The organism is Corynebacterium sp. AOP12-C2-36 (genome assembly GCF_052379185.1).
GTDB lineage: Bacteria > Actinomycetota > Actinomycetes > Mycobacteriales > Mycobacteriaceae > Corynebacterium.
On record NZ_JBQSYJ010000002.1, the window covers coordinates 110,689 to 311,005 of the forward strand.

The 200,317-nt window shown below is 69.4% G+C and carries 172 protein-coding genes, 4 tRNA genes, 1 other RNA gene and 1 pseudogene; 102 read left to right on the plus strand and 76 right to left on the minus strand.

Annotated elements, in window-relative coordinates:
- Positions 1 to 42 precede the first annotated feature (42 nt).
- The gene (locus ACT3UN_RS01930) at positions 43 to 1,077 is read left to right on the plus strand and encodes a hypothetical protein (RefSeq protein ID WP_444656022.1); all 1,035 of its coding nucleotides are present in this window, start codon (positions 43 to 45) and stop codon (positions 1,075 to 1,077) included.
- Between the two features lie 4 nt (positions 1,078 to 1,081).
- Here ACT3UN_RS01930 and ACT3UN_RS01935 read toward each other — a convergent pair whose 3' ends face one another.
- Positions 1,082 to 2,098: a prephenate dehydrogenase gene (locus tag ACT3UN_RS01935; RefSeq protein ID WP_444656024.1), complete on the minus strand. Its 1,017-nt coding sequence runs from the start codon at positions 2,096 to 2,098 to the stop codon at positions 1,082 to 1,084.
- A gap of 38 nt (positions 2,099 to 2,136) precedes the next feature.
- On the opposite strand from ACT3UN_RS01935, the gene ACT3UN_RS01940 reads away from it, so the two are divergent.
- From ACT3UN_RS01940 to ACT3UN_RS01960, 5 genes are all read left to right on the plus strand, one after another.
- Entirely contained in the window at positions 2,137 to 2,673 is a 537-nt protein-coding gene (locus tag ACT3UN_RS01940) for a tRNA adenosine deaminase-associated protein (protein ID WP_444656026.1), read from the plus strand.
- Between the two features lie 50 nt (positions 2,674 to 2,723).
- On the plus strand, positions 2,724 to 3,152 hold the full coding sequence (locus ACT3UN_RS01945) for a nucleoside deaminase (RefSeq protein ID WP_441579550.1): 429 nt from the start codon (positions 2,724 to 2,726) through the stop codon (positions 3,150 to 3,152).
- A gap of 65 nt (positions 3,153 to 3,217) precedes the next feature.
- Positions 3,218 to 3,385: a hypothetical protein gene (locus tag ACT3UN_RS01950; protein WP_301441991.1), complete on the plus strand. Its 168-nt coding sequence runs from the start codon at positions 3,218 to 3,220 to the stop codon at positions 3,383 to 3,385.
- 73 nt (positions 3,386 to 3,458) lie between these two features.
- A tRNA-Ser gene (locus ACT3UN_RS01955) sits at positions 3,459 to 3,545 on the plus strand.
- A gap of 317 nt (positions 3,546 to 3,862) precedes the next feature.
- Positions 3,863 to 6,370, plus strand: a complete 2,508-nt coding sequence (locus tag ACT3UN_RS01960; RefSeq protein WP_444656028.1) for an MMPL family transporter — start codon at positions 3,863 to 3,865, stop codon at positions 6,368 to 6,370.
- Here the strand turns inward: ACT3UN_RS01960 and ACT3UN_RS01965 are convergent.
- The 5 genes from ACT3UN_RS01965 to ACT3UN_RS01985 all read right to left on the minus strand — a co-directional run bounded on the left by ACT3UN_RS01965 (position 6,334) and on the right by ACT3UN_RS01985 (position 9,679).
- Positions 6,334 to 7,230 (minus strand): sigma-70 family RNA polymerase sigma factor, encoded by an 897-nt coding sequence (locus ACT3UN_RS01965; RefSeq protein WP_301441749.1) that lies wholly within the window; start codon positions 7,228 to 7,230, stop codon positions 6,334 to 6,336. The genes ACT3UN_RS01960 and ACT3UN_RS01965 overlap by 37 nt on opposite strands.
- Positions 7,227 to 7,661 (minus strand): carboxymuconolactone decarboxylase family protein, encoded by a 435-nt coding sequence (locus ACT3UN_RS01970; RefSeq protein ID WP_301441750.1) that lies wholly within the window; start codon positions 7,659 to 7,661, stop codon positions 7,227 to 7,229. The genes ACT3UN_RS01965 and ACT3UN_RS01970 overlap by 4 nt, the downstream gene beginning before the upstream one ends.
- Before the next feature lie 80 nt (positions 7,662 to 7,741).
- Positions 7,742 to 9,052, minus strand: a complete 1,311-nt coding sequence (tgt, locus tag ACT3UN_RS01975) for a tRNA guanosine(34) transglycosylase Tgt (protein ID WP_444656030.1) — start codon at positions 9,050 to 9,052, stop codon at positions 7,742 to 7,744.
- A gap of 43 nt (positions 9,053 to 9,095) precedes the next feature.
- Positions 9,096 to 9,365, minus strand: coding sequence for a hypothetical protein (locus ACT3UN_RS01980; protein ID WP_444656032.1), 270 nt, complete (start codon positions 9,363 to 9,365; stop codon positions 9,096 to 9,098).
- The gene (locus ACT3UN_RS01985) at positions 9,362 to 9,679 is read right to left on the minus strand and encodes a hypothetical protein (protein WP_444656034.1); all 318 of its coding nucleotides are present in this window, start codon (positions 9,677 to 9,679) and stop codon (positions 9,362 to 9,364) included. The genes ACT3UN_RS01980 and ACT3UN_RS01985 overlap by 4 nt, the downstream gene beginning before the upstream one ends.
- Before the next feature lie 147 nt (positions 9,680 to 9,826).
- Between ACT3UN_RS01985 and ACT3UN_RS01990 the strand changes: the two genes are divergently transcribed.
- Positions 9,827 to 10,840 carry an NADP-dependent oxidoreductase gene (locus tag ACT3UN_RS01990; protein WP_301441754.1) on the plus strand — a complete coding sequence of 338 codons (1,014 nt, stop codon included), beginning with the start codon at positions 9,827 to 9,829 and terminating at the stop codon, positions 10,838 to 10,840.
- Between the two features lie 6 nt (positions 10,841 to 10,846).
- On the opposite strand, the gene ACT3UN_RS01995 is transcribed toward ACT3UN_RS01990, so the two are convergent.
- Genes ACT3UN_RS01995 through ACT3UN_RS02005 form a run of 3 tightly spaced genes read right to left on the minus strand, consistent with a single transcriptional unit; the run spans position 10,847 to position 14,114 of the window.
- Positions 10,847 to 12,538, minus strand: a complete 1,692-nt coding sequence (locus ACT3UN_RS01995) for an ABC1 kinase family protein (protein WP_444656036.1) — start codon at positions 12,536 to 12,538, stop codon at positions 10,847 to 10,849.
- Positions 12,522 to 13,151, minus strand: coding sequence for a PadR family transcriptional regulator (locus ACT3UN_RS02000; RefSeq protein ID WP_444656038.1), 630 nt, complete (start codon positions 13,149 to 13,151; stop codon positions 12,522 to 12,524). Before ACT3UN_RS02000 ends, ACT3UN_RS01995 begins: the two co-directional genes overlap by 17 nt.
- 48 nt (positions 13,152 to 13,199) lie before the next feature.
- Positions 13,200 to 14,114 carry a hypothetical protein gene (locus ACT3UN_RS02005; protein WP_444656040.1) on the minus strand — a complete coding sequence of 305 codons (915 nt, stop codon included), beginning with the start codon at positions 14,112 to 14,114 and terminating at the stop codon, positions 13,200 to 13,202.
- A 90-nt stretch (positions 14,115 to 14,204) separates the two neighbouring features.
- Between ACT3UN_RS02005 and gluQRS the strand changes: the two genes are divergently transcribed.
- Positions 14,205 to 15,110, plus strand: a complete 906-nt coding sequence (gene gluQRS, locus ACT3UN_RS02010) for a tRNA glutamyl-Q(34) synthetase GluQRS (RefSeq protein ID WP_444656042.1) — start codon at positions 14,205 to 14,207, stop codon at positions 15,108 to 15,110.
- A gap of 6 nt (positions 15,111 to 15,116) precedes the next feature.
- Here gluQRS and ACT3UN_RS02015 read toward each other — a convergent pair whose 3' ends face one another.
- Complete coding sequence (locus ACT3UN_RS02015) at positions 15,117 to 15,926, minus strand: crotonase/enoyl-CoA hydratase family protein (protein WP_444656044.1); 810 nt, start codon at positions 15,924 to 15,926, stop codon at positions 15,117 to 15,119.
- A gap of 50 nt (positions 15,927 to 15,976) precedes the next feature.
- On the minus strand, positions 15,977 to 16,960 hold the full coding sequence (locus ACT3UN_RS02020) for an ABC transporter substrate-binding protein (protein WP_444656046.1): 984 nt from the start codon (positions 16,958 to 16,960) through the stop codon (positions 15,977 to 15,979).
- Between the two features lie 182 nt (positions 16,961 to 17,142).
- Here ACT3UN_RS02020 and ACT3UN_RS02025 point away from each other — a divergent pair, with 182 nt between their 5' ends.
- The 5 genes from ACT3UN_RS02025 to ACT3UN_RS02045 all read left to right on the plus strand — a co-directional run bounded on the left by ACT3UN_RS02025 (position 17,143) and on the right by ACT3UN_RS02045 (position 21,970).
- Entirely contained in the window at positions 17,143 to 17,901 is a 759-nt protein-coding gene (locus tag ACT3UN_RS02025) for an AraC family transcriptional regulator (protein WP_444656048.1), read from the plus strand.
- 100 nt (positions 17,902 to 18,001) lie between these two features.
- Positions 18,002 to 19,066, plus strand: coding sequence for an iron-siderophore ABC transporter substrate-binding protein (locus ACT3UN_RS02030; RefSeq protein ID WP_444656050.1), 1,065 nt, complete (start codon positions 18,002 to 18,004; stop codon positions 19,064 to 19,066).
- 14 nt (positions 19,067 to 19,080) lie between these two features.
- A complete protein-coding gene (locus ACT3UN_RS02035) occupies positions 19,081 to 20,130 on the plus strand; it encodes a FecCD family ABC transporter permease (RefSeq protein WP_444656052.1) in 1,050 nt (349 codons plus the stop codon).
- On the plus strand, positions 20,127 to 21,173 hold the full coding sequence (locus ACT3UN_RS02040) for a FecCD family ABC transporter permease (protein WP_444656054.1): 1,047 nt from the start codon (positions 20,127 to 20,129) through the stop codon (positions 21,171 to 21,173). The genes ACT3UN_RS02035 and ACT3UN_RS02040 overlap by 4 nt, the downstream gene beginning before the upstream one ends.
- On the plus strand, positions 21,170 to 21,970 hold the full coding sequence (locus ACT3UN_RS02045) for an ABC transporter ATP-binding protein (protein WP_444656056.1): 801 nt from the start codon (positions 21,170 to 21,172) through the stop codon (positions 21,968 to 21,970). The genes ACT3UN_RS02040 and ACT3UN_RS02045 overlap by 4 nt, the downstream gene beginning before the upstream one ends.
- 374 nt (positions 21,971 to 22,344) lie before the next feature.
- On the opposite strand, the pseudogene ACT3UN_RS02050 reads toward ACT3UN_RS02045, so the two are convergent.
- Positions 22,345 to 23,118: pseudogene (locus tag ACT3UN_RS02050) on the minus strand (LLM class flavin-dependent oxidoreductase); the annotation flags it as partial.
- A 134-nt stretch (positions 23,119 to 23,252) separates the two neighbouring features.
- Between ACT3UN_RS02050 and ACT3UN_RS02055 the strand changes: the two are divergent.
- Both ACT3UN_RS02055 and ACT3UN_RS02060 read left to right on the plus strand, forming a co-directional pair.
- Positions 23,253 to 23,693 (plus strand): universal stress protein, encoded by a 441-nt coding sequence (locus ACT3UN_RS02055; RefSeq protein ID WP_444656058.1) that lies wholly within the window; start codon positions 23,253 to 23,255, stop codon positions 23,691 to 23,693.
- A 32-nt stretch (positions 23,694 to 23,725) separates the two neighbouring features.
- Positions 23,726 to 25,795 carry an NAD(+) synthase gene (locus ACT3UN_RS02060; protein WP_444656060.1) on the plus strand — a complete coding sequence of 690 codons (2,070 nt, stop codon included), beginning with the start codon at positions 23,726 to 23,728 and terminating at the stop codon, positions 25,793 to 25,795.
- Between the two features lie 32 nt (positions 25,796 to 25,827).
- Here the strand turns inward: ACT3UN_RS02060 and ACT3UN_RS02065 are convergent, their stop codons facing one another.
- Both ACT3UN_RS02065 and ACT3UN_RS02070 read right to left on the minus strand, forming a co-directional pair.
- Positions 25,828 to 27,123: a D-serine ammonia-lyase gene (locus ACT3UN_RS02065; protein WP_444656062.1), complete on the minus strand. Its 1,296-nt coding sequence runs from the start codon at positions 27,121 to 27,123 to the stop codon at positions 25,828 to 25,830.
- Positions 27,124 to 27,162: 39 nt separating this feature from the next.
- A complete protein-coding gene (locus ACT3UN_RS02070) occupies positions 27,163 to 28,077 on the minus strand; it encodes a carbohydrate kinase family protein (protein ID WP_444656064.1) in 915 nt (304 codons plus the stop codon).
- Positions 28,078 to 28,198: 121 nt separating this feature from the next.
- Between ACT3UN_RS02070 and ACT3UN_RS02075 the strand changes: the two genes are divergently transcribed.
- Positions 28,199 to 28,978: a TSUP family transporter gene (locus ACT3UN_RS02075; protein ID WP_444656066.1), complete on the plus strand. Its 780-nt coding sequence runs from the start codon at positions 28,199 to 28,201 to the stop codon at positions 28,976 to 28,978.
- Positions 28,979 to 29,041: 63 nt separating this feature from the next.
- Here the strand turns inward: ACT3UN_RS02075 and ACT3UN_RS02080 are convergent.
- Positions 29,042 to 29,130, minus strand: a tRNA-Ser gene (locus ACT3UN_RS02080).
- 147 nt (positions 29,131 to 29,277) lie between these two features.
- Here ACT3UN_RS02080 and ffs point away from each other — a divergent pair.
- The 3 genes from ffs to ACT3UN_RS02095 all read left to right on the plus strand — a co-directional run bounded on the left by ffs (position 29,278) and on the right by ACT3UN_RS02095 (position 31,498).
- An RNA gene (ffs, locus tag ACT3UN_RS02085) (signal recognition particle sRNA small type) lies at positions 29,278 to 29,374 on the plus strand.
- 183 nt (positions 29,375 to 29,557) lie between these two features.
- Positions 29,558 to 30,868 carry an aminotransferase class I/II-fold pyridoxal phosphate-dependent enzyme gene (locus ACT3UN_RS02090; protein WP_301441772.1) on the plus strand — a complete coding sequence of 437 codons (1,311 nt, stop codon included), beginning with the start codon at positions 29,558 to 29,560 and terminating at the stop codon, positions 30,866 to 30,868.
- A gap of 3 nt (positions 30,869 to 30,871) precedes the next feature.
- Positions 30,872 to 31,498 (plus strand): hypothetical protein, encoded by a 627-nt coding sequence (locus ACT3UN_RS02095; RefSeq protein ID WP_444656068.1) that lies wholly within the window; start codon positions 30,872 to 30,874, stop codon positions 31,496 to 31,498.
- Between the two features lie 89 nt (positions 31,499 to 31,587).
- Here the strand turns inward: ACT3UN_RS02095 and ACT3UN_RS02100 are convergent, their stop codons facing one another.
- The gene (locus tag ACT3UN_RS02100; protein WP_444656070.1) at positions 31,588 to 32,895 is read right to left on the minus strand and encodes an HNH endonuclease signature motif containing protein; all 1,308 of its coding nucleotides are present in this window, start codon (positions 32,893 to 32,895) and stop codon (positions 31,588 to 31,590) included.
- A gap of 206 nt (positions 32,896 to 33,101) precedes the next feature.
- Here ACT3UN_RS02100 and ACT3UN_RS02105 point away from each other — a divergent pair, with 206 nt between their 5' ends.
- The 9 genes from ACT3UN_RS02105 (at position 33,102) to acpS (ending at position 51,643) form a co-directional block, all read left to right on the plus strand.
- Positions 33,102 to 35,567 (plus strand): DNA polymerase III subunit gamma and tau, encoded by a 2,466-nt coding sequence (locus ACT3UN_RS02105; RefSeq protein WP_444656072.1) that lies wholly within the window; start codon positions 33,102 to 33,104, stop codon positions 35,565 to 35,567.
- 8 nt (positions 35,568 to 35,575) lie between these two features.
- The gene (locus ACT3UN_RS02110) at positions 35,576 to 36,499 is read left to right on the plus strand and encodes an aldo/keto reductase (protein WP_444656074.1); all 924 of its coding nucleotides are present in this window, start codon (positions 35,576 to 35,578) and stop codon (positions 36,497 to 36,499) included.
- Positions 36,500 to 36,587: 88 nt separating this feature from the next.
- A complete protein-coding gene (locus ACT3UN_RS02115; protein ID WP_301441777.1) occupies positions 36,588 to 36,902 on the plus strand; it encodes a YbaB/EbfC family nucleoid-associated protein in 315 nt (104 codons plus the stop codon).
- Positions 36,903 to 36,914: 12 nt separating this feature from the next.
- Positions 36,915 to 37,559, plus strand: coding sequence for a recombination mediator RecR (gene recR, locus ACT3UN_RS02120; RefSeq protein ID WP_301441778.1), 645 nt, complete (start codon positions 36,915 to 36,917; stop codon positions 37,557 to 37,559).
- A 97-nt stretch (positions 37,560 to 37,656) separates the two neighbouring features.
- Complete coding sequence (locus ACT3UN_RS02125) at positions 37,657 to 38,043, plus strand: DoxX family protein (protein WP_301441779.1); 387 nt, start codon at positions 37,657 to 37,659, stop codon at positions 38,041 to 38,043.
- A gap of 379 nt (positions 38,044 to 38,422) precedes the next feature.
- Positions 38,423 to 40,297: an acetyl/propionyl/methylcrotonyl-CoA carboxylase subunit alpha gene (locus ACT3UN_RS02130; RefSeq protein WP_444656076.1), complete on the plus strand. Its 1,875-nt coding sequence runs from the start codon at positions 38,423 to 38,425 to the stop codon at positions 40,295 to 40,297.
- Positions 40,294 to 41,871: an acyl-CoA carboxylase subunit beta gene (locus tag ACT3UN_RS02135; RefSeq protein ID WP_444656078.1), complete on the plus strand. Its 1,578-nt coding sequence runs from the start codon at positions 40,294 to 40,296 to the stop codon at positions 41,869 to 41,871. Before ACT3UN_RS02130 ends, ACT3UN_RS02135 begins: the two co-directional genes overlap by 4 nt.
- A gap of 35 nt (positions 41,872 to 41,906) precedes the next feature.
- Positions 41,907 to 51,182: a fatty acid synthase subunit beta domain-containing protein gene (locus ACT3UN_RS02140; RefSeq protein WP_444656080.1), complete on the plus strand. Its 9,276-nt coding sequence runs from the start codon at positions 41,907 to 41,909 to the stop codon at positions 51,180 to 51,182.
- 17 nt (positions 51,183 to 51,199) lie between these two features.
- The gene (gene acpS, locus ACT3UN_RS02145; RefSeq protein WP_444656245.1) at positions 51,200 to 51,643 is read left to right on the plus strand and encodes a holo-ACP synthase AcpS; all 444 of its coding nucleotides are present in this window, start codon (positions 51,200 to 51,202) and stop codon (positions 51,641 to 51,643) included.
- A 351-nt stretch (positions 51,644 to 51,994) separates the two neighbouring features.
- Here acpS and ACT3UN_RS02150 read toward each other — a convergent pair whose 3' ends face one another.
- The 7 genes from ACT3UN_RS02150 to leuA form a co-directional block, all read right to left on the minus strand.
- Positions 51,995 to 52,216 (minus strand): YlcI/YnfO family protein, encoded by a 222-nt coding sequence (locus ACT3UN_RS02150; protein ID WP_444656247.1) that lies wholly within the window; start codon positions 52,214 to 52,216, stop codon positions 51,995 to 51,997.
- Between the two features lie 193 nt (positions 52,217 to 52,409).
- A complete protein-coding gene (locus ACT3UN_RS02155; RefSeq protein ID WP_444656082.1) occupies positions 52,410 to 53,111 on the minus strand; it encodes a GntR family transcriptional regulator in 702 nt (233 codons plus the stop codon).
- A 23-nt stretch (positions 53,112 to 53,134) separates the two neighbouring features.
- Positions 53,135 to 53,959, minus strand: a complete 825-nt coding sequence (locus ACT3UN_RS02160) for a type 1 glutamine amidotransferase (RefSeq protein ID WP_444656084.1) — start codon at positions 53,957 to 53,959, stop codon at positions 53,135 to 53,137.
- Positions 53,956 to 55,218, minus strand: coding sequence for a MurT ligase domain-containing protein (locus ACT3UN_RS02165; protein ID WP_444656086.1), 1,263 nt, complete (start codon positions 55,216 to 55,218; stop codon positions 53,956 to 53,958). Before ACT3UN_RS02165 ends, ACT3UN_RS02160 begins: the two co-directional genes overlap by 4 nt.
- Before the next feature lie 8 nt (positions 55,219 to 55,226).
- A complete protein-coding gene (locus tag ACT3UN_RS02170) occupies positions 55,227 to 57,032 on the minus strand; it encodes a DNA polymerase III subunit epsilon (protein ID WP_444656088.1) in 1,806 nt (601 codons plus the stop codon).
- A 78-nt stretch (positions 57,033 to 57,110) separates the two neighbouring features.
- Positions 57,111 to 58,019 (minus strand): cation diffusion facilitator family transporter, encoded by a 909-nt coding sequence (locus tag ACT3UN_RS02175; RefSeq protein ID WP_444656090.1) that lies wholly within the window; start codon positions 58,017 to 58,019, stop codon positions 57,111 to 57,113.
- 202 nt (positions 58,020 to 58,221) lie between these two features.
- Complete coding sequence (gene leuA, locus ACT3UN_RS02180) at positions 58,222 to 60,075, minus strand: 2-isopropylmalate synthase (RefSeq protein ID WP_441582499.1); 1,854 nt, start codon at positions 60,073 to 60,075, stop codon at positions 58,222 to 58,224.
- A 249-nt stretch (positions 60,076 to 60,324) separates the two neighbouring features.
- Here leuA and ACT3UN_RS02185 point away from each other — a divergent pair, with 249 nt between their 5' ends.
- The gene (locus tag ACT3UN_RS02185; protein WP_444656092.1) at positions 60,325 to 61,593 is read left to right on the plus strand and encodes a hypothetical protein; all 1,269 of its coding nucleotides are present in this window, start codon (positions 60,325 to 60,327) and stop codon (positions 61,591 to 61,593) included.
- Positions 61,594 to 61,596: 3 nt separating this feature from the next.
- Here ACT3UN_RS02185 and ACT3UN_RS02190 read toward each other — a convergent pair whose 3' ends face one another.
- The 3 genes from ACT3UN_RS02190 to fepB form a co-directional block, all read right to left on the minus strand.
- Positions 61,597 to 62,391: a trimeric intracellular cation channel family protein gene (locus ACT3UN_RS02190; RefSeq protein ID WP_444656094.1), complete on the minus strand. Its 795-nt coding sequence runs from the start codon at positions 62,389 to 62,391 to the stop codon at positions 61,597 to 61,599.
- Positions 62,392 to 62,415: 24 nt separating this feature from the next.
- The gene (locus ACT3UN_RS02195; protein ID WP_444656249.1) at positions 62,416 to 63,270 is read right to left on the minus strand and encodes a DMT family transporter; all 855 of its coding nucleotides are present in this window, start codon (positions 63,268 to 63,270) and stop codon (positions 62,416 to 62,418) included.
- 83 nt (positions 63,271 to 63,353) lie between these two features.
- Positions 63,354 to 64,427, minus strand: a complete 1,074-nt coding sequence (fepB, locus tag ACT3UN_RS02200) for a Fe2+-enterobactin ABC transporter substrate-binding protein (protein ID WP_444656096.1) — start codon at positions 64,425 to 64,427, stop codon at positions 63,354 to 63,356.
- Between the two features lie 79 nt (positions 64,428 to 64,506).
- Between fepB and ACT3UN_RS02205 the strand changes: the two genes are divergently transcribed.
- The 4 genes from ACT3UN_RS02205 (at position 64,507) to ACT3UN_RS02220 (ending at position 70,604) form a co-directional block, all read left to right on the plus strand.
- Entirely contained in the window at positions 64,507 to 66,573 is a 2,067-nt protein-coding gene (locus tag ACT3UN_RS02205) for an SIP domain-containing protein (protein WP_444656098.1), read from the plus strand.
- Between the two features lie 106 nt (positions 66,574 to 66,679).
- Positions 66,680 to 67,954 carry an aspartate kinase gene (locus ACT3UN_RS02210; RefSeq protein ID WP_444656100.1) on the plus strand — a complete coding sequence of 425 codons (1,275 nt, stop codon included), beginning with the start codon at positions 66,680 to 66,682 and terminating at the stop codon, positions 67,952 to 67,954.
- 19 nt (positions 67,955 to 67,973) lie between these two features.
- The gene (locus tag ACT3UN_RS02215; RefSeq protein WP_444656102.1) at positions 67,974 to 69,014 is read left to right on the plus strand and encodes an aspartate-semialdehyde dehydrogenase; all 1,041 of its coding nucleotides are present in this window, start codon (positions 67,974 to 67,976) and stop codon (positions 69,012 to 69,014) included.
- A 279-nt stretch (positions 69,015 to 69,293) separates the two neighbouring features.
- Entirely contained in the window at positions 69,294 to 70,604 is a 1,311-nt protein-coding gene (locus tag ACT3UN_RS02220) for a YkvI family membrane protein (RefSeq protein ID WP_444656104.1), read from the plus strand.
- Positions 70,605 to 70,616: 12 nt separating this feature from the next.
- Here the strand turns inward: ACT3UN_RS02220 and ACT3UN_RS02225 are convergent, their stop codons facing one another.
- The 3 genes from ACT3UN_RS02225 to ACT3UN_RS02235 are packed head-to-tail and all read right to left on the minus strand — an operon-like array spanning position 70,617 to position 73,649.
- Positions 70,617 to 71,615, minus strand: coding sequence for a ferrochelatase (locus ACT3UN_RS02225; RefSeq protein ID WP_444656106.1), 999 nt, complete (start codon positions 71,613 to 71,615; stop codon positions 70,617 to 70,619).
- Between the two features lie 10 nt (positions 71,616 to 71,625).
- Positions 71,626 to 72,993 carry a TIGR01777 family oxidoreductase gene (locus ACT3UN_RS02230; protein WP_444656108.1) on the minus strand — a complete coding sequence of 456 codons (1,368 nt, stop codon included), beginning with the start codon at positions 72,991 to 72,993 and terminating at the stop codon, positions 71,626 to 71,628.
- Complete coding sequence (locus tag ACT3UN_RS02235; protein WP_444656110.1) at positions 72,990 to 73,649, minus strand: RNA polymerase sigma factor; 660 nt, start codon at positions 73,647 to 73,649, stop codon at positions 72,990 to 72,992. Before ACT3UN_RS02235 ends, ACT3UN_RS02230 begins: the two co-directional genes overlap by 4 nt.
- 265 nt (positions 73,650 to 73,914) lie before the next feature.
- Here ACT3UN_RS02235 and ACT3UN_RS02240 point away from each other — a divergent pair, with 265 nt between their 5' ends.
- Positions 73,915 to 75,528 (plus strand): catalase, encoded by a 1,614-nt coding sequence (locus ACT3UN_RS02240; protein WP_441579270.1) that lies wholly within the window; start codon positions 73,915 to 73,917, stop codon positions 75,526 to 75,528.
- A gap of 112 nt (positions 75,529 to 75,640) precedes the next feature.
- Positions 75,641 to 76,561 carry a GDSL-type esterase/lipase family protein gene (locus ACT3UN_RS02245; protein WP_444656112.1) on the plus strand — a complete coding sequence of 307 codons (921 nt, stop codon included), beginning with the start codon at positions 75,641 to 75,643 and terminating at the stop codon, positions 76,559 to 76,561.
- Between the two features lie 3 nt (positions 76,562 to 76,564).
- Here the strand turns inward: ACT3UN_RS02245 and ACT3UN_RS02250 are convergent, their stop codons facing one another.
- Genes ACT3UN_RS02250 through ACT3UN_RS02275 form a run of 6 tightly spaced genes read right to left on the minus strand, consistent with a single transcriptional unit; the run spans position 76,565 to position 83,651 of the window.
- Positions 76,565 to 76,990, minus strand: coding sequence for a Na+/H+ antiporter subunit G (locus ACT3UN_RS02250; RefSeq protein ID WP_444656114.1), 426 nt, complete (start codon positions 76,988 to 76,990; stop codon positions 76,565 to 76,567).
- A 5-nt stretch (positions 76,991 to 76,995) separates the two neighbouring features.
- Positions 76,996 to 77,274: a monovalent cation/H+ antiporter complex subunit F gene (locus ACT3UN_RS02255; RefSeq protein WP_301443011.1), complete on the minus strand. Its 279-nt coding sequence runs from the start codon at positions 77,272 to 77,274 to the stop codon at positions 76,996 to 76,998.
- Positions 77,271 to 78,422, minus strand: a complete 1,152-nt coding sequence (locus tag ACT3UN_RS02260) for a Na+/H+ antiporter subunit E (protein WP_444656116.1) — start codon at positions 78,420 to 78,422, stop codon at positions 77,271 to 77,273. Before ACT3UN_RS02260 ends, ACT3UN_RS02255 begins: the two co-directional genes overlap by 4 nt.
- Positions 78,422 to 80,050 (minus strand): monovalent cation/H+ antiporter subunit D family protein, encoded by a 1,629-nt coding sequence (locus ACT3UN_RS02265; RefSeq protein ID WP_444656118.1) that lies wholly within the window; start codon positions 80,048 to 80,050, stop codon positions 78,422 to 78,424. The genes ACT3UN_RS02260 and ACT3UN_RS02265 overlap by 1 nt, the downstream gene beginning before the upstream one ends.
- On the minus strand, positions 80,050 to 80,478 hold the full coding sequence (locus ACT3UN_RS02270) for a sodium:proton antiporter (RefSeq protein WP_301443685.1): 429 nt from the start codon (positions 80,476 to 80,478) through the stop codon (positions 80,050 to 80,052). Before ACT3UN_RS02270 ends, ACT3UN_RS02265 begins: the two co-directional genes overlap by 1 nt.
- A complete protein-coding gene (locus ACT3UN_RS02275; protein WP_444656120.1) occupies positions 80,475 to 83,651 on the minus strand; it encodes a DUF4040 family protein in 3,177 nt (1,058 codons plus the stop codon). Before ACT3UN_RS02275 ends, ACT3UN_RS02270 begins: the two co-directional genes overlap by 4 nt.
- 233 nt (positions 83,652 to 83,884) lie before the next feature.
- Here ACT3UN_RS02275 and ACT3UN_RS02280 point away from each other — a divergent pair, with 233 nt between their 5' ends.
- Together ACT3UN_RS02280 and ACT3UN_RS02285 are read left to right on the plus strand one after the other, a co-directional pair.
- Positions 83,885 to 84,748, plus strand: coding sequence for an aldo/keto reductase (locus ACT3UN_RS02280; RefSeq protein ID WP_301443683.1), 864 nt, complete (start codon positions 83,885 to 83,887; stop codon positions 84,746 to 84,748).
- A 13-nt stretch (positions 84,749 to 84,761) separates the two neighbouring features.
- Positions 84,762 to 85,442, plus strand: coding sequence for a response regulator transcription factor (locus ACT3UN_RS02285; protein ID WP_444656122.1), 681 nt, complete (start codon positions 84,762 to 84,764; stop codon positions 85,440 to 85,442).
- A 56-nt stretch (positions 85,443 to 85,498) separates the two neighbouring features.
- On the opposite strand, the gene ACT3UN_RS02290 is transcribed toward ACT3UN_RS02285, so the two are convergent.
- The 6 genes from ACT3UN_RS02290 to ACT3UN_RS02315 form a co-directional block, all read right to left on the minus strand.
- On the minus strand, positions 85,499 to 85,798 hold the full coding sequence (locus tag ACT3UN_RS02290; protein WP_444656124.1) for a GlsB/YeaQ/YmgE family stress response membrane protein: 300 nt from the start codon (positions 85,796 to 85,798) through the stop codon (positions 85,499 to 85,501).
- A gap of 57 nt (positions 85,799 to 85,855) precedes the next feature.
- Entirely contained in the window at positions 85,856 to 86,053 is a 198-nt protein-coding gene (locus ACT3UN_RS02295) for a CsbD family protein (RefSeq protein WP_301443457.1), read from the minus strand.
- 226 nt (positions 86,054 to 86,279) lie between these two features.
- Positions 86,280 to 87,326 carry a hypothetical protein gene (locus ACT3UN_RS02300; RefSeq protein WP_444656126.1) on the minus strand — a complete coding sequence of 349 codons (1,047 nt, stop codon included), beginning with the start codon at positions 87,324 to 87,326 and terminating at the stop codon, positions 86,280 to 86,282.
- Positions 87,327 to 87,466: 140 nt separating this feature from the next.
- A tRNA-Pro gene (locus ACT3UN_RS02305) sits at positions 87,467 to 87,540 on the minus strand.
- A gap of 118 nt (positions 87,541 to 87,658) precedes the next feature.
- Positions 87,659 to 88,549, minus strand: a complete 891-nt coding sequence (locus ACT3UN_RS02310) for a metallophosphoesterase (protein ID WP_301443462.1) — start codon at positions 88,547 to 88,549, stop codon at positions 87,659 to 87,661.
- Between the two features lie 95 nt (positions 88,550 to 88,644).
- Positions 88,645 to 90,831: a transglycosylase domain-containing protein gene (locus tag ACT3UN_RS02315; RefSeq protein ID WP_444656128.1), complete on the minus strand. Its 2,187-nt coding sequence runs from the start codon at positions 90,829 to 90,831 to the stop codon at positions 88,645 to 88,647.
- Positions 90,832 to 91,440: 609 nt separating this feature from the next.
- On the opposite strand from ACT3UN_RS02315, the gene ACT3UN_RS02320 reads away from it, so the two are divergent.
- From ACT3UN_RS02320 to ACT3UN_RS02335, 4 genes are all read left to right on the plus strand, one after another.
- A complete protein-coding gene (locus tag ACT3UN_RS02320; protein WP_301443459.1) occupies positions 91,441 to 91,845 on the plus strand; it encodes a WhiB family transcriptional regulator in 405 nt (134 codons plus the stop codon).
- A 26-nt stretch (positions 91,846 to 91,871) separates the two neighbouring features.
- Positions 91,872 to 92,024 carry a DUF4177 domain-containing protein gene (locus ACT3UN_RS02325; protein WP_301443460.1) on the plus strand — a complete coding sequence of 51 codons (153 nt, stop codon included), beginning with the start codon at positions 91,872 to 91,874 and terminating at the stop codon, positions 92,022 to 92,024.
- Positions 92,024 to 92,503, plus strand: a complete 480-nt coding sequence (locus ACT3UN_RS02330; RefSeq protein ID WP_441579262.1) for a RidA family protein — start codon at positions 92,024 to 92,026, stop codon at positions 92,501 to 92,503. The genes ACT3UN_RS02325 and ACT3UN_RS02330 overlap by 1 nt, the downstream gene beginning before the upstream one ends.
- A gap of 104 nt (positions 92,504 to 92,607) precedes the next feature.
- Positions 92,608 to 93,432, plus strand: a complete 825-nt coding sequence (locus tag ACT3UN_RS02335) for an MBL fold metallo-hydrolase (protein WP_301444189.1) — start codon at positions 92,608 to 92,610, stop codon at positions 93,430 to 93,432.
- A gap of 62 nt (positions 93,433 to 93,494) precedes the next feature.
- On the opposite strand, the gene ACT3UN_RS02340 is transcribed toward ACT3UN_RS02335, so the two are convergent.
- The 3 genes from ACT3UN_RS02340 to glxR all read right to left on the minus strand — a co-directional run bounded on the left by ACT3UN_RS02340 (position 93,495) and on the right by glxR (position 95,881).
- The gene (locus tag ACT3UN_RS02340) at positions 93,495 to 94,475 is read right to left on the minus strand and encodes a DMT family transporter (protein ID WP_444656130.1); all 981 of its coding nucleotides are present in this window, start codon (positions 94,473 to 94,475) and stop codon (positions 93,495 to 93,497) included.
- Complete coding sequence (locus ACT3UN_RS02345; protein WP_444656132.1) at positions 94,472 to 95,038, minus strand: TetR/AcrR family transcriptional regulator; 567 nt, start codon at positions 95,036 to 95,038, stop codon at positions 94,472 to 94,474. The genes ACT3UN_RS02340 and ACT3UN_RS02345 overlap by 4 nt, the downstream gene beginning before the upstream one ends.
- Positions 95,039 to 95,197: 159 nt before the next feature.
- Positions 95,198 to 95,881, minus strand: coding sequence for a CRP-like cAMP-activated global transcriptional regulator GlxR (gene glxR, locus ACT3UN_RS02350; RefSeq protein WP_441579686.1), 684 nt, complete (start codon positions 95,879 to 95,881; stop codon positions 95,198 to 95,200).
- 237 nt (positions 95,882 to 96,118) lie between these two features.
- On the opposite strand from glxR, the gene nth reads away from it, so the two are divergent.
- From nth to ACT3UN_RS02370, 4 genes are read left to right on the plus strand one after another with little or no spacing between them, the layout of a single operon-like run.
- Positions 96,119 to 96,835 carry an endonuclease III gene (nth, locus tag ACT3UN_RS02355; RefSeq protein WP_444656134.1) on the plus strand — a complete coding sequence of 239 codons (717 nt, stop codon included), beginning with the start codon at positions 96,119 to 96,121 and terminating at the stop codon, positions 96,833 to 96,835.
- A complete protein-coding gene (locus ACT3UN_RS02360; RefSeq protein WP_441582522.1) occupies positions 96,832 to 97,572 on the plus strand; it encodes a TlpA family protein disulfide reductase in 741 nt (246 codons plus the stop codon). The genes nth and ACT3UN_RS02360 overlap by 4 nt, the downstream gene beginning before the upstream one ends.
- Complete coding sequence (locus tag ACT3UN_RS02365; protein WP_444626888.1) at positions 97,569 to 98,483, plus strand: NUDIX hydrolase; 915 nt, start codon at positions 97,569 to 97,571, stop codon at positions 98,481 to 98,483. The genes ACT3UN_RS02360 and ACT3UN_RS02365 overlap by 4 nt, the downstream gene beginning before the upstream one ends.
- Positions 98,480 to 99,676: a MarP family serine protease gene (locus ACT3UN_RS02370; protein WP_444656136.1), complete on the plus strand. Its 1,197-nt coding sequence runs from the start codon at positions 98,480 to 98,482 to the stop codon at positions 99,674 to 99,676. The genes ACT3UN_RS02365 and ACT3UN_RS02370 overlap by 4 nt, the downstream gene beginning before the upstream one ends.
- On the opposite strand, the gene ACT3UN_RS02375 is transcribed toward ACT3UN_RS02370, so the two are convergent.
- From ACT3UN_RS02375 to ACT3UN_RS02385, 3 genes are all read right to left on the minus strand, one after another.
- A complete protein-coding gene (locus ACT3UN_RS02375) occupies positions 99,669 to 100,595 on the minus strand; it encodes an alpha/beta fold hydrolase (RefSeq protein WP_444656251.1) in 927 nt (308 codons plus the stop codon). The genes ACT3UN_RS02370 and ACT3UN_RS02375 overlap by 8 nt on opposite strands.
- A gap of 35 nt (positions 100,596 to 100,630) precedes the next feature.
- The gene (locus tag ACT3UN_RS02380) at positions 100,631 to 101,137 is read right to left on the minus strand and encodes a phage holin family protein (protein ID WP_444656138.1); all 507 of its coding nucleotides are present in this window, start codon (positions 101,135 to 101,137) and stop codon (positions 100,631 to 100,633) included.
- 141 nt (positions 101,138 to 101,278) lie between these two features.
- Complete coding sequence (locus ACT3UN_RS02385; RefSeq protein WP_444656140.1) at positions 101,279 to 102,205, minus strand: HAD family hydrolase; 927 nt, start codon at positions 102,203 to 102,205, stop codon at positions 101,279 to 101,281.
- Positions 102,206 to 102,418: 213 nt separating this feature from the next.
- On the opposite strand from ACT3UN_RS02385, the gene ACT3UN_RS02390 reads away from it, so the two are divergent.
- From ACT3UN_RS02390 to ACT3UN_RS02425, 8 genes are all read left to right on the plus strand, one after another.
- Entirely contained in the window at positions 102,419 to 103,492 is a 1,074-nt protein-coding gene (locus tag ACT3UN_RS02390; RefSeq protein WP_444656142.1) for a hypothetical protein, read from the plus strand.
- A 53-nt stretch (positions 103,493 to 103,545) separates the two neighbouring features.
- Positions 103,546 to 104,685, plus strand: coding sequence for a TadA family conjugal transfer-associated ATPase (locus ACT3UN_RS02395; protein ID WP_444656144.1), 1,140 nt, complete (start codon positions 103,546 to 103,548; stop codon positions 104,683 to 104,685).
- Positions 104,679 to 105,722 carry a hypothetical protein gene (locus ACT3UN_RS02400; protein WP_444656146.1) on the plus strand — a complete coding sequence of 348 codons (1,044 nt, stop codon included), beginning with the start codon at positions 104,679 to 104,681 and terminating at the stop codon, positions 105,720 to 105,722. The genes ACT3UN_RS02395 and ACT3UN_RS02400 overlap by 7 nt, the downstream gene beginning before the upstream one ends.
- Positions 105,712 to 105,888: a hypothetical protein gene (locus tag ACT3UN_RS02405; protein ID WP_444656148.1), complete on the plus strand. Its 177-nt coding sequence runs from the start codon at positions 105,712 to 105,714 to the stop codon at positions 105,886 to 105,888. Before ACT3UN_RS02400 ends, ACT3UN_RS02405 begins: the two co-directional genes overlap by 11 nt.
- Before the next feature lie 94 nt (positions 105,889 to 105,982).
- The gene (locus ACT3UN_RS02410) at positions 105,983 to 106,252 is read left to right on the plus strand and encodes a DUF4244 domain-containing protein (RefSeq protein WP_444656150.1); all 270 of its coding nucleotides are present in this window, start codon (positions 105,983 to 105,985) and stop codon (positions 106,250 to 106,252) included.
- An 18-nt stretch (positions 106,253 to 106,270) separates the two neighbouring features.
- Positions 106,271 to 106,642 (plus strand): hypothetical protein, encoded by a 372-nt coding sequence (locus ACT3UN_RS02415; protein WP_444656152.1) that lies wholly within the window; start codon positions 106,271 to 106,273, stop codon positions 106,640 to 106,642.
- Positions 106,623 to 106,988 carry an Rv3654c family TadE-like protein gene (locus ACT3UN_RS02420; protein WP_444656154.1) on the plus strand — a complete coding sequence of 122 codons (366 nt, stop codon included), beginning with the start codon at positions 106,623 to 106,625 and terminating at the stop codon, positions 106,986 to 106,988. The genes ACT3UN_RS02415 and ACT3UN_RS02420 overlap by 20 nt, the downstream gene beginning before the upstream one ends.
- Positions 106,989 to 107,134: 146 nt before the next feature.
- Positions 107,135 to 108,148, plus strand: coding sequence for a hypothetical protein (locus tag ACT3UN_RS02425; protein WP_444656156.1), 1,014 nt, complete (start codon positions 107,135 to 107,137; stop codon positions 108,146 to 108,148).
- Positions 108,149 to 108,154: 6 nt separating this feature from the next.
- Here the strand turns inward: ACT3UN_RS02425 and ACT3UN_RS02430 are convergent, their stop codons facing one another.
- Positions 108,155 to 109,432, minus strand: coding sequence for a lipase family protein (locus tag ACT3UN_RS02430; protein ID WP_444656158.1), 1,278 nt, complete (start codon positions 109,430 to 109,432; stop codon positions 108,155 to 108,157).
- A 100-nt stretch (positions 109,433 to 109,532) separates the two neighbouring features.
- On the minus strand, positions 109,533 to 111,971 hold the full coding sequence (locus ACT3UN_RS02435) for a DEAD/DEAH box helicase (protein WP_444656160.1): 2,439 nt from the start codon (positions 111,969 to 111,971) through the stop codon (positions 109,533 to 109,535).
- A 384-nt stretch (positions 111,972 to 112,355) separates the two neighbouring features.
- Here ACT3UN_RS02435 and ACT3UN_RS02440 point away from each other — a divergent pair, with 384 nt between their 5' ends.
- Positions 112,356 to 112,559: a cold-shock protein gene (locus ACT3UN_RS02440; protein ID WP_038546005.1), complete on the plus strand. Its 204-nt coding sequence runs from the start codon at positions 112,356 to 112,358 to the stop codon at positions 112,557 to 112,559.
- Between the two features lie 235 nt (positions 112,560 to 112,794).
- On the opposite strand, the gene ACT3UN_RS02445 is transcribed toward ACT3UN_RS02440, so the two are convergent.
- A complete protein-coding gene (locus ACT3UN_RS02445; protein WP_301442447.1) occupies positions 112,795 to 113,166 on the minus strand; it encodes a winged helix-turn-helix transcriptional regulator in 372 nt (123 codons plus the stop codon).
- Positions 113,167 to 113,240: 74 nt separating this feature from the next.
- On the opposite strand from ACT3UN_RS02445, the gene ACT3UN_RS02450 reads away from it, so the two are divergent.
- The 4 genes from ACT3UN_RS02450 (at position 113,241) to ACT3UN_RS02465 (ending at position 118,999) form a co-directional block, all read left to right on the plus strand.
- The gene (locus tag ACT3UN_RS02450; protein ID WP_444656162.1) at positions 113,241 to 113,897 is read left to right on the plus strand and encodes an NAD(P)-dependent oxidoreductase; all 657 of its coding nucleotides are present in this window, start codon (positions 113,241 to 113,243) and stop codon (positions 113,895 to 113,897) included.
- 143 nt (positions 113,898 to 114,040) lie between these two features.
- Positions 114,041 to 117,064 (plus strand): type I DNA topoisomerase, encoded by a 3,024-nt coding sequence (topA, locus tag ACT3UN_RS02455; RefSeq protein ID WP_444656164.1) that lies wholly within the window; start codon positions 114,041 to 114,043, stop codon positions 117,062 to 117,064.
- Between the two features lie 77 nt (positions 117,065 to 117,141).
- Complete coding sequence (locus tag ACT3UN_RS02460; RefSeq protein WP_444656166.1) at positions 117,142 to 117,591, plus strand: hypothetical protein; 450 nt, start codon at positions 117,142 to 117,144, stop codon at positions 117,589 to 117,591.
- Between the two features lie 67 nt (positions 117,592 to 117,658).
- Complete coding sequence (locus ACT3UN_RS02465; RefSeq protein ID WP_444656168.1) at positions 117,659 to 118,999, plus strand: Nramp family divalent metal transporter; 1,341 nt, start codon at positions 117,659 to 117,661, stop codon at positions 118,997 to 118,999.
- 29 nt (positions 119,000 to 119,028) lie between these two features.
- On the opposite strand, the gene ACT3UN_RS02470 is transcribed toward ACT3UN_RS02465, so the two are convergent.
- The gene (locus ACT3UN_RS02470) at positions 119,029 to 120,555 is read right to left on the minus strand and encodes an adenylate/guanylate cyclase domain-containing protein (protein ID WP_444656170.1); all 1,527 of its coding nucleotides are present in this window, start codon (positions 120,553 to 120,555) and stop codon (positions 119,029 to 119,031) included.
- A 68-nt stretch (positions 120,556 to 120,623) separates the two neighbouring features.
- Here ACT3UN_RS02470 and ACT3UN_RS02475 point away from each other — a divergent pair, with 68 nt between their 5' ends.
- The 3 genes from ACT3UN_RS02475 (at position 120,624) to ACT3UN_RS02485 (ending at position 122,488) form a co-directional block, all read left to right on the plus strand.
- Positions 120,624 to 121,874, plus strand: coding sequence for a DNA polymerase III subunit delta' (locus ACT3UN_RS02475; RefSeq protein WP_444656172.1), 1,251 nt, complete (start codon positions 120,624 to 120,626; stop codon positions 121,872 to 121,874).
- Positions 121,875 to 121,974: 100 nt separating this feature from the next.
- A tRNA-Thr gene (locus ACT3UN_RS02480) sits at positions 121,975 to 122,050 on the plus strand.
- A 198-nt stretch (positions 122,051 to 122,248) separates the two neighbouring features.
- A complete protein-coding gene (locus ACT3UN_RS02485; protein WP_301443334.1) occupies positions 122,249 to 122,488 on the plus strand; it encodes a hypothetical protein in 240 nt (79 codons plus the stop codon).
- Between the two features lie 112 nt (positions 122,489 to 122,600).
- Here the strand turns inward: ACT3UN_RS02485 and ACT3UN_RS02490 are convergent, their stop codons facing one another.
- Entirely contained in the window at positions 122,601 to 123,110 is a 510-nt protein-coding gene (locus ACT3UN_RS02490) for an excalibur calcium-binding domain-containing protein (protein ID WP_441582510.1), read from the minus strand.
- A 131-nt stretch (positions 123,111 to 123,241) separates the two neighbouring features.
- Positions 123,242 to 123,418 (minus strand): hypothetical protein, encoded by a 177-nt coding sequence (locus tag ACT3UN_RS02495; protein WP_444656174.1) that lies wholly within the window; start codon positions 123,416 to 123,418, stop codon positions 123,242 to 123,244.
- A 384-nt stretch (positions 123,419 to 123,802) separates the two neighbouring features.
- Between ACT3UN_RS02495 and ACT3UN_RS02500 the strand changes: the two genes are divergently transcribed.
- Together ACT3UN_RS02500 and ACT3UN_RS02505 are read left to right on the plus strand one after the other, a co-directional pair.
- Positions 123,803 to 124,567: a metal-dependent hydrolase gene (locus ACT3UN_RS02500; protein ID WP_301443337.1), complete on the plus strand. Its 765-nt coding sequence runs from the start codon at positions 123,803 to 123,805 to the stop codon at positions 124,565 to 124,567.
- A 76-nt stretch (positions 124,568 to 124,643) separates the two neighbouring features.
- Positions 124,644 to 125,210 (plus strand): TIGR03086 family metal-binding protein, encoded by a 567-nt coding sequence (locus ACT3UN_RS02505; RefSeq protein WP_301443338.1) that lies wholly within the window; start codon positions 124,644 to 124,646, stop codon positions 125,208 to 125,210.
- 2 nt (positions 125,211 to 125,212) lie between these two features.
- On the opposite strand, the gene ACT3UN_RS02510 is transcribed toward ACT3UN_RS02505, so the two are convergent.
- The 4 genes from ACT3UN_RS02510 to ACT3UN_RS02525 form a co-directional block, all read right to left on the minus strand.
- Positions 125,213 to 125,887, minus strand: a complete 675-nt coding sequence (locus ACT3UN_RS02510) for a LuxR C-terminal-related transcriptional regulator (protein ID WP_444656176.1) — start codon at positions 125,885 to 125,887, stop codon at positions 125,213 to 125,215.
- Positions 125,888 to 125,906: 19 nt separating this feature from the next.
- On the minus strand, positions 125,907 to 128,207 hold the full coding sequence (locus ACT3UN_RS02515; RefSeq protein ID WP_444656178.1) for a hypothetical protein: 2,301 nt from the start codon (positions 128,205 to 128,207) through the stop codon (positions 125,907 to 125,909).
- Positions 128,208 to 128,592: 385 nt separating this feature from the next.
- Positions 128,593 to 129,171, minus strand: coding sequence for a hypothetical protein (locus tag ACT3UN_RS02520; protein ID WP_444656180.1), 579 nt, complete (start codon positions 129,169 to 129,171; stop codon positions 128,593 to 128,595).
- 1,549 nt (positions 129,172 to 130,720) lie between these two features.
- On the minus strand, positions 130,721 to 132,817 hold the full coding sequence (locus ACT3UN_RS02525; RefSeq protein ID WP_444656182.1) for an acyl-CoA dehydrogenase family protein: 2,097 nt from the start codon (positions 132,815 to 132,817) through the stop codon (positions 130,721 to 130,723).
- Between the two features lie 72 nt (positions 132,818 to 132,889).
- Here ACT3UN_RS02525 and ACT3UN_RS02530 point away from each other — a divergent pair, with 72 nt between their 5' ends.
- A complete protein-coding gene (locus tag ACT3UN_RS02530) occupies positions 132,890 to 134,128 on the plus strand; it encodes an MFS transporter (protein WP_441588141.1) in 1,239 nt (412 codons plus the stop codon).
- Here ACT3UN_RS02530 and ACT3UN_RS02535 read toward each other — a convergent pair.
- Together ACT3UN_RS02535 and ACT3UN_RS02540 are read right to left on the minus strand one after the other, a co-directional pair.
- Complete coding sequence (locus ACT3UN_RS02535; protein WP_444656184.1) at positions 134,085 to 135,350, minus strand: hypothetical protein; 1,266 nt, start codon at positions 135,348 to 135,350, stop codon at positions 134,085 to 134,087. The genes ACT3UN_RS02530 and ACT3UN_RS02535 overlap by 44 nt on opposite strands.
- 22 nt (positions 135,351 to 135,372) lie before the next feature.
- Positions 135,373 to 136,764, minus strand: coding sequence for an alpha/beta hydrolase (locus ACT3UN_RS02540; protein WP_444656186.1), 1,392 nt, complete (start codon positions 136,762 to 136,764; stop codon positions 135,373 to 135,375).
- A 447-nt stretch (positions 136,765 to 137,211) separates the two neighbouring features.
- Here ACT3UN_RS02540 and lpdA point away from each other — a divergent pair, with 447 nt between their 5' ends.
- Together lpdA and ACT3UN_RS02550 are read left to right on the plus strand one after the other, a co-directional pair.
- The gene (gene lpdA / locus ACT3UN_RS02545; protein ID WP_444614796.1) at positions 137,212 to 138,636 is read left to right on the plus strand and encodes a dihydrolipoyl dehydrogenase; all 1,425 of its coding nucleotides are present in this window, start codon (positions 137,212 to 137,214) and stop codon (positions 138,634 to 138,636) included.
- A gap of 343 nt (positions 138,637 to 138,979) precedes the next feature.
- Entirely contained in the window at positions 138,980 to 140,092 is a 1,113-nt protein-coding gene (locus tag ACT3UN_RS02550) for a hypothetical protein (RefSeq protein WP_441579643.1), read from the plus strand.
- 29 nt (positions 140,093 to 140,121) lie between these two features.
- Here the strand turns inward: ACT3UN_RS02550 and ACT3UN_RS02555 are convergent, their stop codons facing one another.
- On the minus strand, positions 140,122 to 141,087 hold the full coding sequence (locus tag ACT3UN_RS02555; RefSeq protein WP_444656188.1) for a GlxA family transcriptional regulator: 966 nt from the start codon (positions 141,085 to 141,087) through the stop codon (positions 140,122 to 140,124).
- Here ACT3UN_RS02555 and ACT3UN_RS02560 point away from each other — a divergent pair.
- Positions 141,086 to 142,426, plus strand: coding sequence for an MFS transporter (locus ACT3UN_RS02560; RefSeq protein ID WP_444656190.1), 1,341 nt, complete (start codon positions 141,086 to 141,088; stop codon positions 142,424 to 142,426). The genes ACT3UN_RS02555 and ACT3UN_RS02560 overlap by 2 nt on opposite strands.
- A gap of 101 nt (positions 142,427 to 142,527) precedes the next feature.
- Here ACT3UN_RS02560 and aceA read toward each other — a convergent pair whose 3' ends face one another.
- Complete coding sequence (aceA, locus tag ACT3UN_RS02565; RefSeq protein WP_301443179.1) at positions 142,528 to 143,820, minus strand: isocitrate lyase; 1,293 nt, start codon at positions 143,818 to 143,820, stop codon at positions 142,528 to 142,530.
- 443 nt (positions 143,821 to 144,263) lie between these two features.
- On the opposite strand from aceA, the gene ACT3UN_RS02570 reads away from it, so the two are divergent.
- The 3 genes from ACT3UN_RS02570 to ACT3UN_RS02580 all read left to right on the plus strand — a co-directional run bounded on the left by ACT3UN_RS02570 (position 144,264) and on the right by ACT3UN_RS02580 (position 150,161).
- Positions 144,264 to 146,459, plus strand: coding sequence for a malate synthase G (locus ACT3UN_RS02570; protein WP_444656192.1), 2,196 nt, complete (start codon positions 144,264 to 144,266; stop codon positions 146,457 to 146,459).
- Positions 146,460 to 146,688: 229 nt separating this feature from the next.
- A complete protein-coding gene (locus ACT3UN_RS02575; RefSeq protein ID WP_444656194.1) occupies positions 146,689 to 147,408 on the plus strand; it encodes an HAD family hydrolase in 720 nt (239 codons plus the stop codon).
- 77 nt (positions 147,409 to 147,485) lie between these two features.
- Positions 147,486 to 150,161: a glycoside hydrolase family 65 protein gene (locus ACT3UN_RS02580; protein ID WP_444656196.1), complete on the plus strand. Its 2,676-nt coding sequence runs from the start codon at positions 147,486 to 147,488 to the stop codon at positions 150,159 to 150,161.
- A 32-nt stretch (positions 150,162 to 150,193) separates the two neighbouring features.
- On the opposite strand, the gene ACT3UN_RS02585 is transcribed toward ACT3UN_RS02580, so the two are convergent.
- From ACT3UN_RS02585 to ACT3UN_RS02595, 3 genes are read right to left on the minus strand one after another with little or no spacing between them, the layout of a single operon-like run.
- Entirely contained in the window at positions 150,194 to 150,751 is a 558-nt protein-coding gene (locus tag ACT3UN_RS02585; RefSeq protein WP_444656198.1) for a dihydrofolate reductase family protein, read from the minus strand.
- Positions 150,752 to 150,799: 48 nt separating this feature from the next.
- A complete protein-coding gene (locus ACT3UN_RS02590) occupies positions 150,800 to 151,420 on the minus strand; it encodes an ABC transporter ATP-binding protein (RefSeq protein WP_444656253.1) in 621 nt (206 codons plus the stop codon).
- Positions 151,421 to 151,467: 47 nt separating this feature from the next.
- On the minus strand, positions 151,468 to 152,490 hold the full coding sequence (locus ACT3UN_RS02595; RefSeq protein WP_441582106.1) for an FtsX-like permease family protein: 1,023 nt from the start codon (positions 152,488 to 152,490) through the stop codon (positions 151,468 to 151,470).
- Between the two features lie 146 nt (positions 152,491 to 152,636).
- Here ACT3UN_RS02595 and ACT3UN_RS02600 point away from each other — a divergent pair, with 146 nt between their 5' ends.
- The 9 genes from ACT3UN_RS02600 to ACT3UN_RS02640 all read left to right on the plus strand — a co-directional run bounded on the left by ACT3UN_RS02600 (position 152,637) and on the right by ACT3UN_RS02640 (position 161,087).
- A complete protein-coding gene (locus ACT3UN_RS02600; protein ID WP_444656200.1) occupies positions 152,637 to 153,923 on the plus strand; it encodes a sensor histidine kinase in 1,287 nt (428 codons plus the stop codon).
- A gap of 17 nt (positions 153,924 to 153,940) precedes the next feature.
- Positions 153,941 to 154,570: a response regulator gene (locus tag ACT3UN_RS02605; RefSeq protein ID WP_444656255.1), complete on the plus strand. Its 630-nt coding sequence runs from the start codon at positions 153,941 to 153,943 to the stop codon at positions 154,568 to 154,570.
- Positions 154,571 to 154,662: 92 nt separating this feature from the next.
- Positions 154,663 to 155,406 (plus strand): succinate dehydrogenase cytochrome b subunit, encoded by a 744-nt coding sequence (locus tag ACT3UN_RS02610; RefSeq protein ID WP_301443326.1) that lies wholly within the window; start codon positions 154,663 to 154,665, stop codon positions 155,404 to 155,406.
- A 28-nt stretch (positions 155,407 to 155,434) separates the two neighbouring features.
- On the plus strand, positions 155,435 to 157,471 hold the full coding sequence (locus ACT3UN_RS02615; RefSeq protein WP_301443327.1) for a fumarate reductase/succinate dehydrogenase flavoprotein subunit: 2,037 nt from the start codon (positions 155,435 to 155,437) through the stop codon (positions 157,469 to 157,471).
- A complete protein-coding gene (locus tag ACT3UN_RS02620; RefSeq protein WP_301443328.1) occupies positions 157,471 to 158,220 on the plus strand; it encodes a succinate dehydrogenase/fumarate reductase iron-sulfur subunit in 750 nt (249 codons plus the stop codon). Before ACT3UN_RS02615 ends, ACT3UN_RS02620 begins: the two co-directional genes overlap by 1 nt.
- Before the next feature lie 123 nt (positions 158,221 to 158,343).
- A complete protein-coding gene (locus ACT3UN_RS02625; protein WP_301443329.1) occupies positions 158,344 to 158,676 on the plus strand; it encodes a hypothetical protein in 333 nt (110 codons plus the stop codon).
- 111 nt (positions 158,677 to 158,787) lie between these two features.
- Positions 158,788 to 160,116, plus strand: coding sequence for a DUF445 domain-containing protein (locus ACT3UN_RS02630; protein ID WP_301443333.1), 1,329 nt, complete (start codon positions 158,788 to 158,790; stop codon positions 160,114 to 160,116).
- Between the two features lie 21 nt (positions 160,117 to 160,137).
- Entirely contained in the window at positions 160,138 to 160,440 is a 303-nt protein-coding gene (locus ACT3UN_RS02635) for a DUF2516 family protein (protein WP_301443330.1), read from the plus strand.
- On the plus strand, positions 160,437 to 161,087 hold the full coding sequence (locus ACT3UN_RS02640) for a 2-deoxyribose-5-phosphate aldolase (RefSeq protein WP_444656202.1): 651 nt from the start codon (positions 160,437 to 160,439) through the stop codon (positions 161,085 to 161,087). Before ACT3UN_RS02635 ends, ACT3UN_RS02640 begins: the two co-directional genes overlap by 4 nt.
- Here ACT3UN_RS02640 and ACT3UN_RS02645 read toward each other — a convergent pair.
- From ACT3UN_RS02645 to ACT3UN_RS02690, 10 genes are all read right to left on the minus strand, one after another.
- Positions 161,078 to 163,006, minus strand: coding sequence for an AMP-dependent synthetase/ligase (locus ACT3UN_RS02645; RefSeq protein WP_444656204.1), 1,929 nt, complete (start codon positions 163,004 to 163,006; stop codon positions 161,078 to 161,080). The genes ACT3UN_RS02640 and ACT3UN_RS02645 overlap by 10 nt on opposite strands.
- A 12-nt stretch (positions 163,007 to 163,018) precedes the next feature.
- Complete coding sequence (locus ACT3UN_RS02650; RefSeq protein ID WP_444656206.1) at positions 163,019 to 164,896, minus strand: AMP-dependent synthetase/ligase; 1,878 nt, start codon at positions 164,894 to 164,896, stop codon at positions 163,019 to 163,021.
- Positions 164,897 to 164,989: 93 nt separating this feature from the next.
- The gene (locus tag ACT3UN_RS02655; protein WP_301442731.1) at positions 164,990 to 165,619 is read right to left on the minus strand and encodes a TetR/AcrR family transcriptional regulator; all 630 of its coding nucleotides are present in this window, start codon (positions 165,617 to 165,619) and stop codon (positions 164,990 to 164,992) included.
- A gap of 40 nt (positions 165,620 to 165,659) precedes the next feature.
- Positions 165,660 to 166,409, minus strand: a complete 750-nt coding sequence (locus ACT3UN_RS02660) for an enoyl-CoA hydratase family protein (RefSeq protein WP_444656208.1) — start codon at positions 166,407 to 166,409, stop codon at positions 165,660 to 165,662.
- 33 nt (positions 166,410 to 166,442) lie between these two features.
- On the minus strand, positions 166,443 to 167,600 hold the full coding sequence (locus ACT3UN_RS02665) for an acyl-CoA dehydrogenase family protein (RefSeq protein WP_301442738.1): 1,158 nt from the start codon (positions 167,598 to 167,600) through the stop codon (positions 166,443 to 166,445).
- A 46-nt stretch (positions 167,601 to 167,646) separates the two neighbouring features.
- Positions 167,647 to 169,725 carry an ATP-binding protein gene (locus ACT3UN_RS02670; protein ID WP_444656210.1) on the minus strand — a complete coding sequence of 693 codons (2,079 nt, stop codon included), beginning with the start codon at positions 169,723 to 169,725 and terminating at the stop codon, positions 167,647 to 167,649.
- Positions 169,726 to 169,751: 26 nt separating this feature from the next.
- Positions 169,752 to 171,350, minus strand: a complete 1,599-nt coding sequence (locus ACT3UN_RS02675; RefSeq protein ID WP_444656257.1) for an acyl-CoA carboxylase subunit beta — start codon at positions 171,348 to 171,350, stop codon at positions 169,752 to 169,754.
- Complete coding sequence (locus ACT3UN_RS02680) at positions 171,344 to 173,077, minus strand: acyclic terpene utilization AtuA family protein (protein WP_441582112.1); 1,734 nt, start codon at positions 173,075 to 173,077, stop codon at positions 171,344 to 171,346. Before ACT3UN_RS02680 ends, ACT3UN_RS02675 begins: the two co-directional genes overlap by 7 nt.
- Positions 173,078 to 173,367: 290 nt before the next feature.
- Positions 173,368 to 174,303: an LmeA family phospholipid-binding protein gene (locus ACT3UN_RS02685; protein ID WP_444656212.1), complete on the minus strand. Its 936-nt coding sequence runs from the start codon at positions 174,301 to 174,303 to the stop codon at positions 173,368 to 173,370.
- 92 nt (positions 174,304 to 174,395) lie between these two features.
- Positions 174,396 to 174,893: a DUF2505 domain-containing protein gene (locus ACT3UN_RS02690; protein WP_301442737.1), complete on the minus strand. Its 498-nt coding sequence runs from the start codon at positions 174,891 to 174,893 to the stop codon at positions 174,396 to 174,398.
- Positions 174,894 to 174,982: 89 nt separating this feature from the next.
- On the opposite strand from ACT3UN_RS02690, the gene ACT3UN_RS02695 reads away from it, so the two are divergent.
- From ACT3UN_RS02695 to ACT3UN_RS02720, 6 genes are all read left to right on the plus strand, one after another.
- On the plus strand, positions 174,983 to 176,110 hold the full coding sequence (locus ACT3UN_RS02695) for a UDP-N-acetylmuramate dehydrogenase (protein ID WP_444656259.1): 1,128 nt from the start codon (positions 174,983 to 174,985) through the stop codon (positions 176,108 to 176,110).
- A gap of 34 nt (positions 176,111 to 176,144) precedes the next feature.
- On the plus strand, positions 176,145 to 177,497 hold the full coding sequence (gene mshA / locus ACT3UN_RS02700; RefSeq protein ID WP_444656214.1) for a D-inositol-3-phosphate glycosyltransferase: 1,353 nt from the start codon (positions 176,145 to 176,147) through the stop codon (positions 177,495 to 177,497).
- A gap of 10 nt (positions 177,498 to 177,507) precedes the next feature.
- Positions 177,508 to 178,056: a YbjN domain-containing protein gene (locus ACT3UN_RS02705; RefSeq protein WP_301442145.1), complete on the plus strand. Its 549-nt coding sequence runs from the start codon at positions 177,508 to 177,510 to the stop codon at positions 178,054 to 178,056.
- A 53-nt stretch (positions 178,057 to 178,109) separates the two neighbouring features.
- A complete protein-coding gene (locus tag ACT3UN_RS02710) occupies positions 178,110 to 178,865 on the plus strand; it encodes a phosphoglyceromutase (RefSeq protein WP_301442146.1) in 756 nt (251 codons plus the stop codon).
- Between the two features lie 38 nt (positions 178,866 to 178,903).
- Entirely contained in the window at positions 178,904 to 180,136 is a 1,233-nt protein-coding gene (locus ACT3UN_RS02715; protein WP_301442147.1) for a sensor histidine kinase, read from the plus strand.
- A 147-nt stretch (positions 180,137 to 180,283) separates the two neighbouring features.
- Positions 180,284 to 180,991, plus strand: coding sequence for a response regulator transcription factor (locus tag ACT3UN_RS02720; RefSeq protein ID WP_301442148.1), 708 nt, complete (start codon positions 180,284 to 180,286; stop codon positions 180,989 to 180,991).
- A 22-nt stretch (positions 180,992 to 181,013) separates the two neighbouring features.
- On the opposite strand, the gene ACT3UN_RS02725 is transcribed toward ACT3UN_RS02720, so the two are convergent.
- Positions 181,014 to 181,946 (minus strand): hypothetical protein, encoded by a 933-nt coding sequence (locus tag ACT3UN_RS02725; RefSeq protein WP_444656217.1) that lies wholly within the window; start codon positions 181,944 to 181,946, stop codon positions 181,014 to 181,016.
- A gap of 33 nt (positions 181,947 to 181,979) precedes the next feature.
- On the opposite strand from ACT3UN_RS02725, the gene ACT3UN_RS02730 reads away from it, so the two are divergent.
- From ACT3UN_RS02730 to hemL, 14 genes are all read left to right on the plus strand, one after another.
- Positions 181,980 to 182,948, plus strand: a complete 969-nt coding sequence (locus ACT3UN_RS02730) for a Ppx/GppA phosphatase family protein (protein WP_301442150.1) — start codon at positions 181,980 to 181,982, stop codon at positions 182,946 to 182,948.
- Positions 182,949 to 183,223: 275 nt separating this feature from the next.
- Positions 183,224 to 184,150: a hypothetical protein gene (locus ACT3UN_RS02735; RefSeq protein WP_444656219.1), complete on the plus strand. Its 927-nt coding sequence runs from the start codon at positions 183,224 to 183,226 to the stop codon at positions 184,148 to 184,150.
- A gap of 47 nt (positions 184,151 to 184,197) precedes the next feature.
- Entirely contained in the window at positions 184,198 to 185,028 is an 831-nt protein-coding gene (gene proC, locus ACT3UN_RS02740) for a pyrroline-5-carboxylate reductase (protein ID WP_444656221.1), read from the plus strand.
- A gap of 242 nt (positions 185,029 to 185,270) precedes the next feature.
- A complete protein-coding gene (locus ACT3UN_RS02745; RefSeq protein ID WP_301442153.1) occupies positions 185,271 to 185,471 on the plus strand; it encodes a helix-turn-helix domain-containing protein in 201 nt (66 codons plus the stop codon).
- A gap of 228 nt (positions 185,472 to 185,699) precedes the next feature.
- Positions 185,700 to 185,801 carry a 30S ribosomal protein bS22 gene (locus ACT3UN_RS02750; RefSeq protein WP_003855542.1) on the plus strand — a complete coding sequence of 34 codons (102 nt, stop codon included), beginning with the start codon at positions 185,700 to 185,702 and terminating at the stop codon, positions 185,799 to 185,801.
- 118 nt (positions 185,802 to 185,919) lie between these two features.
- On the plus strand, positions 185,920 to 186,222 hold the full coding sequence (locus tag ACT3UN_RS02755) for a glutaredoxin family protein (RefSeq protein WP_301442154.1): 303 nt from the start codon (positions 185,920 to 185,922) through the stop codon (positions 186,220 to 186,222).
- A gap of 166 nt (positions 186,223 to 186,388) precedes the next feature.
- On the plus strand, positions 186,389 to 187,840 hold the full coding sequence (locus ACT3UN_RS02760; RefSeq protein WP_444656223.1) for a glutamyl-tRNA reductase: 1,452 nt from the start codon (positions 186,389 to 186,391) through the stop codon (positions 187,838 to 187,840).
- Positions 187,837 to 188,826 (plus strand): hydroxymethylbilane synthase, encoded by a 990-nt coding sequence (hemC, locus tag ACT3UN_RS02765; protein WP_444656225.1) that lies wholly within the window; start codon positions 187,837 to 187,839, stop codon positions 188,824 to 188,826. The genes ACT3UN_RS02760 and hemC overlap by 4 nt, the downstream gene beginning before the upstream one ends.
- Before the next feature lie 70 nt (positions 188,827 to 188,896).
- Positions 188,897 to 190,750 carry a uroporphyrinogen-III synthase gene (locus ACT3UN_RS02770; protein WP_444626346.1) on the plus strand — a complete coding sequence of 618 codons (1,854 nt, stop codon included), beginning with the start codon at positions 188,897 to 188,899 and terminating at the stop codon, positions 190,748 to 190,750.
- 31 nt (positions 190,751 to 190,781) lie between these two features.
- Positions 190,782 to 191,786: a porphobilinogen synthase gene (hemB, locus tag ACT3UN_RS02775; RefSeq protein WP_444656227.1), complete on the plus strand. Its 1,005-nt coding sequence runs from the start codon at positions 190,782 to 190,784 to the stop codon at positions 191,784 to 191,786.
- Positions 191,787 to 191,814: 28 nt separating this feature from the next.
- Positions 191,815 to 192,540: a hypothetical protein gene (locus tag ACT3UN_RS02780; protein WP_301442158.1), complete on the plus strand. Its 726-nt coding sequence runs from the start codon at positions 191,815 to 191,817 to the stop codon at positions 192,538 to 192,540.
- A 12-nt stretch (positions 192,541 to 192,552) separates the two neighbouring features.
- The gene (locus ACT3UN_RS02785) at positions 192,553 to 193,053 is read left to right on the plus strand and encodes a hypothetical protein (protein ID WP_301442159.1); all 501 of its coding nucleotides are present in this window, start codon (positions 192,553 to 192,555) and stop codon (positions 193,051 to 193,053) included.
- 3 nt (positions 193,054 to 193,056) lie between these two features.
- Complete coding sequence (locus tag ACT3UN_RS02790) at positions 193,057 to 195,789, plus strand: heavy metal translocating P-type ATPase (RefSeq protein ID WP_444656229.1); 2,733 nt, start codon at positions 193,057 to 193,059, stop codon at positions 195,787 to 195,789.
- Between the two features lie 95 nt (positions 195,790 to 195,884).
- On the plus strand, positions 195,885 to 197,189 hold the full coding sequence (hemL, locus tag ACT3UN_RS02795) for a glutamate-1-semialdehyde 2,1-aminomutase (RefSeq protein ID WP_444656231.1): 1,305 nt from the start codon (positions 195,885 to 195,887) through the stop codon (positions 197,187 to 197,189).
- Between the two features lie 17 nt (positions 197,190 to 197,206).
- Here hemL and ACT3UN_RS02800 read toward each other — a convergent pair whose 3' ends face one another.
- The gene (locus tag ACT3UN_RS02800; protein WP_444656233.1) at positions 197,207 to 198,265 is read right to left on the minus strand and encodes an iron-siderophore ABC transporter substrate-binding protein; all 1,059 of its coding nucleotides are present in this window, start codon (positions 198,263 to 198,265) and stop codon (positions 197,207 to 197,209) included.
- A gap of 106 nt (positions 198,266 to 198,371) precedes the next feature.
- On the opposite strand from ACT3UN_RS02800, the gene ACT3UN_RS02805 reads away from it, so the two are divergent.
- The 3 genes from ACT3UN_RS02805 to ACT3UN_RS02815 all read left to right on the plus strand — a co-directional run.
- Positions 198,372 to 198,977, plus strand: a complete 606-nt coding sequence (locus tag ACT3UN_RS02805) for a histidine phosphatase family protein (protein ID WP_444656235.1) — start codon at positions 198,372 to 198,374, stop codon at positions 198,975 to 198,977.
- A 4-nt stretch (positions 198,978 to 198,981) separates the two neighbouring features.
- A complete protein-coding gene (locus ACT3UN_RS02810; RefSeq protein WP_444656237.1) occupies positions 198,982 to 199,602 on the plus strand; it encodes a TlpA family protein disulfide reductase in 621 nt (206 codons plus the stop codon).
- Positions 199,595 to 200,317 (plus strand): cytochrome c biogenesis CcdA family protein (locus tag ACT3UN_RS02815; protein WP_444656239.1); only part of this gene is annotated, 723 nt, incomplete at its 3' end. The genes ACT3UN_RS02810 and ACT3UN_RS02815, both read left to right, overlap by 8 nt.

Genomic DNA, 200,317 nt, shown 5'->3' on the forward strand with positions numbered 1-200,317 from the left:
GGACTGCGGGAAATGCAGACCCGTCGGCTAATGTCGGATGCTGTGGTACCCAGGTCAAGCAACGCAAGAGCAACCGGAACGCATCACCGCGCGTCGGGCGGCAACGCCGGCGGGCCAGGTGGTGGTGTCGGGAGGAAGGCGAACCAGTACAGTCTCTGGATCGTCGGTGCCCTGCTGCTCAGCGTGTTGAGCGTGGCGGTGTTCCTCAACGGCCTCGCGGCCGACGACGGGGACGAGGCCGAGCGCGACCGCCGTGCGCTGGAGCAGGACGTCGCGGCGTCCTCCGAACCGACGGCGCAGCAGGAGGCCGACGACATCCGGGTGGAACTCGCCGCGGCCGTCGACGAGGTCTCCGCGGAGTTCGGCGTCACCGCCGGGGCGACGATGCGCGCCGGCGGCGGCATCGTGCACGTCGGTGACCTGCAGGACGGCCCGGGGCTGTCCTCGATCAAGGTTCCGGTGTCCATCGCCGCCGTGCAGGCCGCCCTGCGTGAGGGCACGCCCGTGGAGGACCTGACCGAGGACATCGACGCCGCGATCACCGTCTCCGACAACGACGCCGCCCTGCGGCTGTGGCAGTCCCTCGGCGACGACGACGAGGCCGCCACCGCGCTCGGCGCGGTGCTGGCCCAGGGCGGCGACCCCACGGACACGAACGTGGACCGCGACAGCGCCGACTACGAGGGCTTCGGCGACATCGGCTGGACCCTGGACAACCAGACCATCTTCGCCAACCAGATGGCCTGCGTGCTGGGCTCCGAGCAGACCGTCGACGCGATGGGCCGGCTCGCCGAGGAGCACGCCGGAGGCCTCGGCCAGCTGGAGAACGCCCACGTCAAGGGCGGGTGGGGTGACACCGCCGAGGGAAGTTTCATCCTGCGTGAGTTCGGCCTCGTCGGACCCGTCGGCGCACAGGTCCCGGTCTCCATCGGGGTCATCCCCGAGGACGGCAGCGAGGAGACCTCCCGCGCCGCCGTCGCCGAGCTGGCCCAGCGAATCGCCCCGCTGGTGGAGCAGTCCTCCGCCACCGGCGGTGCCGCCGAGTGCCAGGTTGGGCAGAGCCAGGGGCCTGACTAGGGGGCTAGAGGATCCCGATCTTCGCGCCGAGGCTCTCGGCCTGGTGCAGTTGCTCGATCCAGCCCGGATCACCGGGGCGCACCCGGATGAACGGGCGGTTGGACGGTGCCTCGCGGGTGCGTCCGGCGCGCGCCTCGTAGCGCAGCCGGGCGTCGTACCCGTCACCGGTGAGCTGACCCAGGTCCCCGTCGGGGTCGCCGAGGGCCGCGCGGGCGGCGCCGAGCAGCTCCACCGTCTCGTCGAGGGCCGTGACCAGGGCGTCCCGGTTGTTCTCGCACATCGCCTGCACCAGCGGCGGGGCGGTGCCGGCCACGCGGGTGCCGTCGCGGAAGCTCGTCGCCGCCAACGACAACGCCAGCGCGCCACCACGGTCGGCGGTCACCGCCAGCGCCTCGGCGAGCACGTGCGGCAGGTGGGAGACCCGGGCCACCGCGTTGTCGTGGTTTCCGGTGCGTGCCGGCACCACCGCCGCGCCGGTGGCCGTGGCGGTCTCCACGACCCGTCGCCACGTGGTCACCCATGCGTCGTCCTCGCCGGCCTCACCCGCGTTGTCGTGGGTGACGACCCACACCGCGTCGTCGAAGAGGCCGGTGGTCGTGGCGTCCCACCCGGAGTCGGCGGTACCGGCCATCGGGTGGCCGCCCACGTAGCGCTCGGCCAGCCCGTGGGCGCGCACCAGCTCCAGGACCTCCGCCTTCACGCTGACCACGTCCGTCAGCCCGCAGTCCGGGGCGTGGACGGCGACCTCCTCCAGCAGCGAGGGCAGTGCGGGCACCGGTACGCCCAGCACGATCAGGGCGTCCTGCGCGGCGGCGCGGCGCAGCGTGGCGACGAGGTCGGCGGAGACGTCGAAACCGTCGGACGCCGCGGCGTCCACAGTGGCCTGCGACCGGTTCCATCCGAACGCGGGGCGTCCTGCGGCCTGCAGGTCACGCAGCAGGCTGCCGCCGATCAGGCCCAGCCCCAGCACACAGACCGGGAACGGGTCGGCGGGGGCGGGGGACGCTGCTGTGTAGTTCACCTTTCAAGTGTGGCACAGGGCGACTACGGTTAGCGAGCATGAGTGGATTCGTCGTCGCAGCCGAACTCGCCGAGGGTGACGCCGGCGGCGCGTCCTGGCACCTGCGCATCCTGGAACGAGACGTGCCCGACGGGCTGCGGCCCCTGCTGACCGAACTCGGGCGCCTGCGCGCCGCCGGCGTGCTGTTCGCCATGGTCTGTGTGGAGGACGACTGGTGCGCCCTGGTGCGACCCGGCCCGCGCGGCCCCCAGCTGCTGCTCAGCGACGCCTCCGTGGTCGTCGAGGACGACGACGAGCCCGGCATCGGCCTGGCCCGTGACATCCTCGACGAACTCGACGTGGACGGGCCCACCGACGACGACATCGACGACGCCGACGACCCCGACGCCCCCTGGCCCGAGGGCGACTTCGACATCCTCGCCGACCTCGGCGTGAGCGACCAGGTGTTCTCCGTGATCCTCGACGACGGGGAGATGCTGGCCACCGAACAGCTCATGCGCCTGGCCGAGGAGCTGGGCTTCGACGACGACCTGGCCGACATCCTCGACACGCTCGGGTACAGCGGGTGGGAGTGACCGGTTCGGGTCTGCCGGCCACCGTGCGCGACAACCGGGACGACGCCCTGATGCGCCGCGCCCTCGCCGTCGCCGCCACCACGCCCGACGGTGACGTGCCCGTCGGTGCCGTCGTCGTCGACCCCGAGGGGCGGGAACTCGCCGCGGCGACGAACAGGCGGGAGGCCGACGCCGACCCGACCGCCCACGCCGAGGTCCTCGCCCTGCGCGCCGCCGCGGCCGCCCACGGCGACGCCTGGCGGCTGCAGGACTGCACCCTCGTGGTCACCCTGGAGCCCTGTGCGATGTGCGCCGGCGCCGCCGTCGGCGCCCGGGTGGGACGCATCCTCTTCGGCGCCCACGAACCACGCACCGGCGCATGCGGCTCCGTGGTGGACGTGGCACGCGACTCCCCGCTGCACACCGTCGCCGTGCGCGGCGGGGTGCGCACCACCGACTGCGAGGAACTTCTCTCCGGGTTCTTTCGCGACCGGCGCTGATTCTCTATCCTGGGGCGGGTCAGATGCAGTACCCTTTTCCAGAACTTTCACGGAGGTTGAACATCATGGATCTCGGAGGACTCGGCGACAAGGCCAAGAAGGCCGTGAACGACAACCGCGACCAGGTCGAGGACAAGGCCGGCGAGGCCATCGACAAGGTCACGGACGGAGACAAGGCGGACAAGGCCAAGGGCTCACTGAAGGACGGGCTGGACAAGCTCTCCGACAAGTGACCGGCCTGCCGCCCCGAGGGTTCGTCCGCGGGCATTTTGCCCGTGCGGGGCGGTTGCTGCTAACTTAGTCGGCGGTGGCGTGTCCGAGCGGCCGAAGGAACTCGCCTCGAAAGCGAGCGTCGTGTAACAGCGACCGGGGGTTCAAATCCCTCCGCCACCGCCGCAGAGAAACCCTCCCGGGAGACCGGGAGGGTTTCTCGCGTTGCGGGGTGGGATGGGGTGGGCTGGGCTAGGACCGGCGCTGTGGCGGTACGGGGGATGGAGCACATTTCGCACTTCATAAGCAGCCTGTGCGAATCTGACCTGGTCTTATGTGATGATCATCCTCTTATGGGGTGCGAATGTTGTCGGTTCACGCCGTGCGCTTACCCCGGCGATGCCTTGCGGGGGTTGCTTGCCCGGAGAGGTTCCGTCCACAGGTCGACGGGTTAGGATTGGCGTTCGCACTGTGCTCCTACGTGGAAGGCTGGCCTCTCCGTGGCTCTACTCCTGTTCCGGCTCGGCCGGTGGTCCTACCTGAGACGGTGGCTCGTCATCGGGATCTGGGCGGTCCTGCTCGCCGCCGTCGGTGGCGGTTCGCTGGTCATCCAGAAGGGCTACAACGACGTCTTCAGCATCGACGGGGTGCCGTCGCAGCACGCCACGCGCATGCTGATGGACGAGTTCCCGGGCACCGACAACCCGGCCATGGCCTCGGACGTGAACCTGGTGTTCCAGGCCCCGGAGGGCGAGAGCCTCGCCGACGAGAAGTACATGGGGGTGCTCGACGAGGTCGTCGACACCGTGCGCACCACCGTCGACGACTTCGGCGACGACTCGTCCTTCGGCAACCCGGTCACCTACAACGACGAGCAGACCGACCTGGTCATCAACACCTCGACGGAGATGGGGCTCTCGCGCGAGGTCGCCGAGGCGGACGCGGCCAACGTCGCCACGCTCAGCCCGGACGGGCGCACCGGCACCACGTCCTTCTCCTTCGACGTGGACCTGCCGGCGGACGTGACCACCGAGGACAAGGACGCCGTCAACGACGCCCTCGACATCGCCCGCGACGCCGGGCTGAAGGCCGAGGCCGGTGGCGCCGGTTTCGGCGACCCGATCGTGATCGAACCGATCAGCGAGGCCGTCGGCCTGCTGGCGGCGTTCATCATCCTGTTCATCACCTTCGGCTCGCTCATCGCCGCGGGCATGCCGCTGATCAGCGCGATCGTGGGCGTGGGCCTCGGCGCGCTCGGCATCACCGGTGCCACCGCCTTCGTGCCGCTGAACAACATCACCCCGGTGCTCGGCATCATGCTGGGCCTGGCCGTGGCCATCGACTACGCCCTGTTCATCATGAGCCGCTACCGCGACGAACTACGTCACGGCAGATCGAGGGCGGACGCCACGGGCCTGGCGGTGGGCACGGCCGGTTCGGCGGTGGTCTTCGCCGGCCTGACGGTGATCATCGCACTGGTCGGCCTACGCGTGGCGAACATCGAGTTCCTCTCCTACATGGGTTATGCTGCGGCGGCGACGGTGCTGCTGTCCGTCTTCGTGGCACTGACCCTGGTCCCCGCACTCTTCGGCGCCTTCGGCGACCGCGTCTTCCGGAAGGACGCCGCGACGGGTGCGCGCGTGCGCGAGGGCATGAGTATGGAGGAGGCGGACGCGGCCGTCGCCGCGTCGTTGGCGTCCGGCTCGCGCGGGAAACGTGGGGGACGTGAGGGACGCAGCAAGCGCGGGAAACACGGCCAGCACGAGAAGCCGACCCGCGCAGCATCCGGCACGAAGTCCGGCAAGCCGCTCGGCACGCGCTGGGTGGAGCTGGTGCACCGCGCGCCCGGCGGGTTCCTGCTGCTGGTGGTCGTGTCGCTGGTGCTGCTGACCCTGCCGGCGATGAACCTGCAGCTGTCCCTGCCGTCGGACAAGACCTCCACGCTGGACACCACCCAGCGCCAGTCCGCCGAGATGCTGGAGGAGGGGTTCGGTGCCGGGCGTAACTCCCCGTTCCTCGTCATCGTCAACACCGACAATGTGGACCCGACCTCCTCGGCCCTGTCGCCGCTGGTGAGGGGTGGGGTTGAGCCTGCCCAGGCCGCGTTCGTCACGGTGAAGGACCGGTTGGCCAACAACGTCGGGGTGAAGCACTCCCAGCTCATCGCCGCCTCCGAGGACGGCTCGACCGCGCAGATCCTCGTCACCCCGGAGACCGGGCCCACCGACGAGCGCACCGCCCAGCTGATCCAGCAGCTCCGCGCCCAGCAGGAGGTCCTGGAGAACGAGACCGGCGTGGACATGGGCATCACCGGGCTGGTGCCGATCCAGCAGGACGTCACCGACCGCCTGGCCGACGCCATGCCGATCTACCTGGCGTTGGTCGTGGGGCTGGCGCTGGTGCTGCTGCTGATGGTCTTCCGCTCGCTGATGGTGCCGGTGATGGCGGCCGCGGGCTTCCTGCTGTCCGTCGGCGCGGCGTTCGGTGTGACCGTCCTCTTCTGGCAGGCGGGGCTGTGGGGCCTGATCAGTTCCCCGGGCCCGCTGATCAGCTTCATGCCGATCTTCCTCATCGGCGTGACCTTCGGCCTGGCGATGGACTACCAGGTGTTCATCGTGTCCCGGATGAGGGAACGGTTCACGCTGCACAGTCACGAGGCGGCGAAGACCAGCAAATACAACGCCGTGGAGGACTCGGTGATCGGCGGCTTCGGCCTGGGCGCGAAGGTGGTGACCGCGGCGGCGCTGATCATGATCTGCGTCTTCGCCTCGTTCATCGCCCAGCCGTTGCCGTTCATCCAGATCTTCGGCTTCGCCCTGGGTGTCGGTGTCCTGTTCGACGCCTTCTTCATCCGCATGACCCTCATCCCCGCGCTGATGTTCCTGTGCGGGCGCGCGACCTGGTACATGCCGCGCTGGCTGGACCGCATCCTGCCGTCGGTGGACGTCGAGGGCGCGAAGCTGGAGGACGCCTACGCCTCCGGCAAGGTCGAGCGCATGGAGGACTGACCGGGCGACGTCCTGATCTTGCCGGGGTTCTGCTGGACCTGGATCCCGGTGACCGTGCCCGCGCCCCCGCCAGCCTCACCGGTCTCCAGGACCACGAGGCGGGTCATGTCCGGTGAGACCGCGTGGAACACCGGCCCGGCCACCGTGTCGACCACGGAGACCCGGGGCATCCCGTATTTTCCGACCAGCCCGGCGAGGAACCGGGAGACCCGGTCGTGTCCGCGCACGGCGTTGCGGGCCGCCGAGGACAGCCCGCCGGAGTCCGTCCACAGGACGCAGCCCTCGGAGAGTTCGTCGACGAGGGTGCCCAGGTCGCCGTCGTTGAGGGCGGCGGCCAGGACGTCGAGGCGGTGGCGCTGCACGACGTGGGGGACAGGCACGTCGCCGGTGGACAACGACACCCGTGCCCGACGCAACCGCTGCCGCGTCGCCGACGGGGTCGTGCCGGTGACCGCCGCGATGTCGTGGTGGGACATGCCCGCGACCTCGGCGAGGACCACGATCACCCGGTCCACCGGACGCAAGGTCTGCAGCATCCGGAGGAACGCCAGGTCGACGCCCTCGCCGAGCACGGCGTGCTCGGCCGGGTCGTCCTGCACGGAGATCTCGGGCAGCCACGGCCCCACGTAGCTCTCGCGACGCTTCGCGGCGGACGTCGCGGCGTCCAGCGCCAGGCGCGCGACGACGACCGTCAGCCACGCCGGGACGTCCTGCGGCTCCTGCCCGGTGCCCGTCACGCGGTCCAGGCGCAGCCACGCCTCGGAGACGGTGTCCTCGGCGTCCTGCCAGGTGCCGAGCACCGTGTGGGCGAGGCCGAGCAGGCGGGGACGTTCGTGGGCCCAGGCGTGTGAGTCCGTCATTTCTGCGAGAGTACGCCCAGGCGGTTCCACATGTTGATCGCGGCGATCTCGCTGATCAGCGCGCCGGTGGTCTTCTCCCCGAACTCCGCGAGGACGCGTTCCTGCAGGTCGACGTCGAAGTCGGCGTCCTCGCTGAGGCGGGTGCCGGCCGTGGTGAAGGCCAGGACCAGGGCGTCGGACGCGCTGAACGGGGTGCCGGTGGCGTCCGGCGTCCAGTCGCGGATCGCGTCCACCCATGCCTGGCCGAAGTCGTGCTTGAGTGCCTCGTCGGAGTGCATGCCGATGCAGTAGGAGCAGTTGTTCAGGAAGGAGGCGCGCAGCTCCACGAGCAGGCGTGTGCGACGGTCCAGGCCGCTGCGCGCGGCGAGTTCGAAGGCTCCGGCGGCGGCGTAGGTGCGCTTGCGGATCTTCATCAGGTCGATGTGGGTCATGGTCGTACTCCTGCGGTCCGGTTGAGAACGGGGGACACAGGAGAGACGACGCTGCCCGGGTTACCGTGACAACGTGCAGGTCAGGGCTGGCGGCCGCGCAGCTCCGGGGGAGTGTCGGCGTAGTAGCGGCCGAGGAACTCGTCGCGGTACTCCTCGAAGCGTCCGTCCTCGATGGAGCGCCGGATGTTGTTCGTCAGCGTCACCATGAAGTGGATGTTGTGCAGTGTGCACAACGTGCCCGCCAGGTACTCCTTGGCGCGCAGCAGGTGGTGGATGTAGGCGCGCGTGTAGTTGTCGCACACGTAGCCGCCGACACCGGCGTCGATCGGGATGAAGTCGTGGCGGTGACGTCCCGCCATGAGGTTCAGGCGTCCGTCCAGCGTGTACACCCCGCCGCGACGGGCGAGGCGGGTCGGTGCCACGCAGTCGAAGGTGTCCGCACCTGCGGCGATGGCGGTGAACAGGTCGTCCGGCTCGGAGATCCCCAGCATGTGGCGGGGCTTGTCCTCCGGCAGCTCGTCGCACACCCAGCCGGTGATGGTGCCCAGGTTCTCCTTCTCCAGGGCACCGCCGATGCCGAAGCCGCCGAAGCCGCGGCGCCCCGCGTCCTCCGCCTCCTGCGACAGGTCCACGAGTCCGCGTGCGGCCTTGCGTCGCAGGTCCTCGTACTGCGCGCCCTGCACCACACCCCACAACGACTGCAGTGGACGGTGGCTGCGCTCGAGGGTGAGACGCTCGTGCTCGAGCAGGCAGCGTCGCGCCCACCGGTGCGTGCGTTCCACGGACTGCTCCTGGTAGACGCGGGTGTCGACCAGGGTGGTCAGCTCGTCGAAGGCGAACATGATGTCCGCCCCGAGGCTGTGCTGGATCTGCATCGACTTCTCCGGGGTGAACCGGTGCTTCGACCCGTCGATGACGCTGCGGAAGTCGACACCGTCCTCGTCGACCAGGGCCATGCGCTCCTTCTTCGCCGCGCGGATGTCGCCCTCGGTGAGGTTGGTGACGTCCATCGCCAGCACCTTCTTGAAACCGACGCCCAGGCTCATGACCTGGAATCCGCCCGAGTCGGTGTAGGTCGGTCCGTGCCAGTTCTCGAATGCGGCGACGCCGCCGGCGGTGTCCACGATCTCCTCGCCGGGCTGCAGGTAGAGGTGGTAGGCGTTCGACAGCACCGCCTCCGCACCGGTGGAACGGACCTGCTCGGGGGTGAGCGTCTTCACCGTCGCCTTCGTACCGACGGGGATGAACGCCGGGGTGTGGACGTCCCCGTGCGGGGTGTGGATCACGCCGGTACGCCCGTGCGCCGGGGTCCCGTCCACGGTGCCGACGCGGCTGCCGAGCTCGAAGGTGGTGTCCGGTGCCACGTGGTCGGGCGTGGGGGAGTCAGTCATGGTGGATGAGTCTATCCGCCGACGGCGCGGATGCAGGTTTCGGCTACGCCGCACCGTAACGCTGGCGAGCGGCCTCCCCACTAGTTCCGAGTGCTTCACCGAGTTCGCGCCAGGAGACCTTGCTGCCGCGTGCGGTGTGGATTGCGTCGGCAAGGTCGCTCTCCGCGGCATCTCCGCGCCATGCGGCCAGCTTCACTGCCATGACAGGCGGAAGCTCGCGGCTGTCGTCGCCGGGGGCGGGATCGTAGTTCTCGAAGGCGTCGGCGAGCTCCTCGGCGTGGGACGTGATGTCGGCAAGTGTTCGTCGGGTCATTGGGTTATCCCCTCAGGTATTTTTTTCCGGGCAGGGCGCATCGCGTGGACGACGGCGACTCCGTCGTGCCAAGCGACGAGCCCGATTTCAACAGGCGTGCCGTCCCAGCCAGGTCCGATGATCATGGTCATTCCGTCCTCCTGGACAAACTGGCTGATCGGGTATCGGAGTGCGTGTTTGATGATCTCGTCAGAGACTCCGTGGCGGTGGGCGGTTTCAAGGATCTGGAGATCGTCGTGCTCGGATCCCAGAATACCTCGTCGCAAGTAACCTTGTCGAGGGTTGAGATGGTTTTCATCACTGATGTCCTTCATGTTCCCCCATTCCCCTTTGTCCCCGTGTGTCGGTTCTTTCACTGTAGCCGGAAACCTGTGTGCCGACCTGTGTGCCGTTGCCAGGACCGGGGACTACCCTCGGTCCACGGAGAACCGAATTCCGACCCTTTTCTAGGAGACGCCTCAATGACCACCGCACGACAGATCGTCCTCGCCAGCCGCCCCACCGGCGCGCCGACCGCGGAGAACTTCCGCTTCGAGGAGGTCACGTTGCCGCAGGTGGAGGACGGGGAGCTGGAGCTCAAGGTGCAGTACCTCTCCCTCGACCCCTACATGCGCGGACGGATGAGTGCCGCCAAGTCCTACGCCGAGCCGGTCCCCGTCGACGGCGTGATGACGGGTGAGACCGTCGCCGAGGTGACCGTCTCACGCCACCCGGACTTCGAGGTCGGTGACCTCGTCCAGGCGCACACCGGCTGGTGCACCCACGCGGTGCTGCCCGCCACGCACGTGCGCACCCTGCAGACCCACGGTGCCCCCGCCACCGCCGCCCTCGGCGTGCTGGGCATGCCCGGGTTCACCGCCTACTCCGGCATGAAGGTCATCGGCCAGCCGAAGAAGGGCGAGACCGTGGCCGTCGCCGCGGCGTCCGGCCCCGTCGGCTCGATGGTCGGCCAGCTCGCCCAGCTCGCCGGTGCCCGCGCCGTCGGCATCGCCGGAGGTCCGGAGAAGTGCGCGTTCGTGAAGGACGAGCTCGGGTTCGACGCCGTGGTCGACCACCGCGACCCCGACTTCGCCGACAAGCTCGCCGAGGCCTGCCCGGACGGTGTGGACGTGTACTACGAGAACGTCGGCGGCGCGGTGTGGGACGCCGTCCTGCCGCTGCTCAACAAGTTCGCCCGCGTGCCGGTGTGCGGCCTGGTCGCCCAGTACAACAACGCCGGTGGCGGCGACACCGACCGGCTGCCCGTGGCGATGAGCACCGTGCTCTCCCAGAGCCTGCTGATCCGCGGTTTCATCCAGATCGAGTTCGCCGAGGAGTACTACCCGGAGTTCCTCGCCGAGATCGGGCCGAAGGTCGCCGACGGCACCATCAACTACCGTGAGCAGGTCGTGGAGGGTTTCGACAACATGCCCGAGGCCTTCGCTGGCATGCTCGAGGGGAAGAACTTCGGCAAGCTCGTGATCAAGGTCGACTGACATGTGTCAGCCGCCGCGGCCCCCGAACACCGCGTAGAGCAACGGGACCGCGGAGACCAGCATCATCGTGGTGCCGACGACCCCCGCCGCGCCGTCGGCCCCGCGCAGTACCGCGCCGCCGACGACCAGACCCACGAAGACGATCGCGGCGACGACCCGCACCGCGGCGCGTTCCAGGCGCTTGAGCTGGCGTTCCACCTGCGGTGTGTTCACCGACAGGTTGCCGCTCTCGATCATGGTGATCGCGTCGTCGAGCCGTCGGGGCAGGCGCCCCAGCACGCGGGCGGTGGCCAGCCCCGTCGTCACCGCACGACGCGCCACGTCCTTCGCCGAGGCGCCGGCACGCTCGCGCACCAGGCGGGCGGCGAAGGGCTCCACCGACTCCCAGATGTTGAACTTCGGGTCCAGGGTGGAGCACAGCCCGGACAGCATCGACACCGCACGCATGATCAGCAGGAAGTTCTCCGGCAGCTGGAAGGGCAGCGAGCGGATCACGTCGCGGAAGCGCTTGGCGAAGTCCTCGAATTCTCGCGGGTCCACGTACTGCAGGTCCATCACACCCATCCCGCCGAAGCGGGCGAAGAGTTCGGTGACGGCGACCTCGAGTTCGTCGGTGTCGGCGGTGGGCAGCAGGACGCCGAGACGTTTCATCGCCGCGACCATGCCGGCCCCGTCCTGCAGTCCGACGGCGACGACGAGGTCCTGCAGGCGGGTCTTCAGGTCCTCGTCGACGGTGCCGGTCATGCCGAAGTCGATGAAGGTCAGGCTGAAATCCCCGCCCCCGCGCGGCGTGACGAAGATGTTCCCCGGGTGCGGGTCGGCGTGGAAGTGGCCGGTGTCGAAGAGCTGGGTGAACATCGACTCGGCCAACCGGTCGGCCACCTCGGAGGGGTCGACGCCGGCGGCGCGCAGCGCACGCACGTCGCTGATCTTGACCGCCGAGACGTCCTGCAACGTCAGGACGCGGCGGGCGGTGCGTTCCCAGACGACCGTCGGTGCGTCCTGCGCCGGGTGCGCGAGGTTGCGGAACTCCGCGCCGAAGGACTCGGCCTCGGCGCCCTCGTGCAGGTAGTCGATCTCCTCGGCGCTGGTGTGTGCGAACTCCTCGACCAGGGCCGGGACGTCCGCGCGCGCGGCGATGAAGCGGATGCTCGACAACCACCCGGCGATGCGCCGCAACGCGGCGAGGTCGACGTCCACGATCTCGCCGATGCCCGGGCGCTGCACCTTCACGACCACGTCGGTGAAGCCCACGTCCGTGGCGTCCTGCGGGGTCAGTTGCGCCTTATACGCCTGACCCAGGGAGGCCGCGGCCAACGGGACGGAGTCGAACGCGGCGAAGGCGCGGGACAACGGCATGCCGAGCTCGGACTCCGCCAGGGCGCGGATCTGCGCGAAGTCCTCGGCCGGCACCTTGTCCTGCAGGCCGGCGAGCTCGTCGGTGACCGCGGTGGGCAGCACGTCGATGCGGGTCGACATGAACTGGCCGACCTTGATCATCAGCCCGCCGAGGTCGGTGGCCAGCGCGCTGAACCGGGCGGCGGCGCGGACGATGCGTTGCTCCTGGTTGCGCTGGCTGAACCTGCGCAGCCCCAGACGCGGCAGCAGCAGCTCGAACCACCACATCACCACCATCAGCCGCAGGCCGAAGGTGGTGATGCGCCGGTAACGGCGGCGTAGGTCAGGCGTCTGCGGCACCGTCAGCTTCTTCGGTTTCTTCGGCGAGGATGCCGTAGATCCGGCGGCGTGCCTCGTCCAGCAACGCCGTCGCCCGACGCCGCTGGTCCTCGCTCCCGCCGATACCGACCTGGTGGACCGCCTGGCCCAACTTCACGCCGGCCTTCGGCAGCTCACCCCGGCCCTCGAACAGGCGGGACAGCCCGTCCCACGGGGCGACGGCATCCGCGTCGGTATCGCCGGCGGCCGCGGCCTCGTCGCGTCCTTCCTGGGTCAGGGTGAACGTGCGGCGCCCGTCGGTCTCCGCCACGGTCGCCAGCCCGTCGTCGACGAGCAACTGCAGCTCCGGGTAGATCTCGGCGGCACCGGGTGCCTCGGACGAGTCGTCCTGCGCGGCGATCTCGCGGACGATCTGCCCGCCGTGACGCGGGCCGTCGGCGAGCACGCCCAGCACCAGGGCGTGGACGCTGACCCGCGGCCGCTCCGAACGGGAGGAGCCAGTGGGCCGCGACTGTCGTGATTCGCGGGGGTCCTGCAGCGGGAACGGGAGGTACCCGCGCATGGTGTCGAGCATGGTCCACAGCGCGTCCGGGTCCGGTGCGCCGTCGAATCGGTTGTGGTGGGTGTATCCCATGTCAGCGCCTCCAAGCGCCTGGTGACGAATAGGTGGACCCCACCAACGCTACCCGCGGTTGGCGCGCAGCACCTCGACCGCGCGCACCGTCGCATGACCACGCCACTCCAGGGCGGCTGCCGGGGAATAGCTGGCGAAGTCCACCGGCCACCCGCCGTCGGCGCACTGCGCGCCGGCCAGGCGTTCCAGGTCGGCCTCGACGGCCGCGGCGTCCAGCAGCCTACGCACCGGGCGTCCCGGGAACGGGGCGAAGTCCAGTAGATTCAGCGATTCGTCGCTGGCACCCTCCGCAACCACCGGAACCTTCCCGTCGGCGGGCACGAACCGGGACAACCGGTCGAGCAGGGCGGGGGAGTCCGGGTACTCGGCCACGTCGAGAGCGTCGAGCAACTGCAGGGAGAAGGAGAGGACGTAGGCGAACGGGGGGTCCTGCATGTCGGCGAGGGCGTCGATCGCCTCGAGGCAGTACCGCGTCGCCGTGCGCAGCCACGGGTGGCCGCTCACCCTCGCGTCCGTGCGGGCGAGCAGGTGCGCCTGCGCAGCCACCGCCGCGGTGATCTGCACCGACGACTCCTGCGGGTCCGCCTGCGCCCAGAACGGCGCGCAACCGGTCGGGTCGGCGACGGGTAGCGCGAACGGCAGACCACCGTCGGCCAGGGTGACCGACGCCAGCCAGTCCAGCAGTGCCTCCAGGTGCGGGGAACGCGCCGGGGCGCAGCTGACCAGCGCCTCCAGTGCGTGCAGGGCCCCGGCGGGCTGGCTTTCCGGGGCGCGCAGGTCCGGTTCCAGGCCCCAGCCGTAGCCGCCGTCGTCGTTGCGGTAGGCCTCCAGCGCGCCGAGCACGGCCGTGTGGCCGGTGCCGGTGGTCAGCACCTCGAAGCGTCGGCGGTCGAGGGCGTGGGCATGGGCGGCCATGAAGATGGTGGCTGCAGTGGCGGCTGAGGAAGAAGCGTCGGGGCTCATGCCGCCCCAGCATGGCACAGCGCGTGGAAACCCCACCGGCTGGTCGCACCGACCAGTGGGGTTGCGACTGCCCGCGATATCCTGGGCGTCATGAACGTCCCCGCCACCAACGGCCGCTACGCCCCCAGCCCCAGCGGCGACCTGCACCTCGGCAACCTGCGCACCGCGGTGCTCGCAGAAGCGTGGGCGCGCTCCACCGGCCGCGGCTTCGTCCTGCGCATCGACGACATCGACGCCGCACGTTCCTCGGAGATCTCCGCCGACCGGCAGCTCGAGGACCTCGAGGCCGTGGGCGTGACCTGGGACGGGGCGGTGGCGCGCCAGTCGGAGTCGGTGGACCGCTACGACGTCGCCCTGGAACGCCTGCAGGACGAGGGCCTGGTCTACGAGTGCTACTGCTCGCGAAAGGACATCCGCGAGGCCGCCCGCGCCCCGCACGCGGTCCCCGGCCACTACCCGGGAACCTGCCGTGACCTGCAGGACGACGAGCGGGCAGGACGCCGCGACGCCCTCGCCGCCGAAGGTCGGGTGCCTTCCTTGCGGCTGCGCGCGCAGGTCGGGCAGTGGACGGTGCGCGAGGCCTTCGCCGTCGATGGCGGCACCTACACCGGCGACGTCGACGACATGGTGCTGCGCCGTGGCGGGGTCGGGCAGGACGCCGGCTTCGCCTACAACCTCGCCGTCGTCGTGGACGACACCCTCGCCGGGGTGGACCAGGTGGTGCGCGGCGACGACCTGCTCAGTTCCGCGCCACGCCAGGGGTACCTGGCGCATCTGCTGGAACTTCCCGAGGTGGAGTACGTGCACGTGCCGCTGGTGCTGGGGCCCTCGGGTGAACGGCTGGCCAAGCGCGACGGTGCGGTCACGCTGCGCGAGATGCCGGGCGACACGCTGGAAGAGAAAGGCCGGGCGGCCCGGGAGTGGATCGAGACGTCGATCGGGGCGGCGGCGCTGGCGGACCCGAGGAAGCTGGCCCGCACACCTGTGACGTTCTAGTCCCGCCTACCGCACCGATCGTCCCCGGAACGCCGGGGTGACCTTCTTCGCCGCCGCCTTCTGCGCGACCTGGGTATTCTTTGCCACGAGCAGGCGGAACTGCCGGGCGCGTTCCAGCCAGAAGGTGGCGCGCGGGCCGCGGGTCCAGGTCTCGTCGACGAGTTTCTTGGCGTAGGCCACGGAGTCCGGTGAGCGCGTGGCGACGAGTTCGGCCAGCGCCTCGGCGTCGGCGACGGGATCCTCGGAGACCTCGCTGGCCAGCCCGTGGTCGACGGCGGCGGTGCCGTCGAAAACCTCGCCGGTCATGGTGAGGCGCTTGAGCAGGTCCGCCGGAAGCTGCTGCTTGAGGGTCTGCATGCCGGACATGTCCGGGATCAGCCCCCACTTGGCCTCGAGGATGCTCCACTGCGCGTCGGCGGTGGTGATGCGCCAGTCGGCGGCCATCGCGAGCTGCAGTCCGCCGCCGAAGCAGTGGCCGTGCACGGCGGCGATGACCGGCACAGGCAGACGCCGGAATCCCCAGCACGCCTCCTGGAACTGGTTGGTGCCGCGCCACGGCCGGGGCAGGAAGGACGCGACGAGCGCCGGCGGTTTCGCCATCGCCGAGGCGAAGTCGAGGCCGGCGCTGAAGGCGCGTCCCTCCCCGGAGATCACCACGGCGCGGATCGTACGGTCGGCGCGGATGCGCCGGGTGATGGCCACCAGTTCGTCGAGGACGCCCAGGGTCAGCGAGTTCAGCTTGTCCGGACGGTTCAGGCGGACGTGGGCGATCCGGGCGGGTCCGTCGGTCACGGTGAGGGTGGGGAGGTCGGTCATGGTGCCAACGCTAGAGGACGCGCCGGGCCGGTGTGAGTGGTTCAGCCGGTTCAGCTCCGGACCTGGTCCACCGCGGCGAAGGTGTCGTCCAGTTCGTCGAGGGACCAGGGCACCGACGCCACCGTCGGCTGGCTCAGCGCCATCGCCGAGGTGGCGTCCGGCAGGTAGGCGGACCCGTTCTCGACGGCGGTGAGCTGGTCCCACCCCTCGAGGTCGGAGGGATCGATCCCGATCGCCCACATCGCCAGGAAGTCCGTGTTCAGCAGGCTGATGTTCTCTTCGGCGATGAAGGCGCGTGCACCGTCGTTGCTGGCGGCCAGGATGTCCTCGGGCAGGCTCATACCCAGGTCGGTGAGGAAGCCGTTGGCGGGGTCCTTGTCGTCGGTGACCACGGCGAGGCCCTGCTCACTGATCTGTCCGAAGGCGGCGGAGGCGCCGTCGAGTCCAGGGTGGGCGTCCTTCGTCTCGTCGAATCGAGCGTCGACCTCCTCGACCAACCCCGCGGCCTCGTCGGACTTGTCGAGGATCTCCCCGGCCAGCTCGGTGACGGTGCGCCAGTCGTCGGACTGGGTGTTGTCTCCGACCACGACCACGGCGACGGTGGGGGCGATGGCGTTGAGCTTGTCGTATGTCGCCTGGTCGGGGACGTAGCTGACGAAGATGACGTCCGGTTCCACCGCGGCGATCTCCTCGCTCTGGTCGGCGGTGCCCTCCGCGCTCGCGGTGTAGGTCTCGACCGTGCCGGAGTCGCCAGTTGCCCAGGGCCTGTCGTCGTAGCCGTCCATGCGGTACTCCACGTCGACGGGGTCCCCGAGGGCGCTGAAGGCGTCCGTCCAGGCAGGGGAGAAGCTCACCACCGTCTCCGGGGTGGTGGGGACGTCGGTGGTGCCCATGGAGTGGGTGACGGACACGGTGTCCGGGGCGTCGTCGGATCCGGAGGAGTCGTCCCCGTCTGAACAGGAGGTCAGGGCGGCGGCGAGGAAGAGGACGGCGGTGGCGGCGCAGCGGCGTCGCACAACGGGGGAGGCGTTCATGATAGCGAAGCCTATACTAACGTTCGTCCACGGGGAATGTTCACGGGGAATGTTTCCGGGGGAACCCGTGACGGCCCCCGCGTGTCATGGTGTTGTGGCTGTGTTCAGTATTCACTAAGTTAATGGCACTATGGGAACGTTGGAGGAGAACCGGAGCCTCCCGGTGTACCGGGCGGGGGGAGTTGAGTTTCGGCGTTCGCGCGTTCGGGCGCGACGAGGTCCTCGACCGCGACACCACCTGGGGTGAGCACGCCCACCCCACCCACGAGCTGCTGTGGCACGACTCCGGGTCCGGTGTGGTGCGGGTGGGCGACCGTCTGTGGACGGTTGCCGGGGCTGTGGCGCTGTGGATCCCCGCAGGTCTGGTCCATTCCGGACGTGCCTTCGCCGGGTCGAGGCAGCGTACCGTGCACTTCACCGTGGACACCCCGTCGCTGGGCTCGGGTCCGGTGGCGGTGGAGCTCACGCCGCTGCTGGGCCTGCTGATCGACCGCCTCGGTACCGGCGGGATCGGTGAGGAGTCCAGTGAGCTGACCGAGCGGATGATCCTGGACGTCCTGCGTCCGTCGGTGCACGAACTCGTCCTCGCCGTCCTGCGGGCGGGGTTGATCAGCCCCATCGTGGAGACGGTGCGCGACGACCCCGCCGACCAGACCACGTTGACCGCGTGGGCGTCGCGGATCGGGGTGAGCAGCAGGACGGTGACCCGGACCTTCGAGGCGGAGACGGGGTTGGGGTTCAGCCGGTGGGTGGCGATGGCGCGGGTGAAGCACGCCGTGGCGTTGCTCGGTGTCGGCCACGAGGTCTCCGAGGTCGCCGAACGGGTGGGGTACCGCTCGGCGAGTGCCTTCATCACCGCCTTCCGGCGGGCGACGGGCGTCACCCCGGGGCAGTTCCGGGCACCGGCGCTCGTGTCCGATCCGAGCAACCAGCTGTCCTGAATGCGTGGTTGCGGGCAGGTCAGGCTCGTGATATTTTGTACAGGCATGCCTAATTTCCGGCATCCCTGACGTTTCATCCCCCGCGAAAGGCCCGTGACCCATGACCCGCACCCTGCGCGTCCCCCTTTCCCAGCTCAGTTCGCTGCGGACCCTGCTCATCGCCCTCGTGGCGGTCCTCGGCCTGGTGCTGACCGCCTGCTCCTCCGACGGTGGTGACGACAGCGACGGCAACGGCGGTGGCTCCAGTGACACGATCACCGTCGAGCACGCCTTCGGCACGACCGAGATCGACGGCACGCCCGAGCGCGTCGCCACCGTCCAGTTCGAGAACCAGGAGGTTCCCCTGGCCCTCGGCGTGGTGCCGGTCGGCATGGCCAAGGCCAACTTCGGCGGCTCCGACGTGCTGCCCTGGGTGCAGGAGAAGCTCGACGAGCTCGGCGCCACCGGCGACGAGGCCCCCGTCCTGTTCGACGAGACCGACGGCATCGACTTCGAGGCCGTCTCCGACACCGCGCCGGACGTGATCCTCGCCGGCTACTCCGGCATCACCGAGGAGGACTACGAGAAGCTCTCCGAGATCGCCCCGACCGTGCCCTTCCCGGCGGACCAGGTCGCCTGGGGTACCACCTGGCGCGAGAACATCGAGATCGAGTCGAAGGCCATCGGCAAGGAGGATGAGGGCCAGGACCTCATCGCCGACCTCGAGGAGCAGATCGCCGCGGCCGCCGACGAGCGCCCGGAGATCAAGGGCAAGAAGACGATGTTCCTCACCCACGTCGATCCGACCGACCTGAGCCAGGTCAGCTTCTACACCACCCACGACGCCCGCCCGAAGTTCTTCGAGGACCTCGGCATGGAGGCCCCGGACTCGATCCGCGAGTTCTCCGAGGACAACCCGGACTTCAGCGGCACGATCAGTGCCGAGCAGGCAGACGTCTTCGACGACGTGGAGATCATCGTCACCTACGGTGATCAGGAGATGCTCGACACGATGAAGGACGACCCGATCCTCGGCCAGATCCCCGCCATCCAGAACGACGCCGTCGTGCTGCTCGGCCACGACGAGCTCGGCACCGCCGCGATGCCCACCCCGCTGGGCGTGCCCTACATCCTCGACGACTACGTCGCCGCCCTGGCCGACGCCGCCGCCAAGGGCGAGGACTAAGGCTCCGCACGGTAATGACGAGCACGACCAGTACGAACACAGCCGAGACCACGGCTGAGCGCCTGCGCCGTTCGACGACGCTGCGCACCCTCTGGCTGGTCGTGGCGGTGGTCGTGCTGCTCGTCGTCATGGCGGTCTCCACCGCCGTGGGCTCGCGCGACGTGGGGCTGGCCGACATCCTCGCCGCCTACGGGGGCTCCGCCGACGGTTTCGACCAGGCCTCCGTCGCCAAACGCATCCCCCGCACCGTCCTGGCCGTCGTCGCCGGGGCGGCGCTCGGCGTCACCGGCGCGGTGATGCAGGGCGTCACCCGCAGCCCGCTGGCCGACCCCGGCATCCTCGGGGTCAACACCGGTGCGGCGCTGGCGGTGGTCATGGGCATGGCGTTCCTGGGCCTGACCACCACCAACCAGTACATCTGGCTGGCGATGGCGGGTGCGGCGGTGACCGCCGTGGTCGTCTACGTCATCGGCTCACTGGGCCACGGCGGGGCCACCCCGCTGAAACTCGCGCTCGCCGGCTCCGCCACGGCGGCGGCGTTGACGTCCTTCATCAGCGCGATCATGCTCACCCGCGCCGACCTCGTCGACCTCGCCCGCGACTGGCAGATCGGCGGCGTCGGCGGCGGCACGTGGGACTCCATCCGGCTCGTCGCCCCGTTCCTGGTCGTGGGTTTCCTGGTCTGCCTGCTGTCCGCACGCGGGTTGAACTCCCTCGCCCTCGGCGACGAACTGGCCGCCGGGCTGGGCGAGCGGGTGGCCTTGACCAGGGCGTGCGCCGCCCTGGGGGCGGTGGTGCTGTGCGGTGCGGTGACGGCGGTGACCGGGCCCATCGGGTTCGTCGGCCTCGTCGTCCCGCACGCCTGCCGGCTGCTCGTCGGCGTGGACCACCGGTGGCTGATCCCCTTCGCCGCGGTGTCCGGCGCGGTGCTGCTCGTCGCCGCGGACATCCTGGGACGCATCGTCGCCCGCCCGTCCGAACTGGAGGTCGGCATCCTCACCGCCCTGATCGGTGCGCCCGTGTTCATCGCCATCGTCCGACGTCAGAAGGTGCGTGCGCTATGAGTGTAACCAGCACAGTTCAGGCCGTCGCGGCGGAACGACGCGGCCGCCACCGGCGGTGGTGGACGCTCGTGGCCGTGCTCGCGACCCTCGTCGTGGCGTCCTACCTGGCGTCCTTGAGTTACGGGCACACCGTGTACCCGCTCGGCGACGTGTGGCGCGTGGCCACCGGGGAGACCGTGCCCGGGGCGAGTTTCACCGTGGGGCGCCTGCGCCTGCCGCGCGCGTCGCTGGCGGTGGTCTGCGGCCTGGCCTTCGGCCTCGGCGGGGTGGTCTTCCAGACGATGCTGCGCAACCCTCTGGCCAGCCCGGACATCATCGGCATCAGCTCCGGGGCGTCCGCCGCGGCGGTCTTCGCCATCCTCAGCCTGTCGCTGAGCCGGGCCGGCGTGTCCGCCTTCGCCATCGCCGCCGGGCTCGGTGTGGCGCTGCTCGTCTTCGCCCTGGCGTGGAAGGGCGGGGTGGCCGGCACCCGGCTGATCCTGGTGGGCATCGGGGTCTCGGCGATCCTCACCAGCCTCACCAACTGGCAGCTCTCCGGGGCACAGACGTGGGACACCCAGACGGCGATGCGCTGGCTCACCGGCAGCCTCAACAACGCCGTGTGGAACGACGTCCGTCTCGTCCTGCTCGCCCTGGTCGTGCTGGTGCCGGTGCTGCTGGCGCAGTGGCGCAACCTCTCGGTCACCCAGCTCGGCGACGAGACCGCCGGCGCCCTCGGCGTACGCGTCACCCTGACCCGGCTGGTCCTCGTGGTCGCGGCGGTGGGGCTGATCGCCTTCGCCACCGCCGCGGCCGGGCCGATCGCCTTCGTCGCCTTCCTGTCCGGGCCCATCGCCGCACGGCTCGTGGGGCCGGGCACCAACCTGCTCGTCCCCGCCGCCCTCGTCGGCGCTCTGCTGGTGCTCGTCGCCGACTTCGCCGGCCAGTGGGCCTTCGACGCCCGCTACCCGGTGGGCGTCGTCACCGGTGTACTCGGCGCGCCGTACCTGATCTACCTCATCATCCGCACCAACCGGCGCAACGCCACTGGAGGCGCACTGTGACTCGTGAACACTCCCTCGCCGTCGAGGACCTGAACCTGGGCTACGGGGACCGCGCGGTGATCCGCGGCATCGACCTCAGCGTGCTGCCCGGCAGGGTCACCGGCATCATCGGCGCCAACGCGTGCGGCAAGTCCACGCTGCTGAAGTCCATGTCCCGGCTGCTCAAGCCCACCTCGGGCCACGTCCTGCTGGACGGCAGGGACGTGCACTCGCGTCCGGCCAAGGAGCTCGCGCGCACCCTGGGGCTGCTGCCGCAGTCACCGATCGCCCCGGAGGGCATCACCGTGGCCGACCTGGTGGGACGCGGACGCCACCCGCACCAGGGCATCATGTCGCGCTGGTCGGCCGCCGACGACGAGGCCGTGGCCTTCGCCCTGGACACCACCGGCACCGCCGCGCTGGCCGACCGGGCCGTCGACGAACTCTCCGGCGGGCAGCGCCAACGCGTGTGGATCGCCATGGCGCTCGCACAGCAGACCGACCTGATGCTGCTGGACGAGCCGACGACCTTCCTCGACGTGGCCCACCAGGTCGAGGTGCTGGACCTGCTCACCGACCTGAACGAGGCGTCCGGCATCACCATCGTGATGGTGCTGCACGACCTCAACCTCGCCGCCCGTTACTGCGACCAGGTCGTGATGATCGCCGACGGGGGAGTGGAGGCCGTGGGCGCGCCGGCGGAGATCTTCACCGAGGCCCGCGTGGAGAAGGTGTTCGGGCTGCACTCGCGCATCATCGACGACCCGGTGTCCGGCACGCCGCTGGTGCTGCCGATCGGACGGCACCGGGTGCTGTGAGCTAACCGGTCGCACCCGTGTTCATCCCCGGGTTCATCCCCAGGTTCGCCCGCAACGTGGAGTGCGTGGGGAGCCCCGACGGGGACGGTCGGGCGCCGAGGGACACGAGCTCCGGCACGACCTCGTCGCACAGGAACCGGAGGTCCTCGGGGATGAGCCGGGGCATCAGGATGAACCCGTCCAGGCCCGTCTCCTCGACGATGCGCACCAGGTGCCCGGCGACGTCCCGGCCGGACGGCGCACGCCCGCCGGTGGCGGGGGTGTGGAAGTGCAGTCCCGCCGGGCCCGGCTCGCCAGGGGAGCCGAACTCGGGGAACCCGGCGGCGGAGACGAAGTAGCCCGGCATGAGCCGCGGGGCCGTCCTGCCCGGTACGTCCCTCCTCCCCGGCGAAGGTGCGCAGGGTTCCGACGGCCCGGCGGGCGTCGTCGGCGTCCCTGAGTGCGGTGAACACCACGTCGGCGTCGCGCGCCGCGGTGCGCAGGAAACCGTCGGACGCCCCGGCCATCACCACCGGCGGGTGGTCCTGCACGGACCGGTGCAGGGTGAGCGGGCCGGCGACGTCGAAGTACTCGCCGTGGTGGTCGACGGGGCGCACCGTACCGGGGCGCGTCCACCGCCGGGCGTCGGCGTCGGCGACCACCGCGTCGGCGTCCCAGGACGTCCACAGCCGTTTCACGAGGGACACCGCCTCGGCGTGGCGTGCCTTCATCCCCTCACGCGTGTCCTCCGGGCGGTGCGCGAAGTTCGGCTGCTCCAGGCCCGGGTGCGAGGACACCGCGTTCCAGCCGGCGCGTCCCCCGGACAGGTGGTCGAGGCTGAGGATCTGGCGGGCCAGCGGGAAGGGCTCGTACCAGGTGGTGGACAGGGTGGGGACCAGGCCGATGCGGGAGGTGACGGCGGCGAGGTAGCTGAGCAGGGTGAGCGGCTCGAACCAGCTGTCCACCATCGACGGGTCGGGGCGCCCGGGCGGGGCGGCGTTGGCGACGTGCTTGTCGGGCAGGAAGAGGAAGTCCATGCCGGCGGCCTCGCAGTCACGGGCGAGCCCGGCGTACAGCGTGGGGTCCATGGCGCGGGAGGTGAACTCCGGGGACTCCGGCCAGGCGTTCTGGAGCTGCCACGGGCTTGCGGGGAGGACGCCGAGGTACATGGTGGTGAGCCTAGCATTGCCTCATACCGGAGAGCCGCCCTCCGGGCCGCGCCCGGTCGGCCTATGATGGTTCACGACGCGAAGTACACCGGCAGGAACGGGAGATCAAGATGGTCAAGGTAATGGTCACAGGCGTGGACTCGAGCGAGACGGCGCTGCGGGCCGCACGGAAGGCCGCCGAGCTGGCGGAGGGGTTCGGGGCGGAGCTGCACGTCGTCACCGCCTACGCGGCGAACGACTCCTACAGTATCGAGACCGAGGGCGGCAGGGACGGCAGCAGCCCCGCGGCGTCCTCCACGACGTCGGACGGTCTGGCGACCAACGCCCGCAGCAGCGCGGACGCCGTCGCCGCCGAGTTGCGCGCGGCGCACCCGGAACTCACCGTCGTGGCGTCCGCCGGGGTGGGCTCCCCGGCGGAGGTGCTCGTCGGCAAGGCCGAGGCGCTGGACGCCGACCTGATCGTGGTGGGAAACAAGCGCGTCCAGGGGCTCGCGCGGATCCTGGGCAGCGTGGCGCGCAAGGTCACCGCCGAGGCGGGCTGCAACGTCTACATCGTCAACACCGTGCATCGATAGAAGGGCCGGCACCCGCCTGGCACACTGGACGCATGCCTGAACAGCAGCCCACCGCAGGGGCCTACGCGCACGGGTTCGCCCGCGTCGCCGCCGCCACCGTCCCGGTCGCCGTCGCCGACCCTGCCACGAACGCCCGCACCATCCTCGACACCGCCCGTGACCTGCACGGGCGTGATGTCGCCGTCGCCGTGTTCCCCGAGCTCAGCCTCACCGGCTACGCCATCGAGGACCTGGTGATGCAGGACGTCCTCCTCGACGCCGTCACCGACGCGCTCGCCGACATCGTCGCCGCGTCCGCCGACCTCCTCCCCGTGCTGGTCGTCGGCGCGCCGCTGGTGCACGGCAACCGGCTGTACAACTGCGCCGTGGTCGTCCACCGTGGCCGCGTCCTCGGTGTGACCCCGAAGTCCTACCTGCCGACGTACCGGGAGTTCTACGAGCGCCGCTGGTACGCGCCGGGCGACGACGTGCGCGCGGCGAGCATCAGCATCGGCGGGCAGGACGTCCCCTTCGGCTCCGACCTGCTCTTCGAGGCGTCCGACGTGCCCGGGCTCACGCTGCACGCGGAGATCTGCGAGGACATGTGGGTGCCGGTGCCGCCGTCGTCGCTGGCGGCGCTGCAGGGGGCGACGGTGCTGCTGAACCTGTCGGGCAGCCCGATCACGGTGCAGCGCGCCGACGACCGTCACCTGCTGGCGAAGTCGGCGTCGGCACGCAACCTGGCGGCGTACGTGTACGCCGCCGCAGGTCAGGGCGAGTCCACCAACGACGTCTCGTGGGACGGTCTGACGATGGTCCACGAGCGCGGCGTGCTGCTCGAGGAGACGGAGCGTTTCCCCGACGGCCCGCGCGTCAGCGTCGCCGACGTGGACGTCGCCGGGCTACGCGCCGCGCGCCTGCGCCAGGGCACCTTCGACGACAACCGCCGGAGCGTGCAGGACGCCGCGGGCACGCGGGACGCGGCGTTCCGCACCGTCTCCTTCACCCTCGGCGCCCCGCGCGGTGACGTGGGACTGTACCGCGACGTGGCGCGCTTCCCGTTCGTGCCCGGCGACCCGGCACGTCTGGCGCAGGACTGCTACGAGACCTTCAACATCCAGGTGTCCGGCCTGGTCCAGCGGCTGCAGGCCATCGGGAACCCGCGGCCGGTGATCGGGGTGTCCGGCGGGCTGGACTCCACCCACGCGCTGCTGGTCGTGGCCCGGGCGATGGACCGTACCGGGCGTCCGCGCTCCGACATCCTGGCCTACACGATGCCCGGCTTCGCCACGAGCGACCACACGAAGTCGAATGCGGTGAAGCTCGCCGAGGCGATGGGGGCGACGATCGAGACCCTGGACATCCGGCCGGCGGCCACCGAGATGCTGCGGCAGATGGGGCATCCCGCCGGCGACGGCGAGCCGGTGTACGACGTCACCTTCGAGAACGTGCAGGCGGGCCTGCGCACCGACTACCTGTTCCGCCTGGCCAACCACCTCGGCGGGGTGGTGGTGGGCACCGGTGACCTCTCCGAGTTCGCCCTGGGCTGGTGCACCTACGGTGTCGGCGACCAGATGAGCCACTACGCGGTGAACTCCGGTGTGCCGAAGACGCTGATCCAGCACCTGATCCGCTGGGTCATTGCCGACGGGACCGTGGTCGGGGAGGACGCCGCGGTGGTGCTGCGCTCGGTGCTGGACACCGAGATCAGCCCGGAGCTCGTGCCCGCCGGGGCGGACGGGCAGGTGCAGTCGACCGAGGACACGATCGGGCCGTACGCGCTGCACGACTTCACGTTGTGGCACGTGCTGCGCGGGACGCGGCCGTCCACGATCGCCTTCCTGGCGTGGCACGCATGGCGCGACGCCGACGCCGGCGAATGGCCCGCGGGGTTCCCCCCGCAGGACCGCTACACCTACGACCTGGCCACGATCGTGCGGTGGGAGCGCACGTTCCTGCAGCGCTTCTTCGGATTCGCGCAGTTCAAGCGCACCGCGGTGCCGAACGGGCCGAAGGTGTCGCCGGCGGGTTCGCTGTCGCCGCGGGGCGACTGGCGGGCCCCGTCCGACGGCAACGCCCGCGCCTGGCTGGCGGAACTCGACGCCGCGTACCCGCCGGAGTAGTCGCGTCCCGGAGAATCCCCCGGAACTGTCGACTAGAACGCCGCGGAACTGTCGAGCAGCGCGGCGAACTCCTCGTCGGGCATCAGGGAACCGCCGGTCAGCCACGCGATGTGCGTGCCGCCGTCCCCGTCACCGTCCCCGAGACATCCTGCTGCGCGCAGCCCCGCACAGGCGGACGGCTCAAGCTTCATGCCGGCGACGTCGTGCGCCAGGCGTAGGACGCGCATCAGTTCGTCGTCGGTGACGGTGGCGTACCCGGCGACGAGGTGGCCGACGGTCGCGTCGACGAATCCGGAGGGACGCCCGACCGCCAGACCGTCGGCGAGTGTCGCCTCGCCGCGTCCGATGTCGGTGACGGCGACGGCGTCGTCGCGCCCGGTGAGCCGGCCCAGCAGGAAGGAGGGCATCGCCACGGGTTCGACGAACACGCAGCGTACGGCGTCACCGAAGGTCTCCCACAGCCCGTAGGTGATGCCGCCGGGTGCCCCGCCGATACCGCACGGCAGGTACACGGTCAGCGGGTGCCCGGCGTCGACGACGACGGAGGACGCCGCGAGCTGACCGGCGAGGCGGCGTCCTGCGACGGCGTAGCCGGCGAAGAGGCTGCGGGAGTTCTCGTCGTCGATGAAATGGGCGTGCGGGTCGGCCTCGGCGGCGAGACGTCCGGCGTGCACGGCCTCGGTGAAGTCGGTCTCGTGCTCCACGACCTCGACCCCGGAGGCGCGCAGACGGTCCTTCTTCCACTGTTTGGCGTCGTGGGACATGTGTACCGTCACGGAGAAGCCGAGCACCGCGCCCATCAGTCCGATGGACATGCCCAGGTTGCCGGTGGAGCCGACGACGATCCGCCGGGTGGCCATGCGTTCCCGGGTGGTCTCGGAGAGGAAGGTCAGTGGCCCGTCGGCAAGGTCGATGCCCAGCTCGTCGGCGGTCTCCACCGCGGTCTGGAGGACCTCGTGGATGCCGCCGCGGGACTTCACCGAGCCACTGACCGCCAGCGAGTCGTCCCGCTTGACCCACAGGTTCGCCGGCACGGGTGCGTCGAACCCGGTGCCCAATGCCTCGCTGAGCGCGGTGACCTTCGTCAGCTCCGACTCGATGATGCCGCCGCGGCCGCGGGTGTCGGGGAAGAGCTCCTCGAAGAGCGGGGCGAACCAGCGGAAGCGGTCCTCCGCGGCGTCGACCAGCGGGGCAAGCGCGCTGAGTGCGCTGTGGTCAGGCGCCGTCCCACCACGGTGGGGACGCCACACGGTGGGGCGTCCGGCGACGAGGTCGTCGAAGACGGCCCGGTCGGCGTCGGTGGTCAGGGCGTCCCGAAGTGAGTGCATGGTGGCCGAGTCTAGAGGTGCACGTCCGGAGGTGGTCGCTCACACCAGTTCATCGCGGTGCGGCGGTTGCGCCCCGGCACGCGACACCGCCACCGCGGCGCTGGCCACCGCGGTGTCCAGTGCGCGGGCCACCCGGTCGGTGCCGAGGGGCTCACCGGCGACGAGCAGCCGGTCGCTGCCGTCGCTGACCAGGGCGAACAGGAGGCCGGACATGAAGGCGTCGCCGGCGCCGATGGTGTCGGCGACCTCCACCTTCCGCCCGGGCACCTCGTGGGTGACGCCGTCGACGACGGCGGTGCAGCCGTCCGCGCCGCGGGTCATCACCGTCACCCGCGGGCCGGACGCCGCGACGTCCGCCAGCACCTCGTCCGCGGTGCGGCCGTCGCCGAGCCAGGCGGCGTCCTCGTCACTGAACTTCACCACGTGGCAGGACGCCGCGAGGTCGCGGATCACGCGGCGCGCGGTGCCGGCGTCGCCCATGATGTCGGGGCGCACGTTGGGGTCGTAGGTGCGCAGGACGCCGGGGCCGGCGGTGGCCACGGCCGTGCGGGCCACCGTCCCGCCCGGCTCGAGGACGGCACCGATCGAGCCGGTGTGCACCACCGTGACCCCGGAGGTGTCCGAGACGTCCGGCGCGGGGAGGTCCCAGACGAGGTCGAAGTCGTAGCTCGCACCACCGTCGTCGGCGAGGGTGACCGTGGCGGTGGACGTCTGGTCGTCGACGAGCGCGCCGTCCGGCACGGCGACGCCCTCGTCCGCCAGTCGTCCGGCGACCATCCCTCCGTAGCCGTCGCGTCCGATGCGGGTGTGCAGCGTGGCGGGGAGCCCGAGGCGGGCGAGACCGACCGCGACGTTGAGCGGTGACCCGCCGACGTAGCCGTGGCGTTCCTGCGTCGGGCCCTCCTGGACGACGTCGACGAGGGACTCGCCGATCACGGCGATGCGGGTGGTCATCGGTGGGGCTCCTGGGATGCTCTCGGGTTCTACGTTTTCCGGGTTCAACGTTTTCCGGGGCCAGTGTAGGCGCGGTGCCGGTACGCTCATACCGGTTGGTAGGAGACGGAGGAGGTGCGCGGTGTCTGTGACGGTGATCGGGGTGCTGCTCGTCGGGTCGTTGGCGGCCGGGTGGGTGGACGCCGTGGTCGGTGGTGGGGGACTGATCCTCATCCCGCTGGTGATGATCCTGAACCCGGGGATGTCCAACGCCCAGGCGTTGGGCGTGAACAAGGTCGCCGCGATCTTCGGGACCGCCAGCTCGGCGGCGGTGCTGGCGCGCAAGGTGCCCTCGGCGCGTAAGGCCCTGCGTTTCGCGCCGGTGGCGTTGCTCGGTTCGGCGGGTGGGGCGATGATCGCCTCCTCGGTGGACAAGCAGGTCATGCGCCCGGTGATCATCGTGCTGCTCGTCGCCGTGGGGGTGTTCATCGCCGTGCGGCCCTCGTTCGGGCAGAGGGCGGGGGCCGGTGCGTTCGCCGGGACAGGCCCCGGGGTGCGCACCTGGCTCAGCCTGACCGCCCTGGTCGCCGCGATCAGCGTGTATGACGGCACGTTCGGTCCCGGCACCGGGCTGTTCCTGATCCTTGGCTTCACCTCCCTTTTGGGTGGGGACTTCATCACCAGTGCCGCGTGGGCGAAGGTGATCAACGTGTTCACCAACCTCGGCGCGCTGGTCACCTTCGCGCTGCAGGGCGAGGTGCTGTGGCTGCTGGGCCTGGGGCTGGCGGTGACGAACGTGGTCGGCGCGCAGATCGGTGCCCGGATGGTGCTCGGCAGGGGGACCGGGTTCGTGCGCGTGGTGATCCTGGTGGTCGTCGTCGTGATGTCCGCGAAGCTGGGGTACGACCTGATCGCGGGGTGAGCGGTGGTGAGCGGTGGTGAGCGCACGACGAAACCCCCGGTCCGAGGACCGGGGGTTTCGTGTTGGCGGAGGATAGGGGATTTGAACCCCTGAGGGATGTGACTCCCGCACGCGTTCCAGGCGTGTGACATAGGCCGCTAGTCGAATCCTCCGCCGAGAAATATACACACGACGGTGTCGCAGATGCAAAACGCGGGTGAATTCCCAGGTGGGAGGGTGAAAATGGGGTGACGCCGGCATGTGGCGGCGCTGCCGGGCGACCGGTCTTGGCTCCGCGGGGCCCGGCTTGCTACTATGAGGACCGGACGCCGCGCGGCGTGCATCTTGTGAACTCCCCCAGGGCAGGAATGCAGCAAGGGTCAACGAGCTCTGGCGGGTGCGCGGTGTCCTCTTATTTTTTCGCGGTGGTGACACCGTAGGGCGGTGGGGGCGGCCTGCCCGGGGGCGGACGTCCTGGAGGACGGGTTCAGCGCGGAACCGGTGGTGCTGACGGGTGGGGCGCACCCTGTCGGTTCCCGTCGCCGCCAACTACACTCGGACCGAACCCACCCGTTGAAGTCGAGGAGGTCCTGCGGGACTATGAAGCTCACCCACGCGAACACCGCGAACGCCGAGAACACCGACGTGATCGAGAACCTGAGGTCCCTGAGGGGCGAGGCCGACAAGGCCTACCGCGAGCTCAAGGAGCGCAACCTGACGCTCGACCTCACGCGTGGAAAGCCTTCCGCCGAGCAGCTCGACCTCGGCATGGACCTGCTCAGCCTCCCGGGCGTGAACTACACCTCCGAGGACGGCGTGGACACCCGCAACTACGGTGGCGGCGACGGCCTCAAGGAGATCAGGACGCTGTGGGCCGAGCTCCTCGGCGTGGACCCGTCGCTGCTGATCGCCGGCGACTCGTCCAGCCTGAACATCATGTTCGACCTGGTGTCGTGGTCGCACACCTTCGGCAACAACGACTCGCAGCGCCCCTGGTCGGCCGAGGAGACCGTGAAGTGGATCTGCCCGGTGCCCGGCTACGACCGCCACCACACCATCGCCGAGACCTTCGGCTACGAGATGATCACCGTGCCGATGACCGAGCAGGGCCCGGACCTCGACGCGGTGCGTGAACTGGTCAAGGACCCCGCGGTCAAGGGCATGTGGACGGTGCCGGTGTTCTCCAACCCGACCGGCTGGTCGGTCTCCCGCGAGGTGGCCGAGGGTCTGGCGTCGATGGAGACCGCCGCCCCGGACTTCCGTGTGGTGTGGGACAACGCCTACGCGGTGCACACCCTCACCGAGGAGTTCCCCGAGGTCATCGACATCGTCGCGCTGGCCGCGGAGCAGGGCAACCCGAACCGTTTCTGGGCGATGTCCTCGACCTCGAAGATCACCTTCGCCGGTGCCGGTGTGGCGTTCTTCAACTCCTCGGCGGCGAACCTGGACTGGTACCGCAGCTTCGCCTCGGCGCGTGGCATCGGCCCGAACAAGGTCAACCAGCTGGCCCATGCCCGCTACTTCGGCGACGCGGAGGGCGTGCGCGTGGTGATGCGCAAGCACGCCGGGATCATGGCGCCGAAGTTCACGGCGGTGACCGACATCCTGCAGCGCCGCCTCGGTGACCTGGGGATCGCCGAGTGGACGAACCCGGACGGCGGCTACTTCATCTCCGTCGACGTGGTCGACGGCACCGCTTCGCGCGTCGCCGAGCTGGCGAAGGACGCCGGCATCGCGCTGACGGGTGCGGGTGCGACGTTCCCGTACAAGAAGGACCCGGACAACCGGAACCTGCGGCTCGCCCCGTCGATGCCTCCGCTGGAGGAGGTCGAGGTCGCGATGGACGGCGTGGCGACCTGCATCCTGCTCGCCGCGATCGAGGCGGCGGAAGCCGCGGCCGCCGGAGAGTAGCCTGTGAATCTCGAGGAGACGACGTACTGGGTCGGTGACCTGCTGCCGGGTGAGTTTACGACGTCGCGGCGCCGGGTGAGCCAGAGCTTCCCGGAGTTCACGGTCGCCGAGATCCACCTGGGTGGGGAGGATGAGGCGGCTGACGCGGAGACCGTTGCGGCGACGCTGGACGCCGCGCGCATCGAACCGTTGCTGGTCACGGAGGACGGTTCGGACCTGCGGGTCGAGTTCATCACCGTGACCACGGGTCACGGCCGTGCGGCGGCGGACCTGGTGATGGCCGCGGCGACGATGATCTCCCGTGACCCGATCCAGCTGTCGCCGCAGCCGGGGCTGCTCCTGCCGAAGCTGGGTTGGCACGTGGACGACACGATCACCGCGCAGCACGGTCTGCTCGTCCCGCCGTTCCTGTGGGAGGACGGGGTGCCGAACGTCCACGAGGTGAACTTCGGTGGTCGTCACGGTGGCGGGTCGCAGCACGAGTACACGCATCCGGAACGGATGACGGTGTTCGCTCAGTTGGTGATGCTCACCGAGGACGAGTACCGCGTGGCGGTGGACGGTGGTCCTGGTGCGGTGCAGCAGATGCTGGCGACGTCGCAGGCGAATCTCAACGACGTGTGGCGCTGAGCCTCCGGGGCAATTCTGGTCCTGACCCGCACGTCCGGCCCCTGCACCTGTGAAGGTGCGGGGGCTTTCGGCGTAGCTGCGGCCGGCTTCTAGTCCGGCGGATCCTCGGTGGTGGCGGGTCCGTCCGGTTCGGTTGGTTCAACAAGTTCGGTTGGTTCTGCAGGTTCAAGCGGTTCGTCGGGATAGTCCGGGTAGTCGGCGTCCGGATCGTAGGCCTCGGCCAGGGGGCCGGTGGCGTACGTGGCGTAGCGCCTGCCGTTGGGGCCTTCCCAGTCGATGGTGAACCCGTCGTCTGCGGTGGAGCAGGACCACACCCCCTCGGTCTTCAGCCGGTGGTGCGGTCGGCACAGCTTCTGTCCGTTGCTCGGATGAGTGGCGCCGTCGCTGGTGGGGTCGGTGTGCGGGGAGTTGACGATATGGTCGTTGTCGCACAGCGTGGCAGTCACGTCGCAGTTCGGGAACCTGCAGGTCCCGTCGCGGCCGTCGAGGTAGGCCTTCTGCGCGGTGGTGAACGCGTAGGCGTCCGTCTCCGGATACTTGTCGGGGTCGGTGTGCAGCACCCGTACGTAGGAGGACTCGTGCTCCAAGCGGTCTGCGGTGGCCGGGTTGATCCACCCCACCCCGGTGACGTAGCCGGCACCGGTGCCGTGGATACCGTCGAGGGTGGCGCGGTAGAGGTTCACGCGGATGGTCATGCTCGTGGGGTTGTCGCCGAGTTGTTCGAGCAGTACCTGGGCCTTGAGTTCCGAGCGAGTCGGCAACTCGGTGCGTTCGTCCTCGGGCAGCGCTTCCTGGCGGCGTCGGGCATCGGCGAGCAGGACGAGGGCCTGCTTGTCGAGTTTGTCGTCGATGGCGGCCAGGGTGACGCTGTTGCCGGAGGTGAAGACCATTTTGTTGCCCCGGCGTTTCAGCGTGGCGGTGTCCTCCTGGGCCAGGGCGGTGTCGTTGGCGAGTTCCGGTGCGGCGTCGAGGATCGCCGCGGTGACCCGGTCCTCGATCTCGCGCAAGGTGACCAGGCGGGTGGTTTCGCGGAGCCAAGGGGTGACGTGCGCGTTCACCGCCGCGTCGAGATGCCCCGTGATCTCGTCGTGGTGTGCCTTGGGCACGGTGGAAAGTTGGGCGTGGATCAGTCGGCGGATCAGTGCGAGGTGGTCGGCGGCGAGGATGCCGGTGGTGATCACCGCGCAGAACAGTTCGAGGTTTCGAGCGGCGAGTTCGCCTGCGTGAGCGAAACACATTGCGTCGCCGCGGGAGCGTCCACGAAGTGCCAGTGCGGTGGAGAGGCGCTCGGTGGCGGCGATGTCGCGCAGTTTGGCGATGAGCAGCATCTCACCGTGGTTGAGGTGGCGTTGGATGTCGTCCATGCTCATGAAGGGAGTGGTGTTGTCGGTGGTCATGGTGCCAGTGTCCCCCTGTGGTTGGCTTCCTTGACGGAAGTGTACTACAGGCCACGGACATGGTCAACAGTATGTTCGAATAATGGCCGTATTCCGTGGTGTGCGCACTCGAGAGGCGGGCTCTTGCCGGGATGTGCCGGACGATGCCTTCCCCCGGTCTCGACGGTGGGGCAGACCATGTCCGTCGCGCCTTGTAGGCTGGGTCCGTGGCTCTTTACAGGAAGTACCGGCCGGCGTCGTTTGCCGAGGTCGTGGGGCAGGAACATGTGACCGAACCGTTGTCGACGGCACTGGACAGCGGGCGGATCAACCACGCCTACCTGTTCTCCGGTCCGCGGGGCTGCGGCAAGACCTCGTCGGCGAGGATCCTCGCCCGCTCGCTGAACTGCGAGCAGGGGCCCACGTCCTCGCCCTGCGGCGAGTGTGCGTCCTGCCGTGCCCTGGCGCCCGGCGGGCCGGGGACGTTGGACGTCACCGAGCTGGACGCGGCGACGCACAACGGTGTCGAGGACATGCGCGAGCTGCGCGACCGGGCGTTCTACGCCCCGGCGGACTCTCGCTACCGGGTGTTCATCATCGACGAGGCGCACATGATCTCCTCGGCGGGTTTCAACGCGCTGCTGAAGATCGTGGAGGAGCCCCCGGAGCACCTCATCTTCATCTTCGCCACCACGGAGCCGGAGAAACTGCTGCAGACCATCCGGTCGCGGACGCACAACTACCCGTTCCGGCTGCTGACCCCGCCGGCGATGCGTGGCCTGCTGGGCCGCGTGTGTGAGGACGAAGGGGCGGTTGTCGAGGACTCGGTCTACCCGCTGGTCATCCGTGCGGGAGGGGGCTCCCCGCGTGACTCGCTGAGCATCATGGACCAGCTGCTCGCCGGTGCCGGTGAGGAGGGCGTGACCTACAACCGTGCGGTGGCCCTGCTCGGGTTCACTGACATTTCGCTCATTGACCGGGCGGTGGACGCGCTGGCAGATCAGGACCAGGCGGGGCTGTTCGGCTGCGTCAGCGACGTGATCGACGCCGGCCACGACCCGCGCCGGTTCGCGATGGACCTGCTGGACCGGTTCCGGGACCTGCTGGTCGTGCAGGCCGTGCCCGAAGCCTTCGACACCGGCCTGGTGGACGCCCCCACCGACCAGCGTGAGGTGCTGACCGCGCAGGCGAACACCCTCGGGCAGGCGACGCTGACGCGGTGCGCCTCCCTGGTGAACGAGGGCCTGGCGCAGATGCGTGGCGCCACAGCGCCCCGACTGCTGCTGGAGATCCTCTGCGCCCGTATGGCCCTGCCCGCCGCGGGTATGACGGTCGAGGCGCTCGCGCAGCGTGTCGAGGCCCTCGAGGCAGGCGGCGGCACGGGCGGAGTGGGCGCCGGTACCGGGAATGCCGCGCCAGCGGGATCCGGACGTCCCTACGTGCGCAAGTCGAAGAGGGAGGCGGAGGCTGCGCAGCAGGCGCAGCAGACGCAGTCGGCTCCGTCGACTATGCAGGAAGAATCGGTGCAGTCTGCGCCGACGCCTGCCCAGCCCGCGGGGCAACAGACGCCGGACGCAACGCCGACACCTGCTCCCGCTCCGGCTACGGCGCCGGAGACCTCTCCCGAGGACGACCGCAGGGCCGAGGCCGAGCGTGCCCGCGAGATCATGCGACGTCGCCGGCAACCGGCCGCGGAGCAGACACCAGAACCCGAACCCATCCCGGAGCCGGTTCCGGAGCCCACACCGGAACCTGAACCGGCGCCCGAGCCAGCGCGGAGCGCCCACCCCGTCGACAAGTGGGGCGAGGTCCTCGAAACGCTGAAGGACGCCAACCTCGCCGCATGGATCGCCGCGCGCGATGCCACGGCGCAGGAAGGTGCCGTCGGCGAGGACGGTGCACCGACGATCTACCTCAACCACCACACCGGAGCCTTGGCGAACTACGTCAACGCTCCCGACCATGCCGCCATCTACGCGGAAGCGGTTCAGAAAGTCACCGGCGAGTCCGTGCGTGTGACTGCGGGTGTCGGTGTCGGTGCCGGTGTGCCCCAGGAGTCGCCGGGAAAAGCTGAGGCTGCGGCTGACCCGCAGCCGGAGCCCACACCATCGCCGGAGCCGGAGCCGGAGCCGGAGCACGAGCAGGCGCCAGCGCCTGAACCTGCACCAGAGCCGGCCCCTGCGCCCGAGCCCACCCGACCGGCGGACCCCGTCGACATGGCACTGCAGCGGGCCCGACAGGCCGAGTCGGTGGCTCCGGCGCAGCCTGAGCAACCCCGCCAACCGGCTCAACCCCAGCCCCAGAGCTCCTTCCAGAACACCGCCCCGTCGCCCACCGCCAGGAACGAACGTCCCGCCGAGGAACTCTCCGGCTGGCGTGCCCGTCGCGCGAAGATCGACGCACGTCGCAACACCGGTGGTCCTGGCGGGTTCGGCGGCCCGGGAGCAGGTCCCGCCGACAACGGCGGATTCAATGGTGTCCCGCTGCCGGACGAACCGTCCGAGCCCTGGGACGACGGCCCCGGTGCGGTACCCCCGGATCCGGAGGGGCCGCAGGGTGTCGACCGGGCGGAGGCCGAGGAGGCCATGGCGCAGCTCAACGACCCGTCTTCGGCCAACATCGACCACCGCAATGCCATCGAGATCGCCGGCGAGCTGTTGGAGAAGCACCTCGGGGCGGAGCGCACGCGGTAAGGAGAATGATGAGTACAGCCCCGTCAGTCATCGCCGGGATGATGCGGATCGCCGAGAAGACCGACGCCGAGATCCGCGCGCTCTACGACACGGCCCGCGGACGCGGCGTCACGTACTTCGACCACGCCGACCTCTACGGCGTCGGCGCGCCCGGAGGCGGTTACCACCGCTGCGAGAGCAGGTTCGCCGACGCGCTGAACCTCAGCGCGTCCGAACGCGACGAGATCGTCCTGCAGTCCAAGGTCGGCATCGTCACCGACGGTCCGTACTACGACTCGTCCTATGAGCACATCATCGCCACGGTCGAGGAGTCGCTGACGGCGCTGCGCACCGACCGTCTCGACGTCCTGCTGCTGCACCGTCCCGACGCGCTCGTGGAGCCCGACGAGGTGGCCCGGGCATTCGACGAACTCGAGGCCACGGGCAAGGTGCGGGCCTTCGGGGTCTCCAACCACACGCCCCGGCAGATCGACCTGCTCAGGACCGCGGTCCGGCAGCCGCTGGTCGTCAACCAGCTGCAGTTGTCGATCACCCACGCGCCGGTCATCACCCAGGGACTCACGGCGAACATCGTCGGTGAACCCGGTGCGGTGGACGTCGACGGCGGTGGCGTCCTCGACTACTGCCGCCTCAACGGCATCACGGTGCAGGCGTGGTCGCCGTTCCAGAAGGGGACGGAACGCGGGGTGTTCCTCGGCGACCCCGGCTACGCCGAACTCAACGCCGTGCTCGGGGAGATCGGCGACGCCCACGGCGTCGCCCCCGCGGCGGTGGCGACCGCCTGGATCCTGCGCCACCCCGCACGCATGCAGGTCGTCCTCGGCTCCACCGATCCGTCCCGTTTCGCCGAGGCGTCCGACGGTGCGGACGTCGAACTGTCCCGCCGCGAGTGGTACCGGTTGCTGCGCGCCGCCGGGCACCGTCTTCCCTGAATCAGTTGCGGACGCCGTCAGCAGGTAAACTCCGACGGGGTAGAAGACCAGAACGAACGACCTGAACCTACAGCGAAGGGAACACACCGTGAGCCAGCCCGACATGAACCAGATCATGGCCCAGGCCCAGCAGATGCAGCAGCAGCTCCAGGAGGCGCAGGCCGAGATCATGGCCTCCACCGTCGAGGGCACCGCCGGCAACGGCCTGGTCAAGGTCGCCCTGCGCGGCTCCGGAGAGGTCGAGAGCCTCTCCATCGACCCGTCCGTGGTGGACCCGGAGGACGTCGAGACCCTCCAGGACCTCGTCATCGGCGCTTACCAGGACGCCGGGGAGAACCTCAAGAACCTCTCCAACGAGAAGATGGGGCCGCTGTCCCAGGGCCTCGACGGCCTCGGCTTCTAGGACGAGTCCACCGTGTTCGAAGGTCCCCTCCAGGACGTGATCGACGAGTTCTCCCGCCTCCCCGGGGTGGGGCCCAAGAGCGCCCAACGCATCGCCTTCCATCTCCTCCAGGCAGAGCCGGAGGAGCTGGACAGGCTCGGCGGCGCGCTGTCGCGCCTGCAGAACGGCGTGCGTTACTGCCGGATCTGCCACAACGTGTCCTCCGAGGAGGTCTGCCGGATCTGCGCGGACTCCACCCGCGACGCCACCATCGTGTGTGTCGTCGAGGAGTCGAAGGACATCCAGGTCATCGAGCGCACCGGTGAGTACGACGGGCGCTACCACGTCCTCGGCGGCGCCCTGGACCCGCTCAACGGCGTCGGCCCGAAGGAGCTCAACGTCACCGCGCTGGTGCAGCGTATCGGCGGTCGGGTGGACGACGTCGTAGCCGCCGACGGCACGGTGGCGGACGCCCCGGACATCTCCGAGGTCATCATCGCCACCGACCCGAACACCGAGGGCGAGGCCACGGCCGCCTACCTCGGGCGACTGCTCAAGGAGTTCCCCGGGCTGACCGTGTCCCGCCTGGCCTCGGGAATCCCGATGGGCGGCGACCTCGAGTTCGTCGACGAGCTGACGCTGTCGCGGGCCTTCGAGGGCCGCACCGCGATCCGGTAACGGGCGCGCGAGCCACATAAGCGGCATTTACCTCACCGGGGTGTCCTTGCCCACGAAAGCGCTGACAGGGGGTCGGCGTCGGCGTAGCGTGAGGGCCATGACCACACGAAACAAGAACCTCGCGAATGCCAGGGCAGCAGTCTGGGCCACCGTCTTCGGCGGAGCCGGGGTGCTGCACTTCGCGCAGCGACGCTTCTTCGACTCCATCGTCCCGGAGGAACTCCCCGGGGAGCAGAAGTACTGGACGTGGGGGAGCGGGGTCATCGAGCTCGCCCTCGCCGCGGCGATCGCCAACCCGTCCACCCGGGCGGCCTCGGCGAAGCCGGCGTCGCTGTTCCTGCTCGGTGTGTGGCCCGGCAACATCAAGATGGCGATCGACTGGCAGGCCTCGGACTCCAAGAGCACACTGTTCAAGGCCGGCGCATGGGCTCGCGTCGCAGGTCAGGTGCCCATGATCGTGTCCACGAGCAGGCTCGGGGAGTAGGACAGAACATCCCCTACGGGGAAGTTTTGTCGGGGGGATGACAATCTTGTAATCACTATGTCGGTAAAGGTGTCCGCATAGAGTGACGCAAGGCACATGTCGACGGGGTGGGGTCCCGTCAGGGATCGTGCGGGGGTGGGCGGACGGCGGGGTCGTCCGGGCCGGCAAAAACACTTGTTGACCTAAGGAAAGCCCGTCCGGTGGAGCCGGTTTCCGGCGGGGTGTGGGGGTAGAGCACATATATGTGCAGAACAGAACGGGTCGGAGCTGTCCGTAGCGGTTCCTAGAGTTCATCCCTATTCACGCGCACCGTGCCCGAACGATCTCGGGCGCGCGTCGCGTTGAGCCCTTCATGAACCGACTCTCCGAAAGGAGCCCGATGCCGACCACCATCCTCGTGGCCAATCGTGGCGAGATCGCCGCACGTGTCGTCCGTACTGCCCGTGACCTGGGACTTCGTTCCGTTGCCGTGTACTCCGACCAGGACATCGACTCACCTGCCGTCGCCCTGGCAGATGACGCGTACTCGCTGGAGGGCACCACCCTCCAGGAGACCTACCTCGACATCGCCAAGATCATCGACGTCGCACAGCGTGCCGGGGCGGACGCCGTCCACCCCGGCTACGGTTTCCTCTCCGAGGTGCCTGACGCCGCCCAGGCCGTCGCGGACGCCGGTCTGACCTGGCTCGGCCCGGCCGCGGACACGATCCGCCAGCTCGGCGACAAGATCAGCGCCCGGCGCACCGCCCTGGCCGCCGGCGTCTCGCCGGTGCCCGGCACCACCGACCCGGTGCAGTCCATGGAGGAGGTCGACGACTTCGTCGCCGCCCACGGATACCCGATCGTCCTCAAGCGCTCTGACGGAGGCGGCGGACGCGGCATCGAGGTCATCCGCACCGACGAGGACCTGAAGACCTTCGCCGCAGGCCACGCGATGGCCGGCGGTGACCTGGACAAGTTCTTCATGGAGCGTTTCATCGTCTCCGGCCGTCACATCGAGACCCAGTGCATGCGTGACTCCCACGGCAACTTCGCCGTGGTCACCACGCGCGACTGCTCGGTGCAGCGCCGCCACCAGAAGGTCATCGAGGAGGCCCCGGCACCGTTCCTGCCCGAGGGTGCCGACGAGACCCTGCAGACGTGGTCCAAGGCCCTGTTCGACCACACCGACTACGTGGGTCTGGGGACCTGCGAGTTCATGCTCACCGAGGAGGGTGAACTCTTCTTCCTGGAGGTCAACCCGCGCCTGCAGGTCGAGCACACCGTCTCCGAGGAGGTCACCGGGCTCGACCTCGTGGAGGCGCAGTTCACCATCGCCGACGGCGGCAGCATCCCCGAGGTTCCCGAGATCCGTGGCCACTCCATCGAGCTGCGCCTGACCTCGGAGGACCCCGCCAAGGACCTCACCCCGACCGCGGGCAAGATCAAGGAACTCGAGTGGCCGGCCGGCCACGGGGTCCGCATCGAGACCGGTGTGCGTCTCGGCGACAAGGTCTCCCCGGAGTTCGACTCGATGATCGCCAAGCTGATCGTCACCGGCCCGGACCGTCCCCGCGCGATCGCCCGGGCACGCCGCGCGCTCGGCGAGCTGTCCATCAAGGGCATCGCCACCTCCACCCCGGTGCTGGACCTGATCATGGCCCACCCGGACTTCGACGCCACCAACGACCACGGTGACCTGCGGGTGCGTACCCGCTGGCTGGAGACGACCTTCCTGCCGGCCGTGGACATGGAGAACCTCGGTTCCGAGTCCGACGGGGAGGACGACGAGAGCAGCATCGCCGCGGCACTGCGGACCTTCACCGCGCAGATCGACGGCCGTCGCCACCGCATCACCCTGCCCGACGGGCTGGCGAACCTCGGTTCGATGATGCAGAGCGGGCTGGGCAACCTGGGCGAGATGGGCCAGGAGATCGGCTCGCGTGTCCGACGCAGCCAGCCGCGTCGCGGTTCCCGGCGTCGTGGCGGCGAGGCCGCCGCCGGTGCCGCCCCGGTCGGCGAGTCGCTGACCGCCGAGGGCGCGCTGAAGTCGCCGATGCAGGCCATCGTCGTGCGCATGGGCACCGAGCCCGGTGCGTCCGTCGGGGAGGGTGACGTGGTCATCGTCCTGGAGGCGATGAAGATGGAGAAGTACATCCACGCCCCGGCCGGGGGAACCGTCGCGTCCATCGACGTCGCGGTCGGCCAGAACGTCAACGCCGGCGACACGCTGCTGCACATCAACGCCGAGAGCACCGAGGAGGCCGCAGAATGACCGCCGCCGAGAAGACCGACAAGACCGACAAGATCGAGAAGATCGCAGCGAAGGCCTCCGTCGACTACGACGCACTCGCCGCCGCCGCGGACGAGAAGGCCCAGAAGTTCCAGCACGGCAAGGGCAAGTACACCGCGCGTGAGCGCATCGCGATGCTCTGCGACGAGGGCTCGTTCGTGGAGTACGGCCGTTTCTTCGGCGGCGACCCCGCCGAGGGCTTCCTCGGTTCCGCCGTGGCCACCGGCTTCGGCACCATCGACGGACGCACCGTTGCCATCTACGCCCAGGACTTCTCCATCCGCGGCGGCACTCTCGGCAAGGTCGAGGGCCAGAAGATCACGGACATCATCGACCGGGCGATCGCCGAGCGGGTTCCCTGCTTCGGCCTGCTGGACTCCGGCGGAGCCCGGATCCAGGAGGGCGTCGCCGCCCTGTCGTGGTACGGCCGTATCTTCCGCAAGTCCTGCGAGGCCTCCGGGTTCATCCCGCAGATCTCACTGATCCTCGGCCCGTGTGCCGGCGGTGCGGTGTACTCCCCGGCGCTCACGGACTTCGTGATCATGCCGCGCGAGAACTCGCACATGTTCGTCACCGGCCCGGACGTGGTCAAGGCCGTCACCGGTGAGCAGATCAGCCTGGACGACCTGGGCGGCGCGGAGATGCACAACAGCGTCTCCGGTGTGGCCCACTACCTCGCCGAGGACGAGGAGGACGCGATCGACTACGCCCGCGCCCTGCTCAACTACCTGCCGCAGAACTGCAACGACGAGACCCCGTCCTACGACTACGTCCCCACCAAGGAGGACATCGAGGCCTCCCGCGGTGTCGGCGACATCGTCCCGGCGGACAACCGCATGCCCTACGACGTCGTCGAGGTCATCGAATCCCTCGTCGACCACGGTGAGTTCGTGGAGGTCCAGGAGCACTGGGCCCGCTCGATCGTCATCGGCTTCGCCTGCATCGAGGGCAAGCCGGTCGGCATCGTCGCCGACCAGCCCATGCACAACGCCGGCACGCTGGACGTCGAGGCGTCGGAGAAGACCGCCCGTTTCGTGCGCTGCTGCGACGCCTTCGGCCTGCCGGTCGTCACCCTGGTCGACGTGCCCGGCTACCTGCCCGGCGCCGAGCAGGAGCGCGCCGGCATCATCCGCCGTGGCGCGAAGGTGATCTACGCCTACGGCAACTGCACCGTGCCGGTGGTCACCATGATCACCCGCAAGTCCTACGGCGGCGCCTACATCGTGATGGGTTCCAAGGGCATCGGCGCGGACTTCGCCTTCGCCTGGCCGGACGCCGAGATCGCCGTGATGGGTGCCGAGGGTGCCGTGCAGATCCTGCGTCGCCGCGACATCGCCGCGGTCCCCGACGAAGAGAAGGCCGACTACACCAAGCAGCTGGCCGACGAGTACCAGGCGGAGAACATCAACCCGAACTTCTCCGTCGAGACCGGTGAGATCGACCGCATCGTCGTCCCCGCGGACACCCGCGACACCCTGGCCTCCGCGCTGCGTTCCCTGCGCACCAAGGACCGCGACCGCCGCCACTTCAAGTTCCACTCCAACGGGCCCTTGTGACCCCTGCAGAGAACCGTCGGACAACTAAGGACATCATGACTGACTCTTCCTCCAGCTTCCTCTCCCGCCTGAACGGCGGCGACGAGAAGACCACCCTGCTCTTCGGCGGTCAGGCCACCCCCTGGCGTCCCGCCTGCGCGCAGCTCGCCGAGGACCCCACTCTCGCCGGCGAGATCCGTGCGCTGATCACCGCGTCGGACGACCTGCTCGCCCCGGTCGCCGCCGAGCTCACCGCCGCCACGGCCGGCGCCCTGACGCTGGAGCGTCTCGCCGGTGACGCGACGACCTCCGCCGGCCCCGTCTCCGCGGCGCTGTCGGTGCCCGGCATCACCGCCGTGCAGTACGCGCAGCTCTCCGCGCTCAAGGGCGCCGGCTTCGACGCCGTCGCCGCCGTCGCCGACGGCCGCGCCACCGCTCTGGGCCACTCCCAGGGCGTGCTGGGCGCCGCCTTCGTCGCCGGGGACGGCCCGTCGGACGCCGAGGTCTTCGCCGTCGCCAGGCTGATCGGTGCCGCCGCGGCGCGCACCACCCGCTCCGCCGGCTTCGCCGTCGGCGAGCACACCCCGATGCTGTCCGTGCGTGGCCTGGAGAGCTCCCACCTCGACGCCGTCATCGCCGACGCCGGCGTGGACGTCGAGGTCGCCATCCACAACGGCCGTCGCCGCTTCATCCTCTCCGGTACCCCGGAGGACCTGGGTGTCGTGGAGCAGACCGTGCTGCAGCTCGGCGAGAAGGACGCCGCCGAGCTCACCGCGAAGACCCGCGGCGGTGCGCCGCTGGCCCCGCAGACCGAGTACCTCGAGGTCACCGTGCCGTTCCACCACAGCTCCATGGAGCCCGCGGTGGAGCAGGTCGTCGCCTGGGCAGGACGCTGCGGCCTCGCCGCGGACACTGCAGGTTCTGTCGAGCGCTTCGCCCGCGCCGTGCTGACCGACCACGTCGACTGGGTCGACCAGGTCGCCGCCGCCCGTGATGGTGGCTCCGCATGGTTCCTGGACGTCGGCCCCGGCGTCGTCGCCTCGAAGATCTCCGCCGAGGTCATCGAGGGCTCCGGCGCCGGCATCGTCGCCGCCGGCAGCCTCGACGACGTCGACGCGCTCGCCGCACCGGGCCCGGACCCGGAGCGCACCGTCGACTGGTCGTCCTACGCCCCGCGCCTGCTCGACCTGCCCACCGGGCAGGTCGTGGAGACCGCGTTCTCCCGCCTGACCGGCCGTTCCCCGGTGCTGCTCGCCGGCATGACGCCGACCACCGTGGACCCCGAGATCGTCGCCGCCGCCGCCAACGCCGGCTACTGGGCCGAGATGGCCGGTGGTGGACAGGTCACCGCAGAGGTCTTCGACGCCAACCTCACCAAGCTCAAGGGACTGCTCGAGCCGGGCCGTGCCGTGCAGTTCAACGCCATGTTCATGGACCGCTACCTGTGGAACCTCCACTTCGGCGGCCAGCGCGTGGTCTCCAAGGCCCGCGAGTCCGGCGCACCGCTGGACGGCGTGGTCATCTCCGCCGGCATCCCCGAGCCCGACGAGGCCCCGGAGGTCATCGGCGCGCTGCGTCAGTCCGGCTTCTCGCACATCGCGCTGAAGCCCGGCACTGTCAACCAGATCCGCGCGGGCCTGGGCATCGCCCGCCAGATCGAGGACACCGGCACCAGCATCATCCTGCAGGTCGAGGACGGTCACGCCGGTGGACACCACTCCTGGGAGAACCTCGACGACCTGCTCACCGCCACCTACGCGGAGATCCGCCGCCAGAAGAACGTGGTGCTCTGCGTCGGCGGCGGCATCGGCACGCCCGAGCGCTCCGCCGACTACCTCTCCGGTGACTGGTCGGTGGCCCTCGGCCTGCCGTCCATGCCGGTCGACGGCGTGCTCGTCGGCACCGCGGCGATGACCGCCAAGGAGGCCAAGACCACCGACGAGATCAAGCAGCTGCTCGTCGACACCCCCGGTGTCGCCGATGCGTCCGGCGCGGCCTTCACCGCCCCCAACGGCGGCTGGATCGCCCCCGGCAACTCCGCCGGTGGCGCGACCTCGGGCCTGTCGCACCTGCGTGCCGACATCCACGAGATCGACAACTCCGCCGCCAAGTGCATGCGCCTGATCCAGGAGGTCGGTGGATCGCTCGAGGCCGTCAACGCCCGCCGCGACGAGATCATCGAGGCGATGGACAAGACCGCCAAGCCCTACTTCGGTGAGCTGGAGAAGATGACCTACGCACAGGTCGTCCGCCGCTTCGCCGAGCTGAGCTTCCCGTGGGTCGACCCGTCCTGGCTGCAGCGCTTCCAGGAACTCCTGCAGCGCGTCGAGGCCCGCCTGACCAGTGCCGAGCACGGCCCGGTGGAGACCCTGTTCCCCACGGTGGAGTCCGCCGAGGACCCCACCGCCGCGGTGGAGACCCTCGTGGCCGCCTACCCGTCCGCCGAGGTCGACACCCTGACCCCGCTGGACACCGCCTGGTTCATCGCCCTGTGCCGCAAGTACCCCAAGCCCATGGGCTTCGTGCCGGCCATCGACGAGGACCTCCTCGCCTGGTGGGGCAAGGACTGCCTCTGGCAGGCGCAGGACGACCGCTACTCCGCCGACCAGGTGCGCATCATCCCCGGACCGGTCTCGGTCTCCGGCATCACCACCGTCGACGAGCCCGTCGCCGACCTCCTCGGACGTTTCGAGGAGGCCTGCCGCGCCCGCATCGCCGACACCGAGCCGGTCACCGCGTGGTCGCGCACCGAGGACGCCGTGGACGTGGAGTCCCTGCTCAAGGCCGTGCCCTACATCTCCTGGACCGGCCACCTGATGGACAACCCGGCCCACGTCATCGACGAGGACCGCTACGACCTGGTGGTCACCAACGACGGCTCCGACGGCAACCCCGTCACCGTCACCATCGACCTGCACCTGGACACCTTCTGGGACGACACCGCCGCCGGTTCCGGCGACGCGCAGGTCCACGCCGTGCGCAGCCTGCCCGTCCCGCTGATCCTGGACACCACCAGCATCACCGGCGGCATGCCCGTCGTCGACGAGGAGCGCCTGCCCGACACCATGTACGGGCTGCTCGCCGGCACCGCCGGTGTGGGCAACACCGCCGTCACCGGCGACGAGATCACCGCGATGCCGACCAAGGTCGCCGGTTCCACCACCGACGAGACCCCCTTCGGCACGTTCAGCTACGACTTCACCCTCACCGGCTCCCTGGGCTCCGAGCACGCCGGTGTGACCGGCGACGACCTCGGCGACCTCTCCGCGGTCGGTGGCGGCGCCACCCGCGCCTCCATCGTGCCCGACGCCCTGCTCGGCACCTGCTGGCCGGCGATCTACGCGGCCCTGGGTTCGGCCACGGTCAACGAGTACCCCGTCATCGAGGGTCTGCTCAACGCCGTGCACCTGGACCACACCGTGGCCCTGGAGGTCTCCGCCGAGGAGCTCGCCGCACGCGCCCCGCTGACCGTCACCGTGTCCAGCTGGGCCGCCGGCATCGAGGAGTCGTCCTCCGGACGCGTCGTCACCGTGCACCACCACATGCACGACGCCGAGGGCGTCCTGCTGGGACGCCAGACCGAGCGCTTCGCCATCCGTGGCCGCGCCTTCGGCACCACCCCGCCGGCCGAGCCGGCCGCCGCCGGCGGCACCGGCGCGGAGGTCACCGACACCCCGCGTTCCACTCTGCTGCGCACCCGCGTCAACGCCCCGGCGGAGATGACCCCCTTCGCCTGGGTCTCCGGCGACTTCAACCCGATCCACACCAGCCACGTCGCCGCCCGCGTCGCCGGGCTGCAGGCACCGCTGGTGCACGGCATGTGGCTCTCGGCCACCGCCCAGCACGCCGCGTCCGCCGCCGGATCCGGCCACCGCATCCTCGGCTGGACGTACCGCATGTTCGGCCTCGTCCAGCTCGGTGACCCGGTGGACATCCAGGTCGAGCGCACCGGACGCGTCGCCGGCGGCGGACTGCTGCTGGAGGTGACCTGCCGGATCAACGACGAGCTCGTGTCCCAGGGCACCGCCGTCACCGCCGCCCCGTCCACCGCGTACGTCTACCCCGGCCAGGGCATCCAGTCCAAGGGCATGGGCCTGGACGAGCGCGCCGCCTCGAAGGCGACCGCCGCTGTCTGGGAGCGCGCCGACGCGCACACCCGCGCCACCCTGGACTTCTCCATCCTCACCGTGGTCCGCGACAACCCCACGTCGCTGACCGCCAACGGTGTGACCTACCAGCACCCGGACGGCGTGCTGTACCTGACGCAGTTCACCCAGGTCGCCCTGGCCACCCTGGCGCTGGCGCAGACCGCGCGCCTGCGTGAGGCCGACGCCCTGGTCGCCGACGCCTACTACGCCGGACACTCGCTCGGCGAGTACACCGCCCTGTCGGCCTACGCCGGCACCATCGAGCTGGAGACCGTGCTGGAGGTCGTGTTCCACCGCGGCTCCACCATGCACCACCTCATCCCGCGTGACGAGAACGGCCGCTCGGACTACCGGATGGGTGCCCTGCGCCCCAACCAGTTCGGCGTCGACGACGACCACGTCGTGGAGTACGTGGAGTCCGTGGCGGAGAAGTCCGGCGAGTTCCTGGAGATCGTGAACTTCAACCTCGCCGGCGAGCAGTACTCCGTCGCCGGCACCGTCGCCGGCCTGGACGCCCTGCAGAAGGACGCCGCCGAGCGCACCGCCGCCGCCGGCGGCAAGGGCTCGTTCATGATGGTCCCGGGCATCGACGTGCCCTTCCACTCGCGCGTGCTGCACCCCGGTGTGCCCGACTTCCGCGAGAAGCTCGACGACCTGCTGCCCGCGACCATCGACCACGAGGTCCTGGTGGGACGCTACATCCCGAACCTCGTGGCCCGCCCGTTCGAGCTGACCCGTGAGTTCGTGCAGTCCATCCTGGACGTGGTGCCCGCCGAGCCGGCCCAGGCCGTGCTCGACGACTGGGACGCCCGTACCAAGGACGAGGCAGGACGCGCCGAGGTGGCGCGCACCCTGTTCATCGAGCTGCTGTGCTGGCAGTTCGCCTCCCCGGTGCGCTGGATCGAGACCCAGGACCTGCTCCTGGCCACCGACCGCCTGGACATCGACGAGCTCGTCGAGGTCGGCCTCGGCGCCGCCCCGACGCTGGCGAACCTGGCGACCAAGACGCTGCGCCTGCCCCGCTTCACCGGCGCCGACGTCGCCGTGCGCAACGTGCAGCGCGACGAGAAGGCCGTCTACCACGAGGACGTCCAGACCATCGAGGCCCCGGCAGCGCCGGCGGACCCGGCTCCCGCAGAGCAGGACGCCGTGGCCACCGGCGACGTCGTCGCCGAGGCGCGTCCCGACGCGTCCGCACCGTCCCCCGCCGTCGACGAGGGCTACGCCACCCCGGAGCCCCCGGCACCGGCCGGCTCCGTCGAGCGTCCCGCGGACCTGCCCTACAAGGCGTCCGACGCGATCAAGACGCTGCTGGCCTACGCCAACAAGCTGCGTCCGGAGCAGATCGGTGGTGCCGACACCACCGGCACGCTGACCAACGGTGTGTCCTCGCGGCTCAACCAGCTGCTCATGGACATCTCCGCGGAGCTGGGACTGTCCAGCGTCGAGGGTGCAGCCGAGGCCGACGTGACCACGCTGTCCGCCACCGTGGATGCCGCGGCGCACAACTACTCCGCGTTCGGCCCGGTGCTCAGCGAGGCCGTCAAGGACCGGCTGCGCAAGCTCTTCGGCGCCGCCGGGGCGAAGGCCACCGCCATCGCCGACCGCGTCACAGGCACCTGGGAGCTCGGCCCCGGCTGGGTCGACCACGCCACCGCGCAGATCCTGCTCGGTTCGCGTGACGGCGCCTCCGCCCGCGGCGGCGACCTGTCGACCCTGCCGAGCTCGGCGACGTCGATGGCCGACGTCAACGCCATCGTCGACGAGGCAGTCACCCAGGTCGGTGCCGCCCACGGCATCCCCGTGGCCAAGCCCAGCGCCGGCGGTTCCGGCGGCGGCACGGTGGACTCCGCCGCGCTCGACGCCTTCGCCCAGGAGGTCACCGGCGACGAGGGTGTGCTGGCCAACCTGGCCCGCCACATCCTGCACGACCTCGACCTCGACGTCCCCGCGTCCTCGTCCTTCGGCGACCCCGAGGCCGACGAGACCGCCGCGGTGCTGCAGGCCGTCAGCGAGGAGCTCGGCGCCACCTGGCCCAAGCAGGTCGCGCCCGTCTTCGACGAGCGTCGCGCCATCCTCGTCGACGACCGGTGGGCCACCGCCCGTGAGGACATCTCCCGTCTGGCCGAGGGCGGCGAGATCGCCGACACCGCCACCTTCCGTGGCACCGGCGAGACCGTGGCCAAGCACGCCGACTGGTGGGCCGACCACGTCTCCGATGCACAGCTGGCGTCCCGCTTCACCGGCATCGCCGCCGAGGCCCGCGACGAGGAGACCACCGGTGACTTCGCCGGACAGGTCGCCGTCGTCACCGGCGTGACCCCGGCGTCCATCACCGGTGGCGTGGTCGGCGACCTGCTGTCGCAGGGTGCCACCGTGGTGATCACCGCCTCGCGCATCAGCCCGGCCCGCCTGGAGTTCATCAAGAAGCTCTACCGCGAGCACGCCTGCGCCGGTGCGAAGATCTGGCTGGTCCCGGCGAACCTGTCGAGCTACCGCGACATCGACGCCCTGGTCGACTGGATCGGCAACGAGCAGACCGAGACCGTGGGATCCGAGAAGAAGCTGGTCAAGCCGGCACTCGTCCCCGACCTCTTCCTGCCCTTCGCCGCACCCACGGTGTCCGGCACGGTCGAGGATGCCGGCGGAAACGCCGAAACCCAGGCCCGCCTGCTGCTGTGGAGCGTGGAGCGGTCCTTCACCGCCCTGTCGCGCATCGGCCACGAGGCGAACCTGGCCCACCGCCTGCACGTCGTCCTGCCGGGTTCTCCGAACCGCGGAACCTTCGGCGGCGACGGCGCCTACGGCGAGACCAAGGCCGCCTTCGACGCGATCTGCAACAAGTGGTCCAACGAGCCGTGGGCGGAGCGCGTCACCATCGCGCACCCGCGCATCGGCTGGGTCGCCGGCACCGGTTTGATGGGCGGCAACGACCCGCTCGTCGACGCCGCCGTCGAGGCCGGGGTCCGCGTGTGGACGCCGTCCGACATCGCCGGTGAGCTCGTCCGCCTGTGCTCCTCGGAGATCCGCGCCGCCGCGTCCATCGGGCCGGTCGACGCCGACCTGACCGGTGGGCTCGACAAGATCAACCTCACCGAGCTGCGCGAGCAGGCCATCGCCGACGGTGCCTTCGACACCGTCGCCGCCGGTGCCGACGCCGAGGCCACCCAGGCCCCGGTCACGGTCAATGCGCTGCCGTCGCCGGTGCGCGCCGCCCAGCCCGTCGCCGTCGACGGTGACGAGGCCTGGGGCGAGGTCAGCGCCGACCTGGACGACATGGTCGTCGTCGTGGGTCTCGGCGAGGTCAGCGCCTGGGGCTCCGGACGTACCCGCTTCGAGGCGGAGTACGGCGTGCAGGCGGACGGGTCCGTGGACCTCACCGCCGCCGGTGTGCTCGAGCTCGCCTGGATGACCGGCCTTCTGACCTGGAAGGACACCCCGGTCGCCGGCTGGTACGACGCCAAGGGCGAGATCGTGCCCGAGGAGGAGATCTTCCCGCGCTACCGCGACGAGGTCGCCGCCCGCGCCGGTGTGCGCACCTTCGTCGACGACGTCGCGCTCGAGGACGTGCATACCCCGCAGGCCGCGGAGATCTTCCTCGACCGCGAGGTCACCTTCTCGGTGGACTCCGCCGAGGCCGCACAGTCCTTCGTCGAGGCCGACCCGGATTTCACCCGGGCGACCGTGGACGAGGGGACCGGCGAGTGGTCGATCACCCGACTGCCCGGTGCCCGTGCGCGGGTGCCGCGCCGTGCCACCCTGGCACGCAAGGTCGGCGGCCAGTTCCCCACGGACTTCGACCCCACCCGCTGGGGCGTGCCGGCCTCGATGGTCGAGGCCATCGACCGGATCGCCGTGTGGAACCTCGTCGCCACCGTGGACGCCTACCTCTCCGCCGGCTTCACCCCGGCAGAGATCCTGCAGGCCGTGCACCCCTCGGACGTGGCGATGACCCAGGGCACCGGCTTCGGCGGCATGACGTCGATGCGCAAGCTCTTCGTCGACCGCTTCCTGGAGGAGGACATCCCGTCCGACATCCTGCAGGAGACGCTGCCCAACGTCGTGGCCGCGCACACCATGCAGGCCTACGTCGGCGGCTACGGTGCGATGATCCACCCGGTCGGCGCCTGCGCCACCGCCGCGGTCTCCGTGGAGGAGGGTGTCGACAAGATCAAGCTCGGCAAGGCCGACTTCGTGGTCGCCGGTGCCACCGACGACATGTCGGTGGAGTCCATCAGCGGGTTCGCCTCGATGAACGCCACCGCCAACTCGGACGCCATGGCCGCCAAGGGCCTCAACGAGCGCTTCTACTCCCGGGCCAACGACCGCCGTCGCGGCGGCTTCGTGGAGGCCCAGGGTGGCGGAACGATCCTGCTGACCCGCGGTTCCGTCGCGGCGAAGCTGGGTCTGCCGGTGCAGTCCGTGGTCGGCTACGCGGCGTCCTTCGCCGACGGCGCGCACACCTCCATCCCCGCCCCGGGCATGGGTGCGCTGGCGGCCGGACGCGGCGGGCAGGGCTCGAAGCTGTCGAAGGAGCTCGCCAAGCTCGGTGTCTCCGCCGACGACATCTCGGTGGTCTCCAAGCACGACACGTCCACCAACGCCAACGACCCGAACGAGTCGCGCCTGCACACCCGCCTGGCGGCGGCGATGGGCCGTACCGAGGGCAACCCGATGTACGTCGTCTCCCAGAAGACGCTCACCGGGCACGCCAAGGGTGGTGCCGCGGTCTTCCAGACCGCCGGCCTGGGCGACATGTTCCGCACCGCGCGCATCCCGGCGAACCGCTCGCTGGACTGCGTGGACCCGGAGATGGCCTCCGCGCCGAACCTGGTCTGGCTGCGTGAACCGCTGCACCTCAACCGCACGGTCCGTGCGGGTCTGCTGACCTCGCTGGGCTTCGGTCACGTGTCCGCGCTGATGGCGCTGGTGCACCCGGAGGCCTTCCGGATCGCCGTGGCCAACCAGCTCGGGGAGGACGCCGCGACGGCGTGGGTGGAGACCGCCTCCGCCCGCCTGCGCGCCGGCGTGCGACGCCGCGAGGCCGGCATGCTCGGCCACCGCGCCCTGTTCGAGGAGATCGGGCACCGTCGCTTCGCCGAGGACGTCGACATCGACGCCGCCGAGCCGGCGATGCTGCTCGACCCGCAGGCCCGTGCCGGTGAGGACGGTCTGCTGCGGTGACCGGTTCCTCCTTCGTGATGGGTGTCGGTATCGACGTGGTGGACATCCCGTCGTTCGCCGAGCAGCTCGACCTGCCGGGGTCGCGGTTCGCCGCGTCCTTCACCGGTGCCGAGCGGCGCGCCTGTGCCCGTCTCGCCGAGACGAGCGGGAACGAGGCGCAGCACCTGGCGGCCCGGTGGGCGGCGAAGGAGGCGTTCTACAAGGCGTGGACCGCCGCCGAGGCCGGCGACGAGATCCCAGGTGCCAAGATGGACTGGTCACGGATCGAGGTCGTCAAGGACCGGTGGGGTCGGCCGTTCATCCGGCTGCACGACCCGTTGGACTCCGTGGTCACCGGTGCGCTGAACCGCCACTTCGGTGGTGGGGACCCGGAGAACGGGCACGCCGTCTGGCACCTGAGCCTGTCGCACGACGGCCCGGTGGCCCAGGCCTTCGTGGTCGGGGAGTGGCGGCGCATGTAGCGGCCCGGGTTCCCCCGGAGTGAGCGAGCAACCCCGCAGGTCGGTGTGACCGACCTGCGGGATTGCTGCGTTCAGGCACTCCCACCATGTTGTGATCGGACGCTACGCGGCGTGCCATCGTGGTCCCACGGTTGTCGCATGCGTGCCGGGCACGCTGGGGTGATGATGAGGACCAGTGGAAGTGACCGCCGTCGGCTACCGGGACTGCGCGGCAGATTCCGGTCGGGAGGACGCCGCCGCCTGCTCGGCGACACCGTCGGCCACCGCAGGGAGATCGGGTGTGAGGCGAGCGAGCCCTCCAGTCCGAAGAGCCGTCGGTCCCGGTGATGGTGCCGTGTCGGTGTGCCGGATCTATCCAGCCTCTCGGTCGAGCTCATGTTCGGCTGCACGCCGGATCCACGAGGACACCGAGCGGTCGTCCTTCTCGGCGGCATCCCGGATCCGGTCCAGGAGCGGCTGCGGAAAGCGGACCGGGACCGGAGCCCCGTACTTGGACTTTCTCCTTACCGGCGGACCTTGGGGTTCCTGGTTCTCGGGTCGGGAGTAGAACTCGTGCTCTTGCGCCTTGTTCATGCTGTTAGTCACCGGTCCTGCTCGTAGGGGGTCAGTCCTCCGGAAGCCTGAAAAGAAGCGGAGCGTAATGGCGAACCGTATGGTCTATCCAATCAATCCTATATCTCCTGTATTACAGATGGCTACTGCCGATGAAATCCGTGCCGGAAGGAGTGGACAACCGGGTGGTGTGGATAGCGGGGGAGGAGACGTCTCAGCCCAGTGCGCCGCGGATGCGTTCCATCGCGGAGGTCAGCGAGGCCTCGGTGACCCGAGCGGCGGCACAGGCATGCCCTGCGGCGACCGCGTCGATGAGTTGACGCTGGTGGGTGAGGATCTCGTCGGGTGTCCTGGACTCCAGTTCCTCGCGCACACCGACGATCTTGTAGTGCCGGCACTGTGCCCACAGGCTGCGGATCGACTCACACAGCACCTTGTTGGCGGAGGCCTCGTAGACGGCGGACAGCAGTTCTTCGTCGGCGGTGAGGTGACCGAGGACGTCCCCGCGGCCCAGCGCGTCGAGCATCCGGTCGTACAGGGGCTCCAGTCCGCCCGCGGTCACGGCAGCCTTCCCGGCATCATCCCCCTCCTCGGCATCCCCACCCAGCGCAGCGACTCCCAGCTCCGTGGCGCGGACCTCGAGCACACGCCGCACGTCGTAGATGTCCAGGAGCTCGGCGGGGGAGAAGGAGCGCACCACGGCACCGCGCCGGGGACGCGTCTCGACCAGGCCGTCCTCCTCCAGGCGGGTGATGGCCTCCCGCACCGGCATCACGCTGATGCCCAGCTCCGCGGCGAGGTCCCTGATCTGCAGGCGGCGTCCGCCCTGGTACGTGCCGTCGACGATCGCGGCATGCAGCGCCGCGTAGGCCTGGTCGCCCACACGGGTCGCCGCGGGAAGAGGGCTGAGGGACATGCCGACCACTCTACCGACGGGACCTACGCCTTCAGGCGCTCCGCGCGCAGCTGCGCGACCTCGCCGTCGAGCTGCGTGGCGAAGGCGCCGGTCAGCGACGGCAGCTCGGCCAGGGTGGTGTCCATCGCCGAGGCCAGCAGCAGGTCCGCCAGCTGCGGGTTACGCGCCAGCACCGGCCCGTGCATGTACGTCGCCACGATCGATCCCTGCACCGCGCCCTCGAAGTAGACCTCCTTGCCGGCACGCTCGGGGGTGAGCCCGGCGGTCAGCGCACCGTGGGGGTCGGTGTTGCCCACGCCCTCGGTCACGTACCCCAGCGGCGTGGCGTCGGCGCCGAGCAGGGTCGCGCCCTGGTGGTTGGCGAAACCGGTCAACGGCTCGGTCAGCACACCGGCCGCACCCAGCGAACCCGCGGTCAGGCCGAAGCCCTTCAGGTTCGGGTCCGAGCGCAGCTCACCGATGGTGCGGTTCTGCAGCGAGGACGTCGTCGCGTCGATCAGCCCCAGGCCGTCGACCATGCGGTCGGACGCCCGGAAGGACGTCCCGAAGACCTGCAGGCCGGCACAGATGGCCAGGACGGGACGTCCCGCCTGCACCGCACGCGCCATCGCGCCGTCGGCGGCGAGGTGCTCGGCGGCGAGGATCTGGGCGACGTCCTCGCCACCACCGACGGTGTACACGTCGAGGGTCTCCGGCACGCCGTCGTGCAGGGTGATCGGGTGGATCTCGGCGGTGATGCCGCGCATCCGCGCACGTTGGCGCAGGACGAGGGCGTTGCCGTCGTCGCCGTAGGTGCCGAGCACGTCCGGCAGCACCAGGCCGATGTTCAGGGCCGCTTCTCTACTCACTGGGAGATCTCCTTCTGCAGGTCCTTACGCAGGTCACGGAAGGCCGTGTAGTTCGCCAGCACCTCCACGCGCCCGGGCGGGCAGGCGCGCACCGCGGCGACGGTGTCCGCCACGGTGTCGTGCTCCACCCCGGCATAGCCGAGGCGTACGGCCAGGTCCGAGGACCGCTCACCGGCGGCGACGACCTTGAGGTCGTCGAGGTTCTCGAACTTCACGTCCCACAGCCAGGACAGGTCCTGACCGTCGGCGACCTGCCCGTTCACGGCGATGACCAGGCCGTCGGCGGCGCGGTCGACCATCGACAGGGCCTCCTGCCAGCCGGCCGGGTTCTTGGCGAGCAGCAGGTGCACCTCGCGGCCGTCGAGGTTCACCGTGGAGTAGCGTCCGGCGACGTCGTCGACACGCTCGGCGGCGGCCAGGGCGGACGTCTCGTCCACGCCGAGGGCCACCGCCGCGGCGATCGCCTGCGTGGCGTTGCCCCGGTTGGCGTTGCCCGGCAGCTTCAACGACAGCGGCAGCAGCTCGCCCGAGGGCGTGGTCAGCCCCTCGGGCGTGACCGTCCAGGTGGGTGTGGGACGGCGGAACTCGCGGCCGTCGGCCAGCGGCTTCACCGCGTACCAGTCCGGGGAGCCGTCCTGCTCCTCGGTGCGCACCACCGCACCACCGGTGCGCGGGCAGGACGTGGAGTCGCCGGTGAACCCGACGCCGGCGGACACCCACACCACGTTGGGGCAGTCCCACGCCACGGACGTGACCTGCACGTCGTCGCAGTTGGCGACGACGGTCATCTCTGGCCGCGCCTCCACGCACTCGCGCAGCACCCGCTCGATCTTGTTGATCTCGCCGACGCGGTCGAGCTGGTCGCGTGAGAGGTTCAGCAGCACCAGGACGTCGCAGTCGAGCTTCTTGGCGATGGCCGGCACGTGCAGCTCGTCGACCTCCAGGACGATGCGCTCGCGGTCCCGGCCGGCCAGCAGTGCGGAGATCACCCCGGCGTCCATGTTGTCGCCGCCGTCGTTGGTGGCCACCGTGCCGAGGGCGCGGACCGCCTCGGCGAGCATGCGGGTCGTGGTGGACTTGCCGTTGGTGCCGGTGACGATGGTGCAGGGGCGTCCCGCGCCGAGCTGCTCCATGAGCTTCGGGTCGATGAAGTTGGCGACCAGGCCGCCGATCATGCCGCCGGAACCGCGGCCGGTCTTCTTCGACGCCCAGGTCGCGGCGTCCGCTGCGCGGACGGCCAGTGAGGTCAACATTCCCATTGCTTCATTCACCCTTGGTTCTGCTTCTGCTTCTGGTTCTGCTTCTGGCCCTGCTGCTTCTGGCTGCCGGAGCCGCGCCGTCGGCGCCGCCGGGACGACGACCGGCCGGAACCGTTGCCGCCGCCGTTGTTCTTACCGCCGCCGGACGTGGCGTCCTTGGCGGGGTCCTTCGACGTATTGCCGGAGTTGCCGCCGCCGGAGTTGCCGCCGTTACCGCCACCGTTGCCACCCCTGCCGCCGTTCTTGCCGCGGGTCTGGTTGCGGTTTCGTCCCTGGTTACGGCTCTTGCCGCGTTGCGGGGCGGGGATGCGCGGGGTCGCCGGTCGGGCGTCCGGCACGGCGATGTCGGTGGAGCCCGGCTCCACGTCCTCCAAGGCGGCGAGGAACTCCTCGTCGGTGAACAGGGGGATGTTCTTGCGCTCCCCGTGCATCGCCTTGCCGCGCAGCTCGTGGCTGCGGTTGCACACCACCAGGCTCGACGTCCTGTTCAGCTTCTCGCTGTACACCAGCCCGGCCTTCGTGGCGGTGCTGATCAGCAGGTCCGGGTCGTCGCCCACGTCCGGGCTGACCACGAACTCCATGCCCTGGCGCAGGGTGTGCCCGTCGGGCGTGCCCGGGTTGCCGAAGGGACGCGGCGAGGTGGTGGCGTCCACCCGCACGGTGCTGCGTTGCAGACCGAACCGGTCCGCCGTCAGGTCGGACGGATCGGCGACCGACAACCCGCCGGGCGTGTTGTCGGCGGCACCGTCGGCGACCTCGCGCTGCGCGAGGTGGAGAGGGTGCAGGATGCGGGTGTCGGCGAGCAGCAGCTCGTCGGCGAGCACGTCGGCGCGCTGCAGGCTGGACGCCGGGCCGAGGGACGCCAGGGCGTCCTGCGGCAGGTCCAGCCCGTGGGCGTGCGTGTAGTAGGACGCGATGCTGCGCAGGCGCGGATCCTCCACCGGTACCCCGGCACGTCGGGCCGAGGCCAGGGTGTCGATGATGCGCGTGGGCGTGGGCACCGAGATCTTCTTCGGCCGACGCTGCCCGCGCCGCCGCCCGCGCGGGTTGTTGCGCTGGGTGCCGCGGTTCGCCGCACGCTGGGCGCGCCGGTACTCGAACTGGATGAACCCCCACGTCAGCGTGGTGTTGTGGCAGATCAGGGTGCGTCCCTCGATCAGGTCGAACAGCAGCGGGGCGACGGTGGCGAAACCGGGCGCCTGGCCCAGGTCGGCCTCCGTGTAGCCGTGCAGGTGCCACGGGCCCGGGTCCTCGCCGGGGTTGATCTGCTGGACGAAGCCGGTGAGCTGCGCCGCGCGGTCTGTGTTTTCGGTGCCGTCGGTACCGTCGGTCTGCGCCGAGGCGGGACGGTTGCCGCTGAACACGGCACGCTCCCCGTCGGCGGTGTGCAACGTCGCGGCGAACGCCACCATCCGTGAGGTGCTGGGGTGGATGCCCGACGTCGCCACCGTGATCTCCACGAACGGCGCCTCCTGCGCACTCGGCAACGAGCCGTGGAAGGTCTTCGGGAGGTTACGGGCGGGACGCGGCGCGGCCTGCGCCGCGCCGTCCTGCACCGGAGCGTCCTGCGTGCCCGGTGCGTCCTGCACGGAGGGTGCGGACGCGGCAGGCACGGCAGGCTCGGCAGGCACGGCGGCCGGGGCGTCCTGTATCTTCTGTTCGGCCTTCTTGTCTGCCTGCTCGACGGTCCGTGCCGACGGGGGAGCGGAACGGCGGTGGACCTGGCGGCGGCGACGCCGGGAACGGCCCTGTCCGCTGCGCGGGGCACCGTCTGCGCCGTGGGTGGCGTCGGGGCCGGAACCGGGGGAAGTCATGGGGGACATCATACGTTCCGTCGAGCCGCCGGTGCTAAGGACACCGGTGACTCGCCGCGCCGGAGCTCCACGTCTGCGTCACTCGTCGGTGGTGAACCACACGGTGATCCAGCTGTCCGGGTCGTCGCCCCCGAGCTCGCCGGCGACCCGACGACGGATGCCGTGCCACTGCGTCAGGGGGCGCGGGGGTGTGTCGGGGGGGGGGGGGGAGACGTGGAAGACGATCTCCAGCTGGCGCGAGCGGCCGACCTGCGCGGCATGCACGTCCGCGGACAGGAAACCCTCCTCGGCGACGACCCGGTCGGCGACGGCGCGGGCCTCGGCGTGCAGTTCCGGCGGGGTGACCAGCGCGATCTCGGACAGTGCGCGCAGCAGGGTGCGCACCGGCACCGGGATCAGCACGGACGCCACGACGATCAGCACCACCGGGTCCACGTACGGCAGCAGGTGCTCGTGGGAGGTCCCGTCGATGACCATGCCGACCAGGAACGCGATCAACAGCGCACCCGTCACCCCGGCGCCCATGAGCCACCCCTTGACGTCCATGGCCACCAACGCGGAGCCGATCCTCCGGGTCGCCCGGTGCTCCAGGGCCGCGGTGGTGCCGGCGAGCAGCAGGACGACCACGGTGTAGACCACGGCCGGGCCGAACTCGACCTCGCGTCCGCCGTCCAGCAGCGCGGTGACGGCCTGCAGCAGCGCATAGCCGGCGACCGCCATCATCACCAGGGCGTTGAGGCACAGCACCAACGGTTCGAAGTGCCAGAACCCCATGCTGAACCGCCGCGGCAGCCCCTCGGACCTGGATTTGGCGAGCAGCCCGGCCAGGATGATGGAGATCACCGACATCAGGGCGTCGACGAGGGAGAAGACGCCGTCGAACAGGATGGCCGCAGACCCGGACACCAGGCCGAAGCCGATGCCGAGCGCGGAGAGCAGGAGGACGGCGACCAGCGACACGCGCAGGGCCTGTTGTTCGGTACGCACCGTGAAAAAGACTCCTCGGAGGTCACGCAGGGACAGGGCGTTCACTGTCGCACGGGCGTGCCGCACCGGCCAACCACCGGGTTAGGAAGCGGATTCCGGTGCCCCTGCGGGGTGGTGCCAACTGGGTCGTCCCCCAGGCCACGAAACCCACTGTTTCGTTACCTGGGGGACGACTCAGATGACACAGCTGACCCAGCTGGGACTAGACCCCGCCGAGCACACCCTGGGCGACCGGCTCCTTGGAGTGCGCGCGGTTCACCCCGGAGGTGATGGCCTTCAGCGAGGCGTAGGTGATCGAACCGGCGATGCCGACACCCCAGACCTGCTGGCCGTCGATCTGCGCCAGGACGTAGGCCGCGGCCTCCGCGTCGTCGCCGGCGGTGCGGGCGTGCTGGGAGTACTCCTGGACCTCCACGTCCACGCCCAGGGCCTCCAGGGCGTTGCAGTACGCCGCGATCGGCCCGTTGCCACGGCCCTGGATGGTGCGGGTGTCGCCCTTCCACTCGATCTCGGCGGTGACCTTGGTCTCCGACCCCTCGGTCTGCGGGCCGTCCACCGTCACGGAGATCTGCTCCAGCGGGGAGGTGCGCTCCAGGTACTCGCCGGTGAAGATGTCCCACATGGCCTTGGAGTTCACCTCGCCGCCCTCGGCCTCGGTCACGGCCTGGACCACGCCGGAGAACTCGACCTGCATCGGACGCGGCATGTCGATGCCGTGGTCGGTCTTCATGATGTAGGCCACGCCGCCCTTGCCGGACTGCGAGTTCACCCGGATCACGGCCTCGTAGCTGCGGCCGATGTCCTTCGGGTCGATCGGCAGGTAGGGGACCTCCCACTGCACGCGGCGGAAGTCCTCCTCGGAGATCTCGTTGGCGTGGTGGCCCGGGGAGACGGAGTCCGCCAGGGCGTCGATGCCCTTGTTGATGGCGTCCTGGTGCGAACCGGAGAAGGCGGTGAACACCAGGTCGCCGCCGTAGGGCTGACGCTCCGGGACGACCAGCTGGTTGCAGTACTCCACCGTGCGGCGGATCTCGTCGATGTCGGAGAAGTCGATCTGCGGGTCCACGCCCTGGGTGAACATGTTCAGCCCCAGGGTCACCAGGTCCACGTTGCCGGTGCGCTCACCGTTGCCGAACAGGCAGCCCTCGATGCGGTCGGCGCCGGCCATGTAGCCCAGCTCGGCGGTGGCGACACCGGTGCCGCGGTCGTTGTGCGGGTGCAGCGACAGGATCACCGAGTCGCGGCGGGCGATGTGGCGGCTCATCCACTCGATGCCGTCGGCGTAGACGTTCGGGGTGATCATCTCCACCGTGGACGGCAGGTTGATGATGATCGGGTTCTCCGGGGTCGGCTCCATGATCTCGATGACCGCGTCGCAGACCTCCTTGGCGTACTCGACCTCGGTGCCGGTGTAGGACTCCGGGGAGTACTGCCAGCGCCAGGTGGTGTCCGGGTAGTCCTTGGCGACGTCCTTGATCAGCTCGGCGGCGTCGGTCGCCAGCTTCTTGATCGCGTCCCGGTCCTTCCGGAAGACCACGCGGCGCTGCAGGATCGAGGTGGAGTTGTAGAAGTGCACGATCACGTTCTTCGCGCCCTCGCACGCCTCGAAGGTGCGGCGGATCAGGTGCTCACGCGCCTGCACCAGCACCTGGATGGTGACGTCCTCCGGGATCATGTCGTTCTCGATGATCTCGCGGACGAAGTCGAAGTCGACCTGGGAGGCGGACGGGAAGCCGACCTCGATCTCCTTGTAGCCCATGCGTACCAGCAGGTCGAACATGCGGCGCTTGCGCTCCGGGCTCATCGGGTCGATCAGGGCCTGGTTGCCGTCGCGCAGGTCCACCGCGCACCACTGGGGTGCGGTGTCGATGACCTTGTCCGGCCAGGTGCGGTCGGGCAGCTGGAAGCGCTCGACCTCGGTGAAGTGCGGCTGGTAGCGGTGCGCCGGCATCTGGGAGGGGCGCTGCTTGTTCCAGGCCTTCTGGCCCTCGGGGATCTCGCCGGCAGGGGTGGAGATGCGGGCGGGGGCGGAGATGAAGGAATCAGAGGGGGTCATGGTGGTGCTCCTTGGATCGGTGGAAGGAAATAATGGTCATCACCGACCGGCACGACTCAACTCCGCGACGGGGAGCCGGTCGGTTTTTCAGAACCTGACCCCGCCGCGGCAGAGAAGGAGGAGCTGCGCGCGCGAGTTAATCATGGCGACCACTGTAACACGGTGACTCGGACGTGGGGAAAGTGGGAGTGTGACCGGGCTAACGTCGACCGGGTTCGCCGTGGTGGTGGGGCGCTAGGATGGACGACCGTGGAACGAAGAGCAACGGCTGGCGTGACGGCGGTGACCGCAGTGGTCTCGGGCGTGGTGACGGTGCTGACCGCCGTCGTGCAGATGGTCGTGATGACCGTCCGGGGCAACCGCAACGGCCTCAGCCTGCGCGAGGTCCTCACGCAGTGGGACGCGCACTGGATGATGATGATCTCGGAGCACGGCTACTCCGGGTTCGTCATGTCGTCCGAACCGTCCGGCCCGGTGCAGTGGGAGTCGGTGGCGTTCTTCCCCGGGTACCCGGTGCTGGTGCGCCTCGTCGCCGCCCCGATGGCGGTGCTGGACGTGGCGGACGCGACGTTCCTCGCCGCGATGCTCACCTCCGCCGTCGCGACGTTGTTCCTGGCCTGGGGTGTCAGCCTGCTGGCCACCGAGCTGTGGTGTCCTCCGGACCGCCGGACGTTGGTCGTGCTGACGGCCGTGGTGACGGTGCTCGCCGTCGGTGCGCCGATGGGTGTCGTCTACTGGATGCCCTACTCCGAGAGCCTGTTCACCGCCCTGACGGTGTGGGCGCTGTACTTCCTGCTGCGCCGCCGCCACCTCGCCGCCGGTGTGCTGACCCTGTTCGCCGGGCTGACCCGGCTCACCGCCGCGGCACTGGTGCTCACACTGTGCGTCGCCGCCGTGGTCGAGGTGTGGCGCTGGTGGCGGGCGCGCCAGGCAGGACGAACACGGCAGGACGCTGCGGCTCCTGCCTTCCCGGCGTCTGCCGTCACCGCGCCGGTGCTCGGCGCCATGGGGATCGGCGCCTACCTGACGTGGGCGAACCGGACGGTCGCCGAGATCGGCGGGTACTTCGCCGCGCAGGAGCGTGGCTGGCACTCCGGGGTCGACCTGGGGGCGGCCACGCTGCGGTGGCTGGCGGACAACCTGCCCGGCCAGATGACCGGCTACACGATCTCCAGCTGGTCGATGATCCTGGTGGCGTTGCTGTGCGTGGCGTCGCTGTGGATGCTGTGGGCGGGTTGGCTCCCCTGGCAGCTGTGGCTGCCGGCGGTGGTCCTGGCGGGCATCGTGCTGGGGTCGGACGGCATCATGCACTCACGTCCGCGGCTGCTGCTGATCCCGGTGCTCCTGCTGTGCCTGCCGCTGGTCGTCCGGGCGGTGCGTGGCTGGCGGACTGCCGGGGCGGCGGGTCCGGTCCATGTCGTGGCCGGCGCGGCGATCGGGGTCGCGGCGGTCCTGTGGTGCACCCTGGGATTCTGGGTGTCCGCCGAGATGCTCATCGGCTTCGAGTACGCGATCTGAGGATCACTCCCCGCGCTCTTCCTCGGCCTTCTCCTCTGCCACCTCTTCGGCCTCCTCGCGTCGTCGCAGGCGGATACGGCGCAGTTTCATGGCCCTCGCCATCGTCATCGGCTGGCGCAGTCTCTTCTGCGCCGCCCACGACAGGTCCTGCATCCCAGGTAGCACCCAACCCCGCCAGTAGGCGGCGATCATCAGCCCCGCGCCGATGAAGGGGGACACGATCAGTCCAACCAGGAACACCGGGAAGTCACCGGCGACCCCGGAGTCGTCCAACGACTTGATCCCGACCATCACCGCCGCGGTGAGCAGTGCCGGGGTCGCGTACAACGTCGCCCCGCCGAAGATCGCGGGCACCGACCCGGTCATCATGTCCCGGATCATGCCGCCGCCGACCACCGTCAAGACCCCGAGGAACAGCGCCGACGACCACGGCAGGTCGTTGGCCAGCGCCTTCGTCGAGCCGGTCGCGGCCCACACGCCCAGGACCACGGCGTCGCCGTGGACGCGGAAGATCTCCCACCCGCGGGAGTTCATGTGGATCATCGTGGAGATCACCGCCCCGACCAGGGCGAGCCCGAAGTAGCGCATGTCCTGCATGGCGGCCGGCGGCCCGTTGTCGATGAGCACGTCGCGGATCATGCCGCCGCCCAACGCGGTGATGATCGACAGGAAGAGGATGCCGATGAAGTCGAGGTTGCGGGCGCGGGCGATGATCGCCCCGATCATCCCGTAGAGAACCACCCCGATCAGGTCGAGTGTCTCGTAGACCGCCCTGATCGACGGGTCGACAAAGTCCATGGCGCCGAGGATATCCTTTTCCACTCACTCCACGCCGCGGCGCGAGAGCACCACCGTGGACACGATCATCACCACCAGGGCACCGGCCATGATCAGCCACTGGGCGCCCTCCACCTGGAACCGCTCACCGAGCACCAGGTAGCCCAGCACGAACGCCACGATCGGCTCGGTGATCGTCATGGCGGGCAGCGAGTTCTTCAACGCGCCGGCGTTGAAGCTGGCCTGCTGCACCAGTGTGCCGATGATCGCCGCGGCGATGACCCCGTAGAGCTCCCAGGTGGTCAGCAGGGCGGCCACGCCCTCCTGGTTGAAGATGTTGACCACCGACTTCGACAGCACCGCCAGGTAACCCATGATCGCGCCGGTGACGGCGCCGAGGATCAGGGCCCGGGTGCGCAGCTGCTGCCGGGAGGCCAGCCACATCAGGGCCAGCAAGACGATCGCGCCCACCCCGAGCGTGGCCATCCACGTGCCCAGCGTCGGGAAGTCGTTGCCGGGCAGGGGACGTCCCCACACCACGACCACGCCCACGGCGACGGTGAGCAGCGTCGCCCACGCCATCTCCATGCGCGACACCCGGCGTCCGTCGAAACGGGCGGCCAGCGGCAGGGTGAACATCAACGAGAGCACCAGTACCGGCTGGACGACCAGCAGCGTGCCGAACCCCAGCGCCACGATCTGCAGCCCGTAGGCCGCCAGCGCGCAGAAGACGCCCGCCCACCAGCGTGGACGGGCGACGGCCGCGAGGACCGGGGTGCCGTGGGCGTTGTCGCGGTCGCCCGACGTCTGTTCGGCGACCTGGTGGCGCAGGATCGTTCCCCAGGCCACGGTGAGGGCAGAAAGAAGGGCGAAGACGACAGCGAGCAGGTTGCTGTGCATCATCAGAAACTCAGACTAGTCGTCCGCCGCCGAGGATGTATCAGAGGGCTTTATTACCCGATTACCCCACGATCACGTCACGATCACTTCGCGAAGTACTCCTCGATCTGGTCGAGCATCACCATCGCGCTGTAGTAGTCGATGCGGAAGGTCTCGGCACTGAACTCGAAGATGCGGTTGTTCTCCACGGCGTAGGTGTTGCGCGCGGTGGGCTTCTCGGCCATCTGCTCGCTGACGGGGTTGTCGGCGTCGGCGTTCGTGGCGAAGATCGTCCGGCCGGTCAGGCCCTTGTCCAGGTTCTCGTCGGTGACCTGCACCACGTCCGTGCGTCCGGCGTAGTCGCCGTCGGTACGTGCCACACCCTCGCCGGGGACGTCCAGGTCCCAGCCGAGCTCCTCGATGATGCGGCCCTGCGCGGACTCACCGGTCATGAAGTTCACGCCGCCGTCGGTCGCCGGCAGGATGAACTGCACGGGCTGCTCGGGCTCCTCGATGTTCTCGGTCACCTCGGTGGCGCGGTCCTTGAACTCCTGGATGGCGTCGGCGGCCTCCTCCTCGTGGCCGGTGACCTCACCGAGCTGCGTGGTGACCTCGGTCCAGTCCTTGTCGGAGTAGTCCAGGACCACGGTGGGGGCGACCTCCGACAGGCGCTCGGCGAGGTCCGGGGCGGCGTCCGCGCCGAAGGCGGAGACGATGATCAGGTCGGGGTCCTGGGCGGCGATCTTCTCGAAGTCCGGCTCCAGCTGGCCGATCTCCTCGACACCACGCTCGTCGGCGACGTCGGCCCACTGCTTGAAGAAGCCCTTGTCGTCGGAGGTCGGGCCCGGGCTCGCTGCACCGGAGGCGATGACCGGGGCGTCCATGGACAGCAGGCTGCCGGTCAGGGTCACCGACGTCGACACGATGCGCTCGGGCTGGGCGGGGATCTCCACCTCCTCGGTCTCACCGGTGGGGGTGCCGTCGTCGACGCCGATCGAGTCGACGGTGCGCGGCCACTCGCCGTCGCTCTGGGCCGCGGCGGAGGTGTCGGTGCTGTCGGAACCGTCGGACGAGCTGCTGTCGTCGCTGTCGTCGGAGCAGGCGGCCATGGCGAACACGAGGCCGGAGACGACGACGGCGCCGGCGATCCGGCGGCGCATGGTGGGCAGATGAGACATGTGATTCTCTCCTCGAGAATACGAAAGGGTGGTTACGCTCAGTAATCGTATCGGCACCGCCCGTCCACCGGTAGGGGGTATGTCAGGTGATGCTAACCTCGTGGCGAAGCGGTTCGACCGCCACCCCCGCACCCAACGTGAGGAGCACTTCGCCGTGCCACGAATCAGCCGCGACACCGACATCTACCCGATCACGATGCGCGAGCTGGAGGTGCTCGGGGTCGAGGACGTCTCCCCGAACATGCGCCGCATCGTCTTCGGTGGTGAGGGGCTGCGCGCCCATGAGCGCGACGGTGAGACCGTGCCGGCCATCGTCTCCGACGGTTTCGACGACGACATGCGGATGATCTTCCCCCACCCGGAGACCGCCGAGCGTCCCTATCCGGTGTCGCTGGGCGACGGCCGCCTGGACTGGACCGCCGAGGTCAACGAGCTCTTCCGTACCTACACGGTGCGCCGCTGGTCGCCGGACGCCGGGGAGCACGGCGAACTCGTCGTGGACTTCGCCCGTCACGGCGCGGGCCTGGCGGAGGGGTGGTCGTCCACCGCGGGCGTCGGCGACAAGGTGTACGCCGCCGGCCCGAAGAACTGCGCCTCGCTGCCGGTCCACACCGACTGGCTGCTGCTCGTCGGCGACGAGACCGCCCTGCCGGCGATCGGCCGCTGCCTGGAGGAGGTGCCCGCCGGGCACCGCGTGCTCGCCATCGTGGAGGTCCCGGACCGGGCCGACATCCAGGAGGACCTGGGTCAGGTGGCCTGCGCGGACACCCTGGACCTGCGCTGGGTCGTGCGCGCCGAGGGCGGGGACTTCACCGCGGAGGTCGACGCCCTGGCGTCCGGCGACACCGCACTGCCGGAGGGCACGCCCTTCGTGTGGGCCGGTGGTGAGGCCGGACGGCTGAAGAAGGTCCGTTCCTTCATCAAGACCGCCGGGGTGCCGCGCGAGCACGTGCAGGTCACCGGCTACTGGCGCAAGGTCGACGCCCCGCAGCCGGCCGCCCAGGAAGAGGGCAACGGCGAGGCGGGGGAGGACGCGACCGGTGCCGCCGCCGCAGCCGAGGCACCGTCGTCGAGCATCTCCGTGCTCATGCAGCTCCACGAGCTCACCGAGATCGCGCCGGGCCTGGCACTGCAGGCGGCTGCACGGCTGGGCCTGTTCGAGGCCGTCGACGTGGCTGCCGAGGCGGCGGGCGGACCGGCGGCGCCCCTCGCCGAGGTCGCCGGCGCGACCGGGGTGGACCCGGACCGGCTCCTGCGTTTCCTGCGCTACCTGCAGTCGCTCGACCTGCTCACCATCGTCGGTGACGCTGAAGACGCTGCGACCCCTACCGTGCAGCTGACGACCCTGGGCAACGAGCTCGCCGACCCGGAGGGTGTCGTCGCCCGTCTGACCGGGCCGGGGGCGGTCCAGTCGCTGGCCTGGCTGCACCTCGACGAGACGCTGCGCACCGGCACGCCGGCAGCCGTCGGCTCGCGCGGGGCCGACTGGGCGTCCGTCCGGGCCGAGAATCCCGCCCTGGGCGAGACCCTCGCCGACGGCGAGGCCACCCGCGCCCAGTGGGTCGCCCCGGCGCTGGCGAAGAAGCTGGACGCACTGCCCGGCGGTGCGCCGACGCACGTCGCCGTGGCCGGAGCGTCCGAGGGCGTGGCCGCCGCGGTGTACGCCGACGAGCTCGTCCGCGCCCGTGGCGACCTTAACGTCACGGTGCTCGACCTGCAGGAGTCACAGGACGCCTCGCACGAGCGGGTGCTGCGCGAGGTCGCCGCCTCGCGCCGGGACCGCGTCGAGGTGCGGGACTGGGCGGAAGGCACCGGGGACGCTGGAAGTGCGCCGGACGCGCCGGGCGTCCTGATCCTGTTGGACCCCTTCGCACTGCGCACCGCGCAGGACGTCCCGACGTTGCTCGCCGAGGCGGCCTCGATCGTCGGGCCGTCCGGCAGTGTCGTGGTCGTCACCCGGCTGCTCGCCGAGAGCGGGGAGGAGGACCACGACTACGAGGAGGACCTGACCCGCATGCTCGTTGACGGGCACCGTCTGCCCACGGCCCGTGACCTGGCGTCCGCGGTGGCGGAGGCGGGTCTCACCGGGGTGGCGGACATGCCGGTCGGGTGGGGTAGCCACGCCGTGGTCGTCGCCGGAAAGTGACCTGCGACACCGGCTTCCGGGAGCAGTGAAGGCTCAGGTACGCTGGGGAGGTCTGAGCAATTATAACGAGTTATCCCGTCAACACGGGAAGGTGGAGCTGGGAACCGTGGCCTTGATCGTGCAGAAGTACGGCGGATCGTCGTTGGAGAGCGCCGAACGTATCCGGCGCGTGGCGCAGCGCATCGTGGAGACCAAGAAGCAGGGCCACGACGTGGTCGTGGTCTGCTCCGCGATGGGTGACACCACCGACGACCTGCTCGACCTGGCGAACCAGGTCAACCCGGTGCCGCCGGGCCGTGAGATGGACATGCTGCTCACCGCCGGTGAGCGCATCTCCAACTCCCTGGTGGCCATGGCCATCGACTCCTTCGGCGCCGAGGCGCAGTCCTTCACCGGCTCCCAGGCCGGGGTGATCACCACGGAGCGTCACGGCAACGCCCGCATCGTGGACGTGACCCCGGGCCGGGTGCGCGAGGCGCTGGACGAGGGAAAGATCTGCCTCGTCGCCGGCTTCCAGGGCGTCAACCGGGAGACCCGGGACATCACCACCCTGGGCCGTGGTGGCTCGGACACCACCGCCGTGGCGCTGGCCGCCGCACTGAAGGCCGACGTGTGCGAGATCTACTCCGACGTCGACGGCGTGTACACCGCCGACCCGCGCATCGTTCCCAACGCCAAGCGGCTGGACACCATCTCCTTCGACGAGATGCTGGAGATGGCCGCCGTCGGCGCCAAGATCCTGATGCTGCGGTGCGTGGAGTACGCCCGCGCCTTCAACGTCCCGATCCGTGTCCGTTCATCATTCAGCAACGAAACCGGCACCCTGGTGTCCGGCTCTTTGGAGGATATCCCCGTGGAAGAAGCAGTCCTTACCGGTGTCGCCCACGACCGTTCCGAGGCGAAGGTCACCGTGCTCGGCATCCCCGACAAGCCGGGCGAGGCCGCCCGCGTGTTCCGCACCCTGGCGGACGCGGAGATCAACATCGACATGGTGCTGCAGAACGTGTCCTCGTTGGCGGACAACCTGACCGACATCACCTTCACCTGCCCGCGGGAGGACGCACCGCGCGCCGTGGAGCTGCTCAAGGGCCTGCAGGGCACCGAGGAGCACCAGAAGTTCGGGCAGCTGCTGTTCGACGACCAGGTCGGCAAGGTGTCGCTGGTGGGTGCGGGCATGAAGTCGCACCCCGGCGTGACCGCGGACTTCTGTGAGGCGCTGCGCGACGCGGGCATCAACATCGAGCTGATCTCCACCTCGGAGATCCGTATCTCCGTGCTGATCCGCGACACCGACCTCGACGCGGCCGTGGCCGCCCTGCACGAGCGTTTCAAGCTCGGTGGCGAGGAGACCGCCACCGTCTACGCCGGCACCGGCCGGTAGAAGGGACACCGAGAAAACCATGACCACTCTCGCGATTGTGGGCGCCACCGGCCAGGTCGGCCGCGTGATGCGTGACATCCTGGAGAACCGTCCGGCCGTGCTGGAGAAGCTGGACTCGGTGCGTTTCTTCGCCTCGGCCCGCTCGGCGGGCACCGAGATCGAGTTCAACGGCGGACGTGTCGTCGTCGAGGACGTCGAGGCGACCTCGACGGAGGACCTGCGTGGCATCGACGTGGCCCTGTTCTCCGCCGGTGGTGCGACGTCCAAGGTGCAGGCCCCGCGTTTCGTGGAGGCCGGCGCCACCGTGGTGGACAACTCCTCGGCGTGGCGTAAGGACCCGGAGGTCCCGCTGATCGTCTCGGAGGTCAACCCGGACGACGCGAAGGACGTGCCGAAGGGCATCATCGCCAACCCGAACTGCACCACCATGGCGGCGATGCCGGTGCTGGGTGCCCTGCACGGTGAGGCCGGTCTGAAGCGCCTGCACGTGTCGAGCTACCAGGCGGTGTCCGGTTCGGGTCTGGCCGGGGTGAAGGCCCTGGCCGACCAGGTGCGGGCCAACCTGGAGGTGCTGGAGAACCTGGCGACCGACGGGTCGGCGCTGCAGGTCGAGGACTTCGGCCCGTACGTGGCCCCGATCGCCTTCAACGCGCTGCCGATGGCCGGCAGCATCGTGGACGACGGCTCCGGGGAGACCGACGAGGAGCAGAAGCTGCGCAATGAGTCGCGCAAGATCCTGCACATCCCGGAGCTTCCCGTGGCAGGCACCTGCGTGCGTGTTCCGGTGTTCACCGGGCACACGATGACGGTGCACGCGGAGTTCGCTTCCGCGATCACCCCGGAGCGTGCCGAGGAGGTCTTGGCGGCGGCGCCCGGTGTGGAGCTGACGGACGTGCCCACGCCGCTGGCTGCAGCGGGTGTGGACCCGTCCCTGGTGGGTCGTATCCGCCAGGATCAGTCGGTGGAAGACGGCCGTGGCCTGGTCCTCGTGGTCTCCGGCGACAACCTGCGCAAGGGCGCGGCGTTGAACACGATCCAGATCGCGGAGCTGCTGCTCTAGCGGTTCTCGTCCCGCACGTCGGGGCCGGTGAGCCTGTGCCGGTGCATTCCTCCTCTCGAGGAGGGTGCACCGGCGCAGGCTTTTGTGTCCTCGCAGGTCAGTGACACCCTGGAAGGCGCTGATGTGACGCATGCTACCGTGTTTCCCGTCCAACTTATGTGATCACAGATTTCACGAGTGCCGGGCCGCCAAAACCTGGGGAACACCACCCCAGCACACTGCACCACAGCGACTACCTGTCCGCAGCTGGCGTCCCGGCGCCGGATAGGGAGAGCACTAGTGAAGAAAGCACTCGTCATCGCGCTGGCGTACTTCGGGGTGACCGTGGGCGCAGGCTTCGCCTCCGGGCAGGAGATGCTGCAGTACTACGCGTCCTACGGATTCTGGGGCATCGCCGGGGCGGCGGTCGTGGTGGTCCTCATGCCGATCACCGCCATGGTCATCCTGCAGTACGGCAGTTACTTCCGCGCGCGGTCCCACGAGAAGGTCTTCACCGGGGTCACCTCGAAGCCGGTGGCGGTGTTCCTGGACTACTCGCTGTCGATCGCCCAGTTCTGCATCGGCTTCGTGATGATGGCCGGTGCCGGCTCCAACCTCAACCAGCAGTTCGGGCTGCCGTTGTGGGTCGGATCGGCACTGATGGCCGCCCTCGTGCTCACCACCGGCATGCTCGACGTCGACCGGGTCACCCAGGTCATCGCCATGATCACCCCGGTGATGATCCTGCTGCTCATCGCCGCGGGCATCTACGCCGTGGCGTCCCCGCCGGAGTCACTGCAGGCCGTCAGCGACTACGCCGTGGCCAACGTCGACTCCCCGGTCTCCGGCTGGCTGCTCGCCACCCTCAACTACGTGGGCCTGGCGATGTTCAGCGGCATCTCCATGGCCATCCTCATCGGCGGCAGCAACTGGAACACTCGCACCGCCGGGTGGGGCGGGTTCATCGGCGGCTCGCTGTTCGCCGGCATCCTGTTGCTGATCACCGTCGCCCTGCTGTTCCGCATCACCGACGTCGCCGACAAGGCCCTGCCCACCCTCGAGCTGATCAACCAGATGAGCCCCGGCATCGGCATCGTGGCGTCCGTGGCGACCTACCTGATGATCTTCAGCACCACCCTCGGCGTGCTCTACTCGTTGGGCAAACGCCTCACCGTGAACCGCGCCACCGGCTACCGCCCGGTGTTCGTGGTGCTCACGCTCGCCGCCTTCGCCCTGAGCTTCTTCGACTTCGCCCTGCTGGTGAACAAGGTCTTCCCGATCCTCGGCTGGCTCGGCATCGCCCTCGTCGCCGTGCTGCTGGGCACGTGGGTGGTCAACGGCCGGAAGCGCATCGGACGCGAGGTCCTGCGCCGCGACCGCATCCGCACACTGATCCTGCGGCTCGTGGACCCGAAGGGGAAGTTCACCCGCAAGGACTGGGCCACGCTGGAGAAGTCCTTCAAGGAGTCCAGTGTGAGTGCCGGCCAGCTCCGCGACGACGTCACCGAGGACGTCGTCCAGGAACTCGACGGCGACGACGACATCGACTTCTCCGCCGAGGACTTCGACGCCGAGGAGTTCTGGGAGGAGACCCGCGACGAGCTGCGTTAGCCCGCTAGTCCGCTAGTTCACCTGGTCCGGGACCAGGTCCAGGATCATCTCGGTGAACTCCGGGGTCGGGCCCGGCGTGGCGGCGCGGACCATCGTGATCCCCAGTTCGGCGGCGGTCTCGGCGGCCTCGTTGTCGAGGTCCCACATCACCTCCATGTGGTCGGAGATGAAGCCGATCGGCACGAGCACGATCGGTCGCCGGTCGCCGGCACCGACGGTCTCCTCGAGGTGGTCGCAGATGTCGGGGTGCAGCCACGGGATGTGCGGCGGGCCCGAGCGCGACTGCCACACCAGCTCCACGTCCGTGCCGTCCTCCCCGTCGGAGGCGAAGCTCGTCAGCTCGCGGACCTCGCGGGCGGCGGTGAGCACCTGCCCGGAGTAGCGGTGCGTGGAGTCCGAGGAGGACGTCTCGTCCGCCGAGACCGGCACGGAGTGCGCGGTGAACAGCAGGCGGGCGTCCTCCCGCACGTCGGCGGGAAGCTCCTGCCGGGCGGCGTCCACCAGGCGCGCGAAGGACGACAGGAACAGCGGGTGGTCGTGGAAGGGGCGGATCTTCGTCATCGTCGGCGGGGTCAGGCCCGCGTCCCGGCAGGACTGCAGCGCCCGCTCGATGTCCTCGCGGTACTGGATGTCGCCGGAGTAGCCGCCCCAGGCCGACGTCGCGAAGACCACGACCTCGGTGATGCCGTCGGCCACCATCTGCCTGGTGGTGTCCTCCACGTAGGGCTCCCAGTTACGGTTGCCGAAGTAGACGGGGAGATCCAGGCCACGTGCGTCGATCTCGGTGCGCAGGTGGTCGATGATCTCCAGGTTCTGGTCGTTGATGGGGCTCTTGCCGCCGAAACGGTAGTAGTGCTCACCGACCTCGGCGAGACGCTCGCGGGGGATACCCCTGCCGCGGGTCACGTTCTCGAGGAACGGGACCACGTCCTCCTCTTTCTCGGGTCCTCCGAAGGAGAGGACGAGCAGTGCCCTGCGGGCGGTGGTGTCAGACATGCCAGACTCAGCCATGCCCGCGATTCTACTCGCCGGGTAGCCCCAACTCGTGGATCAGGGCACTGCGCAGGGTGGTGTGGCGGAAGACGTGCCCGAGGTCCTCGAGCACCCGGGGCGAGACGTTCTGGTCGGCGAGGGCGAGCTCCTCGGCCCCCTGCACGCCCAGCAGCATCGCCGGGGCGGCCGCCGGCACCGGCAGGGACAGCGGAATGCGCACGCGTTGCAGGCCGGACAGGGTCGCGGTGAACTCCGCGTTCGTGACCATCTGCGGCCCCACGCCGTTGACCGCTCCGGTCAGGGTGTCGTCCACCACGGCGCGCACGTAGACGTCCACCAGGTCGTCCACCGAGATCCACGGGAAGTGCTGCCGGCCCGAGCCGAGCACGCCACCACCGACCCGGCAGGACGCCGCCAGCGCGGTGAGCAGTGGCGAACCGCCCGCCAGCACCAAGCCCGTGCGCACCGCGACGACGCGACGTCCGGCGTCGGCCGCCGGGGAGGCGGCGTCCTCCCAGTCGGAGACGACCTCGGCGAGGCAGCCCTCGCCGGCACCGGCACGCTCGTTGACGCGTCCGGCGCGGCTGTGGCCGTAGAACCCCACGGCGGACGCACCGATGAAGGTGCCTACCCCGTCGGTGGCGGCGGCGAGCTCGGCGAGTCGACGGGTGGGGCCGATCCGCGAATCGCGCACGGCCGCCTTGTGCTTCTCGGTGAACCGTCCGGCGATGGGAGCCCCGGCGAGGTGGACGACGGTGTCCACCCCGTCGAGCAGGCCGCTGGCGGGGGAGTCCGGGTCCCAGATCCGGGCGTGCGGTTCATGCGGCATCCGCGAGCGCGACAGTGGGATGACCGTATGCCCGAGATTGCGCAGCAGTGCGACCAGGCGGGTGCCGACCAACCCGGTCGCCCCGGTGACCGCCACGGTGTGGTGGCCGGTCACCTCCGCCGAACCCACGCGGGCGCGGTGTGCCAGGTCGTCGGCGAGCTGGCGGTGGCGGTAGGTGAACACCCGGTCCAGCAGCGCGGCCGGGGCGTTGGCCTGCACGGAGTCGGTGAGCACGGTGCCCGCCGACCCGATGGCCCCGTCCTCGCGCAGGGTGTGGTTGTGGCGCCAGCCGGTGAGCTGGCGCAACGGGGTGCTCGCGCACTCGTCGGTGAAGGCGTGGCCGTCCCTGAATTCGCCCGGCACGTGACGGGCCTCCCAGATCCGCAGGCCCGGCACGCGGCCGGGCAGGGAGAGCAGGGTGGTCCCGTCGCACAGGGAGTCCGCCTCGGCGGCGACACGGATGCGGGAGAAGCCCGGGGTCAGACGCGTCACCGCGCCCGGGCGGGTGTGCCAGTCCCAGACGTCCTGACGTGGGAACCGGAGATGCTGGTGGTGGAGGTGGGTCACGAACCCCAGTGTAGGACCGGTCCGGGATCTGTGTCGGCGGCGTTGCCGGTGTTGCCGGTGTCGCCGGCGTCGCGGCCGGACGCGGCGAGCAGGTCCGCCCGCGCCCGCGCCACGCGCGACCGGATCGTCCCCACACGCACGCTGCAGATGTCCGCGGCCTCGGCGTAGGTGTGCCCCAGGATCTGGGTGAGGATCAACGCCTCACGACGGTCCGGGGCGAGGTTGTCCAGCATCGCCCGGGCATCCACCAGCTCCGCCCACGTCTGCCCGCCGGTGGTGTCCGGGGAGGTGGTCAGCTCGGTGGCGTCCTCCCACTGCTCGGCGGAGCGGCGGGGACGGGCCATGTCGTGGCGCACGCTGTCGACCCAGGTGTGCCGGGCCAGCGCCAGCAGCCACGTGCGGGCCGACGAGCGGGCGGCGAACCGAGGCAGGCCGCTGAGCGCGCGCAGGTAGGTCTCCTGGGTGAGGTCGTCGGCGCGGTCGGCGTCCGCCAGGTGGGCCAGCAGACGCCAGACGTCGGCGTGGGTGGCCTCGATGAAGTCGTTGAGGGCCCGCCGGTCGCCACCGGCGGCACGCAGGGCGAGGTCGGTGACCGCGCGGTCCGACTCGGACACGGCGGAAGTGTCGCGGGCCGACTGGGCTGAACTTCTTCGCACGGTAGAGAATTCTAGCAGGACCGGCCGGTGACCGGCCACACCACGAGTCATAAATATACCCATTAAATCCGTCAGGATTGATAGTGCGAGGCATCGAGGTGGAGTGTATAACGGGAACCAGGCGGCAGGACGCCCCCGACAGGGCCTGCGAACCATCCCCGTGACCGACTATCACGGACAGGACCCTCCGGGAGCTCGACCGTCGACCACGACTGACACGTGCGCGACGCGTGCACGACACGGCAGCACCCAGGAGGGAACACTCATGAGCACGGACAAGCACACGAGCTCGAAGGACATCGCAGACCGCGGCGTCTGCCCGTACTCCGGGCACTCGACCAACGCCAACGGCTCCCCGGTCACCACCGAGGAGCACTCCGTGACCGTCGGTGAGCAGGGCCCCATCGCCCTGACCGACGTCCACCTCGTCGAGAAGCACGCCCACTTCAACCGCGAGCGCATCCCGGAGCGCAACGTGCACGCCAAGGGCTCCGGTGCCTTCGGCGAACTGACCGTCACCGAGGACGTGTCGCGCTACACCAAGGCCGACCTCTTCCAGAAGGGCCGGGTCACCCCGATGCTCGCCCGCTTCTCCACCGTCGCCGGCGAGCAGGGCTTCCCCGACACGGTGCGTGACGTGCGCGGATACTCGCTGAAGTTCTACACCCGCGACGGCAACTACGACATCGTGGGCAACAACACCCCGGTGTTCTTCCTGCGCGACGGCATGAAGTTCCCCGACTTCATCCGCTCCCAGAAGCGCCTGACCAACGGGCTGCGCAGCGCGGACATGCAGTGGGACTTCTGGACCCGCAGCCCCGAGTCCGCCCACCAGGTCACCTACCTCATGGGCGACCGCGGGATCCCGAAGGACTTCCGCCACATGGACGGCTTCAGCTCGCACACCTACCAGTGGATCAACGCGGCCGGCGAGCGCTTCTGGGTGAAGTACCACTTCAAGACCCGGCAGGGCTGGGAGTTCTTCACCGACGACGAGGCCAGCAAGGTCGTCGGCTCCGGCGACTTCGACCACTCCCGCGCCGACCTCTACGACGCCATCGAGCGTGGCGAGTACCCCACCTGGGACGTCAAGGTGCAGATCATGCCGCTCGACGAGGCCGAGGGCTACCGCTACAACCCCTTCGACCTGACCAAGACCTGGTCGCAGAAGGACTACCCGCTGATCGACGTGGGGCACTACACCCTGAACGCCAACCCGCAGAACTTCTTCGCGCAGATCGAGCAGGCCGCGTTCGCACCGTCCAACATCGTCCCCGGGATCGGGTTCTCCCCGGACAAGATGCTGATGGCGCGCGCCTTCGCCTACGCCGACACCCAGCGCTACCGCCTGGGCGCGAACTACCCGCAGCTGCCGGTGAACCGTCCGGTCGTCGAGGAGCGCAACTTCTACACCATGAAGGACGGCGCGGCGGCCTACGAGTTCCCCGCCGACGGCACGCCGGTGTACTCGCCGAACCGCTTCGAGCGCGGTGAGGGCACCGACGACGTCTCCGACGGATCCGGCGTGGTGGAGAAGGGCGTGGCGCCGGGGGAGTCGTCCTACGGTTTCGGTCGCGGCCAGGAGTCCGCCACCGGCCCGGCCGACGACCTCGGCCTCTTCGACGACAACTACGGCGGCGACCTCACCCGTGGCGCCTACGTGCGCCACCCGGAGGACGACGACTTCGGCCAGGCCGGCAACCTCGTGCGCGAGGTGCTGGACGACGCCGCCCGTGAGCGTCTCGCCGGCAACATCGCCGGGGCGATGCAGGGCGTCTCCGAGCAGGTCGAGGGCCAGTGCTGGACCTACTGGGGCCGGGTCGACGAGAACCTGCGCGACCGTGTGAAGGAGATCTACACGGAGCTCAAGAACAGCTGAACATGCTGAGGGTGGGCTGAACTGGAGCGGGCAAGCTTCTGCCATTAGTGTGGTTTCTGCATACATATACCCTGTGCATGACTGCAGGCGCCACACCAAGAGGAGTTCACCCATGCCCGCCACCACACCATCCAGTACCCCTACCGGTCCGCGCAGGACGTCCCGACGTGGTCGGCTGACGTCCCGCGTCCTGGCGGCTGGCACCGCCCTGCTCGCCTCACTGGGCCTGGGCGCCACGCTCGCCCCGGCCGCCCACGCGGCGCCGGGCACCGGAAACATCGTCGCCTTCGGCGACTCCTTCGCCGCAAACCCCGACCAGGTGCGCAACACGCTGCACGGCGTTCCGGGGCCCATCGGCGACTGGGCGGACGACTACCCGCAGACCGCGGGCTGCCTGCAGTCCCCGCAGAACTTCCCCCGGCAGCTCAGCCAGGTCACGGGACGGACGGTCGACGACTACTCCTGCTCGGGGATCAGCTCCGGGTCGATGATCACCCGCATCAACCAGGCGATCAACGCCGGTGTGCTGAACAACGACTCCACCGTGGTCCTCGCCGTCGGCATGAACGACTTCGGGCCGTTCGGCTACGCCGAGAACGGCACGGGGCTGATTGATCCGGTCAACGTGGCCGCTAGCTACCGCTCGAACATGGCTTCCGCTGCGGCGCGGATCCGCTCGGTGGCCCCGGGGGCCTCGATCGTGGTGCCCGGCACCCTGCCCACCGTGGACCGCGACACCATGATGTACTGCCCGCTGAACGTGGTCCCCAACATGCCGGCCGGGCTGCCCATCCCGCTGCTGCGTGACGTGGAGAACTGGAACCGTGAGAACCAGAAGACCGCCGCGGCCGACATCGGGGCCCCCTACGTCGAGGTCATCGACGGTGCCCGTGGCCACGACAGCTGTGCCGCCGACACCGAGCGCTACGTCGCCGGCATCATCGACACCACGACCCCCGGGTACATGATGATGTTCCACCCCTCGACCGCGGGTTCCCGGTACCTCGCGGAGACCGTCGCCCCCCACGTGTGACGGTCAGCTCGTCTCCTTGGCCCTCTCGCCACCGGACAGGGGGACGGTGTGGTCCCACAGTGTGGCGTGCAAGGCACGGCCCATCACGTAGGATCCCACGGCCTGGACGACGAGTAGTGCGAGGACGGCGACGATCCCCCTGACCAGGTAGCCGACCACGAAGCCCTCGGTCGCCCAGGAGTGGACGAAGTCAGCTGCCACGAGGAGCGGCAACCCCATGCCGAGCGCGGGACCGATCATGTTGACCTGGCTCAGCGCGTCCGGGGCGAGGTACATCGCCACGGCCGAGACCAGGACGTAGAGCGAGCCGATGACGGCCAGGACGCTGACGATGATCGCCGGGATCCAGCCGATCTCGCTCGTCTCCTGGACCACCCCGGCCTCGGCGGCGAGCAGGTCGACGGTGGACTGTGTCTGTGTGAGCATCATCTCTCCTACCTGCGTCCGCGGGTGATGATCCGCGCGAAGGCCATGGTACTGATCGCGCCTCCCAGCCCGGCGAGCAGGACGACGTCGTAGGTGATCGACGAACTGTAGAACAGGCTGTAGACGAGGAAGCCGGCGATGATGGTCAGGAAGACCATGTCGGCCAACACGGCACGGCGGGCGTCGTTACGGGTGGATACGGTCCGCCACAGAACGAGGGCCATGGCCGCGGCGATGATCACCGCGGAGACCCCGGCGAAGATCCACAGGAATTGTGTCGGTGTCACTTCGAGTCGTCCTCTCTCTTGTCGCCGTCGGCGGGTGGGGTGTCCTGGTCACCGGTGTGGGGTTCCTGACCGGTGGCGGGACTTCCGTGCCGACCGCGGAGCCGGGACAGCGGTGTTCCGGGAAGACCCCGGCGACCGCTGAGGTCCAGGTTCGGCTGCGGCAGGCGGGAACGAACCTCCAGCGCGTTCACCAGCGAGGCGATGGGGGAGGTGCGGCGGCCACTGCGGGAGGCCTTCGTGCCGTCGGCGGTGGGGGACTGGTCGTGCGCCTCGGACATGGCGGAGATGCCGCCGTCCTGGGACGGGGCGACCCGTGCGGGGTCGATGCCGCCCTCGGAGTCCTTGGCGTCGTCGTCGGCGTCGTCGAGGTCGAGGGCCGGCGGGCTGAGTTCTTCGGCGAGCTTGCGCCGACGGCGCTTCTCCTCATCCTCGATCCGACGGCGCTTCTCCTCGGCGGCCTTCTTCGCGTGGGTCTTGGCGATCTTCTCGCGTTCCTCGCGGGAGAGGTTGTCGAAGTCGTTGACGTCGAGGTTGTCGTCCTGGCGCATGATCGCCGCGACGAAGGCGGCGGCGTGCGGGGTGGAGTCGACCTTCTCGATGTCGAAGACGCCGTCCTCGCTGGCACGACCACCGCGGTTGCCGCGGTAGCCGCGGGGCCCGGGCACGCCGCGCTCCACGAGGTGCTCCACGTCGAACTCGATCTTGCGCTTGCGCACGGAGGGGGAGATCTTCGCCTCCATCACCGCCAGCGAGTGCAGCAGCTCCTGCGGGTCGGCACCGTACATGGCGTGCACGGCGAGGAAACGCTGCACACGGGTGAGACCGTGGGTACGGAACTCCGAGGTGGCCACGGAGCTCACGTCGCTGAGGTTGCGCTTGCCGGCGTTGGCGTCCTCGTCGACCTCCTTGGGGCCGGTGACCCCGAGGGCCAGGGTGCCCGGCGTCATGGTGATCGAGGCGATGAAGATCGCGATGTCACGTTCACTGGTCAGGCGCAGCGGGTAGTAGATCATCACGGGCGCGATGTGACGACCGGTGGTGAAGGTGTCGTAGGCCATGATGGTGGACTCCTTCACGATCTGGCCCGTGAGCCAGACCGAGTAGGACGTCCAGTGGCCGATCTGCTGGAAGATGTTCTTCTTTTCCATCACCGGGTTCCTTCCGCTGCGGATTCGGTGTGCGCCAGGCCGTACTCCTCGGAGGGCAGGACGACCCCGACGGCCTCGTCCGGGTCACCGAGGATGGCGTGGACGTAGTCCGTGGTGTCCGTCAGCGACGCCGCGGCGTCGCCGGTGACCTGGGTGATCGCGCCGATGCCGAGGAACATGGCGATGCTGATGACCATCATCGCCGCGCTCGGCAGGGTGAGCCGCACGCTGACCGCCAGGCTGGGGTCCATGTCCTGCTTGTCCATCGGCTTGCCCCAGAAGCACTTGCGCCAGACGTGCAGCATGCTGAGCAGGGCGCCGATGGAGGCGACGACGACCGCGCCGACACCGACCCAGACCATCGGCCCGGAGTCGCGGACCATGGCGAAGATCAGCATGAGCTTGCCCCACAGGCCGGAGAACGGCGGGAAGCCGATCAGCGACATCGCGGCGGCGGCGAAGACCACGGAGATCATCGGGTCGCGACGCATCAGGCCGGACAGCCGGCGCAGCCGCCCGGTGCCGTAGGTCTCCTCCACCGCACCGGCGGCCATGATCAGCGCACCTGCGGTGATCATGTGGTGCAGCATGTAGAAGATCGCCGCGGAGAGCATCAGCTCGGCGTTGCCGCCGAGGAAGGCCAGTGCCACGAGGATGAACGGGATGCCGTTGACCATCTGGTAGGAGATGACCCCGCGCAGGGTGGTCTCGCCGAGGGCGGCGAACCCGCCGATCATCATGCCGATCACGGCGAAGACCAGGATGGTCAGCGCCCAGCGTTGGTCACCCTCGAAGATGGTCATGAAGATGCGCAGGATGGCGTACACGCCGACCTTGGTGTGCAGCCCGGAGAACAGGGCCATCACCGACGGGGAGGTCGATCCGTAGGCGCGGGGGAGCCAGGTGTGCACCGGGGCGGCACCGGCCTTCACGGCCAGGGCGATCAGCACGATGCCCAGGGCGAGCCAGAGCTGCCACTGGGTGCCGTAGATGCCCTCGGCGAACCCGCCGGAGGCACGTTCACCCGCAGCCCCGGCGAGGGCGGCGATGTTGGTGGTGCCGACCACCGCGTACACCAGGGCGACACCGGAGAGCAGGGTCAGCGAGGTCACCAGGTTGACCAGCACGAAGGTGCGTCCTGCGGCGAGGCGCGCCCAGGTGCCGGTCATGGCCAGCAGGCCGAAGGACGGCATCAGCATGACCTCGATGAACACGAAGAGGTTGAACAGGTCGGCGGTGAGGAAGGCACCCCACACGCCGGCCAGCAGCATCAACGTCATCGCCGGGTAGAACCGTGCCTGAGACTCGCCGACGGCCTCGGCGAACCAGTTGGCGGTGAAGGCGACCACGGAGGTGGCCACGATCATCACCGCGGAGAGCGTGTCGGCCGCCAGCGGGATCGAGACGCCGCCGATGAAGTCGCCGACGTTGTCGGCGACGACGGTGGTCTCACCGCCGCCGGCGACCTGGGTCAGCAGCAGGACGCCGCCGACGATGCCGGCGAAGGGGACGAGCAGGCCGAGGGCCCGCCGGGGCAGGCTCCAGGGCAGCGCCGCGGCGATGCCCGAGGACATCAGCGGGACGACGATGAAGAGTGCGAGGAGCGGGCCGAGGGTGTCCGGGTTCATCAGTAGTCCACCTCTCGGTCGCGCCGGCGCTTGGCCTGTGCGGAGTGTTCGTCGATGCGGTGGGCGGAACGCTGGCCCACGGTGTCCAGGGCGCGGAATTCGCGGCGGGCGCGCTGGACGTCCTCGCCGGAGCGGGTGTCGTCGTCACGGCCGAGGGCCGCGAGGGCGAGCAGGACGGCGGTGGTCGCCATCGAGATGACGATGGCGGTGAGGACGAAGGCCTGGGGGAGCGGGTCGGCGGACTCCGCGGGCAGCGTCCGGTCTGCCAGCGGGTCGGAGCGCCAGGCCCCGATGCCTGCGGCGAGCAGCAGCAGGTTGACCCCGTGGCTCATCAGCGTGGTGCCGATGATGACGCGGACCATGCCGCGCTGCATCACCATGTAGACGCCGGCCGCGACGAGCAGGGCGATGATGGCCGCGATGATCATTGGTCGTCACCGTCCTTCTTCTCGTTCTTGTCGGACTTGTCTGTCTTGTCTGTCTTGTCTGTCTTGCCTGTCTTGTCGGACTTCGGGGCGGGGTCCGCCTCGTCCGGGCGTTTCTGTTTGTTCCGGCGTTGCTCCTCGGCGACGGCCGAGGGGTTCAACGGGACCGCTGAACCACCGGCGGTGACCGCGACCTTCGAGCCGGCGAGGGCCTGGAGCTCAGGGCGCTGGGCCATCATCCTCGAGGACTCCACCGGACTCGCCTTGGTGAGCTTGCCGGGTTCGGCACCGGGCCGGTCGCGTCCGCCGAGCGAGTTGAGGACGATGACCACGATGCCGATGACCGCGAGGTACACGCCGCCGTCGAAGAAGAGCGAGGAGCTGAAGTGCTCCGAACCGATGTAGAAGTGGATCGGTGCGAGGAAGCTGCCCTCGAAGAAGCCGAAGAGTCCGGTGACCAGTGCCAGGACGATGCCGCCGCCGACGAGCTGGTAGCCGAGGTCGGCCTTCCCGATCTTCTTCGCGTTCGGCTGCACCAGGTACCAGAACACCAGGCCGAGGGCGAGCATCAGGGCGGCGAGGAAGCCACCGCCGGGTGCCTGGTGACCGCGGTACAGCGTCACCGCGGAGTAGACCACGAGGACGGCGAGGAACGGCCAGACCACGTTGCGGCCCAGGATGGAGTTCAGGTGGGTGCTGCGCAGGTACTTCGAGTAGAAGGGCGCGAGCTCCGGGATCTTGTGCACGTCGGGGAACTTGGTGGACCCCTCCTTGCGGAAGAGCTCGGCGGTGGAGCCGGGACCGTAACCGGGGACCGGGGACTTCGGCACCGAGGCGACGATCGCCGCGATGACGATTCCGGCCATGCCCAGCACGGACAGCTCGCCGAGCGTATCGAGTGCACGGAACTCCACGAGGATCGCGGCCACGATGTTGTTGGCGCCGGACACGTCCGGGGACTCGGTGATGTACCACTGGGCCAGCTCGGGCCGCGGGTGACGGCCGATGAGCAGCCAGACACCCACGAAGACGACCAGGCCGACGATCGTTGCGAGGGTGACCGCGAACTTCGTGCGGTTCTCACCCTCCTTGAGGTAGAGCCTCGGCTGGTGGCGGACGACGAGCATGAGGAACACGGTGACGATGAACTCGACCATGAGGTTGGTCATCGCCACGTCCGGGGCACCCAGGGTCAGCATGATCCAGGAGACACCGGCACCGGCCACGCCGACCAGGACCACGGACCCCATCCGCGAGCGGGTGGAGATGATCGCCATGGTCACGAGGAGCATGATGAGCAGTCCGGCGATGTCGGTGATGTTGTCGATGCCGGAGACCCGCGGCTGCAGGGCGCCGAGGTTCTCCAGCCCGCCGGGGCCGAAGAATGCCGCGGTGCCGAGCACCAGGAGCATCACGAAGATCCACAGCAGGTGGCTGTTCGGGCTCAGGGCGTTGCCCAGGCGGCTGACCAGGCGGCCCCACCGGCTGGCCATGCGCAGTGTGAAGGCGATGAGCTCGTTCCCGGTGAAGGGGAAGAGCCGGTGGTCCTCCATCCAGTCGGTGAAGGCGCGGTGGCGCATGGCCACGACGATGCAGCCGACCACGATGACGGCGATGGTGATGTAGAGCGGGATGCCCGGGCCGTGCCACAGCGCGAGGTGCGAGTGCGGGTCGCCGGAGCCGATGGAACCGACGATGGCGTCCATCGGGGCGTCGAACAGCGACAGGAAGAGAACGACCGGCAGGGACAGCACACCGGGGATCGCGGCCGGCAGCCAGAAGGACGCCGGTGCCTCCTTCACCTCGTCGACAGGGACGACCTCGGCGGTGTCGACGGCCGAGCCGGTGTCGATGAAGGCACCGATGAGGTACTTCGCCGAGTACATGAAGGTGGCGACGGCGCCGACACCGGCGGCGATGAGCAGCACGATCTCCCAGCCCGGCAGCAGCGGGGACTCGGTGAAGGACTCGAGCATGCCCTCCTTGGACACGAATCCGAGCAACGGCGGGATGCCGGCCATGCTCGCCGCGGCGATCGCGGCGGCGGTGAACGTGGCGGGCATGCGACGCCAGATCGAGCCGAGCTCGCGGATGTCGCGGGAGCCGTTCTGGTGGTCGATGACGCCGATGACCATGAACAGCGAGGACTTGAACATCGCGTGTGCCGCGGTGTGCAGGACGGCCGCAGCCAGGGCGAACGGGGTGCCGATACCGATCGTCGCCACGATCCAGCCCAGCTGGGAGACCGTGGAGTAGGCGGTGAGCCGCTTCAGGTCCGTCTGCTGGTAGGCGAAGACGGCGGCCATGACCGCGGTGGCCATACCCGAGATGATCAGCATCAGGTTCCAGACCAGCACGTCGGAGAAGATGCCGGAGAAACGGAGCAGCAGGTAGATGCCGGCCTTGACGACGGCGGCGGCGTGCAGGAACGCGGAGACCGGGGTCGCCGCGGCCATGGCCTCCGGCAACCACACGTGGAAGGGCAGCTGGGCGGCCTTGGAGAACCCGGCGAGCGCGATGAGCACGGCGACGATGACGGTCACCGAGGCGTCCTGCCCCCAGACGTCGCTGTTGATGATGCCGGAGATGTTCGACGTCCCGGTGGCGGCGACGGCGACACCCAGGCCGACCAGCAGGCTGAGCCCGCCGGTGAAAGTGAGGATCAGGGTACGCACGGCACCGGGCTCACCGGTGTGGCCGGCGCGGGCGATGAGGAAGAAGGACGCCAGCGAGACGAGCTCCCAGCCGATGAACAGCACGGAGACGTCGTCGGCGAGGAACAGGACGACGACCGACACCATGAACGCCGTCATCAGGACGTAGAAGTTCATGATGTGCTCCCCGCGGTGCAGGTACCGCGAGGAGTAGGCGAACACCGCTGAACCGATCAGGAGTGCGAGCAGGGTGAAGAACATGCCCAGGGGGTCCATGCGCAGGGCGAACTCGAGGTCCGTCCCGCTGCCGTCCACGCCGGGCAGGACATCGCGGACCCAGGTCGCCGAGAAGACGGCGTCCTGTCCGTCGAGGATGTCCCCGGCGTAGGAGAGTACGTAGGCGGCCAACCCGAGGAACACGGCGGCCAGTGGCCAGCCTGCGTTGCGGTCGAGTGTCTTGACCAGGACCGGGGTCAGTGCGAGAGCTATGGCAAGCACCACAGGAACGACGATCAGGGTCACGGTCTCACCAACACCTCACATTTGTTCTGACTCGGTAGGCGCCCCATGGTTCCTGCGGCTGTCGGGTCTTTCGGACCGAACCACCTGCGGATCCGGTCAGGATCCGAGTAACCTTATGCGACGGGCCAAGTTTATCAGGCGTGTCGGACACGGGTACGGGCAGGACTTTGCAGTAGGGGCCCCTGCCCTTACCCGGACACGCCCGGACGGCGACCTTGTTACGATCGGGCGGCATGTCTCATACAGCGTCTGAAACGCCCGACCGACAGTCCAACTCCGCATCGCTCGAACTGCCCGCACTGGGGTTCGGCACCTACAAGTTGTGGGGCACCGAGGGCGCCGATGCGGTCACCGGAGCCATCGAACTCGGCTACCGCCTGATCGACTCGGCCTACAACTACGAGAACGAGGGGACGGTCGGGGCCGGCATCCGTGCGGCCGTGGACCGGGGCCTCGCCGCGCGCGACGAGATCATCTACACCAGCAAGCTCCCGGGCCGCTACCAGGAGCGCGAGAAGGCATTGGCCGCGGTGGAGGAGTCCTACTACCGGGCGGACGTCGGCCCGATCGACCTGTACCTCATCCACTGGCCGAACCCCGGCCAGGGCCACTTCGTCGAGGCCTGGCGTGCGTTGATCGAGGCGCGGGAGCGTGGCCTGGTCAAGCACATCGGCGTGTGCAACTTCCTGCCGGAGCACATCGAGACCCTGGAGAAGGAGACCGGTGAGCTCCCGGAGGTCAACCAGATCGAGCTGCACCCCGCCTTCCCCCAGGTCGGCGCCCTCGAGTGGAACAACTCGCACGGGATCATCACCGAGGGGTGGAGTCCGCTGGGACGCGGTGCCGCGCTGGACAGCGCCCCGGTGCAGGACGCCGCACGCACGCACGACGCCTCCGCCGGGCAGGTCGTGCTGGCGTGGCACCGGGCCGTCGGCTCCCTGGCGATCCCGAAGGCGTCCAGCCGGGAACGTCAGCAGGAGAACCTCGACTCGCTGAAGCTCGAGCTCCGCGACGACGAGGTCGCGGCGATCACCGCCCTGGGGCGTCCCGACGGGCGTCTGAAGGGCCAGGATCCGGCGAGCTACGAGGAGTTCTGAGACAATCGGCTGCGTGCCCACGCAAATCACCCACCCCCTCAGACTCCGGCTGCTCAACGACTACGAGGTCGTGGTCGCCGGACTCCGGTCGATCCTGGCCCCGTACGAGGGCAGGATCCACATCGTCGAGACGGACGTGGGGACCACCGGCGAGCGCCCGGTGGACCTCACCCTCTACGACACCTTCGGGCTGACCCAGGCGGACGGCCAGGAGATCGACGCGGTGCTGGCCGACCCCACCGCCGGGCGCGTGGTGGTCTACAGCTGGAACATGCAGGCCGACCTCATCCAGACCGCCCTGGACAGGGGGTGTCACGGCTACCTCGACAAGTCGATGGGCGCCGGGGTGCTGGTCGAGTGCCTGGAGGCGATCGTGGAGGGGCAGGTGCTGGTCTCCGACACCGCGGAGTTCGCGGTTACCGCGGCCTCCGACCCGGTGCCGGTGCGTGGCGTCTGGCCGGGACAGGCGGAGGGGCTCACCGCGCGGGAGGCGGAGATCGTCACGTTGATCACCAGGGGGATGACCAACGCGGAGATCGCTGAGCGGAGTTTCATCACGATCAACTCGTTGAAGTCGTGCATCAGGTCGGCGTACCGCAAGATGGGCGTCGAACGGCGCTCCCAGGCGGTGCGGTGGGGAATGGAGCACGGGATGACCCCGCCCGGACGTGAAAAGACCCCCCAGCCGAGCTGAGGGGTAACTCCCGGTGGTGGGGGAGGAGGGGTCCGGCCCGCGGGGGGCCGGGGACGTCACCTCTTCTTGGTCACCAGTCCCACGATCCACAGCAGGATCACCGCGCCGATGAGGCACGTGATGAAGCTGAAGATGATTCCTCCGCCGGCCACGTTCACGCCGAAGAGGGTCAGCAGCCAGCCACCGAGGAAGCCGCCGATCACGCCGACGACGATGTTGAGGATGATCCCCATGGAGGCGTCGGTGCCCATGACCTTCGAGCCGATCCAGCCGGCGAGACCGCCGACGATGATCCAGCCGATGAAGCCGAGGGGCGGGGCCGAACTGGCGGCGAGGATAAGCGTATTCGAGTCCATGTCATTCTCCGTTCATGAGTCGTCGTTCCGGGACGGGGCGCAGGGGTCTGCGGTCCGCTAGTTTCCGGTGATCTTGTTGATTCCCTCGGAAATCTTGTCCTTGGCGTTCTCTGCGGCGTCCTTGACACCGGACGCCGCCTGGTCGGTCTTCCCGTCTCCCTTGAGACGGTCGTTGTCGGTGACGTCACCAGCGGCTTCCTTGGCCTTGCCGGTGGCGTCCTGAGCCTTGTTCTTGATCTTGTCGTCGAGACCCACGGTGGTTCTCCCTTTCGGTCGTCGGAAACAAATGTTCGTTCCCAGTGTACGTCATTGTGTCGAAAGTGTGACGGGCATTTTCCGTCGTTCGCGGCCTCTCCGGTCATAAATAAACCGAAAAAGGCATGACAAAATAAACGGTGTGTCTATATGTCAATACACTTCCGCAATTGGCTGGACTCGCTCGCAACTCGCTCGAACCGTGTTGTCGTTCAGCGGCGGGGCATCACCGTCCGCCCCAGACCGTCGGCAGGCCCTGGAGGGCACTGGCACCCACGGTCACGAGATCCTCCCGGGGACGGTGGGTACGCAGCGCGTCCCGCAGGTTGCGCACCTGTCGGGCGCGGGCGTCGTCGTCGCCGTCCGGACCGCTCCCCGGGGCAGCGTCCAGGGACCGTAGGACGCAGGAGAGCGTCGTCTCGCAGGCGTCGTGGACGATGCCGCGGACCCGCAGGGCCTCAGCCCACTCCGGTGCCCCTGTGGCACCTTCGCGGTCCACGACGCCGGCCAGTCGCTCCAGGACCGCACCGCCCGCGAAGAGCGCCGTGTCGCAGCGTCCCAGGTCCCACAGGTCCGTCCTGTTCACGGCGTTCATGGCGTCCGGTGTCGGCCGGGCGAGCCGCAGGTGCAGCTTCTGCGCGAGGCCACAGGCCGCGCCCCACCACATCGCCGCCTCCCCGGCCGCCGCGAGGGCGTGCCCGGGACGCGACGTGTACCAGTCCTGCGCTCCCACGACGTGCGCGTGGGCCCGCAGGAACCTCACACTCCCACCGTCCCGGGCGTCGACGGTCACACCGTCGTCGTGAAGCCGGACGGAGAAGAGGCTGTGTGCCGCTCCGTCGGTGCGGGCGCTGACGAGCGCGTGGCTCAGCGAACCCACCGCCGCGGACCCGGACACTCCTCCGGTGAGCAGCCAGCCGCCGGTCGGCGTCCGCACGGCGTGCACCTGTGCCGCGGAGTCGTCGGTGAAGACGCCCCAGGTCGACCCCGCCGGGGCGAAGACGACCAGGTCGAACTCGCGCGCCTGCTGCAGGATCGCGAGGGCCTCCAGGTGTGGGCCCAGACACCGGGCCGCGGTGAGGTTCAGCGCGCCGAGCTCCGCCAGGCCGCGCCACATCCGTCGGGTGTTGCCGGGGGACTGCAGCCCGACGGCCCGGCGGACGTCGTCGGCGAGCGCCAGGGCGCGTTCCGCGTCGTCCCCGGCACGCAGGATCCGTGAGCGCAGCGCGGTCGGCAGGACGCGGCCCGCGCCGGACGGGGTGAAACTTGTCATCGGTTCCACGCTAGAAGTGGCGGCCTACGCGGGAAACACCCCTGAGGGTGGCCTCCTGCGGCCGGTCACCCGGATCCCACGCAAAGAAAAGGAACACCCTCCGTCCTGCGTCTGCAGGTCGGAGGGTGTTCCTCTGGCTGTCGGGGTAGCGGGATTTGAACCCACGACCTCTTCGTCCCGAACGAAGCGCGCTGCCAAGCTGCGCCATACCCCGGTCTGGAACGGCACGGATCAACCCTCGCGGGTTTCTCTGTGTCGCAACAGGTAAGCACTATAGACGGACTTCCGGCCCCGTGGCAAAACACCTGCACACGGCCGCGTAGCGGGTCGCGTCAGGACTCCCGCTCCACCACCCGGACCAGGGTCGCCGACGGTCGGCAGAACATCCGGAAGGGCACGTACTTCGACGTCCCCAACCCGTTGGTCACGTGCAGCCACATCCGCTCGGACCACCGCGACAACCCGGAGACCCGGGAGCGGTCGATCCCGCAGTTCGTCACGATCGCCCGCCCGCCGGGCAGACACAGCTGACCGCCGTGGGTGTGCCCGGCCATCATCAGCTGGTAGCCGTCGGCGGCGAACTCGTCGAGCACCCGGGGCTCCGGGGAGTGCGCCAGGCCGATCGCCAGGTCGGCCTCGGGGTTCGGCGGGCCGCCGAGGGCCCCGTAGTCGTCCCGGTCGAGGTGCGGGTCGTCCACACCGCCCACGGCGAGCTTCACCCCGGAGGTGGCGAAGTCCACGCGCCGGTGGGTGGCGTCCTCCCAGCCGTGCTCCACGAAGGCGGCGCGCATGCCGCGCCACGGCAGCTCCACGTCGCTGGGCTTGTTGCGCTTGCCCAGCAGGTAGTTGAACGGGTTCACCGGGTGCGGCGCGTAGTAGTCGTTGCTGCCGAAGATGAACACACCCGGACGGCGCAGCAGCGGACCCAGCGCACGCAGGACGCCCGGCACAGCCTGTTCCTCGCCGAGGTTGTCGCCGGTGTTGACCACCAGGTCGGGTTCCAGGGCGTCGAGCGAGGCGACCCAGCCCTGCTTGATCTTCTGGTCGGCGAGCATGTGCAGGTCGGAGACGTGCAGGATCCTGAAGTCGTCCTGCCCCTCCGGCAGCGTGCCCGGCTCGAGCGCGGGCACGGTCACCTCGTGCAGGACGAAGGCGCGGGTCTCGACGACGGCGGCGGCCGCCGTGGCCACGCCGAGCGCGGCGAGCGCGCCGGTGGTGCGCAGGGCGGAGGAGAGGACGCCGCGGGCGCGTGCGGAACTGTTGTCTGGGAGGTCTCGGCTAGTCACCCTGCCCAGTGTAACGGCGGGCGGGAGGTGGCCTAGTCGAACTCGTCGAGGGTCATGTCCCAGCCGGTCTCACGGGTGGCCGTCCCGGACGATCCTGTTCCGGACGCACCGCCCGTCGCCGTGTCGTTCGCCGCACTGCGGTAGCGCGCGGGGTTGCCGCGGTCGTAGTCACGGTTGTAGGAGGGCAGGCCCGCACCGCCGTAGCTGCCGACCATGGAGTTCGCCGCGGTGAAGAACGCCCGCGCCGGCTCGTTGCCGCCGTAGAGGTTGCCCTCGCCGCACTGGCGCAGCGGCCCGGTGCACAGCGGGGAGGCCTGCGAGCCGTCGTTGAAGGCGTACGTCGCGCCCGCCAGGCCCGGGGTGAAGCCCAGGAAGGCCGCCGACAGGCTGGTCTCGGTGGTGCCGGTCTTCGCCGAGATCGGCCCGCCCCAGCCGGACGCGTCGGCCGCGCCGGACGCGGTGCCGTCCGCGACGTCCCCGCCCATGCCGTTGGCCAGGGCGTCCGCCACACCGGAGGAGAGCGCCTGCTCGCAGTCCGGGGTGTCCAGCGCCACGTCCTGCCCGTCGTGGTCGGTGACCGACAGGACGGGGGAGGGCTCGCACCAGCGGCCGTGGTCGGCGAGGCTGGCGGAGACGTTCGCCAGCTCCAGGGGGTTGACCTCCAGCGGGCCCAGCACGAAGGAGCCCAGGTTGCTGTCCTTGATGAAGTCGGCCACGGACTGCTCGCCGTCGTAGGAGCCCGCCTCGCCGTAGGAGCGCAGGCCCAGGTCCACGGCGATGTCGGTCATCCGCTCGGTGCCGAGCTTCTCCGCCATGGCTACGAAGGGCGTGTTGGGGCTGGTGGCCAGTGCCTCGCGCAGGCTCATCTTCGACTTGAAGTCGCCGGCGTTCTCCACGCAGTAGCGGTTGGCCGGGCATCCTTCCGCACCGCCGCTGCCCATGCCGGAGACCTCGATGCGGTTGGGAACGTCGAGGCTGGTGTTCAGGCCCATGCCGTTCTCCATGGCGGCCGCGGCGGCGAAGATCTTGAACACGCTGCCGGCGCCGTTGCCCTCGGAGGTGTGGGTCACCGGCAGGACGGTCTCGCTGACGTCCGCGTCGAGCCCGTAGGTGCGCGAGGAGGCCATGGCGACGACCTCGTGGGCGTCGTCCGTCGGTGCGATGAAGTTGGAGGTCAGCGACACACCCGGGGTGGACGGGTCGGCCTGGGCGCGTACCGCGTTCACGGCCGTCTCCTGGGCTGCCGGGTCCAGGGTGGTGCGCACCGTGTAGCCGCCACGGGCGAGCTCGGCGGTGTCCAGGTCGTGGTTCTCCAGGTACGACAGCACGTAGTCGCAGAAGAAACCGGCGTTGTCCGCGCCGATGCAGCCGTTCGCCTGGCCCACGGGGCTCTCGTTCACGCCGAGGGGTTCGGCCACGTAGCGGTCGCGCTCGGCGGGACCCAGGGCGCCGGTCTCCACCATGGAGTTGAGCACGGCGTCGCGCCGGGCCTGGGCGCTCTCCGGGTTCGTCCACGGGTCGTGGGCGCTGGTGGACTGCACCATGCCGGCCAGCAGGGCGGACTGCGGCACGGTGAGCTGGTCGGCGGTGGTGGAGAAGTAGGTGCGCGCGGCGGCCTCGATGCCGTAGGCGCCGTTACCGAAGGAGATGAGGTTGAGGTACCGGGTGAGGATCTCGTCCTTGGAGTAGCGCTTCTCCAGGTCGGTGGCCATCTTCATCTCGCGCAGCTTGCGCGACGCCGAGGTCTCGGTGGCGGCGGCGCGTTCCTCGTCGTCCGCGGCGTCGATGAGCAGCAGGTAGTTCTTGATGTACTGCTGGTCGATGGTGGAGGCACCCTGCTCGACTCCGCCGCTGGAGAAGTTCGCGGCCAGGGCGCGCAGGGTGCCCCGCACGTCCACCCCGTCGTGCTCGTAGAAGCGACGGTCCTCGATGGCGACGATGGCGTCCTTCATGGTGTCGGAGATCTCGTCCGCCCCGACGGAGTAGCGGCGCTGGTCGTAGAGGGTGGCTAGCGTGTTGCCCTCACGGTCGGTGACGGTGCTGACCTCCGGCAGCGACTCGTTGTCGTCGATGTCGGCGAGGTCGCTGTCGACGGTGTCCGAGCCGGCGTTGACCACCAGGCCCGCGCCGCCGACCAGTGGGACGACGGCGAAGGCGGTGAGTGCGCCCACCATCACGACGGCGAGGACGAGTGTGGCTGCGCTGTTGAGGTAAGTCACACACAGCAGCGTATCGGATGGCCCCTGTGATGGGGAGCCCGTGCCGGTATCGCCGATCGGTCCCCGGCAGGGGGAGCGTGCGGGGGTGGCGCAGGGCTGCGCCGTCGGACGTTCCGCGGAGGTCGTGTGCGGGGTTTCGGAGGGGCGGCGGTGAGGCGCCGGCGGCGCGTCGCCGGGGCCGTCGGTAGCAGCGACCGTGGCCGGGCGGCGAGCGAACGGTCAAGTGGTGACGGACATCACATTGTACCGTCATTGTGGTGCCGTAGTGTGATGACCAGCACATCTTCTGTGGCGATCATTCCATTCCGCTGCGCGACGGCGCCGAGTGTGCCGTGGGTGGGCGAGAAGACACAGTGGTGGGGCAGCGGCGGGGCCCGTGGTGGAGCAGTGACGGGCCGGACGGCGCGACGGACCGCGTGGGCATGGCCCGGACCCTCGTCGCGGGCGCCCGGTGACGTGCCGCACAGGTTCTCGGCATATGTGCGATTCGACACTTCTAAATCTGTGTGAATACACTTACACCCAGTTTGCTGATGATCACTTCCGGGGTCAGATCTCCGGAGCCGGGGATCATCAACCCCCGGCCACCATCCACAGCGGAAGGACATCATGACCGCTTCACTCCAACGCCCCGACACCTCCACCGACGTTGAGGCCGCCGCAGCCCCCGATGTTCGCAGCGGCAGCCAGGGTGTGCTGCACCGCACGGCCGGGCAGGTCACCACCCGCGAGTCCTTCAACAACCGTGGCGAATGGATCACCCAGGCGCACTGCCGCAACATCGACCCCGAGGAGCTGTTCGTCCGGGGGGCCGCGCAGCGCAAGGCCGTGGCCATCTGCCGCCACTGCCCGGTCGTGCTCCAGTGCCGTGCGGACGCCCTCGACAACGACGTGGAGTTCGGCGTGTGGGGCGGCATGACCGAGCGTCAGCGCCGTGCCCTGCTGCGCAAGCACCCCGAGGTCGAGAGCTGGGCCGACTTCTTCGCCGGCCAGCTCGAGGCGTCCCAGGCCTGAGCCGGGACATTTGTATACTCGTCGACATGACTCAATGGGAATACGTCACCGTTCCGCTCCTGACCCACGCCACCAAGCAGATCCTCGACAACTGGGGTGAGGACGGCTGGGAACTCGTCTCGGTCCTCCCCGGCCCGACCGGTGAGCAGCACGTCGCCTACCTGAAGCGGGAGAAGTAGTGCCGGTCGACGGGGGCCGCGTCTCCGCCCGGCTCGGTGAGCTCGGTCTCACCCTCCCCCCGGTCGCCGCGCCGGTCGCGGACTACGTGCCCGCCGTGCGCACCGGTGACCTTGTGTTCACCTCCGGCCAGCTGCCCTTCGTCGACGGCCGGTTGCCCGTGACCGGCTCCGTGGGCGCGGAGGATGCCGCAGTGTCCCCCGAGGACGCTGCGGCGTACGCCCGCACCGCCACGCTCAACGCCCTGGCTGCCGTCCACGACCTCGTCGGCATCGACAACGTCGTGCAGGTCGTCAAGGTCGTCGGCTTCGTCGCCTCGGCCGCCGGATTCGGCGGACAGCCCGCCGTCGTCAACGGTGCGTCCGAACTCCTCGGCGAGGTCTTCGGCGACGCCGGGGCGCACGCCCGCAGTGCCGTCGGCGTCGCCGAGCTCCCGCTGGGGAGCCCGGTCGAGGTCGAGCTCATCGTCCGCGTGGCCTGAGCCGTCCGCCCGTCCCGTCCCCGCCACCGTGGCCGCTTCCGGGACGGGTGGACCCACCCCCGCCCGGACTGACCGTGGGCGGTCCCCGCAGTAGGATTAGAGCCATGGAGCATCCCGCGTACAGCCAGTTGCGTTCCGTCACCCCTTCCACCGGAGTCGTCCTGTGCGACAACCCCAGCTACCAGGCATTGGAGGGCACGAACTCGTGGGTCATCCGGGCACCGGGTGACAGCCGGAGCGTGATCGTCGACCCCGGGCCGCAGGACGAGGGACACCTCAACGTCCTGCGCGCGAAGGCCACCGAGGGTGGCGCGGAGGTCGCACTGATCCTCCTCACCCACCACCACCCCGACCACGAGGACGGGGCCGCCCGCCTGCGCCAGCTGCTGGGGGCACCGGTGCGCGCCATCGACAAGCGCTACTGCATCGGCGGGGACGTCCTGGAGGACGGCGAGGTGATCCGGTTCGAGGGGCTGACCCCGTCGATCGAGGTCATCGCCACCCCGGGGCACACCGATGATTCGGTCTGCTTCGCCGTCCACACCGACGCCGGTGACACCGATGCCGACGTCGAGGCCATCATCACCGGTGACACCATCGCCGGACGGCACACCACCATGATCTCGGAAACCACCGGTGACCTGGGCGACTACCTGGAGACCCTGCGGCTGTTGATCCGTCGTGGGGCCGGGGTGCACATGCTGCCGGGCCATGGTCCGGACCGCGAGGACACCGCCGAGCTGGCGCAGAAGTACCTGGAGCGTCGGGAGTTCCGGCTCCAGCAGGTGACCGAGGCCGTGGCGAAGCTGGGGGACGAGGCCACCGTGGGCCAGATCGTCGACGAGATCTACACCGACGTCGACCCGGTGCTGCGTGACTCCGCCAAGCAGTCCACGCGTGTGGCGCTGCGCCACCTCGGCAAGCTGTAGGAGTCCCGGCGCCGGCCTGTGTCGCCGGATCACCTTTCCAGGCAGCGATTCGGCCCCTTTGCCTACCTGGAAGGGTGAGTATCTTCGGGCTCGGGCAACGGGGTGATGTCGCCGGTGCTCCCGGTGCCGTCGCTACGTTCATCGTCCCCGCTGTGCTGCGGGGCGAACGCGAGGATCAGCAGCACCAGGGCGATCAGTGCCAGGCCGACCCACCCCAGAGGGGCCAGGCGTTCGCCGACCACCGCCACGGCCAGCAGCGCGGCCACAGCAGGTTCCAGCAGCGTCACCGTCGTCGCCGTGCTCGGGGCGAGTGCGGTCAGTCCGTAACCGAACAGGACGTAGCCGAGGAACATCGGCACCACCGCGATGTACGCCGATACCGCCACGTTGTTCCACGAGTCCAGGATCGGCGCACCCGTCAGCAGCAGGACCGGGATCAGCAGTGTGCCGCCGACACCGAACACCGAGCCCATCGCCGCGCCGCGTCCCGCCCCGACGACCATGAGCCGGAACGCCGCCCACGCGTAGACGGCGTAGGACACCCCGGCGACCAGGCCCAGCACGATGCCGGCGAGCATCGCGCCCGAGTCGGAGTCGCCGGAGTCCCGCTCACCGGACGCGACACTGATCAACACCGCGCCGGTCACGCCCAGTGCGGCGGCGCACGCCCACCACGGCCCCAGCCGTGCCCCGCCGGTGAACTTCTCGATGAGTCCGGCTGCCAGCGGTGCCGAGGCCAAGGAGATCACCGTGCCGACCGCCACACCTGACAGGTGCATCGAGCTGTAGAACGCCAGGGGGTAGGTGAACACCGCCACGCCGCCGAGCAGGACGGTGCGTCGGTGCGTCCGGAGCAGGGCTCGTTGCCGGCGTAGCTCGGGGACGGCGATGAGCGCCTGGAGGAGTCCACCGACGCCGAGTGACACCGCGCCGATGGCGAGTGGTCCGACGTCGCCGGCGAAGGTGGCCGCCGTGCCGGTGGTTCCCCACAGCACCGCGGTCACCGTGACCGCCAGCAGGGCGGGGAGTCGCGGGGACGTCATGCGGCGAGCGCCCTGATGATCTCGCGGGCGTGGTGCAGGTGGGTGGTGGTTCCGTCGAGTCCGGACCGGCTCATCGCGCCCTCGAGGAGGAAGGAGATGTGCAGGGCCGTGGCTCGGTCGCTGGCTCGGTCGCCGGAACCCAGGGCGGTGGCGACGATGTCCTCGACCTCCTGCTTGTGCCGGGCGACCTGGGCGCGCGGGGCCGAGCCGAGGGGGAACTCCGCGGCGCTGTTGAGCAGGCCGCACCCGCGGAAGTGCGTGCCGTCGGCCTCGGCGTGGTCGATGTAGGCGTCGACCACGGCGAGGACCTGCTCGGCCGGGGTGCTGCCGGCGGCGCGGAGCCGTGCCTGGTGCAGGTCGAGCCACTGGTGGTGCCGGCGTTCGATGAAGGCGGCGATGAGCTCGTCCTTGGAGGCGAAGTTGTTGTACAGGCTCTTGCGGGCGACGCCGGCGTGCTCGACGACGGCGTCGATGCCGGTGGCGGCGATACCGCGCTCGTAGAACAGGGTGGTGGCGCTGGTGAGGATGCGTTCACGTGCCGGTCGGCGGCGGGTCTCGGCCACGGGGTGTCCTCCTGCGTGGGGGCCTGGGTCGGGTCCTGGGCGGTCCGACTAAGTAGCCAGATCAGTCTACCTACTTCGGCGGGCGCAGAAAAACGCAGGGCCCGCAGGCCGCTGCGTTGGACGAGGAGGGGGTGAGAAAGGGGAGGGGTGGCGAAGGCGCTAGCGCGCGCGCTTGGCCAGCCGCTCCGTGTCGGAGATCAGCACGGACTTGCCCTCCAGGCGGATCCAGCCACGGTGGGCGAACTCCGCCAGGGCCTTGTTCACCGTCTCGCGCGAGGCGCCGACGAGCTGGGCGATCTCCTCCTGCGTGAGGTCGTGGTGGACGCGCAGCGCGCCGCCCTCCTGCACGCCGAAACGGTTCGCCAGCTGCAGCAGCGCCTTGGCCACGCGCCCGGGAACGTCGGTGAAGATCAGGTCGGCCAGGGTGTTGTTCGTGCGGCGCAGACGTCGGGCCAGCACGCGCAGCAGCTGCTCGGAGATCTCCGGGTGGTCGGAGATCCAGTCGTGCAGCATCTGGGAGTCCATGGTGGCCGCGGTCATCTCGGTGACACAGACGGCCGCGGAGGTACGCGGGCCCGGGTCGAAGATGGACAGCTCGCCGAACATGTCGGACGGTCCCATGATCGTCAGCAGGTTCTCGCGCCCGTCGGGGGCGTGGCGTGCGAGCTTCACCTTGCCGTTGATGATGATGTAGAGGCGGTCGCCCGGTTCACCTTCGTCGAAGATGGTGGTTCCGCGCGGGTAGGTCACCGACTCCAACTGCTCGATGAGTGCGTTGACCGCTGTGGCCTCGACACCCTGGAAAATTCCGGCGCGAGACAGGATCTCAGGTACTTCACCCATTACTCGTCTGACTCCTGGTCTTGGTACTGTTCGTCTGCTGTTCGGTCGAAAGCTGGCGGTGCCGGCGATGCTGTGGCCGTGGTGACGGATCGGTCACACAGGCCCCCGAAAAGGGTCACTCCACACAATACAGCCTGGGGGGCGTGTTCTGTGGAACGCCGGGGGAATCATCGTGGCACGGGCGGTGATGTTTCGTGTCGGGTCCATGTCCGTCGGCGGGGTTAGACTGTCTCCACCATGGTCACAACCTCTGCATCCCGTTCTGATTCCCGCGCCACCCGCCGGACCGGTACGACCGGCACGTCCGGCTCGTCGCTGGCGTTGACGCGCCGGACCCGCTGGGTCAACCGGACGTTGGCGGGGGAGTACCCGGACGCGCACTGCGAGCTCGACTACACCACGCCGTTGGAGCTGCTCGTCGCCACCGTTCTGTCGGCGCAGTGCACGGACAAGCGGGTCAACCAGGTGACCCCGGGGCTCTTCCGGGAGTTTCCGGACGCCGCGGCGTACGCCGGCGCCGACCGTGAGCGCCTGGAGGAGGTCATCCGTCCGACGGGGTTCTTCCGCAACAAGGCGTCCAGTCTCATCGGCCTGGGTGCGGCGTTGTGCTCCGACCACGGCGGCGAGGTGCCCGGTTCGATGGAGGAGCTGGTGGCGCTGCCGGGGGTGGGCCGTAAGACGGCGAACGTGGTGCTGGGCAATGCGTTCGGTGTGCCGGGTTTCCCGGTGGACACGCACGTCGGCCGGGTGCTGCGTCGGCTGGGGCTGACCACGCAGACGGACGCGGTCGCGGTGGAGCGTGAGATCACCGCGAGGGTGGAGAAGAAGGAGTGGACGATGTTCTCCCACCGCCTGATCTTCCACGGTCGGCAGGTGTGCCACTCGAGGCGTCCGGCCTGCGGGCAGTGCGTCCTGGCGGCGAAGTGCCCCTCGCGTGAGGACGGTACGAGGTGACGCGCGGGGAGGACGCAACGCCGTCGGACGCGCGTCTGCGCGGCATCCTGCTGGCGGTCGTGGTCGTCGTCGGCCTGGCGGTCGCCGCGGTGCCGATGGTGATCTCCCTGACCGGAGGGGACGGGGCCCAGAACGCGCAGGATGCGCCGGGCGCAGCGGCGTCGGCCTCGCAGTCGCCGGCGGAGCCGTCCGGTGAGGCGACCGGCGAGCCGGACCCGGACGGGACGTCCTACGACGTGCCGGAGGCCCAGCGTGTCGCCTGCCCGTCGCCGGAGGCCGGGGCGCAGGACGCTGAGGTCGCTGAGGACGCCGAGCTCGCCGACGTCGTCCTGCCGTGTCTGACCGACGGAGGTGGGCAGTCGAGCGCGTCCGTCGCCGAGATGCTGTCGGGCAGGCCCACGCTGGTCAACGTGTGGGCGTGGTGGTGCGGGCCGTGCCGCCAGGAGCTGCCCGTCCTGCAGGAAGTCGCCGAGAAGCACCCGGAGTGGAACATCGTCGGGGTGCACTCCAACGAGCGCGGCCAGGCAGGTGTGGACCTGCTCAACGACCTGGACGTGCGTTTCGCCAGTTTCCAGGACTCCACCGGGCAGGTCGCGGCCGCGGCGTCGTTGCCGGCGGTGGTGCCGTTGTCGGTGGTCTACGGTGCCGACGGTTCCCGCCAGGAGCTGCATCCCGGGGAGTTGACCTCCGTGGAGCAGGTGGAGGACCTCATGGCACGTAGTATGGGGAACTCATGAGCCGACCCACCGAACCCGAGCGTGACAACGCCGGGGAGTACTCACTGCAGGACTGGCTGGAGTCTGCGCGGACCCAGCCTGCACTGCCGGACGACCTCCCGGACTGGGTCCGTCGTCTCGCCGAGGTTACGGCCCCGGGCGCTGACCCGGATGCCGGGGAGAGCGGCATCGGCGCGATCTTCAACGAGCCGGCACGTACCGTCCCCGAACTCGGGCCGGACGGCACCCCGCCGCGCTACTCGGCGGTGCTGGTGCTGCTGGGCGATGGTGACGGCGGGGAGCACTCGGGGGAGACGACCGTCCTGCTGACGCACCGCAACCCGCGCATGCGCACGCACTCCGGGCAGATCGCTTTCCCCGGCGGCCGTCGGGAGGCGCAGGACGCCGACCCGGTCGCCACCGCGGTGCGCGAGGCGGTCGAGGAGACCGCGCTGGACCCGACGTCGGTGGTGCCGGTGAGCGTGATGGCGCCGCTGTACATCGACCGGACGAACCACGCCGTGATCCCGGTCGTCGCCTGGTGGCGCACCCCGGGGCCGGTGCACCCGGCCACGCAGGAGTCCGACTGGGTCCGGGCCTTCCCCGTCGCCCGGTTGGCCGACCCCGCCAACCGCCGCCGTATCGGCTTCCTGAGCTGGCACGGCCCCGCCTTCGACGTCGACGGGTACCTCCTGTGGGGGTTCACCGGCGGGGTGGTGGACGCCCTGCTCACCATCGCCGGCTGGGAGCGGCCCTGGGAGGAACCCTGGGCCGACGGTGAGCCGGCGGCCGTGGCGGACCTCTTCGCGGCGCTGGAGGCCTCCCGCAACGGGGAGAACCTCGCAGCCGAGGCGCTCGGCGACCGGCTCGACGGGGAGTTGGAGAACGACAGGACACACGACAGCACACACGACAGGAAGGAAAGCCGATGAGCGGTTCGGTCATCGTCGACGTCGCCCTGGGCGTCGTCGCCGTCTTCGCCCTGATGTCGGGGTGGCGGCAGGGCGGCTGTTCGGCGGTGCTGTCGCTGGCCGGCGTGCTCGGTGGTGGTGTCCTGGGCCTGCGGATCCTGCCGTGGGTGATGGGGTACGTCGACGGCGACACCCAGCGTTTCCTCGTCGCCCTGGCGGTCGTCGCCGGGTCCGTGGTCATCGGCTACACCATCGGTTCGGTGATCGGCGGGCGTCTGCGTGACCTGATCCGTACCCGCGCCGTGCTGCGGGTCGACTCGGTGGTCGGTGCGCTGGTCCAGGTCGTCACGACCGTCGTGGTCGTGTGGCTGATCGTGGTGCCCGTGGCCGGCAACAACTCCGGGGACCTGGGCAAGGCGGTGCGTGGATCCTCGATCCTGTCCGGGGTGAGCAAACTCGCCCCTTCGTGGCTGGAGGCGTTGCCGCAGCAGACGGCGTCGTTCTTCAGCGACTCCGGTTTCCCGGTCATCACCGACCCCTTCGACGAGGTGCCCTCCGCCGAGGTCGCGGCCCCGGACTCCGCGCTGTCGGACGATCCGGTCGTCGCCGAGGCCCGCCCGTCGCTGGTGCGGGTGCTCGGTGAGGCCGAGCAGTGCAGCCGGATCCTGCAGGGCTCGGGCTTCGCGATCGAACCGGACCTGGTGATGACCAACGCCCACGTGGTGGCAGGCACCGGCCGGGTGGCCCTGGAGACCGTCGACGGCGACGCCGAGGGCGAGGTCGTCTACTACAACCCGTCGCAGGACATCGCCCTGATCCGCACCACCGACGGCACCACGATTCCCACCCTCGACTGGGCGGACCAGCCCGCCGCGCAGAACGACGACGCGATCGTCATGGGCTTCCCCCTCGGCGGGCCGTTCCAGGCCACCCCGGCACGCGTGCGGGAGATGTTCACGGTCTCCGGGCCGGACATCTACGCCGACGCACGGGTCGACCGTGAGGCGTACACACTGCGCGGCACCGTGGTGCAGGGCAACTCCGGCGGACCGCTGGTGGACACCGAGGGCAACGTGCTCGGCCTGGTGTTCGGCGCGGCGGTCGGGGACTCCGACACCGGCTACGCCCTGACGAAGAACGAGGTGCTCTCCCACGTCGGCGACACCGCGTCCTACCGCTCGCCGGTGGACACCCAGGAGTGCGTGGTCAACTGAGTGGCCCGGCGTCGCGGATGATCGCCGCGACGGAGGGGGCGTCCTCGATGTGGGGGAAGTGGCCGACACCGTAGAGCAGCTCGGCGGAGGAGCCGTCGGCACCACGCGTGGCCGAGCGCCGGGCGATACGCGGGGAGTAGGCGGGGTCCATCGACCCGTCCACGCACACCGCGGGAGCCTCCGTGCGGGCCGGGAAGGTCCGGTTGAAGTCGCCGCCCTCCGGGCGCAGCCGGCTACGCAGCGTCCACCGCCGGTATTCGCAGGACAGGTGGGCGACCTTGTCGATCTGCATCGCCTCGCGGCGAAGTTCCTCGTGCTCCCGGCAGGTTGCGGTGTCCCGGAAACCGGGGGCGACCTGCTGACGGAAGGACTGGGCGACCGCCTCCGAGCCGTTGCGGCGCAGGGCGCGTTCCGGCAGGCGGGGCAGCTGGGCGTAGAGCGAGGCGCGCACCCGCGGCCACTGTGAGACCGGGTGCAGCAGGACGGACCGGGCGAGCACCAGGGGGTGCGCGGAGGAGAGGGTGACGATGCCGCGCACGCGGCGCGGCTCGTGGGCGGCCATCGTCCAGGCGATGAGCCCGCCTTCGCCGTGGCCGACGACCAGGGCGTCGGTGTGGCCGAGGGCGCGGATCGTGCCGCACATGTCGGAGGCGGCGGTGGTGAGGTCGTAGCCGCGCGGAGTCTTGTCGGAACGACCGTATCCGCGCAGGTCGACGGCGGCGACGCGCACCGGCGGGGAGGGGTTCCCGGCGTCGGTGGTGCCACAGAGTTCGGGCATCAGTTCACGCCAGTCGAAGTGCCCTCCACCGAAACCGTGGATGAGCAGTACCAGGGGCGCGTCGGGGGGACCCTGCACCAGGACGTGCAGGCGGATGCCGCGGGTGTGGACGTACTTGTGGGCGGCGTCGGCGCTGGTCATGGCGTTGGAAGAGGGGCCGGTCAAAGCCGGACGGTCTAGGTGTACAGCCCGTTGTCGGCGGACTCGTCCTTCTGCCCGCTGGGGACCACGGACTTCAGGTCGTTGACCGAGTCGATCGTGGCCTGGGGTTTCTTGACGCCCTTGACGAACTTCACGCCGAGCAGGGCGAGTAGCGCGACGAGCACGACCATGATGCCGAAGACGATGAGGAAGGCCGACCAGCGCGGCAGCCAGTTGTCCAGCAGCTCGGCGAGGAAGAAGAAGAAGAAGAACGAGCTGTAGGCCAGCACCACACCGGCGGCACCGAACATGGCGACGGCGATGCCGGCCTTCTTCGCGCTGGCGGAGATCTCCGTCTTGGCGAGCTCGACCTCGGAACGGATCAGCGAGGACACCTGGGTGGTGGCGTCCTTGACGAGGTCGGCGATGCTGCCGCCACGGCCGGCGGCCTGGGCGTCCGCGTCGGACAGTGGGATGGAGTTGACCTTGGGGTTGAAGCTGTCCTGGTCAGTGAACAGGCCGTTGCTGTTCTTGTCGCTCACTACGCACTCTCCTGGGTGATGGTCCGGTTCGAAAATCCCGGTTCGGTGATCCTACGGTGATCCTACCGTGTCGGTTCTCCACGCTATTGTGCCAGAGCCGCCCGGATGGTGAGGCAGAAGCCGCACTCTAGTGGGGCGGGGTCACTCGTCCTCGCGTCCGCGCAGCCACACCAGGAGCCCTGCGGCGACGGTGCCGACGAGGGCCACGGCGGCGGACGTGCCGGCGATGGCGCCGGTGTGTTCCGGGAGGGTGAACAGCGGCTCGGTGCGTCCGAAGCGGGCGATCGGCCACTCGCGGGTCGCGGCCTCGCGGCGCAGCGCGCGGTCCGGGTTCACCGCGGTGGGGTGGCCGACGGCCTCGAGCAGTGGGAGGTCGGTGGCGGAGTCGGTGTAGGCGTAGCTGGCGGTGAGGTCGTAGCCCCCGGTGTCGCAGAGCTCGCGGAGCCCCTCGACCTTGGTCGGGCCCTTGCAGAAGAAGGGGACCTCGCCGGTGAACAGGCCGTCGTCGTCGACGGCGAGTTCGGTGGCGATGAGGTGGTCGGCGCCGAGTTCGTCGGCGATGGGCGACACCAGCACGCGGGCGGAGGCGGTGATGATGGCGACCTTGTGGCCGAGTTCGTGGTGGCGGGCGATCAGGTCGCGGGCCTCGGCGTAGATGACCGGGACGATCACGTCCTGCAGGGCACCGTGGGCGACGTCGGCGAGGTCGTCGCTGCTGCGGCCGCGGACCATGGCGACGAGGGTGTCGCGGGTGGTGTTGAGGGAGTTGTCGTCGTGTCCGCTGATCATGTAGTTGCCGAGCATCATCAGCATGCGCAGCATGTCGGAGGTGCTGATCAGTCCGCGGTCGGCCAGCGGCTTGCGGTAGGCCATGGACGCCGAGGTGTCGATGATCGTCTTGTCCAGGTCGAAGACGGCCAGGACGTGCGAGGGGTCGACGCCGGGGTCGGTGGCGATGGCCCTGCTGAGGTCGGCGACGGGCGTGGCCGGGGCGTCGGGTGTCCCGTTGGTGGTGTGGGAGGTGGTGGTGCCGTCCGGCTCGCGTGGTTCTCCCTGCGGCGTAGTCACACCTACACCATACGTTCCAGGAGCCTCATTCGTTACCTTGCGTATCATTCATTCCTTTCCCCGTGAACGTTGTCCACAGGGGGTGGGGACAGTTTCGCGAAACCGCCACGGAAGTTATCCACAGGAACCGGCCGTCTCGCCGGTCCCTCTTCCACTGTGGTGGCCCTGCTGTCACTATCTACCGGCATGAGGGGAACACGAGGTGTCAGGGGAATGGCCGGGAAGTTCACCGGTGGTGCTCGTTCAGCGGCGCGGCAGGGTTCAGGTTCGGGACCAGCTCCGGTCCTGCTGAGGTTGGCGGACCCGGGCCTCGTCGATGAGGTGGCGATGGTCGTCGCGGCGACGGGGCGGCGTCTCGTCGGTGAGGACGAGGCCGCCGGGCTCCCACGGCTCGTCCTCGTCACCGACTCGACGGAGGAACCAGGTGCACTCGGTGGGGAACCGCAGGACGCCTCGGCGTCGGTGCGCACCATCCGGGTGACCGGCATGCCGTTCACGCAGGGCGGCGACGGTGACGGGGCGGCCGGTGACGGGATGTCTGCATTGCAGATCCCGGAGGCCGTCGGGGAACTGGCGGCGACGATCGGGAGCCACGACCTCGTCGACATCGCCGTCGCCGGCATCGTCGGCGGGGCGGGGACCAGCGTCTTCGCCGCCGCACTCGCCGGTGCCCTCGCCGCCGGGGCGACGACGTCCGGTGGGGCGGGCGGGGCCGGCCAGGCGCTTCTGGTGGACGAGGACCCGCTGTCGCGGCCCGGGCAGCTGCGGCTGCTCCTCGGGGCGGAGGACGACTCGGACGACTCGGACGATTCAGGTGCCCCGGTCGGGGCCGGTGCGGCAACGGTGAGATGGGTGCAGGACGTCGGGATCCTCGAGGCCGACAGCGGCGGTGCCGAAGGTTCCGAAGTTTCAAAGGGAGCCGGTGCAAGGGCGGTGGCCCACCCGTCCCGTCCGGTGGTCCGTGACTGCGGACGCCGCGACCTGGTCGCCGTCGGCGGTGACGTGACCGCGCGCGTGCTCGTCGTCCCGCAGTCGGTGCCCGCCGTGCTGGCCGCACGCCGTGCCCTGCAGGACGCCGACGGCGCCCACGTGGTGCTGCGTGAACTACCGCGCTCCGGGTTGACGTGGAACCAGACCCTGAGCCTGCTCGGCAGGGCACCGGCGGTGACCTGGGAGGACGACCCCTTCCTCACGGTCGACGTGGACCGCGGAGACTTCCGCACCACCGGCAGCGGCGCCGGGACCGCCGGGCCTGCGGCCCTGCGTCTGCTCGAGGCACTGCGATGACCGGGCGGCTGACGGGGCGGCTGACGAGGCGGACAAGACTGACCAGGCAGAGCATGGCGGGGAAGAGCGCGGAGACTCCGGGGCAGGACAGCCCGCCGAGCCTCGTCGACCGGGTCCGCGACGGGCTGGTGGACCGTGCGGTGGCCACGCCGACCCAGGCCGACATCGCCGGGGTGGTCGGCGCCCTGGACGACGCCACCGGCGCCGGCGTCGAGCAGGTCCGTACCCTGACCCGCGAGTTCTCCGGGTTGGGTGAGCTCGCCGTGTCGCTGTGCGACCCGCAGGTCACCGACGTGCTGATCAACGGTCCCGGTCCGGTGTGGGTGGACCGCGGACACGGGGTCGAACCCACCCACCTGCACGTCGGCGACGCGCAGACCTGCCGGCGCATCGCCGTGCGCCTCGCGGCGGCCTGCGGTGTGTGGCTGGACGACTCGCGTCCCTTCGCCGACGGCATCCTCACCGACCTGCCACCCGGCGTCGTCGCCGGCGGGGTGCGTGTGCATGCGGTGCTCGACCCGCCGGCCGCCTCAGGGGCGTGCGTGAGCCTGCGGGCACTGTCGCGCGGGCACGGGGACCTGGCGGCGTTGCAGCGCACCGGGATGTTCCCGGACGAGGTCGCCGCACGGTTGCGAGAGCTCATCGCCGCCCGACGGTCCTTCCTGGTCAGTGGTGGCACCGGGGCAGGCAAGACCACCCTGCTGGCGGCGTTGCTGCACGAGGTGCCGGCAGGCGAACGCCTCCTGCTCGTGGAGGACACCCCGGAACTGGTGCCGGAGCATCCGCACGTCGTGGGACTGCGCACCCGCGACGCCGGCGCGGACGGTGCCGGCGGGGTGGACATGCGCATGCTCGTGCGCCAGAGCCTGCGCATGCGCCCGGACCGCATCGTCGTCGGCGAGATCAGGGGAGCCGAGATCGCGGAGCTGCTGTTGGCGTTCAACACCGGCCACGGGGGCAGCGCGGGCACGGTGCACGCCAACAGTCTGGCGGCGGTACCGGGCCGGCTCACCGCACTGGGAGCGCTCGCGGGGATGCCCGCGGAGACCGTCGCCCGGCAGGTCGGTGACGGGGTGGACACGGTCGTGCACCTGTCCCGCGTCGCGGGACGGCGCCAGGTCAGTCAGATCGGACGCCTCAGCGGCGACGACGGACGGCTCCGGGTCGACACCTGCTGGAACCGCCCATGGTGACGGCGCTGGCACTGGCCGGCACCGGCGCGGCAGTGACGTTCACCGGCAAGAGGGTGGTGACGGCGGCGGTGGCCCTGTCGCGTGACCGGACCAGGATCAGGGAGTACCGCGACTTCGCCGACGCCTTCGCCGTGGAACTACTCGTCGGCGCCCGGTCGGTGGACGCCGCCGAACAGGCCCTCACCACCGGACACGGGATCACCGCGGTCGTCGGACGCGAGGTCCACCGCATCCGCCTCGGGGCCGAGATCGGTATCGGCCCCAGTGCCGACACCGGTACTGACACTGGTACTGACACCGGTACTGACACCGGTACTGACACCGGTACTGACACCGGTACCAACGGCGGCCCAGCCGAACTGCAGATCCTGCTACGGATGTGGGCGGTGGCCGAGCGACACGGGCTGGCCCTGGGGTCGTTGATGCAACGGTGCGTCGAGGACCTCGACGCCCGGCTCACCCACCTCGGGCACACCTCCAGCGCCCTGGCCGGGGCGCGGATGACCGAGGTCATCCTGCTCCTGCTCCCGCTCGGGGCACTCGGGATCGGGCAGTCGATGGGGCTGGCTCCGGTGGCGTTCCTGGTGGGCGACGTACTCGGTGTCCTGGTGCTGCTGGCGGGCACCCTCCTGGCCAGCGCCGGGGTGCTGTGGGTGGAGTCGTTGACGGTCACGGTGCTCGGCGGTGTCGGCGGGCGCGCCGGGCCCGGTGCCAGGGCAGGGGCCTCAGGGGGCTTGCGCATCCCAGGGGTCTCAGCGGCACCGGGTGTCGGCGCGCTCGTCGCCGCGCGGGTGCTCGACGTCTTCGCCGCGGCGATCCTCGCCGGACTGCCCGTGGCAGGGGCGTGGACGGCGGCGGTGCGGGCAGGCGTCCCGGGACAACTCGAGCTCACCGACCCCGTCGTGGGGGATCTGCTCCGGGTGTCCGCCCTGCTTGAGCTGGGCGCGGGGGCGACCGCGTGGCACCACCTGGCGGTTCGGCCCGGTGGCCCGTCGGGCGGCGTCCCAGGTGCGCAACGGTGGGCGGATGGCCGGTGAGGTGACCGCTCAGGCCGACCGACTGCGTCGACGGGCCGAGGACGCGGCCAGGGCAGGGTCCGAGCGGGTGCTCGTGGCCGTCGCCGCGCCGCTGACGTTGTGTTTCCTCCCCGCGTTCGTCCTGGTGGGTCTCATCCCGCTGGTCGTCGGCTTCGCCGGGGTGTGAGGAGGGGACACGGTCCACGTCACGAGGGCGAGGAAAAGTAATCACATGCAGGAACCACAGGAAGGACAGGAACATGACCACCAGGGGGAATACCATGGAATCCAACGGGGAGGACGATCAGTTCATCGGCCGGGAGGCGGACACCGGAGAGAACGCGGACACCGGGGACAGCGGACAGGAGGCGGGGAACGAGGAGGTGATGCGCTGGTTCGGCGGTGACGACCAGGGGATGAGCACGATCGAATACGCCCTGGGATGCGTCGCCGCCGCGGCGCTGGGGGCGCTGCTCTACCTCGTTGTCACCTCCGATGCGGTGGAGGGTGCGTTGACCGCGATCTTCCAGCGCGCACTCGACACCCAGTAGCGGACACGGGGTGTGGACGTGACGGATGGAGGCGACAGTCACGACGACGGCTACGTGACGGTGGAGGCGGCGATCGTCTTCACCGCCCTGACCGCCGTGGTCGGACTGGTCGTCGCCGGCGTCCTGACCCTGGCGACGTATCTCGGGGCGGTGGGGATGGCCCGCGACGCGGCCCGGGCGGCGGCACTCGGCGACGAGGCCGCGGCCCGGGCCGTCGTGACGCAGGGAGAACCGGACGCGAGGCTGGTCGTCGACCCCGGCGGTGCGGCCGGTGCGTCCGGCACCTCAGGGGACGGCGCCCGGCTGATCACCGTGACGGTGACCGTCCCCGGCCGGTTGTTCGACATCTCGGCGTCGGCGGTGATCGTCGGTGAACCGCAGGGCAGGTGACGACGAGGGCTCGGCGACGGTGGTCGGTGCCGCCCTGATCCTCGGGGTCGTGGCCCTGTCCCTGCTGATCGTGCACGGGGTGACGGGCCTGGTCCAAGGTCACCGGGCGTCGGCGGCGGCGGATCTGACCGCACTGTCGGCGGCGACGGTGCTGCAGCGCGCCGGGATCGACGAGGCGTGCTCCGTCGCCCGGACGGTGGCGCGGGGTAACGGTGCCGAGGTGCGTGCGTGCACGGTCGTCGATGGGGCGGCGACGCCCTACGGCACCGCCGGCCTGCAGGGGGTGAGGGTGGAGGTCGCGGTGTCACGGTCGGTGGCGCAGGCGTCGGGGGGACCGGTGGGGTGAGTCGGGTTTTACCTGGTTAGACCCCGTGCGAAGTACCCTGTAGTCGCCAGCTGTTGGCCCTGTCCGGCTGCCTCCGTGCGGTGTGCAGTGGACACTCGCATAGGGAAAGGAGCATGCCGTCCGCGTTGACGGCATGCGTGTGAAACATGAGTAATCCCACCGGTCCGGGACCCGATGAAGAGCCCCGAAACGGGCCCCAGAACGAGCCCCAGGGTGAGTACCAGAACGAGTTCGGTTACGGCGGCCCGTCCGGGGCGCAGCCGGGGGCCTGGCAGCCCACGGGTCCGCAGGACCTGAGGTTCGCCCCTGCCTCGTATTCGCAGTACTCGCAGTACCCTCCGTACCCGCCCGCCCCGGAGCTGGAGTCCAACCCTCTCGGACTGGTCGGATTCATCCTCGCGGTGGTCGGCACCGTTCTGGCCTGCATCCCCGGGATCATGGTCGTGGGGTGGGTGCTGCTGCCGATCGCGTTCATCGTGTCGATCGTGGCGGTGTGCCTGCGGGAAAGGAAGCAGGGCTTCGGGATCACCGGTCTGGTGGTCTCCGTGGTCGGTGCGCTCCTGGCCGTCGTCATGTTCGTCGTCGTGATCAGCACCGTGTTCAGCGACGTCATGGACGAGATCTCCGACGCGCAAGACTCCTCCGAGGGTGCGCTGCCGCACAGTGGCACGCCGACCCCCGACGCCGAGCGTGGCACGCGCACCGACCCGCTCCCGTGGGGGACCACCGTCTCGGACGGGGAGTGGGAGGTCACGATCAACAGCGTGGACCTCGACGCCAACGCGGTGGTCAGGGCGGAGAACGAGTACAGCGACCCTGCGCCGAAGGGATCGACGTACATCCTGGTCAACGCCACGATCACCTACGTCGGTGACGATGAGGACGGGGATATGCCGTGGACGACGATCGAGTACGTCACGGTCGACGGGGAGACCGTCACCCCCTACGACGGTGAGCACTACGCGGTGACCCCGGACGAGCTGGACACGATCACCGACCTCTACCCGGGTGGGTCCACCACCGGCAACGTGCTGCTCACCGTCCCGGCCGATACCGCCGGCGAGGGTGTGCTCACCGTCGAACCCGGTCTGATGGACCACCGTGCCTTCGTCGAGGTCAACGGTGGGGGCAGGGCGGCGGGGGAGACCCGGATGAGCTGATCAGGTTCAGCTGAACAGGGAGGCCAGGTAGGGGCTGGAGTCCGCCATCGAGGCGACCTTCGCCCCACTGTGGTCCTCGGGGTACCAGTGCACGTCGACCTGCTCGTTGGAGCCGGCGAACTGGTTCAACCACAGCTGCGAGTTCAGCGCCACACCGATCGGGCTGGGCACGTCGATGTCCAGCAGGCCGTGGCCCACGAACACGGGTTTGTCGTAGCCGTCGGTGGGGGTGGCCATGTAGCCGCGCAGTGCGTCCTGCATCCCCGGCACCGAGCGCAACGCAGTGGAGAAGGAGTCCGACAGGTCCACCCCGTCCATGGCCTGCGACATCTCCGGGTAGCAGGCGGTCTCTGCCAGGTCGGCGATGCGCCGCCCCTCGTCGGAGAGGGCGGAGTCGAGGTCGACCTCCGGGTGCGCCTCGCGGAAGCCGGCGAGGATGTAGGCGGCGTACACGTTCAGCCCGGTGGGCAGCACCACCGGCGGGAAGGACGGCGACGCGGCGAGCACCAGTTCCTCGATGTAGGCGGGTGCGCCGGTGGCGACCGCGCCCCGGTAGTCCAGCTCGGGGTCGATCTCGGCGCTGCGCCGGGTGGCGGCGTGGGCGACGTGCAGTGCGGCGCCGCCACCCTGGGACTGACCGATCACCGCCCACGACGGAGACAGCAGCGAACCCGCGTCCGACGCGCCGGGTGCTGAAGCGTCCACGGAATCCAGGGTGCGTGCGGCGGCGACGGAGTCGATCACGTTGAGCGCGCTGACCGACCCGTTGAGGTAGGACATCAGCCCCGGCGTGCCCATGCCCACGTAGTCCGAGGCGACCACGGCGTAACCCTGCTCCAGCCAGTGGTTGAGGTAGCCGGCGTCGCGGTCGGAGCGTGGCTGCGCCGAGGGGGTGCACGTGTCGCCGAGTCCGACGGTGCCGTGCGCCCAGGCGAGCACGGGCCAGCCGCCGTCGGGTGCGTCGCCGGGCGGCAGGAACAGCGCGGCGGTGGACGCGGCGGGCTGGCCGTGCTGGTCGACGGTGGAGTAGACGAAGCGTTGCTGGGTACCGGCCGAGGACAGACCGAGTGCGGGGTCGAGCGGCACCTCGTCGACGGCGACGCCCGCCTCGTCGGGCAGCGGCACGCCGTCCGTGACGTCCAGCCCCGACCAACCGGGCGCGGCGGTGCCGGCAGGGTCAGCAGTACCGGCGGGCTCGGCGCCCGCGCTCGGGACGCACAACGCCGCGGTGAGCACGGTGCACAGCACACCGGCGGTGATGGTCGACAGGGAGGAACGGCGCACGGGGAACGTCCTTGTGGGAAGCGGTGGGAAGCGGTGGGAAGCGGTGGGAAGCGGTGGGAAGCAGCAGGGCAACGTCAGGAGAAGGCTTTCCGCCCTGATACTAGTTCGCCGGGCCAGCCGATCCTGCTGATTCAGCCGATTCAGCAGACCCTGCGGCATCCGCCAGAGCGCGCAGCAGCACCGCCGCCCCGTGCTTGAACAACGGGTCGTTGCCGTTGCCGCACTTCGGCGACTGCACGCACGAGGGGCAACCGGACTCGCAGGCGCAGGACTCCACGGTGTCCGCGGTCATCGCCATCCAGCGGGCGAAGCGTTCGAACCCGGCCTCGGCGAAGCCCGCCCCGCCCTCGTAGCCGTCGTAGACGTAGACGGTGGGGAAGCCGGTGTCCACGTGCAGCACCGTGGACACCCCGCCGATGTCCCACCGGTCGCAGGTTGCCAGCAGCGGCAGCAGCCCGATCGCCGCATGCTCGGCGGCGTGCAACGCGCCTGGCCACAAGGGTTCCTCGATGCCCAGGTCGAACAGCACGCCGGGGTCCACGGTGTAGGCCACCGCGCGGGTGTGCAGCCGTTGGGGCGGGTAGTCCAGCGGGACGGTGGTGAGCACCTCGCCGTCGAGGGTGCGGCGCTGGTAGCCGGTGACCTGGTGGGACACCTCCACGTCCACGTCCGCGGTCCACACCCCGGAGGGTGCGGAGTCGGTGCCGCCGATCTCGCGGGTGCGTCGCACGCGTTCCACGCGGATGTCCACGGTCTCCTCCGCCCGCGTGGTCCACTCCGGGGTCTCGGGGTGGACCAGGCAGACCGAGTCGGCCAGGGACAGGCCGTCGACGAGGTAGGTCTCGCCCTGGTGGACGTAGACGGCGCCGTCGTGCACCTCGCTGACCGCGCGGGCGGCGTCGACGGTTCCGAGCACCCGTCCGGAGGCCTGGTCGACGATGACCACCTCCTCGCCCGCCCCGCCACGGATGCTCACCCGCCCGTGGACCTCCCCGGAGATCTCGAGGTCGCAGAACACCCCGCGCGGACGCCGACGCAACGAGCCCTCGGCGACCAGCGCGTCGACGACGCGTCCTGCGCTCTCACCGAAATCGCCGATATCCGCATTGCTCAGCGGCGCCTCGGCGGCGGCGCACAGCAGGTGGCCGGCCAGGATGTAGGGGTTCGACGGGTCGAAGACGCTGGCCTCCACCGGCTTGTCCAGCAGCGCCTCCGGGTGGTGCACCAGGTAGGTGTCCAGCGGGTTGTCGCCGGCGACCATGACGACCAGGCAGCCCTGCCCGCGGCGTCCGGCGCGTCCGGCCTGCTGCCGGAAGCTGGCCACGGTGCCGGGGAACCCGCAGGACACCACGGCGTCCAGCCCGCCGACGTCGATGCCGAGTTCCAGGGCGCTGGTCGCGGCGAGGCCGAGCAACTCGCCGTCGTCGAGTCGTCGTTCCAGCTCGCGGCGGGCCTCCGGGGTGTAGCCGGCGCGGTAGGACGCGATGCGCGCGGCGTCGCCCGGGCGTCCTGCCGCGGAGAGGTCCTCGGCGCAGGCCAGGGCGGTGATCTCGGCGCCGCGCCGCGAGCGCACGAAAGTGAGCGTGCGCGCGCCCTCGGCGATGAGCCGGGCCATGATCCCGGCGGACTCCGTGGTCGCCGCGCGACGCACCGGTGCCCCGTGCTCGCCGACGACGTCCTCGCGGAACCCCGGCTCCCACAGTGCGACGGTGCGCTCGCCCTGCGGCGAGCCGTCCTCGGTCACCGCGACGGTGGGACGCCCCGTCAACCGTGCGGCGTGACGCTCCGGCTCCGCCGTCGTCGCACTGGCCAGCACGATCGTGGGTTCGGCACCCGCCCGGGCGGCCAGGCGCAGCAACCGGCGCAGCACGAGGGAGACGTGCGCGCCGAAGACGCCGCGGTAGACGTGGCACTCGTCGACGACGATGAAACGCAGGGTGCGCAGCAGCCGTGACCAGCGCTGCGACTGGCCCAGCATCGAGGCGTGCACCATGTCCGGGTTGGAGACCAGGATGCGCGCGTCGTCGCGGACGGTGCGCCGTGCCTCGGTGGGGGTGTCGCCGTCGTAGGACGCCACCATCACCCCGCGCAACTCCGGGACCTGCGAACACAGCCGCGCCAGGCCGGCGCGCTGGTCCTGCGCCAGCGCCTTGGTCGGCGACAGGTACAGGCAGGACGCCGTGGGCTCGGCGGCGAGCCGGGAGAGCACCGGCAGCTGGTAGCCCAGGGACTTGCCGGACGCCGTGCCCGTGGCCACGACCGCGTCGCGGCCCTCCCACGCGTGCTGCGCGGTGGCGACCTGGTGCGACCAGGGGGCGGTGATGCCGTTGTCGACGAGGTGGTCGCGCAACGCCGGCAGCACCCAGTCCGGCCAGTCGACCGGCTCCGAGGGGCGCGCGGGCTCGGCGCGCACGTGGGTGAGCGGGTCCTGGCGGCCGTTGCCCGACCCCGTACCCGACCCCGTACCGGACCCCGTACCGGAGGCCTCCCGCAGCGTCGCGAGGAGTTCGGAACCGTAGGATCCGGGGAATTCGCTCATGGTGAACAGTCTAGGGGGACGGGCGACGGCTCCACCTTCGACGGTTCGTCGCGCCGATACGTGCAGGTCAGCGGTGTTCGCTGTGGTGTCAGCCATAACCGTCTGCCGGGGGTGGTGGGGAAGAGGGGGGTTTCGGGTGAGAAAATAGTGCCGTGGGTATGGTGCTGCGCGGGAAAACATGGAACACTGGTGGGCGGTCACAGTTTCTGTGCGTCGCTTTGCTCGCTGTATCACCGGTTAGACCCGCAGTCAGTAGGTAAAACGTTCGCGGGAGTTGTTTGCATGCGAACGGACCAACGTTCACGGTGGTTCTAGCATCGGCCCGGTGGCCTCGCGAAAAGTTGGCGGGGCACCGATCACCGAGATGTAAGTAAGGGAAAGAACATGGCACAGGGAACCGTCAAGTGGTTCAACGCTGAAAAGGGCTACGGCTTCATCGCACCGAACGATGGTGGCGCTGACGTCTTCGTCCACTACTCCGAGATCCAGGGCAACGGCTTCCGTACCCTCGAGGAGAACCAGCAGGTCGAGTTCGAGATCGGCGACGGCGCCAAGGGCCCCCAGGCTCAGGCTGTCACCGCTCTCTAAGAGCACCGACTGAACCCACCGTCGCACCGGGAGGTCTGATCTTCCCGGGACGGTAGCTTCATCACAGCGCCGCCCGGCGTCCGCGGAGAGATCCGTGGGACGCCGGGCGGCGTTGCTGCGTGCGGGGGCGTGATCTGGCTGGGGTGTGCCGGGGCGTGCTGGGGTGTGTGGCAGATATCGCACCCCATAAACTGCTTCAGGAAATATGACCTGGGCTTTTCTGTGTAGAGGCACCTTATTGGGTGCGAAATGTGGACCCCTCTGCCGTGCGGTGCTCCATGACCTGCGACATGTGCCCCACTGTCCAGTCGAACAGGGCGTGCACCGCCGGCAGGGCGGAGCGCCCCAGGTCGGTGAGCTCGTAGACGACCCGCGGGGGGATCTCGGGGAAGGCGGTGCGTGTGACCAGCCCGTCGGCGGCCAGTGCGGAGAGCCGCTGGGAGAGGACCCGCACGGAGATGCCGTCCACCGCGGTCTGGATCTGCCCGTTGCGCAGCGGGCCGTGCTCGAGGCTGAGCAGGATCAGCATGTTCCACCGGTCGCCGACGGTGCTGAACAGGTCACGGCTGGGGCAGTCGCGGGCGGCGGGGTTCCAGGAGTCGTCCATGGTGGGAATTCTATCACGACACTATTTCAGGCAGGCACTGTACAAAAGGAAGCAACGAGGTTAGACTGCCGGACATGGCTAACATCACCATCTACGGGTCGACCGGCATGGTCGGCACCGACATCGCACACGAAGCAGTCTCACGCGGCCACCGGGTCACCGGCGTCACCCGTCAGGACAACCCCTCCAACCCGGTCGACGGCGTCACCTACGTCACCGGCGACATCCACGACCCCGCGGACGTCGCCGCCAAGGCGCAGGACGCCGACATCGTCGTCCTCTCCGTCCCCGGCCCGCGCGACGGCAGTTCCGTCCAGCCCATCGTCGACGCCCACGCCGCGCTCATCGGCGCGGTCGCCGGTACGTCCGACGCAGCATCCGACGCAGCGTCCGGCGTGCGTCTCTTCGTCGTCGGCGGTGCCGGCGCCACGCTCACCGCCGACGGCACCATGCTGGTCGACACCCCGGACTTCCCGGAGGCCTATGCCGCGGAGGCCCGCTCCTTCGCCGAGGTCCTCGACCTCTACCGCGCTGCCCCCGCGCAACTGGACTGGACGATGCTCGCCCCGGCACCGGAGATCGGCCCCGGCGCACCCGCCGCGTCCTACGTCCTGGGAGACGACCACCCGGCCGGTGGCAGCGTCACGACCGGCACGTTCGCCCGTGCGGCGCTCAACGAGATCGAGCGTCCGGCGCACCGTCGGGCCCGCTTCACCGTCGCGGACGCCTGAGCCTGAGCTGAACCCCCCGGGAACACGGGGTATCCGCACGGTTGTCGGTGCAGCGTGTAGGGTCTCACCTCGAACCCCCTGTTGATTCATTCGGGTGAACAGGGATGCATGGGAACGACAGGACGAAGGTGGGAGCGACACCGATGGCAGCGCAGGAGACCGAGGGCGGCGGCGGGAAGAAACTCGTCATCGTGGAGTCCGCCACGAAGGCGAAGAAGATCCAGCGCTACCTCGGCGACAACTACATTGTCGACGCCTCCGTCGGTCACATCCGTGACCTGCCGCGCGGTGCCGCGGACGTGCCCGCCAAGTACAAGAAGGAACCGTGGGCACGTCTCGGTGTGAACGTCGACGACGACTTCGAGGCCCTGTACGTGGTCAGCCCGGACAAGAAGAAGAAGGTCTCCGAGCTCAAGAGCAAGCTCAAGCAGGTCGACGAGGTCTACCTCGCGACAGACCCCGACCGTGAGGGCGAGGCCATCGCCTGGCACCTGCTGCAGGTGCTCAAGCCCAAGGTGCCGGTGCGCCGCATGGTCTTCCACGAGATCACCGAGTCCGCCATCAAGGAGGCCGCGGAGAACACCCGCGACCTGGACCTGGACCTGGTCGACGCGCAGGAGACCCGTCGTGTGCTCGACCGTCTCTACGGCTACGAGGTCTCCCCGGTGCTGTGGCGCAAGGTCATGCCGCGCCTGTCGGCCGGACGCGTGCAGTCCGTTGCCACCCGGGTCATCGTGGAGCGCGAACGCGAGCGCATGGCGTTCGTGTCCGCGGAGTACTGGGACCTCACCGCCACGCTGGAGACCGGTGCGTCGGCCGGGGACACCGCCAACCCGACGTCTTTCGAGGCCTCCCTGGTGGCCGTCGACGGTGCCCGCGTGGCACAGGGCCGTGACTTCGGCGACGACGGCAAGCTGAAGACCGGCAAGGCGCAGGCCAACGTCACCGTCATCGACCGGCAGGGCGCCGAGCAGCTGGCGGAGAACCTCACGGGCGCGGCGATGTCGGTGTCGAAGGTCGAGGAGAAGCCGTACACGCGGCGTCCCTACCCGCCGTTCATGACCTCCACGCTGCAGCAGGAGGCCGGCCGCAAGCTGCACTACACCTCGGAGCGCACGATGCGTATCGCGCAGCGTCTCTACGAGAACGGCCACATCACCTACATGCGTACCGACTCCACGACCCTGTCGAAGTCCGGTATCGACGCCGCGCGTCAGCAGGCCCGCGAGCTCTACGGCCCCAGCTTCGTGGCGGACGCGCCGCGCCAGTACAACCGCAAGGTGAAGAACTCGCAGGAGGCCCACGAGGCGATCCGTCCGGCCGGCGAGACCTTCGCGACCCCGGGCAACCTGTCCGGTCAGCTCGACGCCGAGGAGTTCAAGCTCTACGAGCTGATCTGGCAGCGCACCGTGGCCAGCCAGATGGCCGACGCCCGCGGCACCTCGATGAAGGTCACCGTCTCCGGGACCGCCACCAGCGGCGAGAAGACGGACTTCCAGGCCAACGGTCGCACGATCACCTTCCCGGGCTTCCTGAAGGCCTACGTGGAGACCAGTCAGACGGCGGACGGACGCAACGTCGCCGACAACGCCGAGAAGGCGCTGCCCGTGCTCGCCGAGGGCGACGGGCTGGACACGCGCACGGTCACCGCCGACGGGCACTCCACGAACCCGCCGGCGCGTTTCACCGAGGCCTCGCTGGTCAAGACGATGGAGGAGCTCGGCATCGGGCGTCCGTCGACGTACGCCTCGATCATCAACACGATCAAGGCCCGCGGCTACGTGGTCTCGCGCGGTTCGGCGCTGGTGCCCAGCTGGGTGGCCTTCGCCGTGGTCGGCCTGATGGAGCAGAACTTCGGCTCGCTGGTGGACTACGAGTTCACCTCCTCGATGGAGGACGAGCTGGACCGCATCGCCCGCGGCGAGGAGAACCGCTCGCACTGGCTGCGCGGCTTCTACTTCGGCGACGACAAGGCGTCGGACGCGACGGCGGAGACGATCGCCCGCCTCGGCGGGCTCAAGACGATGGTGGGCGACAATCTCGAGCAGATCGACGCGCGCAAGGTGAACTCCCTGCACCTGTTCGACGACTCCGAGGGTGTGCCGATCATCGTGCGTGTGGGCCGCTACGGCCCGTACCTGGAGCGCACGAAGCCGGTTCCCGAGGGCGCACCGGAGGGCACCGAGCCGGAGGTCCAGCGGGCGAACCTGCCCGAGACCATCACCCCGGACGAGCTGACCCGCGAGGTCGCCGAGAAGCTCTTCGCCACCCCGCAGGGCGGACGTGAGGTCGGGGTGAACCCGGCGAACGGCCGCATGATCATGGCCCGTGAGGGTCGCTACGGCCCCTATGTCACCGAGCAGGTCAAGGACGACGAGGAGGCGCGGGTCTCCGCCGAGGCGGAGAAGACCGTGGAGGCCGAGCGCGACCAGGAGGACGCCGAGCGTGCCGCGGAGGGCAAGAAGCCGCTGAGCCGTGAGACGAAGACGGCGGCGAACAAGAAGGACAAGCGGATCAAGGAGATCCTGCAGGAGACGCTGAAGCCGAAGACGGCGTCGTTGTTCGAGTCGATGGACCCGGCGTCGGTGACCCTCGAGGAGGCGCTGAAGCTGATGAGCCTGCCGCGTGAGGTGGGTGTGGACCCGTCGGACGGTGAGATGATCACCGCGCAGAACGGCCGTTACGGCGCGTACCTGAAGAAGGGCTCGGACTCGCGTTCCCTGCAGAACGAGGAGCAGATCTTCACGGTGACCCTGGACGAGGCACGGCGGATCTACGCCGAGCCGAAGCGCCGGGGTCGTGCCGCGGCGAAGCCGCCGCTGAAGGAGCTGGGTGACAACGACGTCTCGGGCAAGCCGATGACGGTGAAGGACGGCCGGTTCGGCCCGTACGTGACCGACGGGACGACGAATGCGTCGTTGCGCCGTGGTGACTCGCCGGAGACGATGACGGACGCCCGCGGCAACGAGCTGCTCAGTGAGCGGCGTGCCAAGGAGGCGGCCGACGGCGGTGCCCCGGCGAAGAAGTCCGCCAAGTCGACGCGCAAGACGACGAAGAAGTCGACAGCGAAGAAGACGACCAAAAAGGCCGTGAAGTCCACGACGAAGCGCACGGTGAAGAAGGGTTCGTCGGCGGCGGCGAAGAAGGCGGCCGCGAAGAAGAACTGACCGGACCGGTCTTCTACTCCTCACGGGGCGTACTGTTGATTTCCTGACGGGAATATCAGATACGGAGGAGAAGAGTGATGACTGATTCGGCGGGCCCGGGCGGGCGCTGGGCGGACTACGACAAGGGGACGCAGGAACAGCTCGCGTCGGCGGCGGCTGGGGTGCCCGGGACGCCACAGGGGGCGCCGCAGTCTACTGAACAGCCCCAGCAGTTGCGTGGGCGGTTGGCGCCGCGCACGGAGATCCCGCCGAAGGACCCCTTCGCCGGCTGGTCCCTGTTCGGGCTGGCGCTGTTCATCGTCGGGGTGATCGCGGCGATCGTCTGCTTCGCCAACTCCGGCGGCACGGAGACGAGTGGCTCGGGCTGGAGCAGCGTGACCGTGGACGTGGTGTACATGGACGTGCTGGCAGGCGCGATCTGCTGCTCCCTGTTCGCCGCGGCCGGACTTGTCGTGGCGGTCGTGGCCAAGGTGGGGTCCCACGTCACCCAGGGGGCGAGGAGGGGCGACGGCCCCGCGCCTGTTTGACCGTAACTTCACCCGGTCGTAGCATGATGTTCAACGTATTGAACTCTCTGACGACGGGTGACGAAGAATGTCGGTTGACGCCTCCGAGGTAAACCTCGGTAAGGACGGGGTGACGCAGGACGGGGTGACGCAGGACGCGCCGGCGGCGGGTGGGAAACAACCGCGCCTGACCAGTCTGCTCGGCCCGGCGTTCGTCGCCGCCATCGCCTACGTCGACCCCGGCAACGTCGCGGCGAACCTCTCCGCCGGTGCGGAGTACGGCTACCTGCTGCTCTGGGTGCTCATCGTCGCCAACCTCATGGCCGCGGTCGTCCAGTACCTCTCGGCGAAACTCGGGCTGGTGACCTCGAAGTCGCTGTCCGCCATCCTCGCCGACTGGTTCGACGCCCGCGAGAACAACGGCACCGCCGCAGGACGCCGCCGCGGGCGGGCGGGGCGCCTGGCGTTCTGGGGGCAGGCCGAGATCATCGCCGCGGCGACCGACGTCGCCGAGGTCATCGGCGGTGCCATCGCCCTGAACTTGCTCTTCGGGACCCCACTGGTGCTCGGCGGCGTGATCGTCGGTGTGGTCTCGCTCGGCATGCTCGTGCTGCAGGGAGGCCCCACGCAACGCCGCTTCGAGTTCGTGATCATGGGGTTCCTCCTGGTCATCACGGTCGGTTTCCTGTCCGGCCTGTTCGTCACCGGACTGTCGGTGGGGGAGATGGTCGAGGGCATCGTCCCGCGCTTCCAGGGCACGCACTCGGTGGTCCTGGCGGCGAGCATGCTGGGCGCCACGGTGATGCCGCACGCGGTGTACCTGCACTCCGGGCTGGTCCGCGACCGCCGGTTCACGCCCCAGGGCGATGACGGGATGCGCCGCCACCTCAAGGCCACCAAGTGGGACGTCGGTACCGCGCTGGTGGTGGCCGGCACGGTGAACATCGCCATGCTGTGCCTGGCCGCCCAGGCGCTGCGCGGGGTGGACGGCACCGACACCATCGAGGGTGCCCACGGTGCCGTGGAGAACGCCCTGGGGCCGGTGATCGGCGTGCTCTTCGCCGTCGGGCTGCTGGCCTCGGGTCTGGCCTCGACCTCGGTGGGTTGCTACGCCGGTGACATGGTGATGCGTGACCTGCTGAAGGTGCGCATCCCGCTGCTGCTGCGTCGCTTCCTCACGATGCTCCCGGCCCTGGTCATCCTGGGCATGGGTGTGGAGCCCACCTGGGCGCTGGTGATGAGCCAGGTGGTCCTCAGCGTGGGCATCCCCTTCGCCCTGGTCCCGTTGGTCGCCGCGGCCTCACGGCACACCGTGATGGGACGCTGGGCGAACCCGCGGGCGCTGACGCTCGTCGCCGTCGTGATCTGCGCGGTCATCATCGCGCTCAACGTGCTGCTGATCTGGCTGACGCTGACCGGGCAGGCGTAGGCGTAGAGGGGGGGGAAAGCCCCGGGGTCCTACCCGCGCTCGGCGAGGGTGGAGCGGATCGGGCGGGCGAGCTGCGTCATCTCCTTGCGGCCGCGCAGCTCCACCGACTTCATCAGCGTCCAGCGCTCCTGCTCCGCGTCGTTGGCCTTGCGCAGCGTGGACGCATTGGTCAGCACGCGGCCCGGGGTGTCCTTGGCCAGTTCCGTCAGCCGTGCGGCGGCGTTCACCGCGTCGCCGATCACGGTGTACTCGAAGCGGTCGCTGGCGCCGATGTGCCCGGCCACGACCTCTCCCACGGCGGCGCCGATACCGGCGGCCAGCTCATGCTCGGCGAGCTCCTGGTTGAGCTCACGCGCGGCGGCGAGGGTGTGGCCGGCCATGTCGTCCAGCGGGATCGGGGCACCGAAGACGGCCAGTGCGGCATCGCCCTCGAACTTGTTGATGATGCCCTTGTTGCGGTGCACGACCTCCACGACCTTGTCGAAGAAGCTGTTCAGCGCCTTCACCACGTGCTGCGGAGAGGAGGACACGGCGAAGCCGGTGGAGCCGATGACGTCCACGAACAGCACGCCCACGAAGCGGTTCGCCCCGCCGAGCTCCGGCTTCTCCTCGATGGCGCGGCGGGCCACCTCGGTGCCCACGTAGCGTCCGAACAGGGTGCGGACCTGCTCGCGTTCGCGCAGGCCCTGCATCATCTCGTTGAAGCCGGCCTGAAGTACGCCGATCTCGGTGGCGTCGTAGATGCGCACCTGCGCGTGGGAGTCGCCGCGGCGCACGCGGTTCATCGCGTACTGCAGTTCGCGGATCGGGTCGACCACGGTCATGGTGATCAGCCGGGTCCCGGAGAAACCCGTGAACAGTGCGGTGAGGCTCAGCGCCAGCACGCCGGGGAGGATCTCGCGGGCGTCGCCGGGGAAGAAGGTCGTGGCCTGGGCGGCGACCATCAGCACCACGCCGATCACCGGGACGGCGGAGGTGAGGATCCAGACCCCGGTGATCTGCAGGGACAGCGGGGAGATCCGTTCCTGCGGTGCCCCGGTGCGCCGCAGCGCCCGGGCGGCGACGGGACGCACCAGGCGCTCGGCGACCATGAACGTCATCAGCACCACCATGGCCCCGCCCAGCAGGGCGGTGACAGCGACGGACAAGGCCCACTTACCGGAGAACTGGGAGGCCACGATGGTGAAGATCACCACTCCGACCAACCACAACACGGCGCCGAGCAGTGCCTGGAGCGCCGGGATGCGCAGCACGAGGCGCCGGATCATCACCGGGTCGACCGGGTCCGGGTTGCGCTGCCACCGCAGCACCGGGGTGAAGAAGAACAGGGTGGCACCGATGCCGACCACCAGCGCGAAGATGAAGTACACCGTGTAGAGCGTGGCGGTGGTGGTGTTCAGCGTCGTCAGTTCCGAGGCGCCGCCGAGGGGGACGAGGAAACGCAGGAAGGACGCCACTCCGAGCGCACCGACCACGTTGACCAGGAAGACGGTCAGGGCGTACAGCGGCCAGGTGGTGCCCCACGCCCACTTGATGTACTGCCCCAGTTTCTGCATGCGTCCCAGACTATCGGAGCAGCACCGGCTTGTCCCCGTCCCGGTCATGTCCGGGAGGGCGACTACACTTGGCGCCTGTGTCTTCCGCCTCAGAGTCCGTGTTCACTGCCGCTGTCCTCAGTCCTCACGTGACCGTCCCGTTGGTCGCCGCGGTGGAGGCCGCCAGAAGTGCGGGCAGGGGAGAGGGGGCGTCGGCCGCGATGACGCACTCGTGGTTGTTCACGGGGCCTCCGGGGTCAGGACGTTCCGTCGCGGCGAAGGCCTTCGCCACGGCGTTGGTCTGCGAGGATCCGGACGTGCCGGGGTGCCGTCGGTGTGACGGGTGCCGCTCGGCGGCGGTGGGGTCGCACCCGGACATCACCTGGGTGCACACCGACGGTGTGGTGATCCAGGTGTCCGAGGCCAGAGAAGTGATCAAGACCGCCGCGGCGATGCCCACCGTCGCCCCGTGGCGGATCGTGGTGTTCGAGGACGCCGACCGGTTCAACGACAGTAGTGCGAACGCGCTGCTGAAGAGCATCGAGGAGCCGCCGGAGCGCACCGTCTTCATCCTGTGCGCGCCGAGCACGGACCCTGAGGACATCGCGGTGACGTTGCGCTCCCGGTGCCGTCACCTCTACGTCCCCACGCCCTCACGCGACGAGGTCGAGGCGGTACTGCTGGCCGACGAGCGCCTGGGGCTGTCGCCGGAGCAGGCGGCGTGGGCGGCGGAGGTCGCCGGCGGCCACATCGGGCGCGCCCGCCACCTGGCGTCCGAGGAGAAGGCGCGGGCCAAGCGGGCCAGTGCGCTGAAGTTGCCGGCGTTGGTCTACGAGCCGGGGGAGGCGTACCGCTTCGTCACGGACCTGGTGACCTCGGCGAAGGACGAGGCCACCTCGTCGGTGGCCGAGCGTGAGGAGAAGGAGTTGGCGGACCTGCAGAGCTCACTGGGGATGGGCGCCAAGGGCCGGGGGGTGGCCAAGGCGCAGGCGGGTTCCGCGGGCCAGATCAAGGAGCTGGAGAAGGAACAGAAGAACCGTCGGACCCGGATGCTGCGCGACTCGCTGGACCTGGCGCTGATCGACATCGCGGGCATGTACCGTGACGCGATGATGGTCGCCGCGGGAGCGGTGGACGGGGAGGAGCCGGTGGGTGGGTTCCTGCACCCCGACCAGGCGAAGGTCTCGCGTGAACTGGCTCGGCGCAACGCCCCGGAGAGCCTGGTGCAGTGCATCGACGCGGTGTCGGCGTGCCGGGAGACGCTGACGTACAACGTGAAGCCGGAGGTCGCGTTGACCTCGATGGTGGGGCGGCTGCGGGAGTGCTGCCGGCAGGTGTGAGCTGGCATGACGGCGGAGTGAGGGGCTGTTTTTGTGGAGGGTTGCACCGTCGGCTAGGATTACCGCTCGTATGCAGCACCGTCCCTGACGGTGCCTGTGCGCCGCCTTAGCTCAGTCGGTAGAGCGTTTCACTCGTAATGAAAAGGTCGCGAGTTCGATTCTCGCAGGCGGCTCCATTCTTTAGAACGGGCCGGGCCACCAACCTCCACGGTTGGTGGCCCGGCCCGTTGCCGTGTGTCACGTCGGGGCGAGATTGCCGTCGTGTGAATTTGTCGCGGGAGGGGTAGATACCGCTGGGGGTACATGTCTAGGGTGTGTGCACTGGTTGCCCGGAGGCCGCGTGGTCTCCGCCAGAGTTGCTTGAAAGGTTCATCATGGACATTGCGTCCATCGTCGCTGCTATCCAGGCCGCTGGCGAGGCCCTCCCGTTCATCGGCGCCGCGGGTGAGTCCCTCACCGGGTCGGCGGACTCCATCACCGGTAGCTCGGACGTCATCGCCGGCTCGGCCGAGTCCGTCGGTGGTTCCGCCACGAGCGTCGGTGGATCCGGCGGCATCCTCACCGGGATCAGCGACGCGATTGCACCGATCGTGGACGTGGCTCCGGAGGAGTAGCGCGCGGGCTGCCTTGTGCGGGACACGTTCCCGTGGTGGCCCTCATGATGAAGGACCCCGGGACGGTTGTCGTCCCGGGGTCCTTCATTGCCGTAGGCGTGGCTGGGCTGCGTCAGTTCTCGCAGCCGACCCCGTCGCCGTCACGGTCGAGGTGTGAGGCGTAGCCGGGTGTTCCGCGGTAGATGGGCGCGGCGCCGGCGGCACGGACCGCCGTGCAGTTCGCGTAGGAGACGGCCGGTTCTTGGACCTCGGGCGTGTAGTCGGGCACCGGGGTGTACTCCGGTGCCGGGTCCGGGGTGTAGACGGGGGCCGGATCCTGCGCAGGAGCGGGGTTCCCGGCGACGTTGACGTCGGGGTCGGTGTCGGGATCGATGTCCACGTCGGGCTCGATCTCCGGCTCCGGCTCCACCTCGGTGCTGGTCGGGGCCTCGGTGGTGCTCGTGGCACTCGTCGTGCTGGTGGCGCTGGAGGTGCTGGATGCGCTCGTCGTCGTGGTGCGCGACGTGGTGCTGGTGGCGCTGGTGGTGACTTCCTCGGCTTCAGTGTCCCCGCCGCAGGCGGTGACGAGTCCGAGTGTGAGTGCTGCGGTGGCTACCGCTGCCGCAAAAGTGCGGATCTTCATTGGGGTTCTCCTCGTAAAGTTTCGCGCCCGTCATCGGCGCGACCGAGGAATATTAAACTGTATGCACATTCATTAGGAAAAGTAACGGGCTAGCCCCGGGGGTGCTCCGCGGTTGGGCGTGGCGCGGATCGTCAGTCCGCTTCCGGCCAGGTTTCTTCGCCGCAGGTCACACCGGTGTCCGCGATAGCCTCCGACGGCATCTCCGGGCAGGTCGGGGGCACACCCGGGAGGCCCTGGGTGATGTAGCTGATGACCAGCTGCGCGATCTCGATGAGCTGGTTGAACAGGTTTCCCAGGAACTCGAACATGGACGGTGTCTCCTCGTGTCGGTGTGCGGAACGGTCGGGGACCACGGCTAGGACGAGGCCGTGGCGTCCTCGGATTCGGCGCCGCTACCGGCCTCGGACAAGGTCAGGGCCGCGGCGACGACAAGTGTGCCGAGGGCGTTCCGGTCGCACACGGGGGACTCCTGACGGGTGGTTCGTGGGTGATGTGGTGGTGTGGGCGCCACGTTGCGGGAGGGGACGTTAAGGTTCGCCTGGGTGAAAGTTAACGCACAACCAGTTAGTTTGGCAAACCATTTTCCGGGGGTTCTCTCTCCCCGCTCATTTCATGTCCGTCCCGCCCTGTACAACTGTTGCGGAAGGTTCGCGAGGAACAGGCACCGAGAGGAAGGTGAGAGCGCCATGGTCATGGGGCCCACGCACGCGATGTCGGGCGCGGCGGCAGGTGTCGTGCTCGCCGTCACGACGGCGCAGGCCACGGGTGTGCCGGCGGACGTCGGGGCGGTGGTGGTACTGGCCGGAGTCACCGCCGGTGCGGCGATCCTGCCGGACCTGGACCATCCGTCCGGGACCGCGGCCAGGACGTTGGGGCCGGTCAGCAAACTGCTGTCCGTGTTCGTCAACCGCCTGTCCTCGATGGTCGCCGAGGCCACCGGGGCGCGGGGCAGGCGCGTCGGCGGGCACAGGACGCTCACCCACACGCTCCTGTTCGCCGTGCTGCTGGCCGCCGCGACCTGGTGTGCGGTCGACCTGGGTGACAGCAGGGTGACCATCGCCATCTTCGCCGCCCTGGTCCTGCTGGCACTGCATTCGCTGGTGCGTCCGGTCGCCCAACGGTGGGGTTCGCTGGGGGCGGTGGTCATCGCAGTCGGCCTGACCCTGCTGGTGATGCGCGACCGGCCGGAGATGCTCACACCGGCGGTGATGTCCACCGCGGTCGGGCTGGGCTGTGTGGTGCACTGCGTCGGGGACGCGGTGACGCGCTCCGGGGTTCCGTTGTTCGCGCCGTTCGTGCCCGTGGGCGGGGACCGCTGGGGGTCGGTGCACCTGCTTCCGGGGCCGCTGAGGATCCGTGCCGCCGGATTCGGCGACACCGTGGCGATGGCCGTGTTCACCGCCGTGTTGGTGGGCGCCTGTGCGCTGGGGTGGAACCACGGCTTGATCGTGGGGTGAACCCGCGCGGGTATTCTCGTCAGGGACAGTAACCGGGCCCCGACTACGGCCCGGTCCGCGAACAGGAGGAAAGACCATGTCTGTACCCAAGGACACCGTTGAACGGTTCCGCGTCATCGCCGACGGTTTCACCGCCCAGACACGGGACAACGACTGGGACGCGCAGACCCCGTGCGCGGAGTGGACGGCCCGCGACATCGTCGGCCACCTGATCAGCTGGTTCGCCCCCGCCCTGGAGGACGTCGGAATCACGGTGAACATCACCGAGGACAAGAACTCCGACCCGGCGGCCGCGTGGGAGCAGTTCGCCGAACTCGTCCAGGACACCTTGGAGGACGACGTCAAGGCGGAGGCGCTGGTCACCCGCGGCCCCATCCCTGGGCAGTCGCTGGAGACCAACGCGAAGGGGTTCTTCATCCCGGACGTGTTCATGCACACCTGGGACCTCGCCCGGTCGCAGGGCCGGGACGTGGAGCTGGACGAGGACTTCGCCGAGCGCAACCTCGGCGGTCTGCGCTCCCTGGGTGAGCAGTTGCAGGCACGCGGCGGGTTCGGCCCGCCGCAGGAGACCTCGGCGGACGCGACGTCCACCATCCGCCTGATGGCCTACGTGGGCCGCGACCCGAACTTCGGTCTGGACTGAGCTCAGCCCTCGCCGAGGCGGGGGTCGCTGGGGCCGGGCAGGTAGCCGTCCTCCTGCGCGCGACGGAAGAGGTCCGTCTTCGTCGGGGCGGGGCGCCCGGCGTTCTGGTACTTCACCCGGATGCGCCCCAGGTAGTCGTTGACCGTCTCCTGGGAGATCCCGGTCAGGCGGGCGACCCGTTTGGCCGGCTCCCCGGAGGCGTACAGCTCGAGCACCTCGCGTTGGCGTTCGGACAGGTTGATCCCGTTGATCTGCGGGTCGGAGTCGATCGCCGCCGCCCATTCCGTGGACGGCACGGCGTAACCGTGTGCCGCGGCGCGTACGGCTCGCAGGATCACCTCGGGAAGCTCGGACTTCTGGACGATACCCAGGACACCCGCCTTCAGTGCGCTGCGTACCAGGTACGGGCTCTCCATGGAGGAGAGCACGAGGATGTTGTGGGTGAGGGACTGCAGCCGGTGGACGTTTTCCTCGGGGTTCGAGTCGTCGGCGAGACGCAGATCGAGGATGACCAGGTCCAGGCCGGTGGGGTTCTCCAGGCCGTAGATGAGGTCGCTCACCGAGGTGAACATGCCCGCCAGCTCGAGATCGGCGGCCGAGTCGATGAGGGACGAGAGGCCCCGCAGGGACAGCTCGTGGTCGTCGATGGCGGCGACGTTCAGGACAGTTTCGCTCATGGAAGTACCATACAGTGCTTCACCGGCCTGCGACCGGTTCATCCTGAGATTGCAGTGAGGATCCGTCACAGTGGTAGCGGCGGATACCGTCGTCGTCCGAGATCGTGGCGAACGTCGACCTGCCCCGGGGGAGGAGCCGTACGGTGACCGTCCCCGTGTCGGCGCGTGACAGGGCATCGAGGATGCGTCGGACCATCCCGTCGTGGAGCGCCTCGATGGGGCGGGGCACGATCGGTGACACCGTCGCGGCGTCGACGGGGCCGGCGGGGGCCTGCGCCGACGAACGGTCGTCGATGAGCTGGACCGCGACACCGCGTCCACGCGCGTCCCACGCGGCGGTCCGTACGTCCGGCAGGTCCAGGAGCGGGGAGCGCATGGCGTCCCTCATCCGGAGTTCGGTCAGGCGGGCGAGCTCCTTGAGCCCGTCGTCGATGGTGGTGAGCCCCGTCGTCGCCTCGACGAGAGGCGCCAGCTCCTCACGGAGAAGCTGGAGACGGTCCTGCCGGTAGGTGGTCGCCTCCTCTGCCGCGATGACGCGGAGCTCGGACTCGCGGAGCTTCTGGCGTGCCCCGGGGAGTCGGGCGAGCGTGTAGCGGGTTCCCAGGGTGAGCAGTGCGCAGGCCACGACCAGGAGGCTGGACAGGAGGACCTGCACCGCCTCGAGACTGCGGTCGGGGGTGCCGGGCAGCGCCGACATGACCTCGATGGCCACGGCACCGGCGAGGAGCGCGAGCAGGGCTGCGACGGGTCGTCCCCGCAGCGCCAGCAGGGCGCAGATCAGTGAGGCGGCGGTGATGTGCCAGTCGTGGCTCCATTCCGGTGCGGACGAGAGGTCCTGCCATCGCCCCGCCTCCATCAGCAGGACGACACCGACGCCGACGACCCAGGCGCGGGACGCCGCGACCCGGTAGGCGTGTCCACTGACGATCACCGCGACCAGGGCCACCGCGAGGACGGTGGTCACGAGGTTCGCGGTGGATGTCGGGTGGCCGTTGATGGTGCTGAGCAGTGTGAAGATCACGGCGACCGCCGCACCGTAGGGAACGCCGAACACGTAGCTGAGGTGCATGAGGTCGTAGTTCCGCATGCCGGCCGAGTTGAACCGGGACGCCCGGATGTTGGGGTGGGGTGTTCGGCCGGACGACGGATCTCCGCCGCCGGATTCCGTGCGCCGGGCGTCGCGCCAGGTGAGCTCCACGGTCGTGCCGTTCCCGGGGGCCGAGGTGACGGTGGCGGTACCTCCGTCCGTGGCCTCCATACGCCCCAGGATGGAGATGCGGATGCCCGCGGCGGTGGGGCGGACGTCCCCGGTGAAGAAGCCGGGCCCCTCGTCGGTGTAGCGCAGGTGGAGGGTGGAGTTGGTCAGGCTGACGTGGCAGTGCCGGCGGACGTGTGGCCCGGCGTGCTGCCGGGAGTTCTTCGCCATCTCGGCGACGGCCATGGTGATGTTCGCCCCGGCGACCCCGGGCAGCGTGAGGGAGGTGCCCTCGTCGGCGGTGATGGTGCAGTCGGGTGTGTGTTGGCGGATGGTGGTGGTCACCGCCTCGATGAACTGGTCGGTGGACATGTCCCCGGCTTCGTCGAAGACAGGGGTCAGACGCAGGCCGACGGGTTCGGTGGGGAAGATGCCCTGGGTGATCCCGCTGAGGGTGGACAGGACGTTGTCGTGCACCAGCGCGGTGAATTTCGTGGTCTCCTCCGCCCTGGCGCGGGCCCTGGTGGCGGCGATGTTCTCCGCATGCGACTTGTTGCCGGCGGCGTCGATGAATCGGGCGAGCTGCAGGGTCGCACAGACGATGACGACCAGGGGCAGTGAGTAGACCAGCGCCAGGCTGACCTCCGTGGCCACACTCAGGGGGTCGGAACGATGTTCCAGGACCGCCGCCGCCAGGGTCGTCCCGCCGACCAGCAGGAAGAATCCCGCGATGCCGGGTGCGAGTGGGACGGTGAGGGCGAAGGCGATCGCCGGAAGAGCGCTGAAGACCGTGAACCACATTCCGGACGCCGCGGGAGCGCCGTCGGTGACCGTCTGGATGATGAACAGGGCCAGGGCGGCGGGGAGTGAGGCGGCGGACAGACGGAGCGAGAAGACGAGGAGGTCGCGGCGTCCGATCACCGCTGCGGTGGCGAGCAGGGCGTTCGCCAGTGCGAAGAGTGTGGCCGTGGCCACCGGGTACCAGTGGCTGAAGAACGATTCCACGGTGAAGTGCGCGGTGAGAGCTCCGGCCTGCCAGAGTGGCCAGGTCAGCGCGATCGCCAGGGTGGCGTTGCGCAGGATGGCTGTCTCGATGGCGGTGGCCGGGGGTTTACGGCGGGACATGATGCTGTGTGGTCTCTGGTGCGCCGGACCCCCGACTCACACATGTGAGCCGGGGGTCCGAGCGGCAAGCGTCTCTGAGGTAAGAGACCTTAGAGGAGCGAGCCGAGACCCGCGACGACGCCGCCGAGTCCGGCGACCAGGCCGCCGACGAGGCCGGTGACGACGGTGAGAAGTGCGCTGACGATACCCATGGTGAGGTCCTTTCGAAAGGTGTACTGGTGGACCGCTGCGGGGCGGGAGAGCCTGAAGGACTTCAGTTCGTCACAGCGACAACTTCTACCATAAACATTCTTTGGCAAACTTTCCAGTCAGGGGGCTGTCAGGCTTTGTCGGTCCAGGCGGTCAGTGGGTTGTTGTCCGAGGGTCGTTGCCCGGGGGTTGTCGATTAGCTGGATGCGAGCGACCCGAGGCTGCCGACGAGCGATGAGCTGGACGAGGAGCTGGCCGGGGGGAGGTCTCCGTCTCTGTCGTCATCCTCGTCTGTGACGGTGACGGTGCCGATGTTGATCTCCATGCGCTGGCACGGGTTGTCGGCGGCGTACAGGAACTCGTAGTTCACGTTGTCGAACAGGGGCTGGATCGTGTCGCCAGGGGTCACGACCTGGGGGAAGGTCTGGCGTTCGGTGCTGCCGCGTTCCACGATGTACTGGTCGCAGTAGTCGGGCTGATAGCCCTGGGTGATCCACTTGTCTTCGACCCTGGTCGTGATGCTGGAGGAGTATCCGGTGACGGTGATCGGGGCATCGGAACTGTTTGTCACCGAGTAGGCGACGTAGAACGTCGTTCCTGGGGAGATGCCACGGGAGTAGGGCTCGTCATTCGCGGGGTTGAACAGCGCAAGGCCCTCCACGGTGAGTTCGGCAGGCTGTGGTGCGGCGGTGGCGGTGCCGACGCCTGCAGCTGCGAGCGTGGCGATGAAGGTGGCGGCTGCGGTCCTGGTGATCGTGCGACGAAGAATGTTCATGTATAAAACATAGACCGCGGAGCGGTCGGCGGAGGCCCTGATTATTGGGGGCATCCGGTCTCTGGTAGCTACAGCTGAAGGACCCTGCCCCGGAGGGCAGGGTCCTTCTGTTGGTTCGCGCTTGTCGCGTCCGGGGCGGATTAGAAGCCGACGATGGAGCCGCCGACCAGCATGATCGCGCCGATCAGGACGGCGCCGACGAGGGTGACGATGGAGCCGATGATTGCAAGCATGGCACTGGCCTTTCAGGCAAGGTGAATGTGGTGGGTGGTGCTCGCGGTGTCGGCTTTGGGGGCTTCTATCCGCTTACCTAGGATATCGCCAATCGGACAAGTACGTTACCTGGAAAAAGGACACAATTAATGGGGGCTTCCGGCCAGGAATTCGGGGATGTAGGGCGCGGGGTATTTGCTTTGGTCGATTGCCGGGGGAATCGCGAAAGCCCACCCAGCGCCTGCTGGGTGGGCTTTCGCTTCCGCGCCTCCGTTGCCGAAGGCTACCGAATGTCAGTTACCGGTGATGGAGCCGGTAACGAGTTCAATGACGTTGGTGAAGAACGTGCCGATGGCGTCAACAATCTGGCCAACAATGTCAAGCATGGTGGTTACCTCTCGGTTGAAGTGGTGGTGCGCCGTGGTGCCGGAGTGGCTCCGTTGCGCTCTCGGTAGGTACATCGACCGCCGTCGAATTCCGTTACACCACGAAACAAAACCATTCAGAGAGGCTGCAGACGCCGAGCGGCCCCCGCCCCGGCATCGCCGGGGCGGGGGCCGCGTCGCTACTGCCGAAGTGGCAGACTAGCTGACGTCGTCGCCGGCGCCGCCGCCGGTGATGGAACCGGTGACCAGGTTGATGGCGGAGGTGAAGAACTTGCCGATGGTCTCGACGATCTCGGTGAGGATACCAAGCATGATGGGATACCTTTCGATAGGACGTATACGATGCGCGCCGTGCGGGACCGTACAGTCCGTGGGGCACAGGGAGAACTATAACGCTCCGGTATCGCCCGGGGAATATCTTTGACCGCAAATGTAGGCCCCTACTTGTGGGGTCTGGCGAAGGGATGGGCGGCCCGTCAGACTTGAGTTGCGTGACACTGCTGGAGTGGTCGGCGAAACACCAAAACCCCGCCCAACCGTGAGGTTGGACGGGGAAAAGCTCACAGTCCCCTTGCGGGGGCCGGATGCTTAATTACTAGCCGGCGATGGAGCCGGTGACCAGCTTGATGGCGTCGGTGAAGAAGGTGCCGACGGCGTTGACGATGGTTCCGATGATATCCAGCATGATAGTTACCTTTCGAAGGAACGTGTATGGTCATGCGCCGAAGCGAGCTGATGAGGCTCTGTGGCGCACTATTAACAGTAACGGACACCCATTGCCGGGTGTTACGTCACGAAGAGATAACGATCTTGCGGGGCCTCGATCGGGGGTGAGTGGAACCCCGTCAGGTGCATAAATCTTGTTCACCACGGGGGTGGTTACGTTCGGTGTAGTGAACGTCGTTACCCCATCGTTATCGTCCGGCCCGGTGCCGGGCCGGACGTTGCCGTCAGGACTCCGCGGCCGGATGCGTCTTCGCCCGGGGGACCATGTCGTCGTAGTCCGTCATCAACGGCACGCCCACGATGTTCTCCGGGACCGCGAAGGCGTCCACCAGCGTCTGCGACCACGGCCCCAGTGAGTCCACCAGGTCGTTCAGCGCGGCCCGGGCAGCCTTGGTGCGCGTACCGGTCAACAGGTTCTGCTCCTGGTACCAGCCGCTGTGCTCGTGGATGATGCTCAACACGAACACGTCACGCACCTGCTCCATCACCTCCTTGGCCTGGCCGTCCGCCAGCTGTGCCTCGCCCTCCAGCATCGCCTCCAGAATGATCCGGTCCACGTGCGCCCACGCACACTCCAGGAGGTGGTCCTGGGCCTTGTCCACCAGGTCGGCGGCGTCCTCCGTGCTCATCTTCTGCGCCGGCTTGATCCGCCGGATCAGCGACATCAGCAGACGGTCCTCGCGCTCCGTCAACAACTCCACCTGGTAGGCGGGGTCGAACAGGGACGTCTCCTCCTTGTCCGTGAACGAGTCGACCAGGTTCTGGATCAGCGTGTCCGCCGCCGTCCGGCGCTTCAGCAGGGTGCCGAAGTTGTCCAGGCCGAAACGCACCAGTTCCAGGGGCTTCAGGTCACCGACCTCGCGGGAGAAGCCGGTCAGCAGCTCCTTCGCCGCCAGCTGCATCATCACCACGTTGTCGCCCTCGAACGTGGTGAACACGTCCGCGTCCGCCGTGAACGTGGTCAGCAGGTTCTCCGCCATGTAGCCGGCACCGCCGCACGCCTCACGGCACTCCTGCAGCACCCGCATCGCATGGTCGGTGTTCGCCGCCTTCACGGCAGCGGCATGGGCCTCCAGCTCACGCTGGTCCCACCGCTGCTCCTTGGTCATGTCCGTCCGGTCGATGCCCGCGCCCTCCAGGTCGTGCAGGCGGGCGATCAGCTGGTTCGAGGTCAGCTGCAGACCGTAGGTCCGGGCGATCAGCGGGATCAGACGCAGACGGTGCTTGCGGTGCTCGATGAGCTTCTTCTCCGGCAGCTCGTCGTCCGGGGCGAACTGACGCCGCAGGTTCGCGTACCCGGTGGCGATCGCCAACCCGGAGCGCGCCGCCGCGCCGGACGCCGCACCCACCGTGATGCGTCCACGGATCAGCGTCCCGAGCATCGTGAAGAAACGGGCACCCACCGACTCGATGGGGGAGGAGTACTCGCCGTCCTCGGAGACGTCGGCGAACCGGTTCAGCAGGTTCTCCCGCGGCACGCGCACCTGGTCGAAGGTGAAGGTGCCGTTGTCGACACCCTTCAGACCGCCCTTGTACAGGTGGTCGCCGATGCCCACGCCGGGCTTCGCCTTGCCGTCCTCGTCGCGGACCTCCACGACGATGCAGTGCACGCCGTGGGACTCGCCCAGCTCGCCGTCGGCGTCCGGGGTGTAGAGCTGGCAGAACACCGCGGCCATGCGGGCGTGCTTGGCGGCGTTGCCGATGTACCACTTCTCCGCCGAGGCCGTGGGTGTGTCGATCACGAACTCCCCGGTCTCCCGGTCGTACACTGCGGTGGTCTCCACCGACTGCACGTCCGAGCCGTGCCCACGCTCGGTCATCGCGAACGACCCCAACGTCCGCAGCTCCATGATGTCCTTGATCAGGGGGATGTGGCGTTCCGTGCCGAGGTTCTCCACCGCACCACCCCACAGGCCCCATTGCACGCCGGCCTTCACCATCAGCGACAGGTCGGCGCCACCCACCGACTCGATCGCCGAGAGCGTCGCGCCGATGTCGCCGGTACCGCCGTGGTCGGTGCGGAACGTCCCGCGCGGGGCGCCGGTCGAGAGCATGTCGTGCATCTGCGACAGGGTCCGCTCGCGGGCCTCGTCCAGTCCCAGGGTGTCGTCCGGGTGCAGGTCCTTCTCCACGATCAGGGCGCGGGTCTCGTTCTTCACGTCCGCCCAGCGGCCGTCCAGGACCTCCTGGAGCTCGGCGGCGACGGCCTCACGTACGGCGCGGTCCGCACGGTCACGCAACTTGGCGGGACGTTCGTTGCCACGGCGGGTGAGGCTCGCGGCGATTTCAGTGGTGTCGAGGGCCTTCTCAGTGTGTGCCATACCACTACATATTAGCGGGAACCGGGTCCTCAGTGAGCGGACGCGACCGGTCACCTCCTACGATGAGACACCATGACCGAGAACGAGCACACCACGCGGACCTCACCCGCCTACTCCCGGGCATGGCTCTTCGTCGCCTTCGCCGTCTTCAGCGTGGCGTGGGGTGGCAACGAAGCCACCCCGATGCTCGTGTTCTACCGCCAGGAGGCGGTGTTCAGCGACGTCTTCGTCGACTCACTGCTCGTCTCCTACGCCGTGGGCATCGTCGCCGGGCTGCTGATCTGCGGACCGCTGTCCGACCGTTTCGGACGCAAGGTCGTGATGCTGCCGTCCCCGGCCATCGCCCTGCTCGGCAGCGTCTTCATCGCGCTGGGGGAGACCACCGAGTCGGTGATGTTCATCGGACGCATCCTCGCCGGGCTCGCCGTGGGCATCGCGATGTCCGTCGGTGGCTCGTGGATCAAGGAACTCTCCACCCCCACCTTCGAGCCCGGCGTGGCACCGTCGGCCGGTGCGAAACGCGCCACGATGTCGCTGACCGCCGGCTTCGGCCTCGGCGCCGGCCTGGCGGGCGTCCTGGCGGAGTGGGGCCCGATCCCCGGCCAGCTGCCCTACATCGTGCACTGCCTGATCTCTGTGGTCGCCCTCGCCGGGCTGATGACCGTGCCCGAGACCCGCCAGTCGGCGCACCTGAAGGTGAAGGGCTCGTTCTGGTCCGACATCCTGGTGCCCACCATCCGCCACCCGCGCTTCCTCACCGTGGTCGCACCGATCGCCCCCTGGGTCTTCGGCGCCGCCGGCGTGGCCTACGCGATCACGCCCCGCCTGGTCCAGGACCAGGTCGGCAGCCCGGTGGCGTTCTCCGGGCTGCTCACCGTGATCGCCCTGGCGTCCGGCTTCACGATCCAGCAGTTCGGCCCGCGCATCAACACCAGCTACAACGCACGCGGCCCGATCGTGGCGCTGGTGCTCGTGATCGTCGGTATGGCGGTGGCCGCGGTGGCGTCCCGCGACATCGCCGTGTGGAGCGCGATCGTCGTGGCGATCATCCTGGGCGCGGCCTACGGCCTGTGCCTGATCAGCGGCCTCACCGAGGTACAGCGCATCGCCGGGCCGGACGACCTGGCCGGCCTGACCGCCGCCTACTACACGCTGACCTACATCGGCTTCTTCTTCCCGATGATCCTCACCCGCCTCTCGGCGAACCTGAGCTACCCGGTGATGCTGGGTGCCGGTGTGGTCGTGGCCGTGGTCTTCCTGGTCATCGTCACCGTGTTCTCGCGGAAGAACATTCCCGCGCAGGCCGACTGAGCGTCAGCGCGACGACGTGCACGACCACGCCCGTCAGCGGGGCGAGTCCCAGGGTCAGTACGGCCCGCACCTCCGGTGAGGCGTCCACCGACAGCAGCGCCACAGCCGCGACGGTCGCCACGGCCCACCCCGCGAGGTACAGGGAGTGGCGTTCGGCGGCGTGGGCTGCAGAGCCGGTCACCATCAGCAGCGCCGTCGAGGCCGACGCCACGGTCAACGCCGCCAGCACCACCGGCGAACTGACCAGCTCCTCGTCGAAGAACAGCAGCATCAGCGGACGCGCCAGCCAGTAGGCCGCCACGCCGCCGACCGCGGCCGTCGCCACGATCACCGTCGCCGGCAGGACGCAGGCGCGCAGCACCCGGTCGCGGTGCGCGGTCAGGTGCACGATCAGCGCCGGCTGGAAACGTTGCAGCGGCACGAGCAGCGGCGCACGGGTCAGCGTCACCGCCGTGATCACCGCGGCCAAGGCACCGGGGGAGACGTCCGCCCCCGAGGTGAACGTGATCAGCACGGGGAAGCCGGTGATCAGCACCGCGTTCGCGCCGGACGCCAGCATCGCCTTGCACGTGCGCCGCAGGAACTCCGCGGTGCCCACGTCCCCGACCTCGTGCAGTAGACGCCGGCTCGACGGGGACACGAGCAGCAGCCCCAGCCACGTCGCCGCGCCGATGACCGTGACGAGCAGGAAGGCCAGCAGCTGCCAGCCCGCCGCCCACGCGATCAGCGCCAGCACGATGCGCACCGCACTGTCCACGCTGATCAGCCAGGCGAACGTGGTCCAGCGCATCGCCGCCGACAGCAGGCCGCAGACCGCGGCCTGGAAGGTGTAGGACGCCAACCCGACGGCCATCAGCACCACGCCGGCGCCCGCCAGGCACGACCCGTCGGGCAGGATACGCCCCGCCCACAGCGGGCCGGACGCAGCGACGACCGTGGCGACGACGACGGCGAGGCCCGCCGCGACCGCCACCGGGCGGACGGAGGACGCTGCGGCGGCGTGTGGCGCCTGCCCGGTGCGTCCTGCGGCGGTGGTGCGGGCCGCGACGGAGCGGGTGGTCTCCTGCAGGAGACCGTCGATGAGGCCAGCGAGGGCGAAGAAGAGCCCCCAGAAGACGGCGAAGGCCTCGTAGCCGACCGTGTCGAGCGCGCGGCCGGCGACGACGATGACCGCATAACCGGAAACCGCCACCACGAGGGTGGCGGCGGACAGTGCTCTCACGGCACCTGTGGGACGGCGTCGACTACTCGTCGTCGGCTTCCTCGGCGTTCGCCGTGACCTCGTCCCAGGTGGGGAGGGAGGAGACCGGGGTGGAACCGGCGGCACCGGCACCCGGGTTGTCCTCGAGGTAGGCGGCCTTGGCCGCGTCCCGCTGCGCGACGGCGTTGGCGCCGCCGCCGGGGAACAGGCCCTCGGAGATCGTGGGCCAGGCGTCGAACATGTCGTCCTGCCAGTAGCCCCACTGGTGCGTGCCGGTGTTGCGGAAGTTGTAGACTAGGTTGTTGGACTCCTGGGTGATGCCCGCGGCGTCCGTGGTGGACTTCAGCAGGTGGGTGCAGGCATTCGTGGCCGCCTCGATCACACCGCCCTCGGTCGCCGGGACGATGGAACCGATGACCATGCCGTTGAGGCGGTCGCCGGAGGAGACGTCGTGCTCGCCCATCAGGCCGGTCGAGGTGGAGACGTAGACGTTGTGCTGGTCCTTGAGGTCCGCGGCGTTGACCAGGGCGTCGTTGTCGCGGGCCACCTGGCCGTTGCGGTCACCCCACATCTGCTCGTAGGTGGCGTTGCCGCGGCCCAGGACGATCTCCACGGTGGGGGCGGCCTCGCCGGAGGTCGCCGCGCAGCCGGAGTAGGCGCCGATGGAGTCGTAGAAACCGGAGTACTTCTCGCCGTAGACCAGGGTGGTCGATCCGGTCATCGACATGCCGATGATCGAGCGGTTGGGGTTGTAGGTTCCCAGTGCGGTCTCCATCGGGCCGGGCAGCTCCTGGACCAGGAAGGTCTCCCAGGCCTGCTTGTTGCCGCCCTTGTCGAGAGTCGCGTTCGGCTCCTGCCAGTCGGTGTAGTACGAGAACGCGCCCTCCATGGGGATGACCACGTTGACGTTGCCGATCTGGTTGCCGTAGAAGTCCACGGCGTTGGTCTGGCGCAGCCAGTTCGCTGCACCCTCGCCGCCGTCGGCACCGTTGAGCAGGTAGATCGTGGGAGCGTTGCGGGGATCCTCCTTGGCGCGGATGGTGACGACGGGGATGTCGCGGTTCATCGCCTTGGAGTGCACCATGCGCTCCTCCATGCGGCCGTAGCGCTCGCCGGCCTCCCAGGTGTCGTCCGGGTCGGTCTCGCTGACGCCCGCCTCCGCGTGGTAGACGTAGTCGCGCCAGGCGGCCTTCGACTCATCGACGTAGCCTTCACCCTCGGCGGCCTCGCGGGTGGGGAAGGGGTTGTTGACCGTGGCGGTGTTCCGGTAATCGGATTCCGGACGGGGGTCGCCGCTTCTATCGGAGGCGGAGGCCACGTCCGGCTGGGCGATGCCGGCGAACGCCGGACCCGCGCCGAGCACGCTCATGACGGACAGGGGCAGGGCTGTCGCGACGGCAGCAGCCGTCACGCGTGCGATGGCGCGCTTGTTCATTCGGTCCTCAAGAAGTCAGTGGGGTCAGACCTCGACAGCTTAGCCGGTGGACGTGCACCGTGTAACCCTGAAGCCTGATTTCCCAAACGAAAACGCGCCGGGCGGGGGTACCGTTACCCGTTCCGGTGACCTGATCCCCGTCGGACGTAGCGCAACCGGACCTCCCACCGTTTATGCTGGTGTCCGAAACCGTCCCCGGGCACCGGCCCGGGGCGTCCCCACGTGAAAGAGGAACCACCGTGAATCTCGCCCCCATCGACCAGTTCATCGTCAGCTCCAACGAGGTCCTCGGCGGAAACATCAACAACTTCCTGTCCATGGTCACCGACTTCGTCGTCCGCTTCCTGTAGGTCCGGAGACCTCCCTGACCTGTTGTTTCGTCGGGGAACAGTCCCTTCGGTGCCCCTGGTCTGCACGTCCCGCCCGAAAAGTCGTATCCTTGACCACGTGGCTGAACATTATGACGTAGTAGTAATCGGTGCGGGCCCCGGCGGATATGTCTCCGCCATCCGTGCGGCACAGCTGGGCCTGAAGACCGCAGTGATCGAGAAGCAGTACTGGGGCGGCGTCTGTCTGAACGTCGGCTGCATCCCCTCCAAGGCGCTGATCCGTAACGCGGACATCTCGCACATCCTCACCCACGACGCCAAGACCTTCGGCATCTCCGGTGACAACATCAGCATGGACTACTCCGTGGCGCACCAGCGCTCGCGGAAGGTGTCCGCGGGCATCGTCAAGGGTGTCCACTACCTGATGAAGAAGAACAAGATCACCGAGATCAACGGTCTCGGCTCGTTCACCGACGACCACACCGTGGAGGTCACCGACGGCGACGACGCCGGCAAGACCATCACCTTCGACAACGCCATCATCGCCTCCGGCTCCGTGGTGAAGTCCCTGCCGGGTGTCGAGATCGGCGGCAACATCGTCTCCTACGAGGAGCAGATCCTCGACGAGAACGCCCCGAAGTCCATGGTCGTCATCGGCGCCGGCGCGATCGGCATGGAGTTTGCCTACGTGCTGGCCAACTTCGGCGTCGACATCACCGTCGTGGAGTTCATGGACCGTGTCCTGCCCAACGAGGACAAGGACGTCTCCAAGGAGATCGCCAAGCAGTACAAGAAGCTCGGCGTGAACCTGAAGACCGGTCACAAGACCACCGCCGTGCGCGACCTCGGTGGCGACGCCGGCGTCGAGGTCGACATCGAGACCGCCGACGGCTCCAAGTCCGAGACCATCAAGGCCGACCGGGTCATGGTCTCCATCGGCTTCGCCCCCCGCGTGGAGGGCTTCGGCCTGGAGAACACCGGTGTGAAGCTCACCGAGCGTGGCGCCATCGACATCGACGAGCGCATGCGCACCAACGTCGACGGCATCTACGCCATCGGCGACGTCACCGCCAAGCTGCAGCTCGCCCACGTGGCCGAGGCGCAGGGTGTGGTGGCCGCCGAGACCATCGCGGACGTGGAGACCCAGGAACTGGGCGACTACATGAACATGCCGCGCGCGACGTTCTGCTCCCCGCAGGTCGCGTCCTTCGGTTACACGGAGGAGGCCGCCCGCAAGATGGCCGAGGAGAACGGTCGCGAGATCAAGGTCGCGTCCTTCCCCTACAGCGCCAACGGCAAGGCCATGGGCCTCAACGAGGGTGTCGGCTTCGTGAAGATCGTCGTCGACGCCGAGTACGGTGAGCTCATCGGCGGGCACATGGTCGGCCCGGACGTCTCCGAGCTGCTCCCCGAGCTGACGCTGGCGCAGCGCTTCGACCTCACGGCCGAGGAGATCGGACGCAACGTCCACACCCACCCGACGCTGTCGGAGGCCATCAAGGAGGCCGCCGAGGGCACGATGGGTCACATGATCAACCTGTAGTTCCCCCTCCCGCACCTACCAGGTGCAGGATCCTCACCCTCCCAGGCAGCGTTTCACCGCGAACGCCTACCTGGGAGGGTGTTTTCCATGACGGGGTGGCCACGGGCGTGCGGGTCGGCTGAGTGATGCGGAGTCATCACCCTTCCAGGCAGGGTTTCGGCCCGGAAGCCTGCCTGGGAGGGTGATGAGGCTGCACGGGACCGTCGGTGCACATGCCTGCCACGCGGGCGGTCGCGGACAGGTACGATTCACGCCAATACGTCGGGACGTTCGGAGGCAGGAGAAACAGGCCGATCATGGAGCATGTGCTGGGGCAGGTACGGAGCCAGGCAGGGGGCCGGGCATGGGCAAGGTGATGACCGTCGGTGTGATGGTCGACCGGGGACTGCCGGAGAAACGCGTGCGCAAGGTGCTCGAGAAGCTCGGGGTGGACCCGGACGAGACCCATCTCACCGACGACGACCTCGCCGCGCTCGGACTGCCGCGGGTCGAGGTACGCACCAGCACCCTGCCCATGGGCCTGGACGGTAGCGTCCGGTTGGCCGACAGCTCCACCGGCATCATGGAGAGCCACGGCTGGGACCGGATGGTCTACGTCACCGACCTGCCGCTGACCACGCGGCGTCCGGTCATCAGCCAGACGGTGAACCGGGGCCGTGTCACCATGCTCTGCCTGCCGGCCTTCGGTCTGCTGCGCGCCCAGGAGGGCCTGCGGCAGGAGCTCAGCCGTCTGCTCAAGGGCAAACCCGCCGGCGCCGGCATCCTCGAGGACGTCACCGACACCAGCGACATCGAGGGCGGTGACGCCGAGGCGGACTCCACCCGCGTCATCGACGGGTGGGGGAGGTCCCTGCGACTGCTGCTGGGGATGGTCGCGGGCAACCGTCCGGCGGTGCTCTACCGCGTGCTCACCGGCTGCCTGGCCATCGGTGTCGCCACCGGCGCCTACGGCATCTTCTACGGGTCGATGTGGCAGATGTCCCACACGATCTCGTTGCTGCGCATGTTCGTCATCAGCATCTTCGCGGTGGGCGCGCTGACGTTCTGGCTGGTCTACCACAACGGCCTCTGGAACCGGTGGCCCGACCGTGAGGCGGACAGCGTGGCCGCGTGGCGTGCACGCATGGACAACCGTGCCACGTTGTGCACGGTGCTCATCGCCGCGGCGATGATCTACACCACCGTGTTCATCGCACTGCTCGTGCTCTCGGTGGTCATCGTGGACACGAACTACTTCCGCGCCCAGGTGAGCGACGAACCCTTCCCGTGGGGCTACGCGAAGCTGGCCTGGCTGACGGCGTCGCTGGGCACGATGGCCGGGGCGATCGGTTCCAGCTTCGACGACGACGAGGCCATCCGCGAGGCCACCTACAACCGGCGTGAGCACATCCGACGTCAGATCACCGGCCTCTACGAGGACAAGCCCCCGACACGCTTCCGCAGGAAGAACAGGTAGCGGGGCATGGCCGGTGACCTTCCTCTGGGTCAGGTTCTCGCGAAGCGACGCCTGTAGCTGCTCGGCGTCGTCCCCGTCTCTGCCCGCAGACGTGCACGGAGGGTGGCTCCGGTGCCGAACCCGACGCGTTGGGCGATCGTGTCGACCGTGAGGTCGGTGGATTCCAGCAGTTCCTGGCACCGACGGACCCGTTCCCGTGCGAGCCACCGGGCAGGAGAGGCCCCGGTTTCTTCTGTGAAACGGCGGGCGAACGTCCGGGAACTCATCTGGGCATGCCCGGCGAGCTGCTGCACAGTCAACGGTTCGCTGAGGCGACCCCGCGCCCATTCCTGAGTTGCGGTCGTTCCGGTATTCCCTTGTGTGGGAACCGGCCACTTGATGAACTGAGATTGGTCCCCGTCGCGGTGGGGTGGGGTGACGCAGTGACGCGCGACATCGTTGGCAGTCTTCCATCCGGCATCGCTGCGGATGACGTGAAGGCAGAGATCAAGGCCTGCGGACAGTCCCGCCGAGGTCATGACCATTCCCTCGTCGAGAAAGAGTGCAGACTCCTCGAGGCGGACCTGTGGGTAGAGGCGACGGAACTGAGCCACCGTCTGCCAGTGTGTTGTTGCCCGTCGTCCATCCAGGAGGCTGGCGGCGGCCAGCCCGAAGGCACCGGTGCACAGCGAGATCACGCGCGCGTCGCCCGGAATGAGGTCGAATGCGGCACTGGCAGCGGCATCAAGTCGTCCATCCTTGCGTACGCTGCTGCGCATCGTGCCGGGAACAACGACGGTGTCCGCGGTCTTCAGCGCGTCGGTCTCGGATCCTGGGGTCAGAGCGAATCCATCTGCGCATGTGGCGGGGCCGGGGTCCGCGGAGCACACGGAAACCCGATAGAGCTTCTCACCGGCCTCGTTCCGGGCGTTGCCGAAGACGAGCGGGGGAATGGTTGCGTCGAAACCGATGACAGGAGGCAGAAGTAGGACTACGACATGGTGGCGCGGTGGCATGGCCAAAACCTTACACATATTGGCTTTCCTGCCAATAGGCAGAAGGGTTTCACATCGAAAGAATGGGCTCATGGCTCAACGACACTCCTTCTGGTTCCCGCTGACCGTCGTGGTCGCATTCGTGGCGCTGCTCGCGGCCGCGGGTTTTCGCTCGGCACCCGGCGTACTCATGGATCCGCTCCACAGCGAATTCGGCTGGTCCCACGGCACCATCAGTGGTGCGGTGTCACTCAATCTCCTGCTCTTCGGACTCTTCTCGCCCTTCGCCACGTCCCTGATGGAACGGTTCGGTGTTCACCGTGTTGCTGCTGTCGCTCTGGCTGTGGTCGGAATCGGAAGCGCGCTGTCGGTGTTCGTCAGCGAACCCTGGCAGCTGTGGGTCCTGTGGGGTCTTCTCATCGGTGCAGGCACTGGTGCGGTGTCCATGCCCTTCGCCGCGTTGGTATCCGGACGGTGGTTCACGCAGCGTCGTGGCCTGGTCTCAGGTGTTCTCACCGCGGCAAGCTCGACCGGGCAACTCGTCTTCCTGCCTCTGCTGGCGCACCTGGCGAATAGGCACAGTTGGCAGGCCGCCTCCCTGGTAATCGCTGCTGCAGCAGTGTTGGCGGCGCCGGTCGTGTTCCTGCTGCTCAAGGACCGACCGCAGGACGTGGGGCTTGTCAGCTATGGCCAGAACCCCGATTCTTCCCGAGACACCGTCGCTGCGGCCCGTCCCGCATTGACGGCGCTGGGGAGTCTGCGGCTCGCGGGCAAGAGTAGGGAGTTCTGGCTGCTCGCCGGGACGTTCGCGGTCTGCGGGGCGACCACGGTAGGCCTGGTCGGCACTCATTTCGTCCCGTCCGCCCACGACCACGGCATGCCTGCCACGACTGCGGCCAGCCTGCTTGCCCTGGTCGGGATATTCGACATCATCGGCACGCTGGCCTCCGGGTGGTTGACCGACAGGATTGATCCTCGGATACTTCTCGTCGCCTACTACGGGCTGCGGGGAGTATCGTTGTTGTTGCTGCCGATGATGATGGGGCCGGTCGTGGAACCGCCGCTATGGGCATTCATCGTGTTCTACGGCCTCGACTGGGTGGCGACCGTGCCACCGACGATGGCTCTGTGTCGGGAGCATTTCGGCGACTCTGGCCCTGTGGTGTTTGGGTGGGTCTTCGCCAGTCACCAGGTCGGTGCAGGAGTCGCGGCAGCAGGTGCCGGGATGATTCGGGATACTACCGGGAGCTACGACGGCGCATGGTTCAGCGCCGCGGCGCTCTGCGGCGTTGGGGCGCTTCTGTGTCTGTGTATTCGACGCAGCAGGGTGGGGCGTGAGGTCGTGGGAGCGCAGAGCTGAAGCCTCCCCGCACACAACGACACCGGCCGGTCAGCATCTCTGCTGACCGGCCGGTGTCGTGTGGCCTACCGTTCCCGTCCGTCAGGACGGGGAACCAGTTACTAGAACTGGGTCTCCTCGGTGGAGCCCTTCAGGGCGGTGGTGGAGGAGTTGGGGTCCACGGTGGTGGCGACGCGGTCGAAGTAACCGGCGCCGACCTCGCGCTGGTGCTTGACGGCGGTGAAGCCACGCTCGTCGGCTGCCTTGAACTCGCGGTTCTGCAGGTCGACGAAGGCGCTCATCTGGTTGCGGGCGTAGCCGTGGGCCAGATCGAACATGGAGTAGTTCAGGGCGTGGAAGCCGGCCAGGGTGATGAACTGGAACTTGAAGCCCATCGCGCCCAGCTCGTTCTGGAACTTGGCGATCTCGTCGTCGTCCAGGTGGGCGGACCACTTGAAGGAGGGGGAGCAGTTGTAGCTCAGCAGCTGGTCCGGGTGCTCTTCGCGGACGCCCTCGGCGAACTTCTTGGCGAGCTCGAGGTCCGGGGTACCGGTCTCCATCCAGATCATGTCCGCGTAGGGAGCGTAGGACTTCGCACGGGCGATGCAGGGCTCGATGCCGTTCTGCACGTAGTAGTAGCCCTCGGCGGAGCGCTCACCGGTGAGGAACTTGGCGTCGCGCTCGTCGACGTCGGAGGTCAGCAGCGTGGCGGCCTCGGCGTCGGTACGGGCGATGACGACGGTCGGGGTGTCCGCGACGTCGGCAGCCAGGCGGGCCGAGTTCAGGGTGCGGACGTGCTGCTGGGTGGGGATCAGCACCTTGCCACCCAGGTGGCCGCACTTCTTCTCGGAGGCCAGCTGGTCCTCCCAGTGGGTACCGGCGGCGCCGGCCTTGATCATGGCCTTCTGCAGCTCGTAGACGTTGAGGGCGCCACCGAAGCCGGCCTCACCGTCGGCGACGATCGGGACGAGCCAGTTGTCGACGGAGTCGTCACCCTCGACACGGGAGATCTCGTCGGAACGCAGCAGGGCGTTGTTGATGCGCGAGACCACGGCCGGAACGGAGTTGGCCGGGTACAGCGACTGGTCCGGGTAGGTGTGGCCGGAGAGGTTCGCGTCACCGGCGACCTGCCAACCGGAGAGGTAGACGGCCTTCAGGCCGGCGCGGACCTGCTGGACGGCCTGGTTACCGGTGAGGGCACCGAGGGCGTTGATGTAGGAGTCGCCACCCTGGTTGACGCCCTCCCACAGGATCTCGGCACCGCGGCGGGCGAGGGTGTGCTCCTCGACGACGGTGCCCTGGAGCTCGGCGACCTGCTCGGCGGTGTAATCGCGGGTGATCCCCTTCCAGCGGGGGTTCTCGTCCCAGTCCTTCTGGATTTCGGCGGCGGTACGTGCCTGTCCGACGTTCGACATGTAAGTAGTCACTCCCTTTAAGTGGTGAGAGATTGGCGGTAACGGCGCTGCACCCGGCTGGCGATCTCCCGGGTCGGCTGCATTTGAGGATACCGATGGAAAAGGGCACGTCAAAGGGTTTGGGTGTTCCAGGTAACACCGGGGGTAGCGCGAAAACCACTTCACCCCTGTTCTCTATATGCGGGACAAAACTTCTCACGATGTGGGCGGCATGGTCCACTTGCAGGGGTTACGTGCGACCTTCGTCACGTAAGGGGTACCTACGTAGCGGTCATCGCTACCGCCGACCCTCTCCGGATATTCCCACCTGTGGGGGTGACGGTCCCGCCGGTACCCGTGGTTGCTCGTCGCCGGTGACGTGGCTCACCTAGTGTGGTTCCTACAGCGACGGGCGTCCCACCGGCGTCCGTCATGCGAGTCCCATCTTTACGAAGGAGCAGTCAATGACGTCACAGTCCCAGCAGACGGAACGGGTCACGGCCGGAGGCCTCCAGGTTTCCGCGACCCTCTACAACTTCGTGACCGACACGGTTCTGCCCCGCATCGGCGTCGACGCGGAGACGTTCTGGGCCGGTTTCGGCGACATCGTCGCCAAGCACACGCCGCGCAACCGCGAGCTGCTCGCCGTGCGTGACGAGCTGCAGACCAAGCTCGACCAGTGGTACACCGAGCACCCCGGGGAGCAGGACGCCGAGCAGTACACGGACTTCCTCAAGGAGATCGGTTACCTCGTCGACGAGCCCGGCGACTTCGAGATCACCACGCAGAACGTGGACACGGAGATCTCCGAGACCGCCGGCCCGCAGCTGGTCGTGCCGATCCTGAACGCCCGCTTCGCCCTCAACGCGGCGAACGCACGCTGGGGTTCGCTCTACGACGCGCTCTACGGCACCGACGTCATCTCCGAGGAGAACGGCGCGGAGAAGGGCAAGGGCTACAACAAGGTCCGCGGCGACAAGGTCATCGCCTGGGGACGCGACTTCCTCGACCAGGCCGTCCCCCTGGAGTCCGGCTCCCACGCCGACGTCGAGAAGTACGACGTGGCGTCCGGCCGTTTCGTCGCCGTCATCGACGGCAAGGACGTCCACCTGCGCGAGCCCGAGGTCTACGCGGGCTTCTCCGGTGAGAAGGACGCGCCGACCGGCGTCCTGCTGCGCCACAACGGCCTCTACTTCGAGATCCAGATCGACCCGTCCCACCCGGTGGGGTCGGACGATAAGGCCGGGGTCAAGGACATCCTCATGGAGTCCGCCGTCTCCACGATCATGGACTTCGAGGACTCCGTCGCCGCCGTCGACGCCACCGACAAGACCCTCGGCTACACCAACTGGTTCGGCCTGAACACCGGTGAGCTCAGCGTGGAGGTCGCCAAGGGCGACAAGACCTTCACCCGTACCCTCAACGACGACCGCACCTACACCGGCCGCGACGGCGAGGAGCTGCGCCTGCACGGCCGCTCCCTGCTCTTCGTCCGCAACGTCGGCCACCTGATGCAGAACCCCGCCATCCTCGACGCCGACGGCGAGGAGATCTTCGAGGGCATCATGGACGCGGTCATCACCTCCGCCTGCGCCGTGCCCGGCACCGACCTGGACAACCAGCGCCGCAACTCCCGCAAGGGCTCGATCTACATCGTGAAGCCGAAGCAGCACGGCCCGGAGGAGGTCGCCTTCACCGGTGAGCTCTTCTCCGACGTCGAGGATCTGCTCGGCCTGCCGCGCAACACCCTGAAGGTCGGCGTGATGGACGAGGAGCGCCGCACCACCGCCAACCTTGACGCCTGCATCGCGGCGTCCTCCGAGCGACTGGCCTTCATCAACACCGGCTTCCTCGACCGCACCGGCGACGAGATCCACACCTCCATGCTCGCCGGCCCCGTGGTCCGCAAGCCGGAGCTGCAGACCGCCGCATGGAAGATCGCCTACGAGGACAACAACGTCGACGCCGGCCTGGCCCACGGCCTGCCCGGCAAGGCACAGATCGGCAAGGGCATGTGGGCCAAGACCGAGCTGATGGCCGACATGATCAAGGAGAAGATCGGCCAGCCGAAGGAGGGCGCCACCACCGCGTGGGTCCCGTCCCCGACCGGCGCCAGCCTGCACGCCACCCACTACCACCTGGTCGACGTCTTCGCCGTCCAGGAGAAGCTGCTCACCGACGGCCGCCGCGACACCCTCGGCGACATCCTCACCCTGCCGGTCCACCCCGCGGCCGACTGGACCGAGGACCAGATCAAGCAGGAGGTCGACAACGACTGCCAGTCGCTGCTGGGCTACGTGGTCCGCTGGGTCGAGCAGGGTGTGGGCTGCTCCAAGGTCCCCGACATCCACGACGTCGACCTGATGGAGGACCGCGCCACGCTGCGCATCAACTCCCAGATCCTGGCGAACTGGCTCAAGCACGGTGTCGTCAGCGAGCAGGAGGTCACCGACGCCCTGCAGCGCATGGCGAAGATCGTCGACGGCCAGAACGCCGGCGACCCGGAGTACAACAACATGGCCGAGGACTTCGAGGCCTCCGTGGCTTTCCAGGCCGCCAAGGACCTGGTGTTCAAGGGCACCGAGTCCCCGGCCGGCTACACCGAGCCGATCCTGCACGCGCGTCGTCGCGAGTACAAGGAGAAGAACGGCATCGCCTGACAGGCCTGAAACTCCTGACAGGCGCGACAGCCTGACCTGATCACCCCAGGGTGGTTCCCCTTCACGAAAGGGGGAGCCACCCTGGGGTGTTCCCGTCCTCTGCGCAGGTCGTGGGTGGTGCACACCGTTGTCCGGCGGCGGGCCCGCGGGGGCACTAGGATAGGCCACCCGAGTACACGCTGTGCACCAGCCGAGCACCACAACCAACCCACCGAGGAGTCTGCCCAGGATGCCTGACCTGAGAACCTACGACGCGGTCCTCTTCGACCTCGACGGCGTCATCACACCCACCGCGGAGATCCACCGCGCGGCGTGGAGGACGATGTTCACCGAGTACCTCGACGCCCGGGACGCCGAGCCGTACACGGAGAAGGACTACTACGGGTACCTGGACGGACGCTCCCGCGTGGAGGGGGTGCAGAGCCTGCTGGCCTCCCGCGACATCGAACTTCCCCTCGGCGACGACGCCACCGCCACCGCCTCGGACGAGAGCGTCACCGGCCTCGGCCTGCGCAAGAACGAGGACTTCCTGCGCGCCCTCGACCGCGGCATCGACGCCTACCCCGGGTCCGTCTCACTGCTGGACGCCCTGGCGGCGCCGGAGGCCCCGCAGATCGCCATCGTCAGCTCGTCGAAGAACGCCCGCCAGGTCCTCACCGCCGCCGGGCTGATCGACCGCTTCGGGCTCATCGTCGACGGCAACGTCGCCGCGGAGGAGGGCCTGGCCGGCAAGCCCGCACCCGACACCTACGCCTTCGCCGCGTCCTCCCTGGGCGTGGACCCGTCGCGCGCCGTCGTCGTGGAGGACGCCACGTCCGGCGTAGCCTCGGGACGCGCCGGGGACTTCGGCCTCGTCGTGGGCGTCGACCGTGGTGCCGGACGCGCCGCGCTGCTCGACGCCGGCGCGGACACCGTCGTGTCCGACCTCGCCGAACTCGTCCCGCGTTAATCCTGCGCTGACCCCACGCTGACCCCACGCTGAACACCTGACCACCTGACATGCAAGGAAACCGGAGACAAGCAACGATGAGCGGAAACGACGCGACCGACGGCAGCGGAACCAACGGGGGCACGGACACGGCCCTCGAGCGGTTCTTCGACCAACGCCGACGGGTGGCATCCGTCGTCAACCGTCCGATCGACACCGCGGACAGCGCCAGCGCGGCCAGCGCAGTCGGTGAGATCGACGGTGAGGGCCTGTTCCCGTCGGGCTACCGCGCCGACCAGCACCACCACGACACCGACCCCACCACCGGGCTCGACCGCGAGAACAACCCCGTCGACGAGTGGGGCTGGTACGAGAAGCGTCCCGAGCGTACGTCCCTGGGGCTCACGGAGAGCCACTTCGCGCTGAGCAACGGCTACCTCGGCGTGCGCGGCACCCCGCCGGAGGGCCGGGACTCCGACGAACACGGCACGTTCATCAACGGTGTGCACGAGACCTGGCCGATCTCCCATGCGGAGGACGCGTACGGACTGGCCCGCGAGGGCCAGGCGATCGTGCAGGTGCCGGACGCCAAGACGGTGCGCATCTACGTCGACGACGAGCCGTTGCGCCTGTCGCAGAACGAGATCGAGGACTACTCGCGCGGCCTGGACTTCCGCGACGGCGTGCTGCGCCGCAGCTTCGTGTGGCGCACGCCGTCCGGCAAGCGGGTGCGGGTCACCAACGAGCGCATGGTGAGCTTCACCGAGCGTCACCTCATGGTGACCAGCACCGAGATCGAGCTGCTGGACGCCCCGGCGGCCGTCGTGGTGTCGTCGCAGATCCTCAACCGGCAGGACGGGGAGGACGAGTACTCCACCGTCATCGACCACACCGGCACCACCGCCGACGGGCCGGTCGGTACCGGTGGCGGGGCAGTCGGCGACGGCGCGGACCCGCGCAAGGCAGAGCAGTTCAAGGAGCGGGTCTTCATCCCGACCTACCAGGCGCAGCCGGAGGACGAGCGGGTCACGTTGGGATACCGCATCAACCACTCCGGCATGACCGTGGCGGTCAGCATGGACCACAAGATGCAGCTCAGCGGTACCGACGACGCCGGCGACCACCCGGTCGACGGGGTGGAGGTGCAGACCGAACTGCGCGAGGACGTCGCCCGGGTCGTCTACCACATGGCCGGACGCAAGGGCATGAAGCTGCGGCTGGAGAAGTTCATCTCGTACCACTCCTCGCGCCACGTCGCCGCCGATGAACTGGCGTTCCGTTGTGCGCGCACGATCAACCGGGCCAAGGCGGTGGGGCTGGAGCGTTTGCAGGAGGACCAGAAGAACTGGCTCGCCGACTTCTGGGAGCGGTCGGACGTGCGCATCCCCGGTCAGCCGGAGCTCCAGCAGGCGGTGCGTTGGAACATCTACCAGCTCATCCAGGCCTCGGCGCGGGCGGAGACCCAGGGTGTGCCGGCCAAGGGGCTGACCGGTTCGGGCTACGGCGGGCACTACTTCTGGGACACGGAGATCTACGTGATGCCGTTCCTGACGTACACCAACCCGCAGTTCGCGCGGAACGCGATGCGCTTCCGCTACAAGATGCTCCCCGCCGCGCGTGCGCGTGCCCTGGAGCTCTCGCACGACGGCGTCCTGTTCCCGTGGCGCACGATCAACGGCCACGAGTCCAGCGCCTACTACGCCGCCGGCACCGCGCAGTACCACATCGACGCCGACGTGAGCTACGCGCTGATGAAGTACATCTACGCCAGCGGCGACACCGACTTCCTGCTGGACGAGGGCATCCACATCCTGGTCGGCACGGCCCGGTTCTTCATGTCGCTGGGGTTCTTCAACAACTCCGGTACCCGCTTCGAGATCCACTCGGTGACCGGCCCCGACGAGTACACCACCGTGGTGAACAACAACCTGTATACGAACGTCATGGCGCAGTACAACCTGCGTGTGGCCGCCGAGGTGGTGCGCCAGATGCGCTCCGACCGGCCCGGTGCCTACCGTGACATGCTGCGGCGCACCGGACTCAGCGAGGACGAGCTGGACCTGTGGGACCAGGCGGCCAACGCCATGTACATCCCCTTCAACGAGACCACCGGGGTGAACCCGCAGGACGACCAGTTCATGCAGCGCCAGCTGTGGAGCCTGGACGATCCGGAGGTCGGGCCGAAGCGTCCGCTGCTGCTGCACTACCACCCGCTGACGATCTACCGGTACCAGATCCTCAAGCAGGCGGACGTGGTGCTGGCCCTGTTCCTGCAGGGCTCCCAGTTCGATGCGGAGACCAAGCTGCGCGACTACGACTACTACGACCGGCTGACCACGGGCGACTCCTCGTTGTCGGCGGTGGTGCAGTCGATCATGGCCGCCGAGCTGGGCCTGCACGACAAGGCGATGGACTTCTTCCACCGCGGCCTGTTCATCGACCTCAACAACCTGCACGGCAACACCCCCGACGGCGTGCACATCGCCTCGTGCGGCGGTGTGTGGAGCTGCCTGGTCTACGGCTTCGGCGGTTTCCGCGACAACTACGGGCAGTACAGCATCGACCCGCGTGTGCCCGAGGAGTGGGGCGCCCTGGAGTACCGCATCACCCTGCGTGGGCGGATCATCCAGGTGACGGTCGCCGACGGGGAGGTCACCCTGCACACCACCGACGAGGATCCCGAGGTCGTGGGCCCGATCACGGTGTGCGGCCAGGAGACCATGGTCGGCCCCGAGCCGGTCACGGTCACCGGGGAGACGCTGCTGCGCGCGTGAGCCGCGCGTGAGTTGCGCGTAGTCTGCGCCGTTCAGGCAGGACGGTAGTGCGCGGCGACGGCGCCGGAGGCGAACTCCTCGCGCGCCACCGGGGTGAGCATCAGGTGCCCGGGTAGACCGTCGAGCAACCTCGGCCCGTGCCCGGCGAGGACGGGCTGCACCACGAACACGTACTCGTCGACCAGCCCCGCCGCCACGAGCGCGGTGGGCAGGGTCACGCCGCCGAGGAGGATCCCGTCACCGGGCTGTTCCTTGAGCCTGCGAACCGCCGCCACCGGGTCACCGTGCAGCAGTTCGGCGTTCCAGTCCACGTGGTCCAGCGTGGCGGACACCACGTGTTTCCTGGCCTGGTCGATCGCCTCGGCGAAGGGGATCTCCCAGGTGTCCATCCACTGTGGCCAGGTGCCGTCCGGCGGCCTGCGCCAGGCGTCCTCCATCATCCGGTAGGTCGTGCGTCCGAGGAGCATGGCGTCCGCGCGGGCGGTCTCGCGGGCCCAGAAGGCCATGGTCTCCTCGTCCGGGGGCGTCCCGGCCTCATGGTGGCAGCAGCCGTCGAGGGTCACGTTGATCGCGTACCGAAGGGGCCTCATGGTGGACCTTCTCTCGTGTCGCAGGGGGTGCGCGCAGGAACCCCGATGCTACCGCCGTCCCTCCTGCGACAGCCGTCCGTCGTGCATCTGCGCCACCCGGTCGGCCCGGTCGAGCTGGTTGCGGTCGTGGGTGACCAGCACGGTGGCCAGCGAGTGCTCGTCGGTCAGTTCGCGCAGCAGGTCCACGACCTGGTGCGACAGCCGCTCGTCCAGGGCGGACGTCGGTTCGTCGGCGAGCAGCAGGCCGGGCCCGGGCATCAGCGCCCGGGCGATATTCACCCGCTGGCGCTGGCCGCCGGAGAGCTGGGCGACGCGGCGTGCGCCGAAACCGTCCAGCCCCACGCGGGCCAGCAGCTCGTCGGCACGGCGTCGACGTGCGGCGGTGATGCGCCGTCCGGCGATGTGGTCGGTGACCAGCAGCTGTTCGCGCACGTCCAGGGCGTCCAGCAGGTTGGGGGACTGGAAGACCACGGAGGTGGTGCCGGTCGTGGACACCGTCCCGGAGTCCGGGGTGGTCAGCCCGGCGGCGACGGAGAGCAGCGTGGACTTGCCGGAGCCGGACTCGCCGACCACGGCGACGAGTTCGCCTGGGTGCACGTCGAGGCTCACGTGGTCCAGGGCGGTCACGGTGGACCCGCCGTCCGGGTAGGTCAGGCAGATGTCCTGCATGCGGAAGGTGTCGGTGATCGTTTCGGTGCTGCTGCTGGTGCTGGTTGTCATGCTGATGCTCCTAGTGCGAGGTGGGGGTCGACGGTGGACACCCGGCGCATGGCGACGAGGGCGCCGCCCATGCCGAGCACGAACACGCCGACGGGTGGGAGGAGGAAGGTCGCGGCCGACACGGCGAAGGGCACCGTCCCGGCGGCGAGGGCGCCGAGGACCCCGCCGAGTGCGGCGCCGCCGACCACGCCGACGGCGAGGATCACCGCGGCCTGCACCGCGGCATCGGCGACCACGTAGCCGGTGGACGCCCCGAGGGCGCGCAGCACGGCGATGTCGCGGGTGCGCTGGATCGTCCACACGCTGAGGAAGGCGACGACGACCAGCGCGGAGATGCCGTAGAGCAGCCCCTGGATGGCGAGCAGAGAGCCGCGTTCGGACTGGTAGGCGGGCAGTCCGGCGAAGGAGTCCTCCACGCCGACGGCGGTGGTGCCGGTGGCCTCGGCGACGGCGTCGAACCGGTCATCGTCCACTGCACCGCCCGGTCCGTCACCGCTGACCATCAGGACGGTGGGGGAGGACGGCCCGTCCGCCCCGGTCATCCGCGCCCAGGTGTCCATGTCGGCCCAGGCGACGGGCTGGTGGTTCAGGTGCACGGTGTCGGCCGTGCCGCCGAGCTCGTCGGGCAGCAGGACGCCGCGGGCGGGCACCTCGCCGCCGGGCACGGCCGTGCCGGACGGCAGCCCCATCAGCGTGACGGACGCCAGGGCGTCCTGCCCGTCGCCGGGGACCTGCAGGCGGGTGGAGGCCACACCCAAGGGCACCACCGAGGAGGCGCCGAGGGCGTCCTGCCAGGCCTTCTCGTCCTGTGGGGTGATGCTGGAGGAGGTGAACGACACCTCGCCGCCGAACACGAACCGGTCCGGGCCCAGGGCCTTGAGCGCGGAGGTGTTCTGGTCGGCCAGCCCTCCGGTCAGCCCGGTGAGCATGACCAGCAGCAGCGTGATCAGGGCGACGACCGAGGTGATCAACGAGAAGCGGCCCCGTGCCGCGGCGATGTCTCTGAGGCCCAGGTACATGGGTGTCCTCCTGTGGTTGTGGGGTGGAGTCGATGTGCTCATCGTCGCCGGGCGGCGGGGTGCGGGACATCGACCGGAGAACTGAACTTCGGATCAACCGATCGGTCGATGTCCCCGCCGTGGCGCCTCGCCTAGGCTCGGGACACGTGAACCCCCGAACCTCCCTGCCGCAGATCCTCGGCACCCTGCGTGTGACGCTTCACGTGGTCTTCGTCGCCCTGGCGTTGTTCGCGCTGGTGCGCGTGGTCGTCGACGTGGTCTCCGGCGCGCCGACGTTGCGCGGCTGTGCGGCGGTGGTGGTGATCCTGCTGCTCGTGGCGGTGTACGCGGCGGGCACGGTGACGGCGCTTCCGCGCTGGTGGTCACCGTGGTGGCTGGCGGTCCTGCTGGTGGCGTGGACGGCGGCGACGGCGCTGAGCCACCATGCGGTGTGGCTGCTGTTCCCGTTGGCGTTCCTGATCCTCGCCGTGCTCGACGGGCGCCCCGCAGGCCACCGCACGGTGCAGGTAACTGTGCAGGTGGCGGTGCTGACGGCGGCGTGGGCGGTCGGTGCGTTCGTGCCGATGCTGACCGGGCAGGGCGGGGGAGTGCCCGCCGCGGTCGGTCCGGGCATCGGCGTGCTGTTCGCCGCCGGCGCCTACCGCACCTACCGGTTGCTGGCGGCGGAGGCGGAGCGGCAGCTGGCCACGGTGCGGGAACTGCACGCCACCCGCGACCGTCTGCTGGCCACGGAGAAGAACGCCGGACGCCTGGAGGAGCGCGAGCGGATCTCCCGGGACATCCACGACACGCTCGCCCAGGGCTTCAATGCGGTGGTGCTGCTCTCGCGCGCGGCGTCGACGGCGGTGCGTCAGGACCGGACGCGGGACGCGCTCGGGCAGTTGTCGCTGATCGAGGACACCGCCGCCGACAACCTCGGGGAGGCGCGCAACCTGATCCGCGACCTCGCCGCCGGCGGGCGGGTACACGACACAGCCACGGTGCTGGGCCGCATCGTCGATGACGTCGTCGCACGTCAACGCGCCCTCGGCGATCTCCTCGACGTCGATCTCGTGGTGCCCGAGGAGTTCGGGTCGGCCGCGGGGCTGCCCTCTGCGGTGCAGGACGCGGTGGTGCACATCGTGCGCGAGTCGCTGACCAACGTGGTCCGTCACGCCGACGCCACGCGGGTGCGCGTCGAGCTGGGCCGCGCCGGTGACCGGCTCACCCTGAGCGTGCAGGACGACGGGTGCGGCTGGGCCGAGGCGCCGGATGCGCCGGAGTCTGAGGACGCGACGCGCCCACCGCAGGACGGTGGCTTCGGCCTGGTGGGTATGCGTCTCCGGGCCGCCGACCTGGGCGGTCGTCTCCAGGTGACCGCGGCGCCGGGGGAGGGCACCCGGGTGTGTGTCGACCTGCCCGCCGACCTGCCAGACGTGGAGGCGGGCCGGTGAGCGGAAACGTCACAGTGATGCTCGTCGACGACCACCCGGTGGTGCGCGCCGGGCTGCGCGCGATCCTGGACGCCTTCGATGACGTCCGTGTCATCGCCGAGGGGTCCGACGGTGCCGACGTCGCGCAGGTGGGTGAGCTCGACCCCGTCCCGGACGTCCTGGTCGTCGACATCCAGATGCCCGGGGTGGACGGTATCGAGGCCACCCGGCGCAACACCGCCGCCGGCGGCCCGCCGGTCCTGGTGCTCACCACCTATGACACCGGACACCACATCATGGACGCCTTGCAGGCCGGGGCGTTGGGCTACCTGCTCAAGGACGCCCCGGAGGAGGTCCTGCACCGGGCCGTCCTCGACACCGCCGCCGGACGCCGGACGCTTCCCCCGGAGATCGCCGCCCGTCTGGCCGAGCAGGTCAGCCGGACCACCACGTCCGGCGGGTCGGGGGAGGCGTTGTCGCAGCGGGAGCTGGAGATCCTGGCGGGGTTGGCGACGGGGGCGAGCAACCGGGAGCTGTCCTCGCGCTTCGTGATCTCATTGGCCACGGTGAAGACGCATCTGATACATATTTATCAGAAGTTGGGTGTCGAGAATCGGACCGCCGCGGTGGCCGAGGCCCGCTCACGGGGGCTTCTCGGGGGAGGATGAGGAGGTCAACTGTGATCTTCTTCACGAGGGCGGGGGTCGGTTGGTACTTGCCACTATGAGGGTCGTACAGTGTCTATGACACTGGAGGTGCCATGACTGTTAAATACGACGATCCCGCGGCAATCGAGCACGGGAAAATTTCCATCAAACCGCTGAGGGAGAAGCCGGGCTTCCCCTCCTGGGCGATGAAGCTGACGATGGCCGTGACTGGCATCATCTTCGGCCTCTTCGTCCTCGTCCACATGGTCGGAAACCTGAAGGTCTACACGGGTGCCGACCACTTCAACGAGTACGCCCACTTCCTGCGTGAGGTCGGCGAGCCGCTCATCCCGCGCGAGGGTCTCCTCTGGATCGCCCGCGTGGTCCTGCTGGTCGCCCTGGTCCTGCACGTGTGGTGTGCCTTCGCGCTGAAGAAGCGCTCGCGGGAGTCCCGCGGCGCCTTCAAGCGCACCGGCAAGGTCGGTGGCCTGAACACCTTCACCGCCAGCTCCATGCTGGGTACCGGTATGGTGCTGCTGCTGTTCATCATCTTCCACATCCTCGACCTGACCATCGGGGCGGAACCGGCGGCGTCGAACGTCTTCGAGCACGGTGAGGCCTACGCGAACCTGGTGGCCTCGTTCGAGCGTCCCGTCGTCGCGATCTTCTACATCCTGTGCATGCTCGTCCTCTTCCTGCACCTGAGCCACGGTATCTGGACCGCGTCCTCCGACCTGGGGATCACCGGCCACCGCACGCGTCAGGTCATGCTGTGGATCGCCTACCTGCTCCCCGCCGTCGTGATGATCGGCAACATCTCCATCCCGCTGATGGTGATGTTCGGCGTCGTGAGTTAGTCCGGGAACTAGGAAGAGAGAAGAGACTATGGGAACCAGTAAGCCCCACCCCCACAACCAGACCCCGGACTTCGACTACGACGAGGCCCTGCAGGCCTTCACCTCGCCGAAGTCCTCGGTCGACGGTGTGGCCGTCGGCAAGACCATCGGCGACAACGCGCCGCACGAGGTCGGCCAGCAGCAGCAGTGGCAGTTCGACAAGGAGCACTTCAAGCTCGTCTCGCCGCTGAACCGTGCGAAGTTCCGCATCCTGATCGTCGGCACCGGCCTGGCCGGTGGCGCCGCCGCAGCCGCCCTCGGTGAGCTCGGCTACGACGTGAAGGTGTTCACCTACCACGACAGCCCCCGCCGCGCGCACTCCATTGCCGCGCAGGGTGGCGTGAACTCCTCGCGGTCCAAGAAGCTGGACAACGACTCCACGTACAACCACACCAAGGACACCGTCAAGGGCGGTGACTACCGGTGCCGCGAGAACGACTGCTGGCGCCTGGCCATGGAGTCCGGCAAGGTCATCGACCACATGAACGCCATCGGTGCCCCGTTCTCCCGCGAGTACGGCGGAACCCTGGCCACCCGTTCCTTCGGTGGTGTGCAGGTGTCCCGCACCTACTACACCCGTGGACAGACCGGTCAGCAGCTGCAGCTGGCGACCACCGCCGCGCTGTACCGTCAGATCGGTGCCGGCAACGTGGAGATCTTCACCCACTCCGACGTCCAGGACATCATCGTCGACGACGGCGTGTGCAAGGGCATCGTGACCCGAAACATCATCACCGGCGAGCTGTCCACCCACACCGGGCACGCCACGGTGCTGGCCACCGGCGGTTACGGCAACGTGTACCACATGTCCACGCTGGCCAAGAACTCCAACGCCAGCGCGATCATGCGTGCCTACGACCAGGGCGCCTACATGGCGTCCCCGTCCTTCGTGCAGTTCCACCCGACCGGCCTGCCGGTCAACTCGGACTGGCAGTCGAAGACGATCCTGATGTCGGAGTCGCTGCGTAACGACGGCCGCATCTGGACCCCCACCACCAAGGGCGACGAGCGCCACCCCAACGACATCCCCGAGGACGAGCGCGACTACTTCCTCGAGCGCCGTTACCCCGCGTTCGGCAACCTGGTGCCCCGTGACATCGCCTCGCGTGCGAACGCGCAGCAGATCAACGGCGGTTACGGTGTGGGCCCGAAGAAGAACTCGGTGTACCTGGACCTCACCCACGCCATCAAGAAGCTGGGCGAGGACACCATCCGCGAGCGCTACTCCAACCTCATCCAGATGTACGAGGAGGCGATCGGTGACGACGCCTACAAGGAGCCGATGCGCATCGCCCCGACCTGCCACTACACCATGGGTGGCCTGTGGACGGACTTCCACGAGATGACCTCGATCCCGGGGCTGTTCTGCTCCGGTGAGTCGTCCTGGATGTACCACGGCGCGAACCGCCTGGGTGCGAACTCGCTGCTGTCGTCGTCGGTGGAGGGCTGGTTCACCCTGCCGTTCACCGTCCCGAACTACATCGCCCCGCTGCTGGGCCAGGACGTGCCGGACGCCGAGTCGGACGCAGCGAAGGACGCGCTCAAGCGCGCCGACGAGCGTATCGACAAGATCCTCAACATCCGTGGCTCCGACCCGCACGGCGCAGAGTACTACCACCGCCAGCTCGGTGAGATCCTCTACCGCTGCTGCGGCGTGGCCCGCACCGTCGAGGGCATGCAGTCCGGCATCGAGGAGATCCGCAAGGTCCGCGCCGACTTCTGGGAGAACGTCTTCGTCCCCGGTGGTCGCGACGAGATGAACCAGCAGTTGGAGAACGCCCTGCGTGTCGCCGACTACCTGGACCTCGGTGAGCTCATGTGCGTCGACGCCCTGGACCGTGACGAGTCCTGTGGCGCCCACTACCGCGAGGACCACCTCGACGAGGACGGCGAGGCCGAGCGTAACGATGACGAATGGTGCTTCGTCTCCGCCTGGGAGCCGGGCGAGAAGCCGGAGACCTTCGTGCGTCACGCGGAGCCCCTGTACTTCGACCGCATCCCGCTGATGACAAGGAACTACAAGTAATGAAACTGCATCTTGAGATCTGGCGTCAGGCGGACCACACCTCGGAGGGACACTTCGAGTCGGTGGAGGTCCCCGATGCCGAACAGGCAATGTCCATCCTGGAGTTGCTCGACCACGTGAACTCCAAGTACGTCGAGGCCGGCAAGGAGCCCTTCGCCTTCGCCTCCGACTGCCGTGAGGGTATCTGCGGCACCTGCGGTCTGCAGGTCAACGGTCGTCCCCACGGCCCCGACAAGAACAAGCCGGCCTGCCAGCAGCGGCTGAACAGCTTCACCGACGGTGACACCCTCAAGCTGGAGCCCCTGCGTTCCGCGGCGTACCCGGTGATCAAGGACATGGTCGTCGACCGGTCCGCCCTGGACCGCGTCATGGAGAAGGGCGGCTTCGTCTCGATGGCCGCCGGTACCGCACCGGACGCCGACAGCCTCCTGGTCAACCACGAGGACGCCGAGCTCGCCCTCGACCATGCCGCCTGCATCGGCTGCGGCGCCTGCGTGGCCGCCTGCCCGAACGGTGCCTCGCACCTGTTCACCGGCGCGAAGCTGGTGCACATGACGCTGTCCCCGCTGGGTCGCACCGAGCGTGGCCGTCGTGCCAAGAACATGGTCGACGAGGCCGAGGGAACCTTCGGCCCGTGCTCGCTCTACGGCGAGTGCGCCGACGTGTGCCCGGCGGGTATCCCGCTGACCGCCGTCGCAGCGATCACCAAGGAGCGTGCCCGCGCCGCCATCCGCGGCAAGGCCGACTAGCACCCCGGGGGATTCCCCCCGGGCATCGGGAGTAGGCACCCGCCGACACCCGTGCGCTAGAATCATCACGTCACCCGGGCAGAAAAGGGCGCCGGGCACACCGAAAGACGAAAGAGGATGACGATGTCCGCAGATCTCGACACCAAGGGCAAGTTCTCGGCCTCGCCGGACTACCTCGACGGCTACGTGCCGTCCAGCTGGGATGCACCGCACTCCTCGCTGCAGCGTGCCACGACCTGGCTGTCCATGGCACTGCTGATGCTGGCTGTCTCCCTGATGGGCGTCGGCATCTTCGGTTTCGCCGCGGCCAGCGTGGACGCGCAGGAGAACGGCGTGACCATCGGCATCGTCGGCTGGGCCGTCGGTTTCGTCCTGCTCATCGCCTCCTTCATCGGCATCCACATCGGCCGTACCGGTACCCGCAACTACCGCAAGGAGACCGGCCGCGTCTTCTGACGCACCAGCCTCCTCCCGCACCTCCAGCGGGCCTCCGACCCCCGTTTTCCGCCAGCTGCCAGACAGCGCCGGCGGGACGGGGGTCGAGCCATGTCCGTCACGGGTGGAATAATGGGGCGGGTGACGACACCTGAGAACACCAGCACCGCCGACGGACGACTCGCCGTCCCCGGCCCGTCCCCCGAGTCCGAGGCCGAACGGCGCCGCGACCTGCGACGGCACAAGGCCTTCGCCACCAGCCTGCTGGTTATCGCCACGCTGATCTACCTCGTGTGCCGCTGGCTGGAGGCGACCGGACGCGACGGCGGCTGGACCGGCTACGTCCGCGCCGCCAGCGAGGCCGGCATGGTCGGCGCCCTGGCGGACTGGTTCGCCGTGACCGCCCTGTTCCGCCACCCGCTGGGCATCCCGATCCCGCACACCGCGATCATCAAACGCAAGAAGGACCAGGTCGGCCACGCCCTGAGCTCCTTCGTGGGCGAGAACTTCCTCAATGCCGCGCTGATCACCGAGAAACTCGGACAGGCGCGCATCCCCGAGCGGGCGGCGGACTGGGTGCTGGACGGGGGAGGTGCCGAACGTACCGGTGCCGAGGCATGCCGCCTCGTGGACCTGGTGGTCAACGGGGTGGACCCGGCGGAGGCCGAACAGCTGATCCGCACCCTGGTGATCGACAAGGTCTCCGAACCGACCTGGGGCCCGCCGCTGGGCCGTGGGCTTGAACAGCTCATCAGCGAGGGACGCACCGAACCCGTCGTTGACGCGGTGGTGGTGTGGCTGGACGACAAGGCCCGCGACAGCGAGGACCTCATCGTCCGTCTGCTGGACGAGAGGACACCGAGCTGGGCGCCCCGGTTCGTCCGCGACCTCGTCGGTGACCGGGTGTACCGCGAGGTCGTGCAGTTCACCGGCGACGTGCGCGAGAACCCCGAGCACGAGGCCCGCCACGCCATCCGCCGGTTCATCGGCCAGCTCGCCCAGGACCTGCAGCACGACCCGGCGATGATCACCCGGGTGGAGAACCTCAAGGGCGACATCATGAACTCGCCGACCGTGCAGGCCCTGCCGGGCACCCTGTGGGAGTCGGTGCGCTCCACCCTGACGACCATGGCCCGCGACGAGGACTCGCTGCTACGCACGAAGATCGTCACCTGGGTCACCGACTTCGCCACCCGGGTGCGCACCGAGCAGGAGCTGCGGGACTCCCTGGAGACGCGCATCGTGCGCGCGGCGTCCTACCTGGCGGAGAACTACGCCGGCGAGGTCACCGGCATCATCGGCGAGACCGTGGAACGCTGGGACGCCGACGAGGCCAGTGACCGTATCGAGCTGATGGTGGGCAAGGATCTCCAGTTCATCCGGGTCAACGGCACCGTGGTGGGGTCCCTGGCGGGTCTGACGATCTACACGGTCTCCGAGCTGCTGTTCACGGTCATGTGAGGTCGGATAGACTCGGTAGCCATGATTGAACTTGTGAACATGGCGTTCAAGGGCCTGGCCTATCTCCAGGTCGGCTTCCTGGTCCTCGTGGTCGTCGGGGCGGTCTGGGGTGCGATCCAGGTCGCCATGACCCGGGACGACGCCTTCACCGTGATCGACCGGTCGAAGCAGAACTGGCTCCTGCTGCTCGGCGGGACCGCCGTGGGCGTGCTGGTGCTCGGGCCGTTCATCAGCTTCATCTGGATCGCTGGCGCGGTGATCGTGGGCATCTACTGGCAGGACATCCGCCCGTCGATCCGCGACGTGCTCGGTAACGCACAGTGACCGACGGTTTCGACCCCTCCCACGTCGCCCCCTCCCGGGTCGAGCTGGTGATGCTCGACCCCGCGTCCACCCGGCAGGACGCCGCCCGGGTCACCGGGCAGGCCACGGCCCACGGCTGTGCGGCCGTGTGCCTGCCGCCGACGTTGTTCCCGCTGCGCGACGTCCCGGAGGACCTGCGCCTGGTCGCCGTCGCCGGGTACCCCAGCGGCAAACACCACCCGTTGGTCAAGGGCAGTGAAGCGCACATGTCGATCGTCAACGGCGCCCACGAGGTCCACGCCGTCGTGGACGCCGCGAACGTGGTCGCCGCAGACGTGAACGCACTGATCAGCGAGATCGTCACCCTGCGTGAGGCCGTGCCGTACCCGGCCACGCTCCAGGTCGCGGTGGGGGGACCGGACACCGACCTGGCCCTGGGCGACGACAGGATCCTGGCCTTCTGCCGCGCCGCAGCCACCGCCGGGGCGGACATGGTCGCTGTGCCCCGCGGATGGACGGCCGCGGCGGCACAGGGTGCTGTGCCCGTGAAGGCCACCGGCGTGCGCACCGCCGCCGACGCGGCCCGCGCGCTGGGCGCCGGAGCCCGACGGGTCGCCGTGGCGTCCGACGCGCTCGGTGACGTGCTCGGGGAGACCCCTCAGGCGTAGTTCGCCGCCACCTGCTCCGGGAAGTTGCGCTCCACGGGCTTGCGGCGAAGCTTCAACGACGGGGTGAGTTCGGCGTCCTCCACGGTGAGGTCACGCGGCAGGATCTGGAAGCGTTTGACCTGCTCCCACCTGTTCAACGAGGAATTCAGCTCGTCCACGTAGTCCTGCACCATCTCGTGGGTGCGGGGGTCGGCGGCGACCTGCGCGTAGACGCCGGGTACCCCCTCGCGCTGTGCCCAGGCCAGCAGCGGGTCCTCGTCCAACGCCACCAGGGCACTCACGTAGGGGCGTCCCTCGCCGATGACCACGAGGTTCGACGCCACGGGGCACAGCCCCTTGAACGTGGCCTCCATCAACGCCGGTGCGGCGTATTTGCCGTTGGAGGTCTTGAACAGCTCCTTCTTGCGGTCGGTGATGCGGATGTAGCCGTCGGCGTCGAGGTCACCGATGTCGCCGGTGTGCATCCACCCGTCGTCGTCGAGCGCCTCGGCGGTGGCCTCCGGGTTGTTGTGGTAGCCGTCCATCACCCCGGCGCAGCGGAAGAGGATCTCGCCGTCGTCGGCGATGCACAGCTCCACGCCGTCCAGCGGACGCCCGATGCGTCCGGTGCGGTAGGCCTCCGGCATGCCCAGGCAGGAGCCGCCGCCGGACTCGGTCATGCCGTAGGCCTCGAGGATCATCATCCCGGTCGCCCCGAACCACCGGGAGATGTCGGTGTTCAGCGCGGCGGACCCGGAGATGAAGTAGCGGACGCGTCCGCCGAAGCGTTCGCGGATGGTGGAGAACACCAGACGGTCGGCGATCCTGGCCTGGATCCGGTCGAGGCGGGAGGCGGTCGTGGAACCGTCGCCGTGGTCGGCCTCGAAGACCTTCGAGCCCACACGGCTGGCCCAGTGGAAGAGGCGCTCCCTGATGCGCAGCGGGCCCGGGTCGTCGGCCATCATGGTGGCGATGCCGTTGTAGGCCTTCTCGAAAATGCGCGGTGCCGAGCCCATGAACGTGGGCTGCACCACGGGGAGGTTCTGCACGATCCGGTCGACGCGGCCGTCGATGGCCGACTCGAACCCGATGTAGAGCGGCATGGTGAGCAGCAGCTTGCCCATCACGTGCGACAGCGGCAACCACAGGAACTGCTTGTCGTCGATGGTGAGGTTCGTGCCCGGGGAGGTGCGTTCCAGTGTGCCCGCCATCGCCAGGACCTCGAAGACCAGCACCCGGTGCGGCAGCAGCACGCCCTTGGGGCGGCCGGTGGTCCCGGAGGTGTAGATCAGGGTGGCGAGGTTGTGGAGGTCGGTGGAGTCGATGCGCCCGTCGATCTCGCCGGGATCGGTGACGAGCCGGTCACGGCCGCGGGTGCGCAGGTCGTCCATGGTGATCACCCAGGATTCGTCGCCGGACAGCTCGCCGGACAGCTCGCCGGACAGATCCCCGGGCAGATTCCCGGGCACCTCGCCCTCCAGCAGGACCACCGTGCGTATCTTCGGCAGGCGGTCGCGCAGGCCCGTGAGTTTGGCGAGCTGTTCGGCGTCCTCCACGAAGACGATCTCGCTGTCGGAGTCGTCGAGGATGAAGCAGACGTCGTCGGCCAGGGTGGTGGGGTAGACGGTGACGGTCGCGGCGGCGGCGTAGACGATGCCGTAGTCGGCGAGCGCCCACTCGTAGCGGGTGGTGCAGGCGATCGCGACGCGGTCCTCGGGCTGCACGCCCAGGGAGATCAGTCCGGCGGCCACCTCGACCGCCTGTCGGCCGACCTCGCCCCAGGTCAGGGTCACCCACTTGTCTGGGTCGGTCGTATCAGGATTGGCGGGGTCGGGGAATGAGAAGGCGCGACGCTCGGGCGTCGCGGCGACGCGGTCGCGCAGCAGGTGGCCGGTGGAACGGATCGCGGGGTCGAAGGTGGTGAGGTCGGTGGTGGTCACGGTCGGACTCCTTCACGTGGTGGGGTAGAGGGCGGTGATGTCGGCGGCGAAGTGCTCCATCACGGGGCGGCGTCGCAGCTTCAGTGACGGGGTGAGCTCCTGGTCGTCCACCGAGAGCTCGCGGTCCAGGATCCGGAAGCGCTTGACCTGCTCCCAGGGGTTGAGGGTGGTGTTGAGTTCGTCGACGTAGTCCTGCACCATCGCGTGGGTCCGCGGGTCGGCGGTGACGCCCGCGTAGTCGCCCGGCACGCCGGTGCGCTGCGCCCAGGCGGCGAGTGCGGCCTCGTCCAGGGCGATCAGGGCGGTCACGTAGGGACGGGACTCGCCGACGACCACGATCTGCGAGGCCACCGGGCACAGGCCCTTGAACCGGGCCTCCGTGGGGGCCGGGGCTACGTACTTGCCGTTGGACGTCTTGAACAGCTCCTTCTTGCGGTCGGTGACCTGCAGCCGGCCGTGTGGGTCGAGGGTGCCGATGTCCCCGGTGTGCAGCCAGCCGTCGTCGGTGAGTGTCTCGGCGGTCTGCGTCGGGTTGTCGTGGTAACCGGCCATGACCCCGGGGCCGCGCACCAGGATCTCGCCGTCGTCGGCGATGTCCACCTCGAAGCCGTCCAATGCGGCGCCGACGGTGCCGGGCCGGTTGGTGTGCGGCAGACCGAGGGTGGCCACGTTGGTCTCGGTCATCCCGTAGCCCTCCAGGATCGGCAGTCCGGCGGCACCGAACCAGCGGGCGACGTCGGAGTTCAGCGCCGCCGAGCCGGAGATGAAGTAGCGGATTCGCCCGCCGAACCGGGCCCGGACCTTGGCGAAGACCAGGCGGTCGGCGAGCCGGGCCTGAAGCCGCTGCCACCGTGTGGTCGAGGCGGCGTTCCCGTCCCCGGCCCCGTCCCCGCCGGCGGCGTGGACCTCGACCGCCACCCGGGACGCCCACTGGAACAGCCGCTCCCTGACCCGCCACGGTCCGGGGGCCTCCGCGGTCATCGTGGTGATGCCGGTGTAGGCCTTCTCGAAGATCCTCGGCACGGAGGCCATGAACGTCGGACGGCTCGCCCCGATGTTGTCCACGGTGCGGTCGATGCGCCCGTCCACCGTGGTCTCGAAGCCGATGTGCACCGGCAGCAGGATCATCAGCTTGCCCATGACGTGGGCCAGGGGAAGCCAGAGGAACTGCTTGTCGTCGATGCCCGGCAGCGTGTCCCCGCTGTTCACGGTCCTGTCGATGCTGCGGACCTGCCCCGTCCACACCCGGTGGGGCAGGAGCACGCCCTTGGGTGTGCCGGTGGTGCCGGAGGTGTAGATCAGCGTGGCCAGGTCGTCCGGGCCGGTGGCGTCGGTACGTGCGGCGACGGCGTCAGGGTGCTCCCGCAGGTGCCCGCGCCCGCGGCGGGCGAGTTCGTCGAGCGTCACCACCCAGTCGTCGGGACGGTCCGGGATGTCGTTGTCGAAGACGACCACGGTGTGGACGTCCGGCAGCTCGTCGCGCAGGGCGGTGAGCTTGGCCAGTTGGCAGGCGTCCTCGGCGAAGACGACGCAGCTCCCGGAGTCGCCGATGATGTGCCGGACGTCGCGGGCCACGGTGGTGGGGTAGACCGCCACCGTGGCCGCGCCGGCGCACATCGTGGCGTAGGTTGCCACCACCCAGTCGTAGCGGGTGGTGCTGGCGATGGCGACGCGGTCGCCGGCATCGACGCCCAGGGTGATGAGCCCGGCGGCGAGTTCGTCGGTGTGCCGGCCGACCTGCGACCAGGTCACGGAGGTCCAGCCGAGGTCGGTGCCGGTGGCACCGGTGGTGGTGGTCGTAGGGTGGGTGAAGGCGCGGCGGTGCGGGGTGTCGGCGATTCGTCGGCGCAGCATGCGTCCGACGGTGTCGTCCTCCGTGCTCGTGGTCATGGGTGGTCCTCCGGTAGACCTATTGTTGTGAAACCTAAGTACGTCGGGACGGACGTGTCCCGTGGTGCCGGTGCGACGGGAAGGGGAGGAGCGTCAGTCGTTGCGCTTGATGTCGGCGAGGATCGCCGACCAGGTCTCCAGTGCGCTGCGCTGGTGCGAGCGGGTGTCCACCAGCACCGAGCCGAGCCCCAGTCCGCGGGCCACGTCCAGGGTCAGTCCCAGCAGACGCCGGGTGCGCTGGTCGGACAGGTCGGCGTTCAGGGCCAGGCCGGTGAGCTGGTAGACCTCACGGCCGTAGCGCGCCTCCGCGGGGATGATGAGTTCCCGCAGGCTGGCATCCGTGCTCGCCGCTGCCCAGATGTGCAGGGCGGCGTGGAACGGGCGGTTGCTGAAGAACCCGAAGACCAGCTCCAGGACCTCCGTGACGGGGGCGCCGTTGCTGCCGGTCGACAGGTCGGCGACGCTGCGACGCAACTGCTGGGTGCGCTCGGAGAAGAACTCCTCGAGTGCGGCCTCGACGAGGGAGTCGCGGGTGGGGAAGTGGTGCTGTGCGGCACCACGGGAGACCCCGGCCCGGGCGGCGACGGCGCTCACCGTCGTCGCGGGGAAACCGTCGTCCGACAGGGTGTCCAGCGCAGCCTCGAGCAGGCGACGTCGCGTCACCCTGCTGCGCTCCTGCTGGGCCACCCTGCTCGGCACCGGTCTCCCACTCTCCTCGGTCATTGGTCAGTCACTCTAACACCGTCGTCACGGCGGGCGGACCTCACGCGGCCCAGTTCGGCGGGCGCTTCTGCAGGAACGCGGTGATCCCCTCGAGCGCCTCCGGCGTGGCGAAGAGCTCGGCGGACTTCTCCGCCAGCGCCGCGGCACCGGTGTCGAAACCGTCGACGACATCCCGGTTGATGATCGCCTTGGTCTCCCCCAGCCCCTGCGGCGAGCAGCGCACCAGGTTCTCCGCGGTGTCGCGGGCCTGCTGGTGCGGGTCGTCGACCACCGCGGTGATGAATCCGTGGTGTTCGGCGGTCTCGGCGTCGAAGCGCTCCCCGGTGAGCAGGTAGCGCGACGCGGCGCGGGACGCCAGGCGGGGCAGGACGGTCAGGGCGATCATCGCCGGCGCGACGCCGATGCGCGTCTCGGTCGTCGCGAAGGACGACCCGGGCGAGGCGAACACCATGTCGCAGGCGGCGGCCAGGCCCACGCCACCGGCCCGGACGTTGCCGTCCACCACCGCGGTGACCGGCTTCGGCAACTCCACGATGGTGCGCAGCAGCGCGATGAAGTTGGCGGTGACCTGCTCCGGCGGGGTGTCGCCGACGGCGGCGAGGTCCGCGCCGGAGCAGAACGTGGTCCCGGTGTGGTCCAGGATCACGCTGCGCACCGCGTCGTCCCGCGCCGCGGCCCCCAGTGCCTCGGCGAGGTCGCTGATGAGCTGCGGTGACAGTGCGTTACGACGGTCCGGCGCGTCGATGGTGATGCGCGCGGTGTTGTTCTCCGTGCTGGTGGTGATGGCCATGGTCGGCCTCCTTTCGGGGTGGACGTGGGGCGGTCAGTAGCTCTTCGGCAGGCCCATGACGGTCTGCGCGACGTAGTTCAGCAGCATCTCGCGGCTGACCGGTGCGATGCGCGGCAGGCGGGAGGCGGCGTACATGCGGGCCAGGCCGTACTCCGAGGTGAGGCCGTTGCCGCCGAGGGTCTGCACGGCCTGGTCGATGGAGCGCGCGGAGACCTCGCCGGCGGCGTACTTGGCCATGTTCGCCGCGGTGGCCGCACCGTCGAGGTCGCCCTGGTCGAAGCGGGCGGCGGCGTTGCGGCACATCAGGCGTGCCTGCTCCAGCTCGATGCGGCACTGGGCCAGCGGGTGGGACAGACCCTGGTGGGCACCGATGGGGGTCTTCCAGATGACGCGCTCGTTGGCGTACTTCACGGCGGTGTCCAGGGCGTAGCGGGCCATGCCGGTGGCCATCGCGGTGGCGATGATGCGCTCCGGGTTCAGGCCGACGAAGAGCTGGAAGATGCCGGCGTCGCTGTCGCCGACGAGGTCCTCGTCCTTGAGTCGGACGTCGTCCATGAACAGGGTGTACTGCGACTCCGGCAGCATCACCTCGGTGGGGATGTGGGACTTGGAGAAGCCCTCGGCGTCGGTGGGCACCATGAACAGGGCGGGCTTGAGCTTGCCGGTGCGCTCGTCGTGGGCGCGGGCGACGATGAGCACGGCGTCGGCCTGGTCCACACCGGAGATGAAGGTCTTCGACCCGTTGAGCACCCACTCGTCACCGTCCTTCTTGGCGGTGGTGGTGATGTTGTGGCTGTTGGTGCCGGCGTCGGCCTCGGTGATGCCGAAGGCGCTGATGAACTCGCCGGAGGCGATGCCCGGCAGCCACCGCTGCTTCTGGTCGGGGGTGCCGAAGGCGGCGATGATCGACCCGCAGATCGCGGGGGAGACGACGAGCATCAGCAGTCCGCAGCCCTCGGAGGAGAGCTCCTCCTGGACGATGGACAGCTCGAGCAGGCCGGCTCCGCCGCCGCCGAACTCCTCCGGCAGGCTGACTCCGACGAAGCCGAGCTCGCCGGCCTCCTTCCACAGTTCGGTGGGGTACTCGTCGGCGTCGGCCTTCTTGACCATGTACTCGTAGCCGTACTTCTTGGCGAGGGCGCGCACGGTCTTGCGCAGCTCCTCCTGCTCGGGGGTGTCGTTGAGGGGCATGCTGACCTGGGGCTGTGACATGGGTTTTCTCCTTGGAAAGTGGTGGTTAGTCGTCTGATTCGGGGGTGTCGATGACCGCCAGCAGGGTGCCGGTCTCGATGTGGTCGCCGGCGGCCGCGGCGAGTTCGGCCACGGTGCCGTCGGAGGTGGCCGAGATGGTGTGCTCCATCTTCATGGCCTCGATCGTCATGAGTTTCTGGCCGGTGGTGACCGTGTCCCCCACGGCGACGGACACGCTGGTGACCGTCCCGGGCATGGGGGCGACCAGCGCGCCCTCGGCGACGATGTCGGCCGGGTCGTCGTAGCGGGGCCGCTCGGTGAGGGTGACCGGGCCCAGGGCGGAGTCCACGCCGACACCGCCACCGGGGTAGCGGTGCACGGTGAGGGTGCGGCGGATGCCGTCCACCTCGACGACGACGGTCGCGGGGGTGCCCGTGTCGCGGGTGACGCCGTCGCCCGGGGTGACCTCCACCAGCCGGACGTCCGGCTCGCCGCCGAGCGTGACGGTCTCTGCGCCGGTGGAGCGCGAGGACCGCACGATCTCGACCTGCACCGCGTCGTCGTCCTGGCCACCGTCCTCGTTCTGCGCCTGGTCGCTGAGGAAGCGGTGGGTGGTGCGGGCGTCACCGAAGAGGCGGAAACCACTGCGCACGTGCCTGGTGGGGCGCGTGGCGGCGGTGGCCGCCTCGGCGACGACGGCGGCGGCGAAGGCGGAGACCGCCACCGCCGCGCCGTCGGCGAGCGTGATGGCCGAGACCTCGGGGTGGGTCTTCTCCAGGAAGGCGGTGTTGATGTCGCCGGCGCGGAAGTCCGCGTCGTCCAGGATGGAGACCAGCTGGTCACGGTTGGTGCCCAGGCCGTGGATGCGCGCGCGGCGCAACGTGCCGCTGAGCCGTCCCACCGCCTCGGCACGCGTCGGTGCCCAGGAGATGACCTTGGCGAGCATGGCGTCGTAGTTCACGCCGACCACGGCAGGACACCCCGGGCGGGCCTCCGGGCCGGCGTCGAGCCGGATGCCGGGCACGTGCGGCCCGGCGAAGGACGAGACCACGTCGTCGAAGTCGAAGCGCAGGACCTCACCGGACATCGGCCGGTAGTCGTGGCGGGGATCCTCGGCGTAGACGCGGGCCTCCACGGCCCAACCGTTCAGCTCCGGCGGGTTCTCCGCCGGCAGGGGCAGTCCGGCGGCGACGTCGAACTGCAGGCCCACCAGGTCCAGTCCGGTGGTGGCCTCGGTGACGGGGTGCTCGACCTGCAGGCGGGTGTTGACCTCCAGGAAGAAGAACTCGCCCTTGTCGTTGGCCAGGAACTCCACGGTGCCCGCACCGCTGTAGTCGATGGCGTGGGCGGCGGCGCGGGCCGCCTCGAACAGCCGCTCGCGCATCCCGTCGACCCGCTCGACCAGCGGTGACGGCGCCTCCTCGATGACCTTCTGGTGACGGCGCTGGATCGAGCACTCGCGCTCGCCCACCGCCCACACGCCACCGTGGTTGTCGGCCATGAGCTGGACCTCGATGTGGCGGCCGGACTCGATGTAGCGCTCGATGAACACCGTGCCGTCGCCGAAGGCGCTCTCGGCCTCGCGGACGGCGGCGGCGGTCTCGGACTCCAGCTCGTCCATGGTGCGCACCACGCGCATACCGCGGCCACCACCACCGGCGGAGGCCTTGACCAGCACCGGGAGCATGTCCTCGGTGATCTCGGAGGTCTCCAGGTTGGTGAGCACTGGCACGCCGGCGGCCTCCATGAGCTTCTTGGCCTCGGTCTTGGAACCCATCGCGTCGATGGCGGCGGGGGAGGGGCCGATCCAGGTCAGCCCGGCGTCGATGACGGCGCGGGCGAAGCCGGCGTTCTCCGACAGGAAACCGTAACCGGGGTGGACGGCGTCGGCGCCGGTGCGCTTCGCGGCGTCCAGCACGGCCTCGGCGTTGAGGTAGGTCTCCGCCGGGGCGTTGCCGGGCAGCCGGACGGCGGCGTCGGCCTCCAGGGCGAAGGCTTCGTTGGCGTCGGCGTCGGAGTAGACGGCGACGGTGGACAGGCCGCGGTTGCGTGCGGTGGTGAACACCCGTCGGGCGATCTCGCCGCGGTTGGCGACGAGGATGGTCGTCGGTGCAGAGTGTGTCATTTCTTCCTTCATCTGGTTGTCGCCCGTCACATCCGGAAGACGCCGAAGCCGTCGGCGCCCTCCACCGGTCCGGAGTGGATGGCGGACAGTGCCGTACCCACCACGGCACGGGTGTCGCGGGGGTCGATGACACCGTCGTCGTAGAGCATCCCGGACATCTTCAGCGGGGCGGACTCGGCGTCGGCCTGGGTCTTGAGCATGTCGTAGAGCTGCTTCTCGGCGTCCTCGGAGTAGTCCAGGCCACGGCCACGGGCCGACTGGGCGCTGATGCTGCTGATCACGGAGGCGAGCTGCTCGGAACCCATCACCGCCGAGCGGGCCGACGGCCAGGCGAACACGAAGCGCGGGTCGAAGGCGCGTCCGCACATCCCGTAGTGGCCGGCGCCGTAGCTGGCCGCGGTGATCAGGGAGATGTGCGGGACCGTGGAGTTGGACACCGCGTTGATCATCATCGCGCCGTGCTTGATGATGCCCTGCTGCTCGTACTCCTTGCCGACCATGTAGCCGGTGGTGTTGTGCATGAAGATCAGCGGGGTGTCGGTCTGGTTCGCCAGCTGGATGAACTGGGTGGCCTTCTGCGCCTCCTCGCTGAACAGCACGCCGCGGGAGTTGGCGAGGATGCCCACCGGGTAGCCGTGGACCTGCGCCCAGCCGGTGACCAGACCGGAGCCGTAGCGGGGCTTGAACTCGTCGAACTCGCTGGCGTCGACGAAGCGTCCGATGATCTCGTAGGGGTCGTAGGGGACCTTGAGCCCGTCGGGGACGATGCTGAGCAGGTCCTCCTCGTCGAGCACCGGGGCGGCGACGTCTGTCGACGGGGTCTGGCCCTTGCGGCGCCAGTTCAGGCGCCGGACGATGGAGCGTCCGATGCGTGCGGCGTCCAGCTCGTCGACGGCGAGGTAGTCGCCGAGACCGGAGACGTCGGTGTGCATCTGCGCACCACCGAGGCTCTCGTCGTCGGTGACCTCACCGGTGGCCGCCTTCACCAGCGGCGGGCCGGCGAGGAAGACCTTGGAACGCTCCTTGATCATCACCACGTGGTCGGACATGCCGGGGATGTAGGCACCGCCGGCGGTGCAGTTGCCGTACACGATGGCGATGGTGGGGATGCCCTCCTTCGACAGCTGGGTGATGTCGCGGAACATGGCGCCGCCGGGGACGAACACCTCCTTCTGGCTGCGCAGGTCCGCACCGCCGGACTCCACCAGCGTGAGCACGGGCAGACGGTTCTTGCGGGCGATCTCCTGCAGACGGTTGCACTTGCGCAGCGTCCACTCGTTGGAGGCGCCGCCCTTGACCGTGGGGTCGTTGGCCACGATGAGGCAGTCCACGCCCTCGACGGTGCCGATGCCGCCGACGACCGAACCACCGACGGCGAAGTCGGTGCCGAAGCCCGCCATGGTGCACAGCTCGAGGAAGGGCGACCCCTGGTCGAGCAGGGAGTCGATGCGCTCGCGCGGGGTCATCTTGTCTCGGCTACGGAGCCTCTCCAGGGACTTCTCGCCGCCGCCGGAGAAGGCAGACTCGTAGGCCTCCCGGATCTCGCCGAGCTTGTCTTCCATGGACTGCCGGTTGGCCTGGTACTCCTCGGAGCCCGGGACCACCGCTGTCGATGCGGTCATGATGCGTCCTCACTGTCGTTGCTGGTGTTGAGCAGGGAGACGGGCACGTCGACGTGGCGCGAACGCAGCCATTCGCCGAGCCCCTTGCCCTGCGGGTCGAAGCGGGCACCGTGGGCCACGCCCTGGCCGAGGATGTCCTGGACCACCACGTTCACCGCGTTGAGGTGCGGCAGGGCGAAGACCTCCACGTCGAGTTCCGCGGTCTCCGGCAGCAGCCGCCGGACCGACTCGGGGGTGACGGTCTCGACGAGCCACGGGTAGGCGGCGTCGTCGCGGGTCCACAGTCCGATGTTGGCGCTGCCGCCCTTGTCGCCGCTGCGCGCGTCGGCGAGCAGGCCGATCGGTGCGCGCCGGGTCTCTCCGGACGCATCCGGGCCCGGGACGGGCTCGTCGGTGTAGGACGACCCGAGCTCGGCGGTCACCTGCGGCGGTGCGACGGTCACGGTGGAGCCGTCGGCGAGGTTGGCGGTGTGCACCGGTACGTCGTTGTCGACGTAGGCGGGCGAGAAGGTGCCGTACATACCGGGCTTCGGCGGAACCCCGTCGAAGAAGGTGCCCGGCGGGGACGCCAGGGCGGTGCCGACCACGCCGCGGCCCCACTCGGCGATGAGGTCCTGGTTGGGGTCCCACACCACGCACACCAGACGGGCGGACGCCGCGGCCTGGGTGTCCGCGTCCGGGTGGTCGGTACGCTCCAGGCGGTACTCCACGGTGCGCGGGCGCGGCTCGAGGGTGTCGAGCTGGCGGGTGAACAGGTCCGCCTTGTCCTCCACGTCGAGCCCGGAGAACAGGACCTGGACCTCGTTGCGGAACCCGCCAAGCTTGTTCACGCTGACCTTGGTGGTGGGCGGGGGAGCCTCACCGGTGGCGCCGCTGATGCGTACCCGGTCGTCGCCGAGGTCCTCCACACGGAGGTGGTCGAGACGCAGGACGGCGTCCGGCCCGGCGTAGCGGGCACCGGTGACCTCGTAGAGCAGCTGGGCGGTCACGGTGCCGGCGGTGACCGCACCACCGGTGCCCTCGTGCTTGGTGATCACCGAGGAGCCGTCGGCGTGGACCTCGGCGAGGGGGAAGCCGGGCATCACGGGGCGGCCGTCGAGGACGCCGCGGTTGAAGCCGGAGTAGTTGCCGCCGGTGGCCTGGGTGCCGCACTCGATGACGTGCCCGGCGGCCATGGCGCCGGCGATCTGGTCGTGGTCGCCGGGGCCCCAGCCGAAGTGGTGGGCGGCGGGGCCCACGACCACCGAGGCGTCGGTGACGCGTCCGGTGACCACGATGTCGGCGCCGGCGGCGAGGCACTCGACGATGCCGAACGCCCCGAGGTAGGCGTTCGCGCACAGGGCGTCAGGAACAGTCGGTCGTAATGGTTCCCGGACGTCGTCGCCGTCGACGTAGGCGACGGTGAGGTCCAGTCCACGCTCCTCGACCTTCTTGCGCAGTGCGTCCGCCAGGCCGGACGGGTTGAGTCCGCCGGCGTTGGTCACGACCTTCACGCCGCGCTCGGCGATGCTGTCCAGGCAGGAGTCCAGGTGGTCGATGAACCGCCTGGCGTAGCCGAGGGTGGGGTCCTTCATCATCCCCTTGGCGAGGATGAGCATGGTGAGTTCTGCGAGGTAGTCGCCGGTGAGGTAGTCGATCTCACCGCCGTCGAGCATCTCTTTCATCGCGCTGTCGCGGTCACCGTAGAAGCCGGAGAAGTTGGCGATTCTCACGGGTGGGGTGTCACTCACGGAAAGCCTCCGAGTGTTGTCTGTGCAGTGGAATGCTTCCGACGGCTAATACTGTGGTTCGCCTACGGAAATCATGCTGCCAGTTGTAGCACCCGGAAACAATCACGCGTGACCGATTGGAACATTCGTGTCATGTGCGCTACATCACACCCCCATGTGGGGGAGGGGGACGTCGATCCTGCCGCGGCGCACCCTCCCCGACGCAGAGAGCAACCCCACGGGTCGGTCGCACCAACCTGTGGGGTTGCTCTCTCGGGATGCCCGCGCGGGGCGGGGAGGTCGGGGAGGGGTCAGCCCTCCTGGGTGGTCTGCCCCGAGTCCTGCCCCGAGTCCTCCGAGAAGCTGGAGGTGGACGAGGAGACGTCGTCGAGGCTCACGTCGGTGCCGTGCAGCTGGACCTTCAGGCCGTCCTCGGTGATCGTCGCGTCCTGGATCTGCAGGCCCTCCACGTCGTTGACGGTCTCCTGCAGGGAGTCGGTCAGTGACTGCACCATCGACTCCGGCAGGTCCATGCCCAGGATCTGGAGGTTCTGCACCTCGAAGTTCAGTGCGCCGTCCTCGACGACCGGGGTCATGCTCAGCGTCGCCAGGCCGCCGGTGATCTCCAGGTCCATGGTGTTGTCGGCGGTGTTCATCTGCACACCGGTGACCTCGATGAGGCCCTCGAGCAGGCCGCCGGCGCCCTCGGCGTCGTCACCGGAACCCTCCGCCTGCGACTTCTGGATCTCCGAGAGGAGCAGGTCCGGCGGCAGGGTGGTGTCCACGGTGATCTCACCGGCGGTGGGGTTGTCGGTTTCGGTGGACATGTCCTTGGCGTTGATCGTCATCGCCGGCTGGCCGGAGACGACCGGGCGCGACTGGTCGGAGTCCTCGTAGGACACGTCCAGGCTGGAGGGCAGGTCCGCCTCGAAGGAGGGGATCTTGCCCTGCAGCAGCCCGAGCAGGAGGGGAGACGTGCCGAAGCTCACCGAGGGGTCCTCGGTGAGCGCGGTGCCGCGTTCCTCGGCCGAGGAACGGATCTCGTCGACGACCGTGTTCTTCGCGTAGGCACGCAGTCCGAACTCGGCCACCGCCGCCAGGACGGCGAGGACGATGACGACGACGAGGAGAATCTTCCACCACCGGCCCGACCGCTTCTTGCCGGCGTTGCCGCCGTCCTGCGGTGATTGGGCCCCCCAGCCCTGCGGGCCGGTGGCGGATGGTCCGGTGCTGTTTGAAGTGCTCACCGGACCAGTGTGAACCATGACCACCCACCGGCGCCAGGTATACGGCGATTACCCGGTGGATTGTGCGGTGATCCGCAGGTTCACGGGGTGGATCAGAGGTTCTCCTTGATCCAGGTGTCGATGAGGGTGTTCTCGTTGTTGATGATGTCGCGGACGGCGTCGGCGACCTTGGGCTCGATGACCGGGCCGACCATGGGGATGGTGACGTCGATGTCGGCCTCGGCGGACAGGGTGGTGGAGTCGCCCTCACCGGTGAGGGTGAGCTCGGCACCGAACTTCACCGGGGCGCCCTTGACCTCGGCGGCCATGTCGCCGTTGACGACGCCGTCCTTCTCGTCGCCGAAGGTGACGGTGCGCTTGAGCTTCAGGTTCTGGGAGACCATGGAGCGCACGGCCTCGGGCAGCGCGTCGGTGGGCAGGACCTCGAAGAGGACGACCTCGATGGGCTCGGCGGTGAAGGAGTTGACTTCGCCGGGGACCTCGGAGAGGTTCTGGGCCTCGTACTCCCAGTACTCCTTGGAGCTCAGGGCCTTGATGACCTTGTCCAGCGGGTGGTTGACGGTCGTGGAGGACTCGATGTGTGTTGTCATGCAGAAAGGCTAACATCATAAGTGTGCCACGCCCTGATTTTACGTTCCAGCCGAGAACAGTTTCCGTTCCCTCCGCAACGTTACAGCGTCTGACCAGTAGGGATGACGTCGAAACGTCGTCGCGCAGCTTCGCTGACCTGACCACCCTGCGGGTCGGCGGTGCCCCCGCCCACACCCTGTGCTGTCGTTCGGCGGACGCCGTCGCCGAGGTCGTACGCAGCCTCGACGAGGCCGGCGTCCCCCTGCTCGTCGTCGGTGGCGGCTCCAACCTCGTCGTCGGCGAGGACGTCGCGGGCCTGGTCGCCGTCGTGCTCGAGAGCGAGGAGGACGCGGCGGACGTCGCGATCGACGCGGCGTCCGGCGTGGTCAGGGCCTTCGCCGGGGTGGTGTGGGACGACCTCGTCGCCGCCACGGTCGACGCCGGCCTCGGTGGCCTGGAGTGCCTGTCCGGCATCCCCGGCTCCGTCGGTGCGACCCCGGTGCAGAACGTCGGCGCCTACGGTGCGGAGGTCTCCCAGACCCTGCAACGCGTGCAGCTGTTCGACCGCTCCACGGGGGAGACCTCGTGGGTGTCGCCGGAGTCCCTGGAACTGGGCTACCGCTACTCCAACCTGAAGTTCACCTCGCGTGCGGTGGTCACCGCCGTGGAGTTCGCCCTGTCCACCGACGGGCTCAGCGCCCCGCTGCGTTTCGGGGAGCTGGCACGCCGACTCGGCGTGACCGCGCAGGACGGGACGTCGCGTCGTCCTGCCGCCGAGGTCCGTGACATGGTGCTCGAGCTGCGTCGCGGCAAGGGCATGGTGCTCGACGCCGCCGACCACGACACGTGGTCGGCCGGGTCGTTCTTCACCAACCCCGTCGTCGACACGGCGACGGCCGACGAGGTGCAGCGCCTGGTGGCGTCGTCGCGTGGGGAACAGGACGCCGCGGCGATGCCGCGCTTCCCGGCCGGTGACGCCGCCGGTGAGAACACGGAGAAGCTCTCGGCGGCCTGGCTGATCGAGCGCGCCGGTTTCGACCGGGGCTGGCACGTCCCCGGTCACGCCCGTGCGGGCCTGTCGGGCAAGCACACCCTGGCGCTGACGAACCGGGGGCAGGCGTCCTCGGCGGACGTCGTGGAGCTCGCCCGTGCGGTGCGTGACGGGGTGCGTGACACCTTCGGGGTGACGCTGGTGCCCGAGCCGGTGTGGATCGGCGTGACGCTCGAGCCCGAGTAGCACGCGGTGGCAGCCCGGCATATTCTGGGACGTTATGCGCGTCGCCATGATCTCCATGCACACATCGCCGCTGGAACAACCCGGGATCGGGGACGCCGGCGGGATGAACGTCTACGTCCGTAACGTCGCCGAGCATCTCGCCGGCCACGGCGTGGAGGTCGACGTCTTCACCCGCGCCACGCGTGCCTCCCAGGGGGAGGTCGTTCAGGTCGCGCCGGGGTTGCGGGTGATCAACTGCGTGGCCGGGCCGTTCGAGGGGCTGCCCAAGGAGTCGCTGCCCACGCAGCTCGCCGCGTTCACCGGCTCGGTGCTGTCCTTCGTGCGTCGCGAGGCGGGTGCGGCCGGCACCTCCGGGGCCGGCGACCGCACCGGTGCGGGACGCTACGACCTGATCCACTCGCACTACTGGCTGTCCGGCCAGGTCGGCTGGCTGCTGCGCGACCTGGGGGGGGTGCCGCTGGTGCACACCGCGCACACCTGGGCTGCGGTGAAGAACCTCGGGCTGGCCGAGGGCGACACCCCGGAGCCGGAGTCCCGCCGGATCTGCGAGCAGCAGATCATCGACAACGCCGACCGCATCATCGTCAACACGCAGGACGAGGCGGACGCCCTGGTGACCGCCTACGACGCCGACACCGCCGACCTCACGGTCGTCTCGCCGGGCGTGGACGTCGACCGGTTCACCCCCGGCTCCGACCGGGCCACCGAGCGGGCCCGCCGCGAGCTCGGCATCCCGCTGCGCGCCAAGGTCATCGCCTTCATCGGACGCCTGCAGGTGCTCAAGGGGCCGCACATCCTTCTGCGCGCCGCCGCCGACCTGATCCGGCGGCACCCGGAGCAGAACATCCGCGTGGTGATCTGCGGCGGGCCGTCCGGCACGGGTATGGAACGACCCGATGAACTGCACGAACTCGCCGCCGAGCTCGGGGTGTCCGGCTACGTCCGCTTCCTGTCGCCGCGTCCGCCGGAGGAACTGGTCAGCGTGTACCAGGCCGCCGACATCATCGCCGTGCCCAGCTACAACGAGTCCTTCGGCCTGGTGGCGCTGGAGGCGCAGGCATCCGGCACCCCGGTGGTCGCCGCCCGCGTCGGCGGTCTGCCGCTGACCGTGACGGAGGGGGAGAGCGGCGTGCTCGTCGACGGGCACGACCCCGCCGACTGGGCCAGTGCGCTGGAGAACCTGATCATGGACGACGACCTGCGTAACTCCATGTCCGACCTCGCCCCGTCCCACGCCGCCGAGTACTCCTGGGACGTGACTGTGGACCGGATGGTCGCCGAGTACTCCTCGCTCGTGGAGCGCTGGCGTTCCCACGGATGCTCGGAACCCGGTGTGGCGCTGAGTTCCCTGGCCTCCCGTGACCCCAGCGGTACCACGGGCGGGTAGGTTCGGTCCCATGGAACTACAGCAGCTGCAAGAGCTTCTTCACGCCGCGGAGGTCGACTTCGAGGTCTCCAACGACGTGGCCGTGGTCGTGCTGCCCGGTGAGCGCCGGCTGAAGACCAACGCCCTGTTCATCCCGCAGGACGGCATGCTGCGCGTCGAGGCGTTCGTGTGCCGCGCCGTCGAGGAGGCCCACGCCGAGGTCTACCGCCTGCTGCTACAGCACAACCGCAAGGCCTACGGCGTGCACTACACGCTGGACAACAACAACGACATCTACCTCGCCGGCCAGTTCCCCGACACCACCACCGCCGAGGACGTGCAGCGCATCCTCGGCCAGGTCCTGGAGCTCGCCGACGGGGACTTCAACCACATCCTGGAGCTGGGCTTCGAGACGTCGATCAGGCGTGAATGGGAGTGGCGTCTGGACCGCGGGGAGTCGACCCGCAACCTGGAGGCGTTCCAGCGGCTGCGTCCCGGCTACGAGGACGAACGCGCCGCCGAGCGCAAGGACCGTGCAGAACGCGCAGGACGCACCCCGTCGGCGCCGCCGACGCCGTAACGTCCTGTCGCGTCCCCCTGTGCGGTGCGCCGATGCGTGGCACAATGAGGACCATGAGTGAAAACAACCATGGCACGCTGATCCTCCTCCGCCACGGGCAGAGCGAGTGGAACGCTTCCAACCAGTTCACCGGCTGGGTCGACGTCGACCTCACCGACCAGGGACGGGAGGAGGCCGTGCGCGGCGGCAAGATGATCGCCGAGGCCGGCCTGGAACCCACCGTCCTGTACACCTCCCTGCTGCGCCGGGCGATCACCACCGCCAACCTGGCGCTGGACGCCGCCGACCGCCACTGGATCCCCGTGGTGCGTGACTGGCGCCTGAACGAGCGCCACTACGGTGCGCTGCAGGGCCTGAACAAGGCCGAGACCAAGGAGAAGTACGGCGAGGACCAGTTCATGGCCTGGCGTCGCAGCTACGACACCCCGCCGCCGGAGCTGGAGGACGGCACCGAGTACTCCCAGTCGGACGACCCCCGCTACGCCAACCTCGCCGAGGTCCCGAAGACCGAGTGCCTGCTCGACGTGGTCAAGCGCTTCATCCCCTACTACGAGACCTCCATCCTGCCCCGCCTGGAGGCGGGGGAGACCGTGGTCGTCGCCGCGCACGGCAACTCGCTGCGTGCGTTGGTCAAGCACCTCGACAAGATCTCCGACGAGGACATCGCCGGGCTGAACATCCCGACCGGCATCCCGCTGGTCTACCGCCTCGACGAGAAGGGTTCGGTGCTCAACCCGGGCGGCGAGTACCTCGACCCGGAGGCCGCCGAGGCGGGGGCCGCCGCGGTCGCCGCCCAGGGCGGCAAGTAGGCCTCGGAGCAGGACGGGACGGGTAGGACGCAACGGACGTGGAATCAGAGATCGTCCTGCCGTTGGCCGGGGGAGTCCTGCTGGGGCTCGTCGTGGGGGTCGCCGTCACCCTGGTGGTGACGGTGCTCCGCCGCCGGGCGGAACGGCGTGAGAAGGAACGGATCCGCCGGGAGACCCAGCACAACCGTGTGTCGACCATCGCCCAGGTGATGCACTTCGCCCTGGAGTCGTCCCCGCTGGGGGTCGCGGTGGTCGACCTGCGCGAGGACCTGGTGTTCTCGAACCGCAGCGTGCAGGACCTCGGGGTGGTGGAGGGCCGCCATCTCGTCCCGGAGGTCCACCGCCTGGCCCAGCGGGTCTTCGACGACGGGGAGCCGCGCGACGGCGTGCTGCACCCCGGCACCGGGGCGGTCGGCCCGGTGTTCTCCGTGGCGGTGACCGTACGGCAGCTGACCTCGGTCGACAGCCGTTTCGTGGTGGTCTACGCCAACGACAACTCCGAGAACGTGCGCATGGAGGCCGCGCGCCGCGACTTCGTGGCCAACGTCTCCCACGAGTTGAAGACCCCGGTCGGGGCGATCTCCCTGCTGGTGGAGACCATGCTGGAGGCCAGCGACGACCCGGACATGGTCGAGTACTTCGGCGACAAGCTCCAGATGGAGACCCGACGGGTCTCCACGATGATCTCCGAGTTGATCGGACTGTCGAAGCTGCAGGGGGCCGAGTCGCTGCCGGACGTGCGCCCCGTGAGCGTGGACCGGGTCATCGACAAGGCCGTGGAACGCTCCCGCGTCGCCGCGGAGGTGGAGAACATCGACCTGATCACGGACTCCCCGGGAGACGCCTGGCTCACCGGCGACGAGGAACTCCTCGTCACCGCCGTGACGAACCTGATCGCCAACGCCATCAACTACTCGCCGGACGACACCCCGGTCAGTATCAGCCGTGCGGTCCGTGGTTCCTCGGTGGTCATCCGGGTGACCGACCGCGGCATCGGCATTGCCCCGGACCAGCAGAAGCGGGTGTTCGAACGCTTCTTCCGCGTGGACAAGGCCCGGTCCCGGGCGACCGGCGGTACCGGTCTGGGACTCGCGGTGGTCAAGCACACCGTGATCAACCACGGCGGCAACGTCTCGCTGTGGTCGCAGCCGGGCACGGGGTCGACCTTCTCCCTGGAGTTCCCGGTGCTGGACCGCTCCGCCGTCCCCGAGGAGCACGTGCCGGACCAGGAGCGTTTCACCGCCGAGCAACTGCTCGCCGGTGGTGAATGACGGCGTTCACCCGGCAGGATCGACGTGCGGAGTTTACAATGACGTCGTCTCCCAGCAACCTCGCCGGGAATCGTCAGTTCCGTCCGAAGTTCCGTCCCATCCGGCCGTACAACGGCCGTCGCACATGTGTGAGGACCTTTTCACCCTATGTCCAGTGACCGTCCCACCGTCCTGCTCGTCGAGGACGAGGAATCACTCGCCGAACCGTTGGCCTTCCTCCTCCAGAAGGAGGGGTTCGGGGTCTACACCGCCGCCGACGGGCCGACCGCACTGAAGCTCTTCGACGCGCACGGCATCGACCTCGTCCTGCTGGACGTGATGCTGCCGGGCATGTCCGGCACGGAGGTCTGCACGCAGTTGCGCGCGGTGTCCTCGGTGCCGGTGATCATGGTCACCGCCCGCGACAGTGAGATCGACAAGGTCGTGGGACTGGAGATCGGGGCCGACGACTACGTCACCAAGCCCTACTCCGCCCGCGAACTAATCGCCCGCATCCGCGCGGTGCTGCGCCGCGGGGGAGAGAACGCGCTGGACGAGGGGGAGGGCGACGACAGCCTGGTGCTGCGCAGTCCTCGGGTGGTGCTCGACGTGGAACGCCACACCGTCGCGGTGGACGGCGACCCGGTGGCCCTGCCGCTCAAGGAGTTCGACCTGCTCGAGTACCTGATGCGCAACGAGGGGCGCGTGCTCACCCGCGGCCAGCTGATCGACCGGGTGTGGGGCATCGACTACGTCGGTGACACCAAGACCCTCGACGTGCACGTCAAGCGGCTGCGTTCCAAGATCGAGGAGACCCCGTCCTCCCCGTCGATCCTGGTCACCGTGCGGGGGCTGGGCTACAAGTTCGAGGGGTAGTGGCCGCTGTGTCCGGGCGCCGTCAGCGGTGCGCCGCGGCGGTCGCCGGGTGGATCGAGAGCAGGGGGAAGCCGGACGGCGCCAGGCGTGCCATCTCTTCGCGCTGCCGGCAGTGTTCGGCCACCACCTCGTAGGCCTCGGCGCCGATGAGTTCACACAGTTCATCGGCGTGGGTGGACCACAGGGCGTCGTCGCCGGTGTGGCAGCCCGGGTCCGAGGTGCAGTACCAGTCGAAGTCCTCCCCGCCGGCGCCCCATCCGCGCCGCGTGTACTCGGTCACCGTCGTGCGCAGTACCTCCGCGCCGTCCGACCTGGTCTCCCAGTCCTCCAGGCGGCGCAACGGCAGCTGCCAGCAGACCTCCGGCTTGGCCACGGTGAGGGCGACGTCGTTCTTCAGCGCCCACCCGTGCAGGGCGCAGCCGGCGCCGGCGGGGTGGTCGGCACGGTTGGCGAACACGCAGGCACCCTCGTGCACCCGGGTCTTGAGGGCTGGCTCCGGTTCCCCGGAGTCGGTGTCGTCGCCGTCGAGCTCGTCCCAGACCAGCCACGGCTCGATGCCGTCGGTGTCCCCGTCTGCGTTCCCGTCGGTGTTCCGGGCACCGTCCATCACCATCGACCGGAACTGCCAGTCCTCGTCGCTCAGGTGGGGCACGATCTCGGCGAGGGCACCACGGTCGTCATCGTCGGTGAGGAAGGCGCCGTGGACGCAACAACCCACGTCAGGGTGCTCCGCGTCGATTCCGTGGCAGGCGTCCGTGCCGAAGCGGCACCGGTAGGTCGACAGGAGCCACGTAAGATCGACCGAGACGATGTGTTCGGAATCCGCCGGGTCGGTGAACTCCAGGTACTCGCGCTGATGGTCGGCGGGAGTCTCCTGTCCTGAACGCACCGCGAGGTCGGCCGGGGTCCCGTCCGGGTAGCCGCTGGTGATGTTGGAAAGAACAGAATGGGTCACGGTCAACACCGTAGACCGGATAGGGTTGAAACCGTGCGACTAGGTGTCTTGGATGTGGGAAGCAACACGGTCCACCTCGTGGTGGTGGACATGGCCCCGGGTGGTCCGCCGACCCCCATGAGCAACTGGAAGACGCCGATGCGGCTCGTCGAGTACCTCGACGAGGACGGCGCCATCACCGCGAAGGGTGTCCGCAAGCTGATCAAGGGGGTCGGCCTCGCCGCGGAGATGTCGGATCAGTTCCACTGCGACGAGATGCTGCCGTTCGCGACCTCGGCGTTGCGCTCGGCGACGAACTCCGAGGCCGTGCTGGCCGAGGTCGAGGAGCAGACCGGTGTGCAGCTGCGCATCCTGTCCGGCACGGCCGAGGCGGAGCTGACCTTCCTGGCGGTGCGCCGCTGGTTCGGCTGGTCTGCCGGACGTATCTGCGACCTGGACATCGGCGGTGGGTCGTTGGAGATGTCGGTGGGGGTCAACGAGCTGCCGGACGTGGCGCTGTCGGTGAACCTGGGTGCAGGGCGCCTGACCCACGACTGGTTCCGGACGGATCCGCCCAGCCGTAAGGAGATCAAGGCGCTGGCCGCCCACATCGACGAGACGCTCGAGGAACCGGTCAAGCAGCTCAAGGAGGCGGGCCCGGTCGACCTGGCGGTGGGTACGTCGAAGACGTTCCGGATGCTCGCGCGCCTCACCGGTGCCGCACCGTCCTCGGCGGGCCCACGGGTGCGCCGGGTGCTGACCCGCCCCGGTGTGCGGCAGTTGACCTCGTTCATCTCCAGGATGACCGCGGCGGACCGTGCGGAGTTGGAGGGTGTGTCGGTGGACCGCTCGGCGCAGGTCGTGGCAGGTGCCCTAGTGGCTGAGGCCACGATGCGCCACCTGGGTATCGAGCAGCTGCAGCTGTGCCCGTGGGCGTTGCGTGAGGGTGTGATCCTGCGTCGGGCGGACGCCGCCGACGCGGCGGACTTCGACCCGAACGTCGAGGTCGACAAGAGCAGCTGACCGGCGGGACGTCCGCCCCGGACACCGGTGTTCCCCGGGGAGGGGGCTACGCCGGTGGGGTAGCGGGGCCCGATGAAACCACAGGTGGACGCACGGTTCACGCGGATTTCGTGGGCCCGTCGTTGCGCCGATGTGGGCTGTACACGTGATAACTGTAAACTGTCACCTGATAATTGAGACATGGGTGACGGTCGTCGGGTAAGTTCGGCGGTCACGAAGGTGTCTCGGGCCTGCCGACCGGTCCGGCAGGTGATGACCGATGATGGGAACGACGGATGAGTGAGAAGCTGACTGTTGCGGAGCTTATGGCCCGCAACGCCAAGGACGGTGCTCGCAGAGCAGACCGTCCTCGGCGTCGACGCAACCTCGATGACGGTGGAGTCTCCGTCTCCGAGCTGACCGGTTCCATTCCCGTCGTCAACGATGAGGACCTCGACGCCGCCGGCGACGGCAGTGACAGCACTGCCCGGGCCGACCGCGCCGATGCCGCGCCGGTCGCCGACGAGCACCCCCACCGCGGTGGCCACGAACTCGAGGACGACCCGGCCGGGGACGTCACCGAGGAGAAGGTCGACGAGGTAGACGTCGTCGACGGGGAGGTCGTCGACGAGGAGCTCCACGACGAGCCGGTCGACAAGCCGGTGGAGGAGCCTGCCGCTGAACCGGCCGCCGAGCCGGCACGTGGTGGCCTGTTCAGCGCCGGCGAGACCACGGTCATTCCCCGCGTCGACCCGTCCGCCGGTGATGTGGCTGAGGAGCCTGCCGAGGACTCTGCCGAGGACTCGGTTGAGAACTCCACCGACGAGGTGGCGCAGGACGATGAGCACGTCGACGAGAGCGTTGACGAGAGCGCCGGCGAGGCCGCCGTCGCACCGGAGCCGGCCCACGAGCCCGCCGCCGAGGCCGAGGAGCACGACCCCGACAAGATCGTCGAGTACGAGGACGACGCCATCTCCTGGCCCGCACTGCTGGGCCAGACCGCGATCGCCCTGGTGGTCGGTGTCGTCATCTTCTTCGGCTTCACCCTGCTGTGGGACAAGCTGCCCACCGCGCTGGTCCTGGCCATGGCCGGCGTGGTCACGCTGGTGTGCGTCGGCGTCGTCCACGCCCTGCTGCGCCACCGGCACACGCTCGTGCTGATCCTGGCGTTCATCGTCGGCCTGGTCATCACACTCGGACCACGCCTGATCATGTCCGTCTGACACCCCGCAAGTGGCGTGCTTCACCCTCGCCTGGCACGCTGGTGGGTATGACACGTATTGCATTTATCGGCGGAGGAAACATCGGTGAGGCCCTGATCTCGGGTCTCGTGGCTGACGGGGGGTCGGCCGACAAGCCCGACGTCGTCGTCTTCGACCCGAGTTCCGACCGCCTCGACTTCCTCCACGAGAAGTACGGGATCACCGGCGCCGACGACGCCGCCACCGCGGCCGCGGAGGCCGACTTCGTGGTCATCGCCGTGAAGCCCCACATCGTCGTCTCCGTCCTGGAGGACATCTCCTCGACGCTGGACAACAACGACGCCGAGACCGTCGTCGTCTCCGTCGCCGCAGGCGTGAGCCTGGGCACCATGGAATCCGCCCTGGCTGCCGGTGTGCCGGCCGTGCGGGTCATGCCGAACACCCCGATGCTCGTCGGCAAGGGCATGAGCGCCATCGCCGGTGGACGGTTCACCTCCGCCGATCAGGTCGAGGCAGTGAAGGACCTCTTCGCCACCGTCGGCCAGGCCGTCGCCGTGGCCGAGAAGGACATCGATGCCGTCACCGCCGTCTCCGGCTCCGGGCCCGCCTACATCTTCATGGTCGCCGAGGCCATGACGGACGCCGGCGTGCAGCTCGGCCTGGCCCGTCCCGTCGCCCAGCAGCTCGCGATCGCCACGGTCGAGGGTGCGGCCACGATGATGGCCCAGGGGGACAAGAACCCCGTGGATCTCCGCGCCAACGTCACGAGCCCCGGCGGGACGACCGCCGCGGCGACCCGCGGTCTCGAGGAGAACGGTCTGCGGACCGCGTTCTTCCGGGCGATGCAGGCCTGTGTGGACCGCTCCGTGGAGCTCGGCCGCCCGGCCGACGAGAAGTAGGCTTCAACCCCCCGCTTCCCCCGTCCGGGGGTGGGGGTAACGGTGCAACACCCCCTGCGTCACTCTCGTCACAGCCGTGTCACCAGCGCCTCCCGTCTCCCCGGTCTCCAGCCGTCAACTTTTGTCATTCTCGTCGCAATATTCACAAGATTAACGATAGGATGGGGCGAGCGCCCGACGTGTCGAAGTTCTGCAGGAGGGGAAGCCTGCAGCGCGTGCGTGCGTCGTAAGGATTGGAAATTATGGCAAACAATGACAGTGGTACGTTCCTGACGGTCGCAGAGGTCGCCGAGCTGATGCGGGTGTCCAAGATGACCGTCTACCGCCTGGTTCACTCCGGTGAACTGCCGGCGGTGCGTGTCGGACGTTCCTTCCGCGTGCATGAGCAGGCGGTGCAGGAATACCTGGGCGCCTCGATCTACGAGGCGGGCCAGACCGGCTAGCCGGGACTCCAGACCCCTCCCTCGCGTCGACCCTGAGTCGGTGTGAGGGAGGGGTCTTTTGCCGTTGCAACGCTCCGCCAGTTAAACTGGACCGCATTCGTGTCGGATCGGTCCCGATCGGTGAGGTTATCCTGCCGTTTGCCGTCCGCCTGCGGTGCCGTCGCGTACCGTGCGGGAACCGACCAGCAGCATGATCCTTAACCGAAGACCTACCACGAGGGAGGACCCATGGGTTCTGTCATCAAGAAGCGTCGCAAGCGCATGTCGAAGAAGAAGCACCGCAAGATGCTCCGCCGTACCCGCGTTCAGCGACGGAAGCTCGGTAAATAGGCCGATGCCAGCCAAGGCGCGGCTCCGCCTCCCCTTCTTCGGGGAGCGGGGCCGCGCCTTCGTTGTGTCCCGGCATGGCCCGTCGTGTCCGCCGGGAGGCTGTTCTAGGGTGGGGGACATGGACCAGAGCAGTGGGTACAGCCCGACGGTGACGATCATGGTCCGCGAGACCTGCGGGTCCTGCGGACGTGTCCGCCGGCAGATCGAGCCGGTGTGCGCCGGGCAGGGCGTCGTCCTGCAGGTCGTCGACGTCGACACCGACCGCGCTCTCGCCGTGGAGTTCGGCGACCGGGTGCCGGTCGTCCTCGTCGACGACGAGGAGGTGGCGTGCTGGGAGATCGACGACGACGAGCTGCTGGAGGCCCTCTCCACGGCCCGCGCGGAGGCGCCCCCGGCCGCTCCCTCAGCCCGCTCCCGTTAACCGGGGGTCGGTAGGAGTGCTCTCCGGTGCTTTTGTTATTGGGGACCATAAGGGGATACCGTAGGTACCCGGTAACGCTGGACGGCGTCGCCCGCCGCGCGTCGGTGGGTGGGACCGTCGCAGCGAAAGAGTAACCACTGACGATTTCGCGGGAGGCTGTGCAGCCATGGCAGGACTCGGGATCACCGGACCGGCGGCCGTCCTCCTGGTCGGCTTGTCCTTCCGGTCGGCACCTGTGCCGGTTCTCGAGAAGGCGTCGGTCTCCCCGGCGGAACTCAACCGGTTGGAGCGCGACCTGGTCGCCGGCGACTGCGTCACCGAGGCCTTGATCCTCTCGACGTGCAACCGCATGGAGTTCTACGTCGCGACCTCCGCCTTCCACCCCGCACTCGACCACGTCGTGGAGACGATCGCCGCCCACGCCGACATGGAGGCCGTGGAGCTGGAGCCCTACCTCTACGTCCGCTACGCCGACGCCGCCGCGGAGCACATGCTCACCGTGGCCGCCGGTCTGGACTCGATGGTGGTGGGGGAGCAGCAGGTCATCGGTCAGCTGCGCAACGCCTACACCTCCGCCTCGGACAACGGCGCGGTGGGCACCACGCTGCACGACCTCACCCAGCGCGCACTGCGCACGGGCAAGCGGGTGCACACCGAGACCGCTGTCGACGAGGCCGGCTCCTCGATGGTCAGCTTCGCGCTGGACCACGCGCTCGCCGAGCTCGGCGTGGCGGACATGGAGGGACGCGACGCGGTGGTCATCGGCGCCGGGGCAATGGCCTCGCTGGCGTCGACGTACCTCGGACGCTCCGGCGTCCGCCACGTCACCGTGGTCAACCGCACGGTGGCGCGTGCGGAGAACCTCGCCGCCCACGCCCGGGAGGCCGGGGTGGACGCCGCGGCGAGCGGCTTCGACGGACTGCAGGACGCGCTGGACGGTGCGGCGGTCGTCGTCTCCGCGACCGGTGCCGTGGGCACGGTGCTGGGGCCGGACGACCTGGCGCAGGCACAGCGCAACAGCCCGCACCGCATGGTGCTGGTCGATCTGTCGATGCCGCGTGACATCGACGACGCGGTGATGGACGTCGCCGACGTGCGGCTGCTCAACATCGAGGAGCTCACCGCCCTGGCCGGTGACGGGGCCCGTGACGAGTCCGCGGCCCGCAACATCGTGGCCACGGAGCTCTCGGAGTACCTGGAGCAGGTGCGCGTGCAGTCGGTGGTGCCGACGGTGAAGGCGCTGCGCCGCCGTGCCGCCGACGTCGTCGACGACGAGCTGGGCCAGCTGGTCCGACGGACCCCGGGCATGGCCGACGAGGACCGTGCCGAGGTCGCCCGCACCGTGCGCCGCGTGGTGGACAAGCTGCTCCACACTCCGACGGTGCAGGTCAAGAAGCTGAGTTCGCAGGACGGGACGGTGAACTACGCCGAGGCGCTGGCCACACTGTTCAACCTGCCGGCCGGCTCCACGTCCTCGGTGTCCCAGGCCATCGAGCCGGGTGACGCGGGCAAGGCCCGCATCGGCAACGTGCTGCAACCCCCGTCGCAGGAGGCCACCACACCAGCGCCAGCAGGGGATGAGTCGGAGAACGGACAGAACATCGAGGAGGCTTCGTGAGCAGTCAGTCCGCTGAGGCGCGCGACCTCCTCGTCGGGACGCGGGCCAGCAACCTGGCACGCACCCAGGCCGGCACCGTACGCGACGCCCTCACCGGCGTCCTGAAGGACATGTTCGGGGACGCCGCCGGTGTCGCCGAACTGCATTTCGTGCACACCCCGGGCGACGCCTCGCAAAAGGCGCAGACGCCGGTGAACCGGATCGGCGTCGGAGTGTTCACCGAGACCCTGCGCAATGCGCTGGCCGACGGCGAGTGCGATGTCGCGGTGCACTCCTTCAAGGACCTGCCCACCGCGCCGGACGACCGGTTCATCGCCGTCGTGCCGCCGCGGGTGGACCCGCGTGAGGTTCTCGTCAGCGTCGGCGGACTGTCCCTGCGCGAGCTGCCCGAGGGTGCCAAGGTCGGCACCGGTGCACCGCGGCGGGTCTCCCAGATCCGCGCCCTGCGCCCGGACCTCGAGGTCTGCCCGCTGCGCGGCAACATCGACACCCGCATGGGACGCGTCAGCGACGACGACCTCGCCGCCGTCGTCCTCGCCCGTGCCGGGCTGGAGCGCGTCGGCGTGCTCGACCGGGCCTCGGAGACGGTGACGGTGGACGACATCCTGCCCGCACCCGCCCAGGGCGCGTTGTGTGTGGAGGTCCGCGCCGACGACGAGGAGGCCGTCGCCGCCGTGCTCGGGCTGGACGACCCGGTCGCCCACGCCACCGCCGTCGCCGAACGTGCCGTGCTGGCGGAACTCCAGGCCGGGTGCACCGCCCCGGTCGGTGCCTGGTCGACCTACGTCGACGGCACCCTGACCCTGCGTGGAGGCGTCTTCGCCCTCGACGGGTCAAGACAGCTGCTCCGGGAGCGGTCCGTCGACCTGGAGATACCGCAGGGCCCGTGGCTGTCCACCGCCGCCGACCTCGGCCATGCCGTGGGACGCGAGCTCATCGACGGCGGGGCCGCCGAGATCATCACCGACATCGTCGGTGCACGTTGACCTGGTATTGACCGGTCCGTCGCACCACGTCCACACAGCACAGCCTGACCTACCTGAGAAAGTCACCTCCATGACGAATGCCGGAATCCCCCAGACGGGACCCACGAACAGTCCCCTGACTGGCCGCGGACGCGTCCTGTTCGTCGGCGCCGGCCCCGGAAACCCGGAGCTGCTGACTGTCCGTGCCCGCGAGATCCTCGAGAACACCTCGAGGGTGTGGGTCGACCCCGCCGTCACCGCCGCCGTGCGCGGCATCATCGCCGACCGGCTGCCCGTCCCCGAGGACAAGCGCGCCGCCGCGGAGAGGGAGTGGGAGGCCGAGCTGGAGGCGGCGAAGGCCGCCGGCGCCCGCCGCCGCCCGCGCCGTCCCGCCGAGGTCACCGCCGCCGAGATCGTCTTCGCCGCGCCCCACACCGCCGAGGCGGTGGCCGTGCACGCCGCCGCCGAGGAGGCCGCCCGCGACGCCGAGGCGTCCGGCTACGCCGCCTACCCCGACAGCCCGGACCCGGACGAGATCCGTCCCGTCGAGGCCGCCGAGGTCGCCCACTCCATGGTCGACCACGTGCACCACGGCCACAGCGTGGTCCGCCTGGTCGCCGGCAACCCGGTGAGCAACCCCGCGGTGCTCATGGAGCTGCAGGAGGTCGCCGCCCTCGGCGTGGAGTTCGAGGTCGTCCCCGGTATGACCGGGGCCTCGGCACTGCCCGCCTACACCGGCATCGCCACCGGCGACGGCTACACGGCGGTGGACCTGACCACCGACACCGGCTCCGGGCCCGACTGGGACGGCATCGCCGCGGCACCCAAGCCGCTGATCCTCACCGCCGCACCGTCCGACCTGCCGGTGATCACCAGCGAACTCAAGAAGCGCGACGTGGTGGGCAGCACCCAGGTCACCGTGACCACCCACGCCACCACCCGGCGTCAGCGTTCCTACGACGTCACCCTGGACACCCTCAAGTCCGTCGTCGCCGCCTCCGGGCCGCTGGCGAAGGAGGGGGAGATGCCCCAGGAGCTCGTCGTCACGGTGGGCACCCAGGCCAGCCGGCGCAGCAAGTACTCCTGGTGGGAGAACCGCTCGCTGTACGGGTGGACCGTGCTGGTGCCGCGCGCCAAGGACCAGGCCGGTCCGATGAGCGCGCGCCTGGCCTCCCACGGTGCGATCCCCATCGAGGTGCCCACGATCTCCGTGGAGCCGCCGCGCAGCCCCGCCCAGATGGAACGTGCGATCAAGGGCCTGGTGGACGGCCGCTACCACTGGATCGTGTTCACCTCCGTCAACGCCGTGAAGGCCGTGTGGGAGAAATTGGCCGAATTCGGTCTGGACGCCCGGGCACTCGCCGGCGTGCGCGTCGCCGCCGTCGGCGCGAAGACCGCCCAGGCGGTCCGCGACCTCGGCATCACCCCGGAGCTGCTGCCGAAGTCCAATGCGCGCAACGCCTCGGGCCTGGTGGACGTCTTCCCGGCGTACGACGCCGACCTCGACCCGGTGGACCGGGTCCTGCTGCCGCGCGCCGACATCGCCACCGACACCCTCGTCGACGGCCTGGTGGAGCTCGGCTGGTCCGTGGAGGACGTGGTGGCCTACCGCACGGTGCGCGCCGCCCCGCCCAGCCAGGAGGTGCGCGACATGATCAAGTCGGGCGGCTTCGACGCGGTGTGCTTCACCTCCTCGTCGACGGTGAAGAACCTGGTCGGCATCGCCGGCAAGCCGCACACCCGCACCATCATCGCCTGCATCGGCCCGATGGCCGCGCAGACCGCCCGCGAGCACGGCCTGCGTGTGGACGTGATGCCGGAGGTCGCCGGGGTCCCCGAGCTCATCGACGCCCTGGCGCACCACGTCGCCGAGCTGCGCACCGCCGGCCAGCTCCCGCCGCCGCGCAAGCGACGTCGTCGGCGTCGTCCGACCACCGGGCAATAACCCGCGCGGCGCCCGGCGTACGATCAGCACCATGACTGATCACGCTCATCCCGTCCGCCGTCCCCGCCGCCTGCGCACCACCCCGGCGATGCGAAACTTCGTCGCCGAGACCCACCTGGAACCCAACCAGCTGGTCCTGCCGATGTTCATCGCCGACGGGCTGGACGAGGCACGCGAGATCTCCGCGATGCCCGGGGTGTACCAGCACACCGACTCCTCGCTGCTGCGCGCCGCCGAGGAGGCGCTGAACGCCGGGGTCGGCTCCGTCGACCTGTTCGGCGTCCCCCTCCCGGAGGCGAAGGACGCCGAGGGCTCGCAGGCCTGGGCCCGCGACGGCGCCCTGAACCGGGGCCTGGCCGCCCTGCGCCGCGAGTTCGGCGACGACCTCATCGTCATGGCGGACACCTGCCTCGACGAGTTCACCGACCACGGCCACTGCGGTGTGCTCACCGTGGACCGTTTCGGGGCCACCGTCGTGGACAACGACGCCACCCTCCCGCTCTACGCGCGCATGGCCGTGGCCCAGGCCGAGGCCGGGGCGCACGTCGTGAGCCCGTCGGGCATGATGGACGGCCAGATCGCCGTCATCCGCGAGGCGCTGGACGCCGCCGGCTTCCAGGACGTCTCCATCCTCGCCTACTCCGCGAAGTACGCCGGCGCCTTCTACGGTCCCTTCCGTGAGGCCGTCGGCTCCTCGCTGCAGGGCGACCGCAAGACCTACCAGCAGGACCCCCGCAACGCCCGCGAGTCACTGATGGAGGTCGAGCTCGACATCGCCGAGGGCGCGGACATGGTGATGGTCAAGCCCGCCATGCCGCACCTGGACATCCTGCGTCAGGTCGCCGACTTCTCCACCGTGCCGGTGGCCGCCTACCAGGTGTCGGGGGAGTACTCGATGATCACCGCCGCCGCGCAGAAGGGCTGGATCGACCGCGAGGCCGCCATCATGGACTCGCTGACCGGCATCCGCCGCGCCGGCGCCGACATCATCCTGACCTACTGGGCCACCGAGGCGGCCCACCTCCTGCGCGGCTGACTGCCCGTTGGCTAAGCTGGGCGTCGATATGACACAGCAGACACCCCCGAACAAGCAGCAGGGACTGCCGGGCATGCCGGACGGCCCGAAGGACCCCGGCAGGTCCGACAGGCCGCAACCGCCGAAGGTCGGACGCCCGGGCGGGCTCGCGTCCTCGTCGAAGGACGCACCGGAGAACGTCCGCGACGGTGCGCGTGCCTGGTACATCGTCGGTGCCGTGCAGGCCCTCACCGCGGTCCTGCAGCTGGTCATGACCCTGCAGGACCCCCGCCAGCTGACCAGTCAGGTCCGTGAGCAGGTCAGCTCCGGCTCGATCCCCGACGGGGTGTCGGAGAGCACGCTGGTCACCGGCACCGCCATCCTGAACCTGCTGTTCAACCTCGTGGCGGTGGCGGTCTGCGTGTACCTGACCTCCCGGGTTGCCCGGGGTGGGGTGCGCAGCCGGCTGTTCCTCTGCGTCGGTTCGGTGTACCTGGCGCTCATGGCGCTGCTGCAGGTGTTCTCGTCCCCGCCGGACACGGGCGCGACGCCGCTGGTGCTGCTCGTCGGAGCGGGCACGATCATCTCCGGTGTCGTCGCCGCCGTCGGCATCTGGCTGATCACCCGCCCGGACAACGCCGACTGGTTCGGCCTGCCGGACAAGCAGGAGGTCGAGGAGTACGCCGACAAGATGGCCAGGCGCAACGAGGAACTCGACAAGGAACGCGCCGAGAAGAAGAAGCGTAAGGCCGAGAAGAAGAACAGGGGACGCTGAACCGTGCCCAGCATGTTCCCGGTCTCCCACAACTCCGACCCCGGTGACCGAAACCGTGCGATCCGCTACTGGACCCCGGGTGACGGAATCCCCGGCTCGGTGAAGGTCGCCGTGGTGCTGTTCGTGGCAGCCGGCATCGGCCTGCTGCTCAGCGGGGTGATGATGTGGGTGGTCGAGCGCCCGGTCGTCGACGACGCCGAGCAGATGGCCTACGTCGAGACCCTCTCGGCGAATATGCGCTGGGTCGGTACGGTCCAGGTAATCGCCGCCGTGGCGGTGGGGGTGCTGGTGCCGGGGCTGCTGAAGGGCGACGCCCGTCGGCGCCGACGGCTGATGATCGCCGCCGCGGTGGCCATGGGCTTCACCCTGGTCGGCTGGGTCTTCAACGTCGGCGGCCTGGAGCAGCCGCTCGTGGCCCTGTTCCTCGCGGTGGCCTGCCTGGCGATGTACCGCCCGGCGGTGCGGACCTACTTCGGCGGGTCCCCGGGCGAACTGCAGGACCGGGAGGGCTGAGCCGTGGAACCGGAGGTATCGGACGAGGTGTCCGACGAGGTGTCGCGGGCCATCGCCGAGGCACGCAAGGCCGCCCGCGCGGCCGGACTCGCCCCCGACGACCCCGATGACCCCGATGACGCCGAGGCGTTCGAGCACTCCTTACGGCAGGGCCGGCAGGGTCGCGGCGGGATGCGGCTCACGTCCTTCACCTTCCACCTGGAGGGGCTGGAGTCCGCCGCGCATGCAGGACGCGTCGAGGGCGCGCTCAACGTGCTGCCCGGCGTGCAGGCCCGCGTCGTGTACTCCACATCCATGGCGTGGGTGACGGCGCCGGAGTCGCTGAAACCGGACGTGCTGCGCAACGTCATGACCGACGCGGGCGTGGAGTCCTGGTTGACCGTCGCCTCGCTGCGACGCCGCGCCGAACGCCTGGCCCAGCCCCGTCCGGCGAGTTTCTACGCGCACCGGCACAGGGAGAACCGTGCCCGCATGGCGTTGGAGGGGGAGTCCTTCCACCAGCTCGGCCAGGGCCGTCGACGCCACCAGGTCGGCACCGAGGTGCTCTACACCGCCCGCAACCTGATCACCGGGGCCCGCCTGCTCGTCGCGTTGCTCTTCGGCCTGCCCGTGGTGGTGCTGCAGCTCGTGCCGTCGTGGCAGTTCGACCACTGGCAGTGGCTGTGCCTGGGCCTGGCCACGCCCGTGGTGCTGTGGAGCGCGTGGCCGTTCCACCGCGCGATGCTCGGCGGGCTGCGCCGTGGCATGCCCGCCCTCGACGCGGCGTCCTCCGCCGCCATCCTGCTGGCCTACCTGTACTCCCTGGTGGAGCTTCTCACCGGCCCCGCCGGTGACCCGGGCTGGCGGGCCGGCAACATCCTGATCTCCTGGGGCTACCAGACCGACGCGCTGTTCTTCGACGTCGCCTGCGGCTGCACGATCCTGCTGCTGTTCGGCAGGCTCGCCTCGCGCCGTACCCGGCTGCGCTCCCTGCTGGCGCTGAACATGCTGTCGGTGGAGCGCGGCGGCGACGTGACCGTGGTGCGCAAGTCCCGCGGCGGCCAACCCACCAAGTCGGTCATCCCCGCCACAGAGATCCGCGTCGGTGACGACGTGCTCGTCGGCACCGGCCAGGTCATCCCGTGCGACGGTGAGGTCGTGGGAGGACGCTCCGTCGTCGATGCCGGCCCCTTCAGCGGCGGACGCGGCGACGTGCCCGTCGAGGTCGGCGCCACGGTCTTCGCCGGGTCCACCAACTCCGGCGACCCGTTGAAGGTGCGGGTGAACCGCACCGGTTCACGGACCAGGGTCGCGGCCGTGCGTCGCTGGATCGCCGCCGCCGAGCGCGAGGAGAACCGCCTGGAGCAACTCGCCACGCGTACCGCCTCGCTGCTGGTGCCCTGGGCCGCGGTGATCGCGGTGATCGCCGGGATCGCCTGGTGGACGGCCTCGTCCAGCATGACCGCGGCGGTCTCCACCACGCTGACCGTGCTCGTCGCCGTCGCCCCCGTCGCCCTGGCCCTGTCGACCACCCTGGCGCTGCGCCTGGGGCTGGCGCGCGCGGCGTCCGACGGGATGCTGCTGCGTGACACCGGCACCGTCCACCGACTCGCCGCGGTGGACACGATCATCTTCAACCGCGCCGGCACGCTGACGAAGGGTCCGATGAACGTCGTCGGCGTGACCCCGGCCAAGGGCGAGGTCGGTGAACTGGTGCTGCGCGTCGCCGGCGTGCTGAGCCTGGAGAGCCCCCACGGGGTCTCGCGCGCGATCGTGCGCGCCGACCGGGAGTCGCGTGACAGCGGCGCCGGGGGAGCGGACGTGCCGCACTGGCTGGAGGCCGGCCCGGTGGAGGTCGACGGCAAGGGCGTGTTCACCGCCACCGTCGACCTGCCCGTCGCCGACCCGCAGACCGGGGAGAAGGCGCTGCGCCCGGTCCAGGCCCAGCTGTGGCGTCCACGCGACCTCTCCGAACTCACCGACCCCACCCTGGCCAACGCCGTGCTCAGCGGCGGGACCCCGCTGGTGGTCAGCTGGCGGGGCAGGACGCGCGGGGTGATCAACGTCGCCGACGCGGTGAAGCCGGACGCCGAGTCCTCCGTCCACTGGCTCGAGGACGCCGGGGTCGAGACCTACATGCTCTCCCGCGACACCTACCCGGTGGCACGGAGGATGGCGGACTCCATCGGCATCTCCAAGGTGCTCGCCGGCATCATCCCCTCCCAGAAGGCCCCGGCGGTGCGCAACGTGCACGCCCACGGTGCCACCGTGGCCATGGTCGGCGACCAGGACGTGCTCGACTGCCTCGAGGTCGCCGACGTGGGCATCCTCATGGGGTCGGCCGACCGGCTCGACAACATCGGCGGGGAGCACGGGGAGGTCCGTGGGCTGGACTCCGCGGGCAGCGACGTGGTGATCATCCGCGACGACGTGTCCGTGGTGGCGGAGTCGGTGAACCTCGCCCGGCACGTGCGTGCCACCGTGGACTGGAACCTGTGGCTGGCCTGGGGCTACAACATCCTCGCCCTGGTGCTGGCGGTCTCCGGCCTGCTGAACCCGCTGCTGGCCACGGCCCTGATGCTGGGGTCCTCGCTGCTCATCGAGTGGCGGTCGGCGCGCATCAGCCACCGTGACTTCAGCATCGGCGACCCGCTGGGCAGGGACGGTGCGGAGGTGCCGGGCAGCAACGGCGACTCGCGCCTGGCCCGGCTGCGCGCCTGGGCGGGGGAGAACCTGAGCCCCTGGCAGTCGCGCTGAGCGCTTCCCCCGCGCACCCGGGACCGCAGCCCACTCATTATGCTGGGGCACGTCAGCAAGACACGCGAACCAGCAGGACGACGAAGGAGCGGCAGATGAGTGGACGGACGAACAGTTCGCAGGCGATGGACCAGGCCAGGGCGGTCACCCCGGGTGGGGTGAACTCCCCGGTGCGGGCCTTCGGCTCGGTCGGCGGCACCGCCCCCTTCATCGCCTCGGCGGCCGGTTCGCGTCTGACCGACATCGACGGCAACGACTACGTCGACCTCATCTGCTCCTGGGGCCCGATGCTGCACGGCAACGCTCACCCGGCGGTCGTCGAGGCGGTCCGTGAGGCCGCGGGCAAGGGACTGTCCTTCGGCGCGCCGACGTTGGCCGAGATCGATCTGGCCCAGGAGATCATCGACCGCACCAGCGTGAAGCAGGTGCGCCTGGTCAACTCCGGGACGGAGGCGACGATGTCGGCCGTGCGCCTGGCGCGTGGTTTCACCGGACGCGACAAGATCCTGAAGTTCAACGGCTGCTACCACGGCCACGTGGACTCGCTGCTGGTCGCCGCCGGTTCCGGTGTGGCGACCCTGGGCCTGCCGGACTCCCCGGGGATCACCGCCTCCGCCGCGGCGGAGACCATCGTGGTGGACTACAACGACCTCGACGCCGTGCGCGCGGCCTTCGCCGAGAACCCCGGCCAGATCGCCGCGGTCATCGCCGAGGCCAGCGCGGGCAACATGGGTACCGTGCACCCGCAGGACGGCTTCAACGCCGCACTCAAGGAGATCGCCCACGCCGACGGCGCGCTGCTGATCCTCGACGAGGTCATGACGGGTTTCCGTACCTCGCGCTCCGGCTGGTTCGGGGTGGACGGCGTGGCGGGCGACCTGACGACCTTCGGCAAGGTCGTCTCCGGCGGTATGCCGGCCGCGGCCTTCGGCGGACGAGCCGACATCATGGGCATGCTCGCCCCGGAGGGGCCCGTCTACCAGGCGGGCACGCTGTCGGGGAACCCGGTGGCCACGGCCTCGGGGCTGGCGTCGCTGCGTCTGGCCGACGAGTCGACCTACACCACCCTGCAGGCCAACGCCGACCGGCTGTCCGACCTGGTCAGCGAGGCGCTGTCGCGGGAGGGCGTGGCGCACCACATGCAGCGGGCCACGACGATGCTGTCCGTGCGTTTCGCCGAGGGGCAGGGCCACAACTTCGGCGAGATGCAGGCGGCGGACACCTTCCGCTACGCGCCGTTCTTCCACTCGCTGCTGGACAACGGTGTGTTCGCCCCGCCGAGCGTCTTCGAGACCTGGTTCGTCTCCACCGCGTTGACGGACGCCGACTTCGAGCGGATCGAGTCGGCGCTGGTGCCCGCGGCGAAGGCGGCGGCTGCCGCGCGCCCGGCGTCCGACTGACCCGTCACCCTGACCCGTTACTCTGCGTCGAGCGCCTCGGTGATCATCGGGACGTAGCGCTCCAGGGCCCAGGGGACGGTCAGGGGGTTGATCATCGAGGACCCGGTCACGAAGGACTGGTCGGTGGGAGCGACCTCCCGGCCGTCCTGGATGGCGCTGATGTTGCCGTAGACCGGGTTGTCGTGCATCTCCTCGCGGTTGGTCTCGTCGGAGTAGAAGGTGAAGATCAGGTCCACGTCGTTGAGCCGGTCGGCGTCCTCGAGGCTGAACTGGGCGGAGTCGGTGCCCACGACCTCGTCCTCCTTCATCTCCTCCACGACCGGGGCGACCTGCAGGCCCATGTTCGCGACCATCGCGGCGCGCTGCTCGGTGGGCAGGAAGACGCCCATGTTCTCCGCGGGTCCCTGGTTGTAGATGAAGGCGAAGTCGTGCTCGGAGAACTCGGGGTGCTCCTCACGCACGGCGGCGAAGTCGTCCTCGATACCGGTGATGAGTTCCTCCGCCTGGTCGGACTCGCCCAGGGCGGTGGCGATGGTGGTGATCTGGTCCTTCCAGTCGATCGTCCACGGACTCTCGGGGTAGGCCACGGTGGGGGCCACCTCGGAGATCTGGTCGTACTGGTCCTGGGTGAGTCCGGACCACGGTGCCAGGACGAGGTCGGGGTCCAGGGCGGCGATCTCCTCGGCGCTGACGTCGTCGCCACCGGTGATGAGTTCGGGCAGGTCGCCGTCCTGCTCCTCGACGGCCTCGCGGACCCAGGGGAGCTGGCCGGAGTCGTCCGCGCCCCACTCGTAGCTCTCGGTGGCCACCGGGGTCACGCCCAGGGCGATGGCGGTCTCGGCGGAACCCTGGCCGAGTGTGACGATCCTCTCGGGCTTCGAGGTGATCTCGGCTTCACCGAGCGCGTGGGTGATGGTCACGGGCTCGAAGTCCCCTGACCCGGAGCCGTCGGAGGATCCGTCGGTGGACTCCGAGGTGCAGGCGACCAGGGTGGCCGAGGTCAGGAGGGTTGCCGCCATGGTGGCGACGACGCGGCGCAGGCCGCGTCCAGAGGTTTTCCGGGGGATAGAATGCATGAGGGCAGGCTAGCATGACACCAGCGGGTGATCGTCGTTCACCGAGTGGTCTGCTTGGCGTGGTTCGCTTATGACCTGAGCACCATGCGAGGTAGTGTCGGGACCCATGACAACGATCGTCCACCTCGTCCGTCACGGGGAGGTCCACAACCCCGACCGCATCCTCTACGGTCGTCTGCCCGACTGGCACCTCAGTGTCCGCGGTCGGCAGATGGCCGCCGCGGTGGCCGCGGACCTCGCCGACCACGATATCCGGTACGTCGTCTCCTCCCCGCTGGAGCGCGCGCGAGAGACCGTCGCGCCGCTGGCGGAGTCGCTCGACGTGACCCCGGGTGTGGACGAGGACCTGCTGGAGGCCGGTAATGACCTGCAGGGTCTGCACATCAAGGGTGTGCGTTCGGCGCTGTGGAACCCGAAGCGCTGGCCCATGCTGAAGAACCCGACGGTCCCGAGCTGGGGCGAGCCCTACTCCGAGATCCTCGACCGCATGTGGCGGGCCGTCGACCGCGCCCGCAAGGGTGCCGAGGGCGGGGAAGCGGTGTGCGTGACGCACCAGCTGCCCATCGTCTGCGTGCAGCGCGACGTGCAGGGGCTGCCGCTGAGCCACAACCCGGCGGCACGCCGGTGCGAGCTGGCCTCGGTGACCTCGCTGGTCTTCGAGGGCGACGACCTCGTGGACATGGTCTACTCGGAGCCGGCACAGGAGATCTGATCTGATGGGCAACGTGGGACAGCAGGGACGACGGATCGCGGCGGCGCTGGTCACCGCGTCGCTGGCGCTCACCGTGGCCGCGTGCGGCGAGAGCAACACCGCCGGCACCGATGCCGTGGCCAGTGGTGGCACCTTCGAGTTCGTCTCCCCGGGCGGGCAGACGGAGATCAGCTACGACGAGGACGACCGCGACCCGGTCGGCAACCTCCAGGGTGAGTCGCTCATGGAGTCGGGCGAGTCGATCGAGCTCGACGACTTCGAGGACCAGGTCGTGGTCCTGAACTCCTGGGGCCAGTGGTGTGGCCCCTGCCGCAGCGAGGCGGACGATCTGCAGCGCGTCCAGGAGAAGCTCGAGGACGACGGGCGTGGCACCATCCTGGGCATCAACGTGCGTGACTCGGTGGCGGACAAGGCCCGCGACTTCGTCACGGACAACGGGATCAGCTACCCGTCGATCTACGACCCGCCGTTCAAGTCGGCGTTGGCCCTCGGCGGCCTGCCCGCCTCGGTCATCCCGACGACGATCGTGCTGGACAAGCAGCACCGTCCGGCGAAGGTCTTCCTGCGGGAGGTCAACGACGACGAGCTGTGGGCGGCCGTGGAGCCGCTGCTGAACGATGAGTGACCTCGGTACCGCGTTCTCGGAGGCGGTGACGACCGGGCCGATCCTGCTCGCGTTGCTCGCCGCCGCCGTCGCCGGTCTGGTGTCCTTCGCCTCTCCGTGCGTGATCCCGCTGGTGCCGGGCTACGTCTCCTACCTCGCCGGTGTCGTCGGCGCGGACACCGAGTACACGAAGGACGGCACGGTCGTCACGGGCAGGCGGGGCCGCGCCGGTGGCGCGGCGCTGCTCTTCGTCGCCGGTTTCACCGTCGTCTTCGTCCTGGCCACCGCCACGGTCTTCGGCGCGATCAGTGCGCTGAAGATCAACCAGGAGACGCTGATGCGCGTCGGCGGTGTGGTGACGATCCTCATGGGTGTCGTCTTCATGGGCTTCATCCGCCCGCTGCAGAACGACACCCGCATGGCCCCGAAGCGCTGGTCCACCCTCGCCGGCGCGCCGCTGCTCGGCGGCGTCTTCGCCCTGGGCTGGACGCCGTGCCTGGGGCCGACGCTGGGCGCGATCATCTCGGTGTCCGCGGGCACCGGAGGCATGACCGCGGCGCGTGGCGTCATCCTCATCATTTCGTACTGCCTGGGCCTGGGACTACCGTTCATTCTGGTCGCCCTGGGTTCCGCCAAGGCACTGCGCGGCGTCGGATGGCTGCGGAAACACTCCCGCACCATCCAGATCATCGGCGGCGCGTTGCTGATCATCGTCGGCATCCTGCTGGTCACCGGC

Bases quoted from the DNA above. Each gene is read 5' to 3' on its own strand.
- ACT3UN_RS02135 (WP_444656078.1), top strand. From the start codon at position 40,294: ATGACCGCCGCCGAGAAGACCGACAAGACCGACAAGATCGAGAAGATC.
- ACT3UN_RS01945 (WP_441579550.1), top strand. From the start codon at position 2,724: ATGCGCCGCGCCCTCGCCGTCGCCGCCACCACGCCCGACGGTGACGTG.
- ACT3UN_RS02625 (WP_301443329.1), top strand. From the start codon at position 158,344: ATGTCCGCAGATCTCGACACCAAGGGCAAGTTCTCGGCCTCGCCGGAC.
- ACT3UN_RS02405 (WP_444656148.1), top strand. From the start codon at position 105,712: ATGGCCGGTGAGGTGACCGCTCAGGCCGACCGACTGCGTCGACGGGCC.
- ACT3UN_RS02755 (WP_301442154.1), top strand. From the start codon at position 185,920: ATGGACCAGAGCAGTGGGTACAGCCCGACGGTGACGATCATGGTCCGC.
- ACT3UN_RS01980 (WP_444656032.1), bottom strand. From the start codon at position 9,365: ATGACCCGACGAACACTTGCCGACATCACGTCCCACGCCGAGGAGCTC.
- ACT3UN_RS02520 (WP_444656180.1), bottom strand. From the start codon at position 129,171: ATGAACATTCTTCGTCGCACGATCACCAGGACCGCAGCCGCCACCTTC.
- ACT3UN_RS02170 (WP_444656088.1), bottom strand. From the start codon at position 57,032: ATGACTTCCCCCGGTTCCGGCCCCGACGCCACCCACGGCGCAGACGGT.
- ACT3UN_RS02760 (WP_444656223.1), top strand. From the start codon at position 186,389: ATGGCAGGACTCGGGATCACCGGACCGGCGGCCGTCCTCCTGGTCGGC.
- ACT3UN_RS02570 (WP_444656192.1), top strand. From the start codon at position 144,264: ATGACGTCACAGTCCCAGCAGACGGAACGGGTCACGGCCGGAGGCCTC.
- ACT3UN_RS02750 (WP_003855542.1), top strand. From the start codon at position 185,700: ATGGGTTCTGTCATCAAGAAGCGTCGCAAGCGCATGTCGAAGAAGAAG.
- ACT3UN_RS02460 (WP_444656166.1), top strand. From the start codon at position 117,142: ATGACTGATTCGGCGGGCCCGGGCGGGCGCTGGGCGGACTACGACAAG.
- ACT3UN_RS02575 (WP_444656194.1), top strand. From the start codon at position 146,689: ATGCCTGACCTGAGAACCTACGACGCGGTCCTCTTCGACCTCGACGGC.
- ACT3UN_RS01950 (WP_301441991.1), top strand. From the start codon at position 3,218: ATGGATCTCGGAGGACTCGGCGACAAGGCCAAGAAGGCCGTGAACGAC.
- ACT3UN_RS02505 (WP_301443338.1), top strand. From the start codon at position 124,644: ATGTCTGTACCCAAGGACACCGTTGAACGGTTCCGCGTCATCGCCGAC.
- ACT3UN_RS02365 (WP_444626888.1), top strand. From the start codon at position 97,569: ATGAGCCGACCCACCGAACCCGAGCGTGACAACGCCGGGGAGTACTCA.
- ACT3UN_RS02340 (WP_444656130.1), bottom strand. From the start codon at position 94,475: ATGACGTCCCCGCGACTCCCCGCCCTGCTGGCGGTCACGGTGACCGCG.
- ACT3UN_RS02250 (WP_444656114.1), bottom strand. From the start codon at position 76,990: ATGATGCTCACACAGACACAGTCCACCGTCGACCTGCTCGCCGCCGAG.
- ACT3UN_RS02005 (WP_444656040.1), bottom strand. From the start codon at position 14,114: ATGAGCCCCGACGCTTCTTCCTCAGCCGCCACTGCAGCCACCATCTTC.
- ACT3UN_RS02125 (WP_301441779.1), top strand. From the start codon at position 37,657: ATGACCACACGAAACAAGAACCTCGCGAATGCCAGGGCAGCAGTCTGG.
- ACT3UN_RS02070 (WP_444656064.1), bottom strand. From the start codon at position 28,077: ATGACCACCCGCATCGCCGTGATCGGCGAGTCCCTCGTCGACGTCGTC.
- ACT3UN_RS02090 (WP_301441772.1), top strand. From the start codon at position 29,558: ATGAAGCTCACCCACGCGAACACCGCGAACGCCGAGAACACCGACGTG.
- ACT3UN_RS02495 (WP_444656174.1), bottom strand. From the start codon at position 123,418: ATGTTCGAGTTCCTGGGAAACCTGTTCAACCAGCTCATCGAGATCGCG.
- ACT3UN_RS02300 (WP_444656126.1), bottom strand. From the start codon at position 87,326: ATGACAAGTTTCACCCCGTCCGGCGCGGGCCGCGTCCTGCCGACCGCG.
- ACT3UN_RS02500 (WP_301443337.1), top strand. From the start codon at position 123,803: ATGGGGCCCACGCACGCGATGTCGGGCGCGGCGGCAGGTGTCGTGCTC.
- ACT3UN_RS02690 (WP_301442737.1), bottom strand. From the start codon at position 174,893: ATGACAACACACATCGAGTCCTCCACGACCGTCAACCACCCGCTGGAC.
- ACT3UN_RS02195 (WP_444656249.1), bottom strand. From the start codon at position 63,270: ATGCACAGCAACCTGCTCGCTGTCGTCTTCGCCCTTCTTTCTGCCCTC.
- ACT3UN_RS02580 (WP_444656196.1), top strand. From the start codon at position 147,486: ATGAGCGGAAACGACGCGACCGACGGCAGCGGAACCAACGGGGGCACG.
- ACT3UN_RS02390 (WP_444656142.1), top strand. From the start codon at position 102,419: ATGGCCGGGAAGTTCACCGGTGGTGCTCGTTCAGCGGCGCGGCAGGGT.
- ACT3UN_RS01970 (WP_301441750.1), bottom strand. From the start codon at position 7,661: ATGACCCACATCGACCTGATGAAGATCCGCAAGCGCACCTACGCCGCC.
- ACT3UN_RS02225 (WP_444656106.1), bottom strand. From the start codon at position 71,615: ATGGCTGAGTCTGGCATGTCTGACACCACCGCCCGCAGGGCACTGCTC.
- ACT3UN_RS02490 (WP_441582510.1), bottom strand. From the start codon at position 123,110: ATGAAGATCCGCACTTTTGCGGCAGCGGTAGCCACCGCAGCACTCACA.
- ACT3UN_RS02670 (WP_444656210.1), bottom strand. From the start codon at position 169,725: ATGACACACTCTGCACCGACGACCATCCTCGTCGCCAACCGCGGCGAG.
- ACT3UN_RS02540 (WP_444656186.1), bottom strand. From the start codon at position 136,764: ATGAACAAGCGCGCCATCGCACGCGTGACGGCTGCTGCCGTCGCGACA.
- glxR (WP_441579686.1), bottom strand. From the start codon at position 95,881: ATGGGTGAAGTACCTGAGATCCTGTCTCGCGCCGGAATTTTCCAGGGT.
- ACT3UN_RS02155 (WP_444656082.1), bottom strand. From the start codon at position 53,111: ATGTCCCTCAGCCCTCTTCCCGCGGCGACCCGTGTGGGCGACCAGGCC.
- ACT3UN_RS01985 (WP_444656034.1), bottom strand. From the start codon at position 9,679: ATGAAGGACATCAGTGATGAAAACCATCTCAACCCTCGACAAGGTTAC.
- ACT3UN_RS02485 (WP_301443334.1), top strand. From the start codon at position 122,249: ATGGACATTGCGTCCATCGTCGCTGCTATCCAGGCCGCTGGCGAGGCC.
- ACT3UN_RS02800 (WP_444656233.1), bottom strand. From the start codon at position 198,265: ATGCATTCTATCCCCCGGAAAACCTCTGGACGCGGCCTGCGCCGCGTC.
- ACT3UN_RS02705 (WP_301442145.1), top strand. From the start codon at position 177,508: ATGGAACTACAGCAGCTGCAAGAGCTTCTTCACGCCGCGGAGGTCGAC.
- ACT3UN_RS01965 (WP_301441749.1), bottom strand. From the start codon at position 7,230: ATGACGGACTCACACGCCTGGGCCCACGAACGTCCCCGCCTGCTCGGC.
- ACT3UN_RS02290 (WP_444656124.1), bottom strand. From the start codon at position 85,798: ATGGACTCGAATACGCTTATCCTCGCCGCCAGTTCGGCCCCGCCCCTC.
- proC (WP_444656221.1), top strand. From the start codon at position 184,198: ATGACACGTATTGCATTTATCGGCGGAGGAAACATCGGTGAGGCCCTG.
- ACT3UN_RS02650 (WP_444656206.1), bottom strand. From the start codon at position 164,896: ATGACCACGAGCACGGAGGACGACACCGTCGGACGCATGCTGCGCCGA.
- ACT3UN_RS02270 (WP_301443685.1), bottom strand. From the start codon at position 80,478: ATGATCATCGCGGCCATCATCGCCCTGCTCGTCGCGGCCGGCGTCTAC.
- ACT3UN_RS02060 (WP_444656060.1), top strand. From the start codon at position 23,726: ATGCCTGAACAGCAGCCCACCGCAGGGGCCTACGCGCACGGGTTCGCC.
- ACT3UN_RS01940 (WP_444656026.1), top strand. From the start codon at position 2,137: ATGAGTGGATTCGTCGTCGCAGCCGAACTCGCCGAGGGTGACGCCGGC.
- ACT3UN_RS02630 (WP_301443333.1), top strand. From the start codon at position 158,788: ATGGGGCGGGTGACGACACCTGAGAACACCAGCACCGCCGACGGACGA.
- ACT3UN_RS02440 (WP_038546005.1), top strand. From the start codon at position 112,356: ATGGCACAGGGAACCGTCAAGTGGTTCAACGCTGAAAAGGGCTACGGC.
- ACT3UN_RS02710 (WP_301442146.1), top strand. From the start codon at position 178,110: ATGAGTGAAAACAACCATGGCACGCTGATCCTCCTCCGCCACGGGCAG.
- ACT3UN_RS02610 (WP_301443326.1), top strand. From the start codon at position 154,663: ATGACTGTTAAATACGACGATCCCGCGGCAATCGAGCACGGGAAAATT.
- ACT3UN_RS02245 (WP_444656112.1), top strand. From the start codon at position 75,641: ATGCCCGCCACCACACCATCCAGTACCCCTACCGGTCCGCGCAGGACG.
- ACT3UN_RS02030 (WP_444656050.1), top strand. From the start codon at position 18,002: ATGACCCGCACCCTGCGCGTCCCCCTTTCCCAGCTCAGTTCGCTGCGG.
- hemL (WP_444656231.1), top strand. From the start codon at position 195,885: ATGAGTGGACGGACGAACAGTTCGCAGGCGATGGACCAGGCCAGGGCG.
- ACT3UN_RS02465 (WP_444656168.1), top strand. From the start codon at position 117,659: ATGTCGGTTGACGCCTCCGAGGTAAACCTCGGTAAGGACGGGGTGACG.
- ACT3UN_RS02325 (WP_301443460.1), top strand. From the start codon at position 91,872: ATGACTCAATGGGAATACGTCACCGTTCCGCTCCTGACCCACGCCACC.
- leuA (WP_441582499.1), bottom strand. From the start codon at position 60,075: ATGACCCCCTCTGATTCCTTCATCTCCGCCCCCGCCCGCATCTCCACC.
- ACT3UN_RS02425 (WP_444656156.1), top strand. From the start codon at position 107,135: ATGAGTAATCCCACCGGTCCGGGACCCGATGAAGAGCCCCGAAACGGG.
- ACT3UN_RS02410 (WP_444656150.1), top strand. From the start codon at position 105,983: ATGGAATCCAACGGGGAGGACGATCAGTTCATCGGCCGGGAGGCGGAC.
- ACT3UN_RS02445 (WP_301442447.1), bottom strand. From the start codon at position 113,166: ATGGACGACTCCTGGAACCCCGCCGCCCGCGACTGCCCCAGCCGTGAC.
- ACT3UN_RS02810 (WP_444656237.1), top strand. From the start codon at position 198,982: ATGGGCAACGTGGGACAGCAGGGACGACGGATCGCGGCGGCGCTGGTC.
- ACT3UN_RS02590 (WP_444656253.1), bottom strand. From the start codon at position 151,420: ATGCAGGACATCTGCCTGACCTACCCGGACGGCGGGTCCACCGTGACC.
- ACT3UN_RS02620 (WP_301443328.1), top strand. From the start codon at position 157,471: ATGAAACTGCATCTTGAGATCTGGCGTCAGGCGGACCACACCTCGGAG.
- ACT3UN_RS02020 (WP_444656046.1), bottom strand. From the start codon at position 16,960: ATGAACGCCTCCCCCGTTGTGCGACGCCGCTGCGCCGCCACCGCCGTC.
- ACT3UN_RS02655 (WP_301442731.1), bottom strand. From the start codon at position 165,619: ATGACCGAGGAGAGTGGGAGACCGGTGCCGAGCAGGGTGGCCCAGCAG.
- topA (WP_444656164.1), top strand. From the start codon at position 114,041: ATGGCAGCGCAGGAGACCGAGGGCGGCGGCGGGAAGAAACTCGTCATC.
- ACT3UN_RS02660 (WP_444656208.1), bottom strand. From the start codon at position 166,409: ATGGCCATCACCACCAGCACGGAGAACAACACCGCGCGCATCACCATC.
- acpS (WP_444656245.1), top strand. From the start codon at position 51,200: ATGGGTGTCGGTATCGACGTGGTGGACATCCCGTCGTTCGCCGAGCAG.
- ACT3UN_RS02770 (WP_444626346.1), top strand. From the start codon at position 188,897: ATGACGAATGCCGGAATCCCCCAGACGGGACCCACGAACAGTCCCCTG.
- hemB (WP_444656227.1), top strand. From the start codon at position 190,782: ATGACTGATCACGCTCATCCCGTCCGCCGTCCCCGCCGCCTGCGCACC.
- tgt (WP_444656030.1), bottom strand. From the start codon at position 9,052: ATGACTGACTCCCCCACGCCCGACCACGTGGCACCGGACACCACCTTC.
- ACT3UN_RS02400 (WP_444656146.1), top strand. From the start codon at position 104,679: ATGGTGACGGCGCTGGCACTGGCCGGCACCGGCGCGGCAGTGACGTTC.
- ACT3UN_RS02015 (WP_444656044.1), bottom strand. From the start codon at position 15,926: ATGACCGACCTCCCCACCCTCACCGTGACCGACGGACCCGCCCGGATC.
- ACT3UN_RS02435 (WP_444656160.1), bottom strand. From the start codon at position 111,971: ATGAGCGAATTCCCCGGATCCTACGGTTCCGAACTCCTCGCGACGCTG.
- ACT3UN_RS02320 (WP_301443459.1), top strand. From the start codon at position 91,441: ATGACCGCTTCACTCCAACGCCCCGACACCTCCACCGACGTTGAGGCC.
- ACT3UN_RS02190 (WP_444656094.1), bottom strand. From the start codon at position 62,391: ATGGACTTTGTCGACCCGTCGATCAGGGCGGTCTACGAGACACTCGAC.
- ACT3UN_RS02065 (WP_444656062.1), bottom strand. From the start codon at position 27,123: ATGCACTCACTTCGGGACGCCCTGACCACCGACGCCGACCGGGCCGTC.
- ACT3UN_RS02720 (WP_301442148.1), top strand. From the start codon at position 180,284: ATGTCCAGTGACCGTCCCACCGTCCTGCTCGTCGAGGACGAGGAATCA.
- gluQRS (WP_444656042.1), top strand. From the start codon at position 14,205: ATGAACGTCCCCGCCACCAACGGCCGCTACGCCCCCAGCCCCAGCGGC.
- ACT3UN_RS02785 (WP_301442159.1), top strand. From the start codon at position 192,553: ATGTTCCCGGTCTCCCACAACTCCGACCCCGGTGACCGAAACCGTGCG.
- ACT3UN_RS02560 (WP_444656190.1), top strand. From the start codon at position 141,086: ATGGCCAAAACCTTACACATATTGGCTTTCCTGCCAATAGGCAGAAGG.
- mshA (WP_444656214.1), top strand. From the start codon at position 176,145: ATGCGCGTCGCCATGATCTCCATGCACACATCGCCGCTGGAACAACCC.
- ACT3UN_RS02165 (WP_444656086.1), bottom strand. From the start codon at position 55,218: ATGGGAATGTTGACCTCACTGGCCGTCCGCGCAGCGGACGCCGCGACC.
- ACT3UN_RS02370 (WP_444656136.1), top strand. From the start codon at position 98,480: ATGAGCGGTTCGGTCATCGTCGACGTCGCCCTGGGCGTCGTCGCCGTC.
- ACT3UN_RS02375 (WP_444656251.1), bottom strand. From the start codon at position 100,595: ATGACCAGCGCCGACGCCGCCCACAAGTACGTCCACACCCGCGGCATC.
- ACT3UN_RS02555 (WP_444656188.1), bottom strand. From the start codon at position 141,087: ATGCCACCGCGCCACCATGTCGTAGTCCTACTTCTGCCTCCTGTCATC.
- ACT3UN_RS02000 (WP_444656038.1), bottom strand. From the start codon at position 13,151: ATGGGATACACCCACCACAACCGATTCGACGGCGCACCGGACCCGGAC.
- ACT3UN_RS02780 (WP_301442158.1), top strand. From the start codon at position 191,815: ATGACACAGCAGACACCCCCGAACAAGCAGCAGGGACTGCCGGGCATG.
- ACT3UN_RS02450 (WP_444656162.1), top strand. From the start codon at position 113,241: ATGGCTAACATCACCATCTACGGGTCGACCGGCATGGTCGGCACCGAC.
- ACT3UN_RS02735 (WP_444656219.1), top strand. From the start codon at position 183,224: ATGAGTGAGAAGCTGACTGTTGCGGAGCTTATGGCCCGCAACGCCAAG.
- ACT3UN_RS02595 (WP_441582106.1), bottom strand. From the start codon at position 152,490: ATGTACCTGGGCCTCAGAGACATCGCCGCGGCACGGGGCCGCTTCTCG.
- ACT3UN_RS02550 (WP_441579643.1), top strand. From the start codon at position 138,980: ATGGGCAAGGTGATGACCGTCGGTGTGATGGTCGACCGGGGACTGCCG.
- ACT3UN_RS02395 (WP_444656144.1), top strand. From the start codon at position 103,546: ATGGCGGGGAAGAGCGCGGAGACTCCGGGGCAGGACAGCCCGCCGAGC.
- ACT3UN_RS02470 (WP_444656170.1), bottom strand. From the start codon at position 120,555: ATGCAGAAACTGGGGCAGTACATCAAGTGGGCGTGGGGCACCACCTGG.
- ACT3UN_RS02240 (WP_441579270.1), top strand. From the start codon at position 73,915: ATGAGCACGGACAAGCACACGAGCTCGAAGGACATCGCAGACCGCGGC.
- ACT3UN_RS02110 (WP_444656074.1), top strand. From the start codon at position 35,576: ATGAGTACAGCCCCGTCAGTCATCGCCGGGATGATGCGGATCGCCGAG.
- ACT3UN_RS02605 (WP_444656255.1), top strand. From the start codon at position 153,941: ATGCTCGTCGACGACCACCCGGTGGTGCGCGCCGGGCTGCGCGCGATC.
- ACT3UN_RS02525 (WP_444656182.1), bottom strand. From the start codon at position 132,817: ATGGCACACACTGAGAAGGCCCTCGACACCACTGAAATCGCCGCGAGC.
- ACT3UN_RS02805 (WP_444656235.1), top strand. From the start codon at position 198,372: ATGACAACGATCGTCCACCTCGTCCGTCACGGGGAGGTCCACAACCCC.
- ACT3UN_RS02585 (WP_444656198.1), bottom strand. From the start codon at position 150,751: ATGAGGCCCCTTCGGTACGCGATCAACGTGACCCTCGACGGCTGCTGC.
- fepB (WP_444656096.1), bottom strand. From the start codon at position 64,427: ATGTCTCATCTGCCCACCATGCGCCGCCGGATCGCCGGCGCCGTCGTC.
- ACT3UN_RS02205 (WP_444656098.1), top strand. From the start codon at position 64,507: ATGTCAGGTGATGCTAACCTCGTGGCGAAGCGGTTCGACCGCCACCCC.
- ACT3UN_RS02150 (WP_444656247.1), bottom strand. From the start codon at position 52,216: ATGAACAAGGCGCAAGAGCACGAGTTCTACTCCCGACCCGAGAACCAG.
- nth (WP_444656134.1), top strand. From the start codon at position 96,119: ATGGTCACAACCTCTGCATCCCGTTCTGATTCCCGCGCCACCCGCCGG.
- ACT3UN_RS02280 (WP_301443683.1), top strand. From the start codon at position 83,885: ATGTCTCATACAGCGTCTGAAACGCCCGACCGACAGTCCAACTCCGCA.
- ACT3UN_RS02100 (WP_444656070.1), bottom strand. From the start codon at position 32,895: ATGACCACCGACAACACCACTCCCTTCATGAGCATGGACGACATCCAA.
- ACT3UN_RS02335 (WP_301444189.1), top strand. From the start codon at position 92,608: ATGGAGCATCCCGCGTACAGCCAGTTGCGTTCCGTCACCCCTTCCACC.
- ACT3UN_RS02745 (WP_301442153.1), top strand. From the start codon at position 185,271: ATGGCAAACAATGACAGTGGTACGTTCCTGACGGTCGCAGAGGTCGCC.
- ACT3UN_RS02615 (WP_301443327.1), top strand. From the start codon at position 155,435: ATGGGAACCAGTAAGCCCCACCCCCACAACCAGACCCCGGACTTCGAC.
- ACT3UN_RS02510 (WP_444656176.1), bottom strand. From the start codon at position 125,887: ATGAGCGAAACTGTCCTGAACGTCGCCGCCATCGACGACCACGAGCTG.
- ACT3UN_RS02040 (WP_444656054.1), top strand. From the start codon at position 20,127: ATGAGTGTAACCAGCACAGTTCAGGCCGTCGCGGCGGAACGACGCGGC.
- ACT3UN_RS02530 (WP_441588141.1), top strand. From the start codon at position 132,890: ATGACCGAGAACGAGCACACCACGCGGACCTCACCCGCCTACTCCCGG.
- ACT3UN_RS02635 (WP_301443330.1), top strand. From the start codon at position 160,138: ATGATTGAACTTGTGAACATGGCGTTCAAGGGCCTGGCCTATCTCCAG.
- ACT3UN_RS02665 (WP_301442738.1), bottom strand. From the start codon at position 167,600: ATGCCCCTCAACGACACCCCCGAGCAGGAGGAGCTGCGCAAGACCGTG.
- ACT3UN_RS02035 (WP_444656052.1), top strand. From the start codon at position 19,081: ATGACGAGCACGACCAGTACGAACACAGCCGAGACCACGGCTGAGCGC.
- ACT3UN_RS01990 (WP_301441754.1), top strand. From the start codon at position 9,827: ATGACCACCGCACGACAGATCGTCCTCGCCAGCCGCCCCACCGGCGCG.
- ACT3UN_RS02515 (WP_444656178.1), bottom strand. From the start codon at position 128,207: ATGTCCCGCCGTAAACCCCCGGCCACCGCCATCGAGACAGCCATCCTG.
- ACT3UN_RS02260 (WP_444656116.1), bottom strand. From the start codon at position 78,422: ATGGAAAAGAAGAACATCTTCCAGCAGATCGGCCACTGGACGTCCTAC.
- aceA (WP_301443179.1), bottom strand. From the start codon at position 143,820: ATGTCGAACGTCGGACAGGCACGTACCGCCGCCGAAATCCAGAAGGAC.
- ACT3UN_RS02140 (WP_444656080.1), top strand. From the start codon at position 41,907: ATGACTGACTCTTCCTCCAGCTTCCTCTCCCGCCTGAACGGCGGCGAC.
- ACT3UN_RS02265 (WP_444656118.1), bottom strand. From the start codon at position 80,050: ATGAACCCGGACACCCTCGGCCCGCTCCTCGCACTCTTCATCGTCGTC.
- ACT3UN_RS02215 (WP_444656102.1), top strand. From the start codon at position 67,974: ATGACCACTCTCGCGATTGTGGGCGCCACCGGCCAGGTCGGCCGCGTG.
- ACT3UN_RS02130 (WP_444656076.1), top strand. From the start codon at position 38,423: ATGCCGACCACCATCCTCGTGGCCAATCGTGGCGAGATCGCCGCACGT.